203 protein-coding genes, 4 tRNA genes, 2 rRNA genes and 1 pseudogene are annotated in these 221,088 nt (G+C 28.8%); 143 read left to right on the top strand and 67 right to left on the bottom strand.

Annotation, left to right across the window (positions count from 1 at the left end; translation table 11 throughout):
* The 4 genes from HNQ06_RS03235 to rrp1 form a co-directional block, all read left to right on the top strand.
* A 23S ribosomal RNA gene (locus HNQ06_RS03235) occupies window positions 1-137 on the top strand; the annotation flags it as partial.
* Between the two features lie 23 nt (window positions 138-160).
* Window positions 161-271: ribosomal RNA gene (gene rrf, locus HNQ06_RS03230) — 5S ribosomal RNA — on the top strand.
* A 97-nt stretch (window positions 272-368) separates the two neighbouring features.
* The gene (locus HNQ06_RS03225) at window positions 369-4,853 is read left to right on the top strand and encodes an ATP-binding protein (protein WP_184107509.1); all 4,485 of its coding nucleotides are present in this window, start codon (window positions 369-371) and stop codon (window positions 4,851-4,853) included.
* Between the two features lie 2 nt (window positions 4,854-4,855).
* Complete coding sequence (gene rrp1, locus HNQ06_RS03220) at window positions 4,856-5,779, top strand: cyclic-di-GMP-producing response regulator Rrp1 (protein ID WP_184107508.1); 924 nt, start codon at window positions 4,856-4,858, stop codon at window positions 5,777-5,779.
* Window positions 5,780-5,797: 18 nt separating this feature from the next.
* On the opposite strand, the gene HNQ06_RS03215 is transcribed toward rrp1, so the two are convergent.
* From HNQ06_RS03215 to HNQ06_RS03195, 5 genes are read right to left on the bottom strand one after another with little or no spacing between them, the layout of a single operon-like run.
* On the bottom strand, window positions 5,798-6,826 hold the full coding sequence (locus HNQ06_RS03215; protein WP_184107507.1) for a hypothetical protein: 1,029 nt from the start codon (window positions 6,824-6,826) through the stop codon (window positions 5,798-5,800).
* 24 nt (window positions 6,827-6,850) lie between these two features.
* Window positions 6,851-7,486 carry an adenylate kinase gene (locus HNQ06_RS03210; protein ID WP_184107506.1) on the bottom strand — a complete coding sequence of 212 codons (636 nt, stop codon included), beginning with the start codon at window positions 7,484-7,486 and terminating at the stop codon, window positions 6,851-6,853.
* A gap of 36 nt (window positions 7,487-7,522) precedes the next feature.
* Entirely contained in the window at window positions 7,523-8,737 is a 1,215-nt protein-coding gene (locus tag HNQ06_RS03205; protein ID WP_184107505.1) for a TraB family protein, read from the bottom strand.
* Between the two features lie 24 nt (window positions 8,738-8,761).
* The gene (locus tag HNQ06_RS03200; protein ID WP_184107504.1) at window positions 8,762-9,889 is read right to left on the bottom strand and encodes a chemotaxis protein CheB; all 1,128 of its coding nucleotides are present in this window, start codon (window positions 9,887-9,889) and stop codon (window positions 8,762-8,764) included.
* 32 nt (window positions 9,890-9,921) lie between these two features.
* Window positions 9,922-10,779, bottom strand: a complete 858-nt coding sequence (locus HNQ06_RS03195; RefSeq protein WP_184107503.1) for a protein-glutamate O-methyltransferase — start codon at window positions 10,777-10,779, stop codon at window positions 9,922-9,924.
* Between the two features lie 248 nt (window positions 10,780-11,027).
* On the opposite strand from HNQ06_RS03195, the gene HNQ06_RS03190 reads away from it, so the two are divergent.
* The gene (locus tag HNQ06_RS03190; protein ID WP_184107515.1) at window positions 11,028-11,648 is read left to right on the top strand and encodes a diacylglycerol/polyprenol kinase family protein; all 621 of its coding nucleotides are present in this window, start codon (window positions 11,028-11,030) and stop codon (window positions 11,646-11,648) included.
* On the opposite strand, the gene HNQ06_RS03185 is transcribed toward HNQ06_RS03190, so the two are convergent.
* Genes HNQ06_RS03185 through HNQ06_RS03175 form a run of 3 tightly spaced genes read right to left on the bottom strand, consistent with a single transcriptional unit; the run spans window position 11,636 to window position 13,922 of the window.
* Window positions 11,636-12,415, bottom strand: a complete 780-nt coding sequence (locus tag HNQ06_RS03185; protein WP_184107502.1) for a hypothetical protein — start codon at window positions 12,413-12,415, stop codon at window positions 11,636-11,638. The two genes, HNQ06_RS03190 and HNQ06_RS03185, sit on opposite strands and share 13 nt — an antisense overlap.
* Entirely contained in the window at window positions 12,412-13,293 is an 882-nt protein-coding gene (locus tag HNQ06_RS03180; RefSeq protein WP_184107501.1) for a DNA/RNA non-specific endonuclease, read from the bottom strand. Before HNQ06_RS03180 ends, HNQ06_RS03185 begins: the two co-directional genes overlap by 4 nt.
* A complete protein-coding gene (locus HNQ06_RS03175; RefSeq protein ID WP_184107500.1) occupies window positions 13,290-13,922 on the bottom strand; it encodes a hypothetical protein in 633 nt (210 codons plus the stop codon). The genes HNQ06_RS03180 and HNQ06_RS03175 overlap by 4 nt, the downstream gene beginning before the upstream one ends.
* 103 nt (window positions 13,923-14,025) lie before the next feature.
* Here HNQ06_RS03175 and HNQ06_RS03170 point away from each other — a divergent pair, with 103 nt between their 5' ends.
* A complete protein-coding gene (locus HNQ06_RS03170; RefSeq protein WP_184107499.1) occupies window positions 14,026-15,903 on the top strand; it encodes a fructose-specific PTS transporter subunit EIIC in 1,878 nt (625 codons plus the stop codon).
* Window positions 15,900-17,018 carry a mannose-6-phosphate isomerase, class I gene (manA, locus tag HNQ06_RS03165; protein WP_184107498.1) on the top strand — a complete coding sequence of 373 codons (1,119 nt, stop codon included), beginning with the start codon at window positions 15,900-15,902 and terminating at the stop codon, window positions 17,016-17,018. The genes HNQ06_RS03170 and manA overlap by 4 nt, the downstream gene beginning before the upstream one ends.
* Before the next feature lie 52 nt (window positions 17,019-17,070).
* Here manA and HNQ06_RS03160 read toward each other — a convergent pair whose 3' ends face one another.
* From HNQ06_RS03160 to HNQ06_RS05675, 3 genes are read right to left on the bottom strand one after another with little or no spacing between them, the layout of a single operon-like run.
* Window positions 17,071-17,682, bottom strand: a complete 612-nt coding sequence (locus tag HNQ06_RS03160; protein ID WP_184107497.1) for a DUF3996 domain-containing protein — start codon at window positions 17,680-17,682, stop codon at window positions 17,071-17,073.
* 10 nt (window positions 17,683-17,692) lie between these two features.
* Window positions 17,693-18,304 carry a DUF3996 domain-containing protein gene (locus tag HNQ06_RS03155; protein WP_184107496.1) on the bottom strand — a complete coding sequence of 204 codons (612 nt, stop codon included), beginning with the start codon at window positions 18,302-18,304 and terminating at the stop codon, window positions 17,693-17,695.
* Window positions 18,301-18,705 carry a hypothetical protein gene (locus HNQ06_RS05675; RefSeq protein ID WP_246343355.1) on the bottom strand — a complete coding sequence of 135 codons (405 nt, stop codon included), beginning with the start codon at window positions 18,703-18,705 and terminating at the stop codon, window positions 18,301-18,303. The genes HNQ06_RS03155 and HNQ06_RS05675 overlap by 4 nt, the downstream gene beginning before the upstream one ends.
* 165 nt (window positions 18,706-18,870) lie before the next feature.
* Between HNQ06_RS05675 and HNQ06_RS03150 the strand changes: the two genes are divergently transcribed.
* Window positions 18,871-19,548, top strand: coding sequence for a DUF2259 domain-containing protein (locus HNQ06_RS03150; RefSeq protein ID WP_184107495.1), 678 nt, complete (start codon window positions 18,871-18,873; stop codon window positions 19,546-19,548).
* Between the two features lie 52 nt (window positions 19,549-19,600).
* Window positions 19,601-21,067: a proline--tRNA ligase gene (proS, locus tag HNQ06_RS03145; protein ID WP_184107494.1), complete on the top strand. Its 1,467-nt coding sequence runs from the start codon at window positions 19,601-19,603 to the stop codon at window positions 21,065-21,067.
* An 11-nt stretch (window positions 21,068-21,078) separates the two neighbouring features.
* Here the strand turns inward: proS and HNQ06_RS03140 are convergent, their stop codons facing one another.
* A complete protein-coding gene (locus HNQ06_RS03140) occupies window positions 21,079-22,281 on the bottom strand; it encodes a dicarboxylate/amino acid:cation symporter (protein ID WP_184107493.1) in 1,203 nt (400 codons plus the stop codon).
* A 106-nt stretch (window positions 22,282-22,387) separates the two neighbouring features.
* Between HNQ06_RS03140 and HNQ06_RS03135 the strand changes: the two genes are divergently transcribed.
* Complete coding sequence (locus HNQ06_RS03135) at window positions 22,388-23,938, top strand: hypothetical protein (RefSeq protein ID WP_184107492.1); 1,551 nt, start codon at window positions 22,388-22,390, stop codon at window positions 23,936-23,938.
* Window positions 23,939-23,947: 9 nt separating this feature from the next.
* Here the strand turns inward: HNQ06_RS03135 and HNQ06_RS03130 are convergent, their stop codons facing one another.
* The gene (locus tag HNQ06_RS03130; RefSeq protein WP_184107491.1) at window positions 23,948-24,607 is read right to left on the bottom strand and encodes an ankyrin repeat domain-containing protein; all 660 of its coding nucleotides are present in this window, start codon (window positions 24,605-24,607) and stop codon (window positions 23,948-23,950) included.
* A 340-nt stretch (window positions 24,608-24,947) separates the two neighbouring features.
* On the opposite strand from HNQ06_RS03130, the gene HNQ06_RS03125 reads away from it, so the two are divergent.
* The 23 genes and pseudogenes from HNQ06_RS03125 (at window position 24,948) to HNQ06_RS03015 (ending at window position 47,575) form a co-directional block, all read left to right on the top strand.
* Entirely contained in the window at window positions 24,948-25,979 is a 1,032-nt protein-coding gene (locus tag HNQ06_RS03125) for a hypothetical protein (protein ID WP_184107490.1), read from the top strand.
* 13 nt (window positions 25,980-25,992) lie between these two features.
* Window positions 25,993-26,841: a hypothetical protein gene (locus tag HNQ06_RS03120; protein ID WP_184107489.1), complete on the top strand. Its 849-nt coding sequence runs from the start codon at window positions 25,993-25,995 to the stop codon at window positions 26,839-26,841.
* A 73-nt stretch (window positions 26,842-26,914) separates the two neighbouring features.
* A tRNA-Thr gene (locus tag HNQ06_RS03115) sits at window positions 26,915-26,987 on the top strand.
* Window positions 26,988-27,014: 27 nt separating this feature from the next.
* Window positions 27,015-27,194, top strand: a complete 180-nt coding sequence (gene rpmG / locus HNQ06_RS03110; protein WP_002556991.1) for a 50S ribosomal protein L33 — start codon at window positions 27,015-27,017, stop codon at window positions 27,192-27,194.
* An 8-nt stretch (window positions 27,195-27,202) separates the two neighbouring features.
* Window positions 27,203-27,275: transfer RNA gene (locus HNQ06_RS03105), tRNA-Trp, on the top strand.
* A 27-nt stretch (window positions 27,276-27,302) separates the two neighbouring features.
* Window positions 27,303-27,473 (top strand): preprotein translocase subunit SecE, encoded by a 171-nt coding sequence (secE, locus tag HNQ06_RS03100; RefSeq protein WP_011600998.1) that lies wholly within the window; start codon window positions 27,303-27,305, stop codon window positions 27,471-27,473.
* A 23-nt stretch (window positions 27,474-27,496) separates the two neighbouring features.
* The gene (gene nusG, locus HNQ06_RS03095; protein ID WP_184107488.1) at window positions 27,497-28,051 is read left to right on the top strand and encodes a transcription termination/antitermination protein NusG; all 555 of its coding nucleotides are present in this window, start codon (window positions 27,497-27,499) and stop codon (window positions 28,049-28,051) included.
* A gap of 51 nt (window positions 28,052-28,102) precedes the next feature.
* The gene (gene rplK / locus HNQ06_RS03090) at window positions 28,103-28,534 is read left to right on the top strand and encodes a 50S ribosomal protein L11 (protein WP_002556988.1); all 432 of its coding nucleotides are present in this window, start codon (window positions 28,103-28,105) and stop codon (window positions 28,532-28,534) included.
* The gene (rplA, locus tag HNQ06_RS03085; RefSeq protein WP_184107487.1) at window positions 28,534-29,214 is read left to right on the top strand and encodes a 50S ribosomal protein L1; all 681 of its coding nucleotides are present in this window, start codon (window positions 28,534-28,536) and stop codon (window positions 29,212-29,214) included. Before rplK ends, rplA begins: the two co-directional genes overlap by 1 nt.
* Window positions 29,215-29,218: 4 nt before the next feature.
* Window positions 29,219-29,707, top strand: a complete 489-nt coding sequence (gene rplJ / locus HNQ06_RS03080; protein ID WP_184107486.1) for a 50S ribosomal protein L10 — start codon at window positions 29,219-29,221, stop codon at window positions 29,705-29,707.
* Between the two features lie 70 nt (window positions 29,708-29,777).
* A complete protein-coding gene (gene rplL, locus HNQ06_RS03075) occupies window positions 29,778-30,152 on the top strand; it encodes a 50S ribosomal protein L7/L12 (RefSeq protein ID WP_184107485.1) in 375 nt (124 codons plus the stop codon).
* An 82-nt stretch (window positions 30,153-30,234) separates the two neighbouring features.
* Window positions 30,235-33,702 (top strand): DNA-directed RNA polymerase subunit beta, encoded by a 3,468-nt coding sequence (rpoB, locus tag HNQ06_RS03070; protein ID WP_184107484.1) that lies wholly within the window; start codon window positions 30,235-30,237, stop codon window positions 33,700-33,702.
* A gap of 15 nt (window positions 33,703-33,717) precedes the next feature.
* Complete coding sequence (gene rpoC, locus HNQ06_RS03065) at window positions 33,718-37,851, top strand: DNA-directed RNA polymerase subunit beta' (protein WP_184107483.1); 4,134 nt, start codon at window positions 33,718-33,720, stop codon at window positions 37,849-37,851.
* A 67-nt stretch (window positions 37,852-37,918) separates the two neighbouring features.
* On the top strand, window positions 37,919-38,293 hold the full coding sequence (rpsL, locus tag HNQ06_RS03060; protein ID WP_002656492.1) for a 30S ribosomal protein S12: 375 nt from the start codon (window positions 37,919-37,921) through the stop codon (window positions 38,291-38,293).
* A gap of 24 nt (window positions 38,294-38,317) precedes the next feature.
* On the top strand, window positions 38,318-38,791 hold the full coding sequence (rpsG, locus tag HNQ06_RS03055) for a 30S ribosomal protein S7 (protein WP_184107482.1): 474 nt from the start codon (window positions 38,318-38,320) through the stop codon (window positions 38,789-38,791).
* An 88-nt stretch (window positions 38,792-38,879) separates the two neighbouring features.
* Window positions 38,880-39,905, top strand: coding sequence for a nucleoside ABC transporter substrate-binding protein BmpD (gene bmpD / locus HNQ06_RS03050; RefSeq protein WP_184107481.1), 1,026 nt, complete (start codon window positions 38,880-38,882; stop codon window positions 39,903-39,905).
* Window positions 39,906-40,225: 320 nt separating this feature from the next.
* On the top strand, window positions 40,226-41,287 hold the full coding sequence (bmpC, locus tag HNQ06_RS03045) for a nucleoside ABC transporter substrate-binding protein BmpC (RefSeq protein WP_184107480.1): 1,062 nt from the start codon (window positions 40,226-40,228) through the stop codon (window positions 41,285-41,287).
* Window positions 41,288-41,328: 41 nt separating this feature from the next.
* Window positions 41,329-42,348, top strand: a complete 1,020-nt coding sequence (bmpA, locus tag HNQ06_RS03040) for a nucleoside ABC transporter substrate-binding protein BmpA (protein ID WP_184107479.1) — start codon at window positions 41,329-41,331, stop codon at window positions 42,346-42,348.
* An 88-nt stretch (window positions 42,349-42,436) separates the two neighbouring features.
* Window positions 42,437-43,462, top strand: coding sequence for a nucleoside ABC transporter substrate-binding protein BmpB (gene bmpB, locus HNQ06_RS03035; protein WP_184107478.1), 1,026 nt, complete (start codon window positions 42,437-42,439; stop codon window positions 43,460-43,462).
* 112 nt (window positions 43,463-43,574) lie between these two features.
* Window positions 43,575-44,999, top strand: coding sequence for an MGH1-like glycoside hydrolase domain-containing protein (locus HNQ06_RS03030; RefSeq protein ID WP_184107477.1), 1,425 nt, complete (start codon window positions 43,575-43,577; stop codon window positions 44,997-44,999).
* Between the two features lie 53 nt (window positions 45,000-45,052).
* Window positions 45,053-46,417, top strand: a complete 1,365-nt coding sequence (gene mgtE, locus HNQ06_RS03025; RefSeq protein ID WP_184107476.1) for a magnesium transporter — start codon at window positions 45,053-45,055, stop codon at window positions 46,415-46,417.
* A 50-nt stretch (window positions 46,418-46,467) separates the two neighbouring features.
* Window positions 46,468-46,887 carry an HIT family protein gene (locus tag HNQ06_RS03020; protein WP_184107475.1) on the top strand — a complete coding sequence of 140 codons (420 nt, stop codon included), beginning with the start codon at window positions 46,468-46,470 and terminating at the stop codon, window positions 46,885-46,887.
* 26 nt (window positions 46,888-46,913) lie between these two features.
* Window positions 46,914-47,575: pseudogene (locus HNQ06_RS03015) on the top strand (hypothetical protein).
* A 10-nt stretch (window positions 47,576-47,585) separates the two neighbouring features.
* Here the strand turns inward: HNQ06_RS03015 and HNQ06_RS03010 are convergent.
* From HNQ06_RS03010 to pdeB, 4 genes are read right to left on the bottom strand one after another with little or no spacing between them, the layout of a single operon-like run.
* Complete coding sequence (locus HNQ06_RS03010) at window positions 47,586-48,059, bottom strand: S-ribosylhomocysteine lyase (RefSeq protein ID WP_184107474.1); 474 nt, start codon at window positions 48,057-48,059, stop codon at window positions 47,586-47,588.
* Window positions 48,056-49,234 carry a methionine adenosyltransferase gene (metK, locus tag HNQ06_RS03005; protein WP_184107473.1) on the bottom strand — a complete coding sequence of 393 codons (1,179 nt, stop codon included), beginning with the start codon at window positions 49,232-49,234 and terminating at the stop codon, window positions 48,056-48,058. Before metK ends, HNQ06_RS03010 begins: the two co-directional genes overlap by 4 nt.
* Window positions 49,231-49,944 (bottom strand): 5'-methylthioadenosine/adenosylhomocysteine nucleosidase, encoded by a 714-nt coding sequence (locus HNQ06_RS03000; protein ID WP_184107472.1) that lies wholly within the window; start codon window positions 49,942-49,944, stop codon window positions 49,231-49,233. Before HNQ06_RS03000 ends, metK begins: the two co-directional genes overlap by 4 nt.
* Window positions 49,945-49,966: 22 nt before the next feature.
* Window positions 49,967-51,106: a cyclic di-GMP phosphodiesterase PdeB gene (pdeB, locus tag HNQ06_RS02995; protein ID WP_184107471.1), complete on the bottom strand. Its 1,140-nt coding sequence runs from the start codon at window positions 51,104-51,106 to the stop codon at window positions 49,967-49,969.
* A 124-nt stretch (window positions 51,107-51,230) separates the two neighbouring features.
* Here pdeB and HNQ06_RS02990 point away from each other — a divergent pair, with 124 nt between their 5' ends.
* Genes HNQ06_RS02990 through HNQ06_RS02965 form a run of 6 tightly spaced genes read left to right on the top strand, consistent with a single transcriptional unit; the run spans window position 51,231 to window position 59,430 of the window.
* Window positions 51,231-51,998: a hypothetical protein gene (locus HNQ06_RS02990; RefSeq protein WP_184107470.1), complete on the top strand. Its 768-nt coding sequence runs from the start codon at window positions 51,231-51,233 to the stop codon at window positions 51,996-51,998.
* Between the two features lie 12 nt (window positions 51,999-52,010).
* Complete coding sequence (gene gltX / locus HNQ06_RS02985) at window positions 52,011-53,483, top strand: glutamate--tRNA ligase (RefSeq protein ID WP_184107469.1); 1,473 nt, start codon at window positions 52,011-52,013, stop codon at window positions 53,481-53,483.
* Between the two features lie 17 nt (window positions 53,484-53,500).
* Window positions 53,501-54,838 (top strand): glycine--tRNA ligase, encoded by a 1,338-nt coding sequence (locus HNQ06_RS02980; RefSeq protein WP_184107468.1) that lies wholly within the window; start codon window positions 53,501-53,503, stop codon window positions 54,836-54,838.
* Window positions 54,835-56,052 carry a tyrosine--tRNA ligase gene (gene tyrS, locus HNQ06_RS02975; protein ID WP_184107467.1) on the top strand — a complete coding sequence of 406 codons (1,218 nt, stop codon included), beginning with the start codon at window positions 54,835-54,837 and terminating at the stop codon, window positions 56,050-56,052. The genes HNQ06_RS02980 and tyrS overlap by 4 nt, the downstream gene beginning before the upstream one ends.
* Before the next feature lie 10 nt (window positions 56,053-56,062).
* Window positions 56,063-58,354, top strand: coding sequence for an AAA family ATPase (locus HNQ06_RS02970; protein WP_184107466.1), 2,292 nt, complete (start codon window positions 56,063-56,065; stop codon window positions 58,352-58,354).
* Window positions 58,355-58,371: 17 nt separating this feature from the next.
* Window positions 58,372-59,430: an NAD(P)H-dependent glycerol-3-phosphate dehydrogenase gene (locus HNQ06_RS02965; protein WP_184107465.1), complete on the top strand. Its 1,059-nt coding sequence runs from the start codon at window positions 58,372-58,374 to the stop codon at window positions 59,428-59,430.
* Window positions 59,431-59,451: 21 nt separating this feature from the next.
* Here the strand turns inward: HNQ06_RS02965 and HNQ06_RS02960 are convergent, their stop codons facing one another.
* Together HNQ06_RS02960 and HNQ06_RS02955 are read right to left on the bottom strand one after the other, a co-directional pair.
* Window positions 59,452-59,730, bottom strand: a complete 279-nt coding sequence (locus HNQ06_RS02960) for a PTS sugar transporter subunit IIB (RefSeq protein WP_184107464.1) — start codon at window positions 59,728-59,730, stop codon at window positions 59,452-59,454.
* Window positions 59,731-59,737: 7 nt separating this feature from the next.
* Window positions 59,738-61,114 (bottom strand): aminopeptidase, encoded by a 1,377-nt coding sequence (locus HNQ06_RS02955; protein WP_184107463.1) that lies wholly within the window; start codon window positions 61,112-61,114, stop codon window positions 59,738-59,740.
* A 125-nt stretch (window positions 61,115-61,239) separates the two neighbouring features.
* Between HNQ06_RS02955 and p22 the strand changes: the two genes are divergently transcribed.
* Window positions 61,240-61,824, top strand: coding sequence for a lipoprotein P22 (gene p22, locus HNQ06_RS02950; protein WP_184107462.1), 585 nt, complete (start codon window positions 61,240-61,242; stop codon window positions 61,822-61,824).
* A 41-nt stretch (window positions 61,825-61,865) separates the two neighbouring features.
* Here the strand turns inward: p22 and mgsA are convergent, their stop codons facing one another.
* The 5 genes from mgsA to HNQ06_RS05830 form a co-directional block, all read right to left on the bottom strand.
* The gene (gene mgsA, locus HNQ06_RS02945) at window positions 61,866-62,249 is read right to left on the bottom strand and encodes a methylglyoxal synthase (protein ID WP_184107461.1); all 384 of its coding nucleotides are present in this window, start codon (window positions 62,247-62,249) and stop codon (window positions 61,866-61,868) included.
* Between the two features lie 93 nt (window positions 62,250-62,342).
* Entirely contained in the window at window positions 62,343-64,355 is a 2,013-nt protein-coding gene (pdeA, locus tag HNQ06_RS02940) for a cyclic di-GMP phosphodiesterase PdeA (protein WP_184107460.1), read from the bottom strand.
* Between the two features lie 20 nt (window positions 64,356-64,375).
* Window positions 64,376-65,362: a prolipoprotein diacylglyceryl transferase gene (gene lgt, locus HNQ06_RS02935; protein ID WP_184107459.1), complete on the bottom strand. Its 987-nt coding sequence runs from the start codon at window positions 65,360-65,362 to the stop codon at window positions 64,376-64,378.
* Window positions 65,362-66,504, bottom strand: a complete 1,143-nt coding sequence (locus HNQ06_RS02930; RefSeq protein WP_184107458.1) for a MinD/ParA family protein — start codon at window positions 66,502-66,504, stop codon at window positions 65,362-65,364. Before HNQ06_RS02930 ends, lgt begins: the two co-directional genes overlap by 1 nt.
* 3 nt (window positions 66,505-66,507) lie before the next feature.
* Window positions 66,508-66,828, bottom strand: a complete 321-nt coding sequence (locus HNQ06_RS05830; RefSeq protein ID WP_343056760.1) for a hypothetical protein — start codon at window positions 66,826-66,828, stop codon at window positions 66,508-66,510.
* 169 nt (window positions 66,829-66,997) lie between these two features.
* Here HNQ06_RS05830 and HNQ06_RS02925 point away from each other — a divergent pair, with 169 nt between their 5' ends.
* The 6 genes from HNQ06_RS02925 to HNQ06_RS02900 are packed head-to-tail and all read left to right on the top strand — an operon-like array spanning window position 66,998 to window position 73,071.
* Window positions 66,998-68,425, top strand: a complete 1,428-nt coding sequence (locus tag HNQ06_RS02925) for a S41 family peptidase (RefSeq protein WP_184107457.1) — start codon at window positions 66,998-67,000, stop codon at window positions 68,423-68,425.
* Between the two features lie 3 nt (window positions 68,426-68,428).
* Entirely contained in the window at window positions 68,429-69,160 is a 732-nt protein-coding gene (locus HNQ06_RS02920; protein WP_184107456.1) for a 16S rRNA (uracil(1498)-N(3))-methyltransferase, read from the top strand.
* Window positions 69,153-69,746, top strand: a complete 594-nt coding sequence (locus HNQ06_RS02915) for a hypothetical protein (protein ID WP_184107455.1) — start codon at window positions 69,153-69,155, stop codon at window positions 69,744-69,746. The genes HNQ06_RS02920 and HNQ06_RS02915 overlap by 8 nt, the downstream gene beginning before the upstream one ends.
* Window positions 69,747-69,785: 39 nt before the next feature.
* Entirely contained in the window at window positions 69,786-70,274 is a 489-nt protein-coding gene (locus HNQ06_RS02910) for a CarD family transcriptional regulator (RefSeq protein WP_002656642.1), read from the top strand.
* Between the two features lie 34 nt (window positions 70,275-70,308).
* Complete coding sequence (locus tag HNQ06_RS02905; RefSeq protein WP_184107454.1) at window positions 70,309-71,259, top strand: hypothetical protein; 951 nt, start codon at window positions 70,309-70,311, stop codon at window positions 71,257-71,259.
* A 12-nt stretch (window positions 71,260-71,271) separates the two neighbouring features.
* A complete protein-coding gene (locus HNQ06_RS02900) occupies window positions 71,272-73,071 on the top strand; it encodes a hypothetical protein (protein ID WP_184107453.1) in 1,800 nt (599 codons plus the stop codon).
* Here HNQ06_RS02900 and HNQ06_RS02895 read toward each other — a convergent pair.
* Window positions 73,068-74,201 carry a hypothetical protein gene (locus tag HNQ06_RS02895; RefSeq protein ID WP_184107452.1) on the bottom strand — a complete coding sequence of 378 codons (1,134 nt, stop codon included), beginning with the start codon at window positions 74,199-74,201 and terminating at the stop codon, window positions 73,068-73,070. The two genes, HNQ06_RS02900 and HNQ06_RS02895, sit on opposite strands and share 4 nt — an antisense overlap.
* 108 nt (window positions 74,202-74,309) lie before the next feature.
* Between HNQ06_RS02895 and HNQ06_RS02890 the strand changes: the two genes are divergently transcribed.
* The gene (locus HNQ06_RS02890) at window positions 74,310-75,875 is read left to right on the top strand and encodes a hypothetical protein (protein ID WP_184107451.1); all 1,566 of its coding nucleotides are present in this window, start codon (window positions 74,310-74,312) and stop codon (window positions 75,873-75,875) included.
* Between the two features lie 16 nt (window positions 75,876-75,891).
* Window positions 75,892-76,170: a 50S ribosomal protein L28 gene (gene rpmB / locus HNQ06_RS02885; protein ID WP_184107450.1), complete on the top strand. Its 279-nt coding sequence runs from the start codon at window positions 75,892-75,894 to the stop codon at window positions 76,168-76,170.
* Between the two features lie 18 nt (window positions 76,171-76,188).
* On the opposite strand, the gene amrB is transcribed toward rpmB, so the two are convergent.
* The 3 genes from amrB to HNQ06_RS02870 all read right to left on the bottom strand — a co-directional run bounded on the left by amrB (window position 76,189) and on the right by HNQ06_RS02870 (window position 79,896).
* On the bottom strand, window positions 76,189-76,929 hold the full coding sequence (gene amrB, locus HNQ06_RS02880) for an AmmeMemoRadiSam system protein B (RefSeq protein ID WP_184107449.1): 741 nt from the start codon (window positions 76,927-76,929) through the stop codon (window positions 76,189-76,191).
* Window positions 76,930-76,946: 17 nt separating this feature from the next.
* Complete coding sequence (gene pyk, locus HNQ06_RS02875) at window positions 76,947-78,380, bottom strand: pyruvate kinase (RefSeq protein ID WP_184107448.1); 1,434 nt, start codon at window positions 78,378-78,380, stop codon at window positions 76,947-76,949.
* 97 nt (window positions 78,381-78,477) lie between these two features.
* A complete protein-coding gene (locus HNQ06_RS02870) occupies window positions 78,478-79,896 on the bottom strand; it encodes an NFACT RNA binding domain-containing protein (protein ID WP_184107447.1) in 1,419 nt (472 codons plus the stop codon).
* A 192-nt stretch (window positions 79,897-80,088) separates the two neighbouring features.
* On the opposite strand from HNQ06_RS02870, the gene HNQ06_RS02865 reads away from it, so the two are divergent.
* From HNQ06_RS02865 to rpsI, 9 genes are read left to right on the top strand one after another with little or no spacing between them, the layout of a single operon-like run.
* Window positions 80,089-80,739 (top strand): LolA family protein, encoded by a 651-nt coding sequence (locus tag HNQ06_RS02865; RefSeq protein WP_184107446.1) that lies wholly within the window; start codon window positions 80,089-80,091, stop codon window positions 80,737-80,739.
* 11 nt (window positions 80,740-80,750) lie between these two features.
* Window positions 80,751-81,950, top strand: a complete 1,200-nt coding sequence (locus HNQ06_RS02860; protein ID WP_184107445.1) for a BB_0345 family helix-turn-helix protein — start codon at window positions 80,751-80,753, stop codon at window positions 81,948-81,950.
* Window positions 81,951-81,952: 2 nt separating this feature from the next.
* Window positions 81,953-84,049, top strand: coding sequence for an ATP-dependent helicase (locus HNQ06_RS02855; RefSeq protein WP_184107444.1), 2,097 nt, complete (start codon window positions 81,953-81,955; stop codon window positions 84,047-84,049).
* A 9-nt stretch (window positions 84,050-84,058) separates the two neighbouring features.
* Window positions 84,059-84,334 (top strand): Asp-tRNA(Asn)/Glu-tRNA(Gln) amidotransferase subunit GatC, encoded by a 276-nt coding sequence (gatC, locus tag HNQ06_RS02850; RefSeq protein ID WP_184107443.1) that lies wholly within the window; start codon window positions 84,059-84,061, stop codon window positions 84,332-84,334.
* Window positions 84,335-84,344: 10 nt separating this feature from the next.
* On the top strand, window positions 84,345-85,790 hold the full coding sequence (gene gatA, locus HNQ06_RS02845) for an Asp-tRNA(Asn)/Glu-tRNA(Gln) amidotransferase subunit GatA (protein WP_184107442.1): 1,446 nt from the start codon (window positions 84,345-84,347) through the stop codon (window positions 85,788-85,790).
* On the top strand, window positions 85,780-87,237 hold the full coding sequence (gatB, locus tag HNQ06_RS02840) for an Asp-tRNA(Asn)/Glu-tRNA(Gln) amidotransferase subunit GatB (RefSeq protein ID WP_184107441.1): 1,458 nt from the start codon (window positions 85,780-85,782) through the stop codon (window positions 87,235-87,237). The genes gatA and gatB overlap by 11 nt, the downstream gene beginning before the upstream one ends.
* Window positions 87,230-88,039 (top strand): hypothetical protein, encoded by an 810-nt coding sequence (locus HNQ06_RS02835; protein ID WP_184107440.1) that lies wholly within the window; start codon window positions 87,230-87,232, stop codon window positions 88,037-88,039. Before gatB ends, HNQ06_RS02835 begins: the two co-directional genes overlap by 8 nt.
* A gap of 51 nt (window positions 88,040-88,090) precedes the next feature.
* Window positions 88,091-88,555 carry a 50S ribosomal protein L13 gene (rplM, locus tag HNQ06_RS02830; protein WP_184107439.1) on the top strand — a complete coding sequence of 155 codons (465 nt, stop codon included), beginning with the start codon at window positions 88,091-88,093 and terminating at the stop codon, window positions 88,553-88,555.
* On the top strand, window positions 88,552-88,962 hold the full coding sequence (gene rpsI, locus HNQ06_RS02825; RefSeq protein WP_004790427.1) for a 30S ribosomal protein S9: 411 nt from the start codon (window positions 88,552-88,554) through the stop codon (window positions 88,960-88,962). The genes rplM and rpsI overlap by 4 nt, the downstream gene beginning before the upstream one ends.
* Before the next feature lie 65 nt (window positions 88,963-89,027).
* On the opposite strand, the gene eno is transcribed toward rpsI, so the two are convergent.
* Entirely contained in the window at window positions 89,028-90,329 is a 1,302-nt protein-coding gene (eno, locus tag HNQ06_RS02820) for a phosphopyruvate hydratase (protein ID WP_184107438.1), read from the bottom strand.
* 139 nt (window positions 90,330-90,468) lie between these two features.
* Between eno and HNQ06_RS02815 the strand changes: the two genes are divergently transcribed.
* Entirely contained in the window at window positions 90,469-91,200 is a 732-nt protein-coding gene (locus tag HNQ06_RS02815; RefSeq protein ID WP_184107514.1) for an early set domain-containing protein, read from the top strand.
* A gap of 9 nt (window positions 91,201-91,209) precedes the next feature.
* Here HNQ06_RS02815 and HNQ06_RS02810 read toward each other — a convergent pair whose 3' ends face one another.
* The 7 genes from HNQ06_RS02810 to HNQ06_RS02780 form a co-directional block, all read right to left on the bottom strand.
* Window positions 91,210-92,181, bottom strand: coding sequence for an ATP-binding cassette domain-containing protein (locus HNQ06_RS02810; protein WP_184107437.1), 972 nt, complete (start codon window positions 92,179-92,181; stop codon window positions 91,210-91,212).
* Window positions 92,182-93,054, bottom strand: a complete 873-nt coding sequence (locus HNQ06_RS02805; RefSeq protein WP_184107436.1) for an ABC transporter ATP-binding protein — start codon at window positions 93,052-93,054, stop codon at window positions 92,182-92,184.
* 11 nt (window positions 93,055-93,065) lie between these two features.
* Window positions 93,066-94,115, bottom strand: coding sequence for an ABC transporter permease subunit (locus tag HNQ06_RS02800; protein WP_184107435.1), 1,050 nt, complete (start codon window positions 94,113-94,115; stop codon window positions 93,066-93,068).
* Between the two features lie 12 nt (window positions 94,116-94,127).
* Window positions 94,128-95,048, bottom strand: a complete 921-nt coding sequence (locus HNQ06_RS02795) for an ABC transporter permease (RefSeq protein WP_184107434.1) — start codon at window positions 95,046-95,048, stop codon at window positions 94,128-94,130.
* A gap of 361 nt (window positions 95,049-95,409) precedes the next feature.
* The gene (locus HNQ06_RS02790; RefSeq protein WP_184107433.1) at window positions 95,410-97,035 is read right to left on the bottom strand and encodes a peptide ABC transporter substrate-binding protein; all 1,626 of its coding nucleotides are present in this window, start codon (window positions 97,033-97,035) and stop codon (window positions 95,410-95,412) included.
* Window positions 97,036-97,164: 129 nt separating this feature from the next.
* Window positions 97,165-98,751, bottom strand: a complete 1,587-nt coding sequence (locus HNQ06_RS02785) for a peptide ABC transporter substrate-binding protein (protein ID WP_184107432.1) — start codon at window positions 98,749-98,751, stop codon at window positions 97,165-97,167.
* Window positions 98,752-98,871: 120 nt separating this feature from the next.
* Window positions 98,872-100,443: a peptide ABC transporter substrate-binding protein gene (locus HNQ06_RS02780; RefSeq protein WP_184107431.1), complete on the bottom strand. Its 1,572-nt coding sequence runs from the start codon at window positions 100,441-100,443 to the stop codon at window positions 98,872-98,874.
* 376 nt (window positions 100,444-100,819) lie between these two features.
* Here HNQ06_RS02780 and HNQ06_RS02775 point away from each other — a divergent pair, with 376 nt between their 5' ends.
* Genes HNQ06_RS02775 through HNQ06_RS02765 form a run of 3 tightly spaced genes read left to right on the top strand, consistent with a single transcriptional unit; the run spans window position 100,820 to window position 105,692 of the window.
* A complete protein-coding gene (locus HNQ06_RS02775; protein ID WP_184107430.1) occupies window positions 100,820-101,716 on the top strand; it encodes a 1-acyl-sn-glycerol-3-phosphate acyltransferase in 897 nt (298 codons plus the stop codon).
* A 20-nt stretch (window positions 101,717-101,736) separates the two neighbouring features.
* Window positions 101,737-104,532 carry a periplasmic flagellar collar protein FlcA gene (gene flcA, locus HNQ06_RS02770; protein WP_184107429.1) on the top strand — a complete coding sequence of 932 codons (2,796 nt, stop codon included), beginning with the start codon at window positions 101,737-101,739 and terminating at the stop codon, window positions 104,530-104,532.
* 50 nt (window positions 104,533-104,582) lie between these two features.
* Window positions 104,583-105,692 carry a VWA domain-containing protein gene (locus tag HNQ06_RS02765; protein ID WP_184107428.1) on the top strand — a complete coding sequence of 370 codons (1,110 nt, stop codon included), beginning with the start codon at window positions 104,583-104,585 and terminating at the stop codon, window positions 105,690-105,692.
* Between the two features lie 21 nt (window positions 105,693-105,713).
* On the opposite strand, the gene bamD is transcribed toward HNQ06_RS02765, so the two are convergent.
* Together bamD and HNQ06_RS02755 are read right to left on the bottom strand one after the other, a co-directional pair.
* On the bottom strand, window positions 105,714-106,073 hold the full coding sequence (gene bamD, locus HNQ06_RS02760; protein WP_184107427.1) for an outer membrane protein assembly factor BamD: 360 nt from the start codon (window positions 106,071-106,073) through the stop codon (window positions 105,714-105,716).
* 94 nt (window positions 106,074-106,167) lie between these two features.
* The gene (locus HNQ06_RS02755) at window positions 106,168-107,304 is read right to left on the bottom strand and encodes a LysM peptidoglycan-binding domain-containing protein (RefSeq protein WP_184107426.1); all 1,137 of its coding nucleotides are present in this window, start codon (window positions 107,302-107,304) and stop codon (window positions 106,168-106,170) included.
* A 272-nt stretch (window positions 107,305-107,576) separates the two neighbouring features.
* Between HNQ06_RS02755 and HNQ06_RS02750 the strand changes: the two genes are divergently transcribed.
* The 5 genes from HNQ06_RS02750 (at window position 107,577) to HNQ06_RS02730 (ending at window position 113,292) form a co-directional block, all read left to right on the top strand.
* The gene (locus HNQ06_RS02750; RefSeq protein ID WP_184107513.1) at window positions 107,577-108,635 is read left to right on the top strand and encodes a hypothetical protein; all 1,059 of its coding nucleotides are present in this window, start codon (window positions 107,577-107,579) and stop codon (window positions 108,633-108,635) included.
* A 408-nt stretch (window positions 108,636-109,043) separates the two neighbouring features.
* The gene (locus tag HNQ06_RS02745; RefSeq protein WP_184107425.1) at window positions 109,044-110,096 is read left to right on the top strand and encodes a BMP family ABC transporter substrate-binding protein; all 1,053 of its coding nucleotides are present in this window, start codon (window positions 109,044-109,046) and stop codon (window positions 110,094-110,096) included.
* Window positions 110,096-111,556: an ATP-binding cassette domain-containing protein gene (locus tag HNQ06_RS02740; protein WP_184107424.1), complete on the top strand. Its 1,461-nt coding sequence runs from the start codon at window positions 110,096-110,098 to the stop codon at window positions 111,554-111,556. The genes HNQ06_RS02745 and HNQ06_RS02740 overlap by 1 nt, the downstream gene beginning before the upstream one ends.
* A complete protein-coding gene (locus tag HNQ06_RS02735) occupies window positions 111,553-112,485 on the top strand; it encodes an ABC transporter permease (protein WP_184107423.1) in 933 nt (310 codons plus the stop codon). The genes HNQ06_RS02740 and HNQ06_RS02735 overlap by 4 nt, the downstream gene beginning before the upstream one ends.
* Window positions 112,486-113,292: an ABC transporter permease gene (locus HNQ06_RS02730; protein WP_184107422.1), complete on the top strand. Its 807-nt coding sequence runs from the start codon at window positions 112,486-112,488 to the stop codon at window positions 113,290-113,292.
* Window positions 113,293-113,294: 2 nt separating this feature from the next.
* Here HNQ06_RS02730 and HNQ06_RS02725 read toward each other — a convergent pair whose 3' ends face one another.
* Entirely contained in the window at window positions 113,295-113,978 is a 684-nt protein-coding gene (locus HNQ06_RS02725) for a tetratricopeptide repeat protein (protein ID WP_184107421.1), read from the bottom strand.
* A complete protein-coding gene (locus HNQ06_RS02720) occupies window positions 113,978-115,021 on the bottom strand; it encodes a polyprenyl synthetase family protein (RefSeq protein WP_184107420.1) in 1,044 nt (347 codons plus the stop codon). The genes HNQ06_RS02725 and HNQ06_RS02720 overlap by 1 nt, the downstream gene beginning before the upstream one ends.
* A 50-nt stretch (window positions 115,022-115,071) precedes the next feature.
* On the opposite strand from HNQ06_RS02720, the gene HNQ06_RS02715 reads away from it, so the two are divergent.
* From HNQ06_RS02715 to HNQ06_RS02475, 49 genes are all read left to right on the top strand, one after another.
* Window positions 115,072-115,650: an SAM-dependent methyltransferase gene (locus tag HNQ06_RS02715; RefSeq protein ID WP_184107419.1), complete on the top strand. Its 579-nt coding sequence runs from the start codon at window positions 115,072-115,074 to the stop codon at window positions 115,648-115,650.
* 44 nt (window positions 115,651-115,694) lie between these two features.
* The gene (locus HNQ06_RS02710) at window positions 115,695-116,225 is read left to right on the top strand and encodes a chemotaxis protein CheW (RefSeq protein WP_184107418.1); all 531 of its coding nucleotides are present in this window, start codon (window positions 115,695-115,697) and stop codon (window positions 116,223-116,225) included.
* Window positions 116,215-117,054, top strand: coding sequence for an NAD(+)/NADH kinase (locus tag HNQ06_RS02705; RefSeq protein ID WP_184107417.1), 840 nt, complete (start codon window positions 116,215-116,217; stop codon window positions 117,052-117,054). The genes HNQ06_RS02710 and HNQ06_RS02705 overlap by 11 nt, the downstream gene beginning before the upstream one ends.
* Window positions 117,055-117,369: 315 nt before the next feature.
* Window positions 117,370-118,128, top strand: a complete 759-nt coding sequence (locus tag HNQ06_RS02700; RefSeq protein WP_184107416.1) for a hypothetical protein — start codon at window positions 117,370-117,372, stop codon at window positions 118,126-118,128.
* A gap of 31 nt (window positions 118,129-118,159) precedes the next feature.
* Entirely contained in the window at window positions 118,160-119,236 is a 1,077-nt protein-coding gene (locus tag HNQ06_RS02695; protein WP_184107415.1) for a hypothetical protein, read from the top strand.
* Complete coding sequence (locus tag HNQ06_RS02690) at window positions 119,233-120,069, top strand: hypothetical protein (protein WP_184107414.1); 837 nt, start codon at window positions 119,233-119,235, stop codon at window positions 120,067-120,069. Before HNQ06_RS02695 ends, HNQ06_RS02690 begins: the two co-directional genes overlap by 4 nt.
* Window positions 120,062-120,952 carry a 16S rRNA (cytosine(1402)-N(4))-methyltransferase RsmH gene (rsmH, locus tag HNQ06_RS02685; RefSeq protein ID WP_184107413.1) on the top strand — a complete coding sequence of 297 codons (891 nt, stop codon included), beginning with the start codon at window positions 120,062-120,064 and terminating at the stop codon, window positions 120,950-120,952. The genes HNQ06_RS02690 and rsmH overlap by 8 nt, the downstream gene beginning before the upstream one ends.
* Entirely contained in the window at window positions 120,949-121,230 is a 282-nt protein-coding gene (locus HNQ06_RS02680; RefSeq protein WP_184107412.1) for a hypothetical protein, read from the top strand. Before rsmH ends, HNQ06_RS02680 begins: the two co-directional genes overlap by 4 nt.
* A 22-nt stretch (window positions 121,231-121,252) precedes the next feature.
* Window positions 121,253-122,644, top strand: coding sequence for a UDP-N-acetylmuramoyl-tripeptide--D-alanyl-D-alanine ligase (locus tag HNQ06_RS02675; RefSeq protein WP_184107411.1), 1,392 nt, complete (start codon window positions 121,253-121,255; stop codon window positions 122,642-122,644).
* A gap of 17 nt (window positions 122,645-122,661) precedes the next feature.
* Window positions 122,662-123,717 (top strand): phospho-N-acetylmuramoyl-pentapeptide-transferase, encoded by a 1,056-nt coding sequence (gene mraY, locus HNQ06_RS02670; protein ID WP_184107410.1) that lies wholly within the window; start codon window positions 122,662-122,664, stop codon window positions 123,715-123,717.
* Window positions 123,718-123,759: 42 nt separating this feature from the next.
* Complete coding sequence (gene ftsW, locus HNQ06_RS02665) at window positions 123,760-124,818, top strand: putative lipid II flippase FtsW (RefSeq protein ID WP_184107512.1); 1,059 nt, start codon at window positions 123,760-123,762, stop codon at window positions 124,816-124,818.
* 34 nt (window positions 124,819-124,852) lie between these two features.
* On the top strand, window positions 124,853-125,596 hold the full coding sequence (locus tag HNQ06_RS02660) for a cell division protein FtsQ/DivIB (protein WP_184107409.1): 744 nt from the start codon (window positions 124,853-124,855) through the stop codon (window positions 125,594-125,596).
* Window positions 125,596-126,837: a cell division protein FtsA gene (ftsA, locus tag HNQ06_RS02655; protein WP_184107408.1), complete on the top strand. Its 1,242-nt coding sequence runs from the start codon at window positions 125,596-125,598 to the stop codon at window positions 126,835-126,837. Before HNQ06_RS02660 ends, ftsA begins: the two co-directional genes overlap by 1 nt.
* Before the next feature lie 21 nt (window positions 126,838-126,858).
* Window positions 126,859-128,058 (top strand): cell division protein FtsZ, encoded by a 1,200-nt coding sequence (gene ftsZ / locus HNQ06_RS02650; protein WP_184107407.1) that lies wholly within the window; start codon window positions 126,859-126,861, stop codon window positions 128,056-128,058.
* A complete protein-coding gene (locus HNQ06_RS02645) occupies window positions 128,059-128,751 on the top strand; it encodes a tetratricopeptide repeat protein (protein WP_184107406.1) in 693 nt (230 codons plus the stop codon).
* A 9-nt stretch (window positions 128,752-128,760) separates the two neighbouring features.
* Complete coding sequence (gene dprA, locus HNQ06_RS02640) at window positions 128,761-129,705, top strand: DNA-processing protein DprA (protein WP_184107405.1); 945 nt, start codon at window positions 128,761-128,763, stop codon at window positions 129,703-129,705.
* A gap of 8 nt (window positions 129,706-129,713) precedes the next feature.
* The gene (gene hslV, locus HNQ06_RS02635; protein WP_184107404.1) at window positions 129,714-130,262 is read left to right on the top strand and encodes an ATP-dependent protease subunit HslV; all 549 of its coding nucleotides are present in this window, start codon (window positions 129,714-129,716) and stop codon (window positions 130,260-130,262) included.
* Window positions 130,255-131,601: an ATP-dependent protease ATPase subunit HslU gene (gene hslU / locus HNQ06_RS02630; protein WP_184107403.1), complete on the top strand. Its 1,347-nt coding sequence runs from the start codon at window positions 130,255-130,257 to the stop codon at window positions 131,599-131,601. The genes hslV and hslU overlap by 8 nt, the downstream gene beginning before the upstream one ends.
* 34 nt (window positions 131,602-131,635) lie before the next feature.
* Entirely contained in the window at window positions 131,636-132,043 is a 408-nt protein-coding gene (gene flgB, locus HNQ06_RS02625; protein WP_184107402.1) for a flagellar basal body rod protein FlgB, read from the top strand.
* Window positions 132,044-132,066: 23 nt separating this feature from the next.
* A complete protein-coding gene (gene flgC, locus HNQ06_RS02620) occupies window positions 132,067-132,525 on the top strand; it encodes a flagellar basal body rod protein FlgC (protein ID WP_184107401.1) in 459 nt (152 codons plus the stop codon).
* 11 nt (window positions 132,526-132,536) lie between these two features.
* Entirely contained in the window at window positions 132,537-132,872 is a 336-nt protein-coding gene (gene fliE / locus HNQ06_RS02615) for a flagellar hook-basal body complex protein FliE (RefSeq protein ID WP_184107400.1), read from the top strand.
* 14 nt (window positions 132,873-132,886) lie between these two features.
* Window positions 132,887-134,596: a flagellar basal-body MS-ring/collar protein FliF gene (fliF, locus tag HNQ06_RS02610; protein WP_184107399.1), complete on the top strand. Its 1,710-nt coding sequence runs from the start codon at window positions 132,887-132,889 to the stop codon at window positions 134,594-134,596.
* A gap of 15 nt (window positions 134,597-134,611) precedes the next feature.
* Window positions 134,612-135,646 carry a flagellar motor switch protein FliG gene (fliG, locus tag HNQ06_RS02605; RefSeq protein ID WP_002556889.1) on the top strand — a complete coding sequence of 345 codons (1,035 nt, stop codon included), beginning with the start codon at window positions 134,612-134,614 and terminating at the stop codon, window positions 135,644-135,646.
* Between the two features lie 14 nt (window positions 135,647-135,660).
* Complete coding sequence (gene fliH, locus HNQ06_RS02600) at window positions 135,661-136,581, top strand: flagellar assembly protein FliH (RefSeq protein ID WP_184107398.1); 921 nt, start codon at window positions 135,661-135,663, stop codon at window positions 136,579-136,581.
* A gap of 18 nt (window positions 136,582-136,599) precedes the next feature.
* Window positions 136,600-137,910 (top strand): flagellar protein export ATPase FliI, encoded by a 1,311-nt coding sequence (gene fliI / locus HNQ06_RS02595; protein ID WP_184107397.1) that lies wholly within the window; start codon window positions 136,600-136,602, stop codon window positions 137,908-137,910.
* Window positions 137,907-138,338: a flagellar protein FlbA gene (locus HNQ06_RS02590; RefSeq protein WP_184107396.1), complete on the top strand. Its 432-nt coding sequence runs from the start codon at window positions 137,907-137,909 to the stop codon at window positions 138,336-138,338. Before fliI ends, HNQ06_RS02590 begins: the two co-directional genes overlap by 4 nt.
* A complete protein-coding gene (locus HNQ06_RS02585; RefSeq protein ID WP_184107395.1) occupies window positions 138,331-138,948 on the top strand; it encodes a periplasmic-type flagellar collar protein FlbB in 618 nt (205 codons plus the stop codon). Before HNQ06_RS02590 ends, HNQ06_RS02585 begins: the two co-directional genes overlap by 8 nt.
* Window positions 138,949-138,955: 7 nt before the next feature.
* Window positions 138,956-140,134 (top strand): flagellar hook-length control protein FliK, encoded by a 1,179-nt coding sequence (locus tag HNQ06_RS02580; protein WP_184107394.1) that lies wholly within the window; start codon window positions 138,956-138,958, stop codon window positions 140,132-140,134.
* A 13-nt stretch (window positions 140,135-140,147) separates the two neighbouring features.
* On the top strand, window positions 140,148-140,591 hold the full coding sequence (flgD, locus tag HNQ06_RS02575; protein WP_184107393.1) for a flagellar hook assembly protein FlgD: 444 nt from the start codon (window positions 140,148-140,150) through the stop codon (window positions 140,589-140,591).
* 4 nt (window positions 140,592-140,595) lie between these two features.
* Window positions 140,596-141,924 carry a flagellar hook protein FlgE gene (flgE, locus tag HNQ06_RS02570; protein WP_002660579.1) on the top strand — a complete coding sequence of 443 codons (1,329 nt, stop codon included), beginning with the start codon at window positions 140,596-140,598 and terminating at the stop codon, window positions 141,922-141,924.
* 21 nt (window positions 141,925-141,945) lie between these two features.
* On the top strand, window positions 141,946-142,170 hold the full coding sequence (locus HNQ06_RS02565) for a flagellar FlbD family protein (RefSeq protein ID WP_184107392.1): 225 nt from the start codon (window positions 141,946-141,948) through the stop codon (window positions 142,168-142,170).
* The gene (locus tag HNQ06_RS02560) at window positions 142,167-142,949 is read left to right on the top strand and encodes a motility protein A (RefSeq protein ID WP_184107391.1); all 783 of its coding nucleotides are present in this window, start codon (window positions 142,167-142,169) and stop codon (window positions 142,947-142,949) included. Before HNQ06_RS02565 ends, HNQ06_RS02560 begins: the two co-directional genes overlap by 4 nt.
* The gene (gene motB, locus HNQ06_RS02555; RefSeq protein WP_184107390.1) at window positions 142,949-143,731 is read left to right on the top strand and encodes a flagellar motor protein MotB; all 783 of its coding nucleotides are present in this window, start codon (window positions 142,949-142,951) and stop codon (window positions 143,729-143,731) included. Before HNQ06_RS02560 ends, motB begins: the two co-directional genes overlap by 1 nt.
* A gap of 48 nt (window positions 143,732-143,779) precedes the next feature.
* Entirely contained in the window at window positions 143,780-144,316 is a 537-nt protein-coding gene (gene fliL, locus HNQ06_RS02550; RefSeq protein ID WP_002556878.1) for a flagellar basal body-associated protein FliL, read from the top strand.
* A gap of 37 nt (window positions 144,317-144,353) precedes the next feature.
* Window positions 144,354-145,412: a flagellar motor switch protein FliM gene (fliM, locus tag HNQ06_RS02545; RefSeq protein ID WP_002656446.1), complete on the top strand. Its 1,059-nt coding sequence runs from the start codon at window positions 144,354-144,356 to the stop codon at window positions 145,410-145,412.
* 46 nt (window positions 145,413-145,458) lie between these two features.
* Window positions 145,459-145,800: a flagellar motor switch protein FliN gene (gene fliN, locus HNQ06_RS02540; RefSeq protein ID WP_014023523.1), complete on the top strand. Its 342-nt coding sequence runs from the start codon at window positions 145,459-145,461 to the stop codon at window positions 145,798-145,800.
* Window positions 145,793-146,419, top strand: a complete 627-nt coding sequence (locus tag HNQ06_RS02535) for a flagella biosynthesis regulatory protein FliZ (RefSeq protein WP_184107389.1) — start codon at window positions 145,793-145,795, stop codon at window positions 146,417-146,419. Before fliN ends, HNQ06_RS02535 begins: the two co-directional genes overlap by 8 nt.
* A 10-nt stretch (window positions 146,420-146,429) precedes the next feature.
* Window positions 146,430-147,194, top strand: a complete 765-nt coding sequence (gene fliP / locus HNQ06_RS02530) for a flagellar type III secretion system pore protein FliP (protein ID WP_184107388.1) — start codon at window positions 146,430-146,432, stop codon at window positions 147,192-147,194.
* An 8-nt stretch (window positions 147,195-147,202) separates the two neighbouring features.
* Complete coding sequence (gene fliQ / locus HNQ06_RS02525; protein WP_002556873.1) at window positions 147,203-147,466, top strand: flagellar biosynthesis protein FliQ; 264 nt, start codon at window positions 147,203-147,205, stop codon at window positions 147,464-147,466.
* Between the two features lie 32 nt (window positions 147,467-147,498).
* A complete protein-coding gene (gene fliR / locus HNQ06_RS02520; RefSeq protein WP_184107387.1) occupies window positions 147,499-148,287 on the top strand; it encodes a flagellar biosynthetic protein FliR in 789 nt (262 codons plus the stop codon).
* The gene (flhB, locus tag HNQ06_RS02515; protein ID WP_184107386.1) at window positions 148,287-149,405 is read left to right on the top strand and encodes a flagellar biosynthesis protein FlhB; all 1,119 of its coding nucleotides are present in this window, start codon (window positions 148,287-148,289) and stop codon (window positions 149,403-149,405) included. Before fliR ends, flhB begins: the two co-directional genes overlap by 1 nt.
* Window positions 149,406-149,413: 8 nt before the next feature.
* On the top strand, window positions 149,414-151,507 hold the full coding sequence (gene flhA / locus HNQ06_RS02510) for a flagellar biosynthesis protein FlhA (protein WP_184107385.1): 2,094 nt from the start codon (window positions 149,414-149,416) through the stop codon (window positions 151,505-151,507).
* A 3-nt stretch (window positions 151,508-151,510) separates the two neighbouring features.
* Window positions 151,511-152,677 (top strand): flagellar biosynthesis GTPase FlhF, encoded by a 1,167-nt coding sequence (gene flhF, locus HNQ06_RS02505; RefSeq protein ID WP_014023517.1) that lies wholly within the window; start codon window positions 151,511-151,513, stop codon window positions 152,675-152,677.
* A gap of 11 nt (window positions 152,678-152,688) precedes the next feature.
* Window positions 152,689-153,576: a MinD/ParA family protein gene (locus tag HNQ06_RS02500; protein WP_002556868.1), complete on the top strand. Its 888-nt coding sequence runs from the start codon at window positions 152,689-152,691 to the stop codon at window positions 153,574-153,576.
* Window positions 153,577-153,582: 6 nt separating this feature from the next.
* Window positions 153,583-154,062, top strand: coding sequence for a hypothetical protein (locus tag HNQ06_RS02495; RefSeq protein ID WP_184107384.1), 480 nt, complete (start codon window positions 153,583-153,585; stop codon window positions 154,060-154,062).
* 2 nt (window positions 154,063-154,064) lie between these two features.
* Window positions 154,065-155,969: a FapA family protein gene (locus tag HNQ06_RS02490; protein WP_184107383.1), complete on the top strand. Its 1,905-nt coding sequence runs from the start codon at window positions 154,065-154,067 to the stop codon at window positions 155,967-155,969.
* A gap of 26 nt (window positions 155,970-155,995) precedes the next feature.
* Window positions 155,996-156,298 carry a hypothetical protein gene (locus HNQ06_RS02485; protein WP_184107382.1) on the top strand — a complete coding sequence of 101 codons (303 nt, stop codon included), beginning with the start codon at window positions 155,996-155,998 and terminating at the stop codon, window positions 156,296-156,298.
* Window positions 156,299-156,317: 19 nt separating this feature from the next.
* Window positions 156,318-156,839, top strand: coding sequence for a DUF6115 domain-containing protein (locus HNQ06_RS02480; RefSeq protein ID WP_184107381.1), 522 nt, complete (start codon window positions 156,318-156,320; stop codon window positions 156,837-156,839).
* Window positions 156,817-158,286, top strand: coding sequence for an Hsp70 family protein (locus HNQ06_RS02475; protein WP_184107380.1), 1,470 nt, complete (start codon window positions 156,817-156,819; stop codon window positions 158,284-158,286). The genes HNQ06_RS02480 and HNQ06_RS02475 overlap by 23 nt, the downstream gene beginning before the upstream one ends.
* 26 nt (window positions 158,287-158,312) lie before the next feature.
* On the opposite strand, the gene lepB is transcribed toward HNQ06_RS02475, so the two are convergent.
* Window positions 158,313-158,819, bottom strand: a complete 507-nt coding sequence (gene lepB, locus HNQ06_RS02470) for a signal peptidase I (protein ID WP_184107379.1) — start codon at window positions 158,817-158,819, stop codon at window positions 158,313-158,315.
* Window positions 158,820-158,880: 61 nt separating this feature from the next.
* On the opposite strand from lepB, the gene HNQ06_RS02465 reads away from it, so the two are divergent.
* Window positions 158,881-160,134 carry a M23 family metallopeptidase gene (locus tag HNQ06_RS02465; RefSeq protein WP_184107378.1) on the top strand — a complete coding sequence of 418 codons (1,254 nt, stop codon included), beginning with the start codon at window positions 158,881-158,883 and terminating at the stop codon, window positions 160,132-160,134.
* A gap of 6 nt (window positions 160,135-160,140) precedes the next feature.
* Here the strand turns inward: HNQ06_RS02465 and HNQ06_RS02460 are convergent, their stop codons facing one another.
* Window positions 160,141-161,523: a tetratricopeptide repeat protein gene (locus HNQ06_RS02460; protein WP_184107377.1), complete on the bottom strand. Its 1,383-nt coding sequence runs from the start codon at window positions 161,521-161,523 to the stop codon at window positions 160,141-160,143.
* A gap of 206 nt (window positions 161,524-161,729) precedes the next feature.
* Here HNQ06_RS02460 and HNQ06_RS02455 point away from each other — a divergent pair, with 206 nt between their 5' ends.
* Genes HNQ06_RS02455 through HNQ06_RS02440 form a run of 4 tightly spaced genes read left to right on the top strand, consistent with a single transcriptional unit; the run spans window position 161,730 to window position 168,064 of the window.
* Window positions 161,730-162,743 (top strand): hypothetical protein, encoded by a 1,014-nt coding sequence (locus HNQ06_RS02455; protein ID WP_184107376.1) that lies wholly within the window; start codon window positions 161,730-161,732, stop codon window positions 162,741-162,743.
* Complete coding sequence (locus tag HNQ06_RS02450) at window positions 162,736-164,889, top strand: flagellar assembly lytic transglycosylase (RefSeq protein WP_184107511.1); 2,154 nt, start codon at window positions 162,736-162,738, stop codon at window positions 164,887-164,889. The genes HNQ06_RS02455 and HNQ06_RS02450 overlap by 8 nt, the downstream gene beginning before the upstream one ends.
* Before the next feature lie 14 nt (window positions 164,890-164,903).
* The gene (locus tag HNQ06_RS02445) at window positions 164,904-165,704 is read left to right on the top strand and encodes an undecaprenyl-diphosphate phosphatase (protein WP_184107375.1); all 801 of its coding nucleotides are present in this window, start codon (window positions 164,904-164,906) and stop codon (window positions 165,702-165,704) included.
* Window positions 165,701-168,064, top strand: coding sequence for a DNA translocase FtsK (locus HNQ06_RS02440; protein WP_184107374.1), 2,364 nt, complete (start codon window positions 165,701-165,703; stop codon window positions 168,062-168,064). The genes HNQ06_RS02445 and HNQ06_RS02440 overlap by 4 nt, the downstream gene beginning before the upstream one ends.
* A gap of 37 nt (window positions 168,065-168,101) precedes the next feature.
* On the opposite strand, the gene rpsU is transcribed toward HNQ06_RS02440, so the two are convergent.
* Genes rpsU through recJ form a run of 3 tightly spaced genes read right to left on the bottom strand, consistent with a single transcriptional unit; the run spans window position 168,102 to window position 171,383 of the window.
* On the bottom strand, window positions 168,102-168,311 hold the full coding sequence (gene rpsU / locus HNQ06_RS02435; RefSeq protein WP_002656880.1) for a 30S ribosomal protein S21: 210 nt from the start codon (window positions 168,309-168,311) through the stop codon (window positions 168,102-168,104).
* Between the two features lie 14 nt (window positions 168,312-168,325).
* On the bottom strand, window positions 168,326-169,270 hold the full coding sequence (locus tag HNQ06_RS02430; RefSeq protein WP_184107373.1) for a M23 family metallopeptidase: 945 nt from the start codon (window positions 169,268-169,270) through the stop codon (window positions 168,326-168,328).
* Window positions 169,263-171,383, bottom strand: a complete 2,121-nt coding sequence (gene recJ, locus HNQ06_RS02425) for a single-stranded-DNA-specific exonuclease RecJ (RefSeq protein WP_184107372.1) — start codon at window positions 171,381-171,383, stop codon at window positions 169,263-169,265. Before recJ ends, HNQ06_RS02430 begins: the two co-directional genes overlap by 8 nt.
* Before the next feature lie 275 nt (window positions 171,384-171,658).
* Here recJ and lon point away from each other — a divergent pair, with 275 nt between their 5' ends.
* Window positions 171,659-174,079, top strand: coding sequence for an endopeptidase La (gene lon / locus HNQ06_RS02420; RefSeq protein ID WP_184107371.1), 2,421 nt, complete (start codon window positions 171,659-171,661; stop codon window positions 174,077-174,079).
* On the opposite strand, the gene HNQ06_RS02415 is transcribed toward lon, so the two are convergent.
* The 7 genes from HNQ06_RS02415 to rdgB form a co-directional block, all read right to left on the bottom strand.
* Complete coding sequence (locus HNQ06_RS02415; RefSeq protein ID WP_184107370.1) at window positions 174,068-176,365, bottom strand: efflux RND transporter permease subunit; 2,298 nt, start codon at window positions 176,363-176,365, stop codon at window positions 174,068-174,070. The two genes, lon and HNQ06_RS02415, sit on opposite strands and share 12 nt — an antisense overlap.
* A gap of 14 nt (window positions 176,366-176,379) precedes the next feature.
* The gene (leuS, locus tag HNQ06_RS02410) at window positions 176,380-178,905 is read right to left on the bottom strand and encodes a leucine--tRNA ligase (RefSeq protein WP_184107369.1); all 2,526 of its coding nucleotides are present in this window, start codon (window positions 178,903-178,905) and stop codon (window positions 176,380-176,382) included.
* A gap of 97 nt (window positions 178,906-179,002) precedes the next feature.
* Window positions 179,003-179,086 (bottom strand) — tRNA-Leu (locus tag HNQ06_RS02405).
* A 20-nt stretch (window positions 179,087-179,106) separates the two neighbouring features.
* Window positions 179,107-179,721, bottom strand: coding sequence for a DedA family protein (locus HNQ06_RS02400; RefSeq protein WP_184107368.1), 615 nt, complete (start codon window positions 179,719-179,721; stop codon window positions 179,107-179,109).
* Window positions 179,718-180,422 (bottom strand): phosphatidylcholine synthase, encoded by a 705-nt coding sequence (gene pcsA, locus HNQ06_RS02395; RefSeq protein ID WP_184107367.1) that lies wholly within the window; start codon window positions 180,420-180,422, stop codon window positions 179,718-179,720. Before pcsA ends, HNQ06_RS02400 begins: the two co-directional genes overlap by 4 nt.
* Window positions 180,423-180,435: 13 nt before the next feature.
* A complete protein-coding gene (pepF, locus tag HNQ06_RS02390) occupies window positions 180,436-182,208 on the bottom strand; it encodes an oligoendopeptidase F (protein WP_184107366.1) in 1,773 nt (590 codons plus the stop codon).
* 119 nt (window positions 182,209-182,327) lie between these two features.
* Window positions 182,328-182,933 (bottom strand): RdgB/HAM1 family non-canonical purine NTP pyrophosphatase, encoded by a 606-nt coding sequence (gene rdgB / locus HNQ06_RS02385; protein WP_184107365.1) that lies wholly within the window; start codon window positions 182,931-182,933, stop codon window positions 182,328-182,330.
* Window positions 182,934-183,127: 194 nt separating this feature from the next.
* On the opposite strand from rdgB, the gene HNQ06_RS02380 reads away from it, so the two are divergent.
* Genes HNQ06_RS02380 through HNQ06_RS02370 form a run of 3 tightly spaced genes read left to right on the top strand, consistent with a single transcriptional unit; the run spans window position 183,128 to window position 185,189 of the window.
* Window positions 183,128-184,153, top strand: a complete 1,026-nt coding sequence (locus tag HNQ06_RS02380; RefSeq protein ID WP_184107364.1) for a M23 family metallopeptidase — start codon at window positions 183,128-183,130, stop codon at window positions 184,151-184,153.
* A complete protein-coding gene (locus HNQ06_RS02375) occupies window positions 184,154-184,708 on the top strand; it encodes a bactofilin family protein (RefSeq protein ID WP_184107363.1) in 555 nt (184 codons plus the stop codon). It abuts the gene before it with no gap.
* Window positions 184,695-185,189, top strand: a complete 495-nt coding sequence (locus HNQ06_RS02370; RefSeq protein ID WP_184107362.1) for a DUF327 family protein — start codon at window positions 184,695-184,697, stop codon at window positions 185,187-185,189. Before HNQ06_RS02375 ends, HNQ06_RS02370 begins: the two co-directional genes overlap by 14 nt.
* Window positions 185,190-185,280: 91 nt before the next feature.
* Here HNQ06_RS02370 and HNQ06_RS02365 read toward each other — a convergent pair whose 3' ends face one another.
* From HNQ06_RS02365 to HNQ06_RS02355, 3 genes are all read right to left on the bottom strand, one after another.
* Window positions 185,281-186,864 carry a glycerol-3-phosphate dehydrogenase/oxidase gene (locus HNQ06_RS02365; protein WP_184107361.1) on the bottom strand — a complete coding sequence of 528 codons (1,584 nt, stop codon included), beginning with the start codon at window positions 186,862-186,864 and terminating at the stop codon, window positions 185,281-185,283.
* A gap of 272 nt (window positions 186,865-187,136) precedes the next feature.
* Window positions 187,137-188,642 (bottom strand): glycerol kinase GlpK, encoded by a 1,506-nt coding sequence (gene glpK, locus HNQ06_RS02360; RefSeq protein WP_184107360.1) that lies wholly within the window; start codon window positions 188,640-188,642, stop codon window positions 187,137-187,139.
* 35 nt (window positions 188,643-188,677) lie between these two features.
* Window positions 188,678-189,442: an MIP/aquaporin family protein gene (locus HNQ06_RS02355; RefSeq protein ID WP_184107359.1), complete on the bottom strand. Its 765-nt coding sequence runs from the start codon at window positions 189,440-189,442 to the stop codon at window positions 188,678-188,680.
* Window positions 189,443-189,848: 406 nt separating this feature from the next.
* Here HNQ06_RS02355 and HNQ06_RS02350 point away from each other — a divergent pair, with 406 nt between their 5' ends.
* Together HNQ06_RS02350 and HNQ06_RS02345 are read left to right on the top strand one after the other, a co-directional pair.
* Window positions 189,849-190,451: a deoxynucleoside kinase gene (locus tag HNQ06_RS02350; protein WP_184107358.1), complete on the top strand. Its 603-nt coding sequence runs from the start codon at window positions 189,849-189,851 to the stop codon at window positions 190,449-190,451.
* Between the two features lie 63 nt (window positions 190,452-190,514).
* A complete protein-coding gene (locus HNQ06_RS02345) occupies window positions 190,515-191,285 on the top strand; it encodes a hypothetical protein (RefSeq protein WP_184107357.1) in 771 nt (256 codons plus the stop codon).
* Here the strand turns inward: HNQ06_RS02345 and lnt are convergent.
* Window positions 191,225-192,790: an apolipoprotein N-acyltransferase gene (gene lnt, locus HNQ06_RS02340; RefSeq protein WP_184107356.1), complete on the bottom strand. Its 1,566-nt coding sequence runs from the start codon at window positions 192,788-192,790 to the stop codon at window positions 191,225-191,227. The two genes, HNQ06_RS02345 and lnt, sit on opposite strands and share 61 nt — an antisense overlap.
* Before the next feature lie 148 nt (window positions 192,791-192,938).
* Here lnt and HNQ06_RS02335 point away from each other — a divergent pair, with 148 nt between their 5' ends.
* From HNQ06_RS02335 to HNQ06_RS02300, 8 genes are all read left to right on the top strand, one after another.
* The gene (locus tag HNQ06_RS02335; RefSeq protein WP_184107355.1) at window positions 192,939-194,945 is read left to right on the top strand and encodes a hypothetical protein; all 2,007 of its coding nucleotides are present in this window, start codon (window positions 192,939-192,941) and stop codon (window positions 194,943-194,945) included.
* Window positions 194,946-194,982: 37 nt separating this feature from the next.
* Window positions 194,983-196,089 (top strand): redox-regulated ATPase YchF, encoded by a 1,107-nt coding sequence (gene ychF, locus HNQ06_RS02330; protein WP_184107354.1) that lies wholly within the window; start codon window positions 194,983-194,985, stop codon window positions 196,087-196,089.
* A 17-nt stretch (window positions 196,090-196,106) separates the two neighbouring features.
* A complete protein-coding gene (locus HNQ06_RS02325; RefSeq protein WP_184107353.1) occupies window positions 196,107-196,934 on the top strand; it encodes a hypothetical protein in 828 nt (275 codons plus the stop codon).
* A 74-nt stretch (window positions 196,935-197,008) separates the two neighbouring features.
* Window positions 197,009-197,266, top strand: a complete 258-nt coding sequence (gene rpsT, locus HNQ06_RS02320) for a 30S ribosomal protein S20 (RefSeq protein WP_002556832.1) — start codon at window positions 197,009-197,011, stop codon at window positions 197,264-197,266.
* Between the two features lie 12 nt (window positions 197,267-197,278).
* The gene (locus tag HNQ06_RS02315; RefSeq protein ID WP_184107352.1) at window positions 197,279-197,605 is read left to right on the top strand and encodes an HU family DNA-binding protein; all 327 of its coding nucleotides are present in this window, start codon (window positions 197,279-197,281) and stop codon (window positions 197,603-197,605) included.
* A complete protein-coding gene (locus HNQ06_RS02310; RefSeq protein WP_008882847.1) occupies window positions 197,606-198,013 on the top strand; it encodes a bactofilin family protein in 408 nt (135 codons plus the stop codon).
* A gap of 79 nt (window positions 198,014-198,092) precedes the next feature.
* Entirely contained in the window at window positions 198,093-199,640 is a 1,548-nt protein-coding gene (gene rho / locus HNQ06_RS02305; RefSeq protein WP_184107351.1) for a transcription termination factor Rho, read from the top strand.
* A 60-nt stretch (window positions 199,641-199,700) separates the two neighbouring features.
* Window positions 199,701-199,946 (top strand): type B 50S ribosomal protein L31, encoded by a 246-nt coding sequence (locus HNQ06_RS02300; RefSeq protein ID WP_151551523.1) that lies wholly within the window; start codon window positions 199,701-199,703, stop codon window positions 199,944-199,946.
* A 35-nt stretch (window positions 199,947-199,981) separates the two neighbouring features.
* Here HNQ06_RS02300 and HNQ06_RS02295 read toward each other — a convergent pair whose 3' ends face one another.
* Together HNQ06_RS02295 and HNQ06_RS02290 are read right to left on the bottom strand one after the other, a co-directional pair.
* Window positions 199,982-202,897 carry an insulinase family protein gene (locus HNQ06_RS02295; protein ID WP_184107350.1) on the bottom strand — a complete coding sequence of 972 codons (2,916 nt, stop codon included), beginning with the start codon at window positions 202,895-202,897 and terminating at the stop codon, window positions 199,982-199,984.
* 15 nt (window positions 202,898-202,912) lie between these two features.
* Complete coding sequence (locus HNQ06_RS02290) at window positions 202,913-203,614, bottom strand: hypothetical protein (RefSeq protein ID WP_184107349.1); 702 nt, start codon at window positions 203,612-203,614, stop codon at window positions 202,913-202,915.
* Window positions 203,615-203,743: 129 nt separating this feature from the next.
* Here HNQ06_RS02290 and serS point away from each other — a divergent pair, with 129 nt between their 5' ends.
* Window positions 203,744-205,021: a serine--tRNA ligase gene (gene serS / locus HNQ06_RS02285; protein WP_184107348.1), complete on the top strand. Its 1,278-nt coding sequence runs from the start codon at window positions 203,744-203,746 to the stop codon at window positions 205,019-205,021.
* Here serS and dusA read toward each other — a convergent pair.
* The gene (gene dusA / locus HNQ06_RS02280; RefSeq protein ID WP_184107347.1) at window positions 205,011-206,018 is read right to left on the bottom strand and encodes a tRNA dihydrouridine(20/20a) synthase DusA; all 1,008 of its coding nucleotides are present in this window, start codon (window positions 206,016-206,018) and stop codon (window positions 205,011-205,013) included. The genes serS and dusA overlap by 11 nt on opposite strands.
* 70 nt (window positions 206,019-206,088) lie before the next feature.
* Here dusA and HNQ06_RS02275 point away from each other — a divergent pair, with 70 nt between their 5' ends.
* The 6 genes from HNQ06_RS02275 to HNQ06_RS02250 are packed head-to-tail and all read left to right on the top strand — an operon-like array spanning window position 206,089 to window position 211,143.
* Complete coding sequence (locus tag HNQ06_RS02275) at window positions 206,089-206,358, top strand: SIMPL domain-containing protein (RefSeq protein WP_184107346.1); 270 nt, start codon at window positions 206,089-206,091, stop codon at window positions 206,356-206,358.
* A 19-nt stretch (window positions 206,359-206,377) separates the two neighbouring features.
* Window positions 206,378-206,563 carry a hypothetical protein gene (locus HNQ06_RS02270; RefSeq protein WP_184107345.1) on the top strand — a complete coding sequence of 62 codons (186 nt, stop codon included), beginning with the start codon at window positions 206,378-206,380 and terminating at the stop codon, window positions 206,561-206,563.
* 19 nt (window positions 206,564-206,582) lie between these two features.
* A complete protein-coding gene (gene pgl, locus HNQ06_RS02265) occupies window positions 206,583-207,290 on the top strand; it encodes a 6-phosphogluconolactonase (protein WP_184107344.1) in 708 nt (235 codons plus the stop codon).
* The gene (locus HNQ06_RS02260) at window positions 207,277-208,494 is read left to right on the top strand and encodes a flagellar motor switch protein FliG (protein ID WP_184107343.1); all 1,218 of its coding nucleotides are present in this window, start codon (window positions 207,277-207,279) and stop codon (window positions 208,492-208,494) included. Before pgl ends, HNQ06_RS02260 begins: the two co-directional genes overlap by 14 nt.
* On the top strand, window positions 208,494-210,278 hold the full coding sequence (locus HNQ06_RS02255) for an alanine--tRNA ligase (RefSeq protein WP_184107342.1): 1,785 nt from the start codon (window positions 208,494-208,496) through the stop codon (window positions 210,276-210,278). The genes HNQ06_RS02260 and HNQ06_RS02255 overlap by 1 nt, the downstream gene beginning before the upstream one ends.
* A 43-nt stretch (window positions 210,279-210,321) precedes the next feature.
* Window positions 210,322-211,143: a ZIP family metal transporter gene (locus HNQ06_RS02250; RefSeq protein ID WP_002556818.1), complete on the top strand. Its 822-nt coding sequence runs from the start codon at window positions 210,322-210,324 to the stop codon at window positions 211,141-211,143.
* 2 nt (window positions 211,144-211,145) lie between these two features.
* Here HNQ06_RS02250 and pstB read toward each other — a convergent pair whose 3' ends face one another.
* From pstB to HNQ06_RS02230, 4 genes are all read right to left on the bottom strand, one after another.
* On the bottom strand, window positions 211,146-211,928 hold the full coding sequence (gene pstB / locus HNQ06_RS02245; protein WP_184107341.1) for a phosphate ABC transporter ATP-binding protein PstB: 783 nt from the start codon (window positions 211,926-211,928) through the stop codon (window positions 211,146-211,148).
* 1 nt (window position 211,929) lies between these two features.
* Window positions 211,930-213,366, bottom strand: coding sequence for a phosphate ABC transporter permease PstA (pstA, locus tag HNQ06_RS02240; RefSeq protein ID WP_184107510.1), 1,437 nt, complete (start codon window positions 213,364-213,366; stop codon window positions 211,930-211,932).
* Between the two features lie 104 nt (window positions 213,367-213,470).
* Complete coding sequence (pstC, locus tag HNQ06_RS02235) at window positions 213,471-214,379, bottom strand: phosphate ABC transporter permease subunit PstC (protein ID WP_184107340.1); 909 nt, start codon at window positions 214,377-214,379, stop codon at window positions 213,471-213,473.
* Window positions 214,380-214,468: 89 nt separating this feature from the next.
* Complete coding sequence (locus HNQ06_RS02230) at window positions 214,469-215,308, bottom strand: extracellular solute-binding protein (RefSeq protein ID WP_184107339.1); 840 nt, start codon at window positions 215,306-215,308, stop codon at window positions 214,469-214,471.
* Between the two features lie 165 nt (window positions 215,309-215,473).
* On the opposite strand from HNQ06_RS02230, the gene efp reads away from it, so the two are divergent.
* Window positions 215,474-216,052 (top strand): elongation factor P, encoded by a 579-nt coding sequence (efp, locus tag HNQ06_RS02225; RefSeq protein ID WP_184107338.1) that lies wholly within the window; start codon window positions 215,474-215,476, stop codon window positions 216,050-216,052.
* On the top strand, window positions 216,030-216,683 hold the full coding sequence (locus tag HNQ06_RS02220) for a hypothetical protein (RefSeq protein WP_184107337.1): 654 nt from the start codon (window positions 216,030-216,032) through the stop codon (window positions 216,681-216,683). The genes efp and HNQ06_RS02220 overlap by 23 nt, the downstream gene beginning before the upstream one ends.
* 11 nt (window positions 216,684-216,694) lie before the next feature.
* Here the strand turns inward: HNQ06_RS02220 and HNQ06_RS02215 are convergent.
* From HNQ06_RS02215 to HNQ06_RS02200, 4 genes are all read right to left on the bottom strand, one after another.
* Window positions 216,695-216,768: transfer RNA gene (locus HNQ06_RS02215), tRNA-Ile, on the bottom strand.
* Between the two features lie 27 nt (window positions 216,769-216,795).
* A complete protein-coding gene (locus HNQ06_RS02210) occupies window positions 216,796-217,830 on the bottom strand; it encodes a coiled-coil domain-containing protein (RefSeq protein WP_184107336.1) in 1,035 nt (344 codons plus the stop codon).
* Between the two features lie 18 nt (window positions 217,831-217,848).
* Window positions 217,849-219,687, bottom strand: coding sequence for a DNA mismatch repair endonuclease MutL (gene mutL, locus HNQ06_RS02205; protein WP_184107335.1), 1,839 nt, complete (start codon window positions 219,685-219,687; stop codon window positions 217,849-217,851).
* Window positions 219,688-219,693: 6 nt separating this feature from the next.
* The coding region (locus HNQ06_RS02200; protein ID WP_184107334.1) for a tetratricopeptide repeat protein at window positions 219,694-221,088 on the bottom strand (1,395 nt) is incomplete at its 5' end.

Raw genomic sequence — 221,088 nt, 5'->3', positions numbered from 1 at the left:
AGCATCTAAGTGGGAAGCCTTCCTCAAGATGAGATATCCTTTAAGGGTCCTGGAAGAATACCAGGTTGATAGGTTAGAAGTGTAAGTATAGTAATGTATTAAGCTGACTAATACTAATTACCCGTATCTTTGGCCATATTTTTGTCTTCCTTGTAAAAACCCTGGTGGTTAGAGAAAAGAGGAAACACCTGTTATCATTCCGAACACAGAAGTTAAGCTCTTATTCGCTGATGGTACTGCGAGTTCGCGGGAGAGTAGGTTATTGCCAGGGTTTTTATTTTATACTTTAAACCTTGAATTTATTGTGTATATTTGTTTTTACACAGTGGTAAAACTATTGTATTTTAATAAGGAAATTTTAAAATAACATGAAAAAAGCAAACTTTTTAAGTATTAATTTTTTAATTTTACTTTTGGTTTGCTTTGTCAACGTCAATTTATTTTCTAAGGATATTTACAAGTTTAAGCTCGTAGATCAATATTTTCCTTTTTACCATAAGAATAATAAAGGAGAATATGTGGGGCTTATTTTTCCTATTTTAGATAAATGGGCAAAAGATAACAATGTTGATATCAGGGTTGAACATATTGATAATTTAAATGAAAGTGAAATTGAAGACGAGGCAATATATATAGGATTGACTTATAATACAAAATTTAATGATTTTTTTTATTTTAAAAGTGAATTTACTAGGAGTATTTCAATTTTATTTTCTAAAAACTCTAATAAAAAATATAAAAATATCCATTCAACGTTTTTATCCAATTTTAATATAGGAGTTGTTAAAAATACAATATATGAAGATATTTTAAGACTAAAAGGCGTTAATACTATTTTTTTGGCTGATAATATCCAAGAGTTATTATTGGCCTTAAAAAATGATAAAGTTGATTATATATATGGTGATTGTAAGACTTTACACAACATTTCAAAGCTTTTTTTTAGTGAAGATCTTGTAATTTTTATTGGAGATGTTTTTTATAGTATCAAAAATAGAGTAGCCATTAGTAGAAATGCTCCCGAGATAATAAAGAATTTGAATTTAGATTTATTTTCTTATTTGATGAAAATTTCTGATGAAGATGTTTTTTCTTTTTTAGATAGTACTTCTAAGGGAAATTTTATTGATGTTGGTTTATATAATGATTATCCTCCTTTAAGTTTTATTAATTCACAGGGGAAGTTGTCTGGCATTTTAGTAGATTTATGGAATCTTCTTTCAAGGCAATATATTTTTAAACCTATTTTTAAGGGATTCCCTAAAGAGGATGTTAAGAAATCATTAGATGGAAAGTCAGTAGGGATTTTTGGAGGAATTATTAGTAATGATAGTGTATTGGAAAATGTTAATTATGTAGTAAGTAAGCCAATATATCCTCTTAATTTTAAATTTTATTCTAAAGATCTAAATGGTGGTGTTGGTCCAATAAATTCTCAGTTTATTGATTTTAATTTTAATAATATTCAATTAAATAAGAATAAAGATATTGTTAATAACTTTATAGATATTGTTAATAATTCGTATGGGTTTATAGAAAATTCAATAACAACAAAATATTTATTAAAATTAAATGGATATAACGGTAGATTAAAATCTTACGATTCGATTTTTAATAAAAATAGGTTTTTAGTCTTAGCTATTGATAACAGGATTTATAAGGTTATTAAATATATTCTCAATGCTATATTTGATGATATTTCATTTGAATCTTTACTTCAAATAGATAAAAATTGGTTGGATAAAGAAGAGATTAATAGTTCTAGAATAAATAGTTATAAAATTATGAATAAGGTTAAATTTAATATAGAAGAAAAAATTTGGTTATCAAAAAATAATAAATTAAATCTTGCTGTTAAAAATTGGTATCCAATAGATTATGTTGAAGCAAATAATTATAAAGGAATAAATCAATTTTTGCTTGATAAGATTAAAATGTTTTCAGGTTTGGGATTTAACATAATTGAAGCACACAATAGTTTAGATCTTAAAAAATTAATTAAATCTGGAAAAATCGATATGCTAAATACTAATGCATTAGATTCAAATTTAGAGAATGTTTTCAACATAAAATTAAATTCTCGAATTCCACTTTATATTTTTTCAAATAAGAAAAGGGTGCTTCCCTCTAGATCTTTAGAAAGGTTTGCTATACTTGATTTTTTATATAGTAAAAATTTGGCTTCTAATATCAAATCAAAGCTTATTTTGGTAAGTAGCTTTAAAGAGGCTTTGCTTCTTCTTTATAAGGGGAAGGTAGATGGGATTATTAGCGATGAGTATACAGCTGCTGCTGTTTTTGAAGAATTGAATATTATTGATGTTGAAAAAATTCCTACTTTTAGAGATTTGGCTTTTGATTTGAGTCTTGCTATTTATAATCAGGATTATATCTTGAAAGAAATTATTCAAAAAGTTGTTATGCGTTCGAATGTTGGCAGTCAGATGTATTTAAATGATTGGAAATTTGATATTTATTATAAATCCAAAGATAGCAGGTTTAAAAGTTTCAAATTTCTAGTGATAACAGTTATTATGTTTTATTTTACTTTTTTAGGATTTGTAATTATATTTATGTTCAGATTATCATTTGAGCAGAAAAGAAGATATTCTTTTGTTATGAATGAGAAAAAGATTGCAGAAGCTGCTAATGCTGCTAAAACCATTTTTATAGCTAACGTCAGTCATGACATTCGTACCCCTATTAACGGGATAATGGCGGCTACTGAGCTTTTGGATACAACTTTTCTTACAGATGTTCAAAAAGACTATGTTAGGATGATAAATTATTCATCTGATTCTTTGCTTTCTTTAATTGATGATATATTGTATTTGTCTAAAATAGATGTTAATGAATTATATGTTGAGAGTCAAGAGATTGATTTAGAGAATGAAATGGAAATGGTTTTAAAAACTTTTCAATCTCAATGTGCAAAGAAAAATATTGATTTATTCTCTTATTCTAAATCTATTTTTAAGAATTATATAAAGGGTGACATTGTAAAAATTAAACAAGTTTTAATTAATTTAATAGGAAATGCTTTTAAGTTTACAGATGATGGTGTTATTGTTTTAAACTATGAAGAAATATGTAGAACAAGAACCGATGGTAATAGAGTTTTAGTTACAGTTGAATTTAAGGTAATAGATACAGGCAAAGGGATTGAAAAAGAGAATTTTTCTAAGATATTTGAAATATTCAAACAAGAGGACGATTCTTCTTCAAGGGTTCATGAGGGTGCGGGATTGGGATTGTCAATATCTAGAGAGCTTATAAGACTAATGGGTGGTCTTGGCATTGCTGTCGATAGTAAGGTGGGAGAGGGCACAACTTTTTCATTTATGTTGCCCTTTTTATTGGGCGGTGAGCTTAAAAGCGAAAATTTGTCAATCAATAGATTTCAATCAATAAATGGTGATAATAAAGTATTAAATGTGCTTTTAAGTCAAAAATCTATTAAAATTTTTGAGCACTGTTCGATTTTATTGGGATGCTCGTCTAATGTGCGCTATGTAGCGTCTTTTGAGGATGCTTATAAAGTCTTCAAGGAATATCCTTTTTATAATTTTGTTTATGTAAATGTAAATAACGATAATATTCAAGAGAGTATTCGATTTGCCAATAATATTGAAAGATTAAGTTCTGATGTACAAATTATTTTTTTATTTTATTATTTAGATAATCAAGCTTTAAAAAATTTAAAATATAGGTATGTTAAAAAGCCTTTAATGGGGCTTAGTATATGCTCTATTTTTTATAAAAAAGCGTTTAACTCAGAAATGGATTTTGATGATTTGGTTCTAATAGATAATGTTTTTAAGATAAAAGAACCCATTAATGTTTTAATAGCTGAAGATAATCAGGTAAATCAAAAAGTGTTGAAAGATATTCTTGTTGTAATAGGCATTAATGAAAATTTTATTGATGTTGTAGATGATGGAGTAAAGGCTTTGAAATCTTTAAAAGAGAAAAAATATGCCATTTCTTTTATTGATATACGAATGCCAAGATATGATGGATTTTCCGTGGCTAAGGAGATTAGAAAATTTGAAAAGGCAAAGAATTTAAAGCCTTGTGTTTTAGTTGCTGTAACAGCGCATGCTTTGCAAGAGTATAAAGACAAGTGTCTTGCAAGTGGTATGAATGATTACATCTCAAAACCAATACACATAAGTTCAATTAAAACCATATTAAAGAAATACTTACAGTTTGAAATTGATGATATTTGGGAGAATGAAGATTTGAATCAACCTATTAAGTTTTCTAATTTAGATGTTAATAGGGCCTTAAAAGAATTAAATCTTTCATATGTATCATATTCTGAATTATGTAGAGGACTTGTTGATTTTATCTCTATTAATATTGTTGATTTAGAAAAAGCTTTTGATGAGGAAAATTTGTCTTTAATTAAGGATATATCTCATTCAATATCTGGAGCTCTTTCTAATATGCGTAGCGAATTGTATAAAGATTTTCAAAAAATTGAAACAAGTAAAGATTCAATTTCTGAGTTGAAAAAAATGTATTTTTTTGTAAAAGATGATTTATTTCAACTAATAAGCGACATAAAGGAAAATATTTTGTTTGAGTCTGATGTTGTTAATGAGAACAAGCTATGCTTTAAAAATAATGATCAACTTTTAAACCTTCTCAACAAACTTTTAATTGGTATTAAGACTAGAAAGCCAAGAGAATATAAAGAAATTCTTGAGAGCATTGACAAGTATGTTTTAGACGATAATATTCAGGTATTATTTGGTGATCTTCGCAGAAATTTAAGACTATATAGATTTGCTGAGAGCTCTAAGATTCTTGAAGAGATTATTAAAATGCTTAATAATAAGAGATATTAGCAGTGGAAATGATAATTAAAGATAAAGCTTTTGAAGCTGAGAATCAGAAGCTTTTAATTGTGGATGATTCTCCCACCAATTTAGATTTATTGGTAAATATATTGCAAGATGCTTATGAGATTGAGGTTGCAACAAATGGATTTGATGCTTTAAAGCAAGTTGAAAAAGATAGTCCAGATCTTGTGCTTCTTGACATAGGTCTCCCGGATATTAATGGCTATGAGGTATGTAGAAAGCTAAAAAGCGATCCTGATACTAAAGAGATTCCTGTAATTTTCATTAGTTCAAGAAGTTCCACAGATGCTCAACTTGAAGGATTTAACGTTGGTGGGGTAGATTATATTTTAAAACCTTTTAATAGTCGAATAATTGATGCTAGAGTTAAGACGCATCTTGAATTAAAGAGGTTAAGAGATTATTTTAAAAGCTTGTCTAGAATTGATGGGCTTACTCAAATTCCAAACAGAAGATTTTTTATGGATAAATTTTCTAAGTCGTGGATGAAAGCTTTAGAAAATAAAGAAATAATAATTGTTGGGATGTTGGATATTGATAATTTTAAAAATTACAATGATAATTATGGGCATACTAATGGTGATGAATGTCTTAAATTGATTGCTAAAGCTTTATATAAGGTTTCTTTAAAATACAAAATAGATGTTGCTCGATATGGGGGGGAAGAATTTATTTTTTTTTCTGTCAACAAGAGTCTAAATGAAATGATTAGCATTATTAAAACAATGATTAATGATATAAAGTGTTTAAGAATAGTTCATGAACACAGTAGTGTTTCTAGCATTGTGACTGTTTCAATTGGACTTGCTCAAGAAGTTCCTATTGATAATAATTTTACCAATATCATAAAGCTTGCTGATCGCAAGCTTTATGATGCTAAAGTTTCTGGAAGAAATCAGTTTAGGTATTAAATCTATATTTAATAGGCTTTAGTATTTATAAGTTATAGATATCCCAATAGAGTCGTAATAAAAATAAGAATTGCCAGTTGCTATTCTTTTTGAAATATCAGCCAGTCCAGCTGTGTTACTTGTGTATGTGGGATTTGTAGATAATTTAAATTGCAGGCCAATTGTTAAAGGTTTGATAACTTCAAAATTAGCAACAATAGAAATATTGTGATAAAAAATATCACTTCCCCAGCCTTTGTTTTTCCAAGAGCTTATTTTTCTTTCTTTGCCAATTTGTGTTTTCCCTTCATAAAGTAGGCCTATGGTGTTAAGAGGTATTGGCATTTTGTAAGCCAAAAGAGCGTAAGGTTTTATTAGCATGCCATTTATATTTTTACCATCATCTGCTTTATATTTCCAAAGTTGATCTTTTTTTGCATGGGGATTGATTAAGTATGTAAAATCATTTCCAATAACTGTAATAATGTGTGTCCATTCTCCTTGAAAAATAGCGTTTAAGTCAAATTGGAATCGTCCCCCTGCTGTTATTTCTGAATAAAATTCAACATCATTTGAATATTTTCCATTTTCAATGTGTACCCCAACTCCCTTAAATCCAAAAGCTTGCCAACCTATACCAAGTTCATTTGATGCATATAAATTTAAAAAAGCAATAGGAGTAAAGCTTACTGTGCTTTTAAATGAGACACTTACAGGAGACAATCCTATATTTAAATCTATGTCTATGCCATTATTTTTAAAAAATATAGAATTGGGATTGTGCAAAGCTTTAAAATTTTTATAGTAGCCCAAATATGATATTAGTTTTATTCCTCCCCAATAATTGACTGGAATTTTTAAACTTGGTTCAATATTTTGGAAGTTGGGACGTTTAAAGCTTTGTGAAAAGCTTTTTCCATTTGTGCCCAACTCGTGGGGAGGATAATAAGCAGATTGAAAATTAAAGTAAAAATATTCATTATTGAATTCTAAGTTCTCTTGATCTTGGGCAAGAATTATTTTTGCTTGCAAAAGCAACAAGCAAAAGCAAATTTTTTTTATTAACATTTTTATTTTGAATACCTTTCCCATTTAATTTTTTTTTAACATTATTTTAATTATTTTTTTTCTCATTTCGTCAATCTTAACAGATGCATCAATATTGTTAAGTCTAGAGCATTTTGAGTAAAATTCTATTAGTGGTTTTGTTTGTAATTTATATTCTTTAAGTCTTGTTTTCAAGCATTCTTCTTTATCATCTTCTCGCTGGTAAAGATCTCCTCCACAAACGTCGCAAATGCCATTTGTTTTTGTTGCTAGGGTATATATATTGAAAATATTATTGCAAGATTTGCAAATTCTTCTTCCCGAGAGTCTTTTTATTACTAACTCTTCATCAATTAAAAAGTTTATTATTTTTACATTTGGCAAAAATTTGTCAAGAGCTTCGGCTTGACAAATATTGCGCGGAAATCCATCTAGAATAAAATCTTTATTCTTTTTAATAGCTTTAATTTTATCTTCTACTATTTTGATTGTAATTAGGTCAGGGACCAGCTCTCCCCTTTCAACAATTTTTTTTATTTCTTGCCCCAGAGCCGTGGAATTTAAAATATTTTCTCTAAACAAATCTCCTGTTGAAATGTGTTGGCATTTAAATTCATTGGAAATAATTTTTGAAATGGTCCCCTTTCCAGAACCTGGAGGACCTAAAAACACAAGTCCCATATATACTCCTGTGTAAATATTTGTTATTTTAAGGGTTTATTTAAAAACATTTAATAAAAATTTAAGTCCTACAATTGTCCCAATTGTAGATCCAAGGTTTACAAAAAGTACTATTAATAAAATTCTTGTAACTTTGTTTTTAAAATATCCTTTTATTGTCGATAATTCTTCTTGTAGATCTTCAAAATCTTTGACCTTTGGTTTGTTTATATAAGCTTCAACAAGGCCTGCTACCATGCCTGTTCCTATGAATGGTATTAAGGAAAATATTGGAGAGCCTATAATAGCTGTTAAAATTGTTAAAGGATGAGATTTTAATAAAATAGATGCAATGCCTGAAAAAAGAGAGTTAGAGATTATCCAAAGTTTTAAATTTTTGTAAGCAAAATCAAATCCTTTAAAGTAAAAAGAGCTTGCTATTAGTAAAATGATTGAAATTGCAATCAAGTAAGATAGCACTTTGCTAAATGAAAAATGTTTTTTAGGTATTCTCTCGAGTTCTTCAACGTTTATTGTTTTTTTATTTTGGCTTATTTCTTTTAGAGTTCTCATTATTCCGTTTACATGACCTGCGCCCACAACGGCAAGAATAATGCCTGTTCCTTCAAGCATTTTGTTTGTAATAAATTCGTCTCTTTCATCAATTAAAGCTTTTTTTACTTTGGGTATTTCTTTAGAAAGTTCTTCCATTATTTTTGAAAGAGCGTCCTGTTCTTTGAGTTTTTCAATTTCATCTTTTGTAATTTTTGTATCTGCTAGGGAAAAAAGGCTTGAGATTATTTTTGCTTTTTCGAATATTGGAATAGATATCCAAGCTCTTTTTAGAGTTGTTTCAATTTTTCTGTCAGCAAGAATTAGTGGAATATTGTGTTTTTTAGCTTTTAAAATAGCTGTTTTCATTTCTTCACCAGGTTTTATTCCCTGTTCTTTTGCTAATTTTTTTTGAAAATTACTAAGGATTATGTTTATTATGAGAAAGAAAGCTTTTCCTTGTTTTAATGCTTTATCTATATCTAAGTTTCTCCATTTTTCATTTTCATTGGTATTTAAGATCGAATGATAGCGAGCTTCATCAAGTTCAACTGCAATATAGTCTGGTTTTAAGATTTCTATTAAATTTGCAGTATCTTCTGAGCTTTTTTTTGACACGTGAGCAGTTCCAAGTATGTATATTGTTTTATTGTGTATATTAAATTTACTTACATGGGAAAAACAGTCTTCTGTTTCGGTGGTTTCTTTTTTATTGTCCAAAAAATATTCCTTGTTTAAAAAAATTTAGCTACTAATTAGTATAGCTTTTAATAATTTTACCATATGGTTTAGTGGAACTATATAGTCTATATTGTTTTCCTTTATTGCTATTTTTGGCATTCCAAAAACCATAGAACTTTCTTTGTCTTGCGCAATAGTTAGTCCCCCAGCTTTTTTTATATCTCCAATTTCTCTTGATCCGTCATTTCCCATTCCAGTCATTATTATGGCAATTGCTTTATCTTTTGCAATCTCTGCAATAGATTGAAATAAAACTCCAATAGATGGTTTATGACCATTTATATGTTTGCCATCGAGGGTTTTTATTTGATAGTTGCCATCGATTTTTTTGATTTTTGTATGATATCCGCCCAAGCTAATATATGCATGCCCTTGCTTTAATATTTCGTTATTGGTGGTTTCTTTTACGCTTATTTTGCAAAGATTGTTAAGATTTTTTGCGAATTCTTCTGTAAATCCTTTAGGCATGTGTTGAACAATTATTATTGGCGGAAAGCTTTCAGGTATTTCTGGTAATATTGATTTCAAGGCCACAGGTCCACCCGCTGATACTCCAATTGCTATTATGTCAAATTTTCTCAGTTTAAGTTTTTTTATTTCTTTTTCATTTAATATTTTTTCTTTTGCATGTTCTTCAAGCTGAGTTGATGAAGAAATGTCATTTTTGTGATTTGAAAAAAAATTAGCTCTTTCATAGTTTTTTGTTTTCATATCCTTATTGCAGACAATTTTGTTTTTTATAGATATTGATCCATAGGTTAAAAGAGAATTAATAATTTGTTCTTTTTTGATTTCATGTGATTTTTTATTTTTAGATACTAATATAAGGTCATCAGCGCCCTTTAAAGCAGCAATGTTTATTAGGTCTTGATTTGAAGATGTGACGACAATTGGTATTGTTTTGTTTATATTCTTTTTTTTCTCCAAAAATAGAATATCTTTAACATTGTTTTCTTCTAAATTCATTAATATTACTTCGGGGTTATGTTTTTTAAGTTTATTTGTTGCAAATTTGCCATTAGAAGCAGTTGCAATGACTTGGAGTTTTGGAGACGAATTGATAAGGTCTGATATAAGTTTTCTCTTTACAGCATAGTATTCTATGATAAGTACAGAAATTTTTGTTTCCACTGTTATTTTTTCCCCATTTTATTCTTGTTAAATTATAGCTTATATTTATTTTGTGATTTGAATTTTTCTTTTTGACAGCTAGTATCTTTTTTTTCATATATTATTGCCCAAGGTGTTTTTAAAAATTTAAAAGGAAGGTTAAGTCCAAAAAGTGATTCTGAGTGTCCTATAAATAAATAGCTGTTTTTAGACATATTGTTATAAAATTTTTTAAGTACTTTAATTTTTGATTTTTCATCAAAATATATTAATACATTTCTACAAAAAATAACATCAATTTGTGAAAAATTACTTTCAAAGTTTAGGTTATGATAGTCGAATCTTATATGATTTTTAATTTCATTTTTAATTTTATATCCGTTTGAATGAGAATATATATAGTGTCGGTATTCTTTAGGAATATTTTCACATTTGTTTGATGAATAATATCCCTCTTTTGCTATCATCAAAGATTTTAAGCTTAAATCAGAAGCAATAATAACAAAATCCATTTCTTTTGGAAGCTTTGATTTGAGTACAAATGCCAATGAATAAGGTTCTTCTCCTGTTGAACATCCTGCAGACCAGATAATAATCCTATTTTTTTCTTCTATGTTTTTAATTTTAATTAAATTGGGAATTACAAATTTTTCAAAAGTTTGAAAATGTAGTGAATTCCTAAAAAATCTTGTTAAATTGGTTGTTACTAAATCCAAGAAATATTCTTTTTTTAATTTTTCACTAATTATTAAATTATAAAGTTGTGCTGGGTTTTCAAGAGCAAGAGCTCGTACTGCGTCGTTCACTCTGCTTTGAAGAACAAATTTATTTTTTTCATCAAAACGAATTCCACTGTTGTTATATATAAAATCGCAAAATTTTAAAAATAGTTTATCTTCAATTTCTAGCATTTTTGGGAACCTGCTTAATTCTTCTCTTTATAAATAAGTATTGCCTATTTATAATAAATCTCTAGGTAAGAATATTTTTTTTGAAAAAAATTGTAAAATTAATATAAGTAATTTTATTATAAGACATAGAGTTATAAAAAGGTTTTTGTTTATTTTAATTTATTTGCAGTAGTAAATGAGGAATTTAATGAGTATTGAAAAAATATTTACAAATATCGATTTAATATGCATTTAAAAAAGATCAAATGATTTTTAATGGGTTTAAAAGAGCAATTTTTAGAGAAGATATTAAGTATGAAATTTTTAGAAAATTTTTTCATATTTTTAGTTTAATAGTTTTAGTTTTTTATGGAATAAATTTTTGGATAGGACTTGTTTCTAATATACTTTTTATGATTTTATACCTAAGTTCTGAAATTTTTAGAATTACTAAAAAAAAAATACTTTTATTTAAAAATATTTCAAACATAATATTAAAATCAAGAAAAATATTGCCCAATAGAGTATCTTTTTCACCTGTCTTTTTGTTTTTAGGTATATTGATATCATATTGTTTGACTATGTATCCTTTCAATTATATTGGAATATTTTCGGTATGTCTTGGCGATGGATTTGCAAGTCTTATTGGAAAGTTAATTCCTTCTTTTAAGCTTGTAAACGATAAAACAATTTCTGGCAGTCTTGTTGTATTTTGTGTTACTTTTTTTTCATATTATTATTTTTTTCCTTATTTAGCAGTAGCTTTAATTCTTGGAATTTTAGCAGCATTGGTAGAGCTTTTTGATGCTGCTAATTATGACAATTTATTTTTACCACTTGTTGTTTCAGCTTCGTCCTATTTTTTAACTTCCTTTTTTTATAGCCAATAAAAGAAAATTTTTCCTGATTTTTTTAAGTAGATTGGTGTACCAATTGAGATTGGGATAAAGGCATAAGGTATTTTTAGCAAATTCAAGTAAATTCCACTTAATATTAAAAGCATTGAAACAAAAAGGAAAAAATAGTCAAAGCTTTTTTTTCTTAAAAAAGCTACTATAAAGTTTGTTAAAATAAGTAGCAAGAATGCGTCTATATAAAATTTTGTATTTTCAATTTTAAGAATGCCGTAGTTTTGACTATTTTCGTATGAATTAATGGGCATTGTGTAACTATATATGCAGGCAAAGATTAAAATAATGTAAATTGTATAATGTATTGATTTTATTTTGAAATCGCATATATATAAACTTAGAAAAAATAAATTTAATAATGAAAAAGTATTTACAAAAAGGATAAATTTTGTAAATAAATAATAACTTGAATTTAGGTTATTATTTAAAAAAAAATCTCCGGAGATCAAAATAGGTTCTAATGTATATGAGCTAATAAAGCAATAGAAAAGTATAAATTGTATGTTGTTGGTTCTTTTATAGTTAATATATGACCACAGTGAGCCTATGATTCCAGCAATAAAGATGGTTAATTTATTAACCAATATTATAAAATTATTATTGTAAATTTCTAGAATATAATTTTGATAATTTTCATTATATTTTATTTTATAAGAGAAAGTTAGTATAACTAGTGTTGCTAAAATAAAAATTATAAAAAGAAAGAGATTGATAGAAGCGTTTAACTTTGTAAATATTGATTTCATTTAAATTTCCAAGAATGCGTGTTTTGTATTTTTTTAATATTTTTTTTAATTTTTGAATCAAGTTTTTCAAAAAAATCTATCTTTGTTTTTTTTTCAATTGAATCGACGCTAACAACGTAATTTTTCAAATCCAAGTCTTTTGCTTTTTCATTTGGAATAATAAAAGAGATTATATCATAATAATTGTTATTATTAATTGCTAGTACTATTTTATAAAAATTTTTAGGTATCAAAATTTTGTTTTTACCAATAAATCCTTTATTTTCTGTTAAAATTCCAGCACTAATGATATATATATGTCCTTTTAAGATTGCCCATTCCCTTACTAATTTTTCAAGTTTTAGCCAAATTCCAGAATTAAATTCGCTTTTTTGAGGTGCCATATTTGATAAAAAATATGTATCTTTCATTGCATTTTCAGAAAAAGACATGTCTGCAGAACTTACTATGTGTCCTCTGTCATAACCGCTTTTAAAGTAATCTTCAAGTTTTGGGAAAGTACCTTTGATGTTGGTGTCTTCAAAGAATTTGGTACTCCTTTTAATTTTTTTTGATTTTAACAAAGTTAGTGCTAGCTCTACCATTTCTCTTTTAAGCGGATAAGCAGCCCATTCGGATTGTCTTGCGCTTTCAGCATATCCTAAGGTATAGTGTTTTTTGTTTATTATTTGGGTAGTAAGATATCCTTTTGGTATTAATTGGGATTCTTTTATTGGAATAGATTTTGTAATGGTAATGTATTTATTTTCTATTATTTCTAAATAGTCATAAATTTTGTGTTTAATTTGTTTTAGGGCTTTTGGATTTAAGGAAAAAAATAAAAATCCTGTTAGGCATAAAATATAGCAGTAAAGAAAAAATTTTGACCTTTTTTTCATGTTTCCATCTCGTTTTCGTCCTTAAAATTATATCTAATAGTGAAATTAAAAGAAATGTTAAATGTATCTAAAAATAAAAAGTCAATTTTAAAGTCCAATCCCATTAAAGGAATTGCCTTTTTAGAAGAAATTTCAATAAACATGTAAGGCTCTATCACATAAGGCAATTTTTCGTAAAATCGAATGTCTCCTATGAAGTTTGTAGATAGGTAAAAACGACCACCTATGCCAATGGTAGCAGAAAAATATTTTGTTTTTTTAATTAAGTTTGCAATGTGCCAGTTTATTCCTCCCCCAATATAAGATTTAAAGTATTGCATTTTTTTTGGGATATTAAGGCTTTCTTTTGTTAATATCATAGCAATGATTAAAAAATCAAAAGTATTATTAGAGAATGTATAATAAGGTCTAAAAATAAGGTGTTTAATATTTGAATTTAGAAAAAATCCAATTCCAATTCCAATTCCTGTTGAATATGTGAATCCTCTTTCTGGGCTAAAAAAATTAGATCTTTGTTTGGGTTGATCATTTTTTTCATTAGTATTGCCTTCTTCATTTGCAAGTGCATTTAAGTTGGAAATGATAAGCATCAATGTTAATAAAATACAAGTGTTTGGAGTTTTTTTCATAAACAGATTATTTTAAATAATATAAAAATTGTTTTGCCTTTTCAATATTATGCTATTTTATTGTATATTATACAGTATGTTTAATTACTAGGAGTCCACAGTTATGTTTTTTAATTTTTTGAAAAAAGATCTTGTATTTATTTTGCCAGAAGTAAATTCAAAAGAAGATGTAATTGATTTTTTAGTTGAAAAAATCAATGATAAGGGATATATAGATAATAAAAAAGAGTTTCTTCAAGGAATTCTTGATAGAGAAAAGATAGGTGACACTTCTTGGGAAAATGGGGTTGCAATTCCTCATTTTATAGGGGATGTGGTTAAGACCAGTTTTATTTCATTGCTTTACATTAAAGGTGCTGGGGTTAAGTGGTCTGAAGAAAATCCTCCTGTTAATTTAATATTTTTGATTTGTATGTCAAAAAAACAGCAAGGTAATGAGCATCTCAAGGCGATTGCTTTTATAGCTAAACTATTTGAAGATGATGCTTTTCAAAATGCTTTAAGTGGGTTTATTACTACTGATGACATTTATTATTATATTGAGAATATTCAAAGAAAAGCCAAAGAAGAGGTTTTTGGAGCCACAAAAGCAGAAAAAATAGTGGCTGTAACTGCTTGTCCTGTTGGAGTTGCTCATACATATATTGCAGCGAAGAAAATTGAAAATGAAGCTAAAAGGCAGGGTTATAGCATTAGAGTAGAAACTCAAGGATCTATTGGCATTGAAAATGCATTAACCGAAGAGGAAATTAGGAATGCAGCTGTTGTAATACTTGCTGTTGATAAGGATATTGATGAAAAGAGATTTGAAGGCAAGAGAGTTTATAAAGTCTCAACTGTAAAAGCGATAAACAATACAGAAAATATTATTAAGGAATCTTTTAATGCTCCAGTATTTAAAAGCAAAGACTCTGGAGCTAATAGCACTCCTAAAGCTTCGGTTGCAACAGGCAAAGGTAGTTTTTATAAATATTTAATGAGTGGAGTATCTCCAATGATTCCTGTTGTTGCAAGTGGAGGAATTTTAATTGCTCTTAGCATTGCTTTTGTTGGGATTGGACCTGATGGGCCTAATTTTTCTGAGCATCCATTTTATAAGCAGATTTCAGATATTGGATCTGTCGCTTTTGGAATGATGCTGCCCGTGCTTGCTGGTTTTATTTCAATGGCAATTGCTGATAAGCCTGGTCTTGCGCCCGGTCTTGTTGGTGGAGTGATTTCTGGGAATGTAAAAGCAGGGTTTTTGGGCGCAATATTTGCAGGGTTTCTTGCAGGCTATGTTGCAAGGTTTTTAGCAAGAAGGTCTGTTCCTGAGTGGTTAAGACCCGTTATGCCTATATTTGTAATTCCCCTAATAAGCACTATTATTGTTGGCTTTTTTATGTTGTATGTTGGTGTTTATGTTGGAGAATTTATGGGGGTACTTGAAAGCGGGCTTAAGTCTTTACAGAGCAATTCAGAAACGTTTGGCGTGTTGGGTAAAATTTTCTTAGGTTTGGTACTAGGTTCAATGATTACTGTTGATATGGGTGGGCCTTTTAATAAAGTAGCATTTCTTTTTGGTGTAGGGCTAATTCCTCAAGTGCCAGAAATAATGGGAATGGTAGCAGCGGCAATTCCTGTTCCTCCTATGGCTATGGGGCTTGCAACTTTTTTGGCGCCTAAATTATTTGAAAGTGAAGAAAAAGAATCCGGCAAAATAGCCTTTTTAATTTCGTTTATTGGTATTAGCGAGGGAGCTATTCCTTTTGCCGCTAGTGATCCTGGACGGGTAATTCCTTCAATAGTGGTAGGAGGAGCTGTATCAAGCATTATTGCTGCTTTTTTAGGTGTTGCTAATCATGCTCCACACGGAGGACCAATAGTACTTCCTGTTATTGATAATAAATTTGAGTTTATTATTGCAATTGCTGTTGGAGTTGCAGTTGCAACAGCTTTGGTAATTTTTTTAAAATCTTTAAAATTAAAGGAATCTGAATGAATAATGAAAATAATATTTTTTTAATGAAAAATAATATTAAAGAATATGATTGGGGAGGAATTAATTTTATTCCCAATCTTTTGGGCGATAAGATTGATGGAAGACCTAAGGCTGAAATGTGGCTTGGAGCACACAAGACATTTTCTAGTAAGATTTTATATAAAAATGAATATGTGCTTTTAAGCGATTTTTTAGAAGACCATAAAGAGCTTTTAGGCTGTAATGACGAATTTCCTTTTTTATTTAAGGTATTGTCTGCAAATAAACCTTTATCTATTCAAATTCATCCTTCTAAAGATATTGCCTTAAAAGGGTATGAATCAGAGAATAATAAAGGGATAGACATTAATGATCCTAGAAGGACATATAAAGATAAGAACCCTAAAATTGAACTTATATATGCCTTGAGTGATTTTTATGCCCTTAAAGGCTTTTTGCCGTTGTATGAGATTAAAAAAATTTGTGAAATTCTGAAATTAAATTTTGACTTTCACTCACATAAAGACTTTGTAAAGGCTATTTTTGATTTACAAGCGTATGAACTTGAGAAGATTATTGAAAAAATTTTAAAAAATTTGCACCTTATTGATAATTTTAGGGGCTATTGGTTTAATGAAATTTACAATATTTACGGTGTAGATGTGGGTCTTTTAGTGTTTTTGGGTATGAATATTTTAAAGCTAAAACCAGGAGAAGTTGTTTATACAAATAGTCAGGAGGTGCACGCATATCTTAAGGGAGACTGCATTGAGCTTATGACCAATTCTGACAATGTTATTAGAGCTGGGCTTACTACAAAGTATATTGATAAAGAAGAGATGTTAAGAGTTGGTCAATTTGAGGAAGGAAAGTTATCATTTTTAAATCCCGATTTTCAAGATGGTTTTAGTGTATTTAGACTTCCAAATACTAATTTGAAACTGATTCAAAAAAAAATAAATGAGAACATTTGTATTGATAGAAATAGTGCAATGGTCTTGCTAGTTTTAGATGGGTGCGTGAGTATAAATAAATCCTTAAATCTTAAAAAAGGCGAGAGCGTATTTATAGGCAGAAAAGCAGAAAACTTGTTTATTGATGGGGACGGAGAGGCTTTTATTGCTGGTTTTAATTAAAATTAAGCTTACTTATGTGAGCTTAATTTTAATTGCCAATTTGATTATTTGGTTAATTAAATGCAAATTTTATGAATCCAAATCCAAAAAAATTGAATTTAATTCCTTCAAATAAAATGCTTGGTTTTGTTAGCAATATTGTTGGTCCTACTGCAGGATAAATTTTGAATCCTATAGATAAATTTTTTGCAAAGTTGTATTCCATTACAAAAGGAATTCTTATAACGGCACCTATTCTTTCGTATTCAGTTTCTTCCTCTTCATTAGGAGGTGTAAGGGATGTTTTTGACCAATCTGCGCCTATTCCAATGCCGCCTCCAATTCTCATATATTGTCCAATTTGCTTTTTAAAAATAACGTCTATTCCACCATTTAGATAATTTTCAAAATTGTTTGATTTAAGTCCAATAAAACCTCCATATCCAAAATCAATATTTACATAAGGAATTGTAATTATAATGTTTGCAATAGGATCGCCTATTCCAATTCCCATTGAAAACAAGTCATAACTTTTCTTTTCTTTTATTTCTTTAAGCTTTGCGATACAGGTAGTTGAATCTTCTTCCTTGCTGCATCTGACCATATAATTGTCAGATGCAGAAGAAAGGTGTACCACACCTAATACTAATGTTAAAATATGTATTTTTTTAAAATTTTTTATCATTTATTCTCCATTATATATATATTTTTATAAAGCCTGTGCCTAAGAAATTAAATCTAGCTCCTTCAAATGACATTGGGCTGCCAAGTAGCATGGTTGTTCCAATAGTAGCAACAGCTTTAAATCCAATCACAATATTTTTAAGAAAGCTGTACTCTATTACCAAAGGTAGCCTTATCACAACCCCTATTCTGTTTTGCAGAGAAGCTACTTGTTGTGCTTCATTTTCTTCCTCTTCCTCAGGTTTTTCATTCGATTTTTCAGGACTTCCTTTTGACCAATCTGCACCTATTCCAATGCCGCCAGAAATCATAGTGTTTTTATGTATTTCATCTTTAAATAAAAGATCTACGCCCATCACAACATAGGGCAAGAAATTGTTGGGTTTAAGCCCTACGAATCCTCCGTATCCAAGATCTATGTCTACATATGGAACAGATATTGTAATGTTTGTAAGTGGATATCCAATTCCAAAACCTATTCCAAATAAACGGCGCACAGACTCTTCTTTTGCAAGAAGTTTATCAAAATCAAAGTCATCTTCAGTCATACTTTTGCTTTTGGATTGGGCAGTTAATAAGCCCGTTGTTAATATAAGTATTATTGTTGCTAATAGCATTCTCATTGAAATTCTCCTTTTTTATTTTCAATTTTAGATAATATTATTTTTACAATATTTTTAATAAAGCATAAAAAATTAAAAATATTGATATTTATTTGCTTATTTTGATAGCAAAACTTTATTGTTGAATTTTTTATTGTTTTGTTTATCAAAAAATTTTTAATCACAAATACAGGTATTATTATACTACTTGACTGTATATTGATGTTAATCTTGTTTGTTTGTATGGGATTTTTGGAAATATGTTTTTGTGTTGATTTTTTGGCCTTTGAAAAAAATATAAATTTATGAATTTGCAATAAATAAGCTTTATTGCAATGTTTTGTTTTAAAACTCTTGCAAAAAAACTTTATTTGCCCCAAGCTTTTCAAAGCTAATTTTAGGCCATTAATTCTTTTTTTCAAAAATTTATCCCAAAAATTTGAATATTAATTTTTTAATCTATAAACAAATAGTATATCAAAGTTTTGAATTTGAAATGCTGTTTTGATATTATTTTAAGTAAGAGTAAATTAATTATAAATAAGATTTAATACATAATTTATTGTTATTAAACTTATACAAAGCTTATGATTAAACTATATATCGTTTTTTTTTATTTTTTTTCTTTTTTATTGGGGTTTTCAGAGAATATTTTTTTTAAAAATTTAGGATTTTCTAATAATGATAAATATTTTATGTTTGGCGAATATGGTTTTGAAAATGGATATTATTACTCTGCTGTATACTTTGTTGATGTTGTTAAAAATAATTTTGCAAACTCTGGAGTACATTCTAAGATTTTTAAGGAGTACATTGAATATTCAGACAGTTATGATAAAAGTCTTTATGAGCTTTTAAAGATGATTAATTTCAAAGTTAAAGAATTTAAAATTAATCATTTAAGAAGAGGGCGCGAAATTTATTTTTATGTAAAGAGCGAAATTCCGGAAACAGATTTTTTAAATTTTGTTGATTTTAAAACAGGAAACGAATATCAAGTTTTTGTAAATAAGGATATTAATTCTCAAGAACTTTCTTCTTCTTTTAATATTTTTTTATCTGTCAGATATTGTAATTCAACTTTAGAAAAACATTTGACTGTTGGAAGAGGGAATTATTATAGAAAGAATGTTGTTGATTACAGAATAAGAGAAATTGTTTTATTTCCAAATGAAGATGGAATTGTTTTTGTTTTGGAAAAAATCATGTTAAATTCTTATGGGAATAAGTATAAACGGTTTATGGTTGAAGTTAAAAAATATTGAATATAATTATTTAGTTTTTTAAAGAAGTGTAATGCTTTATTAAGGATAATGTATGAGTGATTTTATAGCATCAAAAGAAGATGATTATTCTAAATGGTATTTAGATATAGTCCAGAAAGCAAAACTTGCTGATTACAGCCCTGTGAAAGGATGTATGGTAATTATGCCTTATGGGTATTCTATTTGGAATAAAATTCAGAGTATACTTGATAAAAAATTTAAAGAGACAGGACACGAGAATGCATATTTTCCTATGCTTATTCCCTATAGTTTTTTAGAAAGAGAAAAGGATCATATTGATGGATTTTCACCTGAGTTTGCTATTATTAAAGATGCTGGTGGGGAGAGTTTGGCAGAACCTTTAGTTTTAAGACCTACTTCTGAGACAATTATTTGGAATATGTATAGTAAGTGGATTAAGTCTTACAGAGATCTTCCTCTTAAAATTAATCAATGGGCAAATGTTGTTCGCTGGGAAAAGAGAACAAGGCCTTTTTTGCGCACCACCGAATTTCTGTGGCAAGAAGGACATACTGCTCATGCTACTGAAGAAGAGGCATTAGAAGAAACCTTACTTATTTTAAATGTATATAAAAGATTTATAGAAGACTATTTAGCAATTCCGGTTTTTTGTGGTAAAAAATCTGAAAAGGAAAAATTTGCGGGCGCTGTTTCTACTTATTCAATTGAGGCATTAATGCAAGATAAAAAAGCGCTTCAAGCCGCTACATCTCATTATTTAGGTTTAAATTTTGCAAAGGCATTTGATGTAAAATTTCAAGATAAAGATGGCAAGATGCAGCATGTATTTGCTAGTAGCTGGGGTGTTTCTACTAGATTGATTGGCGCTTTGATTATGGTTCATTCTGATGAGAAGGGCTTGGTTTTGCCGCCTCGCATTGCTCCAATAGAAATTATTGTTATTCCTATTTTTAAAAAAGAAGATGAGATTAATAAAAAAATTTTGGATTATTCTGATTGTGTTGTGAGTGCTTTAAAGAAAGCGGAATTTAGGGTTGAAATTGATAAGGATATTAGAAGTTCTCCAGGATTTAGATTTTCATCTGCCGAGTTTAAAGGAATTCCAATACGCCTTGAGGTAGGGATAAATGATGTCCTTTTAAATTCTGTTACTATTTCAAGAAGAGATAAAGATAGAAAATTTAAGTATCAAATATCGCTTGATTCTCTTGTAAGCAAGGTTAAGGTAGAACTTGATTTGATGCAAAAAGATTTATTTGAAAAAGCATTAAATTTTAGGACCTTAAATACTAAGGAGATTTTTAGAGGCAGTAAGGATAGTTATGAGACATTCAAAGCTTATGTGAATGATTATTCTGGATTTGTGCTTTCTTGTTGGTGTGGCAGTTTGAATTGTGAAAATATTATTAAAAATGAAACTAAAGCTACAATAAGATGTATTCCTGATGATTTTAAATCCAGAGATTTAACAGGTATGACTTGTATTTATTGTTCTTCTAAGGCCAAATATTTTGTTTTATTTGCTAAATCTTATTGATTTATTTAGCTTTAATTAATTTTTTCTTGGTCTTTTAATTCTTTAAAGTTTATTATATGAATGATTGCAATGTTAAAAGCAAAGTCGATTAGTAAGGCCAAAGAGATTAATATTGGCAGCATTGGCGTTATGTTAGAAACATTTAATTCTATTCCTTTTGTATAGGTAGAGCAAAGCATTGTAATTATGTAAATTAAACTATTTGGTATATGAGGAAATGCAAAGACAAAAAAAAATGATAAAGTGCTCATATAGCTTATTTCATAAACAGAAATAGGTAAGCTAGAATATGATTTTAAAATTATAAAAAATGATATTACTGAAACAAAAATAGTACCAAATTTAGATACAAAATTTATTAAAGGTATGTTTATAATTATAGATTTTTTTATATTTATTCTTTCATTTTTAATATCTTCTATTAATATCACATAAGGGGAATAAGAATCTTTTGCAAGCCCTGAAAATATTATGTTTTGAAATGATACAAAGATTCCTTTATATATCATTTTAAAGCTTCTTGTTGACCTATAACTAATTGTTGGCAATATTACGAATAGAATTATAATTGTCCACGTCAAAAAGAATGTTATGCTGTTTGTGTAATTTTGGTAATCCTTGAAATTTTTTAAGTTTGTAGCATAATCTGCTGCTATAAAAATGATTCCTATATTTAAGATATTTACAATAAACCCATTTGCATGGTAAAAAAGGTTGGATGCGCTTAGCATTAGTTCTCTAGCTATTCTGCCTTTTTGTTTTGCATAATAAAAGCTTGTGCCTATTATTATTGAAATCATATAGATGCTTAGTAGATTTGGATTACTAGATGTAAATATTTTGAAAATATTTTTTGGAAAAAATGTTTCTAATAAAGCTTCTTTTTCAAAAAAATATGTATTTTGTATTGTTTTTTCTAGTATTGGAATTCTTTGTGGAAGATATATTGTCGCAGCTAGTATTGATACAGCAACTCCAGATAGGTTAGTTAAAATTCCATAATAAATGGTTTTACCAAAAAGCTTTTTAAAGTTTTTATTTTCAATAATATTTTCAATTCCTAATGGAATTGAAAATATTAAAAAGGGAATAAGAGACAAGTATGACAATCTTATAAAAGCATGTGACAAAGAGCTATAAATCCCAAGAGGGAAAAATAATCCTAAAAAGATTCCAATAGGCAGAGTGAAAAAAAAATTGATTTTTATATTCATACGACTTCCCCTTTCAGAGATTTAAGGTACACTGTGTATAATAAATAGTACTAAATTTTTTTGTAAATATAAACTTTAGAGTTACAATTGTACTTGTGTTGTTATATTGCTTGTTGGTGTTTTTGGGGGTTGTTTGTATAAGTATCCTGATTCTGTAGATACAGATTTAGATTCGAGATTGCCAAATATTTCAACTTTAGAGGAGCATGATAAGCAATTTTTTACTAAAGATTTTTATAAAAATCTTATTTCAAGTAGTAAGGAAATTGGCTTTAAGCTTCATAAAGTTTTGGTAGACTATTTAAATCCGCAGTCAGAAGAGGTTGATAGGGTTTTAAAATATAATCAAGTGATTAACATTTATTGGTCTTTTCTCAGATCGATTGCAAAAAATATTTCAAAATTGACTATGGAGCAGAAAATTTTATTTAGATTTGCTGCCCTTATTCCAAATGCACTTGGATCTGAAATCCAGCTATTAATTTCAAAAACTATTTGGGACAACCATTATAATGAGTCTTTTATTTATTTTGATGAATGGCTTTATGGGGTTAATAGTTTTAAGCTTAGTAGATTAGCAACCGATTTGCCAGCAGACAATTTTAAAGAAGAAGATATGGAAAAAATTTTGTTTAATAAGAAAGAAAAACTTTTGGCAAATATTGATTTTGCAAAAAGCAGCCTTAAGAGAACTGATAAGATTAGGGAAGAGGCTCTTAGTAAGTTAAGAAGCATGTTTGAATTTTTATTTTCAAATAATAGTCAAAGTTATTTAACTTATATGACTGAATACGGAGTTCAGAGTTCTTATCCCAATTCAATTTTAAAGCCTTTAAATTTTGCTAGTAATTATGTTGATGATCTTATTAAATCAAATCGGGATATTAATGTTTTTATTAATAAAATTGAAGATACTAACAGAGAGCTTTTTGAAATTCAAAATAAAATGAATAATATTGGGATGTCTATTGAATCAACTATTGCATATGATGAAGTTGAAGTTATCAGAAGCGCCAATAAACTTGCGATAGGGCCAAGAGGCAATCATTTCCCTATTCTTTTGAAAAATAATGTAGTTGCTAACCCTCAATTTTTTGGAAGCAGAGAAAGAATTATGCAGCTTGTTTGGGAAATCGAAGATATTCAGCCCAGACTTTTTCAAAAAGCATATAGAGGAGATTTGCTCAGAGTAGTTCCTTATTTTATATTAATACCTTCTTATGGTGATAAAGGAATTTGTTGGGAATCAATTGATGTTAAAAACAGAGCAAATGGCAGGGGCAAAATATTAATACCTATGTATGCTAAAAACTTAAGAAAAGCGGTTATTTTAGGTATTGGTGATTTTGTTTGGGAACTTGCAAAAGAACAAGCTTCTTTTAGATGGATGGAAACAGGAATTACGGGTCAATATTACGATTATTATGTTAAATTTATTAAAAAAGGAAATGTTAAAAATTTTTTCCTAGAAGATTATTTTCTTTGGATAGAAAAAGAAAGTAAAGGAATTCAAAAACTTGAGAAATTGGTACGTGGCATAATGTGGAGAAATTTGCCCTTTTCTAAGAATTTAAAAGAGACACTTGCTAAAAAATCTTTTATATACAAGGATCTTATTGATAAAGATAAAAATATCCAAGTATCTGATGGGTATTAAATTTATTTTTTATTTTACTAAAATTCGAACTATTTCTTTGTTTTTAAGCGTTTTAAGTTCTTTTTTATAATTGTCATCAATGTAAATTTTTTTCTTTTCCAGAGATTTAATCAGTTTTATATTTTCTGTTTCTATTGCGGCTTGCATTGGTGTTTTTTTATTTTTAAGTGTGGAACTTAAATCAGCTCCGCTTTCTTTTAAAAATTCAAATATTTTTTCGTTATTAGTATATATTGCCCAAAATATTGGAGAATAGTCGGTATCATCTATTTGATTAAGGCTTATTCCGTAATCTACCAATATTTTTGTAATTTCAAATTCATTGTTTATTATTGAAATTGAAATTGGAGATATTTTATATCTAAAGTTTATTTCTGCTCCAAGATTTAGTGCAATTAAAACCCCTTTTTTATTGTTGAAAAAAACAGATATTATAAAAAGTTCATTTTTAATTTTTTCTAAACTTTGTAAGATTCCTTTGTCGTTTATATTTATTGAATTTATAAATTCATTTAAAGTGTCTTTGTCATTTTGATATTCCTTGCTATTGAAAATATATAATTTTTTTTGCAATTCTTTTACTATTGAAGCACTTGTATGGGTATTTGTTGAATTTAAATTCATTATTGTTTGCAATAACAGTAAAAGCGTAATGAATTCTTTTTTCATGTTTTGTGAGTTTTATATTCCTTTAATAAAGTGTTTAATTTTAGATGATTGCTTTTTTAAATAGGCATTAAATTAACATTTATTATAGGTTATTATAAGATTATTTTTCAATATTTTTGTGTTCATAGCTGCCAGTTATGAAATGATTTTTACTATTTTTTAAATATTAGAGTTTTATACTAAATTTTAATTTAGGCTTTAGTTCTGTTGTTTTGAGGTTTTTGTATTGGTGTTAATGCAAAATGTGGTCATGTTAAGTTGGTATTTATAAAAATTTTGGCAATTTTTTAAATTGAGATGTGCATTTTATTATGTATAGTTTATATTGTAAAATACTCTTATGAATCTATTGACTGAAATTGCTAAATTTATTTTGATTTTGTTTTTATTTGCTTCTTGCAAACAAAAACAAAGCGAGATTCAAAATCTTACTCATCTTTTAAAATCTTCTAATAAGAATATATTAGATAAATTTCTTATTATTGATAGGGTTGTTAATATATATATTGCAAATAAAAATTATGAAGATGCTTTAGAAATTGTAAATAGCGGAATTATTGATGATGAATCTAGAGAATATTATCCTTTGTATCTTTATTTAATGGGCAATATTTATGATTCCATGGGAGAAGATTTTGTAGCTTTTAGTATTTACAAGAGTGTTGTTGATAATTTTGATGATTATGTTTATGAAAACTGTTCAGTGAAAACAAGAGTAGCTAAAAAGATTGTCAATTTAAATATTGATTCAAGCGATAAAATCAATTATTACAAATTTATATTAAATGCGGGGATTGATAATTTAAATAATGAGGAAAAGGGTAATTATTTTTATAATCTTGCGTTAAGTTTGGAAGATGTTCAAGATTACGATGAATCTTATTTTTATTATAAAAAGTTTCTTTCAATTCCAAGGTCACATTTAAAAATAGATTCTAGGGACTATTTTAATGTTGTTACAAAAATTAATTACTTTAATAATCCGGAGTTTGTTGTTTATAGAAATTTAGGAGATTTAATCCAGGATGTTAAAAATTTTGTTCTTTCTGGTGATACTTCTAAATTGCTTAATATAAGAGATAAGAATAATTTTTTTATTCAAAGTTGGGATCAAAAGGGCGGAAAGAGCAATTCTATTAATACTAATAGCTTTTTAACCACGATGATTAGGCTTGGAGGGAGAAGGAAAAACGGAATACAATTTGCAAAGCATCTTGAAGCGGATTCTAGTGACGATATATCTTATCTTGAATCAAGAGGCTGGGACCATATTCGGGAATGGTATTTTGTTTTTAAAAGAATTGTTTATCCTAAAGATCCAGAAATTAATAATGGTTGGACTTGGATAGGTGTGTATTTAGGCAAAAAATAATAGGAAGGAGATAATGTATTTTCTTAAGTTTCTTTTTAGTTGTTTATTTCTACTTTATTCTAGTGTTTCTATAATAAAAGATGAAGCTGCTGAGACAAGTGTCCACAGAATAATCGATTGGGACAGAAAAGTTATTTGTTTTGATATTGTTAAGGAAATTAATGAAAATGAATTTAGGCCAGTAGGTTTAAATACAGCGTCTAAATTAATAGCAACCATTAATGATTTTAAAGACACGTTAATAAGAGAATCTCTTTTTAAGATAATTATGGATTCTGAAAATACTTTTAAGAATTATTTTGACCTGAATCCCAGCTTAATACTTAATTTTTCAGGTCCTAATAGTATTTTGAAAAGGTCTTATATAAAATATTCAGAAGATTTAAGAAGCCTTACTGTTAGGTATGAACTTAGTCTTTTCCCCGATTTTATAAATTTATTTTTTTCACATGAAACGCCTTATAAAGCTTTTTATCCATTGGTAAATTCTGATGTTGATAAAACCAACTATACAGGAATTGTGATTTATGTGGGTGAAGTTTTCAATAATACTTCTGGTTCTAAAAAATTAGAAGACTCTTTTTTTATCAAAATTTATGATGAAAACATTAGACCATATTTTGACAAGAGAATGGTTTCTTCAGAGGCTTTGAAAAAATGGGGAATGCTTGAGTATAGCAATGATGTTCTTTATAACAATAAAAATAGGGTTGGACATCGTCCTTTAAAATTGGTTGCCAAAGGTATTTATGGTAAAAATAATACAGATATTATACTTGATGAATATTCTATTAATAAGTTGTTTTCAAATAGTAATAACATTAAACTTTTGCAAGATGGAAAACTTGTTGTAATAAAGTAAGAAAATTAGATTTAGTACTTGTTTTTTTCCAAACAATCAACTAAGATAATAAAGAGTTTTATAGGGAATTAGTGCCCTTATAGCTCAGTTGGTAGAGCACCACCATGGTAAGGTGGGGGTCGTCGGTTCAAGTCCGATTGAGGGCTTTTGTTGATAGTTAGGAGTTTTGTTATATGGGTAAGAAGAAGGGCAAAGGAGCTGTTGAACTTATATCTTTGATTTGTGAAGAGACAGGAATTAGAAATTATACCACTACTAAGAATAGACGTAATAAGCAAGAAAAGTTAGAATTGATGAAATATTGTCCAAAATTGAGAAAACACACTCTTCACAAGGAAGGAAAAATAAAATAATAAATAATAGGTCAGTAGTTCCAACGGTAGAACGACAGTCTCCAAAACTGTATGCTGGGGGTTCGAATCCCTCCTGACCTGTTGTTAGGATTAAAGTGAGGCTTTAAAGTGTTTAGGTTTATCAAAGATAGTATCTTGGAGCTTAAGAAGGTAACGTGGCCTAAGTATAATGAAGTGGTTGAAAATGGAAAACAAGTTTTTTGGCTGGTATTATTTGTTTCAATTTTCTTGGGTATAGTCGATTATCTCATGTTTCTTGTTGTGACTTATGTATTTTAGTTTTATTGTAAGAAGGGTAAATTATGTCTAGAGCTTGGTATGTAGTTCAAACTTATTCTCAATATGAGAAAAAGATAGAGCAGGACATAAGACTTTTAATAAATGAAGGTGTTTTTGGTGGTGTAGTATTAGATGTCAAGGCTCCTATTGAAAAAGTAGAAGAGATAAGAAATGGCAAGAAAAGAATAAGAGAGAGAAAAATATGGCCAGGTTATATTCTTATTGAGCTAGATCTTCCAGAAGTAGGCTGGAAAGATATTGTTGCTAATATTATAAAAGTTCAAGGTGTTATTAATTTTGTTGGTGTTAGTAAGGGGCAAAGGCCTATTCCTATTAATGATGAAGAAGTAAAAAGTGTTTTTATGCTTACTGGTGAGATTAAAGCAAATAAGTCTATTTTTATGCTTTATGACTTTGAAGAAGGAGAAAGAGTTAGAATTAAAGGCGGACCCTTTGACTCCTTTGAAGGGCTTATTAGTTCTATTGATTATGAAAGAAAGAAATTAAAAGTTGCAGTTCAAATTTTTGGAAGATCAACGCCTGTTGAAGTTGATTTCCAGCATATAGAAAAGATTTAAAATTTAATGCTAATGGGAGCTTTAAAGGCGTTATTACCATAAGGAGATGATATGGCAAAAAAAAAAGCAATTTCTTGGATTAAATTGCAGGTTCCTGCTGCTCAAGCGGCTCCAGGAGCTAAAATAGGGCAAGCACTTGGACCTCATGGAGTTAGTGGTCCTCAGTTTGTAAAGGAATTTAATGAGAGAACCGCAAAGATGGATCCCGGCATTGTGGTCCCTGTTATTATTACTGTTTATAGTGATAAAAGTTTTTCTTTTATTGTAAAGACCCCCCCAGCTTCGATTCTAATTAAAAAAGCTATTGGGATAGAATCAGGATCTAAAAAATCCAATACAGATAAAGTTGGAACTATATCAAAAGAAAAGTTGATGGAGATAGCAAGAATTAAAATGCCAGATTTAAATGCAAAGTCAGAATCAGCAGCGTTTAAAATTATTGCAGGAAGTGCACGTTCAATGGGTGTTGAGGTGGAGAAATAATGTCAAAAAAGGGTAAAAAATATATTACAGCTTTTTCTAAAGTAGATAAGAATAAATTTTATAACATTGAAGATGCAATTTCACTATTGAAAGAAATTAAATTTGCCAAATTTGATGAAACTATAGATATATCTATTAACCTTAATTTAAAAAAGAATCATACCGTTAGAGACACTATAGTTTTGCCAAATCAGTTTATGAAGCCAAAAAGAATACTTGTTTTTGCAAAAGGTGATCGAGCAGATGAAGCTAGAGCTTTTGGTGCAACTTATGTTGGCGATGAGGATCTTATAAATAAGATTAAAAGTGGTTGGGATGAATTTGATATTGTTGTTGCAACTCCCGATATGATGAAAGATGTTGGAAGGCTTGGTCCCATTTTAGGGAAAAGGGGCTTAATGCCCAATCCAAAGACCCAAACAGTCACAAATAATCTCAAAGATGCAATCAATAGTCTTAAAAAGGGGCGAACAGAATTTAGAGCAAATAAAAATGGTGTAATAAGCTTTTCTTTTGGTAAATCTTCTATGGACAATGAAAAGATAAAAGAAAATTATGAGGAATTTATCAAGGAAGTTATTAAAAAAAGACCAAGCGACTTAAAGGGAGCTTTTATAGATAGTATTTATGTTTCATCTACTATGGGGCCTTCTATAAAAGTTAATTTTGTTTGGAGGTAACATTATGAGTGCAAAGATAAATTCTAAAAAGTTGGAAATGTTTGATTTATTAAAACATTTTGTAGATAGTAAACAAAACCTTTTTTTCTTAGATTATAGAGGATTAAATGTAGCTCAGTTGACAGAACTTCGCAATAAAATAGAAGGCGAACATGGAGCATTAAAAGTTGTTAAAAACAATATAATGAAAATGGTTTTAAAAGAAAAGAATATTAATGTTGTTGATTCTTGTTTGGTTGGCCCTACAGTTGTTGTTACTGCATTAGAAGAAGCTAATGTAATAGCAAAAATTTTTTATGATTTTGTAAAAAGTAGTACTTTAAAAGTAAAGGGCGGTTTTATATTAGGAGAGTTTTATGATGAGACTAAAGTTCAAGCTTACAGCAAACTTCCTACCAAAAAAGAGTCTATTTCTTTATTTGCTAGCGTGTTAAAAGCGCCAGTTTCTAAGCTTGCAAGAACATTGAAAGCTTTGGCTGATGTTAAAAATTAACATGGCAGTGTTAGTCTTAATTTTTGAGTGCATGCTATCACTGTAAAATGAAAATATATAAGGAGTTAATATGGCACTAAATAAAGAAGATATTTTAACCTGGCTTGAAGGTGCAAAAACTATAGAAGTTGTTGACCTTGTAACAGCTATTGAGGAAAAGTTTGGAGTAACTGCCGCTGTTTCTACTGGTGTAGGGGTAGCTGTTTCAGCAGGTTCAGCTGATTCTGAAGAACAAACCGAATTTGATGTAATTCTTATGTCTTTTGGTGATAGCAAGATAAATGTTATAAAAGAGGTTAGAGCTATTACAGGACTTGGTCTTGGAGAAGCTAAGGCGTTAGTTGAAGCTGCTCCTAAAGCCATTAAAGAAGGTCTTTCTAAGTCAGATGCTGAGGAATTAAAAAAGAAACTTGAGGCAGTTGGCGCAAAAGTTGAAGTTAAATAAAAAATTAAAAATATATCAAAGTTGTTATTCCGCATGTCGTTATGATGTGCGGCTTGTTATGTCTTAAAAAAGGAGTCTTTTAATGATAAAAAGAGTTCATCTGGGACAAGGAAGAGCTGATGAGATTTTAGACCTACCTAACCTGATAGAAATACAATTAAATTCTTATGAAAAATTTTTACAACTTGATAAATTAAAAAATAAAAAGCCTTTACTTAATGAAGGCCTTGAGTCTGTTTTTAGAAATATATTTCCCATTAAAAGTGGAAATGGTGATGTTGCTCTTGAGTATGAAAGATACTATATAGAAAATGATGCCCTTAATTTTACAGAAAAAGAATGTAGAAGAAAGGGTCAAAGTTATGAGGCTGTTTTAAAAGTAAGACTGAATTTGCAATTTTTGACTACTGGGGAAATAAGGCAAAAAGACGTATACATGGGAACTATTCCTTTAATGACAGAAAGAGGCACTTTTATTATTAATGGGGCTGAGAGGGTTGTTGTTTCTCAGATTCATAGATCCCCAGGAGTTGTTTTTTATAAAGAAAAAGATTTGTATTCTGCTAGAATAATTCCTTATCGTGGTTCTTGGTTAGAATTTGAGATTGATTCTAAAAAAGATTATCTTTATGTAAAAATAGATAGAAAAAAAAGAATACTCATAACTCTTTTTTTAAGAGCTTTGGGGTTTGATACTAGAGAAAAAATAATAGAAACTTTTTACAACATTAAAAAAATTAAAGTTGAAGACGGGACAAAAAGAGATCTTCCAGGGCAATATTTAGCTAAGAGTATTAACATAAGAGAAAATATGTATTATCGAGCAGGAGATAAAATTACCCTGCAAGATGTTGAAGATTTTTTACAAAATGGAGTAAATGAAATAGAGCTTGTTGATTTTGATGGTTATGATGATATTTCTGGAAAGCGCTTTGTAAGTTCGAATGTTATTTTGAATTGTCTTGAAAAAGAGGATGCTTTTTTTGCTTTAAAGGATGGCTCTAAAGAGCTTCCAAGAGAATCAGTTCTGCTGGCTGTTTATGGCTCTCTTTTTCCTGGTGAGCCAATATCAATTGATAATGCTGAAAACGATTTGAAAACTATATTCTTTTCTGAAAGAAGATATGATCTTGGACGTGTGGGGCGCTATAAACTTTCGAAAAAATTTGGATTTGATGATTTAACTACGTCGGTTTTAACTATGGATGATATTGTTAACACCATATCTCATCTTTTAAGAATATATGAAGGCCATGATATTCTTGATGATATTGACCATTTAGGAAATAGAAGGGTTCGTTCTGTTGGTGAGCTTCTTACTAATATATATAAAGGCGCGATGTCAAGAGTTGAAAAAATTGCTAAAGATAGAATGTCTAACAAGGAAGTTTTTAATTTAAAGCCTCAAGAATTAATAAGCGTTAAACCTATTGTATCTGCTGTTAAAGAATTTTTTGCAACCAGTCAGCTTTCACAGTTTATGGATCAGGTCAATCCTTTGGCTGAGCTTACTCACAAAAGGCGTCTTAATGCTCTTGGACCAGGAGGGCTTTCAAGAGATAGGGCAGGATTTGAAGTAAGAGACGTACATTATACTCATTATGGTAGAATGTGTCCTATTGAAACTCCTGAAGGGCCAAATATTGGACTTATTGTTTCTTTGGCTACTTATTCTAGAGTTAATGATTATGGTTTTTTAGAAACTCCTTATAGGAAAGTTGTTAATGGAGAGGTGACTGATCAATTAGAATATTTATCTGCTATTGACGAAGAGAAAAAGTGCATTGCTCAGGCTAATGCTGCTTTTAATTCTAATGGAAAGTATCTTGAAGATTTAGTTTCTGTTAGAATTTCTGGTGATTATACTACAACAAGCCCTACAAATATAGACTATATGGATGTTTCTCCTAGGCAGCTAATTTCAGTATCTTCGGCGTTAATTCCTTTTCTTGAACACAATGATGCAAATCGAGCTCTTATGGGTTCTAATATGCAAAGGCAAGCAGTGCCTCTGCTTTTTCCTAAGCCTCCTATTGTTGGTACGGGTATGGAAAGTGTTGTTGCAAAGGATTCAGGAGTAGTTGTTAAGGCTAAAAGAAGTGGGGAAGTTATTCTTGCAACAAGTAGTAAGATAGTTGTTAAACCGTTTGAGGCAGAGAATGCTAAAGATTTAGATGAATATCATATTGTTAAGTATGAAAGGACAAATCAAGATACTTGTTTTAATCAATCTGTTTTGGTTAAAGAGGGGCAAAAGGTTGAAAGGGGCGAGATAATAGCTGACGGTCCTGCTACTAGATGTGGAGAACTTGCTCTTGGTAATAATCTATTGCTAGGAGTTATTCCTTGGAATGGATTTAATTATGAAGATGCTATATTGATTTCTGATAGAATTGTAAAGGAAGATCTTTATACATCTATTCATATCAAGGAATTTAGCATAGAGGTAAGAGAAACTAAACTTGGTCCTGAAAAAGTTACAGGAGATATACCTAATGTTAGCGAAAAGATACTAAACAAATTGGATGAAAATGGGATTATACGGATAGGAACTTATGTAAAGCCTGGTGATATTCTGGTTGGTAAAGTTACTCCAAAGTCAGAAGGAGACATTACTCCTGAATTTAGACTGTTAACTTCCATTTTTGGAGAAAAAGCAAAAGATGTTAAAAATAATTCATTAAAAGTTCCTCATGGTACTGAAGGTACAGTTATTGATGTTCAAAGGATTACCAAAGAGGATGTTGGCAATCTTTCTCCTGGAGTTGAGGAGATACTTAAAGTTTATGTTGCCAAAAAAAGGAAGCTTAAAGAGGGCGATAAAATGGCTGGACGACATGGTAATAAGGGTGTTGTTGCAAAGATTCTTCCTGTTGAAGATATGCCTTATCTTGCAGACGGAACCCCTCTTGATATATGCTTAAATCCTTTGGGAGTTCCATCTAGAATGAATATTGGACAGTTAATGGAGTCTCAATTAGGTCTTGCTGGTAAATATCTTGGTGAATCTTATAATGTTCCTGTTTTTGAATCTGCTACAAATGAACAAATTCAAGAAAAATTAAAAAAAGCTGGATTTAATCCAACTTCTAAAGAAGTTTTATATGATGGTTATACAGGAGAGCCGTTCGAAAATGAAGTAATGGTTGGGGTGATTTACATGCTTAAACTACACCACCTTGTTGATGATAAAATGCACGCAAGATCAACAGGCCCATATTCTCTTGTTTCTCAGCAACCTCTTGGAGGAAAGGCTCAATTTGGTGGGCAAAGACTTGGAGAAATGGAGGTTTGGGCTCTTGAAGCTTATGGTGCAGCACACACCCTTCAAGAACTTTTAACAGTTAAATCTGATGATATGTCAGGCAGAGTCAAAATATATGAAAATATAGTAAAAGGTGTTCCTACTAATGTATCAGGGATTCCTGAGTCTTTTAATGTGCTAATGCAAGAGCTTAGAGGACTTGGACTTGATTTGTCAATTTATGATGATGCTGGAAATCAGGTTCCTTTGACAGAAAAAGAAGAAGAATTGATTAATAAAAGCTAGGTTTTTGGAGTTTTTATGAAAGAGATAAAAGATTTTGAAAGAATAAAAATTAAAATAGCATCTCCTGACCAAATTAGAAATTGGTCTTATGGGGAGGTTAAAAAGTCCGAGACTATTAATTATAGAACTTTAAGACCCGAAAAGGATGGGCTTTTTTGTGAAAGGATTTTTGGTACTACAAAGGAATGGGAATGTTATTGCGGTAAATTTAAATCGGTTAGATATAAAGGTATTATTTGTGATCGTTGTAATGTAGAGGTTACTCATTTTAAGGTTAGACGTGAAAGAATGGGTCATATTGAGCTAGCAGCTCCAGTTGCCCATATTTGGTATTACAAATATATACCCTCTAGGATTGGGCTTTTGCTTGATATTACGGCATCTAGTTTAAATTCTATTCTTTATTATGAAAAATATGTGGTAATTGAGCCGGGCGATACTGATCTTAAAAAAATGCAGCTTTTAAATGAAGATGAGTACATAGAGGCTAGAGAGCGATATGGCATGTCTTTTAATGCTTCAATGGGAGCTGAAGCTATTAAAACTCTTCTTGAAAATCTTGATCTTGATGAGCTTTCATCTAAGCTTAGGATTCAAATGATAGATAAAGATGATAAAACTGATAAGAAGCTCTTAAGACGTCTTGAAATTATTGAGAATTTTAAAATTTCTGGCAATAAGCCAGAATGGATGATTATGGAGGTTCTTCCTGTTATTCCTCCAGAGATTAGGCCAATGGTTCAGCTTGATGGAGGGCGTTTTGCAACATCTGATCTTAATGATCTTTACAGAAGAGTTATAAATAGAAATAATCGTTTAAGAAAATTGCTTCTTCTTAATGCGCCAGAGATTATTGTGAGAAACGAAAAAAGAATGCTTCAAGAATCAGTAGACTCTCTTTTTGACAATTCTCATAAAAGAAAGGTTGTCAAAGGCTCATCTAGTAGGCCTCTAAAGTCGCTTTCCGATGCATTAAAAGGTAAGCAGGGAAGGTTTAGACAAAATCTTCTTGGTAAAAGAGTAGATTATTCTGGTCGTTCTGTTATTGTTGTTGGACCTGAGCTGAAGCTACATCAATGTGGATTGCCTGCAAAGATGGCCCTTGAGCTTTTTAAGCCTTTTGTGATAAGGAGGCTGATTGAAAGTGAAGCTGTTTTTAATATCAAAAGAGCAAAGAATTTAATAGAGCAAGAAGTTGACGAGGTGTGGCAAATTTTAGATCTTGTTATTAAAGAGCATCCCATTCTTTTAAATAGGGCGCCCACTCTTCATAGACTTGGGATTCAAGCTTTTGAACCTGTGTTAGTTGAGGGTAAAGCAATAAAATTACATCCCCTTGTTTGTCATGCATATAATGCCGATTTTGATGGCGATCAAATGGCAGTACATGTTCCTCTTACTCCAGCAGCACAAGCTGAAAGTTGGGCTTTAATGCTTTCAACAAATAATCTTTTAAATCCTGCCAATGGGCACCCTATTGTTTTTCCATCCCAAGATATTGTTTTGGGCCTATATTATTTAACTATGGAAAAAAAGAATGTTGTTGGAGAAGGTAAAAAGTTTTTAAACTTTAGCAATGTTATTCTTGCCATAAATAATAGGAGTCTAGATTACAATGCTTCTATTTATGTAAAAATTGATGGCGAATACAAAAAAACCACAGCTGGTAGGGTTATATTTAATGAGGCTTTGCCCAAGGGAATTGAATTTGTAAATAAAACTCTTAGTGATTTGGAGCTACAAATTTTAATATCAAAAGTTTATGTAGTTCATGGTTCTTCTACCGTAATTGAAATGCTTGACATCATCAAGGAGCTTGGCTTTAGGTATGCCACTAAGTTTGGGTGCACAATTAGCATGAGCGATATTATTGTTCCTGATGAAAAAAGAACTTATGTAGAAAGGGCTAATAAAGAAATTGCTAAAATTCAAAATGATTATGCCAAAGGTGTTATTACTGGTGAAGAACGATATAATAATGTAGTTTCTGTTTGGTTAAAGACCAATGAAGAGCTTACTAATAAGATGATGGAAATTCTAAAGAGAGATAGAGATGGATTTAATGTTATATACATGATGGCAGATTCTGGTGCTAGGGGCAGTAGAAATCAAATAAGACAACTTGCTGGCATGAGGGGATTAATGGCAAAAACTTCTGGGGATATTATTGAGCTTCCAATTATTTCTAACTTTAAAGAAGGTCTTTCTGTGATAGAGTTTTTTATATCTACAAATGGAGCAAGAAAGGGTCTAGCAGATACTGCTCTTAAGACCGCCGATGCTGGATATTTAACTCGAAGATTGGTAGACATTGCTCAAGATGTTGTTGTTAGAATAGAAGATTGTGGAACTATAAACGGAATAAAAGTTGAGACTGTAAAAAATGGAGAAGAAATATTAGAATCTTTGAAAGAAAAAGCTGTTGGGAGTTATTCTATTGAAAGAATAAAAAATCCAATTACTGGCGAGATTGTTTTAGATGCAAATGAAGAAATCTCAGAAGCTAAAATAGAGTTATTAGAGAAAATTGGTATTGAAAAACTTGTGATTAGGTCTGTTTTAACATGTGAGGCTGAGCACGGTGTTTGTCAAAAATGTTATGGTAGAGATTTTTCTAAGAACAAACCTGTTAACATTGGTGAGGCTGTAGGAATAATTGCTGCTCAATCCATAGGTCAACCGGGTACTCAATTAACCATGAGAACTTTTCATATTGGTGGAGTTGCTCAGGCTGGTAGTGAGGATGATAAAATATCCTTAAAGAATGCCTTTATACTTAATAGCATAGAAGGTTTTAATGTTAGAGTCGACAATGGAATTCTTTTCACAAGAAAAGGAACTTTAAAAATAATCAATGTTTTTTATGAGGAAAAAATTAAGAATATAAAAGAGATTAAAGTTTTAGATTCTCAAAGAGTAATAAAAGGAATTCCTTTATTTGTTGATAAAAAGGGTGTAGAGATTCTCTCTTCTTATATTGGTTATGTTAAATTAAGAGACGATAATTTTTTCATAGTATCAGAAGAGCAAGAAGTTGCTTTGAAAGCTGGAACAAAGCTTGAAATAGAGGTTGGTGATTATGTTGAATCGGGCAAAGTTATTGGTACATTTGATCCATTTGCAGAGCCTATTATTGCAGAAGTTGAGGGTAAAATTAAATTTAAAGATATTATTTTAGGAACCACTCTTAAAGAGGAGATAAATACTGAAACAGGCAATGTTGAAAAAAGAATTACAGATAATGTTTTTGAATCTCTTGATCCCAGAATTTTTATTATTGATAGTAGTGGTATGGAGGTTGCATCTTATGTATTGCCAGGTGATGCTTATCTTCAAGTTGAAGATGGTCAGAATATTAACATAGGAGATGTTATTGCGAAACTTTCTAAAGGTTCTGAAAAAACTCAAGATATTACAGGTGGATTGCCTCGTGTTAATGATCTTTTTGAAACAAGAATTCCTAAGAATTTAACTGAAATGGCTAAAGTAAGTGGAATTGTGCAATTTAAATCAATTCAAAAAGGTAAAAGACTTATTAATATTTTAGATGAGTATGGGGTTGAACATAAACATTATATTCCAGCCGGAAAACATCTTTTAGTTAGAGATGGAGATGTTGTTAAAGCAGGAGATATGCTTTGTGATGGTAGAATTAATCCTCATGATGTGCTTGAAATTTTAGGTGGGATTAGTTTACAAGAATTTTTATTGGCAGAAATTCAGGATGTTTATCGAAAACAGGGTGTTAGCATTAATGATAAACATATTGGTGTGATAATCAAGCAAATGATGAAAAAAGTTAAAATTGTTGCAGTTGGTGATACTAATTTTGTTTATGGACAAAAGGTAGATAAGCACACTTTTTATGAGCAAAATAGAAAAGTAATAGAACAAGGTGGTGAGCCAGCAATAGCAAGTCCAATTCTTATAGGAGTGACTAAGACGTCTCTTAATATAGATTCTTTTATTTCTGCAGCTTCTTTCCAGGAAACAACAAAAGTATTAACAGATGCTTCAATTGCTGGAAAAATAGATGATCTTAGAGGATTGAAAGAAAATGTTGTAATTGGACATTTAATTCCTACTGGAACTGGTATGGGGCTTTATAAAAAAATTAAAGTTAGTGAAAATATCGATTCTGAAGTTTAACTTGAAAATAAGTGATATATTTGCTACCATTTTATTAATAGTTTCAAGAAAAGGAGAGCGTTGATAAATGCCTACAATTAATCAGTTAATTAGAAAGCCTAGAAAAAGTCAAACGGAGAAGACCGCATCTCCTGCGCTTCAAAATTGTCCTCAAAGAAGAGGAATTTGTACACGTGTAATGACCGTAACTCCCAAAAAGCCTAATTCAGCTTTAAGAAAAGTAGCACGTGTTAGACTTTCAAATGGATTTGAAGTAACAGCATATATTCCAGGAATTGGTCATAATTTACAAGAACACTCTGTTGTTCTAATTAGAGGTGGTCGAGTTAAAGATTTGCCTGGAGTAAGATACCATATTGTTAGAGGAGCTAAGGATACTCTTGGTGTTAATAATAGAAAAAAGGGTAGATCTAAGTATGGAACAAAAAAGCCTAAAGCTTAACTGAAAGGTGGGTTAATATTCAATATGTCAAGAAAAAATAAAAAAATCAAAAAAAAAGTTTTTGTTGATACCAGGTATAATTCTAGAATTGTTGCAAAGTTTGCAAACAGAATGATGTATGATGGAAAAAAATCAATAAGCGAGAATATACTTTATAGTTCAATCGATTTACTTGCTGATAAACTTGAAGAAAGCGACAAGATGGCTGTTTTTTATAAAGCTTTAGATAATATTAAGCCTCTAGTAGAAGTAAGAAGCAGAAGGGTGGGTGGTGCTACATATCAAGTTCCTGTTGAAGTTAGAGAAGAGAGAAGAGAAGCTTTGGCTATGAAGTGGATTATTTTTGCTGCCAGGAAGTCTAGTGGTAGGTCTATGAAGGAAAAGTTGTCAAACGAACTTTTAAATGCATATAATTCCACTGGAGCTGCTTTTAAGAAGAAAGAAGATACTCATAGAATGGCTGAAGCAAATAAAGCTTTTACTCATTATAGATGGTAAAAAGACACCTTTTTAAGGTGTCTTTTTTTGTTTATATGCTGTGTATTATAAGAACTATTTTTTTATTAAAAGTAAGGAGGATATTTTTGTGCTAAAAAAAGTTTATTATTTTTTGATTTTTTTATTTATTGTTGCTTGTTCTGGCTCTGATAATGGTAATTCGGGGGCAAAAACAGTTTCACTTATAGTTGATGGCACTTTTGATGATAAAGGATTTAATGAAAGTTCTTCTAAGGCTATAAGAAGATTAAAGGCAGATTTAAATATAAATATAATTGAAAAAGCATCTACAGGTAATTCTTATTTAGGAGATATTGCAAACTTAGAAGATGGTAATTCAAATTTGATTTGGGGAGTTGGGTTTAGATTGTCAGACATTCTTTTTCAAAGAGCTAACGAGAATGTTTCTGTTAATTATGCAATCATAGAAGGAGTTTATGATGATATTCAAATACCCAAAAATCTTCTTAATATTAGTTTTAGATCCGAAGAGGTGGCTTTTTTAGCAGGATACTTTGCGTCAAAAGCTTCTAAAACCGGTAAGATCGGATTTGTTGGAGGGGTGAGAGGAAAAGTTTTAGAATCTTTTATGTACGGATATGAAGCTGGCGCTAAGTATGCAAACTCTAATATTGAAGTGGTTTCTCAATATGTTGGTACATTTGGAGATTTTGGACTTGGTCGCTCAACAGCATCTAATATGTATCGAGATGGGATTGATATCATATTTTCAGCTGCAGGACTTTCTGGTATAGGGGTAATTGAGGCAGCAAAAGAGTTAGGGCCCGATCATTATATTATTGGAGTCGATCAGGATCAATCATATCTTGCTCCTGATAATGTTATTGTTTCTGCTGTAAAGAAAGTTGATTCATTGATGTATAGTTTAACAAAAAAGTATTTAGAAACTGGAGTTTTGGATGGGGGCAAAACCATATTTTTTGGGCTTAAAGAAGATGGGCTTGGTTTGGTTTTAAATGAAAACTTAAAATCAAATTATTCTGAGATTTATAACAAATCATTAAAAATTAGGCAAAGTATAATGAATGGTATAATAAAAGCGCCTTATGACAAGGTGTCTTATGATAACTTTGTTTTGCAAATGGAAAATTAACTTGATTTTTATTGAGTTGGATTGTGAAAAATCTTTTTGGTTTTTTTAAAGATATTTTAGATAGTTTTTTTATTATTGTAAGTTTTAATTTAAATTAATCTTGAAAAAGGGTTTAAATTTGGATATTATGGTGATGTAGGAAAAATTATTTTTCCTACTACCGTGTTTTTATTAATGCTAGAAGTATTTTTTTAAAAGGGTGTATTGAAATTTTTATTTTATAAATAAAGAATACTACTTGTTAGTAAAATAAAGTTAGTATTTAAATTTTTAAGAAATTCTAAATTTTTTAAATAAATTTTATAAGGAGAGGATTAATTTTGTTTAAAAGGTTTATTTTTATTACTTTATCTTTATTGGTATTTGCTTGTTTTAAATCTAATAAAAAGTCTATTAAATCTGACAAAGTTGTTATAGGTGTTTTAGCTAATGGTAGTTTTTATGATAAAGGCTATAATCAAAGTGTTCATGATGGTGTTGTAAAACTTAGGGATGATTTTGGAATAAAACTTATAACTAAATCTTTAAGGCCTTATCCTATTGCGGGCAAAAGACTTCTTACTGTTGATGAGGCAATGACAGAGGATGCTCATGAGATTCAAAAAAATCCTTTAAATCTTTTTTGGTTGGCTGGATACAAATTTTCTGGTTTGTCAGTGAAGCTTTCGCATGAACGTCCAGATATTTTTTATGGAATTATAGATGCTTTTGATTATGGAGATATTCAAGTTCCTAAGAATTCTTTGGCCATCAAGTTCAGAAATGAAGAGGCTGCATTTTTAGCTGGGTATATTGCTGCTAAGATGAGCAGAAAGGAAAAGATTGGATTTTTAACAGGTCCTATAAGTGAGCATTTAAATGATTTTAAGTTTGGTTTTAAGGCTGGAATTTTTTATGCTAATCCTAAATTAAGACTAGTTTCAAAAAAGGCACCTTCTATTTTTGATAAAGAAAAAGGCAAAGAAATGGCTCGGTTTATGTATAAAGAGGATAAAGTAGGCGTTATTTTTCCAATAGCTGGCATAACTGGGCTTGGAGTTTATGATGCTGCTAAGGAGCTTGGACCCAAATATTATGTTATTGGTTTAAATCAAGATCAATCATATATTGCACCTCAAAATGTTATTACTTCAATAATTAAGGATATTGGAAAGGTTATTTATTCTATTTCTTCAGAGTATATTAATAGTGGAGTTTTTAAAGGCGGGATTGTTATTGATCGGGGGCTAAAGGAGGGAGTAATAGAAATTGTTAAAGATCCTGATATTTTAAATAATAGATTAGTTGATGAAGTTATTGATCTAGAAAATAAAATAATAAGTGGAGAAATTATTGTTCCTGATAGTGAATATGCATTTGATTTATTTAAATCAAAGTTATAAACTACTTAGGTATAGCTTTATTTGTAAAGGGGGAATGGTTTATGAATAAATTATTGTTGTTGATTTTGTTTGAGGGGATTATTTTTTTATCTTGTAGTGGTAAGGGTAGTCTTGAGAGCGAAATTCCTAAGATATCTTTAATAATTGATGGAACTTTTGATGATAAATCTTTTAATGAGAGTGCTTTAAATGGCGTAAAAAAAGTTAAAGAGGAATTTAAGATTGAGCTTGTTTTAAAAGAATCATCATCAAATTCTTATTTATCTGATCTTGAAGGGCTTAAGGATGCGGGCTCAGATTTAATTTGGCTTATTGGGTATAGATTTAGCGATGTGGCCAAGGCTGCTTCTCTTCAAAATTCCGAGATGAAATATGCAATTATTGATCCTGTTTATTCTAATGATCCTATTCCTGCAAATTTGGTGGGTATGACCTTTAGAGCTCAAGAGGGCGCATTTCTAACAGGTTATATTGCTGCAAAACTTTCTAAAACAGGTAAAATTGGATTTTTAGGGGGAATAGAAAGTGAGATAGTAGATGCTTTCAGGTATGGGTATGAGGCTGGTGCTAAGTATGCTAATAAAGATATAAAGATATTTGCTCAGTATATTGGTAGTTTTGCTGACATTGAAGCTGGTAGAAGTGTTGCTACTAGAATGTATTCTGATGAGATAGATATTATTCATCATGCTGCAGGTCTTGGAGGAATTGGGGCTATTGAGGTTGCAAAAGAACTTGGTTCTGGTCATTATATTATTGGAGTTGATGAGGATCAATCATATCTTGCTCCCAATAATGTAATAACATCTACAACTAAAGATATTGGTAGATCTTTAAATATTTTTACATCTAACTATTTAAAAACCAATGCTTTCGAAGGTGGGAAATTAATAAATTATGGCCTTAAAGAAGGAGTTGTGGGGTTTGTAAGAAATCCTAAGATGATTCCCTTTGAACTTGAAAAAGAAATTGATAGTCTTTCTAGCAAAATAATCAACAAAGAAATTATTGTTCCGTATAATAAAGAAAGTTATGAAAAATTTCTTAAAGAATTTATTTGAATAAAGAATCAATTTATATATTTTATTTTTAAGTATAAAAAAACACATTGATTTTGTTTGAATGATTGAAAATGGAGAAGTTTTCTATATGAGGATTGCGATTTTTATATTCGGCATTTTGTTGATTTCTTGCTTTAGTAGAAACGGAATGGAATCTGGTTCAAGAAAAATTAAGATATCCATGTTGGTAGATGGTATTCTTGATGATAAATCTTTTAATTCTAGTGCTAATGAGGCTTTATTGCGCTTGAAAAAAGATTTTCCAGAAAGTATTGAAAAGGTTTTTTCAAGTGCTGTCTCTGGAGTTTATTCTAGTTATGTTTCAGATCTTGATAATTTAAAAGCGAATGGTTCAGACCTGATTTGGCTTGTAGGGTACATGCTTACGGACGCATCTTTATCGGTTTCATCAGAGAATCCAAAAATTAGCTATGGAATAATAGATCCTATTTATGGCGATGATGTTCAGATTCCTAAAAATTTGATTGCTGTTGTTTTCAGAGTAGAGCAGGGTGCTTTTTTGGCTGGCTATATTGCAGCTAAAAAAAGCTTTTCTGGCAAAATAGGTTTTATAGGGGGAGTGAAGGGAAATATAGTAGATGCATTTCGCTATGGTTATGAAGCTGGTGCAAAGTATGCTAATAAAGATATACAGATTATAAGTGAATATTCTAATTCTTTTTCAGATGTTGATATTGGTAGAGTCATAGCCAGTAAAATGTATTCTAAAGGGATAGATGTAATTCATTTTGCAGCTGGTTTAGCTGGAGTTGGTGTTATTGAAGCGGCAAAAAAACTTGGCGATGGTTACTATGTTATTGGAGCTGATCAAGACCAGTCACATCTTGCTCCTAAAAATTTTATTACTTCTGTTATAAAAAACGTTGGGGACGCATTGTATTTGATTACTAGCGAATGTATTAAAAATAATAATGTTTGGGAAGGTGGAAAAGTTGTTCAAATGGGATTAAGAGATGGTGTTGTTGGGTTATCTAATGCGAATGAATTTGAATACATAAAAGTTCTTGAGAGAAAAATAATCAATAAAGAGATCATTGTTCCTTGTAATCAGGAGGGATATAAAATTTTTATAAAACAAATATTAAAGTTATAAACTTTTGAAATAGAAAGATTTTAATTTTCCAGTTTTTAATTTTTTAATTATGTTATATTTATTGTGTTATAATAAGTAGAAGCACATTTCTATCGTTTTAGAGGATTTAGCATTGAATAAAAAAATGTTTCCCAAAATTTACTATTATGATCAAGACTTTATTGATATTTATAATAAAAGTTTATCTTGGATTCAAGATAAGGTTGTTTTACAAAAAGTTGCTGATAGGGGTAAAAAAGATAAAAATTATTATTCGGAAAATTGCGATTATATAGATCAGATGCAAGCTTGTATGTCAAGCTTTTTTCTTGTCTATAGTAATGGGGAATATTCATCTACATCTGCAATTGATAAATTTTATCAATTGCAGGAAGAATCTGGCGCAATCAGAGCTAGATATGGCAATAACAATGCTATTATTGAGCTTGATGGGAATGAAGAGAATATTGGATTTCCTATTTTTGCGTGGGCTGAATATAACTTATATCATAAAACAGGAAATAAAAAGAGAATTTCTGAAGTTTTGCCAATTCTTGATAAGTATTATAAATGGATAGAGAGCAAATTTTTAAAGGAAAATGGTCTTTATTCAATTGATGTAAATAAAATTTTTTATAAAAACTCTCCAAGAGCGGGTGCATACTATCCTATAGATTTTAATTCATTACAAGTTCATAGTGCATATTGTATTTCTAAATTGGCAGACATTTTAAATGATAAAAATTTATCACTTGAATATAAAAAACGATTTTTTTCCCTTAAGGTCAAAATTAATTCTTTAATGTGGAGCGAAAAAGATGGATTTTATTATGATCTTGATGTTAATGAAAATATTCTTGAAATTAAGACAATAGTAGGTTTTTTCCCAATGCTTTCCGAGATTCCCAGTGAGGACAGAATAGAAAGAATGATTTTTTATTTAAAAAGTACTAAGCATTTTGGGACTCCAAATCCTTTTCCAACACTTTCTGTTAGTGAGCCAGGTTTTAGTGAGGATGGTAATGGATATTATGGTTCAGTTTATACTTATATGAATTTTTTTGTGATCAAAGGCCTTGAATATTGTGGTCGTGCAAATATTGCAAGAGAATTTACTATAAGACATTTATATTATATATTAGACACTTTAATGCCCTTTAATAAAATTAAAGGGCACATTTGGGAAGCTTATAAACCTATGCAAGAAGGACCTGCATATTTTGATTCTAATAAAAAAACTTATACTGAGAAAGGTCTTATTTGTTATCTTGCGCTTTTTAGTATTAGCTTGATGATAGAAAATATTATTGGGCTTACAATTAGTTTGCCTGATAAAACTGTATATTGGAACATACCTACTCTTGAGATTATGGGGATAGAAAGCCTATCTCTTAAAAAGAATCAAACCACAATAATTTGCAATAAAGGGAAAAGAGGCTGGGAAATAAAAATGGAATCTGAAAAACTTTATTATTTTACAATAAATATATTAAATAAAAAAGAAAAAACTCTTCCTATTCCTTCAGGAAGATGTTCTATGTTATTGGATAAGCTTTGATGAATTAGATTCATTAAATGTCTTGTAAAATTTAAATTTTTGGAGGCCTTTTAATGATAGATATTGATGAATTGAGAATTTTTCTTAAAGAGAAGAGCTATTCTAAAATTAAAGAAAAATTTTTAAAGCATGACTCTTTTGATATTGCTGAGGCTCTTAAAAGACTTAATGGATCTGAGTTGATTTTACTCTACAGGTTTTTACCCAAAAAAATAGCAGTTGAAACTTTTTCTAATTTTGACCAATCTACAAAAAATAAATTAGCAAATTCTTTTACCAATAAAGAAATAAGTGAAATGATTGATGAGTTGAATCTTGATGATGTTATTGATCTTTTAGAAGAGGTTCCTGCAAATGTTGTTCAGAGATTTTTGGCAAGTTCTACAGAAGAGAATAGAGAAATTATTAATAAATTTTTGTCTTACAGTGATGACTCTGCAGGTTCGATCGTAACAATTGAATATGTTGAGCTTAAAGAAGATTTCACAGTTGGTAAAGCTCTTGACCATATTAGAAAGGTAGCTAAAACCAAAGAAGATATTTACACCTATTATATTACAGATGATGAAAAGCATTTAAAAGGAGTTGTAAAAATTGAAGATTTGATATTGGCTAAAGATGATGTTATTCTCTCATCAATAATGAGAAATAGTGGGTTTTATATTGTGGGAGTCAATGATGAGAAAGAAGATGTTGCACTTCTTTTTCAAAAACATGATATTACCAGTGTTCCTGTTGTTGATAATGAAGGGAGAATGATAGGGGTTATTATTATTGATGACATTTTAGAGGTTATTCAATCGGTAAATACTGAAGATTTTCAAATGATTGCAGCTGTTAAGCCCCTAGATACCTCTTATCTTGATACTTCTATTTTAGTTATGACAAAAAATAGGATAATTTGGCTTTTAGTTCTTATGATATCTTCTACTTTTACAGCTACAATCATTTCAAATTATCAAAATTTAATGTTGTCTTTAGTGGTTTTAGCCAGTTTTATTCCCCTTTTAATGGATACTTCGGGCAATGCTGGTTCTCAGGCATCTGCTTTAATAATTCGTGAGCTTGCTCTTGGTACTGTTAAGGTAAAAGATTTTTTTAAAGTGTTTTTAAAGGAAATATGTGTTAGCATTCTAGTGGGAGTAATTCTTGCTAGTGTTAATTTTTTAAGAATTGTATTTTTTGTAGCTCCACACCATTCTGATAAGCTGAAAATAGCTTTTGTAGTTTCATCTTGCTTGATGGTAAGTTTGACAGTAGCAAAGATATTGGGAGGTCTTTTACCCATTGTTGCTAAAATTTTAAAGTTGGATCCAGCACTTATGGCAGGCCCTTTAATCACTACGATTGCAGATGCTATTACTTTAATAGCTTATTTTAATATAGCAAAATGGGTTTTAGTTAGTTATGCTGTTTAAATTTCATTTAAATATGTTGATTATTATTTTTTTATAATAGGATATTTTTAATGTATGATTGTATTTTTTGTAAAATAGTAAACAAAGAGCTTCCTAGTTATAAAGTTTATGAGGACGATTTAGTTTTGGCATTTTTGGATATTAATCCTTTAACTGTTGGGCATACTCTTGTTATTCCTAAAGAACATAGTGAGAATTTATTAAACATGGATGATAAATTTAACGAGAGAGTTTTAAGAGTATGTAAAAAAATTTCAAATGCTTTAAAGAGAATAAACTCAAGTATTTATGGTGGAATAAATATTTATTCTGCTTTGGGTGCTGGTGCGGGGCAAGAGGTTTTTCATACTCATTTTCATGTAATTCCAAGATTTAAAAATGATGGTTTTGGTCTTAAGAGAGGCAATAAACTTAATCTTGAAGTTGAAAAATTTAAAGAGCTGTCTATACAAATAAGTATGAATATTTAATTTTATTTTGCCAAAAAGGATTCTTTGTGAGAAGAAGCTTTTTATTCTTTTTTGTTTTTATGTTTAATACATTAAGAATTTATTCAGGAATTCCTGGTTATTTTAATGTATATAGTGGAATTGGGATTGGTGTTGATAATTTTACTCGAGATTTATTCTTCTATGAAAGACTTAAGTATCAATTTTTCAGCGGGCTTGGTGTTAATGTTTCTCAAAATTTCGCATTTGGTGGAGAATTTAATTTAGATGTTAAATTTTTGCCAAGTCACACTCTTTATACTAAAGAGATTATATTTATGCTGGATGATCAAGCATATTTAAAGCATTCTCTAAATTATTTTATAGTAAAAGATGTTACATTCTCATTGAGAATGTATGGTAATTATTTTTTTTACCTTATACCCCAATGTTTAGTTTAACCTTTTTTACAGGTTTAAAATTTTCATATATTGGTGCAAAAATTTGTTTTATAGGCTCAAATGATTGGGCTTTGATAAGTAATTTTGTTTTGGGAGTAGACATTGGAGCTAGAATTAATATAGATTTTATTTTTTTGGAATATGCAGTCTCTCCAATTTTTTACAACAAACCTTTACTTTTAAATCAAATGCATAAAATAACTCTGGGCTTTATTTTTCAGTTTGATGTAGCAACAAAAAATGACAGCGAAATACTTTCTATTTTGTAAATTTTATGATCTAGGGGTATTTTAAATTTTCTTCTTTGATATTGTTTAATATTTGCAAGTATTTAGAAGATTCATATTTAGCCATGTCAAGGTTGTGTTCCTTGTAATTTCCGCATTCTTTATCACTTGCGCCTGGAATAGGCTCTGAAAAATTTAAGATTTCGGAAAAAAGCCATGATATTAAGTCAATAAGATCTTTACTTTCATAGTCTCCAAAAATTATTAAGTAAAAGCCAGTTCTGCATCCCATAGGGCCAAAATATACTATTTTTTCGGCCCAAACTTCATTATTTCTAAGCAAAGTGGCCCCTATGTGTTCTATTGTGTGTATTGCTGCGTTTTCAATTATTGGTTCAATGTTGGGAGCTTTAATTCTAATGTCTATTGTAGTAAATATTACATTTTCAAAAGTATCTTTTCTTGAGACATATATGCCGGGGTTTAATTTTGTATGATCTATTGTAAAGCTTTTTATTTTTTTCATTCTTTTAGCACTGTTTGTATTTTTTTTACAAAATCTAATTTTTCCCATTCAAAGTCATTTTTTCCAAAATGACCATAAGTACAAGTTTTGAGATATATGGGTTGTTTTAGATTTAATTTTTCAATTATACCGTTGGGAGTTAGATCGAAGTTATTAACAATAAAATTTAATATTTTGTTTGCATATTTAGGATCATTTATTCCCGTGGTTATTTGAATAGATATTGGGTTTTCAATTCCAATTGCGTATGCAAGCTGTAGTTCAAATTCTTTAGAAATTCCGGCTGCCACCATATTTTTTGCGATATATCTTGCCATGTAGGCAGCTGATCTATCTACCTTTGTGGCATCTTTTCCGCTGTATGCTCCCCCTCCGTGTCTTGCAAATCCTCCATAACTATCGGCAATAATTTTTCTTCCTGTAAGACCAGTATCTCCGGTAGGCCCCCCAATTACAAAATTTCCAGAAGGATTAATGCAATAAATAGTATTTTCATCAAGCATTGATTTGTCTTGAATGGTGGGCTTGATAATTTCTTCAATTATTGTTTGTCTTATTAGTTTTTGGGAGATGTTTGGATGGTGTTGATGAGAGACTATAATATTTTTTATTTTTACAGGGTTTCTGTTTTTATCATATTCTATAGTAACTTGAGATTTTGAGTCGGGTCTTAACCATTTTATTGCTCCTGATTTTCTAAGATTGCTAGCTTTTTTTAGAATTGAATTGGCTAGTTCATAAGGAGCAGGTAAAAAATTTTCTGTTTCATCGCAGGCATATCCAAATATTATTCCCTGATCGCCTGCTCCAAGGGTAGTAGATCCTTTTTTTTCAATTGCGTTTATAATGTCACGCGATTGATTGCCAATAGCATCTATTACCGTTATTGTTTTGTAATCAAGTCCATAGTCAATATTTGTATAGCCTATATCTTTGATGATATTCTTAGCAATTTCTTTTATATTTATGTTTTTTTTTGCAGGACTATTTATTTCTCCTGCTATTACTACTAAATTTTGTGCAATTATGACTTCGCAAGCTACTTTTGCATTTTTATCTTCTTTTAGTATTTCATCAAGGATGGCATCAGAGATTTGATCTGCAATTTTATCTGGATGTCCTTCAGATACAGCCTCAGAAGTTAAAGTTTGGTTAGCTGCTATTATTTTATTCATATTAGCCTAATAAGTTCCTTTGTCATTTTGCTTGAATTTATTGATGATGCTTTTAAAAATTTATTAAAGTCTATATGGTTGTCTTTATTGTTTGGTAGATCAGAAATTGAGCGAATGATTATGAATGGTATTTTAAATATGTGTGCTACTTGAGCTATTGCAGCTCCTTCCATATCTACAGCTAAAGCATCTTTGAAATTTTTTTTAATTGTTTCAAGATTTTTTTCATTGTCAACGAATTGATCTCCTGTTAGTATTAAGCCAATGTGGATATCAATGTTTAAAAGCTTGTTGTCAATAATATTAACTACTTTTTTTAGTAGCTCTTCATCTGTTTTAAACTTTTGTGGCAAATTAGGGACCTGTCCTATTTTGTGTCCAAACTTGGTTAAGTCAAAGTCATAGTATGCTGTTTCTGAAGATACTATGATGTCTGATATTTTAAGGTTAGAGTTTTCTTTTATCCCCCCAGAACTTCCAGAGTTTATTATGTGAGTGATTTTGTACTTAGAGATAATTTGACTACTCCAAGCTGATGCGTTAACTTTTCCAATTCCTGTAGTTAAAGATATTACATCTTTTCCCAAAATTTTTCCTTTATAAATCTTTTTATTTTCTAAGTAGTCGTTTAATACAATTTCTTCTTTGTTATCAAGCATTTTATTTATTTCTTCTGATTCTTCTTGCATAGCTGATATTATCAAAATCATTCTTTTTCTCCTTTTAAGTGTCTTATATAATATCTATTAAAGAATATTTATTTTTAATTAGCTCTATTTCATTTTGATTGAGTATTTTTTTTATTCCTGTATTTGTATTTGGTATAGACTGAACACTAGATTGTTCATTTTTGTCTACAACTTTTCCATTTTTTATTATGTAGTTGATGTATGGGAGATTTGGGTTAGAATCATCTATGTCTACTATTTTGGCTATAGAATTGTCATTAAGTTCTACAATAAAGTCTAAAGGACAAGAAGATATTGCATTGATTATTAATTTTAAAACTCTTTTGTCAAATTTTTTGTCAGCATCTTTGATTAATTCAATAATAGATGCTCCAGAATTAAAAGATTTTTTGTATGCCTTATCTAAAATGATAGCGGAATAGGCGCTAGCAGCGCCTATTATATTTGATTCTATGCTGATATTTTCACTTGTCAATCCTTTAGGATAACCAGTCCCGTCTAGATTTTCTTTATGTGTTAGAAGTGTCAAACATATTGATCTCGACAAATTGCTTGTTGAAGCTATTTTATAGCTTATTATAGGATATTTTTTTATTATTTCTAGTTCTTCCTCAGTTAATTCTTCTTTTTTTTCGCTTATTTTTGATGGGATAAATAAAAATCCTATTTTGTGTAAAAGAGCAATACTACAAAGTTCTACTGTTTTGTAGTTATTTAGCCCCATTTCATTACCAAGTGCTACTGTTAGGATAGCAGTATTTACTGAATGAATAATGTGATAGTTTGCAGAAAGCTTGGGAATTCTAAAATATTTGATAAAAAATTTTTTCTGTTTCTTGTAAAATTCTATTACTTTTTTTACAGTAGGCATAATATCTTGGTAATATATTTTTTTATTTCTTTTGCAATTTTCATAAATTTCTTCTAAATTACTTATTATTACATGATAATTAGAAATAGCCTCTTCGTTGAATTTTTTGTGTATTTCTTCATATTCTCTTTTAACAGAATCGTCACTGAAAAAATTTTTTCTCTCTTTGATGTATGACTTTAAATTCCATTTTTCAATAAGCTCAATGTTTTTGTCTCCAATAAATGCATTCTCAGGCCAAACTAAGAATTCCTTGTCTATTAAATATGATGAATTTTTTATATTTTTGATAATGCTTTCAGAATTTTGCATTTATTCCCTTGAAATTAAGCTCTATTAACCATGTATATCATATTATTTATTAATTGTCTATCTATTAGTATAATGTATTTATTATATCTCAATTTTTGAATTAAGCTTTTTTGAAGAGATTTTTATGGTAGAAAAAATACGCTTAGGTTTTAATATTATTTTTCTTGGATTATTTATTTATTTTCTGGCAATTTTAAGATTTCAAATGAAATTAAGCTTCATTTTGTTTAATTACCAATTTATTGTAATTTATTTTTTATTAGTGATTGTTTTTAATGTTATTTATTCCCAGTATTTTTTTTCAAGATTATATTTTATTTTAAATGGGATGGAAGATACGTTTACTTTTTTAAAGCTTAAAATGGTTCGTAAAAAGCTTAAAAGTGTTTTTGAAATATCTATTCTTCTTAGGTTTATTTTAATAAAACAAGATAAAAAAAGCCTTGATGAGCTTTATTTTTATTTAAAAGACTCCAGATTAAGGTATAAGACAATAATAGAGCTTTATTCTGTTCTTATTAGCTTTAGAGAAAAAGAAAAGGCTTCTAGTTTAATTTTAAATTACAAGTACAGTAGAAATAAGTGGGTGAAATATTGTGAGGCTCTTAGCATGTTGTCATTTGAAGAGCACTCAAAGCTAAAAGAGTTGGTAAATTTTTTAGATAAGTTTTTTTTAAAAAATGATATTTTTACTATTTATTTCTATTATTTATTGCGAAAATCAAAAACATCTTTTGATTTACTTGAAAGTAAAAAAAATGATATTAGAAATCGATACTATAAATTTAAAAACAGGATAGATTCTAAGCATACAAAGCTACTTGGTTCGAATTTATTTTTTGTTGTGTTTTATTATATTTATGATTTTTCTAAAAAAGATGTTTTTTATTAAAGGAGTTGTGTTTTGAGTATAAGAGTTCGTTATGCACCTTCTCCAACGGGTTTGCAACATATTGGTGGGATTAGAACAGCTTTGTTTAATTATTTTTTTGCAAAGTCTTGTGGAGGTAAATTTTTGCTTAGGATTGAGGATACAGATCAGAGCAGGTATTCTCCAGAAGCCGAAAATGATCTGTATTCAAGTCTTAAATGGCTTGGTATTTCTTTTGATGAAGGCCCTGTTGTAGGAGGTGATTATGCACCTTATGTTCAGTCTCAAAGAAGTGCAATATATAAGCAATATGCCAAATATTTAATTGAATCTGGGCATGCTTATTATTGTTATTGCAGTCCTGAAAGGCTGGAAAGGATTAAGAAAATTCAAAATATTAATAAAATGCCACCTGGATATGATAGGCATTGTAGGAATTTAAGTAATGAGGAAATTGAGAATGCGTTAATTAAAAAAATCAAGCCCGTCGTTAGATTTAAAATTCCTTTAGAAGGAGATACTAGCTTTGATGATATTTTGCTTGGAAAAATTACATGGGCAAATAAGGACATTAGTCCTGATCCTGTCATTCTCAAGTCAGATGGACTTCCAACTTATCATCTTGCTAATGTTGTTGATGATTATTTAATGAAAATTACTCATGTATTAAGGGCTCAAGAATGGGTTTCCTCAGGTCCATTGCACGTGCTTCTTTATAAGGCTTTTAAATGGAAACCCCCTATTTATTGTCATCTTCCAATGGTTATGGGAAATGATGGTCAAAAATTAAGTAAAAGACATGGATCAACGGCTTTAAGACAGTTTATTGAAGATGGATATCTTCCAGAAGCTATTATTAATTATGTTACTTTGCTTGGCTGGTCTTACGATGATAAAAGAGAATTTTTTTCAAAAAATGATCTTGAACAATTTTTTTCAATTGAGAAGATCAATAAATCACCTGCTATTTTTGATTATCATAAGTTGGATTTTTTCAATAGCTATTATATTAGAGAAAAAAAAGATGAAGATTTATTTAATCTTTTACTCCCTTTTTTTCAAAAAAAAGGTTATGTTTCTAAGCCTAGTACTTTAGAAGAGGATCAAAAATTAAAGTTATTAATTCCTCTTATAAAGAGTAGAATTAAAAAATTAAGTGATGCTTTAAATATGACTAAATTTTTTTATGAGGACATTAAATTTTGGAATTTAGATGAGTTTTTAAGCAGGAAAAAAACAGCTAAAGAGATTTGTACTATTTTAGAATTAATAAAGCCTATTTTAGAAGGATTTGAAAAAAGATCGTCAGAGGAAAATGATAAAATTTTTTATGATTTTGCTGAGAGTAATGGTTTTAAATTGGGAGAAATTCTTCTTCCTATTAGAATTGCAGCGCTTGGTAGCAAAGTCTCTCCTCCGCTTTTTGATTCTTTAAAATTGCTAGGTAGGTCTAAAGTTTTTGAAAGAATAAAATTAGCACAGGAATTTTTAAGAATAAATGAATAGCTATTAAGGATATTTTTATGGTTAGAATGGAAGATATTATTTCTCTTGCAAAAAGAAAAGGGTTTGTATTTCAGTCTTCAGAGGTTTACGGAGGCCTTTCAGGGGCTTGGGACTATGGTCCTTTGGGAGTTGAACTTAAAAAAAATATAAAGAAAGAGTGGTGGAAGAGCATGGTGTACTTGCATGAAAATATTGTAGGCTTAGATAGTGCTATTTTTATGCGTCCTGAAATTTGGAGAGCATCTGGTCATGTTGATGGTTTTTCAGATTCTATGGTTGATTGCAAAGATTGTAAAAGTAGATTTAGAGCTGATTTTGTTGATTTGTCAAAAAATTGTCCGAATTGCAAAGCTGAGAATAATTTTACTTCCCCAAGAAGTTTTAATTTAATGTTTAAGACCCATATTGGAGCAGTGGAGGATGGTTCTAGTGAAGTTTATTTAAGGCCGGAGACAGCACAAGGAATTTTTGTTAATTTTAGAAATGTTTTGGATTCTTCAAGGCTTAAGATTCCTTTTGGAATTGCTCAGGTAGGTAAAGCGTTTAGAAATGAGATAGTTACTAAAAATTTTATATTTAGAACTTGTGAGTTTGAGCAAATGGAAATGCAGTTTTTTGTTCATCCCAAGCAAATAGACGAGTGGTTTTGTTATTGGCAGCAAAATAGAATGAATTTTTTTATAGAAACTCTTAAAATTAGGCCTGATAAATTAAGATTTAAGGCTCATGATTCATCGCAGCTTGCTCATTATGCAAAAGCCGCATTTGATATTGAGTATGAATTTCCGTTTGGATTTCAGGAAGTAGAAGGTATTCACAATAGAGGTAATTATGATTTGACTCAGCACGCTAAATTTTCTAACAAGCCTAAAATATTTGAGTATCATGATTTGTTAACAAAAGAGAAATATGTGCCTTATGTTATTGAAACTTCTGCTGGTCTTACAAGGTCTGTTTTAATGACCCTTTGTGATGCTTATTCTGAGGAAGAACTTTCAGATGGAGACAAGCGTATTGTTTTGCGCTTACATCCCAAGTTGGCTCCTTACAAGATTGCTATATTTCCGCTTGTTAAAAAAGTTGAGCTTATTGAAGTTGCTAGAAGGATTTATATGGAGCTTTGCGATGATTTTCATATATTTTACGATGATAGTGGAACAATAGGCAAAAGGTATAGACGTCAAGACGAAATAGGGACTCCTTATTGTGTAACAATAGACTACAATACTATTGAGGATGAAACAGTTACTGTTAGAGAAAGAAATAGTATGACTCAGAAGAGAATTTTTATTAATGATTTATATTCATACATTAAAACAGAGATTTTAAATTACAAAAAGGATTTTAATAAATGAATCTTGCTTTAAGTCTTTTACATAAACGCGGATTTTTAAAGCAATGTACATCTTTAAAAGTTTTAAGTGATTTAATGGATATAGAAAAAATAGTTTTTTATGCAGGAGTTGATGCAACATCTAGTTCTCTTCATATTGGTCATTTGATTCCCTTTTTAGCAATGATGCATCTTAGGCAACATGGTCACATGCCAATTGTTTTGATTGGAGATTCTACAGCAAAAATAGGCGATCCTTCTGGAAAAAGTGAGATGAGAAAGATTTTATCTTCAGAAGAGATTAGCAATAATGCTTTGTTGATAAAAAATCAACTTCAAAGAATAACCAACTTTACTTCAGAATGCTTTATTCATAATTCAAATTGGTTAGATAATCTCAATTATATTGAATTTTTAAGAGATATTGGCATGCATTTTTCTGTTAATCGTATGTTAAGCTTTGAAACTTATAAAAGAAGGCTGGATTTTGGACTTTCATTTATTGAGTTTAATTATCAACTTTTACAGTCTTATGATTATTATATGCTTAATAAAATTAAAAATTGTCGACTTCAAATTGGTGGTGATGATCAATGGGGAAATATTATCTCAGGGGTTGACCTAATTAGAAAAAAAAATGGATCAGAAGCTTTTGGGCTTACGTTTCCATTAATTACAAGAAGTGATGGAAAAAAGATGGGTAAATCAGAAAAAGGTGCTGTTTATCTTGATTCTAATCTTTATAGTATTTATGATTTTTATCAGTATTTTAGAAATACTTCAGATTCTGATGTGAAAACCTTTTTATATCTTTTTACTTTTTTAGAAGAAGATGAGATCGAATTAATTTCAAATTTTAAGGGAAATTCTTTAAATAAAGCCAAAGAGATTTTAGCTTTTGAGATAACTAAAATTGTTCACGGAGAATCGGAAGCCTTGAAAGTTCAAGAGGCATCTTTTGCCGCATTTAGGGGAAGCGGAGATAGAAGTAATATTCCATTTTTTAAATTTAGCTTTTCTAATTTGGAAGAAGAGGTATTGTTGATTGATTTAATGCTAGATTCAAAAATTGTGCCCAGCAAGTCAGAAGGCAGAAGATTAATTGATTCTGGAGGGGTTTATATTAATGGTAAAAGGGTAGAAAATCAGAGCCACCTTATTACTAAAAAGGATTTTAATAACAATGAAGTTGAATTAAGAGTAGGTAAAAAAAAGTTTTTACGAATTGTTTTATAGTTGATTTTGGATGTATGATAGAAGAGCTTTAAATTGTTTATTTTTTAACACTTTTTTGTTTTTCATGGAATCTAAACATCTTGTGTTTACAGAAGAGCATATTTTTTATGGGCTTATTAAAAGCGATAAAGTTAAAGAACTGCTTAATTTGTGTGCAATTGACTTTTATAAGCTTAATAAACAACTAGAGGAATTTTTTAACAAACTTCCCTTAAGGGGCAATTATATTCCAGATCATGTTTCTAGTATGGATTATCTGTATGACGATATAATTAGCGCTCTTTTTTTTTATAAAAAACCTTATAAAATACAAGAAAAAGATTTATTGTGGGTTCTGGTCAAAAAAAGAAAAAATAGTATTTTAGATGCGCTGCTTAATTCGGGTTTTAATTTGACTATTTTTGACAAACTTATTGAAGTTCATGATTATTTGGCTGTAAATACTAAATCTGCCTCAGGTGACAGTGAGTTAATTTCACAATATATTCATAATAATGTGCCAAAAAGGAAAGGAGGCTTTCATATTTTTGATGATAAGCGTGATAAGTTAGATCAAGATAATATTTTATTAGAAAGTAAAGACTCTATTGGTAATTTTTTAACAAATGTTATTGATACTTTGGATTTAAAATACAATCCTTTAATTGGCAGAAAGCAAGAATTATCTCGGTTAATCCAGGTGATACTTAGGAAGCATAAAAGTAATCCTATTTTATTTGGAGAACCTGGTGTTGGAAAAACAGTATTAATCCAAGGTCTTGCATATAAAATAAAAATAGACAATGTTCCAAAGGATTTGATAGGGTATGAAATCTATTCTCTTGATATTGGTAGGCTTATTTCGGGTACTAAATATAGGGGGGATCTTGAGAGTAGAGTGAATAGGGTTTTAGATTTTTTAAACTCAAGAAAAAAAGTTATGCTTTTTATTGATGAAATCCATATGATAATAGGGGCAGGAGCTACTTCATTTGGTAGTATGGATATTTCCAATTTGTTGAAGCCCATTCTTACTTTGGGAAAAATTAAATTCATTGGAGCTACTACAGAATATGAATATAGAAAATTTTTTTTAAAAGATAAGGCTTTAATGAGAAGGTTTCAGAGCATAGAGCTCAAAGAGCCCGATTTTGAAGACACCTATAATATTTTGCAGGAGATTAAAAAAGATTATGAGAGATATCATAATGTGGAATATACAGACGAAGCAATACAAGCTTGCATTGTCATGTCTAAAAAATATATTAAAGATAGATTTCTTCCAGACAAAGCTTTTGATATTTTAGATGAATTAGGCTCTAAGTTTAAGCTTGAAAACATAAAAAGGATTATAACAAAAGACGATGTTTGTGATCTGATTAAATCTATTGTTGGTTCTAACATTTTTAATTTTGAAGAATATAATAGTCAATTGCTAATTAATTTAGAAAATAGAATAAAAAAAGAACTTATTATACATGATAGCTTGATATTTGATTTGATATTAAATATCAAGCTATTAAAATTTAATTTGCTTGCCAACAGAAGTACTATTGGCATATTTGCCTTTATTGGTGCTTCTGGATCAGGAAAATGCAAATTGACGGATATTTTATCAGAAGAGTTTAAAATTCCGAAATTTACTCTTAACATGGGTGAGTATAGTGATTTTAATTCTCTTGATAGATTGATTGGGCCTGTTTTAAGTAATGAAGGATATTATGAATCTACTAGATTTTTTAAATTTTTAAACAAATCTTCTAATTCTATTATTTTTTTATCAGATTTTGATAAATGTAATAAAAGGGTTTTAGATTTTTTTTTGGAGGGGTTTAAAACAGGTAAACTTTTTGATGGTCTTGGGAAAAAGGTAAGTTTATCGGAAAGTTTAATAGTAATAAGTATCAATGCTGAAAGCAAAGAGCTTAATAGCATTGGTTTTAAGAATAAAATGGCAGGGGGAAATGATTTTAACCTTATATTAGAGAAGAGATTTCCTAATGAGTTTTTAGAGTTAATAGATCATGTGTTTGTATTTAAATCTATTGATGAGTTAGATTTTGAAAAAATCATTTTTAATGAACTTAATTGTTTTGCAAGGATATTAAGAGATAGAAAATTCGATGTTTTTTTTGAAAAAAGTGTTGTTGATTATATTCGAGAAAAGATCTATGGAAAGGGTTATAGCTTAAAAAGTGTTAAAAAGTTTATATTCAAAGAGCTAGGAAAACTTTTAATAGATGAAATTCTTTTTAAGAAAATTGAAAATTCTGGTAAAATAAAAATCTATTTAGATGAAACAATAAAATATGAGTTTTTATAAGGTTATAGGGAGTATTTATGAAAATATCAGTAATAGGAGCAGGTGCTTGGGGAACGGCTATTGCGAAGTCTTTGGCAGATAAATTTAATTTTAATATTTTTTTATGGTCTTTTGAAGAAGATGTTAAGAATGATATTAATAATGAAAATGTTAATGCCAAATATTTAAAGGGAATTAAATTGCCAAAAAATTTAGTTGCAAGTTCAGATTTGTTTGAAGTTGTATCAATGTCTGATTATATTTTCATTGCAACGCCTTCTCTTTTTACTGTTGATATTTTAAAAAAATTGGATCAATTTTTGCATTCTTTGGAGATAAAGCCAAAGCTAGCAATACTTACAAAGGGGTTTATTACTTTTGATGGTAAAACTCAGACAGTTATTGAAGCTGCTGAGAGAGTTATGAAAGGATATAAAGATGAGATTACTTATATTGTTGGCCCAAGTCATGCTGAGGAAGTTGGACTTGGTGTGATAACAGGACTTGTTGCGGCTAGCAATAACAGAGAAAATGCATATTTGTTTATTAATTTATTTAGCAAAACTTCAATTTCTTTATTTTATAGTAACGATGTTTTTGGAGTGCAAATAGCAGCAGCTTTAAAAAATGTGTTTGCAATTGCATTTGGAATTTTGGATGCTTATAAATTGAATTATCCTAATTTGATAGGTAGTAATACAGAATCATTTTTATTTTCAGTATCCTTGAATAATATAAAAGATGTTGCAATGGAGCTTGGGGGAAGAAATATTGAAACGTTTTTGTTTTTGTCTGGTTCTGGTGATTTAGATGTTACTTGTAGAAGCATGTTTGGAAGAAATAGACGATTTGGTAATGAAATTGTTAGCAAAAACATTTTAGAAAGTTTTTTTAGTATAGATGATTTGATAAGCAATATTGAAAAAATTGGATATTTACCAGAGGGAGTTTTAGCTGCTAAATCAATTTTTTCCTTTTTAAAACAATTAAATCGTGATTTCAATCCCAATAGCCTGTTAAGCGTTATATATAAAATTTTGAATAAAGAGTTGGAGCCTGAATCTGTTATTGAGTATATGAGAGATGTTAGGCAATAAAATAAAGCCTCTGTAGAGGCTTTATTGTTTTTGCTCATTCATCATATATAAAATTTTATTGTAAACATCTTCGATTATTTCAAAATTCATTACAACTTCTGTAAGTTCATTAGATTTAATAGTTCCTATTATGTTGTCATTTTTTGTTAAATTGTCTCTTTTGACTAAAGAGTTGCTGTCTACTAAAATTTTTATTCTTGTTAGGTCTTTGTGTATTTTTTTAATATTTTTAATTCCCCCAAAGCATTCCACAATATGCTCTGCTACTTTGATTTTATTTGTTTTTTCTAAATCTGCCATAGCGATTTTATTCTCTGTAGAAAGCTTTATATGCTAAGTAAGCATTGTATAAATCAAATTTAGAAGTTATTTCCATTGGAGAATGCATACTTATAACAGCAGGTCCCATGTCTATTGTTCTTATTCCATAGCTAGCTAAGAATTTAGCAACGGTTCCTCCCCCTCCTTCTTCTACTTTTCCAAGTGTTGCTACTTGCCAGGCTATATTGTTTTTATTTAATAATTGCCTAATGTAAGAAACAAGCTCAGCATCAGCATCGCTGGCCATACTTTTTCCACCATGTCCTGTGTATTTCATTATGGGTATTCCATAGCCAAGTTGGGGAGCATTTTGTTCGTCATGAACTGAGCTAAATAGTGGGTTTATTGCTGCGCAAACATCAGCGGAAATGCTTTTTGAATTCCATAAAGCTTTTTGGACGTGAAGATTGTTGTATTCTGATTTTTTAATTTTAAGGATCATATCAGAAACAAAATATTCAAGATATCTTGAATCTAGTCCTGTTGAGCCTGTTGAACCAATTTCTTCTTTATCTACAAGAAAGCAAATGGCTGTTTTGTTTGGAGTCTCTTCAAGATCAAATATGGATTCTAGCGAAGTGTAAACGCATATTTTGTCATCTTGTCCGTAAGCGCCAATTAAAGCTTTGTCAAATCCAACGTCTTTTGCTGTTCCTGCAGGCACTATTTCAATTTCTGATGATACAAAATCCTCTTCTTCTATTTTGTATTTTTCTTTTATTAGCTGTAAAGTTGCCAGTTTAACTTTATTTTTTTCTTTTGTTTCGATTGGTAGGCTTCCAATTAAAATTTTTAGATTTTCTCCCTCAATAATTTCATCTGATTTTTTATTTCTTTGTATTTTTCTATCAAGATGGGGTAAAATGTCGGGAATTACAAATACAGGATCGTTTTCATTGTCTCCAATGTTGATTTCAACCCTTTCTCCGTTTTTTAAAAATACCACACCTCTTATTGAAAGGGGTGTAGATAGCCATTGATACTTTTTTATTCCCCCATAATAGTTGGTTTTAAGAATCGCAAGTTCGTTTTCTTCAGAGATTGGTGAAGGTTTTGCATCAAGTCTTGGTGAATCTGTGTGAGAAACAATGAAATTCATTCCATCTTCAACAGGATTTTTGCCAATAATAGCAAAAGCAACAGATTTTTCTCTACAGGTATAAAAAATTTTATCACCTGGCATTAAATTTTTTTTCTCTTCAGCGTTAATAAACCCCAATTTTTTTGCTTTATCTAGGGCATAGGCTGTAACTTCTCTTTCTGTTTTATATTTACTTATAAATTTTTTGTAACTTTCGGAAAAATTGAAAATTTGATTTTTTTCTTCTTCACTTAAATATATCCATGGATTTTGTTTTTTCATATTTATAGGTCCTCCTGTTTCATTTTAACATTTTAATTGTTTTTAAAGTGTGTACAAAATAAATTATTTATTGTAAACTTACTTTTAATTTTAATATGATTAATAAATTATAAGGGAGAATTTTTATGTATAAAAATGGTTTTTTGAAAAACTATTTGCCATTGTTTTTATTTTTTTTAATAATTGCCTGTACTTCAAAAGACAGTTCAAATGAATATGTTGAAGAGCAAGAAGCAGGCAACTCTTCTAAGCTTGATGATTCTAAAATAGATGAACATACTATTGGGCATGTTTTTCATGCTATGGGAGTAGTTCATTCAAAAAAGGATCGAAAAAGTTTGGGGAAAAATATAAAGGTTTTTTATTTTTCTGAAGAAGATGGACATTTCCAAACAATACCTTCAAAAGAGGGTGCAAAGTTAATAGTTTATTTTTATGACAATATTTATGCAGGAGAAGCTCCAATTAATATTTCTGGAAAAGAAGCCTTTATTTTTGTTGGTCTTACCCCTGACTTTAAAAAGATTATAAATAGTAATTTACATGGCGTTAAAAGTGATCTTATTGGCACTTTTAAAGATCTTAATATTAAAAATTCAAAATTGGAAATTACAGTTGATGAGAATAATTCAGATGCCAAGACTTTCCTTGAATCTGTTAATTATATTATCGACGGTGTTGAAAAAATTTCACCTATGCTAACGAATTAATTGATATTTTTGATTTTGTAGGCTTTAATTTAGATTAAAGCCTACTTTAAATCAAGCTTCTCAAGTCCTTTTATTAAAATTTCTGCTGTTTTTACGTTGGTTGCAAGCGGTATTTTATGTACATCGCAAAGCCTAATAAGAGCTGACACGTCTGGTTCGTGGGGCTGGCTTGTTAGGGGATCCCTAAAGAAAAATATGGCTAAGATATTTCCTTCAGCTACTTCAGCCCCAATTTGCTGATCTCCTCCCATAGGGCCTGATTTATATTTAATAATTGTAAGATCAGTAGCTTGTTGGATTTTAGATCCCGTTGTTCCTGTTGCAATAAGCTTGAATTTGGACAAGAAGAGATAGTTTTGTTTGACAAAATTTACCAAATCTTCTTTTTTTTTATCATGTGCAATTAATGCTATTTTTTTTTCCATTAATTTTATTCCTTTTCCAATGTAAAATAATTTTTGTTGAAATTTAATAAAATTTAGTCATAAGTATATTTTTAGACTTCAATTTTTTAGAATTTATATTGGTTCTGGTTTGTGCCATAAAAATCCTTGACCATAGTCTATTTCTAGTTCAATTATTTTTTTTAATATTTCCTCATTATACACAAATTCGGCAATAATTTTTATATTTTTTGTATCTGCTATTTTTTTAATAGATTTTATTATTACAAAATCTATTTCACTAGAGTTTATTGCTTTTATGAAAGATCCATCTATTTTAAGTAAGTCTATTGGTAGTGTTTTGATATATGAGAGTGATGTATGTCCGCTTCCAAAGTCATCAAGTGCTAGTTTGATTCCAAAACTTTTTAATTCTTGAAAATATTTGTTTATTATCTCAAAGTTTTCAAGAATTCCAGTTTCTGTTATTTCTAAGCATATATTTTGAAGCGGGATTTGACTTTTCAATAAAGTATCTCTTAAAAAGATTCGAAAGTTTTGGGATTTTAGTGAATAAGGAGATATGTTAATTGAGAAAATGTGAATCCCATTTTTTGATACAAAGCTTTTGTATTCTCTTAAAGCCTTTTTAACCACCAATGTATCAACCTCAACAGTTAAATTATATTTGTCTATTAAGTTAAAAATTTGATTGTTTGGAATTGGCCTGCCCATGTGGTCGAAAAGTCTTGTCAAGATTTCTATTTTGGGCTTTAAGTTTTTTTTAAGAGGATTTATTTTTTGATAATAAAGAGTAAAAAAATCATTTTTTATTGCTTTGAGTATATATTGAAAGATTTTGTTTTGATTTTTTAAAATCACCGCTTCTGGTAATTCTTCTTTGTATATAGTGGGATTAGATTCTTTGTATTCCGATGATATCTTTGTAGCCATCATTAATTTGGGGATTTTGAATTCTAAGTTTTCTTTTAAATTTACCTCTATTATTCCAATATTGAATTTGAATATAATAATATCTTCTTTTTTAAATGCCAGTGCAATTGTTTTTTTGATTTTTTTAGCAATTGAGATTATTTGCTTTTCACCACCGCTTGTGCATACAATTACTATTAAATTGTTGTGTTTTAGCTTAAAAATATATTCGGAGTATAATGACATTATTTTTGAATACATTATTTTAAGTATTTTTATATTAAGCTTTTCTTGATCCTCTTTGTATTCATATTCTGCGGTTAGGGATACGTCTAAATTAAGCAAATATATTCTTTTCTTTTTGTAAATATCCATATGGTTTACTAGTAATTTTTCAATTTCTTTGGCATTTTGAATCTCGTCTTGCGAATCAATAATTTCTAGGTATTTATAGTTTTCTATTTCATTAGGGTTTGATATTTCTTTAATTGTTATTAATTTATCAATATTGTTTTGAGCGATTGTGCTAATAAATACATCTACATGCAGTTTTTTGTTATTTTTTAAAGTTAAAATACAATCGGTTATTAATATATTTTTAAATTCTGGGATAGAATTTGTGTGGTAACTTAAATCTATTTTTTCTAACTTTTCCCAATCTCTGATATCTATGTCGGTTACTTTGATTATATTTCCAGAGGTTTTCATTGGAAGATTAAGATTTTTACTACCTTTTTCATTGATATAAATAATTTCATTTTTGGTGTTTGTGATGATTACTATTTCTTTTATGAGTTCTGATAAATTTAAAAAGAAATCCAGAGTTGTGTTTTTATTGTCGTAAAATAGTTTTTTTTGATGTATTAAGCTTTGCTTATATTCTAATTCGCTTATATCTTTTATTATTTCTATATGATTAAGTTTTAAATATTCCTCATCAAATTTTTCGTTGCTAATTATAATAGAATGGATTTTGTTTGCATTTTTTAATTCATTTGCAACGTTTATTGAAAAATCTATTGGTTTTTCATAATTATAAATAATAGCAAATTTAATATTATTTTGTTTTACATACTCGCTGTATAAAGCTTTTTCAGATTTTACGATTTGAATTAAGTTGAAAATAGATTTAAGCTTTATTAGATCTATAACATCAATTTCTTTTTTAGAGATTATAACCGAATTTATATTTTGATAATTATTAACAACGTTCATTTTATTGGCTTGCTCTTATTTTAATTTTTGTATGCCAAGTTGGTATTATTTTTTATTTTTTTATCTGCAATTTTTTTAGTGACTATTATCCAGATTAAGCCTGAGAGCATTAGTGTTAGTGAGAGAATTTGTCCCATTGATATGTTTAAAAAAGAAAATTCAGACAGACTTTTAATTGGCTTATAGGTTATTATAAATCCAAGTTCTTTGTCTGGTTCTCTTAAATATTCAATAAAGAATCTGAAAAAAGCGTAAAGCATTACATATACACCAAAAATAAATCCATCATATTTTTTGATTTTTCTAAATAAAAACCATAGCAACAGAAAAGTTATAGGCCCTTCGAAAAATCCTTCAATAAGTTGAGAAGGTATTCTCGGAAGGTTAATTAACAGGTCATGAGGCAAAATTTCAAGCCCTACTGATGACGCAAATTCTTTTACTCCTGGTATATTTGTGTCAAATGGTTCTGCATTGGGGAATATTATTCCCCCTTTCATTACTCTTCCATAAAGTTCTGCATTTGCGAAATTAGCAAGTCTTCCAAGTATGTAGCCAGAAGAAAAAGCTATTGATCCATAGTCTGTTAGTTTTAGAAAATATTTTTGAACATTTGTATTTTTAAGCTTTGTATTTATTGTGATTAGAGGAGCAATTATTGCCCCCAAAAAACCACCATGGATGGCCATACCTCTAAAGCCTGTAAAATTCCAATGTTGGTCGAATGGCAAAAGGATTAGCCAAGGATTAGAATAATAAATTCCCGATTTGTCGTAAACCAAGGTAGATGCCAATCTGCCTCCTAAAATTGCTCCAAGCACAAGTGAGAACATAAATGTTTCATAATCTTCTTTTTTGATATCAACGTTATCTGATTGTATTTGATACCAAATAAATTTATAAGAGATTAGTATGATTAAAATATAAGATAGGCTATACCATGTAATTGGTATGCCTTGAATCACTTCAGGATGTAACCAACTTGGGTAATTTATGTAATTTGGCATTAGACCTCCTTAGCCTTTTCAAGCTTTTCAAAAAGCTTTTTTTTAAATAACATATTTTGCTTTCTTAAAGTTTCGATTTCTCTTTTCTGAGATTTTATTATATCAATAATTTCACTACTTTCTATTGTTTTGTTTTTTATCAACGATTCAAGGTATTCAATTTTTTCAATATATTCTTCTTGAGCTTCTCTTAGTACAAAATCATAGCTTTCATTTAAATCTTCTTCGTTTAAAAGCTCGGCATCATTTGTTAAATCTTCAATTTCGATTAATTTTTTCGCAATTTTTTTTATACTTTTAGAGGTTGGGCTTGTAGGTTTGTATATAGTGATGGGTATTTTATTGTTTAAAGCTTGATCAACTATTTCATCTTTATAGATTGCTCCAATACTTTGTAAATTTATGCTTAAATAGTTTTTTGCTGATTTTATTATTTTTTCGGTTTTTTCAATGTCTTTGGGAGTTTTTAGCATATTAAATATCATGAAAGGACAAATTGTTTTAAACAATTTGTTAAATTGAGAATAATTTTCAGGATCTTCGTTTTCAAGTTTTAATAGCAAATTAGGTATATAAATCCTTTGAAGATCGATTGAATTTTGTTTTATTGTTCTGAGAATTTCATTTCCTTTTGTCCCTCTTTTAAACACGCTTGATAACAGTCTAAATATTATATTTTTAAGAAATAAATATGCATTCATTGTAGCTGTTACTGTTGGTGTTGTTACTATTACTCCTCTTTTTGACATTAAGAAAAAGTCTATGATATTAAAAGCTGTTCCTGCTCCAAGATCAATCACTAAGTAATCATATTTTAAAGATTTTAAATTTTTTATTATGATTTTTTTTTGAGAAGCAGCTATATTAGCAAGTTCTGGAATGTCAGAATCTCCCGCAATGAAGTTTAGATTTTTAATTCCAGATTGAATAATAATGTCTGAAAAATTAATTTTTGTTTTTAAAAATGTTCCTATGCTTTTTTTGGGTGTAATGTTTAGCATTGAATGCAAATTAGATGCTCCAAGGTCAAGATCAACAAGTAATACGCTTTTTCCTTCGTTTGCCAGGCAAATTGCTATGTTTGCTGAGAAAAGGGATTTGCCAACTCCCCCCTTACCACTGGCTACAGGAATAATAATCAAGCTTTACTCCAGATTTTTTATTTTTGCTTTAATTAGCGCTAATATTGTTACATTAAATGCTAGGTAAACTACTGTAATTCCTAAAAGTATGGCTAGAGAGGTTTGGTAGACGTATATTTTAAAAGTAAATCCCAAGATGAATAATAATAATGTTAATATTATTTGGAATAATTTAGTTATTACTATAATGCTGTGAAGAATTTTAAATTTTTCGTAGATAAAGTAATAGATTGTTAAATTGGCCATGAAAAATTCAGGTGAGTATAAGATAAATGTTAGCATAAACTTTATGGAGTAATTATTAATGAAAATTAATTTATTAATGGCTTGGTATAATAAGGCTAAGATTAAAAGACTTTCAAGAATTTGTAAAACAATAAGTCCTGCTCTATAAAGGCTTTGTTTTTTTTTAGGATCTGAGTTTAACATAGTTTTAAAATATTATATTATGGAAATAAAATCAAGTTTTAATTTTTGCATTAGGAATGAATAAATGAAAAATAAATTTTTAATATGTGTATATTTTTTATTGACTTTAGGTATAAGCTCTTTAGTAATTGTTGAATCTATTTTTGCTTTTGATGAATCTAATAATAAGTTATCAAGATCAAATTATGAACAGATGATGATTCAAGCTTTTGAATTTGTAAAAGAAAATTATGTTGATCCTGTAAGCGATGAAGTAATTTTTGAAGGCGCTTTAAAAGGAATATTTCAAGCCTTAGGTGATCCTTATTCTCAATATTTGACAAAAAAAGATTTAGAAGAAATTTCAAAAACAACAGTAGGAGATTATGTTGGTATTGGAATTTCTATAATAAAAAAAATGCATTCCCAAGATAAGCAAGACAAGGCAAAAGATCTTGATCCTAATGGTGCTTGTGTTTCTATTGTTACGCCTTTTGAAGGAGGTCCGGCTTATAGAGCTGGAATTAAATCTGGAGATTGTATTACCGCTGTTGATGGTAAGAGTGTTTATTCTATGGAAGTAGATCAAGTTGTTGATCTTTTAAAAGGCAAAGAAGGCACAAAAGTTAAAGTATCTATTCTTAGGGGGAAAAATTTAACATTGGATTTTGAACTTACAAGAGAGAAGATAGAAATTCAAACAATCAAGTATGATGTTATTAATTCAGATATTGGTTATATAAGAATAGTAAGCTTCAATCCACACACCTCTGTAGATTTTAGAAAAGCCTTAGACAATCTTAAGAATAAAAATATTAAATCTTTAATTTTAGATTTAAGACTTAATACGGGGGGATATTTTCAGGCAGCTATAAAAATGGCGGATGATATTTTGTCTAAAGGAACTATTGTTTCCACAAAATCAAGAAATTCTAGCAAGCCCGTTGATTATAAGGCAAGCTCAAAACAAGTTTTGTCTTCAGATATAAAAATTGTTGCTTTGATAGACAGATCGTCAGCCTCAGCCTCAGAGGTTTTTGTAGGGGCCTTAAAAGACAATAAGAGAGCCTACATTATAGGTGAAAAGTCTTATGGCAAGGGGCTTATTCAGCATGTAGTTCCTTTTTACACTGGTGGATTTAAAATTACAAGCTCAAAGTATTATACTCCATCTGGAAAGAGTATTCATAAGGTTGGGATTGAGCCTGATTTGGAAATAAAATCCCCAGATTTTTCTGAGGAGGAAGCATTAATATATAAAGAAATTTTTGATAAAAAGCTGATAGAAGGCTTTTTGAAGGGTAAAAAATCCATTACCGAACAAGAGATTGATTTTTTTGTTGATAATCTTGTTAAAGAAAATCCAAAATATAAAATTGATAAAGAATTTTTAGGCAAGTATGTGTTTTTTAATTACTATCAAGACAATAATAAAGAATTACCAATTTATAATCTACATTATGACAAGGTTTTAAAAGCAGCTTGTGAGTATTTGTCTAAATTAGGTAATTAAATTGTGAAGCAAATTGTTTTGGATGCAAATTGTTTAGCAGGCGATTTTATTATTGTTGAAGATACAAGTATATATCATCATCTTATTAATGTAAGGCGACTTAAAAGGGGTGATAAGCTAAACATTCTTTTAAAAGATAAGGAATTAAGAGCTTCAGAAATAGTGGAGATTGGTAGTAACTTTATTAAGTTTGCTACCAATAAAATAGATAAAATTGAAAAAAATAATTTTGAGACAAGTATTTTTATTTCTAGCTTAAAGGGTAAAAAAATAGACTTGGTGTTAAGACAGGTTGTTGAGATTGGAGTTTCAGAAATTAATATTATTAATGCGGATCGTTCTGTTTCAAAAATAGATATAAGCAATGCATCTGCCAAAATTTTAAGATTTTCCAAAATAATAGATGAGGCTCTAAAGCAAAGTGGCAATAAAATTGTTCCTAAAATTAATTTTTATAATAATTTTTTTCATTTGCCTTATTCTTTTTGCACTACCAGATATTATGTTGCTCATCCAAGCGGAATGATTTTAAGCAAGAATGAAAGTTTTGACAATTTTAGCAAAATTGGAATTATAATAGGCCCTGAAGGATGCTTTTCGGAGTCAGAAATTGCCTTTTTCAAGGAGAAAGACTTTAATTTTGTAAGGTTTAACACTCCAATTTTACGAGCAGATACGGCTATTATTTATTCACTTGCTTATTTTAAGGCATTATTAGAGGATTATAATGGCTAATTTAAAAGACATATATTCAAAACCAGACAGATTTTATTTTTTAGGTGTGCCCATAGATGTTTTTGATAGTCGCAGCAAGCTTATAAGCAGATTTGTCTATCTTTCAGGGCATCCTTATCATTCAATAGTAATTTTTATTGGGCTTAAAGCTTTTCTAAAGGCTTTGATTTTTAAAAAGTTTAGAAATCACATTAAAAACTCTTCTCTTGTTTTTTTAAATTCTAAGATTGTAAGATTTTTTTGTAAGATTTTTAAAAGAGTTAATATTGACTGTTATGATTTAAATACAGTTCTTCTCATTTTAATGGAAATACTAGAAAATGCCCATAAAACATGTTATATTATTGACAAGGATAAAGTGATTTCAAAGAAAAAATTTTTAAGATTGAAAGAATCTCATAAAGAAATTAGTTTTATTGGGTATTATGATTTAAAAGCTGTAAAGAGAAATAAAGAAATGTTTTTTGCAAATATTAATAAACTTACTCCTAGTGTAATAATAAGCTTTTGTAATGATAGATATCTTGAAAATTTATTTTATGAAAATAAATTTAATATTAGAACCAATTTAAGCGTTTTTTTATGAGCTTTTAAATTTTAACTATCTATATTTTATGAGGTAAGTATGGCATTTTTGCTAAATCAATCAGTAGTTTATCCAATGCATGGTGTAGGTACGATTAAGGATATTAGGACTAAAGAGTTTAATGGTGAGATTATTGATTATTATGAAATACATTTTCCATTTAATGATATGATTTTTATGGTTCCTGTTGCTAAAGTTGACGATTTTGGAATTAGAGCTTTGGTTAGCAGGGAAAAGGTAGAAGAAGTTTTTGATGTTATTAAAGAGTTTGAAGGTCAAATAGATTCAAAAAAAATAAAAGATGGTGGTCATGAATTTTATAAAAAAAGCGATATTTTAGATACAGCAAAGTTATATAAATTTTTATATAAAAAATCTACTCAGAAAGAATTACCTTTTTACGAAAAAAGGATTTTGAATGATTTTGAGTTAATATTGGAGCACGAGATTAGCTTGGCTTTGCAAATTAGCTTTGAAGAGGCTAAGAAGAAGATTAAAAATATTTTGGTCGATAACAAAAAGGCTTAAAGTTTTTTAATTTTCGAGAGGGGGAGGATTTGCTGTGTTTGATTCTTTAAGATTGATCTTTTTAATAATTTTTAGGTTTATCTTAATATTTTGCCTTTTTTCTTTAATGTTTATATGTACATTTTATTTAAAATATAGGTTTTTGTATTTTAATTTTTCTATTTTTAGTTATAGTCTTTATTACAATGCTTATGTTTACTCTTTCCCTTTGTCTCTTGTTTTTACTTTTATGAGAATATCTTGTCCCTTTTATGGGATAGTTTTAAAGTCATCTAGAGAGTCTTTCTATTTTCATTGTATTATCTTTGTTCTTATTTTATTGTTTTCTTATTTAGGATTTTTGGTTAGCAATAGTTTTCATTCTTACTATATTAATAGCAATAAAAATGATAATTTTATTCTTAAAGATGAGGTTGTGCATTTTTTAAATGATGAAATAATATTTTCTAGTAATGGGCCTAGATTTTATGGTTTTAATGGAGTTTTAATCGTTTCAGAGAATGATAAAGGGGATAAAGGTTTTTCTTACCAATCAAATCTTTCTGATTCTAGTAAGATTGATTTTGTTGAGAATAATTTTTTAGAACAAAAGATTTATAATAATTTTGTTGATTTTCTTTTCAGAGATTTAAAAATTTTGAATAATTTTCTACTCTCACTCAATTTTTTAAATTTAATTTTTAATATATTGGGAATTTCTTTATTGTTATTTTCGTTTTGTTATGTTTTTAATCTTATTTTTTCAAATAGTTTTGCAATATTTCTTTATCCTATTTTTATTATACTTTTTTTGAAAATTTATAATGTCTATTCGATTGAGTTTCCTAAGATTTACAATGTAATAATAGGAAAGAGCATGATCTCTGATTTTATTCCTTTTATTTTTTGTGTTTTGACTTTTTTTTCTACCTATTTATTTGGCTTTGTTTCAGAATATATTAAAATCAGCAAAGATTTAGATAATAATTTATATAAGGGTAGTTAATTCTTAAAGCTTATGAAAAGAGAAATATATTCATTTTTGAGCAATTTTATTATTTTTCTGTGTTTTTTTCTAGGTTTGCTCTTTAGTTATTCATATTTTTTTGGAGAAAATTTTTTAGAAAAACATAAATTAATAGCAACTTTTTTTGATTCTATTTTGCTTTTTTATAAGTATTTTTATGGATTTTTTATTTTTATTGTTTGCATTTACTTTGCCTTTTTTGTTCAGCAAGAAATAAAGATTTATTTAAAATCGTATAATGGATATTTATTTTCTAGACTTTATGCATTTTTACTATTATTTTTTATTATAGGGCTCTTTTTTGCTTTTATATTTAATTTAATTTTGCCTTATATAATTTCTCAGAGAAATGAGTATAAGTTTAGTTATGACAGATACAATCTTCTTGAAAATGAGGCAAATGAAATATCTCTTAAAATTAAAAATATAGATATAAGTTTGTCCGAAAATAGATTTTTTTTATCTTCTGATTTGACAGATTCAATGAAGCAAAAGAGAAAACATCTTGAAAATTTGATTAAAATATATGATAAAATGCGAATTATTTATGTAAATAATGAAGAGCTTTTAACAAATTATTATTTAGTGAAATCTGAATATAGTAAAATTCCAAGTTATGACGTTGATTTAGAAAAGGTTAAAAAAACTTTTTCCCAATATCCTTTGCAAAGTCTTAAAAAGCAAGATTTTTTTAATATTGTCAATGAATTTATTTCTCAAAATGATTATTATACGGCTAATTACTTTGCTTATATTGCTTATGTTGCAACAAAAGACAATAATTTTGTTACGCTTTTAAATTTGACTTTAAAGTTTATTAATGAAAACAGAAATTTTGAAAAAGAAAAAATGCAGTTGATTTCTGAAGAAAAACAAAAAAATTTTTTGTTTCTTAATACTGAAAAATTTAAATTAGCTTATTATGGATTTTCAAATCTTCATAAGTTATTGCCCAATGATAATGAAATTTTGAATTATAAAAACAAATCTCTTGAAAAGCTTAGGAAAAGGTATCTTTTTTTTGATGAGATTGAAAAATATTTTGAATATTACGGAATAAACGATGTATTTTTATTACAACCAGATTCTAAGAGGGGTCTTTATGATTATATTTATATGCAAAAAGTTGTCGCCTTTAACAATCATTCTAAAATAATAAAAAATTTTGAACTTATTAGATTTAATAATACAGGGAATGTTATATTGCATATTAAAATTCCATTTGCTACTTTGAAAGGTAATTTTGTGTATCAAAATGTTTTAGATAAAGATAATGAACAGAGCGAAATTACTCTTACCAAAGTCTTTGTATCTACGGATAGTTTTGATACAAATGTTTTAGAGGTTGTCAGAATTAATGAGAATGTAGAAAATTTAGCTTTATTTTCAAATTTTACTGAGTTTGGATTTTTTTTAAAAATTCAAAATTTATCAAGCGCTTTTCATAGGGTTGCTATATTAAATTTGAAATTAATTAATATTTTTTCCTTAAGTTTAGTTTTGCTGATTTCTCCTATTTTACTAGTTTTAATGGGATCGTTTTTTATTTCTTTGTTTTCTAGAATAGAATTTAATTTCAATTCCAAGGCCATGATTTTTCTAATTTCATTAATGATAGCTATTTTCTCAGGAATTATTTGTCTTTTTGTAAATTATTTTCTAATTGTTTTTACCTCTCTTCTTATATATGTTTTTAATAGTGTGTATGTATCTGTAGCTATTCTTTCTGCGTTATTGTTTTTTCTTATTTTTAAAATAATTACTTTAAATTACAAGGAAAGACATATTTAATTTTTATTTTTTTTTAGATTATTAACTTTAGAGAAAAACCACTCATTTATTAGTAAGTTTTCTTTTTCAATTGTTTTTTTGCTTAATACATAAGAATGGCTATTGATTTGGGTTTCGTCAATAATAAAAGGAGATATTCCATCAATTGAATGTTTTATTTTCAAATTTAATTCTTTGTAAGGAGTAAAACCATTGGCAAATCCAAAACATATGTTTGATTGGGATTGATTGTTAAATCCAATTAAGGTTTTTTGGGTTTTTTTATCCAAGATCCAGCTAATAAATTTTTTAGTTAAAGCAGATGTTTCTAAAATACCAATAAAATTTGGGTTCGAGATAACAATTTCATTGTTATTGTTTGTTAAATATGAAAATTTTATTTGTGCCTTTTCTTGTTCACTTAAGCTATTGTAGAAAGTTATATCGCTTAATCCTGCTATTAAAAGAGATTTTTTATTAAGCAATATTTTATTTAGCTTTAGGTAGCCGTATTTATTAAAGAAATCTTTTTGCAAATCCATTTGTTTTGTATTTAAAAATGATGAAAAATATTCTAGCATTTTTAGAATTTGATTCTCATTATAATTTAATTTATTCTTTTCAAAAGAAAATCTCACATTATTTATTTGAGAAATTACGTAAAATAAATTTTCAGAAACATATGGCGATATAAAAAATTTTTTGTCTTTAATGAAATTTTCGTATTCTTCTTTTAAATATTTATTGTTTATGTATTTTTTAATGTTGTATGTATTTTTATAGATTAAAATAGGAATGTCAAAGCTTAATGGAATAATTTTGTAGTTAAATTGTTTGGAAATATGTTTTAAGATGGGATAATCTGGATTATAATTGATTTTTATAGATTTAAAATGGTTGGCAATATTTGTGTTACCAATGTTTTTAGAAATAATTATTTGTGCATTTTCTTTTTCTATTGTTTGCAGATCAATGTTATTTCTAAACTTAATTATAAAATTTAGTTTATTTTCTATATTAAATTGATTTATATAAAATGGTATTGTTTTGTTGTCAGTTAGTACGACGATGTTCTTATTTGTTGAACAGCTAAGGCTAATTAATAAAATTGTTGTTAGTATTAAATTTTTTATTCTCATAAAATTATTCAAGTTTTTTCTTTTATTTTACAATAAATTATGTATAATTTTTATAGTTATATTAATTTCCATGTTTAATTGGAAATAGAGTAAGGCAGCTGAAGAGCTTTTAGGGGGATGATGAATTTGGGTTTATTTGATTTTATACTTTCTATGTTTAGTATTAATAAAGAACTTACTTCTGAGCAAATAAAGCAAAAAAGGCTAAAAGAAGTTAAAGTTAGTTTAAGCAGGGTAAGTAATTTTTTTCATGCTTCAAAAATTCAGGCTTTACCTCAATTTTCTAGATTTCTTTATAATTTTTATAAAATTTTTTCTCCCTTAAGGCCATTTGCACAAAGATATAAAAATTCTAATAAAATTGTACATTTTGTTGTTGAAAAATACTTAAATGAAAATCAGAAGAAGTCTTTAGATTATATTTATTCTTTTTCTGCAAACGATAACATAAATTTTGCTTCAGATCTTCCTAAAAATTTGCATAATAATTTATCTTATTTGTTTAAAAACATAACTCAAGAACAAATTAAATTGATAGATGAAACTTATCAAGCTTTGCATAATTTTTTTGATTTAGTCTTATATCAATATCATTTGGTTCTTAAAAATTTTGACAACTTACTTCCAGAAGATGATTTTGTGTATAGGCCTAGATTCAGTGCTATAGGTTGTGGAGTTATTATAGATGATCTTAAAGATTTGTTAGAATGTATTTCTTGCATTAAGAATATTTCTATTTGGAAAAATCTTTATGACATTATTTTAGAAATTTATGGAAATAAAGAAGATTTTCCTATTAAATCGAATGTCTGGATTAAGATTATTTCTTCTATTTTGGATATAAATAAGAGTAAAGAAATCTTATATCTAATAAGATATGTTAGTGGTGATCCAGATTATTTTCCTATTTCTGTTGGACAAAAACCTAATCCAATAGCAAGAATATTTTTTAATGATCTTACCAAGCATGTTGCCACTGAAATTGAGAAGGTTAAAGTTCTGCAAAAAAATAGCAAATCTAAAATATTAGCCGAACAGCTTTTCCCGGGAATATCTTTTTTAAATTTGGATAATTATAATGAAAAAATGAATGAAAAGATCGTATCTAAAATTATGAGCACCACAGGTTATATTTATTGCGAACTTTTAGTTTATTTGAGAACATATACCATTTATTTTGTTAAAAAAGATCTTAATGATATTATTAATTTACTTATCATTAAAGGACAGTGGAAGCTTATAGAGCTTTCAAGGGAAATGTCTAATGACATGCATGCTTTGATTAATATTTATGCAAGTCTTATTGATTTTGATTCTAATTTGGGAGAGCAAGGTGGTTATGGCAATAGAATAAATGCATTGTTGCATAGAGCTTCTTTGGGGGATAAATCTTCGGAGAAATTATTGTTAAATATAATAGCAGATGTTAATAAAAAGGCGTTTGCTATATCAAGCGAATATTATTCTAAAATATATTCTATTGAGCAGCGTTTACAAGATTGTCTTTCAGACTATTCAAAAGTCTCTTTGGAAAGAGAGTTGATTTATAATTGGAAAGAGCTTGATATGGATCTTGCTAAAAGCTATGGAAACAATTTAAACTTTGGGGGTATAATGAAAAATATTTTGGGTAGTTTGGCTTTATTTTTAAAGTTAATGGATTTATATTTGGAGAAAAAATCATAATTGAAGGAGTGCTAAAATGGCTAGGAAGTGTGAGATAACAGGAAAAAAAACTATATTTGGAAATAATGTTCCAAGGAAGGGGCTTGCCAAGAAAAAAGGTGGAGCTGGACAACATATTGGAGTAAAAACCAAAAGAACCTTTAAGGTTAATTTAATAAATAAAAAATTTTTTATTCCAAGTCTTGGAAGAAGTGTTAATATTAAGGTTTCTGCTAATGCACTAAGAAGTATTTCAAAGATAGGACTTGATGCTTTTTTAAAGAAAAACTGTAAAAGAATAGAAAACTTTTTATAAATTTTAATTTTGACAATTTTATCTTATTAGAATACTGCTTGATATCAAGTATTCTGGAGAGTTAAATGTTGTTTTTGAGTCTGTAAATTCAAAATGTTTAAAAAGGCTTGAAATAGTCATGATTGCATTTATGTTTTCCGGAAATATTTTTTTTGATTTATAGTTTTCTAGTATTAGATTAAGATTAGGCAATTTTTCTTCAAGAAGGATATGCTTTAAATTTTCTTCAAGCTTTAAGGCTTTTTTTATATTTGTAGATTTTGAAATAAAGCAAGATAGCAAAATAAATGAATTTTCTTCTTTGCTTGTAAAGGGTTTTAAAAACTCGCAAAATTTTAGTAAATGTTTATTGCAAGTTTTCCCAAAAATTATTGGAATTATTTTTATATTTTCCTTTATGTTGCTAATGAAATTCAATGTAATTTCAATTTTATGATCATTTTCGATTAATTTATCGTCTATATTAATGAAATTTAAATTTTTTAATAATTTTAATATCTTTAGGTTTACTTCAATATTTTTATTAAAAATTTTCCACACATGGTGATTGGATATATTAATTAAAAAATTGCTTTTTGCTTCAGAGATTATAAATACATTATTAGTTTGATTTGATATTATTTTTTTAAACAAACATTCATTTTTTAAAAAAAACTCATAGCTTCCATAACCTGTTAGGATGGCTTTGTGAGTTTTTTTTTCTTCCAGCTTAAATGATAATCTGCTTGTATTATTTGAATAAAATATGTTTTCAACCAAGGAGTTTCTAGCTTGTTTTATATATTTCGTCCTTTGATTGCATCTTCTACTGTGTTTATTTCCATAAATTCTGTTCCTTTTTCAATATCTCTATTTGGATTGCCAGAAATAATTATTACAGTATCTTTGTCATTAACAACACCCTGTTCTTTTAACATTTTAAGAGAAGTTACTACAAATTCGGTAGTTCTTTTGAAATTATTGTCTACAAGATTAGAATAAACCCCGTAAGATAATGATAATTCTCTTGCCAGTCTCTCGCTATTTGTTGTAATGAATAGTGGAACACTTGCTCTGTAAGTTGCCATTATTCTTGCAGTTTTGCCTCTTAGAGAATCTACAATAATTGCTTTTACTTCCATAAGTTTTGTGGCATCAATTGCACATTTGATAATATAGTTTCTTGTAATGCTTTTATCGTAAAAAAGTTCATCTTTATATAGGGTTCTTTTCCTGTGTCTTTCAACTTTTTTAGCAATGCTTGTCATCATTTTTACAGCTTCGATTGGATATTTTCCGTAGGCAGTTTCTCCGGATAACATAATTGCATCTGTGCCGTTTAAAATAGCGTTAGCTATGTCAGATACTTCTGCTCTAGTAGGTCTTGGATTTTCAATCATTGTATGAAGCATTTGAGTTGCTGTAATCACGGGTATTCCATACTTTATGCAGGTTTGTGTTATTTTAAGTTGAGCAATGGGCACATCTTCTGCAGGAATTTCAACTCCCATATCTCCTCTTGCAACCATTATTCCGTAAGAGGCTTTTACTATTTCTTCAATGTTGTCAATTCCTTCTTGATTTTCTATTTTGGATATAATTTTTACATCAGGATTTCCAGAGGCATTTAAAATTTTTTGAACATCTTGAACGTCTTTGGAATGTCTTACAAACGAATGGGCAATAAAATCGACATTATATTTTGCTGCAAGCTCAATAAATCCTTTGTCTTTTTCGGTTACTGATTGTAGCTTAAGAGAAATTCCAGGGGTGTTAATTGATTTTTTATTTTTAATTTGGCCGTCATTTTTAATTTCACAAATTAGTCGGTCAGGCAATTTGGCAACAACAGTCATTTCAAGCTCTCCGTCATCAATTAGCACTTTAGCTCCTTGGGGCACTTCTTTAACAAAGCCATCATAATTGGTTTGAAAGTTATTAGGCTCATTAATAGGCGAAGTTGAAATAATTACCTTGTCTCCAGTTTTTACAATAATAGGATTTTCAATATTTGCTGTTCTAACCTCTGGTCCTTTTGTATCAATCATTAGGGCTATTTTATTTGAAATTTTTCTAACATTGTTTATTACTTTTATTGTATCTTCGTGTGATTGATGAGCAGTATTTAGTCTTATAACATTTACTCCCGCATCGTATAAATCTTTTATGTGTTCTGGTTCGCATCTAAGATCGGATATTGTTGCCACAATTTTTGTTAACTTTGAAATCATAAAGTTCTTCCTCCACTTTTATAAATTTTATGCTTTTTGTCTTTGAATAACAATATTTTGTAAAAAAATCAAAATTTTACTTTACTATAAGCGGTGTTTAGGTTTGATTTTTTAATTTTTTTATTAGATTTTCATCTAGCTTAATATGTAAATTTTTTTCTGCTTTTGGAATTACAAGGCCTAGCTTTTTGTTTTTAACTCTTCTTAAATTTTTAACTTGAGTGTAGTAAAGATCTGCTTTTCCCGATTTTTTTGCTAATTTTGTGTAAAATACACATAAATTACCAGCAGCCAAAAGGACATCAAGGCTAGGAGTTTTATTTTTTTGATTTTTAATAAAAACATAAGCTCCAGGATAATCTCTTGTATGAAGCCAATAGTCATTTCCTTTAACGCAATGTCTTAAAAGTTCATCGTTTTCTTTTGCGCTTCTTCCAATAAGAATTTCAAATCCACAATGGGTAAAATGCAAGCCTATTTTTGGTGTTTTTTCTTTTTCTTTAATAGCAGTTTTTTCTTGATTATATTCTTCTTCCGGAATGAAATTTTCGACTTTTAACATTGTTATTTTTGATTGAATTAAATTGAATTTATCTAGATTATCTTTTAATTGATTTTGTATGGTTTTAAAAGAATTTTTGCCCTTTTTATATGCTTTAAAATATTGTAAGGCATTTTCTTTTGGTGATAATGATTGGTTTAAGGATATTTTTATTTTTTCTTCTTTATAATTTAAGAGGTTTATTTCTTTAATCCCTTTTTGTATTTTATTAATATTTAATAAAATCAACTCGCCTTTTTCCTTTTCGCTTTCAATGTTTTCAATCAATTTAATTTGTTGTTTTAAAGAGTCTATTCTTTTTTCTAAAGCGATTAGCTCTTTTTGATATTTTTCAATAAGCAATTCTTTTCCATTGGTTTTTTTAATTTGATCATTAAGTGATTCATAGTAATTTTCAAGAAATTCAGAATAAGATGTATAGTTGTTATTATTGTATTCTTCTTTCAGTCCCATGATTTTTTTATCAGACATTTTATTGCTTTCATTTATTTCTTTAGCTTTTAAAAAGATCTCGCCTGTTTTTTCTTTTATTTTTGGTCTTCTGTAATATGCATCTAGTATTTTAAAGTTTGAGTTTGTAGCTATTATATTTGGAGAGGATGGCCACAATTTAATAAATAAGATAATTATTTCCTTTTTTAAAATTTCAAGAGAAATGATTCTTTCATTTTTCATTTGGAAAGCTTTTATAATTTTTCCATTTTGAATTTTTGATTTTAAAAAGTCAGAAAATCTTAATTTTAAACCATTCTTTTTGAAATTTTTTTTCGTTATATGGAATCTTGTAGTGTTTGGATTTAAAGAGATTAGTATTTTAAATTTTTTATTGTCAATTTTATTGTAAATCTCTAAAATCAAACTTTTGTAATCCGGTTGTATTATTTTTGTTATTAAAGAGTTTGTGAAAGGAATTTCTTTAATCAAAGTATTTATTTCAATGTAATTCAAAGACATTGTTATCAAATCCCCATTCTTTAAAGGTGTTTATACCCAAGCTTTAAATTTTTATTTTATGTATTAAACTATTACTATTAATAATAGTTTATTTCCATGATATGTAGTATTATAGAAATAAAGTTTATTGACAATAAATTGTTTAAATGTAGTTTTGTTAATAGCTTAAGCTTAATAATAAGAGTTCATAGAATGATAAAAACAATTCTTTTATTAGTTTTGTACCCTGTTGCTGTGTTTTCTCAAATATCTGCAAATCAATATTTTGAAGGAATTTATGCTAAATATCAAAATATAGAGGATATGCAAGCAACAATTAATTTTACTTTAAAGGGGTTAAAGCAAACAGGTGTTTTGCTTTATAAGTTTCCAGACAAGTTTATTATTAATTTAGATTCAAATAATCAAGTTTTTGTAAGCGATGGTGAATTTTTGACAGTTTATGTTCCATCTCTTGGGACTTCTTTTAATCAGCAATTAGTAAAGGGTAGTAGTGGGGGAGGCCTTATGAAAGTTTTAAATAGCGAGTACAGCGTGTCTTATACCAATTCTCCAAATCTAGAAGATCTAGATTCATCTGAGCCTGGAAAATATATTAAATTAACCTTTTCTAGAAAGCTTTACAAGGGTGCTGCTACTATTAATTCTTTTATTATTGCTTTTGCTCCGGATGGAATAATTAGAAGAATTACTGCTTTTCCTACTAGTGGTGGGCGCGAAATAGTTATTGATTTAACTGCTGTGAAGTTTAATGTTGGAATTCTTGATAGCAAATTTAAATATGATCCTCCAAAGTCTTCGAATAAAGTAGATAATTTTTTATATGATATTAAGAAAAATTAAGGTTTAAATCTATGGAAGAAAATGATTTTATTAAATTTGGGAGTTATTTGAGAAAAATTAGAAATGGTAAAAATTTGACTCTTGAAATGGTAGCTGATGATATTAAAATTTCTGTTAAGTATCTTAAAGCTCTTGAAGATTCTAATATTGAAATTTTTCCAAACGAAGTTTTGGCCGTTGGATTTTTAAGAACTTATAGCGAGTATTTAGACATTGATTCTAGATTAATATCAACACTTTTTAAGGATTATAAAAGTAGACTTAATAATAGTTATATTGGGATTAGATCTGAAGATAAAATTTCAAATTTAGGATTTTTAGGTGACAATAAAGTTCCAGAAAAAAAATTGTTTTTTTTTAGCTTAGAATCTTTAAGTATGTTAAAAATCCTGTTAGGCATTGTTGGTGTTATTTTTTTATTATTTGTGTTTTTTTATTTTAGAGAAGTGGAAGTTTATTTTAAAAAATTTTTCAAGCTTAGTCAGGATGAAAAGATAATTTCAAATATTCATGAAGTGTCTTTTGATAAAAAGAATTTTTGGAATGTTTCTCTTAAAGAGGGAGATTTTTTATCTTTAGCATATGGCGATGATATTGTAAAATATAGAGCATCGTTTATTAGCGACGATTTAGTTATTGTTAATGAGTCTAAAAAAAGTAAAAATATTTTAAATTTAGGAGAGTTTAAAGAGATAAACCTTGATGATAATATTAGAGTCAAAATTATTTATGAAAATTATTATTATGATAAGTTGAAAATAGCTCATGTAAGTTTAGAGTCTTTTGCTTTAAATGTTAAATATGTATCTGAAACTAATATCGACGATAGATTTAATATTTTAAATTGGCAGTTTGATGTTAAGGGAGCTGAAAAATTACCAAGTAGCGATTATCTTACCCTATATTCTTCTCAAAAACTTTCAAATGTTGATTTGAAAATCGATTTTTTAAATGATACGTTTTTTAGATATGCTGATGAAAACAATCTTTATGGCAAGTCTCTTTTTGCATCCAAGGGTATTCCTATTAATTTAGCTTTTGAAAAATCTTTGATACTATTTTTTTCAAGACTTTCTGATGTTAATATTATTCTTAATGACAGGGACATTACTCCTTTTTTAAAAGAGCGGGGAAAAGAGATTTTTGCTGTTCAATTCTTTTGGGTAAAGACCCCTTCAGGGTTTGATCTTAAGGTTTCTGAAGTTTATTAATAATGGATAAAATAAAAAAATTTTTTTCTAGCTTAAATACTTCTCAAGAGAAAATTGTTTTTAGTAAAAGTAAAAATCCAATGCTTGTTTTGGCAGGGCCTGGAAGCGGTAAAACAAGAGTTATAATTGCAAAAATTGTGCATTTAATCAAGCATATGAATATAGATCCTAATGAAATTTTGGCTTTAACTTTTACTAACAAAGCTGCAAATGAAATGAATGATAGGATAAATGATCTTTTAAAATTTGACAAAAAACTTCATATTCAAACTTTTCATTCTTTTGGGTCTTGGCTTTTGAGAGTTTATTATAAGGATTTTGATAAAAATTACGATTCAAATTTTACAATTTGGGATACTAATGATGTTGTTAAATTTGTTAAACAAATTGATCTTGCTCCAAATCTTGAAATGGCAAAACATATTGCAGCTTTGATTTTAAAAGACAAAGAAAATTTTTTCTTAGAAAAATTTATTGAATTTACAGAAAAGGAATATGACTATATCAAAATTTATGAGGAAGAGAAAGCCAAAAATAATGCTTTTGATTTTTCAGATCTTATTATTAAGCCTATTTTAATGCTTAGGCAATCTAAATCTTTAAAAGAATCTATTCAATCTAGATTTAAAGTTATTTTTGTAGATGAATATCAAGATACAAATTATTCACAATTTTTATTTTTGAAAGAACTTTATTTAGATGGTATGTATTTTATGGTTGTGGGAGATGAAGATCAGTCAATTTATTCTTTTAGAGGAGCTAGAATTGAAAATATTCTTGAATTTGAAAAAACTTTCGATAATGTTATTAAATTTTATTTAGTGCAAAATTATCGCTCAAATTCAAATATAGTGGGCATTGCAAATGAGGTTATTTCAAAAAATAAAAATAGGTATGAAAAACAAATAACAACTCAAAATAGTTCTAATAAAAGGATGAAATTTTTAGTTTTTCAAAGCACTTCAGATGAAGCTGAATATTTTTCTAATTTGCTTATTTCCAATGATATTCAGACAGCAATACTTTATAGGTTCAATTCTCAATCTTTTCATTTTGAAACAGCTTTTTTAAAGAAGAATATCCCATACAAGGTTTTAGGATCAATTAAATTTTATGATAGAGAGGAAATAAAGGATATTATTTGTTTGCTTAGGCTTTTTATAAACAAGAAAGATAAAATAGCTTTTTTAAGAATGATAAACAAGCCTTCTAGAGGAATTGGAAAAACTGCTCTAGACAAAATAATTAGTGCTTTAAACGATGATGATGTTAATTTCAATTTGTTTTGTGCAAGTAAAAAAGTTTTGAGTTTGCTTAAAAATAGAGTCAAAGAGTCTCTTTTGTTGTTTTTAAATGTTTATGATGAGCTGGGTAAAAAACTTTTTGAAGATAATTATATTAATTTATCTGCTTTTATTGAGAATGTTGTAATTAAGTTTGGTCTTTTAGATTATTATAAAAAATTTGATAAGGACGAAAAATTAAGGAATATTGAAGAGCTTATTAATAGTGGAATTGAATATTCAGGTACATTTGAAGGTCTTGCTATATTTTTAGAAAATTCTTCGCTTTCTCCTTTAATTTCTGGAGATTTTAAGTCCAATATACTTTTGTCTTCAATTCACGGTGTTAAGGGGCTTGAATTTGATAGGGTTGTGATTTCTGGACTCGAGAAAGGTCTTTTACCGGCTGAAATTGAAGAATTAACAGAAGATAGACTTGAAGAGGAAAGAAGGCTTTTTTATGTTGCAATTACAAGAGCTAAATCAGAGCTTATTATTACCTTAAATTTAAAGCGAGCTTTTAGAGGTTCTTATAAAGGCACTTTGCCTTCCGTTTTTTTTCAAGATATTGACAAAAACTCTTATGACATTGTCTTTATTCCCGAATATTTAAAAGAGAATTTTAATAATTTTTTTATTGATAGCAAAAGGGATATTAGATTTAATATTGGAGACTATATAATTTATAATGGAGAAAAGGGAATAGTTGTTGATAGCTGGTACCAAAGCAACTTACAGTTTGTTAAAATTAGTTTGAGAAATGGGAAGAAAGCTATTTTGAGTCCTGAGTATGTTAAAAAAATTGTTAAAGTTTAGAGGTTTATTTTGAAAGATATACATTTAGAAAATAGTTTAAAATTAAGCTTAGTGACACTTAGTAGAGAGAGTGAAGATAAATTTATTTCAAAATTTGAGAAAGTTATTAGGTTAGTTAATGAAATTTCAAATTTTGAGGTTCAAATTAATTTTAATGCTAATAAGAAAAAGATTTCTACATTACGTGAGGATAAGGTAAGATTTTCTCTTTCTATTGAATCAATTAAAAAGCTTAGTAACTCGTTTTTAGATGGATATTTTTCATCTCCTAAAATATTAGAATAAGGATAATGTATTGGATTTAAGCAATTTAACTTTAACCAAAATTCAAGAATTAGTTTTAACTAAAAAATGTAAAATTTATGATATTTTACTTGCTTATAAAAGTAATTATGAATTAAATAAAGATATCAATGGATATATTGAATTTTTTGATGATTCTTTAGAGATTGCAAAAAGGTATGACGACTGTTTAAAGAATTGTGAATTGGAAGATTTGCCTTTAATTGGCATGCTTATTGCAGTTAAAGATAATATTTCAATTCAAGATAAATCTTTAACTTGTGCTTCTGAAATTTTAAAAGGCTATATTTCTCCTTATGATGCGACTGTGATTAAAAGACTTAAGAATAAAGGGGCAATTTTAATTGGTAGAACCAATATGGATGAATTTGCCATGGGTTCTACCTGTGAATTTTCTTATTATGGTGCAACTTTAAATCCTTTAAATAGAGAATATGTTATAGGTGGTAGTTCTGGGGGCTCTGCAGCTGTAGTTGCAGCTTTTCAAGCACCTTTTTCGCTTGGTAGTGATACTGGAGGTTCTGTCAGGCTTCCTGCATCTTTTTCGGGAATTTTAGGTTTCAAGCCTTCTTATGGAGGTCTTTCTCGCTATGGGCTTGCATCTTATGCTTCGTCTTTTGATCAAATAGGATTTTTTTCTCATTCTATTGAAGATATTGCTTTAATTTTAAAGCATACTTGTGGAGCTGATAAAATGGATTCTACTAGTGTAGATATCTTTGATGATTTTTATCCTTTAAAAATTGAGTCGTTGCAAGGTAAAAATTTAGCTGTAATCAAAGAACTTAGCGAAGATTTAATGGACAAAAATGTTGCAAGTAGTTTTGCCAAATTTAAATTAGATCTTTTGTCAAAAGGTATTAATATAAAAGAAGTTTCAATAGAAGAGATTAATTTTATTTTATCAATTTATTATACAATTTCTCCTGTTGAAGCATCCTCCAATCTTGCTCGTTATACTGGAATTTGTTATGGAAAGAGGATGTCGGAAAGCTTGAGTCTTAATGATTTTTATTTTAAACATAGGAGCAATTTCTTGTCTGAAGAAGTTAAAAGGCGTATTGTTCTTGGAAATTATTTATTGTCAGAAGGTTATGATTCTAAATATTATGCAAAAGCTTGTGAAATTCTTCAAAATTTGATTATTCCTAAATTTAACAAGCTTTTTGAAAGCTGTGATTTTATTATTACCCCAACAAGCTTTGTTAAACCTTTTAGACTTGGTTTGGATTTTGATGATCCTGTTAAAATGTATTATTCAGATATTTGTACTGTGATTGCAAATCTTATTGGAGCTCCTGCTATTTCGCTTCCGTATTCTAAGGATGAGGAAGGATTGTCAATTGGAATGCAAATTATTGGGCGCAGCAAGAAGGATTTTGAACTTTTAAGTTTTTCAAAAAATGTGATTAGGGAATTAGGATTGAATGGAATATAAATTAGTTATTGGATTAGAAATTCATGTTCAACTGGGTTTAAAAACAAAGGCTTTTTGTGGATGTAAGAATGAGTTTGGAGGAGTGCCCAATTCTCGTGTTTGCCCAATTTGTCTTGGGCTGCCTGGTTCATTACCAAGTGTGAATGTAGAGCTTATTAATAGCGCAATTTTAGCAGGGCATGCTACAAATTCAAAGATTAGAAATGTTGTTAAATTTGATAGAAAGCATTATTATTATCCAGATTTGCCAAAAGGATATCAAATTTCGCAAAATGATAAGCCGATTTGTGAGGGGGGAAGCTTATTAATTGAAACCCCTTCTGGTCCCAAAAGGATTAACATTATTAGAATTCATATGGAAGAAGATTCTGGCAAGAGTCTACATTTGTTAGATAGTGAAAATCAAAGTTATATTGATTTTAATCGTTCGGGTGCTCCTTTGCTTGAGATTGTTTCTGCTCCAGATATTAGTAGTGGGGATGAGGCAGTTGCTTTTTTAACTTCTTTAAGAGAAATTTTTAGGTATCTTGATTTGTCAGAATGCAATATGGAAAATGGTTCTTTTAGATGTGATGTAAATGTTAATTTAATTGTTAAAGAGAGTGGTGTTGAGCATAAAACTCCTATAGCTGAAATAAAGAATTTAAATTCTTTTAAATCTATTAAAGCTGCCATTGAATATGAAGAATTAAGGCAGCAACAGGAGTGGGTTCAATTTAGGAAAACCCTTGATAGTTGTGGTAAGCACACTAGAGGATTTGATGATAAGAGTGGAGTAACAGTGATTCAAAGAAACAAAGAGACAGTATCTGATTATCGTTATTTTCAAGAACCTGATCTGTCTTTAATAGAGATTGATGATTCTTATATTGATAATATTAAAAATTTGAAGTTAATTGAACTTCCATTTGATGCAAGAGTTAGGCTTAAAGGTCAATATGGGCTAAGTGATTTTGATGTTATTACTTTAACAGCAGATAAGCACCTGCTTAGATATTTCGAAGAGGCTGTTATTAATGCAAGCGATCCTAAAAAAGTAGCCAATTGGATATTGTCCGAAGTTTTAAGCGTTCTTAATGATAAAGGGATTAGTGTTCTTGAATTTAATTTGCTTCCAAGCTATATTACAGAGCTTGTAGAATTTATTGTTGTTGGCAAAATAAGTAGTAAAATGGCAAAAAGAGTATTTTCAGAGATGATAGCCAGAGGAGTTTCTGCTTCTGTTGTTATAAGTGAAAATCAATTAGAACAAATAAGTGATAAGTTTGTTATTAAGCAGATTGTGCTTGAAGTTTTAGATGAAAATCCCAAATCAATTGAACTTTACAAAAAGGGTAAAGATCATGCTATTAAATTTATGATGGGGCAAATAATGAAAAAATCTTCAGGAAAGATTAATCCTAGACTTGCAAATGAAATTCTTTTAGAAAGTTTGTCAAATGTATGATTTGTCCTTAATAGACAACTTGCCAGTAATTAAAAGGGCAAGATTTTTTTATCTTTATGATATTCATGGTAAGAGATATTTAGATTTATATTTAAATGGTGGAAAAAATTTTTTAGGTTATAGGGTTCAAGGTTTAAATCGCCTTTTTAAGCAAACTATGTCAAGGGGTTTGATATCTCCTTATCCTTCTGTTTTTAAAAATCAGTTTATTAATTTGGTATTTACTTTTTTTAAAGAAGCTGGATCTGTTTATATTTTTAAGCTAGAAAAAGATGCAAAAGAATTTTTATTATCTTTAACTGGTAAGAATAAATTTTTTATGCCTTGGGAAAAAGAAGAAGGAATATATGAGTTTAAAGTAGGATTTAGTAATATTAAATATCCTATGATTTTCAATATTCCTTTGCCCGATTTTATGTCTGTTAGCATTGTTGTTATGGATAACCTTTCTAGAAAAATAGAATTTAAAGATAATTTTGATGCTGTAACTTTATCTTTAGCTAGACATACATTAAGCAAACTTTTATTTTATAGAAAAAATATTGATATTGATTTTAATTCTTTTGCCACATCTTTATTTAGACTAACTGATAGGTATATGTTTCCTCTTTATGATGCTTGTTATCATGCTGAAATTTTTAATGAATTTCTCAAATTTGGGTATTTAATTAGCCCAAATTTTAGCATTCCGTCTATTGTTCCTTTGAAGTTTTCTAAAGGAGATCTGGATAATTTCAAAAAAATTTGTTTTTCTCTTAAAAATAAGTTTATTGATGGGCTTGACAGTGAACCTTACAAATAATACAATGAATGAGATTTATGCATAAAATTATAGTAAGGGTAATGCGCTATTATGAATAAAATAACGAATAATGTTACGATTTGGATCAAGCCAAAGACTGTTGAGAAAAAATGGTATGTAATTGATGCAGCAGATAGAATTTTAGGTAAAGTTGCTGTGGATGTTGTTAAAATTTTAAGAGGCAAACATAAAGCTTATTACACTCCCCACCAAGATTTAGGTGACAATGTTATTATTATTAATGCTTCTAAGGTTAGGCTGACGGGGAAAAAATATCAACAAAAACTTTATTATAGGCATTCAAGATATCCGGGGGGTCTTTATTCTGACACTTTTAGAACATTGTCAGAGAGAAAGCCTTGTGCACCTCTTGAGATTGCTATTAAGGGCATGTTGCCAAAAGGTCCTTTGGGGCGCAATCTTTTTAGGAATTTAAAAGTCTTTTCTGGTTCGGAGCATACTCTTAAGGCTCAAAATCCTATAAAGCTGGAAGCTAATTTAAGAGGGGCAAAATGAAAAAATCAAATTTTAGCAATGTTAATTTATCAATGGGAACTGGTAGGAGGAAATCTTCTGTTGCTAGAGTTTACATTAGAGAGGGTAGTGGCAATATCAAAGTAAATAATAGAGACTTTGACTCTTACATCCAACTTGAAAATTTAAGAACAATGGCTTTATCGCCTTTGGTTTTGACAAATACACTTGGGAAATATGATCTTTATATTAATGTTTATGGGGGAGGGATTTCAGGTCAATCAGGAGCAATAAGGCACGGCATTTCAAGAGCTCTTTTTGAGCTTGATGAATCTAATAAGATGATTTTGAGATCTAATGGGTTTTTAACAAGAGATTCAAGGAAGGTTGAACGTAAAAAATTTGGGCAGAAAAAAGCACGAAAAAGTTTTCAATTTTCCAAAAGATAATTTTACTTTTTTATACATTTTACATTTCATTTAAATAAATCAAATCCCTGTAAAAGGGATTTGATTTATTTTTGTTTAATAGAATAAAAGACGCTTTTACCGTGATATTCAGCAGTTGTTTCTAATTCTTCTTCTATTCGTATGAGCTGATTATATTTTGCTATTCTGTCTGTTCTTGAGAGTGAACCAGTTTTGATTTGTCCTGTTCCAAGAGCTACTACAAGATCAGCTATTGTTGTATCTTCTGTTTCTCCTGATCTGTGGGAGACTATTGCTGTGTAACCTGCTTTTTTAGCCATTTCCACAGCTTCAAATGTTTCTGTTAGTGTTCCAATTTGATTGACCTTAATAAGGATTGAATTAGCAACTCCCATTTCAATTCCTTTTTTAAGAAACGAAGTATTTGTTACAAACAGATCATCTCCAACAAGTTGTATTTTGTTTCCAATTTTGTCTGTAAGCTTTTTCCATCCATCCCAATCTTCTTCAGCCATTCCATCTTCAATTGAAATAATTGGATATTTTTCTACCCACTTTGCCCAATATTCAACCATTTGTTCGGAAGTAAGCTCTTCTTTTGTTGACCATTTAAGTACATATTTTTTTGTTTTTGGATCATAAAGCTCAGATGTTGCTGGATCAAGAGCTATTGCAATATCTTTTCCAGGCTCATATCCTGCCTTTTTTATTGCCTCTATGATCACTTCGCAAGCTTCTTCATTTGATTTTAAATTTGGAGCAAATCCTCCTTCATCTCCAACAGAAGTTGCATACCCTTTGCCACTTAGAATGCTCTTTAGCGTATGAAAAACCTCTGCTGCCATTCTTATTGCTTCGCTGAATGTTTTTGCTCCTACTGGCATTATCATGAACTCCTGAAAGTCAACAGAGTTGTCAGAGTGTGCACCACCATTAATAATATTACACATAGGTGTAGGCAAAATGTTGGCCTTGTACGCTCCAAGATATTGATAAGGCTTAAGTCCAAGGTACTTTGCAGCAGCTTTAGCTGTAGCCATTGAAACTGCTAGGATTGCATTAGCACCAAGCTTTTCTTTTGTAGGGGTTCCATCAAGTTCAAGCATTTTTCTGTCGATTGCAACTTGATTTAAGGCGTTCATACCTTCAAGTTCTGGGGCAATTATGTTTTTTATATTTTCAATTGCCTTTAAAACTCCTTTTCCCATATACACAGACCTATCACCATCTCTAAGCTCAACAGCCTCGTTAATTCCTGTTGATGCACCTGATGGTACGGCAGCTCTTCCGCAAGTTCCGTCTTCTAAAATGACATCAGCTTCAACTGTTGGATTCCCTCTAGAATCAATAATTTGTCTGGCTTTGATTTCATAAATATGAAAACCCATTTTTTGTACTCCTCGTATTATTTACTTTAATGTATGTTTTTAGTATAATGTTAAAAAGTTTAAATGTGTAGTATTTTGCCAAAAGAATTATTATTGTGAGCTTTGTGTATAATCTATGAAAGAAAGGTGTTTATATATATTGGTTTTTGTAGCTTTATGTGTTAACAATCTTTTTTCAGATGATTATTTGATTTATGATTTTGATTTAAGTTTAAATGAATTTCTAGAAGTTTCAACAAGAAAAGACAATCTTAATCCCATGGTTGATTCCAATCGTATATTGTTGTTTTACCCTCCCAATAAAGAAATTAGAAAAATTTTTGCCGCTTTTGACTTTGATCACTATTCTAAGAAATATTTATTCAAAAAAAATGAGCATGGAGTTTTTTTTGTTAAAGTTAATATTCCTCATGGCACAAGCAGTATAAAATATAGACTTATTGTAGACGGTGTTTGGACTAATGATGAGTATAATAAAAATGTAGTTTATAATGAGGATTTAATTCCATTTTCTAAAATTGAGGTTGCTAAAGAGAAGTCCAGCTATATTTCTTTGAGGAATCCAATACAATCATATGATAACAATGAAATTGAAATTTTTTATATAGGTCGTCCTGGGCAAATAGTTACAATAGCTGGTAGTTTTAATAATTTTAATCCTTTTTTAAATAGGCTTGTTGAAAAAGAGGACAATAAGGGGATTTATACTATTAAGCTTAAAAATTTACCCAAGGATAGAATTTATTATTATTTTGTCGACTCTGGTAACAAAGTAATAGATAAAAATAATGTTAATAGAATTAATTTATACTTTGTTGAGGGAATTGATAATAAAATAGATTTCGAAGTCTCCTATTTTGACCATAAATAAGCTTTTAAATTATTTATTCATCTCATCAAAAAGGTATTTAGATACAAAGTGATCTTTTTCTACTTCTTCGAGTTTTGGGTGTACTTGGGTTGATAAATGAATTTTTCTAATGTTTGCTAGAGTTTGTTCGTCTAGTTTTATAGTTTTATTTTTTCTTTTTTCGGGGTTGATTTCAGGAATTGATGCTATTAGCATTTTAGTATATGGATGAATTGGATTTGAAAATAGCGTTTCTCTAGGTGCAAGTTCTAGGATAACTCCGAGATACATTACAGCAATTTTATCACTCATATATTTTACTACAGCAAGGTCGTGAGAAATAAATAGATAAGACAAATTGAATTCTTTTTGCAGATTTTTTAGTAGATTTAAAATTTGGGCTCTGATTGATACATCAAGAGCAGAAACGGCTTCGTCTAAAAGTAAAAGCTTGGGATTTAAAGCTAGTGCTCTAGCAATTCCTATTCTTTGTCTTTGTCCTCCTGAAAATTCATGAGGATATCTGGTTAACATACTTTTATGTAGTCCGACAATATCTGTTAGTTCGTTTACTCTTCGTTCTATTTCTTGTTTTGTTTTTGGAAGAATTTTGTTTTCATTGTATATTTCTAGCGGTTCTGCTATTATTTCTTTTATTGTCATTCTTGGATCAAGAGAAGTATGAGGGTCTTGAAATACCATTTGCATATCTTTTTTTGTTTTTAAGAGTTCTTTTTTTGAAAGTTTAGTTATGTTTTTCCCGTTAAAGTAGATATTTCCAGAAGTTGGCGTGTAAAGCTGCATTATTGAGCGGAGAGTAGTAGATTTGCCGCAGCCAGATTCTCCTACTAGTCCTAAAGTTTTATTTTTTTCAACTTCAAAGCTAACATTGTTTACCGCAGTTACTTTTTGTTTATTTTTCCAAAATAAAAAATCTTCTCCTGTTGTGAATGTTTGCATTAAATTTTCTACTTTAAGAATTATTTCTTTTTTACTGCTCATTTAAAACTCCTCGGCACTGGTTTTTGTGATCTTGATAGGGTTTTCTTTTATTGAATAAAGTTTTTTATTTGGATCGTGTTCTAGCGTAAGAATTGATTTTAAAAGCCCAATAGTGTAAGGGTGTTTAGGATTATTAAATATTTCCTCTACTGTTCCTTCTTCTACAATTTTTCCTTGATACATGACAGATACCGTATCACAAATTTCAGCAACAACTGCAAGATCATGAGTTATAAATATGGTAGAAGTATTGAATTTTTTAGATAGGTTTTTGATTAATAATAATATTTGTTCTTGGATTGTAACGTCAAGGGCCGTTGTCGGTTCATCTGCTATAAGTAAGGATGGATGACAGCTAAGAGCCATGGCAATCATAACTCTTTGTCTCATTCCTCCTGAAAATTGATGTGGGAAATGTTTTATTCTCTCTTCTGCGTTTACAACCCCAACAGTTTTTAGCATTTCTATTGCTTTTTCTTTGGCTTCTTTTTTCCCTAATCCTTGGTGCAAGATTATTGTTTCTTCAAGTTGAGTTGATATTCTTAAAAATGGGTTTAATGAAGTCATTGGGTCTTGGAATATCATTGATATTTTATTCCCTCTGATTTTTAAAAGTTCTTTTTCGCTAAGTTTTAGCAGATCTTGATTTTCAAATAGTATTTCTCCACTTTTGTATACTGTTGTAAGTTCTGGTAATAATTTTAAAATAGCCATACTTGTTACGGATTTTCCACTTCCAGATTCTCCAACAATAGCTCTAATTTCTCCTCTTTTTACAGATAGGTTAACATTGCTTACGGGATGGATTGTTGTATGTTTTAATTTAAATTCAACTGTTAAATTTTTTATTTCCAATATATTTTCTTTTTCCATTCAATTTCTCCTTAGATACTATCTTTTGGATCAAAAGCATCCCTTAATCCGTCACCTAAAAAGTTCATAAATAATAGAAATATTGTCATAACTATAGCTGGAATAAAAACTTTCCATGGATATTCAACAAATGTGGCAATTCCATTTTGCACTAATTCTCCCCAGCTTGTCATTGGAGCTGAAATTCCAAGCCCTAAAAAGGATAAAAATGCTTCGGCCATAATAAAGCTTGGAACCCTTATTGTTGTGAATATAACTATCATTCCAATGCTATTAGGGATTAAGTGTTTTAAGATTATTCTTTGATTTGTTGCGCCAAGAGTTTTGGCTGCTTGTATAAATTCTGAACTTGATAGTGATTGTACTTGGCCTCGTACAACTCGAGCTACTGTTAACCACGATACAAATGCAAGTGCTATGAATAATCCTATTATGCTTCTTTCCATTATTGCCATTAGGATTATTACAATAAGTAAATAGGGTAATACATAAAGAATTTCGATTGTTTTAGTTATTATTTTATCGGGCAACCCCCCAAAAAATCCTGCTATTGATCCAAGGATAGTGCCTATTATCATAGACAAAAAAGCTCCAATAAATCCTACAGAAAGAGAAATTTGACTGCCTTGTATTAATCTTGCAAGCAAATCTCTTCCAAGATTGTCTGTACCAAGTAAATATATTCTTTTATGTATTTTTACTTTCTTTTTATCTATTATTTGAACTTCATTTTCTATTTTTCTTTTTATGTCTTCGAGTTTTTTTAGCTCTTCTTCATTTATTTCTCTTTTTTCTTTTTTTGCTAATTTTTCAATAAATTTTTTTTCTTTATTATACCAGAGTTCTCCAGCAGCCTGGAAAGATGGCGGCAAATCAGAATGCTCTACTATTTGAGTATGGTATTTATATATTGGCAATATTGGTTGCAGAATGGCAATTAAGATATAAAATCCAATTACAAAAAGACTGCCAAATGCGAGTTTATTTTCTTTAAATCTTGACCAAGCTCTTCTTTCGAGTTTAGAATTGTTTTCTTCATTTTGTTTTTTAAGGCTATTCATTTTGATTTCCCCTTATACTCTTGGATCTAACATTTTATATATAATGTCTGATATTAATATGGAAATAAGCAGTATTATTGAATATACTAACAATCCTCCCATTAATACTGGGTAATCTCTGTTTAGTGCGGATTCTGTTATAAACATCCCCATTCCAGCAATTCTAAATATTTTTTCAATAACCACGCTTCCAGATATTATGGCAGCAAATGCTGGGCCTATATAGCTTACTACAGGTAACATTGCTCCTCTTAACATGTGCTTTATAACTATTTTTTTGAAGCTTAGCCCTTTTGCACGTGCAGTTCTTATAAAGTCGCTCTGTATTATTTCTAGCATTGATCCTCTGATTATTCTTGCGAAAATAGCTACATTAGGCATGCTAAGAGTTATTATGGGTAGAAGTAAATTTGAAAATCCTCCTCTTTCTGTAATCCATCCAGAGGTGTAGAGCAAGCCCCATTTAATTGCAAAAAAGTATTGTAAAATTGGCCCTATTACGAATAATGGTATGGAAATCCCCAATATTGCTATTGATGTTATTATATAATCCACATAAGTATTTTTATAAATAGCAGCTAATATACCTATTGGTATTCCTATTGATAGTGATATAATAAGGGATATTACTCCTAGTGTAAGTGATTTTGGAAATCCTAATTTTATGTATTGATTAACTGTAAGGTCTTTCTTTTTCAAAGAAGGCCCTAAATCTCCCTTGAGAGCATTTGAAATGTAATAAAAGGCTTGAATATAAAAAGGTTTGTCAAGGTGATATTTTTCCATCAACCTTGCTTTTACTTGAGGATCAATAGGTTTTTCAGAATCAAATGGGCTTCCGGGAGCCATTCTCATTACAAAAAAGCATAAAAAAATTATTACCAGTAAAGTTGGTATTATTCCTATTATTTTCCTTAAAGTAAACTTTAACATTTTTGCTCCTTTGTAAATAGATATTGATAACTTGTGTATTAGTCAATTATATCATATAGTCTTTATTGTTTTTCAAGCTATAGTTGATAATTTTTGATAGAATAGGAGGTTGCTTGTATTATAACGAATAATTTAATTTTCAGTATAATGTATTTTTTGGTTTTAATTTTTTATTTAAAATTTTATTATTTTGATTTGAGAATAATTTTTTTGTGTAAGATTCTAAGTAAAATTATCATAGAATCTTACACATTATTTATGTATTTTTGTTTTAAAGAAAGCTTTATCTTAAGCGATATTTAGTCAGCTTTGCTTTTAGGCTTAAATATTGTTTTTAATTTATATTAAACCTTTTTTAAAATTAATTGTGTTTTGCATTTTTAATTGGTTTTAATTCAGAAAGATAATAAACTTCTGATACATTAGGACTCCATCCAGTCCATTTATCGTTTCTAAAAAGATAGTGCCCAGAATATATGTATATTGGTGCGGCAGGAAAATCTTTTTCAATTATTATTGATTCTGCTCTTCTGAGCAATTGTTTTCTTTTTATAGGATCTTTTTCGAAATCTGATTCTCTGACGAGTTTGTCAAATTCTAGGTTTGAATATCCGTATGATGCAAGTTGTGAATTTTCGCTTGTGAATATAGTAAAGTATGTGTGTGGATCTAAATATTCCCCAATGCGTCCAATTCTTATTATTTCAAAATTGCCCGTATTTCTGCTGTTGGTAAGAACAGGCCAATTTTCGTTAGTAAGCATGAGATTTATATTTAGAATTTTTTTCCATTGGTTTTGAATAAATGCAGCAATTTTTTTATGAGTTTCGTTTGTATTATATTTTAGTGTTAGCATTGGAAATCCTTTTCCATTAGGATATCCAGCTTTTGCTAAAAGCCTTTTGGATTTTTCAGGATCAAATAAGGCTAGTTTTTTGCCGTAATTGTAATTTTCAAGATCAGGTGTTATTTCTCTTGTAGGGACTGTACCATCATTTAGTACTTTGTAAGCCAAAGTTTCTCTGTCAATAGCCAAGGTTAGAGCTTCTCTAACTCTAACATCATCAAGAGGTTTTATTTTTGTATTAAATGAGTATAAATAAATTGCATTACTTTTGTGTTGATAATAGTCATTTTGTAGTTTTATTTCATTTACAATGTCCGGTGGGATGCTGTTAAAAATAGCATCAATTTCGTTGTTTTTGTACATATTGTACACAGTCAGATCATTGTCAGATGTAATGTAGACAAGCTCATCAAGCTCCACTTCTTTTGCATTATAATAACGTTCGTTTTTTTCAAAGATAATTTTTTCATTAGGCAATCTTTTTTTTAATTTAAAGGGACCGCTAGTAACCATGTTTTCAGGGTTTGTCCAATTTCTCTTATATTTTTCAATAACATGAATAGGTACTGGCATGAATGTGTGATGTAGAAGTAATTCAAGAAAATAGGGCTTTGGAGATGTAAGTGTTATTTCTAGTGTTTTGCTATCAATTGCCTTTATTCCAAGTTCAGAATCAGATACTTTGCCATCAAAGTACTCTTGTCCATTTTTTATTATTGATTTAAGCATGTCAACATGTGTAGATCCTGTTGCTTTATTTAAAATTCTTAAAAAAGATTTTCTTATCCCTTCAGCAGTAATTTCAACGCCATCGCTCCAAACAAGATTGTCTCTTAGGTAAAATTGATATGTTTTTTTATCTTTTGAGGCTTCCCAATTTTTAGCAAGTCCAGGCTTTAGCTTTCCTGTTTTGGTATTTAATGTTAAAAGCCCTGAAAATATTTGTTCTAAAATTCTTGCTCCTATTGTCTCATCTACTAAATGCGGGTCAAGCGATGAAGGTGCTCCCCCTATGTATACTTTAAATGCCAATTTTTCTTTTTCTGAATTATTATTACATGCAATTAAGGATGCGGCAAGCATAAATAGTGCCACTATTTTAATTTTTTTACCGATTTTTTTAGTTTTATTAAAGCTCATATTAACCTTTCCCCAAATTAAAGTTATTTATAAATTTTAAGCTATCTTTTTTTTATAAGAAAGTCAATAAAAATCGCCCATAAGAAATAAATTAATGGACGATTTTTATTTGATTAAATTAAATATTAATTATTTATTTTTTAATTTTAGTTGAGATAAATCAAATCTTTCTAAAATATTGGTATTCCAGCCTGTCCATTTGTCATTTCTGAAAAGGTAACTATTTCCATATATGTATATTGGGGCTATTGGAAAATCTTTTTCAATGATTATCTCTTCTGCTTGTCTTAGGATGTCTTGTCTTTTTATTGGATCAAGTTCAAGATCGGATTTCTTTATAAGCTCGTTGTATTCTGGGCTTGAGTAATTGTGAGATGAGAATTGTGTGTATCCTTGTGTGAATATTTTTAAAAATGTCAAAGGATCAGCATAATCGCCTATCCATCCTGCTCTTGCTATTTCATAATTTCCATTTGCTTTAGTGTTTAAGTATGTTGTCCATTCTTCGTTTTCAAGCTCCACATTAATATTTAAATTTTTTTTCCATTGGTTTTGAATAAATTCACAAATTTTTTTATTTGCTTCGTTTGTATTGTATTTTAATTTTAAGATTGGAAATCCATTACCATTGGGATATCCAGCCTCAGCTAGAAGTGTTTTTGCAATTTCGGGATTAAATAATTCTAAACTCTTTGCATAAGAATATGAACTAAAGTTGGGAGTTGCTCTTCTTGTAGGGGTAGTCCCGTTGTCAAGAACTTTATATGTAAGCGTTTCTCTGTCAATGGCAAGAGTTAAGGCTTTTCTAATTTTAACGTTGTCAAGTGGTTTAATGTGTGTATTGAATGCGTAAAAGTATATTGCATTAACAGCTGAGGAGTAATAATCGCTTCTTAATTTTAGATCTTTGATTAAATCTGGTGGTATGGAACCAAAGATTGCATCTAGTTCTTCATTTTCATACATTTTATATGCTGTTGAGTTGTCATTTGTCGTATAAAATGTAATCTCTTCTAATTCTACTTCATTTGAGTTGTAGTATTTATCATTTTTTTCAAAGACATATTTTTCGTTAGGGATTCTTTCTTTTAATTTAAAAGGCCCGCTTGTAACCATGTTCTCGGGGCTTGTCCAGCTTTGTCCGTATTTTTCGGTAACGTGAATTGGTATTGGAATAAATGATTGGTGTACTAGCATATCAATAAAATAAGGTTTTGGTGATTCTAGCGTTATTTCTAATGTTTTTTCGTCAATTGCCTTAATTCCAAGTTCAGAGTCAGGCACTTCTCCGTCAAAATATTTTTGGCCATTTTTAATTGCTGATTTAACCATTTCAACGTATTTTGAGCCAGTTTCTTTATTTAAAATTCTAAGATAAGATTTTCTAATTCCCTCTGCAGTGATTGCAACTCCGTCACTCCAAGTGATTTTTTCTCTTAGGTTAAATGTATAAACTGTTCCGTCAGGAGAAATGTCCCATCCTTTTGCAAGTCCTGGTTTATTTCCCCCTGTATTAGGGTCGCCTGTAACAAGTCCTCTAAACATTGTGTCTAGCATTTTTGATGCTACATTATCGTCTGCCAATTGAGGGTCAAGACTGCTTGGCTCTGCTCCCAGGCTTATTTTAAATGATACTCCTTCTTTTTTTCCCTCGTTATTACAACAAAGAAAAGTTAGAAAAAATATTATTAAAAATAATGACTTTTGTAATTTCATAATTTTTTATACCTCCATTTTAAAGCTTACTTTAAAGTTTAACTTTAATTTCATAATTGCCCTTCCATAGATATTAATTTTAAATCTTAATTTTAAAATTACTTATTTTACTTAATTTTATTATTTTTTAGTTTTAATATCTTCATATAAATAGCTTTCTGCAATATTTGGTACCCATCCTGTCCATTTATCATTTCTAAAAAGGTAATGGGATTTGGGTATATATAAAGGTGCCATAGGAAAGTCTTTTTCTACTATTATCTCTTCAGCTTGTCTTAAAATGTCTTGTCTTTTTATTGGATCAAGTTCAGAATTAGATTTTTTTATTAAAGCATCATACTCTTTGTTTGAATATTTGTATGCTCCAAAAAAATGATTTTCTGTTGTAAATAGGCTATCTAAGAATGTTAAAGGATCAAAATAGTCTCCTATCCATCCCACGCTTGACATTTGGTAATTACCAGCTCTTCTGCTTCCTAAAAATGTTGTCCATTCTTCAGTCTCGATTTCTAAGTTAATGTTTAGTATTTTTTTGAATTGTTCTTGTAAGAATTCTGCTGTTGTTGGCCTTCCTCCTGAAATTTTATATTTTAATGTGGGAAATCCTTTCCCATCCGGATATCCAGCTTCAGCTAAAAGTTTTTTTGCATTCTCAGGATCAAATAGTATTAAATTTTTTCCATAAGAATAATCATCAAATTTTGGAGTTAGGTTTCTTGTTGGATCTGAGCTTCCTTTTAAAACTACTTTAGTTAAAGTTTCTCTATCAATAGCAAGTGAGAGGGCTTGTCGAACTTTTAAATTGTCTAGCGGCTTTATGGTTGTATTGAATGCTATGTATGCCATTCCATTTTTTAATCCGGAGTAATAATCATCTCTTATTTTAATTTCTTCTAAATTATTCTTTTCTGCTCCTTGTAAAAAATCGATTTCACCGTTTATATACATATTATAAGCCACGCTACCTTCTATTGGGTAAAATATTACCTCATCAATTTCTACATTTTTTGCATTATAATACTTGTCATTTTTTTCTATTACGATTTTATCGTTAATTGATCTTTCTTTAAGTTTGTATGCACCATTAACAACTATATTTTCAGGATTTGTCCAATTTTCTCCATATTTTTCAACAATATGCATCGGAACTGGTATGTATGCTGTGTTTGTTAGCATATCAGGAAAATAAGGCTTTGGAGATGTCAATGTTATTTCTAAGGTTTTACTGTTAATAGCTTTTATGCCAAGCTCAGATTCAGATACTGTCTCATCAAAATATTCCTGTGCGTTTTTTATTGTAGATTTTATTAAATTGGCATACAATGCAGCTGTTTTTTTATTTAAAATTCTAAGATACGATTTTTTTATCTCCTCAGCAGTGATGGCAACTCCATCGCTCCAAACTATATCTTCTCTTAGGTTAAATGTGTAAATAGTTCCATCTTCAGAGATATTCCAACTTTTTGCAAGTCCCGGTTTATATTTCCCAGTTTTAGAATCTTTTACTGCTAGGCCTAGGAATAGGTTTGTAATAATATTGCTACCGTAAAGGTCTGTTGAGAGTTGAGGATCAAGTGACGATGGTTCGCTTAAGTTTGATGCTCTGAAAACGATTTTTTCTTTTTTAGCATTATTAATGCAGGCCGTTAAAGAGAAAATTATTAGCATTAAAGCTATTTTTGTGTATTTCATGGGATTTTCCTTTTTCAATATTTTTGTATATTTTTTGTTTTAATTTTAAATATGTATTCCCCCAGTACTTTGACTTGTCTTACTTTGATTTGTCTTACTTTGATTTGTCTTGTATTTAAATTTTACTTTAATTTTTACAATAAAAAAAGTCTAATAACTTAAATAGTTTTTAGTATTATTTGTCTATTGTGGCAAGCTAAAATTTTACTTTAATTTGTGTAGTAAATAAGGTATAATGGTGTGAAATGTTTTCAAAAATGTATGCTTGTTTAATATTAGTTATTTATTGTTAGTCTTATAGAGCTTTTTGTCTTTAAAAAATAATGTAACTAATGGTTAAGTGGCAACATAGAATGCTTTAAAGGGTGCTGGTTTTATGTTTGTACAAAATGAAAGTTTTGATAAATATTTTAAAGACATGGAAAGCGACTTTGTAAGTCAATTTAAGTCTGTTGAAAATGTTAATTATTTGGATAAATCTTATCGAAATGCAGATTCTAATAGTAGAAGATTGGTAGATAGAATGATAGAGAGACTTCTTAAGAGTGGATCTACCATTGTTGGCATGCAAAATATTTTAGAACTTTACCAAAAGACTAAATCTGGCAAGTCTTCAATTATATTAATGGAGCATTATAGCAATTTTGATTTTCCTTGTTTTCAGTTTTTGCTTTACAAAATGGGTTATCATGATATTGCAGATCATATTATCCCAATAGCTGGAGTTAAGCTTTTCAGGGATAATTTATTTGTTAAGACTCTTTCTTTAGGATACAATGCAATATTAGTTTATCCACCGCACGCATTTGTTGGGGTTGGTTTAGAACATGCTAGGCAAAGGCGTGTTTTTAATGCTAATTCTATGAAGTATATTTATGAAAAGAAAAATAGTGGGTGCATTATACTTATTTTTCCTACTGCTACTAGATATAGAAAAGGAAGACCTGAAACAAAAAAAATAATTTTAGAAATTGGCAATTATTTTAAAATTTTTGATTATTATTTGATGATTGGAGTGAATGGAAATGTTTTAGAAGTTTCTGAGGATGGAGATATGTCTCACGATGTTTTTAAAAGAGATTCCCTTATATATAATGCTGACAAGGTTATAAGTATTGTTGAGTATAGGGATAAAATTTTAAACACCTTGAAAGATTCTCAGACAGAGATTACAAAGGAAGTTTTGGGTTTAAAAATTGCTGAAGATTTAGAAAATCGCTTTAATATTCTTCATGCAGAGGGTCATGAATTTTATAAAAAAAGCTTTTTATGAGCTAGGAATTTGATTGTAATATGCCTGATATAGATAAGATAAGACAGTTTAAAAGAGAAATATTAGATAATCTTTCTAATGAAAGATTATCTAAAGAATCTTTTGGCGTGAGTATGGATGTTAAGCTTCCTGAGCCTGGAGAGAGTATTGTTCCTTGGATAGGCGAAGATCTTGCCTTAGAAGAAAATGACGATGAACTTGATTTGAATTTTATGCTTGATGCTCTTGAGAGTGAGGATAAATTGCCTTATTCTGACATTTTTAATGACAATTTACCTTTAAGTGGTTCTAACTTGAGGGTTGATATGGATTCAGAGCTTTCAACTTTAAATAATGATTTTGACGTTTTTTCTGGTGATTCTTTTGAAAATAATATTGACAAAGTTCTTGATGATAATTCTATTGATTTAGAAATTGCTTCTAAGCTCAATTTTGATAATTTAATTAATTCCTCAGAACTTAATTCTGAGGAATTAATTAACAATCAAAGTAATAATAATTTTTTTAAAGCCAATAATGATTCTTCTGTTTCGGGGGATGATAATTTTTTACAATCTGATGAATTTAATACTGGTGATTCGACAAATGATAAAAACCAAACAAACGAACAATCAGAGATGTTTGTTGGAGATGGTTTAAATTTAAGTGCCGATGAGGATGATTTTGAAAATGTTGCAGATGATTTTAAATTTTTAGAGTATGATCAAAATGCAAATTTTAAACGTTTCGAACTTAAGGTTAATTATCCATTATTTTTAAAACATTTAAATTCCTATCCTAGAAACTTAAGAATTGCAATTGCTGAGGCTCTAACTAAGGAGAATGTTTCAAGGTTTAAGCTTGAAGCATTAATTGATCTTGTTGAAAAAAATAAAAAAAGGTTGAAATTTATTGCTAAATTTGCAGGAGATATTGTTGGGCGATCTATTAAATTGCCTGTAATTTATTTTAAAGCGGAGGAATTTAGCAAGCTTCAGCAAAAATTTAGCTATAGAGTTTCAAGGGCTTTGTTACCTTTAATAAAAATAGCCTCTCTTTTTGTTGTTTTAGTTTTATTTTCTTTGTACTTTATAGTAGATGTAGTATTTTTTTATGTTGCTTCTGAGAGTAAGTATAAAGAAGGCATAGAATCTATATACGCCAATAAAAGAGATCTTGCAAAAGCTATTTTTAGAGATGCTTATTATATTAGGCCTGATGATAAATGGTTTGTCAAGTATGCTAAGGCGTTTGAAGACGTTAGGGATTTTGATAGTGCTGAAGAGAAGTATGAGGAATTGTTTACGATTGAGCCTTTTTCTAAAAATTCTACAAGTAGAAGACGAAAAAAGTTTAATAAGGAAGGATATATTTCATATGCTTCCATGAAAATTAGTCTTGGAGAGCACTCCGAGGCTAATTCAATACTTGATGAGGTTATATCTTACGATCTTTACGATTATGATGCTTTAGTATTAAAGGGAGATAATTATTTTAAATGGGCTAAGGCAAATTCTAACTACTATAAAGATAGTATTAATAGCTATACGGTTGTGCTTTCTAAATATGGACAAAAAAAGGAAATTTTATTTAAGCTTTTTAATGCTTATATTGAAGCTAATTTAGATACTGAGTCTGACAATGTTAATAATTTTATCAAGTCAAATGAAATTCTAGATATTGATGAAGCTGTTTACACGAAATATGCTAAAAAGCTTGTAGATAAGTATATTTCTTTTGTGACTTATAATCAGAGAGCAAATAATCTTGCTATAAATTTAAATTATCTTAATGGGCAAACAAATTTATTGAATAAGGAATTTTCTGATTTTAAAAGAAATGATGGCAGAACTGTTTTTAAGCTTGATAATAATGTTAATATGAATTCAGAGATTGAATACATTCTCAGAAAAATATTAAATAAGAATCCTAATTACGACAAGGCACTTTTTGAAAGTGGAAGATATTCGTATTACATGGGAGATTTTAAGAAGGCCGAAGTTTATTTACTTAAGGCATTAAATAGTTTTAGGCATGAAAATTCAATTGAAGATGCTGGGGACAAGATATTGGCTTATAAAATTTTAGCAGACATTTATGAAAAATCTGGAGATTCTCTTAGGGCTAGAAATATTATTGGTTTAGCCTTGAGTGATTATTCTTTTTATAAAAAACACAATCTTATAAAAGGATCTAAGGAGATTTCTTCAATTTATGAAAAGCAAGGCGATATTCTTAGATCTTTAAATGACTTTAAGTCTGCGATATCTTCTTACAAATTAGCAATAAATGAGGGTGTTGATTATCCAGATGTTTACTATAAAGTTGGACTGCTTAGTTACAGGGAAAATAATTATGATGATGCATTGAAATATTTATTTAAAGTAGAGAGCATGGCGGGGTTTTCAAGTAGTAACGAAGTTTTAAATTCTATTGCCCTAACTCTTTATAAGATAGGTGATTTTTTAGCTTCTAGGAGCTATTATTTAAGGGTTATGCAAAATTTAGAATTAGAGAAGGCCAATGTTTTAAATTTTAATCCCAAAGAAAATGATTATCATAAAACTCTTTTATTAAAAGAAATTGAGACTTATAATAATCTTGGGGTTGTAGAAGTGATGGCTTCTTTTTCATCTATAAGAGATACTAAACTTTTTAATTCTGGAGTTAGTAATCTAAGCGAATCAGTCAAGATCTTTGATATATTAAATAGGGATGAAGATATGGTAAAAAGTGTTAAAAAAGATCTTGCTAGTTTAAATCTCAGGAATATTTTTAAGAATAGTTTTTCTAAATCAAATGTTTTATTTTATGAAAATTTATCTGAAAAACTTTAGTTATAGATCTTATTCATTGTTTTTGAGTTATTTATGAGGGTAGTTTCCTTATGAAGAAAATTTTTTTATTTCTTTTTATTAGCTTTTATTTGTTTGGATTTGAAGATAGTTCTTTGAAAATAGGCATTGATGATGTTTATGTTGAGGCTCATAAAGAGGGATTTCATCTTTTTATTAGAAAAAAACCTGCAATCAAATCAGTAATATTGACAGAGTCTTTTGAAATTCCTGATAAGAAAAAAGATGTAGCCACTTATTCATTTCGTACATTAAGTTATAATAAGGTTAATGGAGATGAAATTAGGATTTTAAATGGAAGAGTTATTAAGAATAAAGAACTTTTATCATTGACATCTTCGACCCCTGTTCCTAATAAAAAGTTTGGAGAAGCTTTTCATATATTGATTCCAAAAAAGTTAAAATATGGATTTCCAAATTTTTCAACAAGAAGTGGTGAGATTGATTTAGAAATATTAAAAAACAAAAAAGAGCCCTTTTGGTTTTCTATAAGATCTTTTGAGAAAAAATATAATGATTATTTGGGCAGGTATCAAGACAATGCTTATGAATTGCTTTTCAAGGATGACCAAAATCAGGGAAAAATTGAATTTAATGAATTAAAGGATACTTTTACAAAATTTTCAGATGAGGTGGTTATTGCTAATAATGGCATTGATATTGTTGATAAAATAAACAGAATTTTAAAAAACTCAGAAGATTCAGTTTATGATTTAGATTTAGTGCTTGTTGTTGACGTTACTGACAGTATGAAAAGCAATATTGAGATTCTAAAAGAGCATTTGTTTTCAATAATAGAACCTCAACTTCAAAAGTTTAAATCCTACAGAATAGGCCTTGTTTTTTATAAAGACTATCTTGAAGATTTTTTAACCAAAGCTTTTGATTTTAATACTATTCCTTATTTAAATAATATTCTTAAGTATGTTAATGTTGGTGGCGGTGGGGATTATCCAGAAGCTGTGTTTGAGGGTATTGATGCTGCTGTAACCCAGTTTGATTGGCGGGCAGAAAGAAGATTTATTATTGTTATAGGAGATGCACCTCCTCATGAGTATCCAAGAGGATCTGTTGTTTATAAAGATGTTATCAATTCTGCAAAGGAAAAAGACATTACAATTTATGGAATAATATTCCAGTAAATATTTATATTTCTTAGATTATTATTTTTTATTATTTTCTATTTTATTTAATATTTTTTTAGCTAAGGGCTTAATCCATTTAGGCATTTCCATATTATTTTCTATTAACTCTTCAAAGATTTTTTTTGCTTTTTCTGTTTTGTTTGTTGTATAGTATATAAATGCAATTTCATATTTACCAGTAGCAACTATATTTGGATTATAAGCGAAATTTTGAATCATTTTTTCGTATGCTTTTAAAGCAGAGTTATAATCATTAACATTGACAGCTTTTTGAGCTTCTCTGAGATAAACTCCATAAGGAGTTTCTTTTGTTAATTTTTCTAAGTTAATTGTATAGCAGGAAATAAATATTAAGTTTAATAATATTAGCTTTTTCATTTCTGTCTCTTTTAGAATGTTTTTATTATTTAATTTTATTAGATATAAAATAAGAAAGCAAGGCTTTTAAGCCTTGCTTTATGATTGTTTTTGCTTATTTGGCAGGAATTATTATTTTCCATTTGGAATGAATTAGATCTGGATTTTGTATTTTTTGTCTATTGGCAAACCAAATTTTTGGCCATAAATAAGGATCGTTGTATAATTTTTTAGAAATGCCCCATAAGGTATTGCCTATTTTTATTACATAAAGCTCACTGCTTGCATTGCTTTGATAAGCTTCAAGGTATCTTGCAGATTCTAAAAATAATTCATTTGCAAGTCTAAAGTTTTTTACATTTTTAGCCTCAACCCCTTTTTCCCACAATGTTCTAGATCGTTCAATAAGTTCTAGTGTTTTGAATTGTTCTTGAGGTTTGGATTTTTTTGCTATTTCTACCTTTTCTTCGTATGCGAGTACTATTGGAATTGAAATTTCTGCTTTTCCAAGAAGATAAGTGTCTTTATTGGTATTTAAAAGGTTTAAGTGACTGTTTCTTTCTTTAATGAATGCTCTACCATTCCATGGAGATGGCTTTATAAGCTTATTATTGCTGTAAATTGGTAAGTTAGAGGCTGCTTCAAGCGCTTTTAATTGTTTGTACATTCTCTCGTCAGTTTCTTTTAAAGCTTTGGCTTCTTTGGCATTTTTTGCTGCTTGTTGTGCTCTGTTAAAGGCCTTGCTATACATGTCAAGAGCATTGTCAAGATCGTAATTTTTATATTTTCTTGTTGCTTCAAAATACAGGTTATTTACTTCGTCGATTTCCAGCGGAATCCATATATATGCCTCATTTGCTTCTGCATCGTTTAGATACTTTTCAATATTTTCTTTAAGGTAATTTGTTTTTTCTTTTTTTTCCCGCGTTTCTTTTATTATTGTTCTGTATCTTTCAAGTACTTTTAGCGCAATTTCATTCCCCTCTATTGCTTTTTTTTTAGAAAAACTTTGTTTCATTGCTTCTTCTAATCTTTCGGCTTCATTAAACTCTTTGGAATAAAAAAGATGTCCTCGTTCTCTTATTAGTTCATTTTTAATGTCTTTTATATCTCTTAATTGAAAATTTTTATTATCTGGTTGTGCAATTTTAGCATTTTTACTCTCTCTTGATTCTGGAGGCGTTTTGCATGCGATAAAAGAGATTGCTACTACAATTCGCAGTAGCGATATTAATTTATTCTTTATATTCATAAATACACCCTTCTAATAACTTGGCTTCTATTATCTTTAAAGTAAGAATCTTTAAATATTAAAGTTCTTACTTTAACTATTTTTATTAGTATAGCAGTTATAGTATTCAATAAAAACTTAATATTTTTAATTCTTAAATTAAATTATACTTCTTTTTCATCGTTGTTCAAAGTGTAATAAATTTACGTAAAACAAGGTATAATTAAATTTATGAGTTTTTCAAAGATCAGGAGAACTATATTTTTAGAATATATCATTTTATCCTTTTAATGTTGCTTTCAAGTAGAGCTTTATTTTCTCAAGTGGCAGTTGTAAAAGAAATAGAAGGTAAAGTTAGTGTTGTTAGGAATACATTTCCTGTTAAGTTGGATTTAGATGACGAAATTTTTGAATATGATTTTATTGAGGTTGGAGAAAATTCAAAGCTTAAAATAAATTTATATGAAATAAATGGTATTTCTGCAGATTTAATTTTTTATTCCAACACAAATAGTTTTGTGTTTTATTCTTCTCTTAAAGATTTGCAAGACGCAAAAGTATATTTATTTAGAGGAAGTGTTGATGCTATAATTCATAACATTGTTAAAGGATCTTCATTTTCTGTTATAATAGATAATAATCTGTTTAAAGCCGAGAATACTTCAAAATTTTATGTCAATAGCGATTATTTCAATAATTGTTTTATTAATGTTTACAAGGGTAGCATCAGGCACATTAATAAAGCCGAATATTTCATTTTTCCAAATACCAGTCTTTTGCTTTTTAATGGAAATTCTTTTTTACACAAAGTTAATGAAGGCACTTTAAAGGGTGTTAATCAAAATTTTATAAGGATGGCTAAAGATAATTTTATGTCTTTAAATAAAAGGTTTTTATATTTTTTTATTTTAAAATATATTGAAGACAGTTTTAGATTTAACTTTATGTATAATTATTTAATGAAAGATTTTAAATTTAATTCTATATATTCAAAATGGAGCCTGGAAGATAAAAATTATAAGTTTGGCAACAGGGTTGATATGATTAAAAATGTTAATTATTTAAAGGGTAGAATCGGAGTGCTTTTTAATAATTTTGTTGATTTGGCTAATAGGTTTTATTTTGTAGATGATGTTTTGAAGCATTTTTCTGCTTTTTTCGATAATTCAACAACTGTTAACGGGCCCATTTTAAAATTTTTAAAAGATTACAAAGCTAATAAAAATTTTTTAAAAAATAAGTTTTTTAAAACAATCCATTCTCTAAAGATGTATTTAAGACGCTCAAATGATGATATTACTAGTAATTTAAATGCTAATGAATTGTATTTACTGCGTCCTAGAGAGTTTTGATTTTTATATATTTAGCTTTATGTTAAAGTTATTTGTTAGATGACATGATATATTCTTTGAAAATTCAAATAGAAAAAATCAACATATTTGTTTTTATCAGCTATTTAAAACTATTAATATCAGGCATTTTTAAAAAAATAAGAAATTTTCAAATTTTATTATATTATTCAACGGAATTTAAAATTCACATTCATAATTTGCTTAATATTTTATTAAATTTCGGTTTAGATTTTTTGCCAAAATGTGTCATAAGGGGGAAAAATGTGTTCTTCAGCTGTTCGGATAATTAATTTTTTAATTAATTTTGGCGGCTTTATTTTTTATGGCTTGTTATTGATCTTTTTTTATTTGACTTTTGTGGTATTAAAGTGAATTTAATAATAATTAATAAAAGGATGTTTTATTTTTATGAGTAAAAACGTGTTTTTTAAAGGGTTTTGGATTTTATTTACGATATTTCATTTATATTTATTTGTTTATTTAATTTTTTTCAAGAAGCGAAAGGTTGATATTTCTAATAAAACTAATATTGCTTTATTTATTCCTGGGATTATTTCAGGGTCTCCATCTTATAAAGAAATGTATGATTCTTTGTTTGAATTTAAAAAAAAGCATGAAAATCTTGAAATTAAAGTTTTAGAAGCTGGATTTAATCAAAGCGAGTGGATAGAGATGCTTGAAAAACTATTAACCTCAAAAAAATATGATTTTTTAATAACTACAAATAATGCTATGCAAGACATTGTCGATAGTGTTTCAAGTAATTATCCCCATACTAAGTTTCTCATTTTTGATTCTTTAGTCAAAAACACCAACAAGCAAGTTTATTCAGTTTCTTATAATGTTGCAGAAGAGGCATATATTTTGGGGTATTATGTAGGTCTTTTTTTAAAGGAATTTAGTAAATCTGGCTTTGGGAATGCTGCTTTGATCGCAGGTCAAAATTATCCTGTTATGAGTGATTATATTTATCGTTATTTCAAAAAAGGCATTCTTGATACTGGCATGAAATCTGAAGTTTATTATCGAGTTTTGGGCAATTGGCATGATAGCAATTTAGCTAAATTGTTAGCAGACTCTTTGATTAAGGACTCGGGGACTTTAGTGATACTTCCTATTGTGGGGCCTGCTGTTGAAGGAGTGCTTTCCTCTGTTAGAGAGAATAATATCTCTGCAGTTCTTTTTGATAGCGAAGATTATTTGGATAATAAAGAAAATATTATTGGTTCAGGAATTACAAATCAAAAATATTATGTTTCATATGTTTTAGATAAGGCTCTTAAGGCAGAGATTAACTATGGGAAGTCTGATATTTTTGGCATAAAACATAAAGGAGTTTTGTTTAATATTTCAAATGTTTTTTACTTAGAGCGAACCAGTCAAAAGTTAAAAGAAGATCTTTTAAAAAAAATAGAAGAGGTTAGTGCAAATGGTATAAAAATTAATTTGGAACAAAATTAATGGTAGAGTTTAAAAACATAGTTAAGTATTTTCCAGATATTGATAAGCCTATTTTGGACAGTATTAATTTAAAAATTGGGGAAGTTAAAATTTTTACAGTAGTTGGTAAAAATGGAGAAGGAAAGAGCACTCTAGCCAAGATTATTGCTGGACTTATTAAATTTGATGCTGGTGAAATATTGGTAAATGGTATTAAGCAAAAAACTTGGAATGTAGATAAAGCTAAAAATAACGGCATTTATCTTGTTTCTCAAGTTCCTAATTTGAAAATGAATTTAAGAGTATGGGAATATTTGAGTATATATTGGTTTGGTTATGCATTTTTCATGCCGATGAATAAATCTAAAACCTATAAATATTATAAATGGCTTATGCAATTTTATAATATTTCTTTTGATCTAGATAAGAAAATTAAAGATTTAAATATTAAAGAGATTTATTTTTTGCTTATTATTGCTTCCCTTAAAGAGAATGCAAAAATAATTATTTTTGATGAGAGTGCTGCTTATTTTTCTCAAAAAGAAGCACAAGCTTTTATAAAATTGCTTGTATTGCTTAAGAAATCAGGAATTGCGTCTTTTTTTATTACTCACAGTGAGATCATAGATGCTGTAAAATTTAGCGACGAGTTTATTGTTTTAAAAGATGGAAAGTGTTTTAGAACAATAAACAAAGAATCAATTTTGAGCAAGCTTGAATCCTCTAGTGATAAAATATTTTTTGCAAATATTAATTTTAATAAATTTGAAAAAGATCCTATTAAATTTAATTTGTTTTTCGAAGATTTTTGGAAATATGATGTTAGTTTTTCTTTAAATAAAAGGGGTGTTTTGGGAATAGTTGGCGAAGAAGCTGTAATTAAAACTTGGGAAAAATTATTCTTAGGAGAGCTTATTTTTGTTGGATGCATAAAAATTGATGGCATTAGATATGAGCGAATAAATATTTTTGAGTGTAAAGCGGGATTTTTACCTTTAGGTATTGGCAATTTATTTCCTGATAATAGCAGCATATTAGATAATTTTTTGGCTAAATTTATGAATTTTGAAAATAAAATTTTTATTAGGAAATCTTACATTAATAGAATTAAAGATTTTTTTAAAAAAAAAATGGAATTTTATAGCGAAGAGAAAATATATAAAATTCTTTATTCAAAATCTTTGGCATTTTCTGGAGGAACTTTGAAAAAATTTGCTCTTTACAGAGAGATGTATATTGCAAAAAGTTTTTTAATTTGTTTTTCTCCTTTGAGTAATTTAGATCACAGGGCTTATAATGAAATGTCTGTTGCTATTCGTAATTATTCAAAAGAAAAACCAGTTCTTTTGATCACTTCCAATTTAGATGAATTGTTTTTGCTTTCTGATAACATTTTAGCAATGAAAATGGGAGAAGTTTTGTTAAACGTATCTAGAGAAAAGATTAGTAAAGAAAAATTAAAGGAATTGCTATTTTTATGACCTTTTTTAGAAATAGCTTTATGGCTTTAATTTTTTCTTTTTCGATATTAAGTATTAGCTATTTTTTCGGTGATTTTTTTCAATTTTCTTATATTAAGATGATATCTTGGCGCTTTATTTTATTTTTAATCATGGCTACGGGTATTGCTACTTGCGCAAAGAGTAATTCATTAAATCTTGGAAACGAAGGTCAGGTTTATTTTGGAGCATTTTTCGTTTATATATTTTCAAGTTTTTTTGGATTAACCTATTTTAATTTTATATTTTTGATATTTTTGAGTTCTTTTTTTGTAGGGCTTTTAGGGCTTATCCCCTTTTTTATTACTTTTTTCTTCGGATTAAATAAAGCCTTAACAGGTCTTTTAATATCTTATGGAAATCAAAGATTGGTAGATGGATTTATTTTAAATATGTTAAAAACAGGTAGTTTTTCTAATCAGACAAAAAGGATCAATAGTTTATTTACTTTAGATTCATCACTTATTTACTTGGTTTTGTTTGGTGTATCAGTTTGGCTTTTTTATGTTTTTATGCATAAAAAAACTATTTATGGACTTCAGCTTGAAATATTAAGCAATAAAAAAAAGATAGATATTTTTTTAAATATAAATGAATTTAAATATAAGTTTTTTGCTGTATTTGGCAGCGCTTTTTTAAATGGTCTTGCGGGTTCTATGTTTGTAATGTTTTTTAAACCCTATTTGGTTTTAGGGCTAACCTCAGGACTTGGTTGGAGTAGTTTAATTGTTGCTGTAATTTCAGGATTTAATTATGTTTATGTATTATTTTTTAGTCTATTGTTTGCAATATTAATCGAATTTAATAATTTTCTTAATATAAATTATGACTTTAAGTATGAATTTATTGGGCTTTGTCAATCTATTGCAATTTTTATCTCCTTGTTTTTGATTAAAGTTAGGAAAAAGTAGATGTTTAGTATTTTTGAGCAGGCTATTGTATTTTCGTATTTAGCACTTGGAGTTCTTTATACAGAGAAAATAGGATTTTTAAATATATCTATTGAGGGCATTTCGTATCTTTCAATATTTTTAACATCTTTTTTCATTTATTTGGGATATGGAATTTTTACATCAACTATTTTCACTCTTTTTATTAGCTTTTTGTTTGGATTTTTTTTATCTTTTGTAGTAAAGAAAAATTATGATATTTTTATAGCAGGAATAGGCATTAATATTTTTTGTTATTTTTTTGTTGATTATTTAATGAAGAGTAATTTTAATTTTATTCCTGGCTTTACTTTAAATTTATCTGAAAATTTTGAGATTTTTGTTTTTATTGCTATTTTTTTCATTTTTTTATTTATTACTGTTTATATTATAAGTTATTCAAGAATTAGAGCAGTTTTTGAATTTATCTCTTCGGGAAATTATGAAGACATTTTGGGTGAGAAAATAAGCAATCTCTTTAAATCTTTTGCAATTTTTGTATCAATTTTCGCAGCAAGCATTGCTGGCTCATTTATTGCGGTAAGTCTTAATGCTTACTCTTATAATTTGGGATTAAATAATGGTTGGCTTGCTATTTGCATTCTTTATATTGCATTTTCAAATCCTTTATTAATTTTTCCAATTTCTTTTTTGATAGTTTTTTTTGAATATCAATTTTTTCGTACTCAAGAGTATATAAATTCTTATTTTTCTCTTTCTTTTCGATTTTATGTAGCAATAATAATAAATATATTAGTTTCGTTGATTAGGCGAAAAGATAAATCTTAGTTTTAAGTTCTACACATTGTGTTTTGAATTTTTTTTAGGGTGCTGATTTGCAGATATAATTCTTCTAATTTTTTTCTATTAAAATAATAGAAAGGTATTTGTTTTATTATTTCTAAATTATTTAAAAAAATTATAAACAAGGTGTCGTCATTGAGTGCTAATTGAAACGTTGCGGATAATATTGTATTAAATGCTGCATTTTCATTGTTTATAAAATGATAAATACTTTTTTTAAAAAGAGCATCAATTGCTATAAATATATTTTCTCTGAACAATTCTTTACCGCTTTGGAAAAATTTAATTATATAGTCCATTGAATTTTCAACTTCTCCTATTAAAAAGTATGCCCAAGAGATATCTAAAAAGTTATTTTTATCTTTAAAGTCTATTATTTTTAAGTAATCCTGAGATTTAATAATTGCTTTCTTCCAGTTTCTATTTAAATATTCTAATTCTGAGAGCAAAAGATGAGCATCAGCTTGATTTTGATCCATGTTAATTATTTTTTTTAGACTTGCTATTGCTTTGTTATATTTTTTTGAATTTTTTAGCAACATTGATTTTTGGTAAAGTTTTTCTATTGTATGTTTGCTTTCTTTTTCATCAAGCTTTAATGTTGATGTTATTGTAGGATAAGTATTTGTGATAAAGCCATAGAAAAGCGCTATTATTATTGTTTTTCTCATCATATTCCTTCTTTTATTTGTTCAATAGTATCTATTAGTAAATTTTTATATCTATTTGTTAGTGGGTATAAATTGAGTTCGTTTTTAAACTCGTTTAAATATTTTAAGGCAATAATAGTTGAGTTTCTTATTGATTTTGATGAATTTATCATTTCTATTAGTTTAAATATTTCTTTTCTTGATTTAGTGGTTTTAGTATTTTTTATTTGATTGAATTTTGAAATAATTTTTGGTTCAAATTTTTTTTCTTGTAAAAAATAAATTATTGGCAAGCTTTTTTTTCCTTCAAGTAAATCATCTCCGAATTCTTTACCATTGATTTTATTTTTAATATTTTTAATATCGTCTATTATTTGAAAATAAACACCAAGCTTTAAAAATGTACTGTAAATTTTTTTAGCCTTATCTTCGTTATTTGTGAGTATTGCAGCTAGAAAGCTAGCCATTCCAAAAAGTGAAGCTGTTTTTAATTCTACTAAAGAAATATATTCTTTAATGCTTGGGATGTATGATTCATTGTGAAATTTAATGTCAATTCCTTGTCCTAGGTGGAGATTTGAAAGAGTTGTAAAGAAGTTTTCATAAATTAGTAATTTTTGATTTTCTTTTAGATTTGATCTTTCTATTAATTTTGCAGGCAAAAAATAAATTAAATTGCCAGCATTTATACTGTTATCTATTCCATATATTAAATGTATTGCTGATGCACCTCGTCTTTTTGATGAATTGTCTTCAATGTCATCAATAATCAAGCTTCCAGAATGGGTAAGTTCAAGTAGCAAGCTTAATTTATATATTAATTTGGTGTTTTTTTCTTTTAAACCCAATGCATATGCTAAAAGAATCATTATCATTGGCCTTATTCGTTTTCCGCCTCTATTAATAATTTCAATTGCTGGTGCTTTAATATAATCAAGGGTTTCCTTTTTTATTTTAAAAGTAAATTTTAAATCTTTATCTTTGAATAAATTTAGAAAATTAGTTGTTGAAAAGATTTTATTAATATTTTTTTCAATATTTTTTAAAAATAGTTTATTTTGCATAATAAGAATTATAATGAAAAAGTATAATAAATTGTATTAAAGGGATTAATGTGTATCGCTTGGATGATGAGTATTCTAGAAAAGCCAAAAGAGAAGGATATTTGGCAAGGTCTGTATACAAGTTGATAGAAATTAATGAAAAATTTTCTTTATTTTCTTCTGGTAATGTTTTGGATATTGGCGCATCACCCGGCAGCTTTTCTCAATATGCTTATAAAAAGCTTAAAAGAGGGGTTCTAGTGTCTGTTGATATTAATGATATTGGCCTTAGATATGTTGATAATTTTTATTTTATAAAGGGAGATATCTTTTCAAATGATACAGTTTTTAAAATTAATATGTTTAAACCCTATAGCCTTGTAATTAGCGATGTGGCTCCCAAGACTACTGGAAATAGGATTGTAGATACCAGCAATTCTTTTAATTTAAGCATGAGAATAATAGATTTATCGCTTGAAGTTTTACTTAAAAAAGGGAATTTGCTTGTTAAAGTTTTTCAGGGAGGAGATGAGGTGCAAATTTTTAAAAAGTTTGAAAAATATTTTAAATTTGTAAAAAAAATTAGACCCAAGGCTGTAAGAAAAAATTCTTTTGAAATTTATTTTTTGGGCAAAAGTTTTGGTAAGTAGCAATTTAATCAAATTGTTATAAGCATTAATTTAAAGGTAAAAATATGTTTAGAAAAGAAAATTCTAAAGACAGCAGATCACAGCTTCAAGTTGCAGGTTTTAAAATAGGAAAAGAAAGCTATGGAGTGTCAATAGAGCACATTAGAGAAATTATTAAGGTTCCATCAGAAGGAGTTTATGCTATACCAAATGTTCCTGAATATATTATAGGTATTTATAATCTTAGAGGCAGTATTATTCCTTTGGTTAATTTAAATATTAAATTTGGAGTTCCTTCTATTTCAATAACAGAAGAAGATATGCTTTTAACAGGATACTTAATAGTTAAGATTAAAAATAAACTTTTAGGCATTTTTGTTGATAGGGTTCTTAAAGTTATTAGCTTTGATGATTCTAGGGTTCAAGAACCCCCTGCTACTTTACAAACTTTAGATAGAAAATATATATCTGGAGTTGTAAAGCTTGACGAAGCTGATAATCTTGAGAGTGAATATTTAGTATTAATTGATATCGCAAAAATTTTTGATAAATGCGAATTTGACGATATTCCCTATAAAGATCAGCATGAAGAATAAAGTTCTTCTTTGCATTAATACCTTAAAGTCGGGAGCCAGTATTTTAGGCAATGATGTTCAAGTTTATTTAGAAACCAAGTATTTTGTTGAAGTAGTGTTAATAGATGTTGGCAGGCCTTTATTTTCTTTTCCAAGAGAAAATTTTCTTTTTTTGATAACTTTAGGAGGGGATGGTACAGTTCTTTTGGCTGTTAATTTGCTTCTTGAAAATAAAAATATTGATATTCCAATTATTTCAATTAATATGGGTAAGGTAGGGTTTTTAGCAGATATTAAGATTGAAGATTTTAAAAAAGTTATAGATAGATTTTTTAACAATTCTTTGGCTATTAATAAAAAATTTTTACTTCATGTAACAGTTTCTCAGCACGGCAAAGATTTAATTTCTAAATATGCTTTAAACGATATTATTATTCGCTCAAGCGTTCTTAATAAAATGATCTATGTAGATCTTATGGTTAATTCTGAGAGTTTTTTATCATACAAAAGTGATGGGATAATTGTGTCTACTCCAACAGGCTCAACAGGGTATTCTTTCTCAGCAGGGGGTCCTATTTTAGAAGCAGATCTTGAGGGATTTTTGCTTACGCCTATTTCTCCGCATTCCGTTTATAATCGTTCTTTTGTGTTCTCTAAATTAAGTAGACTTTCTATTTCTTTTTCAAAGGAATATTTTGTATCATCAGCATCAATTTTTTTGGATGGAATTAATTTTGGTTCTTTCGGAGTTGATGTTGTTTTTGAATTTAAAATTTCTTCTCAAAGCTTGAATTTTGTTTCATTTTGTACGGATACTTTTGTTAAGAGATTAAAAAATAAATTATTGTAAGTTCAATGTTTTTTTAAACAGTGTTCTTTTTAATGAAAATTTTTCTTGATTGTTATTTGAATGTTTAATTTAATCTAATCTTTAATAAGGCTAGAGGATTTTGTATGTTTTAAGACTTTTTAATTTTAAAAATTAGTTAAAATTTTACTTAATTTATTATAAGTATTTTAATGTTTTGTTTATTTGCAGAGTTAATGTTTAAAGGGTATTTTTTATAAATTTATAACTTGCTAAAATATTTAATATGTTTTTTGCTAAAATCAATATATTGGATAGCTGATAAATCACCTTTATATGAGTTTTAGGCAGGTGTTTATGGATTTAATTGATAATGAAAATTATAAAAAAATAGTGTATATTAATAATCTTGTTTTAAGGACTTTAAATGATATAGCAGCTATAAAGGATACTGACGAATTTACATCAAATGCTAAACTTTCATTTAATCTTATTGATTTTAATTTAAATGTTTTAAGTTATATTTCTTCTTTAAATTATTTTTATACTAGGCCTAGATTGAAAGTAAATTATTCTATAAAAAAAATTTTGTCTGGATTGATTTCTGATTTTAGTTTAGTTATTAGTCCTGTTCTTAGTATTACCCCAAGAGAGTTGATTGAAATGCCCCAGGCTCTTAATTTAAATCCTGAAGAGAGGTTTTTAATTGTTAAAAAATTGGGCTATTTAATTGATTTGGCTAAAATTTTTAGTAAAAAAGATTCTAAAACGCTTGTTTTTCTTGAGGATATGTATCTCAAATTTATTGTTTTTTCTAAAAATATTATTGATTTTAGAGATTTTTCTAAGAATTTAAAACTTGAGAGTCCTTATTATAAATTTCAATTTGAACACCTTATTAAAGTGTTAGAGCTTTTAGAAGAAGGAGCTTTTATTTTAAGGAGCAAATATGAGATTAGTGGGTCTCATGAATTTGGACTGCATTCTCTTGCATATCTTGAAGCTGGAAGAGCTTTGGCTACTATAGCCTCTCACAAAGAAGCTGCTGAAAAATTTTCAAGGTTTCATGGAGTTTGGTCTTCAAAGTTTAGCTCAGATTTAATTAAAGTAAAATAGATAAATTAAGGTAGGAGAAAAAGTAGTTATATTGAGTTTTAATGTAGAAGAAGGCACTATTAAATTCAAAAAATTAAAATTTTTTTTGATTTTAAGTTTGTTTTTATTATTTATAATTTTGATTGATTTTTTTATAAGATCTGCTATGAATGTATCTAATTTTTATGATTTTAAGAATTTTGAAAATAAATTTGATTGTAAAAATATAAATTTAAGCAAGAATGTTTTTTTATCAAATAAGGTTTTAAGTCTTAATTTCAGAGAATCTTGTTATTCTCTTTTAAGCGATAACTTAATAAGTTATTCAGACTATTATTATGTGCTTTTTAATTCTGATGAAAATTATTCTGTTTTTTCTGTTAAAAACAATAAATTTTTATTTACACTCAAGCTAAAGGATTTTGTTTTTGCAAAAAATAATTTAATTTTTACTTTAAACAATTTATATAAAACTTTAGAAGTTTATGATTCTAGTGGAAATAATGTACTAATGCTCAATTTTTTGTCCTCAATTTTAAGTGTTGACTATAATAATGAAGTTTTGGTTTTGGGGCTTTCTAATGGTGAGATTTATATATACAAACAGGGTGAGATAGTTTATATGGAAAATTTTTTAGAGAGAAAATTTCCAACATGTTTTGTTAAATTAAGTTCTGATAATAAATATTTGGTGTCACTAAAAGGCAATTCTGAGTATTTTTTAGAAATAATTGATTTAGAGAATAATTATAAAAAAATTTTAGAATTAAACAATTTAACTATTAATAGTTTTGAGACTTTTATAAAAATAGATGATTATCATAATTTGTTTATTGAAAGCAAAAATTCACTTGTGGTGATAAATATTAAAAGTGGTAGAATATTTAAAGTTGAAAATAAAAATTCTATTTTAAGGGCGTCATATGATTATTTTCAAAATATTTATAGAGTATATTTTTATTCTGAGAGTGAAAAAACCATTAATATAAAAACTTATTCTGCAAATTCTTTTAAATTATTTGATAATATTTTTATTAAAGATGAAATAAGCTCTTTTGTTGAATTTGGAAAGGGGCTTTTGTATTTTAATAGTAATAATGATTTAAAATACTTGGGATTGGCTCAGTGATTTTAATTGTTTTTATATTTTTTTTTAATATTTTGGATTTATATCCATTTTTGGAATTTAGAAATAATGAAAAGTTTGCTTTAGTTGAAGATTTTGGTGTGTTGAATAATAATAAATTGAATATTGGATTAAGGTTAAGGCCCTTGGAAAAGACCGTATCTGTTTTTTCCAATAATTATAAAATTTTATATTCAAAAAATAGTTTAAATGGAGATGGTAGTATTTTAATTATTTTTGATAATGATTTAAATTTGAATTTAGAGGTTTTTGGAGAGTTTTTTTATAAGCTTGGAAAGATTTTTTTAAGAGATGAAAAGAGCGTTATTGATTTAGTGGTTAATGATTCTAGTGCTAAAAAGATTATCAATCCTTTGTTTGTTATCAAAAATAGGAACAATGTAGTTGCTGAGACAGTCTATACTTTAGGCAGGGTTTTTTTAAAAGGAAAGGGTGATGATGAAAGATTGGAATTATCAAAAAACATAAGTTTAAATGTCGATTCTGGTCAATACAGTCTTTTATTATATTTTCATACTCAAAAAGTAGAATCTTTTGAAAATTATCTTAAAGGAATTTATTATTTTGAAGCTATTTTGAATAATAAAAGTATTCTTCGTTCAGATTTTCAAAATATTTTTTTGATTAATAATTCATATGCTTTAGCTCAAGAGAAAAATTATGGATTAGATATTTTGAATATTAAAAAAGATGGGGGATGTCTTAAAATAAATGATCTTAATTTTGTTAAGGGCAGGAATGAGCTTAAAATAAAATATGGCGATGTTTATGGAAATGAAAAAAAAATAATTTATAGGTTTAAATTAAATGAATAATAATGCTTTTCATTTTCCAGTACTTCTTGATGCAATTTGTAAACTTATAGAAGATTTGCCGGTAAAAAGTGATTTAATATACATTGATTCTACCCTTGGAGAAGGTGTTCATGCAAAAGCGATTCTTGAGAAATATGACTTTTTAAGTTTGGTTGGAATTGAAAGAGATTCTCAGATTTTAGAAAGAGCAAAGCAGTTTCTTCTTATTTTTGAAGAGAGAATTACATATTTTAATGATTGGTTTGATAATTTTTTCGTCAATTATCCTTTAAATGTCAAAGCCAATTTTATTTTAGTTGATCTTGGTATTTCTATGTTTCATTACAAGGGAAGTAAGAAAGGATTTTCTTTTCTTGAAGATGAACCTTTAGATATGAGACTTTGTTCTTCTTCTTGCAAAATCAGTGCAGCTGAGATTGTAAACACTTTTAGTAAATATGACCTTGAAGCTTTAATTTATAATTTAAGCAATGAACATTATTCTAGAAGAATCTCTAAAGCTATTGTAGAATATCGAAAAATTAAAAAAATACAAACCACAAAAGAGTTGCAATCTATAATAAGCAAAGTTTATCCTTTTTCAAAAGTTAAAATAAATCCAGCTACAAAAACTTTTCAAGCGTTAAGAATTTATGTAAATGATGAACTTGCTAGGCTTAAAAGGAGTTTGCCTTTTTGGGTAGAAAATTTAGCCAAAGATGGAATTTTAGCTATTATTACGTTTCATTCAATAGAGGATCGTATTGTAAAAGATTTTTTTAGAGGTTTAAGCGGCGATTTGTATGCTAAGATTTCAAAAAAGCCCATTATTCCAAGTTTTGATGAGATTAAAAAAAATAAACCTTCAAGGAGTGCAAAACTTAGAGTTGTAAAAAAATTATGAATGGTATAAGTAAGATTGAATTTGAAGTTTATTGTATTTTAATTTTGATACTAACAGTTATATTATGTTTTAATATTTACTTAAATTTCAGATATGTTGTAAAGCTTAGAGAATTTAATCATCTAGACAATGAACAGGAAAATATTATTGATGATAATTTAAGATTGCTTACAGTAATATATGAACTTGAAAATATTGATAGAATAGAGAGTTTTTGTTTTGGAGAATTAAATTTGGAAAAAAAAGCCAATCAAGATATAAATATTTTTGTTGAGTAAAAGATTTTAGAATGAGGTTTGAGTGCGTATAAAGATTAAGGATATTTTAATCTCTTCTAAAGATGTAAAATTTGTGGGGAATATAAAAAATATTGAAAGAATCGTATCTTTTTACTCGTTAGATAGTCGCGAAATAAAGGATGATAATATCAATGTTAGTCTTTATTTTGCATATAAGGGAAATAAAGTGGATGGATTTTCTTTTGTTAAATATTTAATTGATTTGGGTGTTAAATGTTTTGTATGCTCAAGAGATCATGAATCTGAGTGTATTAAATATTTGAATGACAATGAAGAGTTGGTTTTTTTACTTACAAGTAATGTAATAAAACTTCTTCAAACTTTAGCATCGTTTTTAATTGAAAGAACAAGCTTTAAAAGAATTGCTATTACAGGTAGCAATGGTAAAACTACAACCAAAGAGATGCTTTATAGCATACTTTCAAAAAAATATAAAACTTACAAAACTTGGGGCAATTTAAATTCTGACATTGGTCTTCCTCTTAGTGTTTTGAGGGTAGAGGGTAATGAAGAATATGCTGTTTTTGAAGTTGGAGTTAGTTATGTTGGAGAAATGGATCTTTTATCCCAAATTTTAAAACCTGAGATTGTTATTATTACGAATATAAGCTATGCACATATGCAAGCTTTCAAGGAATTACAAGCTATTGCTTTTGAAAAGAGCAAAATAATTGGCAAAAACACTAAAATCTTTGTTGTAAATGAAATGAATGATTATTGTGTTTATCTTGAAAAAAGAGCAAAAATCGTAAATCCAAATGTTAAAATTGTTTATTTTGATTTTGAAAATCTTAGTATTAAATCATTTTCTTTTTTGGAAGGGAAATTTTCTTTTGATTTTGTTTACAAAGGGTTTGAATATTCTATTTTATTGCTGGGGCGACATAATATTTTTAATGCAATAGGGTGTATTAATTTAGCTTTATTTTTAGGAATGAAAGAAAAAGAAATAAGAGAGGGTCTTATTGAAACTGCTTTCCAAAAGGGTAGAGCAGAAATTTTGACAAAAAATGGATATTTAATTTTAAATGATTCTTATAATGGCAATATGGGTTCTTTTATGGCCTTAAAAAATATGATTTTGGATCTTAATATCCAAAGCAAAAAATTTATAGTTCTTGGGTCTTTTAAAGAGCTTGGAGAATTTGCATACAAAACTCACAAAGATTTAATTCAAGAGGCTGTTTCAATGAATTTTGATAAAATTTTTTTAATTGGTGAAGAATTTTTAGATGTTAGAGATTCTGAAAATTTAGTTGAAAAGTGTTTATATTATTTTAGCGAGTTTGATAAATTTATTGATTTTTTTTTAAAAAGCTTGGAACCCTCAGTTTTTATTGTCATTAAAGGCTCAAGGTTTAACAGGCTTGAGAGAATTTTAAATTATATTTAGATGATAATGGGGTTTTTATGTTTTGCCTTTTAGGTTTGCGGTTGCTCAAATATATTACCTTTAGAATGGCTTATGCTACAATTTTTGCATTTTTACTTTCTTTGATTGTGGGTCCTTATATTATTTTAAGGCTGAAAAAATTAAGAGCCGATCAGATTTTAAGAGAAGATGGCCCTAAAAGACATTTGAGTGAAAAAGCAGGAATTCCTACCATGGGGGGCATTCTTATTTTTTTTTGTGTTTTTATCTCTTTGGTATTTTGGAGCAACATTTTAAATGTTTATTTTTTGATTATGGTTTTTGTTATGCTTGGATTTGCTTTTTTGGGCTTTATAGATGATTTTTTGAAAATTAAAAAGAAAACTTCAGATGGACTTAAAGCTCGATTTAAGATTTATGGACAAATAATATTTTCTTTTTTTTCTGTTGGTATTCTATATTATTTTGGTGGTGATCATGTTAGTATAATCTATTTTCCTTTTATTAAGTCTTTTCAAATAGATTTGGGGTTGTTTTATATTCCTTTTGGCATGTTTATTTTAGTTTCTGCTTCTAATTCATTTAATTTAACAGATGGGCTTGATGGGCTTGCAATTGGACTAAGTATAGTTATAACAGGGGCTTTAATAATAATTGCTTATCTTACAAGCAGGGCTGATTTTGCAGCTTATTTGCATATTCCAAATATTAAAGGTTCTGAAGAGCTTGTAATATTTCTTGGGGCTTTGCTTGGGGGTAGTTTTGGATTTTTATGGTTTAATGCCTATCCTGCTAAAATTATGATGGGAGATACAGGTAGTTTGGCTTTGGGCGCCATTCTTGGAATGGCAGCTTTGATTTTAAAAAGTGAAATACTTTTTTCTATTCTTGCGGGTGTTTTTATTATTGAAACTATGTCTGTAATTATTCAAGTTTTGGTTTACAAAAAAACCAAAAAAAGAGTATTTAAAATGGCTCCACTTCACCATCATTTTGAAGAACTTGGCTGGTCTGAAATGCAAGTTGTTATTAGATTTTGGATAATAGGGTTAATATTTGCTATAATTGCTTTAAGCACGATAAAAATCAGATAATTTTTTATGATTGTAGAGATAAATTCACTTAGGACATGTTATTTGCTTGTTTTGCTGCTATTAGTAGCCTATGGCCTTGTAGTTTTTTATACTTCTTCCTTTTTCCTAAGCTTAGAATTGACTGGTAATCCAAATTTTTTATTTTTTACAAGACTTAATTATCTTTTTTTAAGTTTTATAGTTTTTCTTGTTTTTGAGAGAATTTCTCTCAATTTTTTAAAAAAATCAATATTTCCTGTATTGATTATAACTCTTTTTTTAATTATGGCAACTTTTTTATCTCCAAGTATTTCTGGAGCAAAGAGATGGATATTCTTTCAAGGTGTTAGTATTCAACCTTCTGAGATTTTTAAAATATCTTTTACTATTTATCTTTCAGCTTATTTAAGCAAGTTTGATCCAAGAAAAAACAATGGTATTTCATATTGGATAAAGCCAATGTTGATTTTTGCAATTTTTTGGGTGTTGATAATTTTGCAAAACGATTATTCAACAGCTATTTATTTTGCTATTCTTTTTTTTATTGTTTTGTTTGTTTCTAATATGGCATTTAGCTATGTTTTTGCTATTGTGATTACTTTTTTGCCAGTTTCTGCTATATTCTTAATGCTTGAACCTTATAGGGTTTCTAGAATTTTTGCCTTTCTCAATCCTTACGATGATCCTTCTGGTAAAGGTTACCAGATAATAGCATCTCTTAATGCTTTGAAAAGTGGAGGATTTTTAGGCAAAGGGCTGGGAATGGGAGAGGTAAAACTTGGAAAATTGCCAGAGGCCAATTCAGATTTTATTTTTTCAGTTCTTGGAGAAGAATTGGGATTTTTAGGCGTTTTGTTTGCCATAAGTTTATTTTTTTTGTTTTTTTACTTTGGTTATTTTATAGCTATTCATTCTAATAGTAGGTTTAAATTTTTTATTGCATTTATTTCAAGTCTTGCAATTTTTCTTCAAAGCATAATGAATATTTTAATTACAATTGGTCTTTTGCCTCCCACCGGGATAAATTTACCGTTTTTTTCATCTGGGGGATCTTCTATTATTGTTACCATGGCGCTGTCTGGCCTTATTTCAAATGTTTCAAAAAATTTAAGCAATGATTGATTGGATTTTTCTAGTAGTGTAATTGAGTTAGGTTATGATTTTTGAGAGGAAATTTTTAATTAAGTATATATATTTCTTGACGTCTTTAATTTTTTTCGAAATAATAGTCATTATTTTTGCGTCTCCTTATTTTTTGATTAGGTATATTAGTATCAATAATGATATTTCTTTTTCTAAAGAGGATATAATCAAGATTTCAGGAATCAAGCCCAATACATACTATCATAATGCTGATGTTAGAATATATGAGGAGAATCTTAAAAAAGATTTAAGGATAAAAAATGTTAAAGTTGATCTTAAGTTTCCCAATAAAATTAATATTAAAATAGAAAAAAGAATACCCATTGCTGTTGCTTTAGAAAACGTAAATGGTAATATTACTTATTATTGTATTGCATCAGATGGTGTAATTTTGGAAAAAAGTAAGCATTTAATTTATGATTTGCCCGTAATTAGCGGATTAGTTTTAAGTGACAATAATGTAGGAGATTTTCTAGAGGATAGAATGCTTAATATTGTAAGAGGCCTTGATTATCTTAAAATAAATCAAAAATATTTGTATAATTTAATATCAGAGGTCAATTTTTTAAAATTGAATTTCTATGATTATAATGTAATTTTGTATATTAAAAGTATATATAATAAAATATTGATAACAGTTGATATGGATTTAATAGATGTGATGCATAAAGTGTTTCTTGCGGTTAATTTACTTAAAGGAAAACCCGGCGTTATAGATTTAAGAAGTGGTGATATCATTTTGTTAGGAGAAAGTTAGTGTCTAGGAATTTGATAGTAGGTTTAGATGTTGGGACTTCAAAAATTTGTACTGTTGTTGCTGAGGTAAATTTGAATGATCAATTAGAAATAGTTGGAATAGGCACTAGTATATCAAGAGGAGTTAGGAAGGGTGTTCTAATAAATATTGAAGCGGCTCTTGATTCAATATCTAATTCTATTGAGGCCGCAGAGCTTATTTCAGGATGTGATATTACATCACTTTCAGTTTCTATGTCTGGAAGTAGTGTTGAGGGGACTAATTCACGTGGTGTTGTTGCAATAAATTCAAAAACAAGAGAGATTAACGAAGAAGATGTTGAAAGGGTAATCGAGGCAGCAAAGGCAATTGTTATTCCAATGGATAGAGAAATTCTTCATGTTATTCCTCAAGAATTTATTGTAGATGGAATACCCCATATAAAAAATCCAATAGACATGATGGGTATTCGTCTTGAAGGAGAGGTGCACATTATTACAGGCTCTAGTTCTTCTAGTCAGAATTTAGTCAGATGTGTAAATCGAGCTGGCTTTGCCGTTGATGAGGTTGTTCTTGGGAGTTTAGCTTCATCTTATGCAACTCTTTCTAAAGAAGAGCGCGAGATGGGTGTTTTGTTTATTGATATGGGCAAAGGGACAACAGATATTATTCTTTATATTGATGGTTCTCCTTATTATACAGGTGTAATTCCTATTGGTGTTAATAGAGTGACGCTTGATATTGCGCAAGTTTGGAAAGTTCCTGAGGATGTTGCTGAAAATATTAAAATAACAGCTGGCATTGCTCATCCGTCTATTCTTGAGAGTCAAATGGAAACTGTAATTATTCCAAATCTTGGAACTCGACCTCCTCAAGAGAAAAGTAGAAAAGAGTTGTCTATAATAATTAATTCAAGACTGAGAGAAATTTTTGAAATGATGAGAGCGGAAATACTTAAGCGTGGACTTTATAATAAAATTAATGGCGGGATAGTTTTAACAGGCGGAGGAGCTTTATTCCCAGGTATTTCTAATTTAATAGAAGAAGTATTTAATTATCCTGCAAGAATAGGTTTGCCAATGAGTATTAATGGAATTGGAGAAGAGCACATAGATCCCAAGTTTTCTTCAGCTCTTGGTCTTGTTCTTTATAAGCACGAGCAACAAAAATTCAATAAATTAAAGAAGGTAAGCAGTAAAGTTAAAAGAAAAAATAAAATATCTTCAAAGTTGAAAGGTTGGTTTTTGAAAGAATGGTTTTGACCAATCATGGAGGAAGCGTTAATGAAAGATTATAATATGATTGATAGCCATACAAGAAGATTTGATTCTACTACAAATCCTACAATTCTTAAGGTGATTGGTGCGGGCGGAGGAGGTAGTAATGCTGTTAATCGTATGATTGAATATGGAGTAAGAGATGTTGAATTTATTGTGGCTAATACTGATCTTCAGGCTCTCCAAACCTCTATTGCTCCCATAAAAATTGCTCTTGGAGCAAAAGTTACAGCAGGGCTTGGTGCTGGGGGAAAGCCTGAGATTGGACAAGCTGCAGCAGAGGAAGATATAGATGTTATACGCAATCATCTTTCTGGTGCTGATATGGTGTTTATTACTGCTGGTATGGGAGGCGGGACAGGAACCGGAGCAGCTCCAGTTATTGCGCAAGTTGCAAAAGAGCTTGGTATTTTAACGGTTGGAGTTGTAACAAAGCCTTTTAAGTTTGAAGGTCCTAAGAAGTTGAGACTTGCTGAGCAAGGAATAAATAATTTAAGAAAGTCTGTAGATACATTAATCATTATTCCAAATCAAAAGCTTTTAACCGTTGTTGACAAAAGGACCACCATTAAAGATGCTTTTAAGCGTGCAGATGATGTTCTTAGAATGGGTGTTCAAGGGATTGCAGGGCTTATTATTGAGCACGGAGAGGTTAATATTGATTTTGCTGATGTTAAAAGCATTATGCAAGGTCAAGGTGATGCTTTAATGGGAATAGGATATGGTAAGGGCGAAAACAGGGCTGTTGATGCTGCAACTTCTGCTATTAGCAATCCACTACTTGAGGAAGTTCGTATTGAAGGGTCTAAAGGGCTTCTTGTTAATGTTACTGGCGGAGATGATTTTTCATTGCTTGAACTTGAAGAGATTATGGGTATAATTACTGTTAGTGTTGATGATGAGGCTACTGTAATATATGGCCATGCTATTAATTCAAATCTTGAAGATGAGATTTACGTTACAGTTGTTGCTACAGGTTTTGCATCTAAAAAGCAAAAAGAAATATCTAGTGCGCCAGAAAATAATACTTTAAGTTCTAAAGAGTTTGACACTTTAATGTCAGGCAATCAAAATATTCCTTCTGGATCTTATGAGCAACAAGATTCTTCTTTTGCTACTAAGTCCAAAAATGTTAATTATTTTGATGATGACATTGATGTTCCAACATTTCTTAGGAATTTAAATAAAAAAAGTAGCGATGATTAGATGAAAATTTTGTCGTTAATAATTTTTGTTAATTTATTTTTATCTTGTGGTAGTGAATCTAAAGAAAAATCAAATCTTGGGCTTAGATTAAGGGAATTGGAAATTTCAGGCGGTGGATCTGAATCTAAGATTGAAGTTTATAGGGAATTTATTGAAAAAGAAGATAAAAATATTTTAAAGATAGTTAATTCTATCGATAAGAAAGCAAGATTTTTTAATTTGATTGGTCTTGAATTTTTTAAGCTTGGCCAGTATGGACCTGCTATTGAATATTTTGCTAAAAATTTAGAAATCAACTCCAATAATTATTTGTCTCATTTTTATATAGGTGTTGCTTCTTATAATTTAGCTAAAAATTTAAGAGTAAAAGATGAAGTTGAGAAATACATAATTCTTGCTGAAAATTCTTTTTTGAAATCACTTTCAATTAGAGATGATTTTAAAGATTCTCTTTTTGCTATTTCTAATATGTATGTATATGATCTTGACAAACAACTTGAAGCTAAAAATTATTTAAATAAACTTGGTGATATGGGTGAGGACTATTTTGAGTTTTTAATGTTAAGAGGTGCAAATTATTATTCGCTAGGTGATCTTGGTAATGCTATATTGTTTTATGATAAAGCTAGTAAAAAGGCTTCAACTGAAGAGCAAAAAGAAGGTGTTTCTAGGATCATGAGTAATTTGAAGTAATCATTTATGATGAAATTGCTTTATATTGATAATTTAAAATTTTTAAAAGGTAAAGAAAAATTAAAACTTTTTAATAATTTTGATTTTAATGATGTTATTAAATTGACTCAGAAGGACATTGAGTCTTATCTTCTAAAATCATTTAGAAGATCGTTTAAGTTGCCCGATCTAAAATTAGTAGAATTGCAAGAAAAAGTTATTCAAAGAACAAAGGCCAAAGTTGCTATTCTAGGGTCTAAATTTTATCCTAATAAGCTTAAAAGAATTTATGACCCCCCTTTTGCTATTTACTACAAGGGCAATTTACCAGATTGTTCTTCATTGTCTTGGGCTGTTGTTGGTTCTAGAAAAATTAGCAAAACTCTTGCTGAGAGAACAAGAGAATTTTCTTCACATCTTGCAAAAAATGGTGTAGAGATTGTTTCTGGATTTGCAATTGGAGCCGATATTGAAGCTCATATAGCAGCAATAAATGAGAATAAGAGAACATTTGCTGTTATTCCAACAGATATTGATAATATTTATCCTAAGCAAAATCGAAAATATGTTTTTAAGCTTTTAGAACAAGGTGGAGGAATAATTACTGAGACTTTGCCATTTGATAAAATTCAAAATTATTTTTTTGCTAAAAGAAATAGATTGGTCTCAGGTCTATCGGATGCTATTTTTATAACCTATGCGCCCTTAAAATCAGGAGCTTTAATTACAGCTGAACTTGGTCTTGACTTAGGACTTGATGTTTATGTTTATGATTTAGATTTTTGTGGTGATGGAGCCGTAAACTTGCATAGTTTTGGTGCGCAAGAGATAAAAACTGTTAAAGATCTTTATGCTTTATTAAATATTAAATATGTAGATTCCAATAATATTGAAGATGATTCTAAAGATTGTTGTGATTGTAAAAATGTATCTGATGTTCTTATTGGAGAACTTTTAAAAGAGGTATATAAATAGGGGGTAATATGGGCTTTAAAGGAACTACAGTTATTGCAATAAAAAAAAATGGTAAGACTGTGGTGGCAGCAGATGGACAAGTAACTTTTGGACATACTGTTTTAAAGAGTAATGCTATTAAAATACGAAAATTGCTTAATGGGAAAATTTTGGCAGGATTTGCAGGTTCAACATCTGATGCAATTACTCTTTTTGAAAAATTTGAAGAAAAAATCAAAGCAAAAGGTGATGGTTTGATTGATATTAAAAGGGCGGCTGTTGACCTTGCAAAAGATTGGCGTTCTGACAAAATACTTCATAAGCTTGAGGCTATGATGCTTGTTGCTGATGCTAACAATATTCTTTTGATTTCTGGCACTGGTGATGTTGTTGAGCCTGAAGAGGACGTTATTTCAATTGGCAGTGGTGGTAATTATGCATATTCAGCAGCTCTTGCTTATATGGAGAACAAAAAATTAAGTGCTTTTGAGGTTGCACTTAGATCTTTAAAAATAGCAGCAAGAGTGTGTATATATACTAATTCTAACATTGTGCTTGAGGAGATTGAAAATGAATAAATTAGAAGAGCACCATATAGTTCCTAAAGATGTAGTTGCAGAACTTGATAAATATATAATAGGTCAAGACGAAGCTAAAAAATTAGTATCAATTGCTCTTGTTAATAGATATATAAGGTCTAGGCTTCCAAAAGAAATAAAAGATGAGGTAATGCCTAAAAATATTATTATGATTGGGTCAACTGGCATTGGGAAGACCGAGATTGCAAGAAGACTTTCTAAATTAATTAAAGCTCCTTTTATTAAAGTTGAAGCTACAAAATATACTGAAGTTGGCTATGTTGGTCGTGATGTTGAATCTATGGTTAGAGATTTAATGGGCATTGCAGTTAATATGGTAAAAGAGGAGATGTATAGCACTGTAAGAGATGATGCTTTAGTAAGAACAGAGGAGAGAATAGTTGAGAGTCTTTTTAAAGGATCTGGTAATTCTGAGAATATGGATCCAAATGAAATAAAGGCAGAAGAAAAGGTAAAAGATAAGCTTAGAAAAAAGCTTAGAGCAGGTGAGCTTGATAATACTACTATTGAAATACAAATTTCTAGTAAAATGCCATTTTCTACAATAGAAATATTTACGGGTGGTAATTTTGAAGAGATTGATATGGGGATTGGCAGTTTGCTGGGCAATATATTTGATAGAAAAAAGAAAAGAGAATTGAAGATTAAAAAGGCAAAGGAAATAATATTAGCAGAAGAGCTTGAAAAATTGGTTGATCACGAAAACATTTCAGATATTGCAAAATCTAAAGTTGAAAATATGGGAATTATTTTTATTGATGAGATCGATAAAATAGCTGCTAAGAATAGAAGTGGCAATGATGTGTCCAGAGAAGGCGTTCAAAGAGATATTTTGCCAATTATTGAAGGTTCTAAAGTTAATACAAAATATGGAATAATTGATACTTCTCATATTTTATTTATTGCGGCAGGAGCATTTAATTTGGCCAAACCTTCTGATTTAATACCCGAGCTTCAAGGAAGATTTCCGATTAAGGTTGAACTTAAGAGTCTAAGCATAGACGATTTGAAAAAAATTTTAAAACAAACAAAAAATTCTTTAATAAAACAATATGTTGCGATGTTTAAGGTTTATAATTTGGATTTAAAGTTTAGCGAAGAGGCTATAGATAGAATTGCAGAGCTTACTTTTAATATGAATCTTGAGAGTGAAAATCTTGGTGCCAGAAGACTTCACGGTGTTATGGAAAGAGTGCTTGCAGATCTTTTTTTCGAAGTGCCTGGTAGTAAGTTGAAAAAATTTGAAATAAACTTGGACTATGTTAATAAAAAAATACAAATTAACGAACAAAAAGATTTAAATTATTATATAATTTAGTTAAAAGCAATTTTAAACAGAGGGGGGTTTCAATTTGAATGATTTTGAAAGATCTGTAGATTTTTCACATAGATATTTAGATGTTCTAAGCTTAAGACAAAGCGTTATTTCTGACAATATAGCAAATGTAGATACTCCAAATTTTAAAAGAAGCAAAATTTCTTTTGAGTCAGAGCTTGAAAAGGCTTTTTTAAATAAAGATAAAAACGATCTAGATTTAATCAAATCTAGTGATAAGCACTTGTCTGGGTTTAAAAATCTAAAGTATTCAGATGTCAAGCCCCACAGAGTTCTTGATCATTTTTCAACTATGAATAATAATGGCAATAATGTTGATATTGATTCTGAGGTTAAGGCACTTGTACAAAACCAAATGATGTATCATCTTATGACTAATGTTCAGGCGCATTATTTTAAAAGTATAAATATTGTATTAAAATAAATTAATATCTTAAGGAATGTAAAATGGGATTGTTTTCAAGCATTAATGTAGCTTCAACGGGATTAACAGCGCAAAGGTTAAGGATTGATGTTATTTCTAATAATATTGCAAATGTTTCTACTTCTAGGACCCCTGATGGCGGGCCTTATAGAAGGCAAAGGATTATTTTTGCACCAAGGGTTAATAATCCTTATTGGAAAGGGCCTTTTATTCCAGATTATCTTGATAATGGTATTGGCCAAGGAGTTAGGGTTGCTAGCATTGAAAAAGATAAATCTCCATTAAAGTTAAAATATGATCCAACTCATCCTGATTCAATAAGCTCTGGAGATAAAAAAGGTTATGTAGAGCTTCCCAATGTTAATTTAGTTGAAGAAATGGTAGATATGATTTCAGCTTCTCGTGCTTATGAGGCAAATTCTACTGTCATCAATAGCAGTAAGTCTATGTTTAGAAGCGCGTTAGCTATACTTCAAGGCTAAAGGAGAGATCATTGGTGAGAATAGATGCTTTTTTTACAGAAAATAATATTAATTTGGTTAAAAAAAATCCTTTGCATTTTGATGTGAATCTTTTTAGTTCTAAAAGTAATTCTAAAGAGAATGATATTAAAACTTTTAAGGATGTTTTAATAAATTCGATTACTGATGTTAACAAAAGCCAATTAAATGTTTCTAAAGTTACAGAACAAGCTGTTCTTAGGCCAAGTGGCATTGATGTTCATGATGTTGTAATAGCGATGTCTAAAGCTAATATGAACTTAAGCATTTTAAAGGCCGTTGTTGAGAGAGGTGTGAAGGCTTATCAAGATATAATCAATATTCGTTAAGGAGCCATAAGATTTTGAGCAATTTTTTTACTAATTTTTTTGTTTCAGCAAAAGGAATCTTCAAAAAAGCTAGTACGGTTCAGAAAGTAGCCTTAGGATTGATTATTTTTTTTGTGATTCTTGCGCTTATTTTTTTAATAGGGTTTTCTACTAAAAGTCAAAGTATTGCTCTTTTTGGAGTTGAAATTAAAGATCAATATCTCTTAGATAGGATATCGCAAAGACTTGACAGGGAAGATGTTAAGTATTTTTTGAGTTCCGATGGAAGAATTTATTTAGATGATGAAAAGCTTGCAAAAAAAATGAGAGCAATTCTTGTCAGAGAAGAGCTTGTGCCCGTTCATATGGATCCATGGGCTTTGTTTGATATTGATAGGTGGACTATTACTGATTTTGAAAGAAGCATTAATCTAAGAAGATCTATTACAAGAGCAGTTGAACAGCATATTGTAGCTTTAGATGATGTTGATGCTGTTAGTGTGAATCTTGTTATGCCTGAAAAAGCTCTTTTTAAAGAGTCCCAAGAGCCTGTTAAGGCATCTGTTAGAATTACCCCAAGGCCCGGTTCTGATATTATTACCAATAGGAAAAAAGTTGAAGGACTTGTTAAGCTTATTCAGTATGCCATTGAAGGTCTTGAATCTGATAATATTGCTATTGTTGATAATAGCGGAACCATCTTAAATGATTTTTCTAATTTGGATGGAATAGATAGAATAGATTTAGCAGAAAAAGAACGCAAGTTAAAGCTTAAGTATGAAGCTATGCTTAGAGGTGAAATCGACTCTGCATTAAGTAAGGTATTGTCTGTTGATAGATTTATGATAGCAAGAGTAAATGTAAAGCTTGACACTTCAAAAGAAACTACAGAGTCTAAAGAGTATGCTCCTATTGAGCTTCAATCCCAAGATCCAAAAGCTTCTTATAATACCAGAAAAGTAAGCGATTCAACTATTATATCTTCTCAAACTCAAAAAAAAGAATATCAGGGACAAGGATATAGTCCGTGGGGACCTCCTGGGCAGGAAGGCAATACTCCCCCTGAATATCAGGATTTAAGTGATATTACTGGTAAATATAATGAGTCTCAAGAGATCAAAAATGTTGCTTTAAATGAAAAAAAATCTACAAGTGAAAAAGAGCCTGCTAGGATTGTAGGTGTTTCTCTTGGTATTTTCGTGGATGGTATTTGGAATTTTGTGTACGATGAGAAGGGAGATTACGTAATAGAAAATGGAATGAGAAAAAGAGAATATAAGCCTATGGCATTAGAAGAAATAAAAAATATTGAAGATGTTTTGCAAAGTTCTTTTGAATATAAGCCAGAAAGAGGTGATTCAATAACTGTTAGAAATATATCTTTTGATCGTATGAATGAATTTAGAGAAATAGATGAAAATTATTTTGCAAGTGAAAGGTTTAAATATTTTTTATTTATTGCAAGCATAGTATTTTCATTATTAATTTTAGTATTTACGATATTTTTTGCTATTTCTAGAGAACTTGAAAGACGAAGACGTCTTAGAGAAGAAGAATTGGCAAAGCAAGCACATTTAAGGCGTCAACAAGCCTTGATGGATGGTAGTGACGATATTGGCGTTGACGATGTTGTTGGTGGGATTAGAGAAGGCGATGAGCTTCAAAGCAATGCTGAGCTTTTAGCCAGAGAAAAGCCAGAAGATGTTGCTAAGCTTATAAGAACATGGCTTTTGAAAAACGCGTAAAAGGTAGTAATTGATATGGAAGAAAAAAAAGAAAAGGAGATTCTGGATGTTTCTGCTTTAACAGGCAAGCAAAAGGCTGCTATTTTGTTGGTTTCAATAGGCTCTGAAATCTCTTCTAAAGTGTTTAAGTATCTTTCTCAAGAAGAGATAGAGTCTTTGACATTTGAGATAGCAAAGCTTGAGACAATTACTTCTGAGCTTAAAGATAATGTTCTTTTAGAGTTTAAAGAATTAATGATGGCTCAAGAATTTATTCAAAAGGGTGGAATTGATTATGCAAGAGAACTTCTTGAAAAATCTCTTGGGACTCAAAAAGCAGTTGATATTATTAATAATTTGGGTTCTGCTTTACAGTCTAGACCTTTTGAATTTGTAAGAAGAGCAGATCCTGCAAATATTTTAAACTTTATTCAACAAGAACATCCTCAAACAATTGCTTTAATCCTTTCATATCTTGATCCCCAAAAGGCTTCTTTTATTCTCTCTAGTTTGCCTACAGAGGTGCAAACCAATGTTGCAAGAAGAATCGCATTAATGGATAGAACTTCTCCTGAGGTTGTAAGAGAGGTTGAAAGAGTTCTTGAGAAAAAACTAGCTTCTCTTTCTTCAGAAGATTACACATCAGCAGGAGGAGTTGATAATGTTGTTGAGATAATTAATATGGCTGATAGAAAGACGGAGAAGTTTATTATTGAATCTCTTGAAGAAGAAGATCCAGAGCTTGCAGAAGAGATTAAGAAGAAAATGTTTGTATTTGAGGATATAGTTTTGCTTGATGACAGATCTATACAAAGAGTTTTAAGAGAAATAGATGGTCAAGAGTTAGCAAAAGCTTTAAAATCTGTAGATATTCCTGTCCAAGAAAAAATTTTCAAAAACATGTCAAAAAGAGCGGCTTCAATGCTTAAGGAGGACATGGAATTTTTGGGACCTACTAGGCGAAAAGATGTTGAGGAATCGCAGCAAAAAATTGTTTCTCTTATAAGAAAATTAGAAGAACAGGGAGAAATAGTTATTTCAAGAGGTGGTGAGGAAGATGTGCTTGTCTGATAAAGGAGTTTTGTTTGCCTAAGGTTTTATATAAATCATCAGAAGTTGATAATTTAGCAAAGTTTGAGTTTGTTGAGATAGCAAAGCCCGTTTTTGAATCTTTGGAAATCAAGGAGAAGGAAGGCAAGGTTTACGACATAGACAGTCAAATTGCCAATCTTAAAGAAGAGTTACAGCTTTTAAGAGATGAAAAATTACGACTTGAGGAAGAGCTTGCTAAAAGGCAAGAGCTTGCCAAAGAGGAAGTTCAAATTGAATCTAAGCGGCTTATTGAAGAGGCTAGGGTAAAGGCCAATGAAGTATTAGAGGCAGCCAAACAAGAAGCAGATCTTTTGCAAAGAGAAGCTATTTATAAGAAAGAATCTATTGAGACTGAATCTAATGCTGAGATTGAAAGATTGGCAAGAGAGTATGAGGAAAAATTAAAAACAGATCTTGAGATAGCAACAGCTAAAGGCAGGGAAGAGGGGTATAGCAAAGGTTATGAATGTGGTTTTGAAGATTTTGATAAAGTCATGAGAAAGTTACATGCTATAATAGCATCTCTGATTGCCGAAAGGAAAGGTATTCTTGAATCCTCGAGCGGTCAGATAGTAAGTCTTGTTATGCAGATTGCAATTAAGGTTATTAAGAGAATTACAGATTCTCAAAAAGATATTGTCTTGGAAAATGTTAATGAGGTTTTGAAAAGGGTAAAAGATAAAACTCAGATAACTATTCGCGTAAATCTTGATGATTTAGATATTGTTAGACATAAAAAGAGTGATTTTATTTCTAGATTTGATGTTATAGAAAATTTAGAGATCATAGAAGATCCTAACATAGGCAAAGGAGGTTGTATAATTGAAACTAATTTTGGAGAGATTGATGCGCGCATTTCTTCTCAACTTGATAAAATAGAGGAAAAGTTTAAAAATTTTTCGTTATTAAGTTAAGTGTCTAAAGGAATTTTAGTGAGCAATTTTTTTGAAAATTATTTAAGTCAAGTAGATGATATTGAAACCGTTTCTTTTATTGGCAGAGTACAAAAAATAAAAGGTCTTTTAGTTGAAAGTTTAGGGCCTCAGTGCGCTATTGGAGATTTGTGTTTAATTGATCAAAGAAATGGCAAAAAAGTATATGCAGAGGTTTTAGGATTTAATGGTCCTTATGTTAGCCTTATGGCTTATGAAGGATTTAGCGGGATTGAAGTTGGAAATAAGGTTTATTCTTTAAACAAAGGGCTAGAAATAAATCTTAGTGATGAGCTTTTGGGTAGAGTTATTGATTCTCTTGGCAGGCCTATTGATAATAAAGGGTCATTTTTGAACAATAGTTATAAAGAGTTAATTTTTGAAAAAATTAATCCAATTAGTAGAAGTATTTTTGAAGATCAAATATTAACAGGAGTTAAGGTTCTTGATGGGTTTTTGCCAGTTGCAAAAGGGCAAAGAGTTGGTATTTTTTCTGGTTCTGGTGTTGGTAAATCTACTTTGCTTGGCATGATTGCAAAAAATTCAAATGCAGATGTAAACGTTATTGCTTTTATTGGGGAAAGGGGTCGAGAGCTTAATGAGTTTATTGAACATGAACTTGGTGAAGAGCGTTTAAAAAAAAGTGTTTTAGTTGTTTCAACTTCTGATGAATCGCCCATTTCAAGGTATAAGGGAGCTTATGTTGCTACTATGATAGCAGAATACTTTAGGGAGCAAGGCAAAGATGTGGTTTTGCTTTTTGACTCTATTACTAGATTTGCAAATGCTAAAAGAGAGATGTCTCTTTCTTTAGGGGAGCCCCCGGTAGCTAAAGGTTACCCGCCTTCTGTTTTTGTTGAAATTCCAATTTTGCTTGAGAGATCAGGCTTTAATGGTAATGGGGGAAGTGTTACTGGGTTTTATACTGTTCTTGTTGAGGGAGATGATTTTACAGAGCCTGTAGCCGATAATATTAAAGCTGTTTTGGATGGCCATATTATTTTAGACAGAGATTTGTTTGATAGGGGAATTTATCCTTCAATAAATGTTTTAAGTTCAACTTCAAGATCTATTCATAGAATAATGAGTCTAGAAAAACAAAAATTAATAATGAAAGCTAGAAATTTATTGTCTATTTATAAAGATTATGAAGATCTTATTAGAACAGGAATTTATCTTAAAGGATCCAATAAGGATGTTGATTTTGCAATTTCCAAGTATCCTAAGATTATTGATTTTATTTCTCAAGGAATAAATGAAACATTTGATTTTGAAAATTTAGAAGATGAAATAAAGGAAATATTATCTTGAATGATTTAAACTTTAGAAAACAAAAGCTTAATAGAATATTGACGATTAGAACCTATTTTCGAAAGCTAAGCGAGAGAGACTTAATGAATATAAATAAGAAAATTACAAAAATAAATCAGTTTTCAGATGGAATTTCCAATCTTTTAAAAAACTTGAATAGCTTTAATGATCTTTATATAAGAGGTTATATAGACTGTTTAAATTATAAAAAAACCCAAAATTTTAAAATTCTTGAAGAGCTTAAAAAGCATTATAACAAGTATTATGATATTTATGTGGATAAATATAGACAAGAAAAAAAGATTAAAATATTAATAAAAACTTTAAATAATTCTATAATTAAAAATAGAGAAAAAAAAGAAAGCTTAATGCTAGATGAGCATGTAAATTATAAAGTTTGTCAAAATCTAAGGAATGAAAGTGAATAATTTTTTATCGTTCTTTTTTAGGGCATTTTTTTTGTTATTTTTAATTGTTATTTTATTTTTCTTTGTATTATTCTTTATTGATTTTATTGGAATGTATAATACTAAAAGATATTTCCCCGAATTTGTAAGAACTAAGTTTTTAGGAGAAACTTCTCTGGTCTTTGATCATAATTCTAATATAATTCTTGATGAAGCTAGACTTGTGAAGGAAAGAGAAGCTATTGATATTAAGAATCAGCAGATTGAAAAGCTTAAGGAAGATCTAAAGTTAAAAGAAGACAGCTTAAATAAGCTTGAATTTGAGCTTAAGCAAAAGCAGAAAGATTTAGATTTAAAGCAAAAGGTAATAGATGACATTATAAATAAATATAATGATGAGGAAGCAAATATTTTGCAAACAGCTGTATATTTAATGAATATGCCACCAGAAGATGCTGTTAAGCGGCTTGAAGATTTAAATCCCGAGCTTGCAATATCTTATATGCGTAAAATTGAAGAACTTTCTAAAAAAGAAGGACGTTTGTCAATTGTTCCTTATTGGTTATCTCTTATGGATTCTAAAAAAGCTGCTATATTGATTAGAAAAATGTCTGTTAGTTCATTGGAGTAGTGCGTATATGAGTAATTTATTAAATTTAAGTAAAGCTTATGGCAACAAATTAAATCTCTTGAATACAATTAAAGGGTTGAATTTAAATGTTTCTAAAATGGAATCTAAAGAAAATGCGAGCTCTTTTTTAAATATCATGTCTTCTGAATCTAAAAAATTAGCTAAGGCAAAATTTATGATATTTGATTTTTTAAATTTTTTTAAAGACAATGGACTTGTTTCTAAAAATTTAAAAAAATCACTTTTAAATAAATCCCTTTTTTTAAAAAAACTTGATAATGAGACTTTTGTTTCCGATTTGAAATCCTTGATTGCTAGAATGAATGTTTTTTTAGATTTTGAAGGCTTAAATAGCATTAAAGAAAGCTTATCATCCAATTTTGATTTTCTAGGTAAAGAAAAATTTTTTGAAAAAATCGAAAGACTTTGTTTGGCTTTTAATGATTTGGGCTCTTTTTTGGGTTTTGATTTTTTAACTACTTTGATTGATGATTATTATAATCAGATAAGCTTAAATGATAAAAAGGAAGAAAAGAATGTTATTAACATTGATGTGAAAAATTTCAAAAAGAATAATGGTGATCATAATGATTTTGTTTTTTCAAAGTTTAGCTTAAATGCAATTGATGGTCAAAATTTTGTTGATAGGTATAAAGTTAAAGAAATATCAAACGATTCTTTAAAGGGCTTTGTTGAAGAATTTGCCAATTATAATGTAAAAAGCTCTAAAGAGGTTGAAGGTTTTGATTTTGTCAGCAGTTTAAAGCCTGAATGGAATCTTAAGATTAATAAAAATATTGTGGATAAAGCTAAAGTTGTGTTAAAATCGAATAATACAGGAGAGATTAAGTTGGTTTTAAAGCCCAAAGAGCTTGGTAGTATACGAATTAATTTAAACCTTGATTCGAATAATAATTTATTGGGAAAGATTGTAGTGGATAATCAAAATGTTAAAATGCTTTTTGACCAAAATATGCATTCATTAAATAAAATGCTTGGTGAGAGTGGTTTTAATGCCAGCTTAAATCTTTTTCTTGCAGGTGAAAATTTAAATTCTTTTACTGGAGATTTTAAAGACGACCCTAAGGATCAAAATTTCCATTTTGGTTATAATAAATTTTTTCAAATTGAAGAAGAGGTTGAATTTTCTTACGATGTAGATAAAAATGTTAATTTAATTGTTTAGAGGGTGGAGTTAAATGAATAAAGTGAACGGTGTTGAAAATGTTTCTAATTTAAATATTAGTAGTAAAGTTAAAAAAAAAACCGATTTTAATGTTGAGAATATATCTAATAAGGTTAATCTTGGCAAGGATGATTTTTTAAAGTTACTCATTACTCAACTTAGGTATCAAGATCCTACAAATCCAATGAAGGATAAAGAATTTATTGCTCAAATGGCGCAATTTTCGGCTCTTGAGCAAATGACTAATATGAGTAAGTCATTTGAAAAGCTTTCATCTTCTTTAGGAATAAGAAAAGATTTGGATTTATTAGGTAAAGTAATTAAATTTCAACATGGTGATGGAGAGATTGTTGAAGGTCGTGTTACAAACATTAAGACAGGCGCAATACCTCAAGTTATGGTTAATGGTAATTATTATGTGTATAAAAACATATTATCAGTAGGTTTGGAGGAGTAATTATATGATGAGGTCTTTATATTCTGGTGTTTCTGGGCTTCAGAATCATCAAACAAGAATGGATGTTGTTGGTAACAATATCGCTAATGTAAATACAATTGGCTTTAAAAAGGGAAGAGTAAATTTTCAGGATATGATATCGCAGTCTATTTCTGGAGCTTCTCGCCCTACTGATGCTCGTGGTGGGACTAATCCAAAGCAAGTTGGATTAGGTATGAATGTTGCCTCAATTGACACTATTCACACGCAAGGAGCTTTTCAAAGCACTCAAAAAGCATCTGATCTTGGGGTTAGTGGCAATGGATTTTTTATTTTAAAAGAAGGTAAAAATTTGTTTTATACAAGAGCCGGTGCTTTTGATGTGGACTCTGATAGACATCTTGTAAATCCTGCAAATGGAATGCGAATTCAAGGTTGGATGGCAAGAGATTTAGAAGGTGAAAAGGTTATCAATACAGCTTCTGATATTGAGGATCTGATTATTCCTATTGGAGATAAAGAGGGAGCAAAGTCTACTAAAAATGTTACTTTTGCTTGTAATCTTGATAAAAGATTGCCCTTAATTCAAGAAGGTGCAAGTCCTGCGGATATTGCACGTGGAACTTGGGTTGTCAATAAGTCATTGTATGACAGTTTTGGGAATGTTAGTGTTCTTGAACTTAGGGTTGTAAAAGATCTAAATACTCCTAATTTATGGAATGCAACAGTGTTAATAAATGGCGAGCAAAATTCAAATTTTACACTTGGGTTTGACAATGAAGGAGCATTAGCTTCTTTAAATGGTCAACCAGGTCAAAAAGGAGATATTCTTCAAATTCCTATAACATTTAATGTTTTAGGCGCAAATGTAGGTGAGGTTGGTGAGCAGCAAACTGTAAATTTAAAATTGGGAACAGTTGGAAGCTATACCGATTCAATTACTCAGTTTGCTGATTCTAGTAGCACAAAGGCCATTATTCAAGATGGATATGGTATGGGATATATGGAAAATTATGAAATTGATCAAAATGGTGTTATAGTTGGTATTTATTCAAATGGAATAAGACGAGATCTTGGCAAGATTGCTCTTGCTTCTTTTATGAATCCTGGAGGACTTGCAAAATCAGGCGATACTAATTTTGTAGAAACAAGCAATTCGGGTCAAGTTAGAATAGGCGAAACTGGACTTGCTGGACTTGGTGATATTAGATCTGGTGTTTTAGAAATGGCTAATGTTGATCTTGCAGAGCAGTTTACAGATATGATAGTGACCCAAAGGGGATTTCAGGCAAATGCCAAAACTATTACCACTTCTGATCAATTATTGCAAGAACTTGTAAGATTGAAAAATTAATCTAATATTGTTTTTTAGCATATGATTTTTGTATCTAAGCTTAATGGTGATGGATATTATTTAAATCCTTATCATATTGAAAGTATTGAGTCTAATCCTGATACTACAATTCTTCTTATGAACGGTAAGAAGTTAATTGTGAAAGAAAAAGTTGAAGAGGTGGTCAATAGGATTAAGTTGTATAGGAAAGAAGTTGCTTCTTTTGAAAAAATTTTGGGAGAAGGAAATGGGGGCGTTGAATTATGAATTTAGCTAGTATAATTGGGTGGGGAGTTGGATTTGGGGCTATTTTAATTTCTATGGCATTTACTCCCACAGGGCTTGGTGTTTTTTGGGATTTAAGTTCTGTTTTTATTACTGTTGTTGGATCTTTTTCTGCTCTTATGGCTTCTTCAGAAGTTGTTGCTGTAAAAAAAATTCCAACGTATTTGGGATTTTTCTTTAGAAGAAATTCATATGCTAAGGTTTCTATTATAAAAATATTAGTAGAGCTTTCAGAAAAAGCTAGAAAAGAAGGTCTTTTATCTCTTGATGATGAACTTGAACAAATTAATGATCCATTTTTTAAGTCAGGAATGAGGCTTGTTGTTGATGGTGCAGATCCTGAGATAATTAGAACTATGCTTTATTTAGAGCTAGATCAAATGCAAGAAAGGCATAAGGTTGGTTCAGATCTTTTTAAAACTTGGGCAAAGCTTGCTCCAGCTTTTGGCATGACGGGTACTCTTATTGGGCTTGTAGCTCTTCTTGGCAATCTAGAGGATAAATCTGCGCTTGGTTCTTCTATGGCTGTTGCTCTTATTACAACTCTTTATGGAACTATAATGGCAAATTTAATGTTTACTCCTGTCCAGCTTAAGTTGGAAAAAATTGATTCTGAGGAGGCTGCAGTAAAGACAATGATAATTGAGGGTGTTTTATCAATTCAGTCTGGAGATAATCCTAGAATTTTAGAGCAAAAATTAATGACGTTTTTAACCCCCAAAGATCGAAGTCAGCTTAGTAGTAGTATTGGTGGTGAATAATGGCTTTGCGAATTAAGAAACCTTCAAAATGTGATGAAGGATCTCCAGATTATATGTTGACTTATGGAGACATGGTTACTTTACTGCTTGTGTTTTTTGTTACAATGTTTTCATTAAATGATATTATTTTTCAGGAAAATGTGATAAGAATAATGTCTGCTTCTTTCACAGGTGCGGGATTTTTTAAGGGTGGTAAAACTTTAGATTTTAGTAAATTATCTTATTTGAGTAATAGTTTTATGTCTTTGCCTTCTACTGTGCGCAATAAACAAGCATCTCAGACTGCTAAAAATAAATCTATGATTGAATTTATTGAGAAGATTCAGTCTAAAAATATTGTAGTTAGACAAGAAGAAAGAGGTATTGTGATATCTCTTGCAGCAGATGCATTTTTTGATTCTGCTAGTGCAGATGTTAAGCTTGAAGAGAATAGAGATTCTATTCAAAAAATAGCATCTTTTATTGGCGTTTTAAGCTCTAAAGGCTATAATTTTAAAATAGAAGGGCATACAGACAATATTGATACTGATGTAAATGGACCTTGGAAAAGCAATTGGGAACTTTCGGTCGCTAGATCTGTTAATATGCTAGAACATATTTTGAACTATTTAGATCAATCTGATGTTAAAAGCATTGAAAATAATTTTGAAGTATCTGGTTTTGGTGGAAGTAGGCCTATTGCAACAGACGATACCCCTGAGGGCAGAGCTTATAATAGAAGGATTGATATATTAGTTACTACGGATGCATCTTTAAGTTTCCCTAAGGAAATTAAGCAGTAAGTAATTCTTTTTAACTGTAAAGAAGAAATTAATAGGAGGAATTTTATTATGCCTAATAAGGACGATGAAAATTTAGATATGGGGGATTCCAATGTTAGCAGAAAAGGTGGTTTATTGCCTGATATTATAATAAAAATTTTACAGATACTTGCAATAGGAATATTTACTGTTGCAATAATGATAATTGTTTCTTATTTTGTGTCTAAAATGGTGGTAAGCCAAAGTGGAGCTCCTAGCGATTTTCCGGTTTTTTCTAATGAATATTTAGGAAAACCACCTATGCTTATATGGTATGAAAGTATAGATGAGATTAGAGGCAACACTTTAGATGTTCCTCCAAAAACTTTTGTTGTAAAGCTTGCTTTAGGGTATGCAGAAAATAATGTTAATATTCTTAATGAGCTTGGAAGACAAAAAGTGCGCTTAAAAGATATTATTAGAGAATATTTTAGCCAAAGAACTGGTCAAGAAATAAAGAATGAAAGTCAAATAAAAGCAGAAATTAAGGCAAGAATTAATAGTATTCTTAGAAATGGAGAAATAAAAGAAATAGCATTAACCCAAATTGATATTTTTGATATGTAATAAATTTAAAAGAATTTTAAATTTAAAGGAATTTTAAATGGCAAACAATCCAGGAGCTTTATCTCAAGATGATATAGATAGTCTTTTAGAGTCTATCAATTCGTCTGAAAGTTTATCCTTAGACGAATCCCTTTCTAATGTTATATCTAGTCCTACAGGCAAAAAGCAAAAAGTTAAGGTTTATGACTTTAAAAGGCCAGATAAATTTTCAAAAGAGCAGGTTAGGACAGTTTCAAGTTTTCATGAGGCATTTGCTAGGTATACTACAACCTCACTTTCTGCTCTTTTAAGAAAAATGGTTCATGTTCATGTGGCTTCAGTTGACCAATTAACTTATGAAGAGTTTATTAGGTCAATACCCAATCCCACAACTTTAGCGATAATAAATATGGACCCTCTTAAAGGATCTGCTATTTTTGAAGTTGATCCAACAATAGCATTTGCTATAGTAGATAGGCTTTTTGGGGGAGATGGAGACACGATTAAAGATAAAAGTAGAGATTTAACAGAAATTGAGCAGTCTGTTATGGAAAGTGTTATTATTCGTATACTTGCTAATATGAGAGAGGCTTGGTCTCAGGTGGTTGATTTAAGACCAAGATTTGGTCATATTGAGGTCAATCCACAGTTTGCCCAAATAGTTCCTCCTACAGAAATGATTATTTTAGTAACTCTTGAAGTTAAAATAGGAAAAGTAGAGGGGCTTATGAATTTTTGTTTGCCCTATATTACTATAGAACCTATTGTTTCAAAATTATCAACAAGATATTGGCATTCTTTGATTGGGGTTGGAACTACCAGCGAGAATCTTGATGCTTTGCGTGAAAAGTTGGAAAATACAGCTATGCCTTTGGTAGCAGAAATAGGGGAAGTTAAACTTAAAGTAAGAGAAATTTTATCGCTTGACAAAGGTGATGTTTTGAATCTTGAATCTTCTTTAATAAATAAAGATTTAACTTTGAAAGTTGGTACCAAAGAAAAGTTTAAATGTAGAATGGGTTTAATGGGAAATAAAGTTTCAGTACAAATTACAGAAAAAATTGGAGATATAAAAGGTTTTGATTTATTAAAAGAGCTTACAGAAGAGGTTGAGTGATAAGTTATTTTATTTATTAAAACTTAAATTATTAAGAGGTTAAATTATGAGTGTAGATGAAAAAAGCGATAATGGAGAAAAGCCAGAAATAAAGGGAGTTAAGCTTCCCGATTTAATTGACACTTTGCCGGAAGGAGTTGATCCTAGTAATTTTGGGCTTTTAATGGATGTATCTATGCAGCTTACTGTAGAGCTTGGAAGAACAGAGCGCAAAATAAAAGACATACTTGGCATGTCTGAGGGGACTATTATTACTCTTGATAAGCTTGCCGGCGAGCCTGTAGATATTTTAGTAAACGGTAAAATAGTTGCCAGGGGAGAAGTAGTTGTAATTGATGAAAATTTTGGAGTTAGAATTACTGAGATAATTAAAACTAAAAATGAATAATAAATTTTTATTTTTGGTTTTTTTAGCGTTTTCTAATTTTTTTACATATGCTAATTCACAAGAGCAGATGAATTCAATATCTGCCGATTTAGAGAATGAATCTAACTTGCCAATCTTTGAAGAGGATAAGGCAGATCTTGCTAGCAATGATAGTGCTCAGCCAGTTTCTCTTTTTAATATTTCAGATTTGGTTAAGATAGTTTTATTTTTACTTATTGCTTTTTTTATCTTTTTATTATTAAAAAAATTAATTTTTTATTCAAAAAAAAGCAAATATGAACAAAACTCTAATTTAATTAAGGAGCTTGTTTTTTACGAGATAGATGTTAAAAACTCAATAAGAATCATAAACATATTAGACAATGTTTACATATTTTTAGTTTCTAGCAATTCTTCTATTTTACTCAAAGAGATTAAATCTGAAGAAGAACTGGAAGATTTAAAACTCAGGCTTAGCAAAATTAATTATTCTGCTAAGAAAGATTCTTTTCAATCAATTTTTAAGAAGATGTTGCTCAAAAAAGAAGAGATTCCTTTTTCTGGGAATGATTATGTTAAACTTGAGAAGAAAATTGAGACTTCGCTTAAGGATAAACAAGATAGATTAAAAAAATTTTAGAGGGTTTATTTTGAGAAAGTGTTTTAATTTTTTTTTATTTTTTAGTGTAACAAATTTATCTTTTTCTCAAACAAAATCTTTGCAGACTACTAATGGTCTCAATTTTCCATTTTTAAATTTTGACAATATTGGTGGTTCAGAGATAGCTTTTTCTTTGCAGCTTTTGATTCTATTAACCATTATTACTCTTTCTCCAGCGTTTTTAGTTTTAATGACTTCGTTTTTGCGAATATCTATAGTTTTGGATTTTATTAGGCGTGCTTTATCTCTTCAACAATCTCCTCCTACTCAGATAGTAATGGGATTGGCTTTATTTTTAACCATTTTTACCATGTGGCCAACTTTTAATTCTATATATGAACAAGCTTATTTGCCCCTTAAAGAGTCAAAAATAAATTTTGATGAATTTTACAACAAGGGAATTGCTCCCCTTAGAATTTTTATGTATAAGCAGATGTCTGATGGGCGTCATGAAGAGATTAGATTATTTATGAGTATGAGTAATTATGACCGACCAAAAAATTTTAGCGAAGTGCCAACTCATGTTTTAATTGCAGCTTTTATTTTGCATGAGCTTAAAGTGGCTTTCAAGATGGGAATTTTAATATTTTTGCCTTTTATAGTTTTAGATATTATTGTTGCTTCTGTTTTAATGGCTATGGGTATGATAATGTTGCCCCCTGTAATGATATCTTTGCCCTTTAAGCTTATTCTTTTTGTAATGGTAGATGGCTGGACCTTAATTACTAGTGGTCTTATTAAAAGTTTTATGTAAGGTTATATATGACTGCAGGACACATTCTTTATTTAATTAGAATCTCTATTGAAAACATTATTATTTTATCAGCTCCAATGTTGATTATAGCTCTTATAGTTGGGCTTTTGATTTCAATTTTTCAAGCTATTACTTCAATTCAAGATCAAACTTTGAGTTTTATTCCAAAGATTATTGTTATACTTTTAACCATTGTTATTTTTGGTCCTTGGATTTTGAATAAGCTTATGCAGTTTACCTATATGATTTTTAGTCAATTGCAAAATGTTTAATTTATGACTAATTGTGCTATTGGGATGAAATTTTGAATTTAAGTTTTTTGGTTTTAAAATCTTTTACAATTTTACCCGTGTTGGTTAGAATTTTTATGTTTTTAAAATTTTCTCCATTTTTTTCAACAATAAAAATTGGATATTTTAATTTTTTCTTTTCTTTGATTCTCTCCGTAATTATTGTTGAAAAGATTAAAATTATCTACCCTTTAGACAATATGCTTTCTTTTACGTTAATTTTATTAGGAGAAGCTATTTTGGGCCTTATTCAGGCATTTTTTGTTAATATAATTTTTAATGTTTTTCATTTAGTTGGATTTTTCTTTTCTAATCAAATTGGGCTTGCTTATGCAAATATTTTTGATGTTTTTTCAGAAGAAGATAGCATGATTATTTCACAAATTTTTGCTTATTTGTTTTTGCTTTTGTTCTTATCAAGTGATTTTTTACTTCGTTTTTTTGTTGTTGGCATACACGATTCTGTTTTGAACATTAGGGTTGAACATTTAGTCAATATGAGAAATTCAGAATTTGTTAAGCTTTTGCTTCTGTCTTTTGGATTTCTTTTTGAAAAAGCTTTATTAATTTCGTTTCCAATATTGTCTTTACTTTTACTTTTTTATCTAGTATTGGGAATACTTTCAAAGTCATCGCCTCAGATTAATTTATTAATAATTAGTTTTTCAACCTCGCTATTTTTAGGGTTGTTAATTTTGTATATTGGATTTCCAAGCTTAGCAATATCTTCAAAAAGAGTTATTGAACTTGCATTAGATTCTCTTGCTAGTTTTTTAAAATTGTTTTCTAGAGTTTTAAAATAATGATAAAAGATGAATTTTTGATTAAAAGTTGGTATATTCCCCTTGATTTTTTTTCTGCAGATGATGAAGGAAGAACCGAATTACCTACTGACCAGAAAAAGCAAAAAGCAAGAGAAGAAGGACGGGTATTAAAGTCTGTTGAAATTAATACCGCTGTTAGTCTTTTATTGTTATTTGCATTGTTTTTTTTTATGCTTTCTTATTTTGCTTTAGATTTAGTAGCTGTTTTTAAAGAGCAGACCAGCAAGCTTCCTGAAGTTATGCGTATGAGTGTTTATGCTATGGGTTTTGCATATATTAGATCTATCATAGGTTATGTCGTTTTGTTTTTTTTTGCATCCTTGGCTGTTAATTTTTTTGTTAATATTATTCAAGTAGGCTTTTTTATGACTTTTAAATCTTTGGAGCCAAGGTGGGATAAAATTAGTTTTAATTTTTCCAGATGGGCAAAAAATTCTTTTTTTTCAGCAGGGGCTTTTTTCAATTTGTTTAAAAGTTTGTTAAAAGTTGTTATAATATGCTTGATATATTATTTTATTATAGAAAACAATATAGGCAAAATTTCTAAACTTTCGGAGTATACACTTCAGTCTGGGATTTCTATTGTGTTAGTGCTTGCCTATAAGATATGTTTTTTCTCAGTAATGTTTTTGGCAATTGTAGGGGTGTTTGATTATTTGTTTCAAAGATCTCAGTACATTGAGAGCTTGAAAATGACAAAAGAAGAGGTAAAGCAGGAAAGAAAGGAAATGGAAGGTGATCCTTTACTTCGATCTAGAATAAAAGAGAGAATGAGGGTTATTTTAAGTACCAATTTAAGAGTAGCTATTCCCCAAGCAGATGTAGTAATTACAAATCCAGAACATTTTGCAGTTGCTATTAAGTGGGATAGCGAAACAATGTTAGCTCCAAGGGTGCTTGCAAAAGGTCAAGATGAAATAGCTCTCACAATTAAAAAGATTGCAAGAGAAAATAATGTTCCTTTAATGGAAAATAAGCTGCTTGCAAGAGCTCTTTATGCTAATGTTAAGGTTAACGAAGAGATTCCAAGAGAATATTGGGAGATTGTCTCAAAAATTCTTGTGAGAGTATATTCTATTACTAAAAAGTTTAATTAGAGGTTCTATTGTTGGATGCTACGAAAAATTCTATATTAGGGTATTTGGGGCTTAATAATAAGTCTGATTTAATAATTTCGGTCGGTTTGATATTTGTTGTTGCTGGATTTATTTTGCCTCTTCCTGCAGTTATTTTGGATATTTTGATTACGGTTAATTTAGTAATAAGTCTTTTAATTATTTTAATTGTTCTTTATTCTAAGAGATCTCTGGATTTCTCTGTTTTCCCCACATTGCTGCTTGTGATGACTATTTTTGGACTCGTTCTTAATATTTCTTCTACTAGGTTAATTTTAACTAAAGGTATAAATTTTGATGGACAAATGATAAGAACATTTGGAACATTTGTTGTGGGTAGTTCTGGAATTCAAGGACTTGTTATTGGATTTATAATATTTATAATAATCATTGCTGTTCAATTTATTGTAATTACCAAGGGAGCAACAAGGGTAGCTGAAGTTGCAGCTCGGTTTGCTCTTGATGCACTTCCTGGTAAACAAATGGCTATTGATTCTGCTTACAGTTCTGGAAATTTGACAGAAGAAGAGGCTACAAGGCAAAAAAATGATTTACAATCAGAAGTAAATTTTTATGGAGCAATGGATGGAGCTTCTAAATTTGTATCAGGAAATGTTAAGGTTGGATTTTTAATAACCCTTATTAATATTCTTGGTGGTTTGTTAGTAGGAATAACTTTGCAGGGTCTTAACTTTAACGAAGCCCTTAATAATTATGTTTCATTGACAGTTGGTGATGGGCTTGTGTCTCAATTGCCATCTCTTTTAATTTCAACGGCTACAGGCTTGATTGTTACTAGGTCGATTTCAAAAAATAGTTTTGGTGGCGAGATTTTTGAGCAATTCACAAATCATTTAGGAATTTATTGGATTGTTTCTGGGTTTTTGTTTTTTTTAGCTTTTCTTCCTGGATTTCCAACTTTAATTCTTATGTTTTTAAGTTTGTTAATTGCATTTTTAGCTTACTCTCTTTCAGGAATAAGACATAAAGAAGAAATAGATAAAAAAATGAAACTTGAAGAAGAGCAAGCGTCAATTTATTCAGACAAAGATGTTGCCCCTGTTGTTCCGCTTGATCCTCTAGCTCTTGAGATTGGATATAATCTTGTTCCAATAGTTGATGATACAAAAACCTCTGAACTACTTGATCGTATTGTTAAGATAAGGCGTGAGATTGCATTTGAATTTGGAATAGTTGTGCCTAAGATTAGAATAGTTGATAATATGCGGCTTGAGCCCAATGCTTATTCTTTTAAGCTAAGAGGAGTTGAAGTTGGGCGAGGCGATATTAAGCTTGGCAAATTTTTGGTGATAAATGTTGGAATTGATTCTGGAATAGAAGGAGATCTTGTTAAAGATCCTTCATTTGGACTTCCTTCTCTTTGGGTAAATGATGATGGTCGAGAAACTGCTGAAAAATTAGGATATACTGTTGTAGATCCCCCTTCAATTATTGCTACTCATATGACAGAACTTATTAAAAGACATTCTTACGAAATTTTGACTCGTCAAGATGTTCAAAATACCCTTGATGTTTTTAAAAAAGATTATGGAGCTATTGTTGAAGAGGTCCTTAAGAATTTTTCAGTTGGTGAGATACAAAGAGTTTTACAGGGTCTTTTAAAAGAGCAGGTTTCAATTCGCAATTTGGTTACAATTTTTGAAACAATTGCAGATTTCACAAGTATTACTAAGGATATATTTTTCTTGATTGAAAAATGTAGGCAAGCAGTTGGAAGGCAAATAACTAGTGGGTATTTAGATTTGAATTCTGAGCTTAATGTAATAACTTTAAGCCCCAGTTTTGAGCAAATAATAATTGATTCTCGTGTAGAATCTAATCACGATCTTATAAGTTCAATTGATCCTAATTTAAAAACCAAATTTATTTATGAACTTTTCAAAGTTGTAAACGAAGTTCAAGCAGAAGGGTTTTATCCAGTTGTTCTCTCAAGCGAATCGTCAAGACCTATAATAAAAGTGATAACAAGTAGAGAGATTCCAGATCTTGTTGTTATGTCTGTTTTAGAAGTTCCCCAAAATATTAAAGTTAATGTTCTTAAAACAGTAGAGGTTGAAGAATAATATATGGTTCAGTATTTTACAGAAAAAGGTCCAACTTATAATGAAGTCATAGAGATAATTAAGAAAAAATATGGCAAAAATGCTAGGGTTATGACTTATAAAACCGTTCCCCATGGAGGAATTTTAGGTTTATTTAGCAAAGATTGGGTTGAAGTTTCAGGTTATGTTAGATATGACATTGGTAATCAACAGATTAATGTTGAAGATGAAAAGCGAAAGATTCTTCAAAGTATTAAAAGAGAAGAAAATTCTTCAATTGAAGATGTGCTTAAAGAAGTTAAGTCTCTTAAAACAGAGCTTGCTCATAAAAAAGAAAATATTAATCATCCAACAATTACAAAAATCGAAGATATTTTAAGAGAAAATGATTTTTCTGAAAACTATATTAAAGACATTAATGAGTTTATTAAGAGAGAATTTAGTTTGTCAGATCTTGATGATTATGAGAGGGTTAGAGAGGATGTTGTTTTATATATTGCAAAGACAATTAAATGTTCAGGATCTATTATTGATAATCTTAAGAAAAGGGTTTTTATTTTAGTTGGCCCAACAGGTGTTGGAAAGACTACTACGATTGCAAAACTTGCAGCAATTTATGGTATTAATGGAGAATCTAAGAGTTTAAATATTAAAATTATTACTATTGATAATTATCGTATTGGAGCTAAAAAACAAATTCAAACTTATGGTGATATTATGGGTATTCCGGTTAGAGCAATTGAGTCTTTTAAAGATTTAAAAGATGAAATTACTGATTCAAAGGATTTCGATCTTATACTTGTTGATACAATTGGCAAAAGTCCTAAAGATTTCATGAAGCTTGCTGAGATGAAGGAACTTCTTAATGCTTGTGGAAGAGATGCCGAATTTCATTTAGCTGTCAGCTCTACCACAAAAACATCAGATGTCAAAGAAATATTTCACCAATTCTCTCCTTTTAATTATAAAACTGTGATTTTTACCAAAGTGGATGAAACCACTTGTGTTGGAAATTTGATAAGTTTGATTTATGAAATGAAGAAAGTAGTTTCTTATGTTACGGATGGGCAAATTGTTCCTCATAATATCAGCGTTGCAGAACCACTTACTTTTATTAGAAGAATAAATGGCTACAGAATAAGCGATGATTCAGAGTTTATTAAGAAGATAAAAAGTAAATCTTATTATTAAGGAAAGTTATAATGGAAGATCAAGCTCAAAGTTTAAGAGATATGATGAGATTAAATGGTAAATTTAATTTTTCAGTTGATGAGAAAGTTCAAAATAGTAAAACAAGATTTATTGCTGTTAGTAGTGGTAAAGGTGGTGTTGGTAAAAGCAATATTGCAATTGGACTTGCTCTTAAATATTCTGAGCTTGGCAAAAAGGTATTAATACTTGATGCTGATATTGGAATGGCTAATGTTAATATTTTGCTTGGAGTTATTCCCAAGTATAGTATATATCATATGATTGCTCAAAGTCGTGATATCAGAGAAGTAATAACAAAGACCGAGTACAATATTGATCTTTTAGCCGGTGCTTCTGGTACAATGGAGCTTTTAGATCTCTCTGATGTTGATGTTAATAAATTTATCAAAGAATTATTAAAAATATATGAATATGATATAGTTGTAATAGATACTAGTGCTGGAATTTCAAGGCAAGTTATTTCGTTTTTACTTTCTAGTGACGATGTTGTTATTGTTACTACTCCAGAACCTACGTCGATTACCGATGCTTATGGAATAATAAAGGTTTTGTCTTATAAGATGGAGAATTTAAAAAATTTAAGACTTATTGTTAATAGAGTAGCTAATGTTAGCGAGGCTAAGGGAGTTGCTAAAAAGGTTATAGATATTTCGGGGCAATTTTTGAATTTAAATATTGATTATTTGGGTCATATTTATGAGGATCAAAACATTAGAAGCTCTGTTTTTAAGCAAAAGCCTTTTGTTTTGGTAAATCCAAATAGCAAAGCCAGCTATTGTCTTGATTCTATTGTTGCCACCCTTGAGGAGGTTTCTCTAGATAACAGAAAAAGAAGAGGGGTTATAGGTTTTATATTAAGGTTTTTTGGTGTGGAATAAGACATTATGTTTGCAAGCAGGGAATTAAAGTATATTTTATTAGCTAGTGTGTCAGCACTGTTTATTTCAGCCGCTTTAGGCTTGTTTTGTGGTTTATCATTTTTTACAATCTTAATGAGATCTTTATTACAGTTTGTATTTTTTTTTGTTATTGGACTTTTAATTGAGTATATCTATAAGAAATATTTATCGAATCTTTTTTCAACAGAATTGTCTAAAGATATGGAAAATAAGTTTCAAGATGATAAGAAGAGTGATAAGGATTTTAAAGAGAATCTTGCTTTTCAAAATAAAAATTCTCTTTATGAGAATTCTCAAAATAGCAGTGGTAGTGTTGATCTTATAGAAGAGATTAAAAAGTATAAATTTGATACAGAAGACATGAGTAGGGGGAGTAACAAAAATAAAAAAATGTCATTTATTGAAGATAATGATCCAAAAGTTGTTGCAGATGCTATTAAAACTTTAATGAGCAAGAAGGAATAAATATGGATGACAGGGCTATAAATTTTTCTGAACTTTGTGATAAAATGCGATCTTACTTGGAAAGAGAAAGTCATATTGATTTGATGGAAATAGAAGCAGATACTCTTGAAGAAGCCTTAAATGACGCTTCTTTGGAGCTTTCGGTGCCTTATAAAGAATTAGACTATGAGATTTTGTTAAAAGGCAGTAATGGTATATTGGGATATGGGAAGAAAAAATGGAAAATAGTTGCCTATAGGAATTCTTCTAGCAAGCCTAAAGTGTCTCTTGATTCAAAAAATGATTCAGGAGAAGAAGAGGCGATTTCATCAGATGGCGAATTTTTTATCAGGAAATCTTCAAAAGGTGTATTCCTAAAAGTTATCTCACCAAAAGGACAAGGAATTCCTATTAAGTATCAAGATGTTATTTTTAAATTAGAATTACATAGCAATATTGAAAATTTCAACAAAGACATTGTGAAAGGTATAGTTGAGAATGCTAGTGGATATTATGAAAAAATTGCTGATTTTGAATCTGATCCTTCTGAAAATGTTACAATGATGGTTCAAATATCAGAAAATTCAATGTCAGTTACCATTGAATTTACCGCGCCTGGAATTAATGGAGCTGAAATTTTTGCACAAGATATTTTCAATATCCTTAGAAAATATGGAGTAATAGATATTGCAATACTTAAGGATAAAGTAACAAAATTTGTGGATTATCCTGTTTATGGCGAGCCTGTTGAACTTGCAAGAGGGCTAGAGCCAGTAAAGGGCAAGGATTCTTATATTGATTTTATTGTTGATGAAAATAATAGGCTTGGTGAGTATGAGGTTTCAAGCATAGGATTTAGAAATGTAATTGAAGGTGAAGAATTGGCCAGAATTATTCCTTTTAGCAAAGGTGTAGATGGTTATACCGTTTTTGGCAAAGTGTTAAAATCAGAGAGTGGACAGGACATTAATTTTATTTTGGGTGAGAATACTTTTAGAGATGGTTATAAAATTCGGGCAAAATGCAATGGGTATATGTCTGTTTCAGATGGTGTAATATCTGTTCATAATATTTATTTAGTCAAAGGTGATGTTGGCCCTGCTACTGGGGATATAATAAATAATGGAATGGTTCTTGTACAAGGCAATGTTTTAGATGGATACAATATTATGGCTAAAAGTGGAATAGAAGTGAAAGGATTGGTAGGTCGGTGCAATTTAAAAACGGATGGGTCTATTATTTTTCATAGTGGTGTGAATGGTAAGGGCGATTCTAAAATTTATGCACGGGGCAATGTTAGGGCTAAGTTTTTAGAAAATGTTACTTTAAATTGTGGTGGGGAAGTTGAAGTTTTAAGAGGTATTGTGAATTCTTCAGTTTCTTCTAAAAAGAGAGTTCTTTGTATCGGCAAAAAATCAAAAATAGTTGGTTCTAATGTTTGTGCAAAAGAAGAGGTTAGGGCTTATTCTATAGGCTCTGATAGAAGTTGTGAAACTTGCATTGATGTTGGCTATGATCCTGAAATTAAAGATTTACTAACTAGGTTTACTAGTCATCTTGAAAAAATTGAAAAGCGATTAGAAGTTTTAACTAAAGATATTGTTGCTTTAAAAAAGAATATTGTGCTTATTACAGATAAGTCGGAAAAATCCCTAAAGATTGATAGTTACAATGAATTTGTTAATGAGAGTAAAATTCTTAGAATGGAAATAAAAATGATAGAGGCCAAGCGAATTGATTTGCAAAATGAGCTTGAAAATACTAAGATAGAGGGTAAAGTTTCTGTTGAAAATATAGCTTGTTCGGGCGTTAAGCTTTATATTAAGAATGCTTTTTATGAGCTTTCAAAAGATTATAACAACGTCACTTTTATAGAGGATGATAATTATATTAAAGTTATGACCTATATTCCTTTTAAGTCTAGGTGAATGATCTTTAATATAAGGATTTGTATATGGATACATTTGAAGTTTTTAAAATGTCTGTTGTTGGATCTTTTAAAGCCAGACAATTTTTAAGTGAAAGTAAAAAGCGCAAAAGATTAAAGATTAATCAAAGTGCTAGATTTAGATTTTTAAGAGATTGTCATACTGACTCTGAAGTTAATAATGTATATGTAGTTGATAAAGTCGAGGATGATTATTTGCTTTCGTTTCCAGTTAAAAAAAATAAGAATGAAGAGAAAGTAATGCTTAGTTTATATTCTGATAAATTTGAAGATCCTAAAATTGGTAAAAATGTTAATATTAAGAGATAAAATGTTTTAGGGTTTTTATATGTTTATTGTTTTTTATCTTATTTTAATTATATTTATTTTTGTATATTTTCATGTGTATATTAATTTGAAAATAAAATCCAATAGCATACTTAGAAAGTTCAAAAGTGAGGTAGATAAAACAATTATTGAAATTAATCAGGCTACGGATAGAAATATAAATATTATTGAAATAAAAATTGAAAGTTTAAATAGAATCATTAAAGAGGTTGACGAGAGAATTGAAATTCTTGATCAAAGGTTGTTAGGATTTAATAACAGTTCTATTCCTGGGAATAGTCCTTCTAGTTTTGGATCGAAAAGTGATGGAATTTATAAAAGCAATTTGGATTATTCTATGCCTACTATTGAAAAAAATATAATAAAAGAAAGTTATAATGTTCGCAATCAGATTATTTTACTTCATGAACAAGGTATGTCTTTTGAAGCTATTGCTAAAAAGTTTAAGTTAGATCTAGGTGAGGTTGAGTTAATTATTTCAATACATAGGGGAGGTATTCATGAAAAAATGGATAGGTATTGATCTTGGAACCACAAATACTGTGGCATCGTATTTTGATGTTAATTCTAAGATAATATTAAATGAAAGGGGTGATCGAATAACCCCTTCTATTGTTTCTTTCTCAGATAAGGATGTTCTTGTTGGAAGTGCTGCTAAAAATCAAATATTAGTTAATCCTCAAAAAACATTTTATGATTTTAAGACCAATATAGGTTCTAATAATTTTTATAAAGTAGATGGTGAATTTTATAAAGCAGAATATATTTCAGCACATTTGCTTTCTAGTGTTAAAAGGAACGCCGAAAAATTTTTAGATGAAGAGATTGAAAATGCTGTAATAACAGTCCCTGCATATTTTTCTGAGATTCAAAGAAGATGTGTTGTTGAGGCTGCAAATTTTGCTGGTTTGAATTGTAAGGCCATACTTAATGAACCAACTGCAGCTGCTATTGCTTATGCTTTTGAAAGACAGATTGATGGAATTTTTCTTGTTTATGATCTTGGGGGTGGAACTTTTGATGTAACTCTTATGGAAAAACAAGGCGACACTTATACTGTTCTTTCAGTTAAAGGGCAAAGCCGACTTGGAGGCAATGACTTTAATAAAATCATTGAAAAACATGTTTTAGATAGTTTTAAGAATGAATATCCTGATTTTAATATAGAAGATATTTTTCTTCTAGAACAGTTAAGAGAACGAATTGAAGAGGGTAAAAAAAATTTATCTGTTATGGAAGAGGTCGACATTACTTTGCTTTTCCTTGATGGTAAGCATTTAAATTATAATCTTAAAAGGGATGAATTTAATTCGATGATAAGTGAATATATTGACAAAACCATTCAGTTGTCTATGGAATGTATTGCTGATTCTGGAGTTGATATTAATAGTGTTTCAAAAATCATACTTTCTGGTGGTTCAACAAGGATTCCCTTGATTAAAAAAGTTTTAAAGGAATCCTTTCCTTCTGTTTCAATTTTAGATGCTTTAAATCAAGATGAAGTTGTAGCTATTGGTGCGGGTATTCATGCTTGTAGTCTTTCTAGAAATGACCCTGTTATCAAGTTTAAGGATGTGACTCCTTATTCTCTTGGACTTGAGATAAAGGATAATGGATTTTTTACTTTAATAGAGAGAAATACTGCTTTACCAATTTCTAGGAGCAAACTATTTACGACTACCAATGATTATCAAGATGAAATTGAGATTCATATACTTCAAGGCGAATATAAAAAAGCTTCTTTAAATTATTCTATAGGCAGGTTTTCCTTTGGTAATATTCAAAAAGCTTTAAAAGGAATTCCTAAAATAGAGGTACTTTTTACTTTAAATGAAAGTGGTATTTTGAGTGTTAATGCTAAAGATTTAGAGACCAATTCTTCTAATTTTATTGAAATAAAAATTACAAGTTCATCTGACAATATAGCAAAAGAAAGTCTTTCGAACACTTTTACAAGTATTATTGATTAAAAACTCAAAGAAGTAAAGATATTTTTTTAAAAGTAATAAATTATTTTCCCCAATATATTATCAATTTTTATATATCCGTAATCTCTTGAGTCTAATGAGATCTGTTTGTTTTCCCCTATAACTAAATAGTGGTCATCAGGAATTTTTTTATTATTTTTTTTTAAAATATTTTCATCTATTTTAAAGTTTAAGTCGTGTATGCATATTTTATTTTTTTCTATTTGTTTAAATTTTTCTCCAGGAATTGCAAAAATTTTTTTAATGGCAATTTTGTTTGTTATAGGATCTTTAATAAGTACCATTTCATTTTTTTGGGGGTTCTTCCATAATAAAAGGTATTTTTGACGATTTTTAAGCCTAAGTCCGTATGCAAATTTGTGATTTACAATCCAATTTTTTTCAAATATTGTTGGCGTCATTGATTCGCCTTTTACTATGTAAAATGATAAGAACAACTTTATTAAGGTTATTAAAAATAAGCAAGCGGCTAAAATCGACGCTAGTTCATATTTGTGAGCTTTAAATATTCTCATAACTTTTAAACGATGCTTTCATTCAAATGCAATTTTCTATTGTATAATGAAATAGCATGTTATGATTATACCAAAAAAAAAGCAAAGGGTAGAAAAACGTAAAAAAAATTTTTTATTCAATGACAAAAAGAGTGTCAATTTTGAATTAAAAGATTTTGCCAATATTTCTAATATTGGCAAAAGAAGAAAAAAAGTTTTCAGCTTTAAAAACTTTTTTAAAAAAAAAATCAATTTTTTTAAAAAAGTTTCTTTATTTTTCTATAAGCTTAAAATACAAAATATTAATCATTATGAATATAAATATTATTATAAGAGCTTGAGAGAGAAAGTTTTTGACATCTTTAGTGTAAAATTCGATTATAAGCTTGTTTTTAAACTTAATGCAATAATCTTTATTTTTATATTAACATTTTATATTAACATTTTTTCTTATTATGGTTCGTATGTTTTTTTAAATAAGCTTGCTTTGCCTAAAGATTATTTTATTGATACATTTTTATATTATAGCGATCAAGATATAGCTCAAATTAGTAGTTATTTACCCGAATCCAATGTTTCTGCAAATGTTCCTGGATTTAAAAAAAATTTTGTATTAAAGGTATTTGATCATAAAATTAAGCCTGGAGAAACGCTTTCACATGTTGCAGCTAGATATCAAATAACTAGTGAAACTTTAATTTCTTTTAATGAAATTAAAGATGTAAGAAGTATTAAGCCAAATTCAATTATTAAAGTTCCTAATATGAAAGGAATTGTTTATGTTGTTAAAAAAAATGACTCTATTTCATCTATAGCTAGTGCTTATAATGTTCCCAAGGTTGATATTTTAGATTCTAATAATCTTGATAATGAAGTTTTATTCTTAGGGCAAAAATTGTTTATTCCTGGAGGAAGATTGCCCAAAGATTTTTTAAAAGAGGTTTTAGGAGAGACTTTTATTTATCCTGTACAGGGCGTTATTACTTCAGGGTATGGTTATCGACCAGATCCGTTTACAGGAGTTATTAGTTTTCACAATGGAATAGATATTGCAAATTTAGCTAATACCCCTATTAAAGCTTCAAGGGAAGGCATTGTTGTGACTGTAGGATTTAATGCGGGAGGGTATGGAAAATATATTGTTATTTCTCACAGCAACGGATTTCAAACTTTATATGCGCATTTGAATTCTTTTGCCGTTAAGGTTGGAAAAAAAGTTTCAAGGGGAGCGGTAATAGGTTATATGGGGAGTACTGGCTATAGCACGGGTAATCATTTGCATTTTACCATTTTTAAGAATGGTAAAACTGAAAATCCTATGAAATATTTAAGATAATGTTTTTCATGTGTATTTAGATATGTTAATTTTTTTAAGTATTTGAGTTAGTTTTTTGCCTTCTACTAGATCAATAAGTCTTCCTTCAATCATTTGTTTAGCCTTTAAAGAGAATTTTGATGGAGCAATGCAGAGCCCTTTTATTTTATTTTCTTTTATTTTTGAAATGAAATCTTTTAAGAATAATTCACCAAAAGTATCTTGTTCAGTTCTTACAAAGCGTACTATTAAATTTTCTTCCCACTGATTGTTAGCTAAGTGAAAGTTTATATCAATAAATTGTGTTGTTATTTCGTTTATTTTAGAATCTCTTATTTGAAATTTATTTAAGTATAGTTTTAAAATAATTTCATTTGCTATTTTTTCAAAATTTTCTTTTGAGCTGCGCAAATATATTCTTAGGGCTATGTTTTCGTTTAACCTTTTGCTAAATTCCAATTTTTCTTTAATATTTTTGTAATTTGGATCAATCTCTTCGACCTTGGTAAAAGCTTCTGTAGCTTTTTGATAATTTTCAACAGAGATTTGAAGTTCTCCAAGATTATAAAATAATTCAAGGAAAGTTTTTTTAGGCAAGTCAGGTTTTACTTTTATTATTTCTTTAATATTTTGTTCTAATTTTTCTAATTCTTTATTTTTTGAATGAATCTCAGATGTAATCAATAAAGCCTCATAAATCATTCCGTCTTTTTGTTTTATTTTGTTAGCAATCTCTAGTGCTAGATGATCTTGATTCATTTTTGACAAAGACTTAGCATATGCCAAAAGAGCTTCAATGTCGCCTTGTATGTTTTTTTTTATATTGTTAAATATTATAACAGCTTGTCTGTAGCGTTCCAGATTAAATAAAGTTATTCCAAGGTGTTTTAAGATATCTTTGTTATTTTTATTAAAATTGTGGACTTTTTTAAGATAGTATAGAGCTTCTTTATACATTTCGTTTTTTAAGAATGCTATACCAAGATAATAATTTGCATCCTCATCTGTTTTTTTTATCATAAAAGCTTTTCTTAAATATTCTAAGGCTTCTCTGTTAAAATTTCTTTTAAGATTATAAAATCCATAGCTTAAAAAAGCTTTAAATGTGTTTATTTCTTGGTTTATTGGGTTGTCTTCTATTAATTGGCATAATTTTTTTGCATATTTTATGCCATTTTCATGGTCTTTATTTTTATAGTAGTAATTATTTAAAATTTCAAGGGCACCTATTTCGTTTGGATTTGTTTTTAATATAGAAATTGCTCTTTCTATTAATTTTCTTGTTCTCTCATCATCTTTTTTGATTTTCCCTATAGTTTTACCTATTGTAAGTTTTAATGCTATTTTAAAAAATAAAAACACTAAAATAAATACTGTTAATGAAGAGATTACTATAAATAGTGACAACACTCGTATTGCTCCTAAATTAAAAATATCCCATTAATTTGCATCATCATAGTTACCTTTAATAAAAGTTATTTACTTAAAATAAAAGTAATTTGTAAGTTGAATATCACATTATTTATATTATATTATAGTTATAATAATAATGATAACTATAATTAGTGCATAAGTTTGGTTTCAATAAAATTAACAAAGCAAAGAGGTTATGATTTTTGAAAGGGTTTTTAGCGATAAAATTATCTAATAATGAGTATTATTCGGTTTTAAATTTAGATGATAGCTCTGTTAAGAGAATAATATTGGGCAAGGTTGTAGGCGATACCAGTATTAAGTTGAATTTTTATGTTAGTGAATATGAAGATTTTTTAGATCCTTTTTTAGTTGGTTCTTTTTTCTTGGATAATTTAAAAAAGGAAAGCTTGAGCGTCAATGTTTATTTTAAAGTTATGGATGAAATACTTTATGTTTATAGTGAATCTGATGGGATTCAAGATAAATCAAAGTTTGATTTAAGCATTGTAGATTTTAATCAAACCTTCAAAGGATCTAATAGGAATAACTCTTTAAATGATTTTAAAGGTGGCATTGGTAATGATTTGTCTGTTGAAAATTTGGGTTCTGAATTTGATTTAAATTTTGAAGAAAAAGATGCTTTTGTCAAAAAAGATGTTTCTGATATAAGTATGTCTGCTATTAATTCTTCAAATCTCAAAACCGAAGAAGATCAAAAAATTGAGGCAAATGATTCAAATTTTGAAGGTTTTGATGACAATGATGAGGATAGCTATATTGATTCTAAAGAGCTTAATTTAGAAAATAAAAAAGTTGAGTATATTGACGAGCAGTCTTTAAATCTTAATAATTTTGAGCTTCAAAAATTAGAAGAATCTTCTTTAGAAGAAGAAGATTTGCATGATTTAAGTGTTGAAGACATTATTGCAGATATTGACAAAGATTTAGTAGATACTTCAGATGAAGATGTAGAACTAGATCTTAGAGAAGATTTTGAGAATGATGTGGTGAAAAACAATTTTAAATTAAATTCAAGTGAGGGGGTGGTTCATTCTCCCATGCTGTATTTGAGTCTTATTTCTCTTTTCCTTTTGATATTTTTTTCTTTGTTTTTAGTTTTTTCAAAAATTTTGAAACCTAGAGATTTTATTTCATATTGCTTTGAATATGATAAAAATAGAATTGAGAGATATGAAAAAGATCAATATGTTTAATAGAAGTTCTTATGTATTACAAAATTTTCTTTTTCTTTTTTTATTTTTGAGTTTAGTTTCTTGTTTTGCAAAAAAAGAAATCTCAGGTAATGATTTTATTAGGGCGCATTCAAAAGAGTTTGATTTAAATAATTTGAATTGGTTATGGAATTTTGATTATTCAAAAAAAAATTTTGATAAGCATTTTAATATAGATCCAAGCTCTTATATATATGTTGCTTATTTGTTTAAAAAAATAGGATTTGAAGAGAAATTTGTAGAGTATATGAAAAAGGCTATAGCTAATGGGGATGGCATTGCATCTCAGTTTGCTGGAGTTAAGCTTATTGAATATTTTAACTCAATAAAAGAATATTTTGCATCTGAATTGATTGGGGATAGGCTTTATAAAAAATACGAAAATAATAAATTTATTATATTGGGGTACTTTAAAAGTCTTTATTGGCAAAAGAAAAACGATAAGGCACTTAGTCTTTTAAATAAGCTTGATAAGATGAAATTTTCTGATTATCAGGAAAATGAAAATATTTTATTAAAGGCAGCCCTTTATCTTAATCTTTCTAATGCAAGTGAGTCAAAAGTTTATTTTAATAAGCTTTTTGAGAATTTACCTGCAAATTCTTTACATGTAAGAGCTTATGATTATTTTATTATTGAAAATAAGTCTAAGTATTTTGATGCAAATTTTTTAAATCTTGTTAGATTTAAGTATGAAGTAGCAAATGGTAATTTTGATAATGCAATAAACATATTAAATAAAAATGGTTTAAGTGATTATTATGACAATAACATTGTATTAAGTGATATTTATAAGGCTTTTATTAGTTCTGGCAAAGTTTCAAATGCTTTAACATTTTTTGGTAAAATAAGGAGCAAATATAAAAATTATTATTTAGGCATTCTAAATCTTAGAGAAAAAAATAATTTAGGACTTCTTCTTTTAAAAGAATATCTTGAAGGTTTAAATCTTAATAATGAGATTAACAGGCTTGATTTGCTTAATAATGCTTTTAGCAATTTAATTTTTACTAAGAGTTCAAGGGATTATTTTGCCGAAAGCGTAGCCAAGTTTTATACTGAGAGCGATAAAAAAAATTCTACTTTTATTAAGATTTTAGAAGAGTATATTTTGGAATCAATTCAGCTTGAAGACTATGGCAATCTTTATAAGCTTTATTCTAATGCTCAAAAAGTTATTTCTAATTCTATTTTGTCTAAGCTTGCTTTTATTAATGCAAGGCTTATATATCATAAATTAATTAAACCTAACGTAAGTGGAGAATACAAGAATCTTTTGCATTCTGCTGTTAATTATGATAAATGGTCTTATTCTTCATTTATGAGCAGGTACTTATTAGATCAAAATATTGATGAATTTTTTACAGGTGGATCTGATATTAAGTATGAGCAATCTGATTATGAGATTTTTTTGGAAGGATTTTTAAAATTTAATCTTTGCAATTATGTTAGAGGGTTTATTTCTGAAGATTTTAGAAATGGATATAAATTTTCACTAGATTTTTATCGAAAAGTATACGATGAACTTTTAAAGAGTGAAAATTATTATGATGCAACTCTTGTAATTAATTATCTTGTAAATCAAGATGAATCTGCTTTAATGGAGAATGATTATAAAAGGCTTTATCCTTATTTGTATGGATCTTTGGTAGAATATTGGGCTAAAAGACGGGGTCTTGAAACTAGTGTTGTATTTTCTTTAATAAAAGCGGAGAGCAGTTTTGAGAAAAATGCTGTCTCAAAACCCGGTGCTGTTGGCCTTATGCAGGTTATGCCATCAACAGCAAATGATATTTCTAAAGAACTTAAGTATTTTAATTATGATTTAAAGATTCCAAAAGATAATATAATAATTGGGACATATTATTTGAAAAAAAGAATATCCACAACCGGCAGTCTTTATAAGGCTCTTGCATCTTACAATGGGGGTATTGGTAATGTTAGAAAGTGGGAAAAAAGTTATGGACATTTGTCAAAAGAGCTTTTTATTGAGGCAATTCCTTTTAGTCAGACTAGAAATTATATTAAAAAAATATTAGTTTATTCGGTATTTTATGATGCTTTGTATGAGAAGAAGGGAATAGATTCGGTAATAGTTAAAATTATGGGCGAATTTCCCAAAAATTAATATTGGAGCATTTAATGACAAATATTTTAAGTGCAATTATTTTGGGTATTGTTCAAGGCATTGCAGAGTTTTTACCAATATCTAGTTCGGGACATTTATTACTTTTTAGGCATTTTATAAATTTAAAGCTTTCAATAATATTTGATATTTATTTGCACCTCGCAACAGTTTTAGTGATTATTATTTACTACCGTAAAAGGATTTTGGAGCTTTTTTTAACTTTTATTAGATTTTCTTTAAGAAAAACTGTTAAATCCGATTTAGCAAATTTAAAATTAATATTGCTAATATTAATAATAACTATTGTTACTGGAGTTGTTGGGACTTTTATTTCAAAATACGAGAGAATGTTTACATTACCTTTCGTTCTAATTAATTTTATTATAACGGGGATTTTAATTTTGATGCTAGAATTTAATTTTTTAAAAATTGATTTTAAAGGTAATATTTTGTTAGTAGGAATTTTTATGGGACTGTTGCAAGGCTTGGGTGCGCTTCCGGGAATCTCTCGTTCGGGAATTACAATCTTTTCAGCGTCGGTTATTGGATTTAATAGAAAAAGTGCATTTGAAATTTCATTTTTATCTTTAATTCCAATAGTTTTTGGAGCGATTTTATTAAAACATAAAGAATTTTATGATATTTTTATGGTTTTAAATTTTTTTGAAATAAACTTAGGAGCATTGGTTGCTTTTGTTGTTGGTATTTTCTCAATAAATTTCTTTTTTAAAATGCTTAATAACAAAAAACTGTATTATTTTTCGATATATTTATTTACACTTTCAATTATAGTTTGTTATTTTTTTAGAATATGAAAGATTTTTATCAGTATTTTCAATTTTTGTTTTTTTTTATGCTTTCGATTATTTCTTTTTCTCTTTTTGTAGCATTAACCCCTTTGAGCAATGTATTTATATTTTTTGTTTTCAATCTATTAGGGCAAATACTTCTTAATGTTTTTTCATTTTTGTCATTTTATTTAATAGTATATCCAATTGTTAATTGGTACGCCTATAAAAAACATATTTTTACTAAACGATTTATATTTAATTGGAATTATACCGTAATATTGTTTTTTACTTTAATATTTTTAATAAAAATTAATTCTAATGTTGAAAAGTCTTATTTTATTAAGATATTCCTTATTAATTTTGGTATAGTATTGGGGAATTTTTTTATTTTTACTCTTTTAATTTTAGAATTTGTTGTTTGGATTTACTTAAATTATGTCTTTTTCAAGGATGTTAATTTTATTTTAGATACTTTTAAATTTTTAGAGTTTAAGATTAAAATTTTGTTTGAAAACATATTAAGTTATTTTCCCTTTTCAAATTCATTGGATGTAAAAAAAGATATTAAAGTTTATGGAGATCCTGCAGAGGATTTAAAAGATTCTCAAGTTTTTGATGAGAAAAAAAATATTATTAATGATGAGGAATATCAAGCCCTATGGTCATTTAGCGCTTTTTTAAGAAACAATAAAAAACCTTCCAATATTAATTTAGACAAAACTGTTTTTGAAGACTCAGATTCTGGAGAAGTAAGCTCTTTAAATAAGGATACTTTAAATGAGAATGCTTTAAATTCAGATGAAAATGTAGGTGAAATTGATGAGTCTTGTGAGTATAAATATTTAGACAATCTTGAGGATAATAGGTTAATTATTAGTGGAAAGGTTAAAGCCTGTGAGATAAGGACTAAGGGCATAATTAGTCAAGTTGCTATTCCTCATGCTTATAACGAAAATGTAGCTTCAAGTAAAAAAAGTGATTCTTATGTTATTGATATTTCAGTTTTTGATCAGAAAGAGATTAAAAATGATGTGGAGGATATTGAATATGATAAAGAAATTCAAAAGCAATCAATTATTCTCCAAGAGACATTAAAAGAGTTTAATATTAATGCTAAATTAATTGATATTATTAAAGGGCCTGTTGTGACAATGTATGCTGTTCGTCCGGATAAGGGAATTAAGCTTTCTAAGATTACTTCTATTTCCGATAATATTGCTTTAAGGCTTGCGGCTATTAGAGTTAGGATTATTGCTCCAATTCCTGGCAGAGAAGCTGTAGGGATTGAAATTCCTAATAAAAGGCGTGAGTTTATTTTGATTTCAGAGATAATAGACAGCAAGGAATTCAGAGGTGATTTTAGAATTCCTTTTGCTCTTGGAAAAGAGATTAGTGGCGAAAATATTGTTTTTGACCTTGTTAATTCTCCGCATTTATTAATAGCTGGTGCAACTGGGGCAGGTAAATCCGTTTGTGTGAATTCTTTAATTGCTTCAATTATTTTTTCAAAGTCTCCAGATGAAGTAAAATTAATTATGATAGATCCCAAAATAGTTGAGCTTAAACTTTTCAATGATATTCCTCATTTACTAACTCCAGTTATTACAGATGTAAAGAGGGCTTTAGAGGCTCTTAGATGGTGTCTTGATGAAATGGAGAGAAGGTATGTGCTTCTTGATAATTTATTGGTAAGAGATATTTCTTCTTATAATAAAAAAATAAAAGATGAGAATTTGAATTTAATGTTCTTGCCATATCTTGTAATAATTATTGACGAATTTGCAGATCTTATTCTTTCTGCAAGAAAAGATTTGGAAAATTTAATTTCTAGGCTTGCTGCAATGGCTAGAGCTGTGGGAATTCATTTGGTTCTTGCGACCCAAAGGCCTTCAGTTGATGTTATTACGGGAGTAATAAAAGCCAATTTTCCTTCAAGGATTTCTTTTATGGTAGCCAGCTCTATGGATTCAAGAATAATTCTTGGATCTTCTGGTGCTGAAAAGCTTTTAGGAAAGGGAGATATGCTTTATATTAGTTCTTCAAATCCCTTTCCTCAAAGAATTCAGGGTGGATTTTTGAAGGAAAGAGAAGTTTACAGGCTTGTTGAAGAGGTTAAAAAATTTGGTTCTCCAAATTATATTGATGATGAAATATTTATTGATAGTGTAAAAGAGCCAGATTTAGTTGCTCTTGGACCTTCTGATGAGCCAATGTTTGATGAAGCTCTTGAGATTGTTAAAGCCACAAGAAAAGCATCAGCATCTTATTTGCAAAGAAGGTTGAAGATAGGTTACAATAGAGCAGCTAGAATTATTGAAATCATGGAAGATATGGGATATGTGGGGCCTGTTAATGGATCAAAACCAAGAGAGGTATTAATTTAAAATAAAGAGATATCCATTTGAACATCTCTTGTGTAATCTATCTATTAGTTTTTTGTTTTAATTTTCTTACTTTTTTTGCTTGTTTTCTTTTAAAAGCTTTTTCTTTTTTTACACGTATTGTGGATGGTTTCTCATAGTATTCTCTTCTTTTCCATTCGCGAATAATTGCTTCTTTTTCAATCATTCTTTTAAAACGTTTCAATGCTTTTTCAAGATTTTCATTTTTGTCCACAGTGACTGTTACCAAAAAATCACCTCCTTTTACTCTATTCTTTTAATATTATTTATTATTTTATTTTTGTCAATAAGCATACCATTTAAAAGGAAATCTGGGTTTATTGCTATACCATTAATTCTTACTTCGAAGTGTAAATGAGGACCTGTTGAAAGGCCTGTATTTCCAGTATGTCCAATATATTCCCCAGCACTAACTATTTTATTTTCACTTATTCCCAATTTTGAGAGGTGAAGATAAATTGTAAATACTCCCGGCAAATGTTGTATTATAAGGGTATTGCCTGTTAGCTCTCTATTTTGTGCAAACACAACTTTTCCTTTACCAGCAGCAAAAATTGGAGTATTTTCTCTCTTGAATGGGGCATAATCAATTCCATTGTGCATTGTATAATTTGAAATTTTTTTGCCACCTTGCATGTAAAGCCTTAAATCTCCGTATGGGCTTGTTACAATGTATTGATCTTTTATTGGTTTAACCAAAGCATCATAGTGGTATATTGTTGTGTCTCCAGTATTGCCGATAATATTCCACAAAACCAAAGCCTGTTCTTTTTGTTTTGTGGATTTTTTTTGGGTGATAAGCTTGGCTTTTTCTTTATTAAAACTAATTTTTGTTCTTTTGAAGTTAAATTTTTTTATTTCTATTTCTTTAATGTAGCTTTTATTTTCAAATTCTATTTGAATTTTTCTTTTACCCTCTTTTATCATTGGGGTAATTCCTATAAATGCTATGTAATAAGTTTTGCTTCCTACTGTGAATTGAAATGGAGAAGAGCTTATGATTGGATTTTTATTTGTGCTTAAAAGTGATAAACTTTTAAAGTTTTGATTACTTGCAAAGTATATGTAATCTCCTTGAAATGCCTCTTTTTTATATTGGACTTTAGGAATAGTATTTATTATTTCTGAATTTATATTTTCTATTCCTAGAATACACAATATAAGTAAGGCTTTTTGTATTCTATACATTGATTTGAACACTCTTTTTTATATCTATGATTTTCAAAATTTTTTCTCTAGGATAATAAAAATCTTCATTAACTGTAAAAATGATATCTAAATATTGATCTTCTTTTATATCCAATTCTTCTATTTTTTTTGTTCCGTTAAAAAAAATAGCTTTATAGTAATCGTTTTGTGATTTAATTCGCATATTTATATGTTTTGAGCTTTGATTTTTGTCAATTATTTTGAGTTCTTGAAGGTAGGCATTTTCCATCATTAATACCGGCTCTCTAAATTCATAGCCATAAGGTTCAAATATTTCTATTGTTTTGAAAAGAGAATCTTTTGTTAAATCCTTTGGAAGAATGGCATCTATTAATATTGATTCGTTTTCATCAGTATTTTCATATTCAACTTTTGTAGTTGCATATTCTAGTTCTTTAATAAACTCTTCGAGTAAATTTTCATGCAGTGTGAATCCAGCTGCAGCTTTATGTCCCCCTGAATTTATTACTAAATGGGAAGGTATTATTGATATTAGTGTTTTTGAATTGATTTTATTGTTTGATCTAATTGATCCTTTAATAATATTATCTTGCTTTGTTAAAAAAATAGCAACTTTTTGGTAGTAAGCGGAAAGTCTAGTTGCAATTCTAGAGCTTATTCCTTTTGGAGTATTTTTATCATAGCAAACTATGAATTTATCGTTTTTAAAAATAGTATTTTTATTATGTGAATTCCAAGCTTTTTCTTCTTTGTATTTTCTTAGTTCGTTGATTTCTTTTATTTCTTTAAATTTGTTCTCTATTTGATTAATGTCGTTAGTTAGTAAAAAATTTATTGCAATATCTGCTTTTTCAAGCCTTCCTGTTGAGTTTAGTATTGGTGCAATTTTATATGCAATATCTATTGAAGTTATATTTGGTTTTGTTAATATGTTTGCATCTTTTAATAGATAATTAATAGACATTCTTTCTCTTAGAGCGATTTCTTTAAGCCCTACTTTTAGGATTATTCTGTTTTCATTAATAATGGGCATATTGTCTGCTATTGTTCCTATTGCAACAAAGCTAAGTCTTTTTAGGCATTTTTGGAACAAATTTTTATTAGTTTCAAAAATTATGTTGTAAAATATGTAGTAAAGCTTGTCTTTAATCTCAACTTCTTTATATTTGAAATATTTAGTTGCTTGGATTAAGTCCGTTAATGTTTTTTTTCTAAAATTTGGATATTTTTTTATAAAATTTTTACTAATATCAATTGTGTTTATGTTTCTTGCGAAGTGTTTATTTAATAATTGATCTTGATCTTCTTTATTAAAGATTACTATGTATTTGTTTTGTATAAATTTTTCTAGTTTGTTTGAGTTAATTAAGGGGTCATTTTTATTATTTAATCTTAGATATTGTTTTAGAATGTAGTTTTTTATTTCTATTGCATGAAGAATAATTTCATTTTTTGTTTTTTCTAAAAATAAAAATACAAGGTTTTTAGAATAAAGGTCTGTAAAGGACATGTTAAGAGCAAGGCAAGTTTTAAAGCTTACACAACATCCTGCTATTTCTTTGAATGGGTATTTGTCATCTTTTAGGTGAGGATTTATAACTATGCTTTCAGTTTTAAAATCTTCGCTTGGAAGATGGTGGTCTGTTATTATTATTTCTATTCCTTTTGAATTTGCATAATTTATTTCTTCAATGCTAGAAATACCATTATCAACAGTTATGATTAAAGAAATTTTTTTTTCTAAAGCTGTATTGATTAATTCGTTTGAAAGTCCATAAAATTCTCCATTTGAAGGTATTTTATAGCTCACATTAAGTCCATAATCTTTAAGAGTTTCATACATTATTATTGTTGCTGTGATTCCATCAGCATCTTTATCTCCAAAGATTAATATGTTTTCATTATTTTTGATTGCTTTATTAATTCTGTTTATAAATTTATCTATATTTTTAAATAAAAATGGGTTATGTAATAAATTTACGCTGTCTTCAAGGAAAAACATGAAATCTTCTTCTTTGATTTCTCTTTTTATAAGTAAAGCTGCCTCAAAAGTGTTGATATTATATTGCTTAGCAATGCGAGTTAATTCTTGGGTTTGTATATTAGTCTCTTTTTGTTTCCAAATTTTCATTTACTTCTCTAGAATTCATTTTTAATCGATTTTTCAAGGATTATTCTTTACTAACTTCACCATAGATTAATTAATTTTAAGCAGTAGTCATTATGTTTATTATTGAATGGTATAGCTTTAATGGATTGTAATTTTTATCGTAATCCAAATTCGTGGTCATAATTTTAACTGTTAAAATTCTCATTTTATTATTTTATAATAAAAAAAAATATTATTAAATGAATTTCCATAAAATATTTGTTTTGTTATAATTAGCTTAGGAGATTTCAAATTTTATGGATGAATCTAAAAAAGCTAGGCTAGGAGATAAAAAAAAAGAAAAAGCCGTAGCTGGGATTTTGCCTCATTCTAATAAACCTGCAAGGGTGCCTTTAATAGCGGTTCCTTCTCATCCAGTTTTTCCAGGGATGTTTATTCCGATTGTTCTAATCTCTGATTCTGATATGAAAGCAATCGATTATGCTATGAAAGGCAATGGTATCATTGCCTTATTTGTTTTGAATGATAAATTTTTAGGAAAAAACAATAATAATGCTCAACAGAAATTAATTATTGATTATAGTAAAGATATTTATTCTGTTGGAGTTACTGGAAAGATAATAAAAAAAATTAATCTTCCAGATGGTGGTTACAATATATTTGTTTCAACTTTTGATAGGATTAAATTTGTTAAAGTTGTTCTTAATGACAAATTTCCCATAATTGAGATTGACTATTTAAAGCAAATTCCAGTTAGAAAAGATGATATTCAATCAAAGGCAGTTTACAGCAGTATATTGCTTAGAACTAAAGAAATATTTGCACATAGGAAAATGCCGGAAGTTCAATTAAATATGGTTAATATTGAGGATAAGGGAAAACTATGTGATATTGTGGCCAGCACTATTTCATCTTCAAAAAATGATCATCAAATAGTTCTTGAAACTTTGAATGTAAAAGATAGGCTTAAAAAAGTTTTAGAACTGATTTATGAAGAGCTTAATTTAATTGAAATTCAAAATAAAATTGCTAAGGGCATTCAAGAGAGATTAGAGAAACAGCAAAAAGAGTTTTTTTTAAAAGAACAGCTTAAGGCTATTAAAGCTGAACTTGGCATAGGAGATAAAAAAAATAGCGATTTAGAAAAGCTTAAAACTAAGCTAAAGGCTTTAGAGTTAAAGGGAGAGTCTTTGGAGGTAGTTGAAAAAGAGTTGGAAAAATTTTCACTTCTTGAGACAAGTTCGGCTGAATATATTGTTGTTAGGAACTATCTTGAACTTATTACTGAGCTTCCTTGGCGAGATTTGAAAATTAATTTTGATAAATTAGATTTGCAAAAATCTAAAAAAATTTTAGATAAAACTCATTATGGAATGAACGAAGTTAAGGATAGAATTATTGAATATATTTCTGTTCTTAAGCTAAGAAAGACTCAAAAGGGGGCTATTATTCTTTTAGTGGGACCTCCTGGCGTGGGGAAAACTTCTATTGGGGCAGCTATTGCAAAGGTTTTGCGTACCAAGTTTTTTAGATTTTCTGTTGGCGGAATGCGTGATGAGTCAGAGATTAAGGGACACAGAAGAACTTATGTTGGTGCTTTGCCTGGAAAAATTATTCAGGGCCTAAGAATTACTAAGACAAATTCTCCTGTTTTTTTAATTGATGAGGTGGATAAAATTTCTGCTTCAAGTTATGGGGATCCTTTTTCGGTTCTTCTTGAAGTTTTAGATCCCGAACAGAATGTTAGGTTTAGAGACCATTATCTTGATCTTCCTTTTGATATTTCGAATGTATTTTTTATTTTAACTGCTAATTCTGTTGAAACAATCCCAAGACCTTTGTTAAATAGAATGGAGGTTATTGAAATTTCTGGATATGTTGATAATGAAAAAATAGAGATTGCAAGAAAGTATTTAATTCCCAAAGTTTTAAGTGAAAACGGAGTTGATAAAGATTCTTTGAAATTTCAAAGTTCATCTCTTGTTCAAATCGCTCAAGAGTATGCAAGAGATAATGGAGTGAGAAATTTTGAAAAATATTTAAACAAAATTGTAAGAAAGGTTGCTAGAAAGCTTATTGAGAATACTGAGGTTAAATCTTATCAAATTTCCAATGACAATCTAGAAGAATATGTTGGTGTGCCTGTTTTTAGAAAGGAAAGCATGCCCAATGCTATGTATTCAGGGATGGTAATGGGCCTTGCTTGGACAAATTATGGAGGTTCAACTTTAATGATTGAGACTGTAAAGACAGAGTCCAAGGTGGGTGGAATTAAATTGACTGGTAGGCTTGGGGATGTTATGAAAGAATCTGCTAATATTGCCTATACTTATGTTAATAGTATTAAAGGAGATCTAAATATTAGTAAATCTTTTTTTGAAAAAAATATTATTCATTTACATATTCCAGAAGGAGCTACCCCAAAAGATGGGCCTTCTGCAGGAATTACAATAGCTAGTGCCTTTATTTCTCTTGCTCTTAATAAGGTCGTTAGACCTCATTTGGCTATGACAGGAGAACTTTCTCTTACTGGGAATGTAATGATGATAGGGGGTCTTAGAGAAAAAATAATTGCAGCAAAGCGTAGTGGTGTGGAACACATTATTGTTCCTAAGGCAAATAGAGTTGATTTGGAAGAGATTCCTATTAACATTAAAAGCGGCATTAATTTTTATCTTGTAGATAATATGCGTGAGGTCATTAAATTATTGTTTTAATTTTTTAAAATTATTTTTTGAGGCTAGTTTTACACTAGGTTTAAATAAATGAATTAATAATGGAAGAAGAGTTAGCGATGCAAGAGATGTCGTTAGCATTGTAAAAGCAATTATTGCTCCAAGAGTTGATATTATTTTATAAGATGAAAATGTTAGAGTTAAAAATCCTATTCCAACAGAAATGGAATTTGCAAATATTCCATTAAATACGCTGGGTATTGATTCAAGAAGTGCGGTTTTGTAGATTTGATTTTTTTGGTATTGTAAAATAAACGTATTGAAAAAATGAATTGAATAATCCACTCCTACTCCCATACTTACAGATGCAATTGTTGCTGTTGCAGGGTTTAAGGTTATTCCAAATAATCTCATTACAGCAAAGTTTAAAAACACTGACCATGCTACTGGGATTGCAATAATTATTCCGGTTTTTATAGATTTAAAGAAAAACATAAGTAGCAGTGTTATTGATCCAAGAGTTGTTATAATGTTCATAACCTGTTCTTTTACCATAGTTTTAGCTATTAATACCTTATCATAAACACCTGAAAAATGATATTTATTATTTTTCATATATTCATTAATTGTTTTAATAGCATATTTTTCAAATTTTTTTATTCCTTCGGTTGAGTTGTCTTCAATTCTTACTATGATAGATATTAATGACCAATCATCATTAATGTACATTTTTTTATTGTCTTGAATCCAATCGCTTCTATCTACCAAATTTATTAGTTTGTTTAGTATAATTTTGTTTTCAGGTAGTTTATACTCTAGTGGGGATTCTTTTTTAATTTTAAAATTTGTAAATTTTAAAATTCCATTAATAGAACTAGATTGAGTTTTTGCAGAAAATGCATCAAGCTTGTCTGTAATTAAGTCTAATATTTGCATTGCTTTAGCATTTTTAAATTCACCGGGTTTACCTTCGATTTCTATTTTAAAAATCGATATTCCTCCCATTTCTTTTTGCATTAGGTTTAATGTTTTTTTTACACTTGTGCTTTCTTTAAAGTAATCTTTTTCATCAAAATTTATTTCAATTTTTAAAAGACCTACAATAGAAATTCCTAGTATAATAAGGACCATTATAGAGGATGTATATTTTCTTTTTAATATAGATTTTGTTATTTGTGTATTTAGTTTGGCAAGTTTTTCAAGGAAAAATATTTTATTTAGTTTATTTTCTTTTTCAAAAGACCTTTTTTTTGTAAATGGGATTAATGTTATTATTCCAGGTAAAACGGTTAATGAGATTGTCATTGAGATAATTACTCCAATTGACATGAAAATACCCATTGTTTTGTAGGCATTAATTGAAGAAGTTGTAAGAGATAAAAATCCAAATGCAGTTGTAAGAGATGTTAGCAGGATGGGCGTTTTAAGTTTTTTAATAGTTGCTTTTATGGATTCTTTTGAGAGTTGTTCTTTTTTTATTAATTTAAATATTTCATTTATTATGTGTACAGCATTGGCACATCCGATTGAAATAAGTAAAACAATCATTGAAGTTTCTGGCACTGTAATAGGGGATTGTACAAGCCCTTTAATTCCAAAAGTCCAAATCAATGATAATAATGCAATAAAAATAGGAATTAATGCGCCAATTAGATTTTTTATAATAAGATAAAGTGAAATTATTACTACAAAAGCAGCAAGAGGTCCTAAGATCTTAAAGTCTTCAACCATGTAGTTTAAGATTTTTTCTCTTACTATTAAATCCCCCGTAAGATACAACTTTAAATCGTCTGTTTCATATTTTTTAATTGTTTTTTCCATTTCATCAAGTTCAGTTTTTAAATTTCTACTGAAGTTGATTTTATCACTCTCTGATGGGATTATTATGAAGTATATTAAATTTTCTGAGTTGCCTAAGAATGTGTTTTTTACAAATGGAGTTGCTTTTATTTTATTTTTTATTTCTTCTATATCTTTATCTGTGTAGGTTTCTTTTTTAAATTGTGGGAAATAAGAGAATATGCTTGTAACGGCATTTGGAGATACTTTTAAAATTTTAGTTATTTCATTGATTACGCTATTTATTGTTTCAAAATTTTTTTTATTGAAAATGTTTTTTTTATCCCGAAATATTACTATTGTAGATAAAAGTGAATTACTTTTGTCAATATCTATTAAGCTTTCAGTTTCTTTGGTTTTGGGTATAAGTTTTAAGATGTTTGCATCGAATTTAAGATTTTTTAAAAAAAATCCTAAAAAGATAGTAATTAAGATAAATATTGTGAATATAATTCCTTTATATCTAATGCTTAGACCTTCAAAGTCCATATCATGCCTCTTTTTTACTTTATCACTATATTGACAAGCTTGTTTTTAATTACAATTATTTTTACTATTTTTTTATTGAATAAGTTTGATTTTATTTTGCTATTTTCCATTGCTATTTTTTTTAGTTCTTCTTCTTCTTCTGTCTCTTTGTTTAATAAAATTTTGTCTTTTATTTTTCCATTTATTTGTAGGACAATTTCTTTTTTATCTTTAATAATAAGACTTTCATCGAATTTTGGCCATTTTGAATTTTTAAATAAACTAGGAAGCTCTCCAATATATTCCCACAACTCTTCTGCTAAATGGGGTGCATAAGGGGATAAAATAATGATAAACGGTTTAAATATGTTTAAATAATTTTTTTCATACTTTAGAAGTTCATTTATAAATATCATCATTGCGGAGATTGCTGTGTTAAAATTTAGTTTTTCTGTGTCTTCTGAGACTTTTTTTATTACTTTATGTAGTTCAGATATTATTTCCTTTGGAGGATTGTCTTTTGATAGTTCTTTTTCTCTTAAGCTCCAAATTTTATTTAAAAATCGAAAAACACCAATAATGCCTTTAGTATTCCAAGGCTTAGAATCTGTTAGTGGTCCCATAAACATTTCATAAATTCTCATTGAGTCTGCTCCAAATTCTTTAATAATGTCGTCTGGGTTTATTACATTCTTTAAAGATTTTGACATTTTGGCAATTACTTGGGTTACTTCTTTGTTATCTTTTTTGTCAAAAAATTTATTGTCTTTTTCTATAACTTGGTCATTAGGTATTAAAATCCCATTTTCTTTTTGATAAGAAAATGACGTTATTATGCCTTGATTTACTAGTTTTTTAAAAGGTTCTTTGGTATTTACATATCCTAGGTCATAAAGAACCTTGTGCCAAAACCTTGAGTAAAGCAGGTGTAATACTGTATGTTCAGCTCCTCCTATGTATAAGTCAACTGGCATCCAATATTCAATTTTTTTTTTGTTTGCAAACTCTTTTGGGTTTTTAGGGTCTAGGTATCTTAAATAATACCAACAAGAGCCTGCCCATTGAGGCATTGTGTTTGTTTCTCTTGTAAAACCCATATCTTTTACGTTTACCCAATCTTTAATTCTTGACAAAGGAGATTCACCTGTTCCAGAAGGTTTGTAGTTCGCAATTTCTGGAAGCTTTAAGGGAAGGTCATTTTCCTCTAAAGGTATTGCATTTCCAAGCTTATCAAACAAAATGGGTATGGGCTCTCCCCAGTATCTTTGTCTTGAAAAAATCCAATCTCTAAGCTTATAAGTAACTTTTTCTTTCCCTTTTTTGTTTTTAGTAAGCCATTTTATTACTTTGTCTTTTACTTCAGAATTTTTAAGATTATTAAATTCATTAGGAGAATTTATTGAAATTCCATCATCAATAAATGCTTTTTCTAATATTTCATTTTTCCCTGATTTTGATATCACAGGCAAAATTTTTAATTGATACTTTTTGGCAAATTGAAAGTCTCTTTCATCATGCGCTGGAACGCCCATTACAGCCCCGGTTCCGTAAGTTCCTAGTACGTAGCTTCCAACCCAAATTGGAATTTTTTCATTTGTTATTGGATGAAATGCGTAAGATCCTGTAAAAACTCCCGATTTATCTTTTTCAAGAGAGGTTCTATTAAGATCGCTTTTGAGTTCTTCTTGCTTTACATATTTTAAAACATCTTTTTTAAAGTTGTTTTTTGTTATTTTTTCTATTAGTTTATTTTCTGGTGCGATCACTAAATATGTGATGCCAAAGATTGTGTCTGGCCTTGTTGTAAAGACTTTGAGTTTATCGTTGTGGCCTTCAATTTCAAAGTCTATTTCAACTCCTGTTGATTTGCCAATCCAATTTCGCTGCATTTCTTTTACAGATTCAGGCCATTCTAATTCTTCAAGGTCGTTTAACAATCTTTCAGCATACTTTGTAATTTTTAAAACCCACTGTCTTAAATATTTTTTTTCGACGTTGTAAAATCCTCTCTCAGATTTTGGTCCGTCTGAAGTTTGAATAATCTCTTCATTTGCTAACACGGTTCCAAGCTCAGGGCAGTACCATACAGGCATTTCTTTTACATAAGCTAGCCCTTTTTTATATAATTGTAGGAAAATCCACTGTGTCCATTTATAGTAATTTTCCTCATGAGTTCTAATTTCTCGATCCCAATCATAGGCAAACCCGAAAGCTTTTATTTGTTTTTTAAACTTATTGATATTTTCTTCTGTACTTTTTTGAGGGTGAGTACCCGTTTGTATTGCGTAATTTTCAGCAGGAAGTCCAAAGCTATCAAATCCTATTGGATGAAGTACATGAAATCCATTCAAAAGCTTGTATCTTCCAAATATGTCAGTAGCTGTGTATCCTTCTGGATGGCCAACATGAAGCCCGTTGGCAGAAGGATAGGGGAACATGTCAAGTATATATAATCTTTTTTCTTTGGGAATGCTTGGATCTTCTTCTACTTTGTATGTTTTGTTATTGTCCCAAAATTCTTGCCATTTTTTTTCAATTTTTATGAATTCGTATTTAGACATTTGTCCTCTTGAAAATTAACCCACAATAACTTAATCTCTAATATCCTTTTAGATCGCATTTTTGTTAATTTTTTTAATAATCTGCTAACAATTTTGATGCTGTGAACTGGACTTGAACCAGCACGGGCTTGCGCCCACTAGCCCCTCAAGCTAGCGTGTCTACCACTTCCACCACCACAGCACTGTTAACCATTATATTTTTTATTTTAAATTTTTGTCAACTTTTTTATTTTTTTTAATTACGTAGATTATTGTTGTTGTAGCTATTACAATAATAAATATTGTAAATATAATTATTTTTATTTTTGAAAATATTATTTCAAAGGATTGTCCTAGTTTAAAGCTTAGAGTAAAATAAACGATTATTGAGAGTAAAGTTGCAAAAAAGTCAGAAACAATAAATAGATTGGACTTCATATTTCCCATTCCTGCTGATATAAATATTGCGTTTCTAACTCCGAAGGGTATAAACCTTCCTATAAATAAAGTTAATACCCCATATTGACCATAATAGTAATTTATTTTGTCAAGCAGGTTATTGTCTTTTTTGTTTTTAAACAATTTATTTCCCATTAATTTTCCAATATAAAAAGATATTATGTCCCCAATATAGGCTCCCCAAAAAATCCCCAAAAATATTAATACAGTATATTCATTTTTTCGACTAGATAAAATTCCGCCCATTAGTACTATTGCATCCTCAGAAATAGGAACATTAAGCCCTGCTAAAATTAGCAAAGAAAAAAATACTATTGGGGAATAAGCTATGTTTGAATCAATATATTCTATTATTGTGTTTATATACATTTTTGTCATCTATTTCTTGTTTTATAAGTTAAATATATACTTGCTAAAGTTAAATATGCAAAGTAAAGGATAAGAACTGTTTTGGCCATTTTTAACGTTGTTGTGGATAGCTCTGAAAATATTGATACAACAAATATTAGGCAACTTATTATTGTTATTGGTATGGTAATTTTCCTTAATTCTTTGGTTTTCGATGGGTAAATAAATTTTATTGGGATGAAGCTTGTTATAATGCATATTGACATTATAATAAGATTTGTTATTTGCTCCATTTTAAAGATTATGTTTAATATCACAAAGAAATTCCATAGGGAAGGAAATCCCCTAAAGTAGTTGTCATTTGTTTTTGCATCTGTTCTTGAGAATTGGTATGCTGATGAGAGTAAAATTCCGATGCAAATAGCGACTTTATATTTTTCTTCAATAAATTCGCCTAAATAAAAAAATATAACAGGTATGAATGTATAGTTTATATAGTCTGTAATATTATCAAGTAGAGTGCCATCAATTTCAGGTATTAATTCTTTGACTTTGAGTTTTCTTGCCATAGTTCCGTCAATTCCATCTATTATGAGCCCTATTATTGTTAACTTTAAAAGAAGATAATAATCACCATTTACAATTGAAATTATTGAGTAAAGCCCTACAATCAAGCCAGATGCTGTAAAAATATGTACAAGCCAAGCTAAAATCAAATTGATATTTCTCACAGTAAATCTCCTTTTATTGGAATATTTTCTTTATCTCTTCAAGTCTACATTTGAAAATGTTAATAGTGTTTTCTATTGTTGCTTTTTTTGTTAAATCTACCCCGGTAATATTTAAGGAATCTAGTGGATATTTAGAACCACCTGTTTTTAAAAATTTTATATAATTTTTTACTGCATCTTTTTTATTTTCTTTAATATCTTTGTATATTGCCAGGGCAGCTGCAATACCTGTAGCATATTGATACACATAAAAGGGTGAATAAAAGTGAGGGATTCTAAGGCATTCAAGGGGACTCATTTCATCAAATTTTAGACTAGGTCCAAAGTATTTTTTTAGCAAATTCATATAAGTTTCTGTTAGTGTTTCTTTTACCACAGGTTCTTCTTTGCTAATCATTTCATGAATAATGTACTCAAATTCAGCAAACATTGTTTGTCGGAAGAATGTTGAAATCATGTCGTCAATTTGTGTGAGTTTTATATATTTTATTTTATTAGTATCTGTTTCGTTTTTTAGCAAATATTCTGCCAATATTTGTTCGTTAATTATTGATGCTATTTCTGCTTCAAAAATGGAATAATTATAGTGTGGAAATGGGTTGTTTTTTATACTAAAGTAAGAGTGCATTGAATGTCCTGCTTCGTGTGCAAGCGTAAACATATCCCTTATCGATTCGTCTTTGTAATTAAGAAGTATATAAGGTTTTCCGTTGTATGATCCAGCGCTAAAAGCCCCTGATCTTTTTCCAGTATTCTCGTATTTATCAACCCATCTTTCTTTTAAAAGACCGTTTCTTAGGGTTTTTGTATATTCATTTCCTAGTATCTCTAAAGATTTTAATATTTTCTCACAAGCTTCTTCAAACGAATTTTTAAATGTTATTCCTTTTGTTAATGGCACGTAAACATCGTAGTGATATAGATATTCTTGGTTTAAAACTTTTTTTCTAAACTCATAATAGTCATTAAGTATAGATAAATTTTCATTGACAGTTTCGATTAAATTTGTATAAACTTTTTTATCAATATTGTTTGAAAAGAGTTGCATTGAAAAAGTATTTTGAAACTTCCTTGTCTTTGCAATAAAGTGACTTTTCTTAAAGTCTGAGATAATAAGATTAGCAAGTGTATTCTCATTATTTTTGTATTTTTGATAAAATTTTAAAAAAGCTTCTTTTCGTATTTTTTGATCTTCATTTTGTAGAAATAGTGTGTAGGTAGAATTGGTTAAAGGTTGTCCATTAATTTCTCCAAATTCCATATCAGCATTTGTTAATGCTGAGAATATGTTTTGATAAGATAAGTAAAGAGGGGTATAGTTAGCAAGTATCTTTTCTTCTTGTTCGCTTAAAATATGGCTTTTTTCTCTTAGTATTTTTTCAACTGCAATTTTTTTATCCTTAAGCTTTGGCTCATTTATCCAAGCTTGAATTTTTTTTTCGTCTGTTTTTAGTATTTTAGGAATGAAGTATGAGGTAGTATTAGATACTTTTGTAGCTAAGTTGACACACATAGAATATAGCTTATTTGAATCCTTGTTTGTTACATCTGTTTCTAATTGAAGCATTGCATAGTAAGAGACCTTCTCTAAATCTTCCATGATTTCGTAGTATTTGTTTAAAGTTTCTTTAAATAAATCAAAATTTAATTCCAGTTTTTCATATTTTTTAAATTCTTTGGTTTTAATTTCAATAACATTAATTGCTTTTGCATATTCTTCTTCATTTGCAAATAGAAAAGATAAGTCCCATTTATCATTCTCATTAATTTCATTTCTATTTATCACTAAATTCTCCTCTTTCTTTTTTTATTGCTTGAAAAGAAATAATAAGTCGAAATTTTATAAACATTGTGCTTTTTATTTTACAATAAAGTCTAAACTTTATATATAAAAAGCCTTTAAGTTTAACTGTTGAATAAAGATTCTAATAAAAATTTTTTAAATTTTAAAAATGCTATTCCTCGATGGGATATTTTGTTTTTTTCTTCAAGTGTTAGATCGCTAAGCTTTTTATTATTTTTAGTTAAAAATATTGAATCATAACCAAATCCATAGTTTTTGTCATCATTTAAACTTAAGGCAATTTTCCCCTTAATAATTCCTTCAAAATTTAATATTTGTCCATTTTTTGATATATAACTTATGTTGCATATAAAATATGCTTTTCTATTTTTTTCATTTTTCATTAAGTCTAAAATTAGTTGATTTTTTTCATTAGTGCTTAATTTTTTACATAGCTTATAAATGTCATATCTTTTAGAGTAAATTCCAGGTTCCAAGTTTAGCGCCTCAATGCACAACCCAGAATCTTCCCCAAAAACATTTTGATTTTTATTTAAAATTTCAAACAGTGCTTTTGCTTTAAGCAAAGAGTTTTCTTTAAATGTTTTTCCTGTTTCTTTTATGTTGAAATTTTGAGGGACTATTAAGTTTAAATTAGGTATATCTAATATATTTTTTACCTCATTTATTTTATTTTCATTTGTTGTTGCAAAAAATAGTGTTTTCATCTATATAATAATAAAGTATTTATGAGTTTAATTGCATAATTGTATTGGTTTTAAATATTGTTCTCTTAAATTTTATGTGTTTGTTAAGTATTTTTATACCGGGTTTTTATAAGAAAATTTGCATTTTTGTATAAGATATTTAAATAAATTCTTAATTTTTTGTTTGAGCATGGTAATTTTTGGTAAGGTTTGTTATGAAGAAAAGAATTAAGTTTAAAATTATTTTGGGTTTTAAAGGAATTTTAAAGTTTTTTTTAGCTATTTATAATTCTTTGTTTATAGCCCTTAAAGTTATACATTCTTTTTTTAAGCAAAATATTAGTTTTATGATTATTCCCCATGTTAAAGGGAATGTAAAAAATATTAAAATTTCTTTTTTGACTTTATTTTTCTTTTCTACTTTTTTTTTAGGCGGTTTTATAGGGTTTGTTTTACTTGCTGTTAATTATGTTACTCTCTCATCAATTGTTAAATCCACAGAGAAAAATTACTCTTTAGCAGAATCTGAGATTGAAGATTTTAGAAATACAGTTGTAGAAATTAATTCTGTTGCAAAAAATTTTTCTAAAGTTTTAGATGAGCTTAAAACTTCTTTGAAAATCAATTCTAATGGCGTTGATTTAAATAAAAATAAACTAGATGGAGATCTTTCTGATTTTATTGATTTGCAAATTTTAGAAGCTAATTCAATAAAAGAGCTTAGCGATCTTAAAAATATTAAAAGCAAAATAGAAAGTTCAATTCCTCCTCTTAAAAGCATAGTTAAAGTCTTGCACGCTCAGGACAAGCTTTTAAATGACATTCCTTCTCTTTGGCCTCTTGCGGGTGGATCTGGAATTATTACTTTGCATTTTGGCCCCGCTATTGAGCCTTTTACTAGGCAGTGGTATATTCACAAAGGCATAGATCTTGGGGGAGTTAGAATTGGAACTCCTATTGTTGCAACTGCTGATGGGGAAGTTGTTAGGGCAAGTTATCAGTCAGCAGGCTATGGCAATTTTGTTCAAATTAAGCATAAGTATGGACTTGCGACTCTTTATGCACATATGTCGCGTCTTAATACTTCTAAAGGGTCTTATGTTAAAAAGGGGCAGATAATTGGATTTATGGGACAGACAGGTTATGCAACAGGTCCACATGTTCATTATGAGGTTCGTGTAGGCTCTCAAGTTATTAATCCCGATATGTATTTAAATTTAGCAACAGGAGCTTCAAAATAGATGTTAAATTTTTTGACTGTAAAAAAAGAAAGAAAAGCCCCGTCTTTGTTTATTTTTGATGAAATAAAAACAATAGTGGGTGTTGGTGATTTTTTTAAAGGAGACTTAGTTTCAAATAATTTTATCCGTCTTGATGGTGATTTTATAGGCACCATTAGCTCTACTAAAAGAGTAATTATTGGAGAGAGCGGTAGAGTTAAATCTAGTATTGATGCTAATGAGCTTGTTATTTCTGGAATGGTTGTGGGTAATATTTATGCTAAAAGCAAGATTAAAATATTTGCATCAGGTTGTGTTATTGGAAATATTTCTTGTAAGTCAATTGAAGTTGAAGAGGGGGCTATTATTGATGGGTATATGGATATTGGTGCTGAGTATCTTAGAGCTCCTGAAAGAAATACATTTTTTTATACTGGTTCTTACAAGGTCAATGAAGATCTTTTAATTGAAATCAATAAGGAGCATCAAGAAGAAAAAAAATCTTTTCAACTTTTAGAAGGTGAGGATGATAAATATTTTTCAAGTGCTGTGAACAAAATAGATGAAAGTAAATAATTTGATTGCTGGAGCATTAAATCTTAGTTCAAAAGATTATAAAAAAAATGGCAAAAAGGTGTCTTTTGATAAGAATAATCTTTTTTCTTCAGTGTTTCAGACTGAAAGTGTTAAAGAGGATAAGCATTTTATTTTGCTTGAAAATGGAGAATTTAATCTTGATTTAATTAGAAGTATGTTAGATGGAATTAATGAGACTGGCGAGAGGCTTTTGAGTGAGCCTTCCAGGCAAAATGTGATTTTTTATAAAAAAGTTATTTCAGAGTTTATATCCATTATTATATCATCTTCTGTTTGCTTGAAAGAGCAAAAAGGGGGAAGTTTGGGAGATCCCAAACGTCCCAAGTATAGAATTATTAAAATTATTAATGACAAGTTAGACAAACTTGCTTATTCTGTTTTGCAAAATCAAATGACCCAGATTAAACTTTTAGATAGCATTGAAGAGATTCAAGGTTTGCTTGTGAATTTGCTAATGTGAATTGGGTTTAAGGATTTTTAATGTTTTAGGTTTTAAATTAAAAGGGATTGTTAAACAATCCCTTTGTTTAATATCAAAAATTAAATTAATTTTAAATTAAATATTTTTTACTTATTTCTAAAAAGTTTTTTATTTGTTCATTTTTCCACTTTTCAGATTTATTTAATTTTTTCATCATTATTTCAGCAACTCTTGGAGCAGCCTCAATTGCAGCCTGAGGATTTAAGGGTAGTGATCTTGTTCTTCTTGCTAAAACATCTTCAATGGTTTTAGCTTGCTCAAATTTAATTGAAAAATCTATTTGAGCTTCATTTAAATCCAAGTTATCGTGTATTTTTTTGTTAAAACCTTCCATATTTTTTAGAATTTCAAAGTCGCTGCCATAAGCTCTAAAAGGCTCAGGGATTTTCATTGCCTCTTCTTTTTTAAGATAGCCGTGCAGCTTTAAATTTTCTGTAGTTGGTTTACAATTTGGTATTAAATTTTTTTCTATGGCCTTAAGCAAGGTTTTTTCTGCCATTTTTCTATATGTAGTATATTTGCCTCCCGCTATTGTAATAAGATTTGAATCTGATATAAATATTTTTTCATTTCTTGAGATTTTTGAAGTGTTACCTTCAACTTTTGGATCCATTATTAATGGTCTTATTCCGGTATATACACTTTTAACATCTGATTTTTCTATTTTAATATTTAAATAGTTGTTTAAATTATTTATTATAAATTCAATCTCTTCTTCAAATCTTTTAGGTTCTTCTTCTATTTCTTTTATTGGAATGTCAGTGCTTCCGCAAACAACACTATCATACCAGGGAATAGCGAATAAAATCCTATTATCACTAGTTTTGGGCATTAATATTGCATAATCTTTGGGAAATTTGTCTTTTTTAATTATTAAATGGCTACCTTGGGAAGGTTTGATAATGTTTAAAGCTTTTTCATCATCCAATCTTCTTATTTCATCTGAAAATATTCCTGTTGCGTTTATTATGCATTTGCTTTTTAATGAAATTTGTTCTTTTGAAAATTTATTTTGTATGAGAACCCCTGAAAGTTTTCCGTTTTCTTTGTTAAATTTTTTAAGTTCTGTATAGTTAAGTGCAATGCCTCCTTTTTCGGTAAAAGTTCTTAGCAATGTTATTGCCATTCTAGCATCGTCGAATGAATCGTCGTAATATAGAACAGAGCATTTAAGACCCTCTGTTTTAATATTAGGAGCTTTTTCAATGGTAGATGTTTTGGATAATAATTTAGTTTTATATTTGGCAGTTTTTTCTTTGCCCATAAGATTGTGGTAGTAAATTAATCCAAAATAATAATAGGGTATTTCTAAAATATTATAAATAGGAGTGATAAGTGCACATTCGTTAATTAAATGAGGTGCATTTTTTTCAAGAATGGCTTTTTCGTGCAAAGCTTCTTTAACTAAAGAAATATTCCATTGGGCTAAATACCTTACTCCACCATGAATTAATTTGCTTGATCTAGAGGAAGTTCCTTTTGCGTAATCAAATTTTTCTATAAGTATTGTTTTATATCCCCTTGTAATTGCGTCTACCGCAATGCCAAGGCCTGTTGCGCCCCCCCCAATTATTATAAGATCAAATTCTTGATTTTCAAGATCTTTTAATTTTGTTTCTTTGTTATTATTCATGAAATTTAAATATTCCTCCATTTTGGTTAATTTCTTTTCTTTTTAGCTAAATACTAGATTTAATAAATTCGAAAAGACCATTTGTTTTAATTTTTATTGAATAGCACTTATAGACCAATTGCACTAGTAAATTTTTCAATTTTTTGTGATTTTCCTTTAGATTTAATATATTATTAATCATTTTTTGTATTGCTCCAATGATATTGCTTTAGTTTTAAAAAATTAAATAAATTATGCATAATTTTGTTACCAGTATATTTTTGTTATAATCTTAAAGCCCTTGTTTTGGACTTTTATAGATTATGAGAATTCTGTATCCAGGATTTTGATCTTTCAATTGCCCTGTTCCAATTCTCAAGAAGCATTTCTTTTTGATTTTTTGGCATTGAAGGTTCAAATATCTTATCTATTTGCCAAAGACTTACAATTTCTTCGGCACTTTGCCAATAACCTGTTGCAAGCCCCGCAAGATAAGCAGCACCAAGAGCGGTTGTTTCTGTTATTTTTGGTCTTACAACTTTGCATTCTAAAAGATCGGCTTGAAATTGCATTAATAAATTGTTTTGACTTGCTCCCCCATCTACTCTTAATTCTTGAATTTCAAAGTTGGGAACGGATTTTTTCATGGTATTTAGTATATCAAAACTTTGAAATGCGATGCTCTCAAGGGCGGCTCTTGTAATGTGAGCTTTTGTTGAGCCTCTTGTTATTCCGATGATTGTTCCTCTTGCATAAGAATCCCAATGAGGTGCGCCAAGTCCGACAAATGCTGGCACAAAATAAATCCCGCCATTATCTGAGACAGAGCTTGCTAATGTTTCTGCATCTGAGCTTTTTCTGAAAAATTCAAGACCGTCTCTTAGCCACTGGATTACGGCCCCACCAATAAAAACACTTCCTTCGAGAACATAAGTTACAGATTTTTTTCTTCCCCATGCGATTGAAGTTAAAAGCTTGTCATTACTAATAATTGGTTCTTTACCTATATTTACTGTTAAAAAGCAACCAGTTCCATAAGTGTTTTTGGCCATACCTTTTTTAAGGCAGGCTTGTCCAAATGTTGCTGCAAATTGATCTCCGGCAATTCCTGCAATAGGAATTTCTGCTCCAAATAGCGCTTTGTCTGTTTTGCCATATATTGTAGAACTTTCTTTAAGTTCAGGCAAAATTGCTTTTGGAATATTTAATATACTTAGAAGTTCATCATCCCACTTTAATGTTTTAATGTTTAATAATAATGTTCTTGAGGCATTAGAGTAATCAGTTGCATGTTCTTTTTTTTGAGTCAGATTCCACAATATCCATGTATCTATTGTTCCAAAGCACAATTCGCCATTTTCAGCTTTTTGTCTGGCGCCTTCTACATTATCCAAGATCCACATTATTTTTGTTCCACTAAAATAAGAATCTAGCACCAAGCCTGTTTTTTCCAGAATAATTTTATCTTTTCCTTCTTTTTTTAATTGGTCGCAAATTTTTGCAGTTCTTCTGTCTTGCCATACTATTGCATTATGAATGGGTTTTCCTGTATTTTTTTCCCATATAACCGTAGTTTCTCTTTGATTAGTTATTCCAATAGCATCAACTTCACTTGGTAAAATTCGTGCATTTGCCATAGCTTCTGTTATAACTCCAAGCTGTGATCCCCATATTTCGGTAGGATCATGCTCTACCCAACTTGGTTGTGGATAAATTTGAGTAAATTCTTTTTGAGCAAACCCTTTTATGTTTGCATTTTTATCAAATACCATTGCTCTCGAGCTAGTAGTACCTTGATCAATAGATAAAATGTATTTCATAGTTTTTCCTTTAATAAAAATAAATATCTTTTCTTTTAGTCTTTGTTATTTTTTAGTGTAAATTCGTAAATTGTAGCTCCCAAAATTGCTCCAATTATTGGGCCAATTATTGGTACAATAAATATACTTAGGTTGTCAAATCCATGATTTTTAAATCCAGCAAATAAGAGTAAAATTCTTGGTCCTAGGTCCCTTGCAGGATTAATAGCATAGCCGTGCATTCCCCCAAAACTTATCCCTATTGATAAAACCACGGCTCCTATAATAAAAGGAATAAATGGATTGTCACTGTATTTTTTTGTAAAATCTCCAACAGCAGAAATTAAAAACATTAGCAAAAAAGTTCCAAAAATTTGATCAATAAACCCAGGCAAAAATCCAGGAACAGCAGGGAAAGTTGCCATTATTCCTTGAGTATTTTCAAGCCCAGGATCCATTTCTATCCATTTAGGATAAAATACGACAAGTGTCATTAATGCGCCTGTAAAAGCTCCTAATATTTGCGCTACAATGTAATGTAAAAGTTTTGAAACGGGAAATTTTCCAACGCTTGCTAATCCTATGCTAACGGCTGGGTTTAGGTGTGCTCCGCTTATTCTTGCTGCCGTATAAATACCAAACGTTACTCCCAGTCCCCATCCAAATACTATATTTGTATATCCCCCTTTTATTATTTCTCCTGGTATTTCAGGACTTGAGGAAAATAATACCGTCATTGCAACAGATCCAGTTCCTAGAGCCAATAGGATGAATGTTCCCAAAAATTCCGATATAAATTCTTGGAATTTTGTATAATTCATAATTACATCTCCTTATCTTTATAACAATTTTCTTTTTTAAGAAGTTTTAATTTTTGATTTTTTAATCCGAATATATTAAATTTTTTAATTAAATTTTATTTTGTTTTTTTGTAAGATGGTTAGCATTTTTGCACTTTAGCTTTTTTTATTAAAAATAATTATTTTTTTTAATAAAAGCTTTATTTAAATTATATTTAATATCTTATTTTTAATTAAGATTAATGTCAATAATTTAAAAATTTTAATTTTTAAATTATGAATTTCTTTTCTAAAATTTGTTTAAGGATTTTTTATTTTATATTAATATTTTTATATTGGATTTTTTGATTTATGAAGTTTTATTCTTTAGCAATTCTTTTTTTAGCTTATATGTAAATTTATTTAAGTTATTTTGGAGGTAGACTTGGTGATTGTAATAGAAGGTTTAATTGGAGTAGGGAAAACTACTCTTGGAAATATTTTATCAAAGGAGTTGGAAATTCCTTTTTACAGTGAACTGAATAATGATTTTACTTTGGCTGTATTAGACAAATTTTATAAGGATAAATCCAGATGGGCATTTCCAGTTCAAATTAATTTTCTTAATGAGAGGTTTAAATTAATAAAAGGCGTATTTAGAACAAAAGGGGGCATACTAGACAGATCTATTTATGGCGATTGTGTGTTTGCGTCTCTTTTAAATTGTGATGGGCATATTTCTGATGAAGAATATAAAATATATATCGATCTTCTTGATAATATGCTTGAACATTCTCAGCGACCAAGTTTGCTTGTTTATCTTGATTGTAGTATTGATGAGGTTGAGCGCAGAATTAAAAATAGAAATAGAAGCTTTGAAATGAATATTCCCAGGGATTATCTTGAGGGCCTTAATAGGAAATATTTAAAGTGGTATGATGAATACAGCTTGTCGTCAAAAATAAAATTTTCTTACGATAATATAAATATTTTTAGTGAAGAGGATAAGAATAAAGTGATTTCTTTAATTAGAGATAAACTTGTATTATAATTATTTATAGTAGATTGACATTCTTTTGTTTTGTTTTAAGGTTGAGTGTTAATGGAGGTTCTTATGAGAAGATTATTTCTTCTGTATTTTTTATGTTCTTTTGTTTTTTTGAATTTGTTTGCTCAAGGTAGTTCTTCTTATGTTGATAAGCAAAAAGAGCTTGCTATTTTTTATTATGAGGTTGGCCAAAGATATATAAACGTTGGTAAAATTAAAAAGGGAAAGCTTTTTCAAGCAAAGGCTTTAAAGATTTATCCAGATTTGAAAAAGAGAGTTGATATTAAGCTTGCAGTTAAAGAGCTTGATGCTAGGATTAAGGATGACAATTCCAAGGTTGTTATGCTTGAGGATGTTAAGCTTGAGGAGATACCCGGAATAGTGCACGAAAAAATAGAAATCAATGATTTTACAAATGCTCCCAAAATAGAATATATTGCTCAAAGAGAGAGAAGCAAAAATCAAGATAAAATTATTAAGTTTCAATTTGGAAAGTTTGCAAGAGCTTTAATTTCTAGAAACTTTGATTTGTTTGATTCTGTTATTGCGGATAAAGTTAATGTTATGGGGCAATTTGAATCAAAAGATGGTTTTATATCAACTTTATCAAGTGCTTCATCTAAGGCTGATGCTGATGAGTTAGAGTATTTATCAGTTGATGATTATTACGATTTAAAGTCTTTAAAAATTTCAAAATCCAATGATACTTCTTTTGCTGTTAATGTGAATGCCAAAAAAAATGATGTTACTAAAAATTTTCCATTTTGGAAAGAACATCAGACTTTAATTTTTACTACAGAAGACGATAATAATTGGTTTTTGTCTTCCATAAATTGAAATCTTAATGTTGTGATTAAAAACATCATTATTAATATATGTATAAACGAGTCTCCAATTTTTTCATAAATGGTTGTAAATGTTGGAGACAGTTTTACTGTTGATAATAAGTATCCTTTTTTAAAAGTTTCTAATTTTTTAATGCTTTCTCCGTATTCGTTGATGATTGCAGTAATTCCTGAGTTTGTAGCTCTAATAGTTTTGATTCCATTTTCAATGCTTCTAAATTTAGCCACAACAAAGTGTTGCCATTCTGCTGAATTTGTTTTTGACCAAGAGTCGTTTGAAAAATTTAGCAATGTATTAGCACCTTGGGTTTTGTAAAACCTTGAAAGTTCTGGAAATGCATCATCATAACATATTAAAGGAGCAAATTTAAACTTTTTCAATTTTAATATTTCAATTTTATTTCCTTCAATCTGTCCTAAAATTCTAAAATTTTTTAAAAAAAAGTTTCTTACAAATTCATATTCGTAAAATGGAATTTTTTCTGCAAAAGGGACTAAGAATATTTTAGAATATATGTTTGCAATATTGAGGTTTGGCTCTATCATATAAATAGAATTTTGTTGAATCCTTATAGTTTTATCCACATTTGAGGGAGCCCCAATGGCAAATGGGATTTTTCGTTCTTTTATAAAATTTTTAAGCTCATTGTGCAAATCAGAGCTTTTAAAGTGCTGGTCTTCTTTGCTAAAAGGGTAGGTTAGTACCCCTTCGCTCCAGATTACAAATTCTATGTTTGGATTTTCTTTTAAGGCTTGTTCTGTAATTTCAATAGAATCTCTTATTCCTTTTTTGTCATTTCCTGGCAACCATGGATCAGTGTTAAGCTGAATAGCTGCAATGTTTAGACTGTCTATTTCTTTTGCTAATAAGTTTTTTAGCTCTGTTTTTTTAAGCACCCCGTAAGTAAAAGATGTTGTTATTAGCAGCATTGGAAATGCTATGTTTAGCAAATTTGTTTTGTTTTTATGGATTAGAAAGTCTGCAATTCCCGAGTTTAAAAAGTAGACTACAAATGATACAAAAAATACACCAAAAATGTCTGCTACTTGAATTAAATTATTGAAGTTATTTACGGTGAAAGCTGCAAGCCCCCAGGGATATGCTAAAAATCCAATTGATCTTGAGTAATCATAAAATGTAAAAAGCATTGCTATGCTCATCGTTTTATTTTTGAAGTTTTTTAAAGAGTAGTAAAGGAAATAGCCTAAAGTTAATGAATATGGAATGTACCCTATTACCACTCCAATGAATGTAATCCATCCAAATGCATGAAAAAATCCAAGCCAAAAATTTTGCAAGCTGTTGGCTATTATAAAGTAAAATACCGTCAGTCCCATTAATGTTTTTTTATCTTCTAGTTTGTTTAAGGCTATAAAAAGTGGTACATAGGCAACAAATCCCAGGATTGAATATCCGGTTTCTTTAATTTCATTTGGAATTGCAAGTGTTGTAAGAATTCCTGAAAATGCGGCTAAGCAAAAGCATCTAGTTTTCATTTTTCCTCTTTTTTACTATTATTAGTAGCATAATGGTGTAATATATTTAACATTATCATTAATAATTTTATACGATAGTATTAATTTTTTTGTATTATTTTTTTGGAAATTTATGCTTATAATAGGTATTGAAAGAGTAAAGGGGATTATGTTAATTTTTGCTTTTATTGGTTTGTTTTTTTTAAATATTTTTAGTTTGCATGCCCAAGGAATAGTTACTAATAAAGATGCTCAAGAAGAGTTTAAATGGGCTCTTAATTCTTATAATAATGGGATTTATGATGATGCTCTTTTATCTTTTAAAAAAATTTTAAGCTTTGATCCTAATAATCTTGATTATCATTTTTGGGCTGGCAATGTTTATTATAGATTGGGTTATGTTGAAGAAGCCTTAATGGAGTGGAGAAATTTAAAAGATCAAGGTTATAAGGTTCCCTATCTTAGGCATTTGATTTCTACGATTGAGCAAAGGAGAGGTATTTTTTCAAATTATGAACTTAATTTTAAAAAACTTGTAAAAGTTGCTTCTCTTGATAATTCTATTTACAAAAGGCCACATGGGTATCAAATTACATCTTTGAGGGCTGATAAGTACGGTGGATATTATGCTGCTAACTTTGTAGGTAATGAAATATTGTATTTTGATGTTAATAATAATGTTAATACTTTAGTTAAAGATGGCTTTAGTTATTTAAAATCACCTTATGATGTTATTGAAGTTAATAATTTACTTTATGTGACTCTTTATTCAAGTGATGAAATTGGTGTTTATGACAAAGTTCTTGGAGCTAAAAGGAAATCTATTGGGAAAAAGGGCACTAAAGATGGCGAATTGCTTGCTCCTCAGTATATGGCTATTGATAAGAGAAACTACATTTATGTAAGCGAATGGGGAAATAAAAGAATAAGTAAATTTGGACTTGAGGGTGATTTTATTTTGCATTTTGGTTCTAGGACTTCAGGCTATAAGGGCCTTTTAGGTCCTACAGGCGTTACTTATTTGAATGAAAACATTTATGTTGCAGATTCTCTGAGAAATACCATTGAAGTTTTTGATACTAGTGGCAATCATTTATATTCAGTTTTTACTTCTATTGAGGGAATAGAGGGGCTTAGTAGTGATTTTGTAGGCAACAATGTTATAGTATCCTCAAAAGATGGTGTTTATAAATATAGTATTGCTAAAAAGACAATTACAAAAATTTTAAAAGCAGATAAAATGAATTCTAAAATTTCTTCATCTATTTTGGATGCCAATAATCAGATGATTGTCTCAGATTTTAATAATGCCAAGGTTTCAGTTTACAAGAGCGATTCAAGTCTTTATGACAGTTTAAATGTTGATGTTAGAAGAATAGTTAGACTTGGAGGGCCTAAAATTTACGTTGAGCTTAATGTTAGCAGTAAAAGCGGATTACCAGTTGTTGGGCTTAAAAGTGAAAATTTTTCAATTTCAAATGAAAATTATTACATTGTCAATCCTAAGATAGCATATAATGTAAATGCTTCAAAAGACATTAATATAGCAGTTGTTTTTGATAAATCTTCTTATATGAAAAAATATGATCTAGATCAAATCGCAGGTTTAAATGCTTTAATAGAGTTGTCAAAAAATAAAAACTTTAGTTTTATAAATGCAACAAGTGTGCCTATTATAGATAATATTGAAAGCTTGACAAATAGCATTAGAAACACAAGTTCTCTTGGACCTTATAGTACAGATGCTGTAAAAACAGACGTTAGTTTGAAGTTAGCAGGTTCTGGGCTTATGTCAAAAAGCTCAAGAAGAGCAGTAGTTTATTTTAGTGGTGGTATTTTAAATCATAAAGCTTTTGAAAAGTATTCTTTAGATACAATAGTAAGCTATTATAAAAATAATGATATAAGGTTTTACTTAATATTATTTGGCAATGATCCTGTTAATAGTAAGCTTCAGTATTTAGTTAATGAAACAGGTGGTTCTATAATTCCTTTTTCATCCTATGAGGGAGTATCCAAGGTTTATGATTTAATTTTAGAACAAAAAACGGGTACTTATTTGCTAGAGTATTATTATCCAGGCCCTCAAGAGCCCAATAAATATTTTAATTTATCTGTTGAAGCAAATATAAATCAACAGACAGGAAGAGGAGAGTTTGCATATTTTATTAATTAGATTTCTTTTTGATTTTATTAGTGGGGGGGCTTAGGCCATGAGACTTAATGCGGGGATTGTGGGACTTCCTAATGTGGGTAAATCTACTTTATTTTCATCTTTGACATCATCTAGTGTTGAGATCGCTAATTATCCTTTTTGTACTATTGAGCCAAATATAGGAATAGTAGAAATTCCTGATGAGAGGCTTTTAAAAATCGCAGAGTGCATTGTTCCGCGCAAAATTATTCCTGCTGTTATGGAATTTGTGGATATTGCAGGCCTTGTCAAGGGAGCATCAACAGGCGAAGGGCTTGGCAATAAGTTTTTGGCTAATATTCGTGAAGTTTCTCTTATTATTCATGTTGTAAGATGTTTTGAAGAAAAAGAGGTTATTCATATTAATGATGATATTAATCCTGAGAGAGATATAACTACAATTAATGTTGAGCTTTGTCTATCTGATCTTGAAACTGTTCAAAAAAGTCTTCAAAAACAAGAAAAAAATGTTAAAAGCACCGATAAAAAAATTAGTGAATCTTCTAAAGCAATTGTTTTAATGCTAAAAAGACTTGAAGACCATTTAAGCAATATGAATCCTGCTATTGAGTTTAAATTTGATGATTTTGAATACAACTTTATTAGATCATTAAATCTTTTGACTTTTAAAAAAGTTTTGTATGTCTGTAATGTTGATGAAAATTCACTTAGCGGCAATAAATATACAGATATTGTAAAAAATATTGCCTTAAAAGAAGGAAATGATTTTTTAATCTTGTGTGCCAAAATTGAAGCTGAACTTGCCCAAATAAAGGATATATCTTATAAAAATGAAATGTTAGAATTATTTGGAATAAATGATAGTGGTCTTGGTAATTTAATTAAAAAAGCCTATTATACTTTGGGGCTTAGAACCTATTTTACAGCAGGTTTGCAAGAAGTTAGAGCTTGGACATTCAATCAGGGCATGAGAGCACCCAAAGCTGCTGGAATAATTCACAGTGATTTTGAGAGGGGTTTTATTAAGGCAGAAGTTTATTCTTGTGAGGATTTATTTAAATTTCAAAGTGTTCAAAAACTAAAAGAGAAAGGACTTGTTAGAATTGAAGGTAAAGAATATATTGTAAGAGATGGAGATGTAATCTTTTTTAAATTTAATGTATAGATTTATTTTTATATTATATGCGTGATTTATTTTTCAATAATGTAAAATTAATTAGCTTGTTTGTTCTTAATATTGCGATTTGTTTGCTTTATTTGGGTTTTTATGATACAAGTTTTTTTTACTTTGTTATAGCTCTTATTTTAGTAAATTTTTTTGTAATTTTTTTTTATTTAAGATATTTTTGTTCTATCTTGTTTAAGGGATCTAAGATTTATTATAAGGGTATTTTTTTAAGTTGTAATTTTGATTTTGATGATATTATTTTGTTTGAAAAAAGATTGTCAGACAATGTTTTGATTTTGAAATTAAAAAATAAAAAAAAGATTAAGGTTTGTTTTTGGATAGGCAATGGTTCAAATGAATTATTCAAAGAGCTTAAAATTAAGAGAAAGGATCTGTTTGTTCCAAAATTGGAAAATTTTCCAATAAGATATTATTTATCTTGTACTTATCTTTATATGTTTTTAGCTCGTATTATGATTAGTTTATTTGTTTATTACATTTCATTAGGTAATATATTTATTTTTTTATTTATTTCTTTTATTGATATTAAAGTTTTGTTGGGAGATTTTTCAGTTATTAGTAATATAGTATTGTTTTATGAGTTTAGGAAAGATTCAATCTGTGAAAGAAAAATTTTTAAAAGTGAAATTTATTTTTATGAATTTTTTGAAAAAGTTTTTATTGCTAGAGAATTTGAATTTAACAATAAAAATTATTTATGCTTTTTATATAAAGGAAGTCAGCAGACAAAAAAAGTATATATTTTGAATAAAAAAATTTCTTATTCCATGCAAAAAGTTTTTGACTATATCAATCAAAACTATTGTACCGAATTAATTTAAAGCTTTGATTGACTATATTTGAATTAGTTGATATATTAAAGCTATTGTTTAATAATATTATTAAGGAGTATAACTTGAGAAAAAATGCATCTGCATTGAAGCGCTCTCGTCAAAATTTAAAAAGAAAGATTAGAAATGTAAGTGTAAAAAGTGAATTAAAAACAATAGAAAAACGCTGTATCAACATGATAAAAGCGGGCAAGAAAGACGAAGCTATTGAATTTTTTAAATTTGTTGCAAAAAAACTAGACACTGCTGCTAGAAAGCGAATAATTCATAAAAATAAGGCTGCTAGAAAAAAATCTCGTTTAAATGTTTTGCTGCTAAAGTAAGGAAATTAGTTTATGTCTTTTTCAAGAAGACCAAAGGTTACTAAATCAGACATTGTTGATCAAATATCTTTGAATATTAGAAATAATAATCTGAAATTAGAAAAAAAATATATAAGACTTGTAATAGATGCTTTTTTTGAAGAGCTTAAAAGTAATCTTTGTTCGAATAATGTTATTGAGTTTAGATCTTTTGGTACGTTTGAAGTTAGAAAAAGGAAGGGACGCTTAAATGCTCGCAATCCTCAAACAGGGGAATATGTTAAGGTCCTAGATCATCATGTTGCGTATTTTCGTCCAGGCAAAGATTTGAAAGAGAGAGTGTGGGGTATTAAAGGTTAAATGCCGGTTAATATTGTAGATTCTTATAAATGGGATTGTAAGCTGGACTCTAGTTTAACTTTTAGAGGAAAATTAAAATTTGAAGGAACTTTGTATCTTGATTCTTCTTTTGAGGGTGAAATATCTTCAAAAGGAGGTGTGCTTTTTATTGGCAAGAATAGTAAGGTTATTACCAATGTGGTAATTTGTGATACATTAATAGTAGAAGGAATTTTGAAGGGCAATGTAAACGCTGCTAGTAAAGTTTATTTAAACAGCGGTTGTAAAATATATGGGGATATAAAAACAAAAAAAATATTTATTAATGATAATATAATTTTTGATGGTAAGTGTGAAATGATAAAGTCTAATGAAATTGTAGATTTATTTTCTTTCACCGTTTCACAAATAAAAGATACTTTGCAATAGGGTCAGTGTTTTTTATTAATTAATAATAAGTAGATTTTTATAAAATCCTTTCTTAAAAATTTAATTCGTAGAGGAAAATATGGATAAAAAAAATGGTGGATTTGATTTAGAAAGTGAAATAAGGCGGTTGGATGTTTCTAAAGAGTTTAAGATTGAAGATAATTTGAAAAAAAAAGTGGTCAAAGTTGTTGCTAAAAAGGATTCTGCATCTAACGTGACAAAATCTGTAGATTTAAGTAGCGCAAAGGATTCAAACGGCGTAGTATTTCCTGAATTTGATTATGATATTCCTTCTTCAGGTTTAGAAAATAATATTAAAACTTTAGAGCAAAGTAATATCATCAAGTTTTTTAATGGTAAAGATTATGTAGAGATTGAAAAACTTTATGATAAGCCAATTACAGAGGTTAGAAAAATTGTTGAAGGTCTTGGGACTAATCATACTATTGCTGTAACAATGAAAAAAACAGAATTAATATTTTTATTGGTAAAAATATTAAGTGAGAATGATATTAATGTTTTATTTACAGGTGTGCTTGATGTGCTTAGTGATGGTTATGGGTTTTTGAGAACCGCATCAAATTCTTATCTTTCAGGGGGCAATGATGTCTACGTTTCTCCTTCTCAGATTAGACTTTTTAATTTAAGGACTGGCGATATTTTATATGGCCAAATTAGATCACCCAGAGATGGTGAGAGATTTTTTGCAATGGTTAAAATTAAATCTATTAATGATCAAGATCCTACGTTTGCTCAAAACAGAATACCTTTTGATAATTTAACTCCTCTTTATCCCAATATGAAATTAAATCTTGAATATGAAAATTGCAATATTTCTACAAGGCTTATTAATCTTTTTTCACCTATAGGTAAGGGACAAAGAGCTTTAATAGTTTCTCCTCCAAAAGCGGGAAAGACTACCTTGCTTCAAAAAATAGCTAACGCAATAACTACTAATTATTCAGATGTTATTTTAATGATATTGCTTATTGATGAGAGGCCAGAAGAAGTTACAGATATGATTCGTAGTGTTAAAGGTGAAGTAATTGCATCTAATTTTGATGAGCAGGCTAGTAGGCATGTTCAGGTAGCAGAGATGGTTATTGAAAAGGCAAAAAGGCTTGTTGAAAACAAAAAAGATGTTGTTATTTTGCTTGATTCTATTACAAGGCTTGCAAGGGCATATAATCAAACCATGCCAACTTCTGGTAAAATTTTATCGGGGGGGGTAGACTCTAATGCTCTTCATAAGCCAAAGAGGTTTTTTGGATCTGCTAGAAATATAGAAGAAGGGGGAAGTTTGACCATTATAGCTACTGCTTTGGTTGATACTGGTAGCAAAATGGATGAAGTTATTTTTGAAGAATTTAAAAGTACTGGTAATATGGAATTAATTCTTGATAGAAGTTTGGCAGACAGAAGACTTTTCCCTGCTATTAATATTAAAAAGTCAGGTACCAGAAAAGAAGAGTTACTTCTTAGCGAAGAGGAACGTTCTAAGATTTTGCTTATTAGAAGAATACTTGGAGGTGTTGATGATTATGAGGGAGTTGAAGTTCTGATAGAAAAGATGAAAAAAAGTAAAAACAATGAGATTTTCTTAAAGACAATGAGCAATGGTAATTAAATAAATTGACATTATTTCTAATGTAAATTAAACTTTATTGAAGATTAAGAGGAAGGTTTTATGAGAAAAGATATACATCCTAAAAATAATTTAGTGGTATTTAAAGACGGATCAAATGGAGCAATGTTTTTAACTAGGTCTACTTTGAATTCAAAGGAAACTATCAAATATATTGATGGAAAAGAATATCCATTAATTACTGTGGAGATTACAAGCAAATCTCATCCTTTTTATACTGGCCAACAAAAGTTTGTTGATGCAGCGGGAAGAATTGATAAGTTTAATAAAAGGTATAAAAAGTCCTAAAAATTGGGTTTTTTGTATGAAATTTTGAGTAAATATTAATAAATTTTTTTTACGCTATATTCTTTTCCTATTAATTTTTCTAGGTTGTTTTTTTCTTCTTCGTATGTTTGGTTATTTACCAAAGATGCAATGCTATTGTGATGTCTTATTTGTGTTAGAATCTTTGCAGATATTTCTTTAATGTCTTGCGGTGTAATTGTAAAGTAGGCATTTCGAATAGCTTGTCTTAAGCTGTCACTAATATTTAGTATTTTTCTTCTATAGCTTTGCAAAGCTTCTGTAGCTTTAGTTTTTACATAGATGTTAGTTCCTATTAAACCTATCAAATAGGTATAAATCTCTTCATTTGTCATTTTGTTATTAGCTAATTCTTCTAAAGAGTTTTCGAAAGCCTGGTACGTTTTGATGAAATTGGGGTCTCTGTAGGACGCAAAAGAGAAAATTCCATTAGCAATCGACGCGCTTGCTCCGTATGCACCCCCTATTACCCTTATTTTTTCCCAAAAAATTCCACTTCTTAATATATGCTCTAGAAAATTTGCTTTTGGATAATTTTCATCATTGATTTTGTAACTAGGAAAACATATAGCATTAAAAGCCACTTTTGATTGGATAATTATTATTTCTTTTAATGTTTTGTTGTTTGTATCAAGATTGAGCAATCTATCGTAATGATTACTCTCTTCTAGGCTTTCTTTTAGATTAAAAAATTCACTTTCTAAGTTTTTAAGAATGTCATCAGTATTTCCCATTATTAGTGCAGATAAATTGTTTTTTAAAATTATTTTATTTTTTAAATTGTCTAATTTATTTGCGATTTCTTTTAAAGATTCTGCATCGGTTTTTGCTTTTTGCCAAAATTCTCTACCTGTTATTCCATTTTGCAATTCTTTTAAATACTCATTTAATTTTAGTTTTGATTTAGACCTTAACATTGCTAAAAGATGTCCTTTAGGGATTAATAAGGATTTAAAATCATTTTTTAAGCTTAGTGTTATTTCTTTTAATCTCTCATAATCATGAAAGTTAATATTAATTAAAATTTCTTTTATCAGCTCAAATGATTCTTTAATCTTATGATTAAAAGATTTAAATCCAATATTAAATGAATTTAAAATGTTTCCATCAATATCCTCGTCGTAACTCTCAGATATATTTATTTGTCCCAAAGTATTTTGGATTTTATTGTTAATATCTACGTAAGAATAGTTTTTTGTAGATAAATCTTGAAGGGCTCTTTTGAATAAAGATAGGTATATATAATCTTCTTTTTCTAAAAAATTTAGTTTAAAAAATAAATTTACATTAAAAATATTGTTATTCTTAAATTTAAAAGAATGTAGATTTAGCTCTTTTATTTCATTAAGATCCAAACTTTTTTCTATTTGTTTTGGTAAATCTTCTATTTTTAGTAAGGGAAGTTTTGCTATATCGGCTTTAGAGTCTTTTTTATTTTGGTATTTTTTAAACTGATTATAGTCTTTTTTAAATTGCAAGAATTCTTCTGGATTTTGTTTGATTTCAATTTCCCTTGCCATTAATTTTTTTTCAATTTCTTCTTCCATTTCCTTTTCTGTGTCGTGTGATGGAATAAAGCTTATTAATGTATAATGATTATTAAATATTAGATATTTTTCAATTAAATTTTCGAAGTAATAAATTCCTTTTTCTAATTTATTTGTAATTTCATTTATATAGTAGCTTGTTTGTAATGTTTTAATTGGATGCAGGCCATTTAGCCAGCCTTTTAAACTTTTTATCATTAAAGCGATAGGGAAATTTTGGCCTTTTTCTTCTTTTAAAGCGAATTCGTAGCCAAAAAGAATTCCTTTTATTAATTCTTTTGGAATTTTATTTTTTACTAAATTTTTAAGCTCACTAAAAACCAAATTTTTAAATTCTTTTTCTTTGTTTTCAACAACATTTTGGAGTCCAAATGAAAAAACAGATTCTTTTAAATCTGTATTGATTCCGCTAATATGGGCTATGTCTTCACCTATTCCGCTTTTTAAGATATTGATTGTGAATGAACAAGAATCGTCTAAGAGTATTTCTGAGAGAATTTCAAGGCCAACGCTGTCTTCAATATTGCTAATTTCTGCGCAAAGCCAATTTATTGTGTATACCCCAAGAGAATTATCGTTTTCTTTAGGAATTTTGTATGTTAATTTTTTCCCCTTTTCCCATCTTTTAACGTTTTCTATGTCAATATTAACATAGCTTTTTTCTTTTTTATAAGGCCTTATTATGTATTTTTCAATGAAATTTAGATTTTTTTCAGTTTGTGTGTTGCCGCATAAAAATATTTTACAGTTTTCAAGTGTGTAATATTTTTTATAAAAATCTAAAAAACTTTCATAGGTGAGATCAATAATATTTGTTGGGATTCCACCTGAATCGTATTTATATGCTCCCTCTTCAAAAAGAGAACTACTTGCTATTTCGTTTATTAGAGAATTTTTATTTGAATAGCTACCCTTCATTTCATTAAATACAATTCCAGATACTTTAAAATCTTTTGGATTTATGTTGTATCCTTCTTGCATAAATGACTCTTTTTTAAGCAATGGGTTAAATATAGAATCAGCATAGATATTAAATAAATTGAAATAGTCTTTTTCAATTGTTGATGCTGCTGGATAAATGGTTTTGTCTGGGAATGTCATTGCATTTAAAAATGTGTTTAGACTTCCTTTTAATAGGTAAAGAAATGGATCTTTTATTTTATATTTGTTAGAGCCGCAAAAAATTGTGTGTTCTAAAACATGTGCAACTCCGGTATTGTTTGAAGGTATTGTCTTGAAAGCTATGCAAAATGCATTTTCTTTAAAAGAATCACTTTTTAAGTGAAATACTTCAAGACCACTGTCGTGTTTAAAATACAATCCTTCTGCATCATGTTCTTCTAAATAAGTTTTTGAAATTAGTTTGAAGATTTTTTTCTTTTTCATTTATGTCTTTAATCCTTATTTTACAAATTGTGCTATCTCACTTTCATTAAATTCAAATATGTTTGGCAGTTCCTCTGTATCGTCTAGTTTAAATGTATATTCAGGGAATTTAATAATAATTTTTTTGTTTTCAAAGTAAATTACTGCTTGTTGTAAATCAAATAATAATTCGTTAGGTGAAATTTTTTCTTTAATTTTTTTTATAAAAAATGGGAATGCTTCATCTGTTTTAATTATGTCATCAATATTGTGAATGTAATTTCCTTTATCTTGAATGTAATAGCTTCTGTAATTTGTAATAGGGCTATCATTGATTTCTTGAGTTGCAACAAGTATTATTGTATAAATATTGTGTCCATGGTAAATTTCATAGTCTATTTTTAGGCTGAATTTTTTATTCTCAGGTTTAAGCTCTTTGCTAACAATGTCAAGTCTTGCTACAATTTGGCTCACATATTCATTAAGCTCATTATTCAATTCTTCAAGATTTCCTTTTTCTTTTCCCTCGATTATTAATTTAGGGATTCTAATATTGTATTCATAAAATTGTGATTCTTCTTTTGAACTCATTGAATTTATTATTAAGGAATTCATTTTGCTACTATTTGAGCTAATATCTTTAAAATTGATCTTGGTTAATTTTTTTGTGCATCCGTTAAAAATCATTAATGTAGATATTAACATAAAAGTTGTTTTTATTGTTTTTGGACTTAGCATGCGATGATTTCTCCCTGCAATATTTATTCTAATCCTGCTATAAGATATTATATAATAACCTTGATATGAATTAATATTATTTGTAATTTTGTTTAAAAATTTTACTTAAGACATATCTTAGGAGATAGAATGCTTGATCTGAAATTTATTAGAGATAACCTTGATCTTGTTAAGAGAAGTATTAAAGCAAGGGGTCTTGTTTTAGATATTGATAAGTTAATTTATCTTGATGATAAGAGAAAAAAAATAATTACCAAAATTGGCGAGCTTAATGCAAGAAGAAATGAAAATTCTTCTAAAATGCGAGAAAATCTTGATAAGGTTTTAAAAATCTCTTTAATAGAAACCGGAAAGATTTTAAAAAAACAGATTATTGATCTAGAAGAAGAGCTTGAAAGAGTATCTGTTGATTTTGACCTTGAAAATAAGCGAGTACCCAATATTTTGTCACCTGATGTGCCTATTGGTAGTAGTGAAGAAGATAATCTTGAAATAAAAAAAGTGGGAGTTGTTCCAAAGTTTGATTTTAAGCCAAAAGATCATTTAGAGCTTGGTAGAGATTTAGATCTTCTAGATTTTGACAGAGCACGTGAGATTAGCGGAAGTAAATTTTATTATCTTAAAAATGAAGCAGTTTTTTTAGAAATTGCTCTGATTAATTTCTCTTTAAATAAATTAAGAGAAAAAGGTTTTGATGTTTTTATTACTCCTGATGTTGCAAGAGAGTTTATAGTTGATGGAATTGGTTTTAATCCTCGTGGCAACGAAAGCAATATTTATAAGATTGAAGATACAGATAAATATCTTGTAGGGACTTCTGAAATTACGCTTGGTGGTTACTATTATAATAAAATAATAGATCTCACTTTACCAATAAGAATGGCAGGATTTTCACATTGTTTCCGAAAAGAAGCTGGAGCATATGGCCAGCTTTCAAAAGGTCTTTATAGAGTTCATCAGTTTAGCAAGGTGGAGATGTTTTGTTTTTGTAAAGCAGAAGAATCTGGGGTTATTCATGACGAATTTTTAAGCATTCAAGAGCAAATTTTTACTGAGCTTGAAATTCCTTATAGGGTTTTAAATATTTGTTCTTTTGATCTTGGTGCTCCAGCTTATAAAAAGTATGATATTGAAGCGTGGATGCCTGGAAGAGACGGGAAAGGTGGCTATGGGGAGGTTACCTCAACTTCAAATTGTACGGATTATCAATCAAGAAGGCTTAAGATTAGGTATAAAGATCAAGATGGGCAAAATAAATTTGCACACATGGTAAATGGAACAGCAATAGCTACAACAAGGGTTATTATTTCCATACTTGAAAACTTTCAGGATCAAAAGGGAGGAGTTAGAATTCCTAAAAGTTTGGTTAAGTATACAGGCTTTGATTATATTCCTTTTAAGAATTAGAATTTAGTATTTTTTCTGGCAATGTTTCTATAGCTTTTAGCAATATTTCATGTTTTTTTAAGTTTTTTGGAAATGGTGCTGTTAAATTTTGTCTAAATTTTTTAGCTCCTTCTTTAGAAAATACTATTCCCATAAGATGCTTGAATAATATATTTATCGACAAATAATTTTCGTATTCTTTAATGTATTCTACCATTTGCATCAATATGTCTTTTCTTGTAAGAATTTCATCAGTTTCGTTTAAAAATTCTCTTGAGGCATTTGCAATAAAGTATGGATTTTCAAACGCACTTCTTCCAATCATGACAGAATCAACAAAAGACAAGTGTTTTTTGATTTGCTCTGAGTTGTTGATTCCTCCATTTATCTCAATAAACAAATTTTTATTTTCTTTTTTCAAGTTATATACAAATTCATGTCTTAATTTTGGAATATTTCTATTATTTTTAGGAGAAAATCCTTTTAATATTGCAATCCTTGCATGTACAATAAAATTTTTGATACCAAAATCTGAGATTATTTTGACAAAGCTTTTTACTTCAGAATAACTTTCATTTTTATAATCACTATGTAAAGTCCTTATACCCAATCTATGTTTAATTGAAATAGGCTTATTTGTATTTTCTTTCATCGTTTTTAAAATTTCACCTACTTGATTAGCATCGCTCATTAGACAAGCTCCACAATTTGCATTTTGGATTTTTAGAGATGGGCATCCAACATTAAGATTGTATTCGTCAAAATTAAAGTGTTTTTCAAGAATTTGAATAGCTTTAAGGGCATCATTTTTGGAGTTTGTTGCTATTTGAATTGCAATTGGAGATTCTAAGGGGTTTTGCTTTACAATTTTTTTTACATCACCCATAATTATTGACTTTGCGGAAATCATTGGGGTGTATAATGTAACTTTTTTTGATAAAAGTCTTATTAAGTATCTGAAATGCTCGTCTGTAATGTTTACCATTGGAGCTATTGATATTTTACGATTCATTAACATTACATAATATGTTAGAATAAACGAGCTAATTTAACAATTATTTGTTCTTGTTTTTAGGAGGAATTGTTATATGTCTGGAAGAAAAGATTTATTTTTTTTAATACTTTTCTTATCATTATCAATTATAATTTCTTACAGAATAAAAAACGTTGGCATTAGAAATGGTGATTATGTTACGGTTAGGGGCATAAGCAAAAAAGAAATCTTTTTGGAATTTTTGATTTGGAATTTACAGTATAATGGTGATTCGGTTGATGACTATATTAAAGCAAATAATTTAAATTTATCTAAGATTAAAACTTTTTTATTAAATATGTATGTGTGTTTTTTTAATTGCTAAAACAATTGATGTTGAAAAAATGAAAACACTAGAAAAAAATATTATTGAGCTTTATAATCAAGGCTTGTTAATTAGCATTAATGTGGGTTTAAGATATTATTTTAATAAAATTAATGATATAAAGTCTGAAATGCTAGTAGTTTCGATCAAAAATTTTATTGTATATGCAAGGATTACTTCAACTATTTATTATTATTTAGATTAAATGTATTAAGGGAAATTAAATGGAGTTTTTATATTCTGATGAAGAGAATTATTTAAAAGATAGATTTTTTGATTTTTTTAATATGAATGTAGATAAAGATAAATATACAAGTATTGGAATTTGTGGTGGTCGAAGCATAGTTAGCTTTTTAAGTGTTTTTCTTAAACAAAATTTTTCTTTTAAAAGAGCGCATTTTTTTTTAGTTGATGAACGGTGTGTTCCATTAAATGATGAGAATAGTAATTATAATCTTTTAAATGAAAATTTTTTTTCTAAAATGGTTGATAAAAATTTAATAAGCATTTCCAAATTTCATGCTTTTGTTTATAACGAAATAGACGAAGCCACAGCTATTCATGACTATAATATTGAATTTAATTCTAGGTTTAATATTTTTGATTTTATTTTAGTTTCTGTTGGTGAGGATGGACACATAGCATCGCTTTTCCCTTCAAGAAAATTGTTGTTCTCAGATGTAGAAGGTTATCAGTATGAATACAATTCTCCTAAATTCCCTAGTAAAAGAATAAGTTTAACCCCCAAAACTTTGTTTAGTTCAAAAGCTGTTGTTTTGTTATTTATGGGTGTTGATAAAAAGCGTGCTTTAGAAAATTTTTTAGGTTCTAATAGCTCTATTAATGAATGTCCAGCCAGACTTTTCAAAGAGCATCCCAATTTACTGGTTCTTACAAACATTAAAAGAGATGAAAGTTATGCAGGATCCTAGGCTTTCCAAGTATAAAAATGCTAAAAATTTAAGCCAAAAAACTGTTGAAGAAATTGATACTTTAAGTTTAAATAAAAATTTTTCCGATTCAGAGATTCAAGGCTCTATGCTTAGATCTTGGATAAGCCTTATTAAGGGCAATAAAAACAAAGCATCTGTTGAGCCTAAATCCAACAATATTAATGATTTAAAGCCAGGATTTATTCGCAAAGAGAGCAAGGTCACAAAGATTGCAAAATATTTTTTGGCTATTGGACTTGAAAAATCTGCAAAGATTATGTCTGAGCTTGATGATTCAGATATAATCTTAATTACCAGAGAAATTTCAAAGATTAGTTATATTGCTCCAGAAGAAAAAGAGCATATTATTAAAGAATTTGAAGAGTTACTAAGAAATCAAAAAAGATATGTTAAGGTTGATGATAACTTTGCTTATGAGTTATTAAATAAAACGTTAGGAAAATCTAAAGCAAAATCAATTTATAAAAAAGTTACTGGTAATGATATTTTTATTCCTTTTGATTATTTATCTCAAATTGAGCATGAACAACTTTGGGCATTAATTAAGGATGAGAATATTAAAACGCTTGTTATATTATATAATTATTTAAATAAAGATCAAAAAAAGTATGTTTTTTCAATGCTAGAAGAGGAAGATAGAAAAAAATTTGTAAAAGATCTTGTCAAGCCAAGGCAATTAAGCATGGATACAATAGAGGCAATTTCGAATAAGCTTAAGGATAGATTTAAAATGCAGGGGAATCTTAAGACAGATAAACTTGATGGATCTAAGATACTTGTTGATATTTTAAGCTATATGGATTCTAATGAAGAGAAAAATTTGCTTAATAATATTAATATGCGGGATTTAAATCCTGTTATAGACAGTGAAATTCGAGAAAAAATATTTGATATCAATGTAATATTGAGAATTATGGATAATGACCTTCATAATATTTTAAGAGAGTTTACAGACAAAGAGATTGCAATTATTATTAAGGATAAGTCTGACGAGGTTAGAGATAAAATGCTTTCAAATGTTTCAAAAAGGCGTAAAGAAATTATTTTAGATGAAGAAGCTTTTTTAGGAAAAATAAGTAAAAAAGATTTAAAAACCATGACAACAGCTTTTGTTAATTATATTAAAAATTTAACTTTAAAAGGCGATTTAATAATATATAGAAAAAATGAGGAATTTATTTAATGACACTTAATAAGTTGCGTAAAAAATATATTGATTTTTTTAAATCAAAAAAACATTTTGAAATAATGGGTAAATCATTGGTTCCTGAAAATGATCCTACAGTTCTTTTTAATACAGCCGGCATGCAGCCTCTTATACCGTATCTTCTTGGGGAAGTGCACCCATCAGGAGATATGCTTGTTAATGTTCAAAAATGCCTAAGAACAGGTGACATTGATGAGGTTGGAGATTTAAGCCATTTAACTTTTTTTGAAATGCTTGGAAATTGGTCTCTTGGAGCTTATTTTAAAGAGCATTCTGTAAGGTGCAGTTTTGAATTTTTGACGTCTTCTGATTATTTAAATATTCCAAAAGATAGTCTTTACGTGAGTGTATTTGAAGGTGATCAAGAGATTCCGCGCGATACAGAGACTGCTAAAGTTTGGGAAAGTTTGGGTATTCCTAAAGATAGAATACATTATCTTTCTAAGGAGCATAATTTTTGGGGACCTGTTGGATCTAAAGGGCCTTGTGGACCAGATACCGAAATATATGTGGATACTGGAAAACCCAAGTGTTCTCTTGACTGTAATATTACGTGTTCTTGTGGTAAGTATTTTGAAATTTGGAACAATGTTTTTATGCAATACAATAAAGATGAAAATGGTAATTACATAGAATTGGGTCGAAAATGTGTTGATACGGGAATGGGTCTTGAGAGGACAATTGCTTTTTTGCAGGGCAAATCTTCAGTTTATGATACAGATGCATTTATGCCTATAATAAAGAGAATAGAAATTATTTCTGGTAAAATTTATGGACAAAAAGAAGATGATGATAGATATATTAGAATAATTTCTGATCATGTTAAAGCAGCTTGCTTTATTCTTGCTGATAGTTCTGTTGTTTTTCCTTCCAATTTGGGCCAAGGGTATGTTTTAAGAAGACTAATAAGGCGATCTATCAGATATGCAAAGAAGCTTGGAATAAAATCCCATTTTTTGGCTGATCTTGTTGATTCTGTAGAAACTATTTATGGATCTTTTTATAATGAGCTAACAGAAAAAAAAGATTTTATAAAAAAGGAATTAAGCACAGAAGAAGGAAAGTTTTTTAAAACTTTATCTCAAGGGGAGCAAGAATTTATCAAAGTAACAAGAAATTTGCCTTCTAAGACTATTCCTGGCGATATTGCTTTTAAATTATACGATACTTATGGTTTTCCATACGAAGTAACAGAAGAGCTTGCTCTTGAATATGGCTTTAATATTGATAAGTTGGGTTTTGATGAGCATTTTAAAAAGCATCAAAATACTTCAAAGAAAGGAGGTGACAAAGTCTTTAAAGGAGGGCTTGCTGATTATACTTATGAGACCACTAAGCTACATACAGCGACTCATTTGCTGCATAAGGCACTTCAATTAGTACTTGGTGATCATGTTAGACAAAAAGGAAGCAATATTACTGCTGAGCGATTAAGGTTTGATTTTGTTCATTCTGAAAAGATGACTGATGATGAGATAAAAAAAGTTGAAGAGATTGTTAATTTACAGATAAAAAATTCTTTGTCTGTAAAAAAAATTATAATGGAATTAAGCGAGGCTCGAGAAAAAGGCGCCATGGCTCTTTTTGGAGAAAAATATGACAATTTGGTGAGTGTTTATGAGATAGATGGATTTTCACTCGAAGTTTGTGGAGGCCCTCATGTAGAGAATACCAATGAACTTGGTACTTTTAAAATACAAAAAGAACAATCCTCATCTTCAGGTATAAGAAGAATAAAAGCTATTTTGATTGATGAGTAAAATTGTTTATTATTTGTTGATTTATTTTTAATAGGAGGCTTTTATGATAAAATCAATTTTAGATTATTTATTGACTTTGCATCCTGTATTATTAGGACTTTTAGGTTCTACTTTCACTTGGTTTACCACAGCTTTTGGAGCAGCAGCAGTTTTTTTCTTTAGAAAAGTGGATAATAAAATAATGGACGCTATGCTTGGTTTCTCAGCGGGTATTATGATAGCGGCCAGTTTTTTTTCGCTTATTCAGCCTGCTATAGAAAGAGCTGAAGAGCTTGGATACATTACTTGGGTGCCAGCTGTTTTTGGATTTCTTGTTGGAGCATTTTTTATATATATTGTAGATGTATTTGTTCCAGATCTTGATAAACTTACTTTTATTGATGAAGACTTAACCAAACATGGTAAAAAAGATTTTTTACTCTTTACTGCTGTTACTTTACATAATTTTCCAGAAGGATTAGCTGTTGGGGTTGCTTTTGGAGCTTTGGCATCTAATCCAGATATTCAAACTTTAGTTGGGGCTATGCTTCTTACGCTTGGTATTGGTATTCAAAATATTCCCGAAGGAGCAGCTATTTCTCTACCTTTAAGAAGAGGTAATGTTGCTTTAGCAAAATGCTTTAATTATGGTCAAATGTCAGGATTGGTAGAAATTGTAGGGGGTCTTATGGGTGCTTATGCGGTTTATTCTTTTACTCGAATTTTACCTTTTGCTTTGGCTTTCTCTGCAGGAGCGATGATTTATGTGTCAATTGAACAATTAATACCTGAAGCTAAGAGAAAAGATATTGACAATAAAGTGCCAAGTATATTTGGTGTTATTGGTTTTACATTAATGATGTTTCTTGATGTTTCACTAGGTTAAAATTATCCAAATTTTCCGCTGATATATTCTTCAGTTTTAGTATTTTTAGGATTGAAGAATAATTCATCAGTTGAACTTTCTTCTTCAATGCACCCATTAAGGAAAAATGCGGTTCTGTCAGATATTCTTCCGGCTTGTTGCATGTTGTGAGTTACAATGATTATTGTGTAACTTTCTTTTAAGTTTATTATTAGCTCTTCAATTTTGCCTGTTGATATTGGATCAAGAGCAGATGTGGGTTCATCCATTAGTATTACATTTGGTTCTATTGCAAGAGTTCTTGCAATACAGAGCCTTTGTTGTTGACCTCCTGAGAGACTTAAGGCATTTGTATTAAGTTTGTCTTTGACCTCGTTCCAGAGTGCAGATTTTTTTAGTGATTGTTCTACTATTTCGTCTAGTTTTTTTTTATCTTTTGTTCCGTGAATTTTTGGGCCATAGCTTATATTGTCATAGATAGACATTAAAAATGGGTTAGGTGTTTGGAATACCATTCCTATTTTTCTTCTAAGCTCCAGGATATCGAAATTATTTGAATAAATGTTTTTTCCTTCATATATTACATTGCCTTCTATTTTGATACCCTCAACAAGGTCATTCATTCTGTTGAGAGTTCTTAAGAATGTTGATTTGCCACAGCCAGATGGCCCTATTAAGGCGGTAATACTATTTTTTAGTATTTTCATATTTATTTTGTTTAAAGCTTTAAAATCCGTATAAAATAGATTTAGATTTTCCGTTTCTATTATAACTTCATTTTTTGGTGTATCTTTTTCTTTTATCACTTTATTTAATCCTATATAATTTGTTTATTAAAAATTTTGATGTTAAATTTACTATTAGTACCATAATAACAAGTATTGAGGCTGTTCCAAATCCTTTGTCCAGGTGTCCTTCTTGAAATAACATCAGTAAGTGTACAGTTAATGTTCTTGATGGTTCATTTAAATTTGTTGCAAGCCCCAAGTTTGTTCCCATTGTAAAAAGCAATACAGCCGTTTCTCCTAAGGCCCTTCCTATTGCAAGAACTACTCCTGTTAGTATTCCAGGAATAGCTGCTGGAACCATAACTTTAATTATAGTTTCTGTTTTGTTTGCCCCTAATGCGAATGAAGCATATTTGTATGATTTTGGGATTGTTTTAAATGCTTCTTCGGTTGTTTTAACAATCATTGGTAATATCATTAGGGAGCTTGTTATTGCTCCCGAGAGTATTCCTATTCCAAAAATTGGCACAAAAAAAATCAGTCCAAAAAGTCCAAAAATTATTGCAGGAATTGAGGAAAGAATGTCAACGCTCATAGATAGTATTTTGTAAAATATTTTACTGGAAGTGTATTCGGCAAGCATTACGCCAGTTCCTATTCCAATGTATATTGAAATAGCGGTTGTTAATAGTATTACGTAAAAAGTATTTAATATTAAGTAAGAGATTCCACCATATGCGCCAGAATCTCTTGGAATAGATAATATAAAATTTAAATTCAAAGGACTGCTTTTATCAAAATAATGCATTTTAATAAAGGGCGCTTTAAAATTTTGAAAATAATGCCAAGGTACAATTGCTAGTGCGCCTTCTGTTTTTTCTATAGCTTGTATTATATTTTCTTCTTGATCAAGATATTTTATTATTTTTAATTTAATATCCTTTGATATTAAATTGACCCATTTTTCTTTGCCTTTAATAAGTTTTTCAACTTCATCAATACCTAATGTATTGATGATTTCATTTTCATTTTTTGTTAAAGTTTTTTTACTTATTAAGACAGACATAGTTTTTATTTTTAAAGCTTTAATATTGGGATATAATTTAAAATCTAGGGATTCAAATTCTTCTTTTGTTAAATAACTTATAGAGCCTATTGTGTTGTTTATGGTTTGAAGTATTTTTTTGGTAGATGGTTCGATTTTTATGTATCTGTTATTAAATACATTGTTTTTAATTAATGTTTTTAGAATGGCTTTGTTAGATATGCTGTCAATCGAGCTTGCAATAGGTATAATATCAATTCCCTGATCTGAAATGCTTCCCCAATGTGAAATTTTATTGTTATATATGTTATAAATGTCTTCTATTGATATTTTTTCTGTATTGATATTTTTGTTAACAATAAAAGCAATTTGTATTTCTTTGTTGTCTTCTGTTTTAAATGGCACAAAGCTTTGAGTTTTGTTTAAAAATAAAGTTTGTTTTTTTTTGAAATAAAATAAAGAGTTGTACAATACATATGTTATTAGAAAAATTAATACCGATGTTAAAAAATATGCAATAAGATTGATTATAAAGAAATAGAGCTTGTTAATCAATTTATTTTTTTGAGTTTTTGTCACTTTTTCTTTAACCCTTTATTTGAAGATAGTATAAAATTTTTGAGTAAATTTGTAATTATTGAAAATAGCAATAATACTAGAGCTGTAGAAAAGAGAGCTTCTCTGTGAACACCTGAGGCATATCCCATGTCCATAGCAATGTTTACGGTTAGCGTTCTAATGGGAGAAAATACGTTTTTTATAAAAAGAGGAGAGCCTCCTCCAACCATTAATACTGCCACAGTTTCTCCAATAGCTCTTCCTATTGCCAATATTGTTCCTGCTAAAATACCTCGACTAGCTGATGGTATTATTATCTTGTATATTGTTTGCCAGTCTGTTGCCGCTAATGCAAGAGATGCAAATTTATATGATTTGGGAACGGCTTTAAGTGATGAATAACAAACGCTAATTATTGTGGGAACTATCATTATGCTTAATATGAGTGATGAGCTTATTAAATTGTATCCCAAATTGTCTTCTCTTTGAAAAATGTTTTTTACCAAAGCGGCAATAAATGTGCTTCCGAAAAATCCGTAAACCACACTAGGGATTCCTGCTAAAAGCTCTATTACTGTTTGTAAAAATTGTCTATAAAATCCTTTTGCTTTTTCAAGTAAATATATTGCAAATCCCAATCCAATTGGTAAAGCAATTAAAATAGAAAAAAGTGTAGTTAAAAAGGAATTAATAATGAATGCTAAGATGCCATAAGATTTTTGTAGATTACTAGTAGGATCCCAATTTGTGCTAAATAAAAAGTTTAAAACTTTAATTTTGTTGTTAATAAATGGAGTTAATCCAGTTTTTAATATAAACAAACCTAAAAACAATATTGATAGGGAACTAATTATTGCAGATATAAGAATAAAAGATTTGAAAATAATTTCAATTATTTTTCTTTTTGTCTTTAAGCTTAGATGCATTTTTTAAAAAAATCCCTTAAAGCTCATATCAGTGTTAAATTGTATTGCTTGACTTAATATTAAGTCAAGTTTTTTTTCCTTTAATTTAATTATGTTTTTATCCCTAAAAAACCTTGTTCTTCAACAATATCTTGTCCGATTGAACTTGTCATGAAATCAATAAATTGAGTTGCGTTTTTATCTTCGTACTTATTATTTGTAACTATTATTAAATTTCTTTTAATGGTGTATTTATTGCTATTTATTGTTTCTTTTGTAGGGTATGTGCTGTTGACAGAAAGAATATTTAAACCCTTTTCTATTGAATTTTTTGCATATCCAAGACCTATATATCCTATTGAGTGCGGAGTAAAGCTTGTTTTTTCAATTACCTCTCCATTGGATTTTACTACTATTCCGTCTTGTCTAAATTGAGCTTTTTCTTGAGTTTTAAATATTTTATTAAGAAGTAGATCTTTTATAGACGAATAAGAACCAGAAGAAGAGTCTCGATTAATAAAGTTGATTTTAGCATCAGGACCTCCCACTTGTTTCCAATTTTGAATTTCTCCATTTAGTATTTTGGCCAGATTTTCTTCTGTAATATTTGTAATTTTTATTTCAGGGCTTGTAATAAAAATTAAAGCATCATAAGCGAATACAGTTTCTTTTGCCCCTTGTTCAATTTCTTCTTTAGTTAAATCTCTTGATGATATTGCTATTTTATATATTTTGTTAAATAGCCCGTTTATGCCAACACTACTTCCTTGTGCATCGTATGTTACTTTAGTATTATTGTTTATTTTATTATATCTTAAAATCATTTCGTCTAGTATTGGGCTTACAGTTGTAGATCCCCCAATTGATACAATTTTTTCATTGTCTTGATTTTTACAGTTGTATAATAAACTTGTTGATAGCATAAAAATTAAGATAATAATTTTTTCCATCAAGTAAACTCCTTTGTTTAAGTATATAATAGCATTAATTTAAAATAAGTCAATTGTAAATTAACTTTATTGATTAAGTTATAATTGGGGAATAATAGCAAATATTTTAATTTTTTGGTATAAATTACTACTAGATTTGTATGTTAAGTTTTGCGAGGTATTTAAATGGCAGTAGTGAAATCTAGTGAGATTGAAAAAGGTTCTTTTTTACTTATTAAAGGGGTCCCACATATTGTTCTTGAGCGAGAATTTTCAAAAACAGGCAGGGGAGGGGCAATAGTAAGGTTAAAGCTTAAGAACTTAAAAAACAAACTTGTCATTAGAGAAACTTTAAAAGGGGCAGATACCGCAGAAGCTATTGAAATTTATGAGGTTAGTGCCCAGTATTTATATAAAGATAAAGACGTTTTAGTTTTTATGGATTTAGAATCTTATGATCAAGTGAGTTTGGACTTAAAAGAGAATGCTAATTTACAAGATAAAGTGCCTTTTTTGCAGGAGTCTGAAATCTATTCTCTTATAACTTTTGACAATGTGGTTATTGATATTAAGCTGGCTCCAAAGATTGCTTTTGAAGTTGTAGAGGTTGAGGCGGCTGTTAAAGGCGACACTGTAACAAATGCAATGAAAAATATTACTCTTAATACAGGGCTTGTAGTAAAAGCTCCACTTTTTATTAACGTTGGAGATAAGGTTTTAGTTAATTCTGAAACTAAAGAGTATGCAGAGCGGATTAAAAGTTAAATTAATATTGTTTTTTTGTTGCTTTGCTTGTTCTTGCGAAATAAATTATCCGGAAATAAAAGAGCTTGATTATAAGATAAATTATTATTTTACTGAGAATCGTTTAGATTACTTTATGAGTTTTGATTTTGCAATTAAAGTTCTAAATCCAAAAGATGTTTTTAAATTATCAATAGAGAACAAGGATACCAGTGAGTTTATTCAAGTGATTAATAATAATTATAGCTCTTTTTTTATTGATTCTAGTCTTGGAAAAGATATTCTATATTGTAGGGATTTGAGATTTAATTTTTTTGATAAAACTTTTGAAGATTTTACTTCATGTGTTCGCCTTTTTGATAAGGGTATGAGAGTTTATAGTAGAGAATTTATTATTTCTTTGGACATGTCAAAATATGATTTAGATGATGTTCACAATTATGTATATAAGTCTAAAGATATGGCAATGTTAAACAAGTTAAGCAATTCCAAAGTATTTTTTGTTAAAACTTATAAAGACAAACTACATTCTATCTCTTCAGTTGTTAGAATTGATTCAATAGAGACCCTGGAGATTGATAAAACATTTGATAATTATATAAGTTTTTATTATGTAGAAAAAAATTCAAATCTTTTTTTTAAAGTTGGTTGAAAAGATCAAAATGGGCCCACCAGGACTTGAACCTGGGACCTACCGATTATGAGTCGGGTGCTCTAACCAACTGAGCTATGGGCCCTTAGCTTTAATTTATTATATTTATTTTTTATTCATTGTCAAGTTCATTTTGAATAATTTCTATTTTAGAAGCTAATGCGTCTAATTTGTTATTAATTTTATCTTTTTCTTTTGTTAGGATTTGCATCTTTTGTTGAATGTTTTTTATTTCTTCCTGTTTTGTTATTTTTATTAAATCATTATTTAAGTTTAATATTTTTTGGTCTGTTTTTTCAATTTTTTGGATTACTGAGCTAATTGCATTAGTTTTTGCTATCATTTTATCTTTTTTTGTGGTTTCAATAAATTCTTCAGCAATTTTTTTTAAAATATTTTCTTTGTTTTTTGTAATAACATTGATTTCATTTTTTATTTTATTCTTTTTATATATTTTTTCTTTTTTGCTTGTAGATATTATTTCTTTTATTTCTTCTTTTATGTTTTTTATATTTGTTTTGATTTCATTTATTATTTTAAATTCTTTAACAATTACATTGTTTAATTTTTTGTTTAATGAAAATTCATTTATTATGCTTTCAAAGTTTTCAGAAGGGTAATATTTTGTGAATACCCGCTTTTCAAATTCTTTTGATATTTTATGTATATTTATAATATTGATAATATTGTTTATTACTGAATTAATCCTAAGTATTATTCTTTGTAAATAATTTTTTGTTTTATGATCACTTACTAATTCTATTTTTTTATATTTTTCAAGTTTCAATTTAGAAAAATTCATATTGTACTTTGATATTAATTCTAGATTTTGAGGATAAATTTTGATTATTGTTTTAGCAATTTCTTTAAGGTTTTTTTTATATGATTTACTAGTAGATTTATATTCTTTTTTAAAAATATAAATTTTTTTGTTTAAATTTTTTAATATGTTTTCATTTTCTTCTGATTTGCTTAAATTGCTTTTCATTTGGTACAATTCTTTTTCTACTGATTTTAAATTGGGATAGTGGTTTAAATTTTTTAATTCTACTATATTAGTATTTTTTAATATTTTTCCAAGTTCAATTAAATTTTTGTCTTTTTCTATCTTTAATAAGTTAATTTCTGATTTGATTTTTTTTATCATGGGAACTCTGGCTTTATTTTATGCTCTGTCAACTTTTTTTTCAAGCTCAAATTTAGATATTTTGTAATAAATTTTTCGTCCATGAGGACAATGTTTGATTTCTAGTTTAAAAAATTCATTTATTAAAAATTTGCTAAATTCAGCGCTTAATATGTCATTGGTTTTAACAGCCTTTCTGCAAGCAATAGTTGCGTATAAGTCAGATTCAAGAGAATTTATTGTCCTGCTTCTTCTTGATTGAAAAAAGTTAATAAGGGTATTTTCATATTGACTACAAATATTAGGAATAGATTCAAGTTGATATTTTTTAGAGCCTATTTTAGAGATTATAATGTTCATTTGTTTGTATTCTTCAATTTCGCTATCTATAATTTCTTCTATGTTTTTATCAACTACTGTGAATTCAATTGGTATTAGAAGTTTTTGAACAGTTTTTTTTGAATTTCTAAGTTTTTCATATATTATTTTTTCGTGAACTGCGTGTTGGTCTATAAAGTAAACCTCATTTATTTTTTCAACGATTAAAAATTCAGAGAATATTTGTCCAATATAGTTGAATTTTATTTCTTCTTTTTCATTTTTATTTTGAGGTTCTTCAAAATCTAAAAAGTTGTCAGAGAAAATGTTTTCAATGTTTTCCTTAAGTGTTGGTCTATTTTGTATAATTGAGTTGTATCTTCTAAGGTCAATATTGCTTTGTGTTATGTTTTTGTTTGGCTCGTTTACATTATCTTCTGTTGTTTCTAAATTATAGTTTTGTGGTATATCATATGTGTTAGTTTTATTAAAGTTTTCTGGTTGGTTTATCATTTCTATTAAATGATCATCTTCTGTTAATTGTCTTTTTATTATTATGTCTTGGTAGTTATTTATGTTTTTATCAAAAAAATTATTAATATTATCAGATATTAGTTTAAATAAAAATGGAAGATTGTAAAATCTTACTTCTTTTTTTTGAGGGTGGACATTAAAGTCAATATATTCAGGGTTTATTTCTAAAAATAAATAACATACTGGGAAGTTGCCAGGAGAAAGTATTCTGCTATGTCCATTAGTTATTGCTTCTAAGAGATCTTTTTGATCTATAGGTCTTCTGTTGACAAATGTTTTAATATGTCTTTTACTTTTTTTAGAAAAGTTATCTGGTGCTAAAAATATTTCTATTTTTATATTGTCATGTTCTTTTTTTAAGACCCTAAATTTATTATTTTCTATTACATTTCCATATACATTTTGAACCCTGTCAATTAACGATTCTTTAAAATAAATTTTTCTTAGCTTTTGATTTAAATTAATTTCGAAATTGATTTCGGGGTGGGTTATTATTTTTTCTTCTAAAACTTTTAGACACATTTTTGTTTCAATGGGTTCTTGCTTTAAGAATCTTTTTCTTGCTGGGAAGTTGTGAAATATTTTTGTGACATCCACTATTGTTCCGTTTATGGCAGGTTGTTTTTTAAAGCATTTTTCAATTCCATTTTCTACTTCTATTTGATAGCTTTCATTATTGGTTGTTGAGCTTGTTATTGAAATGTTGGAGCAAATTGCAATACTAGAGAGAGCTTCTCCTCTAAATCCTAGAGTTTCTATTTTTCTTAAATCTTCTTCTGATGATATTTTTGAAGTAGTATGTGGTAGATAGCAGATTTTTAAATCTTCTTTACTTATTCCGCTTCCATTATCTATTATTAAGATTTTGTGAATTCCCCCTTCTTCAAGAAAGACTTCAATTTTGGTAGCTCCAGAATCTATTGAATTGTCTAGCAATTCTCTTAATATTGAACATGGTCTGTCTATTGATTCTCCTGCTGCTATTTTTTGAACCAAGTATTTATCTAAGAATCTTATTTTGTTCATTGAAATTTATATTCCTATTATTTTTTTAATATTTTCATTTTTTTTGTAATTTGGAAATTTTTTTACAAGTTCTCTTAATGTTTGATCATTGTTATTCTCATTATATTCTATTATTCCTAGTGCATGTAATGCTTCTGGATTGTTTGGTTTTAATTTTGTATATTCTCTTAGAAGGTCTTTAGCCCTTGTGTTATCATTAATTTCAATTAGAGTGGTTGCAAGATTATATTTTGCTTCAATATCTGAATTGATTATTGCTTTTTCAAAAATTTCTATTGCTTTTTTATAATTTTTTTCTTTTTTGTAAAGTATTCCAAGATTATTTAAGGCTAATTTATTATTTTTGTTTATTATCTTTTCAAGAGTTGAGATTGCTTGACTCTTATTTCCTGATTTTTCGTATGCTTTTGCTAGGTTTATATAGGCTGAAGTATTTTCAGGGTTTTTTTCAATTACCAAGTTGTAAAGTGATATGGCATTTTGGTAGTTTCCTTTTTTAAGATTTATAGATGCTTTTAAATATAAATATTCACTTTTTTCTGGATTTAAATCGATGGCTTTGTTTATTGTTTCAAGAGATTCTTCAAGTTTATTGTTCTCAAATTTTGCTATTGATAGGTTGTAAATAGCAATTTCGTTAGGTTTTTTTGCATTGTTATTAAAAAAATTTAAATATTCTTCACTTTGTTTGAAGTTGCCCAAGTTATTTGATATTATTCCAGCTTTTAATGCATAATTAGGTTTTTTGTCGAGGTTGTAGGCATTTTTAAAGCTTGCAAATGCTTGTTGTATATTGCCATTTTTTTCCTCTGCTATTCCTTTTTGGTAGTAGGCAGTGCCATAATTTTTATCAATTTGTATTGCTTTCTCAAAAGATTCTATTGCTTTTTTGTTTTTATTTAGCATCATTAAAGCTATTCCTTTGTTATTATGTGCTTTTTTATGTTTTGGGTCGAGCTTTATTGTTTGATCAAATGATGCTATTGAGTGTTCATACTTTTTAAGCTTAAATCTAATAATTCCAAGTTTATAGTGATCTTCTTGGGCATTTTTGAGTTTGGTAATTTTTTCGTATACATTTTCTGCTTTTAGTAAATCTCCATTGCTTTCATAAGCTTGAGCTAAAGTTTTAGAGGCGTGGGCGTCATTGGGATTGTTTTTCAAGAATTCGTTTAGATCTTTAATGGCTTGTTGACGTGTTTTTGGGTTTTCAAGATCAATAGGCTTTATTGAATAAACCTTAGATTTAAGATCTTCCAGTTGCTGCATTTTATTAGCTTGAGCTAAAGTTTTAGAGGCGTGGGCATCATTGGGATTGTTTTTCAAGAATTCGTTTAGATCTTTAATGGCTTGTTGACGTGTTTTTGAGTTTTCAAGATCAATAGGCTTTATTGAATAAAC

The organism is Borreliella lanei, assembly GCF_014205895.1.
Taxonomy (GTDB): Bacteria; Spirochaetota; Spirochaetia; order Borreliales; family Borreliaceae; genus Borreliella; species Borreliella lanei.
Note: the sequence above shows the minus strand (reverse complement) of the source record. Positions and strands in the feature narration are given on the sequence as shown.

Coding starts and splice junctions, on each gene's coding strand:
- lepB (WP_184107379.1), bottom strand. CDS start 158,819: ATGAGAATATTTAAAGCTCACAAATATGAACTAGCGTCGATTTTAGCC.
- HNQ06_RS03020 (WP_184107475.1), top strand. CDS start 46,468: ATGTATGATTGTATTTTTTGTAAAATAGTAAACAAAGAGCTTCCTAGT.
- nusG (WP_184107488.1), top strand. CDS start 27,497: ATGTCTAGAGCTTGGTATGTAGTTCAAACTTATTCTCAATATGAGAAA.
- HNQ06_RS02705 (WP_184107417.1), top strand. CDS start 116,215: ATGAAGAATAAAGTTCTTCTTTGCATTAATACCTTAAAGTCGGGAGCC.
- HNQ06_RS02380 (WP_184107364.1), top strand. CDS start 183,128: ATGAAGAAAAGAATTAAGTTTAAAATTATTTTGGGTTTTAAAGGAATT.
- flgC (WP_184107401.1), top strand. CDS start 132,067: ATGGGATTGTTTTCAAGCATTAATGTAGCTTCAACGGGATTAACAGCG.
- HNQ06_RS03010 (WP_184107474.1), bottom strand. CDS start 48,059: ATGAAAAAAATAAAAAGCTTTACAATAGATCATACAAAATTAAACCCC.
- hslV (WP_184107404.1), top strand. CDS start 129,714: ATGGGCTTTAAAGGAACTACAGTTATTGCAATAAAAAAAAATGGTAAG.
- bmpB (WP_184107478.1), top strand. CDS start 42,437: ATGAGGATTGCGATTTTTATATTCGGCATTTTGTTGATTTCTTGCTTT.
- efp (WP_184107338.1), top strand. CDS start 215,474: ATGGCAGTAGTGAAATCTAGTGAGATTGAAAAAGGTTCTTTTTTACTT.
- HNQ06_RS02730 (WP_184107422.1), top strand. CDS start 112,486: ATGTTTAGTATTTTTGAGCAGGCTATTGTATTTTCGTATTTAGCACTT.
- rsmH (WP_184107413.1), top strand. CDS start 120,062: ATGAATAATAATGCTTTTCATTTTCCAGTACTTCTTGATGCAATTTGT.
- HNQ06_RS02870 (WP_184107447.1), bottom strand. CDS start 79,896: ATGTCTTTGAATTACATTGAAATAAATACTTTGATTAAAGAAATTCCT.
- HNQ06_RS03225 (WP_184107509.1), top strand. CDS start 369: ATGAAAAAAGCAAACTTTTTAAGTATTAATTTTTTAATTTTACTTTTG.
- dprA (WP_184107405.1), top strand. CDS start 128,761: ATGAAATTGCTTTATATTGATAATTTAAAATTTTTAAAAGGTAAAGAA.
- HNQ06_RS03155 (WP_184107496.1), bottom strand. CDS start 18,304: ATGAGAATGCTATTAGCAACAATAATACTTATATTAACAACGGGCTTA.
- HNQ06_RS02365 (WP_184107361.1), bottom strand. CDS start 186,864: ATGGAGGAATATTTAAATTTCATGAATAATAACAAAGAAACAAAATTA.
- rplA (WP_184107487.1), top strand. CDS start 28,534: ATGTCAAAAAAGGGTAAAAAATATATTACAGCTTTTTCTAAAGTAGAT.
- HNQ06_RS03150 (WP_184107495.1), top strand. CDS start 18,871: ATGATTAAACTATATATCGTTTTTTTTTATTTTTTTTCTTTTTTATTG.
- HNQ06_RS02465 (WP_184107378.1), top strand. CDS start 158,881: ATGATTATACCAAAAAAAAAGCAAAGGGTAGAAAAACGTAAAAAAAAT.
- HNQ06_RS02230 (WP_184107339.1), bottom strand. CDS start 215,308: ATGGAAAAAATTATTATCTTAATTTTTATGCTATCAACAAGTTTATTA.
- HNQ06_RS03195 (WP_184107503.1), bottom strand. CDS start 10,779: ATGCTAGAAATTGAAGATAAACTATTTTTAAAATTTTGCGATTTTATA.
- HNQ06_RS02300 (WP_151551523.1), top strand. CDS start 199,701: ATGAGAAAAGATATACATCCTAAAAATAATTTAGTGGTATTTAAAGAC.
- HNQ06_RS02725 (WP_184107421.1), bottom strand. CDS start 113,978: ATGAGAAAAACAATAATAATAGCGCTTTTCTATGGCTTTATCACAAAT.
- flgE (WP_002660579.1), top strand. CDS start 140,596: ATGATGAGGTCTTTATATTCTGGTGTTTCTGGGCTTCAGAATCATCAA.
- pgl (WP_184107344.1), top strand. CDS start 206,583: ATGGAGTTTTTATATTCTGATGAAGAGAATTATTTAAAAGATAGATTT.
- HNQ06_RS02400 (WP_184107368.1), bottom strand. CDS start 179,721: ATGACAAAAATGTATATAAACACAATAATAGAATATATTGATTCAAAC.
- HNQ06_RS02785 (WP_184107432.1), bottom strand. CDS start 98,751: ATGAAATTACAAAAGTCATTATTTTTAATAATATTTTTTCTAACTTTT.
- HNQ06_RS02355 (WP_184107359.1), bottom strand. CDS start 189,442: ATGAATTATACAAAATTCCAAGAATTTATATCGGAATTTTTGGGAACA.
- HNQ06_RS02415 (WP_184107370.1), bottom strand. CDS start 176,365: ATGGACTTTGAAGGTCTAAGCATTAGATATAAAGGAATTATATTCACA.
- HNQ06_RS03140 (WP_184107493.1), bottom strand. CDS start 22,281: ATGAATATAAAAATCAATTTTTTTTTCACTCTGCCTATTGGAATCTTT.
- HNQ06_RS02580 (WP_184107394.1), top strand. CDS start 138,956: ATGAGTAATTTATTAAATTTAAGTAAAGCTTATGGCAACAAATTAAAT.
- flgD (WP_184107393.1), top strand. CDS start 140,148: ATGAATAAAGTGAACGGTGTTGAAAATGTTTCTAATTTAAATATTAGT.
- eno (WP_184107438.1), bottom strand. CDS start 90,329: ATGGGTTTTCATATTTATGAAATCAAAGCCAGACAAATTATTGATTCT.
- HNQ06_RS03000 (WP_184107472.1), bottom strand. CDS start 49,944: ATGATTTTGATAATATCAGCTATGCAAGAAGAATCAGAAGAAATAAAT.
- HNQ06_RS03125 (WP_184107490.1), top strand. CDS start 24,948: ATGAATCTATTGACTGAAATTGCTAAATTTATTTTGATTTTGTTTTTA.
- mraY (WP_184107410.1), top strand. CDS start 122,662: ATGTTTTGCCTTTTAGGTTTGCGGTTGCTCAAATATATTACCTTTAGA.
- HNQ06_RS03175 (WP_184107500.1), bottom strand. CDS start 13,922: ATGAAAAAAACTCCAAACACTTGTATTTTATTAACATTGATGCTTATC.
- HNQ06_RS02810 (WP_184107437.1), bottom strand. CDS start 92,181: ATGAGCAGTAAAAAAGAAATAATTCTTAAAGTAGAAAATTTAATGCAA.
- motB (WP_184107390.1), top strand. CDS start 142,949: ATGGCTTTGCGAATTAAGAAACCTTCAAAATGTGATGAAGGATCTCCA.
- HNQ06_RS03170 (WP_184107499.1), top strand. CDS start 14,026: ATGTTTTTTAATTTTTTGAAAAAAGATCTTGTATTTATTTTGCCAGAA.
- recJ (WP_184107372.1), bottom strand. CDS start 171,383: ATGAAAATTTGGAAACAAAAAGAGACTAATATACAAACCCAAGAATTA.
- HNQ06_RS02855 (WP_184107444.1), top strand. CDS start 81,953: ATGGATAAAATAAAAAAATTTTTTTCTAGCTTAAATACTTCTCAAGAG.
- fliQ (WP_002556873.1), top strand. CDS start 147,203: ATGACTGCAGGACACATTCTTTATTTAATTAGAATCTCTATTGAAAAC.
- HNQ06_RS02500 (WP_002556868.1), top strand. CDS start 152,689: ATGGAAGATCAAGCTCAAAGTTTAAGAGATATGATGAGATTAAATGGT.
- HNQ06_RS02475 (WP_184107380.1), top strand. CDS start 156,817: ATGAAAAAATGGATAGGTATTGATCTTGGAACCACAAATACTGTGGCA.
- HNQ06_RS02735 (WP_184107423.1), top strand. CDS start 111,553: ATGACCTTTTTTAGAAATAGCTTTATGGCTTTAATTTTTTCTTTTTCG.
- HNQ06_RS02765 (WP_184107428.1), top strand. CDS start 104,583: ATGAAGAAAATTTTTTTATTTCTTTTTATTAGCTTTTATTTGTTTGGA.
- HNQ06_RS02955 (WP_184107463.1), bottom strand. CDS start 61,114: ATGAAAAAACAAAATCCATGGATATATTTAAGTGAAGAAGAAAAAAAT.
- HNQ06_RS02485 (WP_184107382.1), top strand. CDS start 155,996: ATGGATACATTTGAAGTTTTTAAAATGTCTGTTGTTGGATCTTTTAAA.
- rpsI (WP_004790427.1), top strand. CDS start 88,552: ATGAAAAAATCAAATTTTAGCAATGTTAATTTATCAATGGGAACTGGT.
- rho (WP_184107351.1), top strand. CDS start 198,093: ATGGATAAAAAAAATGGTGGATTTGATTTAGAAAGTGAAATAAGGCGG.
- HNQ06_RS02980 (WP_184107468.1), top strand. CDS start 53,501: ATGGTTAGAATGGAAGATATTATTTCTCTTGCAAAAAGAAAAGGGTTT.
- HNQ06_RS02790 (WP_184107433.1), bottom strand. CDS start 97,035: ATGAGCTTTAATAAAACTAAAAAAATCGGTAAAAAAATTAAAATAGTG.
- HNQ06_RS03180 (WP_184107501.1), bottom strand. CDS start 13,293: ATGAAAAAAAGGTCAAAATTTTTTCTTTACTGCTATATTTTATGCCTA.
- HNQ06_RS02565 (WP_184107392.1), top strand. CDS start 141,946: ATGATTTTTGTATCTAAGCTTAATGGTGATGGATATTATTTAAATCCT.
- HNQ06_RS02795 (WP_184107434.1), bottom strand. CDS start 95,048: ATGTTAAAGTTTACTTTAAGGAAAATAATAGGAATAATACCAACTTTA.
- HNQ06_RS02430 (WP_184107373.1), bottom strand. CDS start 169,270: ATGTATAGAATACAAAAAGCCTTACTTATATTGTGTATTCTAGGAATA.
- ychF (WP_184107354.1), top strand. CDS start 194,983: ATGAGACTTAATGCGGGGATTGTGGGACTTCCTAATGTGGGTAAATCT.
- lnt (WP_184107356.1), bottom strand. CDS start 192,790: ATGAAAACTAGATGCTTTTGCTTAGCCGCATTTTCAGGAATTCTTACA.
- HNQ06_RS03215 (WP_184107507.1), bottom strand. CDS start 6,826: ATGTTAATAAAAAAAATTTGCTTTTGCTTGTTGCTTTTGCAAGCAAAA.
- pdeA (WP_184107460.1), bottom strand. CDS start 64,355: ATGAACGTTGTTAATAATTATCAAAATATAAATTCGGTTATAATCTCT.
- HNQ06_RS02325 (WP_184107353.1), top strand. CDS start 196,107: ATGCGTGATTTATTTTTCAATAATGTAAAATTAATTAGCTTGTTTGTT.
- HNQ06_RS02250 (WP_002556818.1), top strand. CDS start 210,322: ATGATAAAATCAATTTTAGATTATTTATTGACTTTGCATCCTGTATTA.
- HNQ06_RS02800 (WP_184107435.1), bottom strand. CDS start 94,115: ATGAATAGCCTTAAAAAACAAAATGAAGAAAACAATTCTAAACTCGAA.
- HNQ06_RS02700 (WP_184107416.1), top strand. CDS start 117,370: ATGGATTTAATTGATAATGAAAATTATAAAAAAATAGTGTATATTAAT.
- glpK (WP_184107360.1), bottom strand. CDS start 188,642: ATGAAATACATTTTATCTATTGATCAAGGTACTACTAGCTCGAGAGCA.
- dusA (WP_184107347.1), bottom strand. CDS start 206,018: ATGTTAATGAATCGTAAAATATCAATAGCTCCAATGGTAAACATTACA.
- HNQ06_RS02860 (WP_184107445.1), top strand. CDS start 80,751: ATGGAAGAAAATGATTTTATTAAATTTGGGAGTTATTTGAGAAAAATT.
- HNQ06_RS02440 (WP_184107374.1), top strand. CDS start 165,701: ATGAAAGATTTTTATCAGTATTTTCAATTTTTGTTTTTTTTTATGCTT.
- HNQ06_RS02490 (WP_184107383.1), top strand. CDS start 154,065: ATGGATGACAGGGCTATAAATTTTTCTGAACTTTGTGATAAAATGCGA.
- leuS (WP_184107369.1), bottom strand. CDS start 178,905: ATGTCTAAATACGAATTCATAAAAATTGAAAAAAAATGGCAAGAATTT.
- HNQ06_RS02315 (WP_184107352.1), top strand. CDS start 197,279: ATGTCTTTTTCAAGAAGACCAAAGGTTACTAAATCAGACATTGTTGAT.
- fliM (WP_002656446.1), top strand. CDS start 144,354: ATGGCAAACAATCCAGGAGCTTTATCTCAAGATGATATAGATAGTCTT.
- rpsL (WP_002656492.1), top strand. CDS start 37,919: ATGCCTACAATTAATCAGTTAATTAGAAAGCCTAGAAAAAGTCAAACG.
- ftsZ (WP_184107407.1), top strand. CDS start 126,859: ATGAAAGATTATAATATGATTGATAGCCATACAAGAAGATTTGATTCT.
- rpoB (WP_184107484.1), top strand. CDS start 30,235: ATGATAAAAAGAGTTCATCTGGGACAAGGAAGAGCTGATGAGATTTTA.
- mgtE (WP_184107476.1), top strand. CDS start 45,053: ATGATAGATATTGATGAATTGAGAATTTTTCTTAAAGAGAAGAGCTAT.
- fliN (WP_014023523.1), top strand. CDS start 145,459: ATGAGTGTAGATGAAAAAAGCGATAATGGAGAAAAGCCAGAAATAAAG.
- pstC (WP_184107340.1), bottom strand. CDS start 214,379: ATGCATCTAAGCTTAAAGACAAAAAGAAAAATAATTGAAATTATTTTC.
- HNQ06_RS02900 (WP_184107453.1), top strand. CDS start 71,272: ATGAAAAGAGAAATATATTCATTTTTGAGCAATTTTATTATTTTTCTG.
- HNQ06_RS02970 (WP_184107466.1), top strand. CDS start 56,063: ATGTATGATAGAAGAGCTTTAAATTGTTTATTTTTTAACACTTTTTTG.
- HNQ06_RS02745 (WP_184107425.1), top strand. CDS start 109,044: ATGAGTAAAAACGTGTTTTTTAAAGGGTTTTGGATTTTATTTACGATA.
- HNQ06_RS02560 (WP_184107391.1), top strand. CDS start 142,167: ATGAATTTAGCTAGTATAATTGGGTGGGGAGTTGGATTTGGGGCTATT.
- HNQ06_RS02220 (WP_184107337.1), top strand. CDS start 216,030: ATGCAGAGCGGATTAAAAGTTAAATTAATATTGTTTTTTTGTTGCTTT.
- HNQ06_RS02915 (WP_184107455.1), top strand. CDS start 69,153: ATGGCTAATTTAAAAGACATATATTCAAAACCAGACAGATTTTATTTT.
- HNQ06_RS02755 (WP_184107426.1), bottom strand. CDS start 107,304: ATGAATATAAAGAATAAATTAATATCGCTACTGCGAATTGTAGTAGCA.
- gatB (WP_184107441.1), top strand. CDS start 85,780: ATGGAATATAAATTAGTTATTGGATTAGAAATTCATGTTCAACTGGGT.
- HNQ06_RS02780 (WP_184107431.1), bottom strand. CDS start 100,443: ATGAAATACACAAAAATAGCTTTAATGCTAATAATTTTCTCTTTAACG.
- proS (WP_184107494.1), top strand. CDS start 19,601: ATGAGTGATTTTATAGCATCAAAAGAAGATGATTATTCTAAATGGTAT.
- rdgB (WP_184107365.1), bottom strand. CDS start 182,933: ATGAAAACACTATTTTTTGCAACAACAAATGAAAATAAAATAAATGAG.
- rplJ (WP_184107486.1), top strand. CDS start 29,219: ATGAGTGCAAAGATAAATTCTAAAAAGTTGGAAATGTTTGATTTATTA.
- rplL (WP_184107485.1), top strand. CDS start 29,778: ATGGCACTAAATAAAGAAGATATTTTAACCTGGCTTGAAGGTGCAAAA.
- fliG (WP_002556889.1), top strand. CDS start 134,612: ATGGAAGAAAAAAAAGAAAAGGAGATTCTGGATGTTTCTGCTTTAACA.
- rpmG (WP_002556991.1), top strand. CDS start 27,015: ATGGGTAAGAAGAAGGGCAAAGGAGCTGTTGAACTTATATCTTTGATT.
- HNQ06_RS02310 (WP_008882847.1), top strand. CDS start 197,606: ATGCCGGTTAATATTGTAGATTCTTATAAATGGGATTGTAAGCTGGAC.
- mgsA (WP_184107461.1), bottom strand. CDS start 62,249: ATGGAAAAAAAAATAGCATTAATTGCACATGATAAAAAAAAAGAAGAT.
- flhB (WP_184107386.1), top strand. CDS start 148,287: ATGATAAAAGATGAATTTTTGATTAAAAGTTGGTATATTCCCCTTGAT.
- HNQ06_RS02965 (WP_184107465.1), top strand. CDS start 58,372: ATGAAAATATCAGTAATAGGAGCAGGTGCTTGGGGAACGGCTATTGCG.
- HNQ06_RS02775 (WP_184107430.1), top strand. CDS start 100,820: ATGTTTGTACAAAATGAAAGTTTTGATAAATATTTTAAAGACATGGAA.
- lgt (WP_184107459.1), bottom strand. CDS start 65,362: ATGCCAAATTACATAAATTACCCAAGTTGGTTACATCCTGAAGTGATT.
- HNQ06_RS02375 (WP_184107363.1), top strand. CDS start 184,154: ATGTTAAATTTTTTGACTGTAAAAAAAGAAAGAAAAGCCCCGTCTTTG.
- mutL (WP_184107335.1), bottom strand. CDS start 219,687: ATGAACAAAATAAGATTCTTAGATAAATACTTGGTTCAAAAAATAGCA.
- HNQ06_RS02660 (WP_184107409.1), top strand. CDS start 124,853: ATGATTTTTGAGAGGAAATTTTTAATTAAGTATATATATTTCTTGACG.
- HNQ06_RS03160 (WP_184107497.1), bottom strand. CDS start 17,682: ATGATAAAAAATTTTAAAAAAATACATATTTTAACATTAGTATTAGGT.
- HNQ06_RS02645 (WP_184107406.1), top strand. CDS start 128,059: ATGAAAATTTTGTCGTTAATAATTTTTGTTAATTTATTTTTATCTTGT.
- pdeB (WP_184107471.1), bottom strand. CDS start 51,106: ATGCAAAATTCTGAAAGCATTATCAAAAATATAAAAAATTCATCATAT.
- HNQ06_RS02710 (WP_184107418.1), top strand. CDS start 115,695: ATGTTTAGAAAAGAAAATTCTAAAGACAGCAGATCACAGCTTCAAGTT.
- HNQ06_RS02960 (WP_184107464.1), bottom strand. CDS start 59,730: ATGGCAGATTTAGAAAAAACAAATAAAATCAAAGTAGCAGAGCATATT.
- rpmB (WP_184107450.1), top strand. CDS start 75,892: ATGGCTAGGAAGTGTGAGATAACAGGAAAAAAAACTATATTTGGAAAT.
- HNQ06_RS03120 (WP_184107489.1), top strand. CDS start 25,993: ATGTATTTTCTTAAGTTTCTTTTTAGTTGTTTATTTCTACTTTATTCT.
- HNQ06_RS02535 (WP_184107389.1), top strand. CDS start 145,793: ATGAATAATAAATTTTTATTTTTGGTTTTTTTAGCGTTTTCTAATTTT.
- HNQ06_RS02345 (WP_184107357.1), top strand. CDS start 190,515: ATGAGAAGATTATTTCTTCTGTATTTTTTATGTTCTTTTGTTTTTTTG.
- rplK (WP_002556988.1), top strand. CDS start 28,103: ATGGCAAAAAAAAAAGCAATTTCTTGGATTAAATTGCAGGTTCCTGCT.
- flhF (WP_014023517.1), top strand. CDS start 151,511: ATGGTTCAGTATTTTACAGAAAAAGGTCCAACTTATAATGAAGTCATA.
- tyrS (WP_184107467.1), top strand. CDS start 54,835: ATGAATCTTGCTTTAAGTCTTTTACATAAACGCGGATTTTTAAAGCAA.
- HNQ06_RS02680 (WP_184107412.1), top strand. CDS start 120,949: ATGAATGGTATAAGTAAGATTGAATTTGAAGTTTATTGTATTTTAATT.
- HNQ06_RS02835 (WP_184107440.1), top strand. CDS start 87,230: ATGTATGATTTGTCCTTAATAGACAACTTGCCAGTAATTAAAAGGGCA.
- metK (WP_184107473.1), bottom strand. CDS start 49,234: ATGAATAAAATAATAGCAGCTAACCAAACTTTAACTTCTGAGGCTGTA.
- HNQ06_RS02335 (WP_184107355.1), top strand. CDS start 192,939: ATGTTAATTTTTGCTTTTATTGGTTTGTTTTTTTTAAATATTTTTAGT.
- HNQ06_RS02370 (WP_184107362.1), top strand. CDS start 184,695: ATGAAAGTAAATAATTTGATTGCTGGAGCATTAAATCTTAGTTCAAAA.
- serS (WP_184107348.1), top strand. CDS start 203,744: ATGCTTGATCTGAAATTTATTAGAGATAACCTTGATCTTGTTAAGAGA.
- HNQ06_RS02990 (WP_184107470.1), top strand. CDS start 51,231: ATGGTAGAAAAAATACGCTTAGGTTTTAATATTATTTTTCTTGGATTA.
- HNQ06_RS02450 (WP_184107511.1), top strand. CDS start 162,736: ATGTTTAATAGAAGTTCTTATGTATTACAAAATTTTCTTTTTCTTTTT.
- fliL (WP_002556878.1), top strand. CDS start 143,780: ATGCCTAATAAGGACGATGAAAATTTAGATATGGGGGATTCCAATGTT.
- HNQ06_RS03185 (WP_184107502.1), bottom strand. CDS start 12,415: ATGAAATCAATATTTACAAAGTTAAACGCTTCTATCAATCTCTTTCTT.
- flcA (WP_184107429.1), top strand. CDS start 101,737: ATGCCTGATATAGATAAGATAAGACAGTTTAAAAGAGAAATATTAGAT.
- pyk (WP_184107448.1), bottom strand. CDS start 78,380: ATGATTTCAAAGTTAACAAAAATTGTGGCAACAATATCCGATCTTAGA.
- HNQ06_RS02910 (WP_002656642.1), top strand. CDS start 69,786: ATGGCATTTTTGCTAAATCAATCAGTAGTTTATCCAATGCATGGTGTA.
- hslU (WP_184107403.1), top strand. CDS start 130,255: ATGAATAAATTAGAAGAGCACCATATAGTTCCTAAAGATGTAGTTGCA.
- HNQ06_RS02890 (WP_184107451.1), top strand. CDS start 74,310: ATGAATTTGGGTTTATTTGATTTTATACTTTCTATGTTTAGTATTAAT.
- HNQ06_RS02740 (WP_184107424.1), top strand. CDS start 110,096: ATGGTAGAGTTTAAAAACATAGTTAAGTATTTTCCAGATATTGATAAG.
- HNQ06_RS02865 (WP_184107446.1), top strand. CDS start 80,089: ATGATAAAAACAATTCTTTTATTAGTTTTGTACCCTGTTGCTGTGTTT.
- HNQ06_RS02270 (WP_184107345.1), top strand. CDS start 206,378: ATGAAAACACTAGAAAAAAATATTATTGAGCTTTATAATCAAGGCTTG.
- bmpA (WP_184107479.1), top strand. CDS start 41,329: ATGAATAAATTATTGTTGTTGATTTTGTTTGAGGGGATTATTTTTTTA.
- rpoC (WP_184107483.1), top strand. CDS start 33,718: ATGAAAGAGATAAAAGATTTTGAAAGAATAAAAATTAAAATAGCATCT.
- HNQ06_RS03210 (WP_184107506.1), bottom strand. CDS start 7,486: ATGGGACTTGTGTTTTTAGGTCCTCCAGGTTCTGGAAAGGGGACCATT.
- HNQ06_RS02445 (WP_184107375.1), top strand. CDS start 164,904: ATGACAAATATTTTAAGTGCAATTATTTTGGGTATTGTTCAAGGCATT.
- HNQ06_RS02720 (WP_184107420.1), bottom strand. CDS start 115,021: ATGCAAAATAAACTATTTTTAAAAAATATTGAAAAAAATATTAATAAA.
- HNQ06_RS02925 (WP_184107457.1), top strand. CDS start 66,998: ATGAAAAATAAATTTTTAATATGTGTATATTTTTTATTGACTTTAGGT.
- rplM (WP_184107439.1), top strand. CDS start 88,091: ATGAATAAAATAACGAATAATGTTACGATTTGGATCAAGCCAAAGACT.
- HNQ06_RS02210 (WP_184107336.1), bottom strand. CDS start 217,830: ATGATAAAAAAAATCAAATCAGAAATTAACTTATTAAAGATAGAAAAA.
- HNQ06_RS02255 (WP_184107342.1), top strand. CDS start 208,494: ATGACACTTAATAAGTTGCGTAAAAAATATATTGATTTTTTTAAATCA.
- HNQ06_RS03130 (WP_184107491.1), bottom strand. CDS start 24,607: ATGAAAAAAGAATTCATTACGCTTTTACTGTTATTGCAAACAATAATG.
- p22 (WP_184107462.1), top strand. CDS start 61,240: ATGTATAAAAATGGTTTTTTGAAAAACTATTTGCCATTGTTTTTATTT.
- HNQ06_RS02480 (WP_184107381.1), top strand. CDS start 156,318: ATGTTTATTGTTTTTTATCTTATTTTAATTATATTTATTTTTGTATAT.
- HNQ06_RS02260 (WP_184107343.1), top strand. CDS start 207,277: ATGCAGGATCCTAGGCTTTCCAAGTATAAAAATGCTAAAAATTTAAGC.
- manA (WP_184107498.1), top strand. CDS start 15,900: ATGAATAATGAAAATAATATTTTTTTAATGAAAAATAATATTAAAGAA.
- rpsG (WP_184107482.1), top strand. CDS start 38,318: ATGTCAAGAAAAAATAAAAAAATCAAAAAAAAAGTTTTTGTTGATACC.
- bamD (WP_184107427.1), bottom strand. CDS start 106,073: ATGAAAAAGCTAATATTATTAAACTTAATATTTATTTCCTGCTATACA.
- HNQ06_RS02290 (WP_184107349.1), bottom strand. CDS start 203,614: ATGCTAAGTCCAAAAACAATAAAAACAACTTTTATGTTAATATCTACA.
- HNQ06_RS02495 (WP_184107384.1), top strand. CDS start 153,583: ATGTTTGCAAGCAGGGAATTAAAGTATATTTTATTAGCTAGTGTGTCA.
- HNQ06_RS02275 (WP_184107346.1), top strand. CDS start 206,089: ATGTCTGGAAGAAAAGATTTATTTTTTTTAATACTTTTCTTATCATTA.
- lon (WP_184107371.1), top strand. CDS start 171,659: ATGGATGAATCTAAAAAAGCTAGGCTAGGAGATAAAAAAAAAGAAAAA.
- HNQ06_RS02805 (WP_184107436.1), bottom strand. CDS start 93,054: ATGGAAAAAGAAAATATATTGGAAATAAAAAATTTAACAGTTGAATTT.
- HNQ06_RS02295 (WP_184107350.1), bottom strand. CDS start 202,897: ATGAAAAAGAAAAAAATCTTCAAACTAATTTCAAAAACTTATTTAGAA.